Here is a 230,686-nt window from a genome sequence, read left to right on the forward strand (position 1 = left end):
AGTTTTTTAACTTGATACCCGTATTGAGCGTCTTTGATAACGTTTTTTTTCCGCTGGTATTAAACGGTCATACCAGCAAAAAAGAGGCGAAAGAGCGGGCGCTGTATTTTATCGAGAGCGTCGGGCTGATGGGATATACCGATCGTAAGCCGGGCCAGCTTTCGGGTGGACAGCAGCAGCGCGTGGCTATCGCCCGTGCGCTGGCGCATGACCCTCAGGTGGTGATTGCCGATGAGCCGACCGGGAACCTCGATCTGGTGACCGGTGAAGCCATCCTGGATCTGCTGCTGAAAATCAACCAAGAGACGCGTACCACTTTCATTATTTCGACGCACTCAAGCCAGCTGAAAGAGCGCGCACGGCGTGTCGTTGAAATTAAGGACGGAGTGTTAGTTCATGATTCACAATCGTAATTTTTTCATTCTCTGCTGGCTGCTGATCTGCATGGCCTATGCCGGGAGCGTTAAAGCCGCAGCGGCCCCCGTGGCTGAGCAGGTGATAAAAAATGGCTTCCCGGCGCAGGCGGAAAAGCTTGCCGATATCACCCGTGCGTTGTTTACCGAATACAAGGCCCATGATAACGCGCTGTCGCTGGTTTTTTATGCCTACGGCATGCTGCGCCAGGCAGAGCATTCCCTCAAAACGAATGACCTGATCCGGGCGTCTGAATACGGCAAAACGGGCTTTTTCTACCTTGATGAAGCGGTAGATCTTAATGAGGGCAATCTGCTGGTGCGCTACATGCGCGCCCGTGTCGACGCTTACCTGCCAGCGGATATTGGACGCTGTGTGGTGACGTTAAAAGATACGGAGCTGATGGCGAAAAGCCCTGAGGTATTTAATGCCGGGTTGATGAAGCACATTGACGAAATGCGCTATCGCGCGCTGCTGAGCTGTAAACGTACCGCTGAGGCAGAAGCGCTACTGGCACACATTGAATTGCGTAACGCCAATTCAGCATTACCGCTGGCTTCTGGCGATGCGCCAGAGTGGGATATCAACGAAGTGACAGAGGTCTTGTTACCGCTGGTGAAAGGGAACTAAATGTCCGGGGTTATGGTGTTAGCGAATAGTGTTGTTGTCCTGATTCTGATTTTTGTCCTCTGGTGCGTATTATTCCGCTCGCGGGACGTGAAGTTTGCTTTTTTAAACCTCTTTCGCCACAAGAGACGATCGTATTCCACCATTGCCGCGATTATGCTCGGTGGTGTGTCGATTTTTCTGTATGGCGGGTTTATCGATTACTCTTTCTGGATTTTGAAAGAGCAAACGATTCGAACCAATATTGGGCATGTGCAAATTTATAATGAAAATTATTTCCAGACGTCGAATAAGAATAAAAGCCTGATTGCAGATTATGCAGCCCTGAAAAAAGCGATTCTCAACGATCGCGATCTCGCACCGCATATTTCGACGCTATCCGGTCAGCTGGAATTTACCGGGGTGATTTCGCAGTATGAAAGCGAAACGTCCAGTTATTTTTCCGCACTGGGTGTGGAGCCTCTGCCTGCCTTAAAGCTGGGATCGTTTGATAAATTAATTTCCGGCAGCGACCTGTCCCGGGTGCGTACGGACGAAATCACGCTGGGCAGTGGGCTGGCGAAAACGCTTAATGCCCGCTATGACGACTGGCTGGATGTGCTGGTGGTGAATACTGAGGGCGGGCAGGGCGCGTTATCGATGAAGCTTCGCGGCATCTTTGAGTCCGGTATTAAGGATTACGATGATGTGGCAATGAAAATCCCGCTTGATACCGCGCAGCGCATCATGGGGACCAACAGCGTCAGCAAGGTGTTAATACTGCTGAAGGACGAAGATACCGCCCTGTTCAGCGCCAAACTGCGCCAGTTTATTACGAAGCATCATTTACCGCTGATGGTAAAAGACTGGAAAGAGACGTCGATCTTTTATCAGCAAGTGGAAGGCTTATTATCCGGGATCTATTTCTTCATTAAGCTCATCGTCGGGTTGATCGTAATCTTTATGATCGGCAATTCGATGACCATGAACATTATTGAACGTACCCGGGAAATTACCACCCTCAGGGCGATTGGCCTGAAACCGCTGCACGTTACAAGGCTGTTTTTACTGGAGGGGATTTTTATTGGCATTATCGGCGCCGTTGGCAGTCTGGCGACAGGTTATGCCATTGCCTCCGCCATCAATCTTTACGGTATTGCGATGCCGCCGTCACCGGGACAAACGCTGGGCTATACGGCATTTATTAAAACCGACAGCGTCGCGCTTACCTGGATAACCCTGGTATTACCGATCCTGGCCGCCACCGGTGCCTCTGTGCTGCCCGCATTACGTGCGTCACGGCTGAATATTTCAGATGCTTTTAAATTTTCGTAAGGAAGCGATATGAAACGCGTTGTCATCATAAAACTGCTCTTTTGTCTGGGCCTGTTTTCCGCAGGGGCGTTTTCAGCCCCGGTGGATAACAAAGCCTCAGAGATTATTCGCCGTGCCGATGAGGTGCGTTCCCCGAATAAACCTTTTCGCTACACCCTGACCATTTATGAATATAAGTCGGGAGCGTCTCAACCTGACAATAAGCAGGTGCTGGATATTTCCATGCGCTTTATGAAACCCGAAGGGGAAATGAAAGCCGACGCCCGTTCGCTGGCACGGTTTATTTATCCCCCGCGCGACAAGGGCAAAGTGCTGCTCTCTGACTGGTACGATCTTTGGTTCTACACCCCGGAACTTCGTCGCCCGGTTCCCGTTTCGCGCCAGCAGCGTCTGGTGGGACAAATTTCCAATGGCGACGTCATTGTGACCAATTTTGAGTATGCCTACCACGCCACCCTGCTGGGTGAAGAGCCGTGCGGCGAAACACAGTGCTATAAGCTGGCGTTAGTGCGCAAAACGGATGATGTCACCTGGCCAAAAGTTATCTATTACGTCGAAAAAGAGGGGGAGAACCGTCCTTTTAAAGCGTCGTATTACTCTCTGGATAATCAATTGATTAAAGACGTGTTGTATCAGGATTTTCAAATGGTATTAGGGAAGATGCGTCCGATGAAAATTATCGTCCAGGAGGCCCGTCACGGTAAAAGCTATTCCGTGATGGAGTACAGCGATGTTCGCCTGGAATTCTTGCCGGAATCCCACTTTACTCGCGAGTCTATTCAGCGAGGTGTCAATTGAAACGCACACTCATGGGGTTAACCCTGGCACTCTCCGCTCTGCCGGTGAGCGTACTGGCGGACTGCCTGTCCGGCTCCGACGTGGCTAAAAACAGCACGGTCACGCTGTATGAGCAGGTGTCGCTGGTCAAAAAGCAAATCTCAGACTGGCGAATTGCTGGCCGAAACCCGTATACCAGACACAATATCTACAATGACGCCGGTGTGAATCTCACCAGCCGGTGCGCCGTTGTTGATAATGCGCTGGAACTGGACTTATCCCTCTACGGGCTGACCTGGTACTCCCCGCGTAAGCTGGGGGCATTTGAAGAGGACGACAGCCGCTCTCAACTGCTGATTGAACGTCTGAGACTGGTTTACGCCGTGTCAGACAGCGTGCAGCTTGAAGTGGGAAAACTTCAGGCGAAGCCAGGGCTCTTTTTCCTGCGTTCACCGTCCGATCTGACCCCGCATTACTACGCCGGGTTCAAACCGACGCGGCTTTACGATCCCGCGCTTCGCACGGCGTATCAGTCCTCGTCCTGGGCCGCGACGCTGTCAATGGATAACCGGGACGAGTCGCTCTCACTGACCGTGATTCCGAAGCTGGCGACGATCGGTAAAGACTACCTGACCTCCGGCAACTGGTCCGCGAACCAGCGTGGCAACAGCAGCGAGGCCTGGCTGTTGAGCTATACCTCACATGCCTTCCGTAACCATACGCCGGGAATGCGCATCCTGCTGGGTGAGTCGCAGTCGATTGCTGTTTCTGACAGCTATCACTACACCCCACAGCTAACCCTGAACGCCGAGATGGCCTGGCACCGGGAGCAGCGCTGGCGTCATCTCTCTGAGGAGAAAAGTGCCGAAGTCCAGAACTATGCCTTTCCTTCGTCGCTGTATGACGCCGGGGACAAAAATGGCGTTGAGCTGGCCGTTGGCGGGCAATATACCTCTGATGAATTTAACGTTTTCGGCCTGGAATATTATTACCAGAGCGAAGGGTATTCCCGCTCGGAATGGCGCAAACAGCGTGAGCTGATGACCTTCTTAAATACCCCGACAGGCTATGCGCCGCTCGACAGGGCATTTGATTCCTATAAGTACCTGATGGCTTCCGAGATAAGCAATACGGGCAATAAAGGCATGCTGCAGGGGAAACACTATCTTAACGCCTGGTCCAGCGTGCAGTTCACCCATCAGATTGCATTGCAACCCTATTTTATCCTCAACCTGATGGATAAAAGCACCATGGCGGGACTCCACATCAGCGCACCGCTGACCTTTATCGATGACCAGCTGGAAGCGTATACCGGCGTCTATTCCGCGCTGGGTAGCGCAAATTCTGAGTTTGCCTTCTTCGGTGATGTCGCCGGTGGCTATGTTGGCTTTAAGTATTACTTATAAGGAAATGACTATGATGCGTGATAATCCATCGCAGCCTGTGGTGCTGCTGTTTTCCGGCCAGGGAAACCCGGTGATTGGTATGGGCAGCGATCTGTGGGATCTGAATGCTACGACGAAACAGATCTGGGATTGTGCCAGCGATGTGTCGGGTCTCGATTTGCGCCGACTCTGCCTCAAAGGGCCGATGAACAGGCTGATCCAGACCACGGTACAACAGCTGGCCGTTACGGCGATCAACGTATCGCTGTACAGCCTCTGCCGCGAGCGCTTCCCGGCGCTCCGCGTCGTGGGCGCCTGCGGCCATAGCGTTGGCGAATACAGTGCGCTGTACGCGGCAGGCGCAATTTCGCTTGAGACCCTGTTCCGGACGCTGCATTTTCGTGCCAGCACCATGGATGCGGTGAGTAAAAAACATAAAGGCGCGATGCTGGCGCTGAAGGGGGCCAATTTTGCCACCCTGAGTGACATCATCACCCGCAGCGGGATCGCGCTGGATATCAGCTGCGACAACACACCGCGTCAGCAGGTGATTGGCGGAACGCCGTCTGCGCTGAGTGATTTTGCGAAAGTGCTGGCGGACGAAGGCTATGAACCCATCAAGCTCGGCGTTAGCGGAGCCTGGCATACCCGTTTAATGGCTGAGGGCGTGCCGCTGATGCGGGATTTCCTGGCGGGACAGCCTTTCACCTCGCCGGCTTATGACGTGCTGATGAACGTGACAGCCAGAATAGAAACGGCACCGGACATCATCAAAGAAAACCTCTCCCTGCATCTGACGCATACGGTGAAATGGGCTGATTCCATGGCCAGGTTCATCCATCATCCAGAACAACCGCTGTTCCTGGAGATGAGCAACAAGCCATATCTGGGACAGATGCTGAATGATTTTGCCGGTTTCTCTTCCGAACGTGTCCTGCACTGCAGAAAAGCTTTAGAGATGTGATGGCCGAGCTATGATTCCTGATTATTTAACCTTCATCCGTTTTCAGGATAAAAGGAACGTTCTTTTTATCTATATCGTGACGTTTATCCTGCTGGCTTTTTACTGGAAAAATGCCGGTTTCTCTTTTTCCCGGCAAGATGCCTGGGTAGCGAGCGGTATTTTCGCGCTGATCCTGTACAGCTTTATTGCCGATCTTAAGGCCTTCTGGGCCTATAAATGTGCCATCAAGAATATTGATTTATCGTTTTTTATCGGCAAAAAAAGCCCGAAGATAAAGGCGTTCATTTTTGAACCGTTGGTTGTGTTGGTCATCGCTACCCTGATGTTTGCAGGTATCATCGCGCTCCTCCTTGCGCTGGCTCAGCCGGGGATTGTGTTGCTGATTCTGGCCCTCGTTGCGCCGCTGCTTATCTGGGGAATGTTTGCCGCACTGCGCTATATCTATACGTTGCAGGTCATTGAATCAGCCAGAGACAAAGTCAAGTACACACGGCTTTCACAGTATGTGGCCGTCGCTGTCATCATGAGCGTGGTGTTGAATCTCCTGACGATAAGCCCGTTACGTAACAGCGAGCAGTTTGACCTCTATGGACGCTACTTCACCTTAACCGCCATCATTACCATGGTGGTGCTCTGCGTGGTGGTGCTGGCAATCAACCTACTGTTCTTACGCTTTACCCGACGCTATGTTTTTCTTGGCCATCTGTTCCTTAACGAGATTGACCTCTATTTCTCCCCGTCAATCCCGTGGCGGACGCTGTCTGAGAAACCCCTGTGGTTAAGGCTGGCGATGCTGGTGGGGGTTGAATGTCTCTGGTCGGCTGTTATCGGTGTGCTGCTTACGCTTTCGGGATGGCAGGTCTGGTTTGAGGTCTATTTCCTGCTCTGTTATCTGCCGTGTCTGGTGTACTACACGCTGCATACCTGGTGGAAATGGCATACCGACTTTATGATGTCGAGCGATATGTATCTGCGCTGGGCGGAGATCAGCAGAGAGAACTCGCTCTGGTAGTGACCTTATTGCCGGGATAAAAAAAGCCAGACCGTCATTGCTGACGGTCTGGCTTTTTACTACGCCCGTTTCGCTTAGCTCATTTTCATCCATGACAGCAGCATGGAAGCGCTGGCAATGACGTTAATATTGGAAATATAGCCGTCGTAGCGGTTGTTAATGGCAGAAAGCTGATTATTGAAATGATCGTTTTCTGCCGTCAGCACGTCGAGCAAAGTGCGTTTGCCAAGGTGGTACCACTGTTCGTAGAACATGCGGCGAACCCGATCCGTTTCACCTGACAGACGATCGTAATCATCGGCGCGCAGGAAGGAGGAGTCACGGACCTGGATCTGATAGTTGATCTGATACTCCAGATCTTTGTAACTCACTTCATATTGCTGCTGCGCCATATTGGCTTTCGCGCGCGCCGACATCTCGGCGGCACGCTGAGAGCCGCCGCTAAACGCTTCCCACTCGACGTTTAAACCGGTATACCACCCGGCCTCGTTACCGTTGCTGTCTTTAGCAGTGCTTTTGGAGATCACCCAGTTCACCTGTGGCAGAGCCGAGGATTTAATGCTTTCTGCCTCATACTCTGCCGCCCGTACTTTGGACTGCAGGTTCAGCATCATCGGATTTTTATCCAGCGCGGAGAGGGCCACTGAGGCCGGAATGACCGTGTCGTGCCAGCTTATGCCTTCCGGTAATTCAGGCTCGATCCCCAGCAGGCGCACCAGTTTGATTTTGCTGGCGCTCAGCTGATGCTCAATGTTATCGAGACTCGCCTGGGCCGACATCAGTTTTGCTTTTGCCTGTACCAGTTCACTCTCTCTTCCGCGGTCCGCCTGAGTAATTTGCGACAGCATGGTGACCAGCTCTTTCATGCGGCCGACATACTGTTTCGCCACGACCTTACTGCGCTGGTAGCGCCCCATATTCATCAGTTCAGACACGGTGTTATAGGCCAGCTGTTCGCGGGAATACTCTTTTGAATAACGGGCTGCTTTTGCCGTTTCCAGAGAGTTGTCCACCTGGTTGCTGATCCTTCCCCAGTCAATAATCGGTGTATTGACGGAGACCGTGCCGCTGGAGTCGCTGATATGGCTATTGTTGGAGGACGACTGACGATCGCCGCCCACGGTCGACAGCGGCGAGGTCACGCCCAGACGTACCTGTGGCATGCGTTGACCTTTTACCTGATCGACCATGTAGTCAGACGCCAGCACCTCAGCAGAGGCCGCCCGCAATTCAGGGCTATACGCCAGCGCTCTGGCCACCATGCTCCGCAGAAAGACAAGCGAATCCTGACTGCCGGCAAGGTAGCTCTGCGACCTGCCGCTGATGGCGTGCCGCGCATCTCCCTCCTGACGCACCCCGGCATACGCCGGGTCCGGTTTGTAGTACTCGGTGACGGGCGGGAAGAAGTCTGCGTTTTTCTTCAGCGCTGCCCGGCTTGCCGCTGGCGTTGGCGAGGCAGGGGTAAACTCCCGGTCTGGCGTTGCAGAAGCGTAACGCGCAGGGCGAGCAGTGGATGGCACCGGTACCGCTTTTTGCGTGCTGGCGTATTGTGACTGGGTACGCATAGCGGGTAATGATGTCTGCGATGTCGTACCCTGCGACGTTGTCCTCGGCACAGGCTGCGGTTCCCGGTTGAGCTGTGACTGGGTGCGCATTGGCGGCAATGACGCCAGGCTGCTTTTAGCCTGCGCAATGTCAGCCGCGTGGAGCGGAATGACAAAAGAAGAGCAGGGCAAGCAGAGGGCAACTGCGGTTGCAACCCTTGCCCAACGACGCTCTTTACGTGCCTTAACCATAAAATTATCTCTCCCTGAAGGCTTCGCGCGCTTTCAGTATCGGTTTGAGGATGTAAGACAAAATGGTCTTCTCCCCCGTTCTGATTTCTACGTTTGCCACCATTCCCGGTATGATCGGGAACGACTTGTCTTTTACCTGTAACGCGGCCCGGTCGGTGCGGACGAACACCCGGTAATAGGTGGAATCCCCACGCCCCTGGCGGGCTTTCTCTTCATCGATCAACGTGTCTGAACTGAGGTGTTCGACGACACCGTTTAATCCGCCATAGATGGCATAGTCGTAGGCGGTAATTTTCACCGTGGCGGGCAGACCGGGATGGATAAAGGCCACATCAGAGGGTTTGATTTTGGCTTCAACCAGCAGGTTATCTTCCAGCGGAATGATGGTCATGATCTCCGCCCCCTGTTGAATGACGCCGCCGCGCGTGGTCACCCGAATGTTGTTAACGGTGCCGCGCACGGGAGCCACCACGGTGGTACGGTTCATCACGTCCTGGCGCCCGCGCAGAATCTCTTCCGCCTGCGCCAGTTCAGATTCCAGACGGTTCAGCTCGCTGTTGGCATCGGAACGAAAGCGGTTAGTTCGCTCGGCGATCTGCAGGCTAAATTCGTTTGCCTGGCGCTTAAGGCGCAGGATTTCGACATCCGACATCAGCCCTCTGCGCGCCAGCGGCTCTGACAAACTGACTTCGTTTTGTGCCAGCGACAGGCTCCGTTTTAAAGCCTCTACGCTCTCATTCAGGGTTTTCAGGCGTGCGTTATAGGCCTGGGTCTCATCACGCACGATAGACTCAATCCCGGCGATATCCGGCGGGAAGGTCAGTGGCGTGTCGTAGGCTTCCGCCCTGAGGCGGGCGATGCTGCCTTTCAGCCCCTGCACTTTCGACAAGGATTCGCCATAGCTGGCCCCGGCGCGAGTCGGGTCAATTTTCAGCAGAACCTGTCCTTTCTCGACAATGTCGCCTTCCTGCACATTCAGCTCTTCGAGAATGCCGCCTTCCAGGCTCTGAATCAGCTGCTCACGGCTGGCGGGGATCACTTTCCCGTCGCCACGGGTAATCTCCTCAACCCGGGCGAAATGCGCCCACACCAGCGCCACCACCACCACCAGCGTGATGGTGTAGAGCATGATCATGCTGAAAGGGGTTTTCTGCGCGATCAGGGCTCCCTGCAGGTCGTGCATGAATTTCAGATCGTCTGCTTTCACTTTCCCCGTTGGCTGTGTGGGGGGTAATGCCAGCCCGGTGCCGGCTCTCTTCTGCGTAGCGTCCTCGTTCATCATCCATTCACACCTTGTTTCTGTTGCTTCTCTTCGACTGAATGCATTGCTTGTTTTTTCTTCAGTACATTCTCATTCAGGCTGGCCATCACCTGATCTTTTGGTCCGTCTTTAACGACATGCCCGTCTTCCATGACAATCAGACGCTCCACCAGGCTCAGCACCGACATGCGGTGAGTCACAATGACCAGCGTTTGTCCCTGCGTCGCCTCTTTTAACCGGCGAAGGAACAGGGTTTCCGTCATCGCATCCATGGAGCTGGTAGGTTCATCCATCAGCAAAATCTTTGGCCGCAGCAACAGGCAACGGGCGAGGGCGACAAGCTGTTTTTGGCCACCGGAAAGGCAATTGCCCATTTCGCCGATAGGCATGTCAAAACCCAACGGATGTCGGGCCGCCACGTGATCAAGCCCGGTCAGACGCACCACCCGCAGAAATTCTTCCGTGCTCACGCCCGGGTTACCTATGACGATGTTATGGCGCAGGGTGCCGTAAAACAGACGGCAGTCCTGCCCGACGTAGCCCACCGCGGCGCGCCAGTCCGCAGGATCTACCTGGGTTGCATCCACACCATCAATGAAAAGCTGTCCGCTGCTCTGCTGGTACAGGCGAGCCATGACGCGCAGCAGGGTAGACTTACCGCTGCCGATTTTGCCCAGAATGGCCACCTGCTCCCCGGCTTCGATGTTGATATTGATGTTGTCCAGAATGCGTGGCGCCACCATCATTCCCGGTACCGGGTAGGTGAACCCCACCTTTTTCAGACGCAGGCTGCCGGTGAAATTGGGGGTCGGCAGATAATTGATGAGCGCGTCGCGCTCGGTCGGCGTTTCCATCAGCTGGTTCAGGGATTTCAGCGCGGTTTTGGCGTGCTGATAACGCAACGCCAGCCCGACCACAGAAGCCAGGGGCGCAAGAGAACGGCTGGACAAGATCACCACCCCAATCATGGCCCCCATCGTCAGTTCCCCGGCGTGGATTAAATAGACGCCAAGCACCACGATGCAGACGGTGGTAATTTGCTGCACAAACGAGACAAAGTTGGTGGTTAGCATTGAGAGATAGCGGGTTTTCATGGAGGACGCTGCCGCCAGTGCGCTGAAGTCATCCCAGCGCTTTTGCATGACCCCTTCACCCTGGGCGGCTTTTAACGCCTCAAGCCCTTCGATGCTCTCAATAAGCAGACCCTGCTTAAGCGAAATTTCCCGGACGTTTTCTTCCATATAGCGACCCAGCGGCCACTGGATAATGACGCTGACAATCAAAATGAGCGGCATCGCGACCAGCGGTACAACGGCCAGTGGGCCGCCAATCATGTAGATGATGAACATAAACAGCAGACAGAACGGCAGATCAGACAGCGTGGCGAGGGTCGCAGAGGTAATAAAGTCGCGCACGGCCTCAAAGTCGCGCAACTGGTTAGCGAAGGTTCCGGAGGATTGCGGCTTGTACTCCATGCGCATCGACATCACCTGGCGAAACAGCTTTGCTCCGAGGATCAGATCGGCTTTTTTACCGGCGATGTCGATCAAATATGCGCGGATTTGTCGGCTGGCAAATTCAAAGATAATCGCAATGACCACGCCAATGGCCAGCGACCAGAGGGTGACGTATGCCTGGGTGGGGATCACGCGGTCATACACGTTCATGGTGAAGAAGGTGCCGGCCAGCGTAAGAATATTTGCCAGCAATGCCGCCAGCGCCGCGCTGTAGAAATAATGCCGGTAGCGCCACAGCGTCGAATAGAGCCAGTGACCTTCATCCTGGGCTTTCGGTAACAGCTGGTCTTCGGCGCGTGCATCAAGCGTAGGTTTTGGCGTCGTGACAAGGGCGTAACCGCCATAACCCGCATGGAGTTCCGCCTCATCAAGCACCAGCGTCCCTTCGTTTTCAGGCACCACTATCTGGTAAGTGTATTGCCCGCGCTTTCCATTGCGCGCGGTAAGCATGCAGTATGTCCCGTCCTTGCGGGCAATAAGCAAAGGGAACAGCCAGGAGGAAAGGGAATTTAGATCGCGCTTTACCCATCCTGCGGATATGCCCATCTGCTCAAGCATACGCAGCGCCATTTCAGGCTCGAGCTTGTCGCTTTTTGGCAGGCCAGCGTACAGCACCTCTTTGCTGGCATACTTCGCATGATGTCTACAAAGCCATTCAACACCCCACAGAAGAGAATCTTTTTCAGGGGCGTCAATATCATTAAGAGCGTGCTCTGAATTAATTTTTACCGTGGAGAAATGTGTGTTCATTTTCGAATTCAGACCTGTAGTTGCGTTCCTCACTTAGATTTAAAAAGTAAAGAATAGTGTATTTAAAAAAGACCGGGGGCATCCGTAAATACAGCGGGTGACGCGGATGGATTATGCTGAAAATACAAGCTCTGGTAATAGCTTAGTGTAGGGGGTTACCCCTCTGATACACAATAAAGAAAAGTAACTGTCCCTTTAAGAATACTCTACGTACAATTTGTTATGCTGCTGTTTCACCATTCTTTTTTATACGCGTGATGGGTTAACTGGTGAGCCGTGAAATGGGGACGCCCAGCTTTGTTTCTATCCTTATTTTCATCGCGTAAATGTTTTTGACATTCGTGGCATTTTTCATGGCGATCTTTTTAGGTAATTGCCCTTTATACAATTCAGCAAATAATGCATATTCATTCGCACTCAGTTTGGCTCGTTTTTCTGACGGACGTATAATTTTACCCATAAATGACTGGCTGACCTTCATTTTAATGTCTTCGGACATATCATCATGAAAAATGACCGTGCTGATGATCGTATCTGTCGTGTCGTTGTAGAACCAGTAGTGCGCAATAGCCGCCATTTTTTTATCAGCGATCAGAATTAAACGCGTGTTTTTGAACTGAGCTAACCAATTGTTTGATAAGAAGTAATTGATGTTTTTGTAATTGAAGTCTATCACGACAATGGGTTGCGAAATTATTTTTGTATTAATTTCAGTGAAATACTGTAAAACTCCTTCTATCAGAAATGCGTTATTTTCAGGCCAGATATAAAATTCTGTTCCGCAGCATTCATCATGCTTTGCGGTACGAATGGAAGCATAGGCGCATTTATGAATACACCCATAACAGCGCATAGTGTTGTTGTCGTGATTAATAGGTTTAATAGTAATTATATCCATGTGATAAAACGCTATGCGTCCATATAATATATGTAAATATTAAGTAATATATCAATAATCAGATTATTCTTGCATTACGGAAAAATACGCGTCACAGTAAGATTACGCTCTGTTCGTCCAGGAATTATCGACAGAGCGTATTCGCGGTGTTTACGCTAGCTTGCAAGACGCGTGATAGACACGCCCAGTTTGCGTTCAATCCTGTTCTTCATGGCGTAAGTGTTTTTCACACTGGTGCCGTTCCTGTAGGCGATTTTCTTTGGTGACCAGCCATTAAAGAGGAATGAAAACAGGTTGTATTCATTCTGACTCAGTTTGGGTCTGTTACCTGTCGGCTTAATCGTTTTCGCCAGGAATGTTTTCTTCAGTTTCGCCGCGACTTCTTCTGCGGTATCGTCATAAAAGATAACGGAGCTGATGGTGGTTTCTAACGTGTCGTTATAAAACCAGTAATGCGCAATTGCCGTCATCTTTTTATCGGTGACCAGAATTAGTCTCATGTTTTTGAACTGATCTAACCAGTTATCGGATAAAAAATAATTAATGTTTTTGTGGCTGAAGTCGATGATCACCACCGGCTGCGAAACGTATTTGTCGCTTATCTCACCAAAATGGTGGCGGATACCCTCAACTAAAAAAGTATTATTATCAGGCCAGATAGCATATTCCAGTCCGTTACAATCATGGCTTTGGCCACGTTCCAGGGTATTAAAGCGGCATTTCTTTTCACAGCCATAACAATGCATGGCTGGAGCATGACAAACCGGTTGTCCGTCAGTATGAGATAAATAAATTGGGTTGTTAGTGGCACTGTACATATTATACCTCACACGCAATGATGTCTTACGATAATAACATTGAAGAGGGTCTTACCGACGCCGTCGTTCTTTAGGAATAATCATATGATGTACCAGGCATTATTCTTAATTAAATAGTCTGAAGTGAGGGTGTAGAGTTCTTATTAAGATTTAAATTCCATAAAAACAATAAGTTAGTGAATTTCTTAAATGAGAGTGAGATTTGTTTACTGTGTTTTAAAATGTTGTAATTGTTGTATTTTAGTTAACTTTTAATGGCCTTTTTTAATTATCAGAATAGCGGGGTGGAAATCGATAAATATGGGTTAAAAATGACTTTAGTTTATTAACTAAAGTAATCAAGGTTGACGCATGAAATAGCAAAAAGCGCTTTCCAGGAAAGTCATTTTCTTATTTTTATGACATGTTATTGGATAATATCCGATCGTTTCGCCGTCATTATCCTGAATGTTATTCGCCGGGTTCCCTGAGAAAATAGCCGGTAACATAATCTCAGGTTAACAAAGTGTAAACAATATTGGTGCATTGATTTAACAATTGATCGTTTTTGGTGCGTTATTTGCACTTTTATTGTGCAAATGGCGTGCAAAATGCGCTCTGGCATAACGCCCCACGCGTGTCTGATGTGCCTGAGATCTCTTTAATAATGAGCAGGTTGCTCTTTTTATCACGTAAAATATTTGAACCAATGCACAATTGGTTCGTTTATTGCTTAATCATTAGCACGGTAAGTAGCACGTCATATCAATAACTTATCGTTAATAAAAATAAAAAAATGATGAAAGCGAGCGAACCAATATGGAAAAACCGTCACGGTTTCTGGCAAATTCCAGCACCGCGCTTGAGCAACTGCGTGGGCTAATCAACCAGCATGAGTCAACACCAGGCACTCCGCTGCCCACGGAACGTGAGCTGTCGGAGACGCTCGGCGTAGGACGCCGTGAAGTGCGTCGTGCGCTGGATGTGCTGGAAGAAGAGGGGCGCATCTGGCGTAAGCAGGGCAAAGGCACCTTTATCGGTCCTTCTGCCCCTGTCGAACCGCTGGCCCTTCAGGGATTGGTTCAGCAAACCAACCTTCTCGAAGTGATGGAAGCTCGCCTGCAGCTCGAACCCGGCTTAGCCCGGCTTGCGGCACTGCGTGCCACCAGGGAAAACCTCGCGCTAATGCAGCGCATGCTGGAACGCATTGATAAGGTCAGCCCGGATGACCGCGATCTCAACGAACTGTGGGACAGCGCCTTTCACCGCGCCATTGCGGAGGCCGCGGGTAACCGCCTGATGCTCGGCCTGTTTGATGCCATTGATGCCGTCAGACGTGAACCGGGCTGGCAGCACCTGCGCGAATTAGCCCGCACGCCCGAACGCGTCGACAATTATAACGACCACCATCACAAGATCATGGCTGCGATTATCCATCGCCAGCCAAATGAGGCCGCGGCCGCCATGCGCGAACACCTGCTCAGCCTGCAAACCGCCCTGATCCATGCGATCCACCTTGAGGACGACTTCACGCTATGACGACGATCCCATTTAACGATCCCACGCCTGTTCTGCGCGTACGCAATCTGAATGTCAGGTTCGCCGGCTCGCCGGTGAGCGTGCTGGAAGATATTTCACTGACGGTTAAAGCGGGCGAAACCCTGGCGCTGGTGGGGGAGTCAGGCTGCGGGAAAAGTATCACCTCATTAGCGCTGATGGGCCTGTTGCCCGCCAGCGCCCGGATCGTCAGCGGGGAGATGCATTTTCGCCGTCACGATCTGCGCAAGCTTACACCGCGGGAATATGCCGACCTGCGCGGAAGCGAGCTGGCGATGATTTTCCAGGAGCCAATGACCTCGCTTAATCCGGCATTTACGCTGGGGGATCAGCTAAGCGAAGCGGTCATGCGCCATCAGAGCGTCTCGCGAACAGAGGCGATGAAGGTCGCGCTGCAGATCCTGGAGAAGGTGCAGATCCCGGCCGCAGAGATGAGGCTGAAGGCGTACCCCCACCAGCTTTCCGGTGGCATGCGCCAGCGCGTGATGATTGCGATGGCGCTGATTAACCACCCGAAACTGCTGATTGCCGATGAACCGACCACCGCCCTCGACGTCACCATCCAGGCGCAAATTCTCGCCTTGCTGAACACCCTCAAAGAAGAGACCGGCACGGCGGTGCTGATGATCACTCACGATTTAGGCGTGGTGGCAGAGGTCGCCCAGCAGGTGGCGGTGATGTATGCCGGGCAGGTGGTGGAGCAGGGAAGCGTGGAGGCCATCTTTGCCGACCCGCAGCACCCGTACACCATCGGCCTGATGGGGTCGATTCCCTCTCTGGGCGCACGTAAGGGCCCGCTTTCCACCATTCCCGGATCGGTGCCGCTGGCGGAATTCATGCCGAAGGGCTGCCGTTTTGCCACCCGTTGTCCGTTTGCGCAGGCGCGCTGCCATGCTGAAAAACCACCGCTCACTGCGCAGGGGGGCGGCCATCAGGTCGCTTGCTTCCGCGTACCGCTTGAACACCACATTGCCCTGGGAGAGACCGCATGACCACGCCGATCCTTGAAGCCTGCGATCTCAGCAAGCTGTTCCCCGGCCCTAAAAAACTCTTTACCCCGGCCCGGTTTGTGACGGCGGTCGACCGCGTGTCGCTGGCCGTGATGCCGGGCGAAACGCTGGCGATTGTCGGGGAGTCGGGGTCCGGGAAATCCACCCTCGGTCGTCTGCTGCTGCGTCTGCTGGCCGCCAGCGAAGGGCGCGTGTTTTACCAGGGGGAGGAGATCACGCATGCCTCGGGCGCGCGCCTCAACCAGCTCCGGCGCGAGCTGCAAATTATCTTTCAGGATCCCTTTGCCTCGCTCAACCCGCGCATGACGGTGGAGCAGATCGTTGGCGAGCCGCTGTGGCTGCACCAGAACATGAAAAAAGCGGACCGCCAGTACCGCGTAGCTGAACTGCTGAAGACCGTTGGCCTGCCTGCCGCCTGGGCCGGACGTTATCCGCACGAGTTTTCTGGCGGGCAGCGTCAGCGCATTGGCATTGCGCGCGCGCTGGCGTCGGGACCCAAACTGCTGCTGGGTGATGAACCTGTCTCCGCGCTGGATGTATCCGTGCAGGCCCAGGTGGTGAATTTGCTGGAAAGCCTGAAGCACCAGCTGGGGCTAACGATGGTGATCGTCGCCCACGGTCTGGCGGTTATCCGCCATATGAGCGATCGCGTGGCGGTCATGTACCTCGGGCAAATTGTCGAGCTTGCCACCGTCGATGAGATTTTTGACGCACCGCTGCACCCTTATACCCAGGCGCTGATCGCCTCGGCGCCGCAGATGCAGCCCGGCGCGGAACGTGACGCCCCGCTGTTGCAGGGAGATTTGCCGAACCCGGCCAACCCGCCGACCGGCTGTCGCTTCCATACGCGTTGCCCGTACGTCACTGACGAATGCCGCCAGGTTGAACCCATTAACCAGTTCCTGGACGGTGGACGTCAGGTGGCCTGTCATCGCTGGCAGGAGATTAATCGCGATCGCAGTGTTATCCAGATTGCACCGCCATCCGCTGTTTTTCTGCGCCGCCGCGCGCTGTTTGAACACGCGGCCACTCACTCCTCCCTTCCTTCAAGGAACTCATGATAATGACAATGCGTAATTCTCTTTTGACCGTACTGGGAAGTGTTATGTTGCTTGGCGCGGCGCTGCCCGCCCATTCTGAAAGCGTGCTGCGTGTGGGGCTGGGTGCTGACCCGGACATGCTCGACCCGCATCTGGCGCGCACCTACTATGGCCGCTTCGTGTTTGCCTCCCTGTGCGACAGGCTGGTGGACGTGGATGAAAATCTGAAGGTCGTGCCTGGTCTGGCGAAAGACTGGGCCTGGAGCGACGACGGCAAAACCCTGACCCTGAATTTGCGCGAGGGCGTCACCTTCCACGACGGTGAGAAATTCGATGCGGCCGCCGCAAAATACAACCTCGACCGCGCCCTGACCTTAAAAGGCTCCCTGCGTAAAAGCGAGATTTCCTCCGTGGAGTCCGTTGAGGTCACAGGCCCGATGCAGATTGCCCTGCACCTGAAAACGCCGGACGCCGCGCTGCTGATGCAGCTCACCGACCGCGCGGGTGCGATGATGGCCCCAGACGCGGCGAAAAAGCCGGATTTTGCCGCCCATCCCGTCTGTTCCGGCCCGTATAAATTCGACAGCCGCGTGTCCCAGGACCGCATCGTTCTGACGCGTTTCGACAATTACTGGAACAAAGACGCCTACCACTTCGACAAAATTATCTATCTGCCGATCCCGGATGCCTCCGTGCGCCTGGCGAACCTGCGCGCGGGCGATCTCGACCTGACCGAAGGGATTGCCGCCAGCGACGTCAAAACCGTCGAATCCGACAGCAAGCTGGCGCTGGCAAAAGTGACTGGTCTGGGCTATCAGGGCATTACCTTCAACATCAATAACGGCAAGGTACCGGCGAACGATCCGTTCAGGGACGCCCGCGTGCGTGAGGCGTTTTCTCAGGCCATCGACCGCGATGCGCTAAACCAGGTGGTCTTTGAAGGGCTGTATACGCCAGCCAACCAGCCGTTTTCGACGGTGAGCCCGTATCACGTCAATCTGCCGGTGCCACCGCGCGATGTCGACAAAGCCAAAGCGCTGCTGAAAGCGGCAGGCGTCACCACGCCGCTGACCGTCAACCTGCTGGTGCCGAACAACCCAACCTCGCAGCAGGTCGGTCAGGTGCTGCAGGCGATGGTCGCCGAGGCGGGCTTTAACCTGAATCTGCAGATGACCGAATTCGCCACGCTGCTGGATCGCCAGCAGAGCGGTGATTATCAGCTGAGCTTCTCCGGCTGGTCGGGTCGCCCGGATCCGGACGGCAGCATCTACGGGTTTATTCACAGCAAAGGCACCCTGAACGACGGTCGCTACAGCAACGCCCAGGTCGATGAGTGGCTGACCCAGGCGCGTCTCAGCAACGACAAAGCCGTTCGTCAGCCGCTATACGACAAGGTAGTGAAGCAATTGCAAACCGACATGCCGATTGCCTGGCTCTACTTCGAGCCGCGCATTTTTGGCCTGAACAAGAAAGTGCAGGGCTTTAAACCTTACCCGGACGGCATCGTGCGTCTGGCTGGCTTAACGCTGGCGAAATAAACGTCCTGAGGAGAGCCCATGCTGGAACTGATTTGCAAACGTCTGCTGCTGGCCATCCCGACGCTGTTGCTGGTGAGCATGATGGTCTTCGGGCTGCAAAAACTGCTGCCCGGCGACCCGCTGATCGCCATGGCCGGGGAGGAGCGCGATCCGGCGGTCATCGCCCAGCTGCGTGCGGAGCTGAATCTCGATGCCCCGATCCCGGTGCAGTATTTCCACTGGCTGACGCGCGCTCTGCAGGGGGATCTGGGTGTCTCCTTGCGCACCCACGAACCGGTGACGCAGTTAATTGCCAGCAAGCTGCCGGTCACGCTGGAGCTGTCGCTGCTGGCGATGATTGTTGCGCTGGTGTTCGGCATCAGCATGGGGATCCTCGCCGCAGTGTACAAAAACAGCTGGGTCGATCACGGGGCGAACTTTGTGGCGATCTCCGGGATCTCAATACCGCACTTCTGGCTGGGGATCCTGCTGATTCTGGTCTTCTCGGTGAACCTGCAGTGGCTGCCCGCCTCCGGCTACGTGCCGTTCAGTGAAGATCCGATCCAGAACCTGCGTACGTTGCTGCTGCCGGCAGCCGTGCTTGGAACCGGTCTGGCGGCGACGCTGATGCGCCATACGCGCGCGTCGATGATTGCGGTCCTGAAAGCGGATTACATCCGCACCGCGCGGGCAAAAGGGCTATTGCCGAAAGCGGTGATCTTAAAGCACGCGTTTCGCAACGCGCTGGTGCCGGTGATCACGCTCACCACGCTGCTGTTCGGCGAGCTGCTGGGCGGCGCGGTACTGACCGAGCAGGTCTTCACCATTCCGGGCTTCGGCAAGATGATCGTCGACTCGGTGTTTAACCGTGACTACGCGGTGGTGCAGGGCGTGGTGCTGATCGTGGCGATCGGCTTCCTGCTGCTGAACCTGCTGGCCGACGTGCTCTACGTCCTTATCAACCCGAAAATGCGAGGTTAACGATGGCGGAACTGACGACACAAACCGTTGTGCCTGCGCTGCCGCGCGCGCAGAGCCGGGTGCTGAAGAAATTCCTCGCGAACAAGAGCGCAGTCGCTGGCGCAGTGATAGTGGGTTTCTTTGTGCTGGTGGCGCTGCTGGCGCCATGGGTAGCCCCGTTCGATCCGGTCAAGGCCAACTTCCTGGCGGTGCGCAAAGCGCCGTCGGCGATGTACTGGTTCGGCACCGACGAGCTGGGGCGCGACATCTTATCCCGCATTATCTGGGGGGCGCGCACCTCGCTGATGGCGGGCTGCATGTCGGTGGTTATCGCAGTTGTCATCGGCGTGCCGCTGGGGCTGGTGGCAGGTTACTTCCAGAAGATGTGGGATGGAGTGATCTCGCGCGTTATCGAGGCGCTGCTGGCCTGCCCGTTCCTGATCATGGCGATCGCCCTCGGGGCGTTTTTAGGCCCGAGCCTCACCAACGCGATGATCGCCATCGGCCTTTCCGCCATGCCGATCTTCGCCCGCCTGACGCGCGGCCAGGTGATCGCCATTCGCAACGAAGAGTACATCGACGGCGCGCGGGCGATTGGCCTGCCGGATCGCTGGATCATCATCAAATACGTCCTGCCCAACGTGATGTCGCCGATCCTGGTCCAGGCCACGCTGGCTATTGCCTCGGCGATTATTGCCGAAGCCAGCCTGTCGTTTTTAGGGCTGGGGCAGCAGCCGCCCAACCCGTCCTGGGGCTCGATGCTCAACACCGCGAAAGGGTTTCTTGAGCAGGCGCCGTGGATGTCCATTTTCCCCGGCGTGGCGATTTTCCTCGCCGTGCAGGGCTTTAATTTACTCGGCGACGGGCTGCGCGATGCGCTCGATCCGCGCCATGACTAAGGAGTCATGATGACCAAAGCGCTTGATTTTACGTCCGGTTACCTTTCACGCCGCCCACCGATGATGGGCCGTAACGCGGTGGCAACGTCTCAGCCGCTGGCGGCGCAGGCGGGGATGAAGATGCTGCAACTGGGCGGGAATGCCGTTGATGCGGCCATTGCCACCGCGATGGCCCTGACGGTGGTCGAGCCGACCGGCAACGGGATTGGCAGCGATGCCTTCGCCATTGTCTGGGACGGTGAAAAATTGCACGGACTGAACGCGTCGGGTCGTTCACCGGCGAGCTGGCATGCGGATCTGTTTGCCGGAAAAACCGCGGTGCCGGAAATCGGCTGGGACGCGGTGACCGTACCGGGGGCGGTATCCGGCTGGGTCGCGCTGGCGGAACGCTTCGGCACGCTGCCGCTGACCACCCTGGCGCAGCCTGCGGTTGACTACGCGCGCAACGGTTTCCCGGTCTCGCCGCTGATTGGGCATCTCTGGCAGCGCGGCTATCACAAGCTGAAAGATCAGCCGGGCTTCAGCGCCTGCTTCGCGCCGGAAGGCCGCGCCCCGCGCGTGGGGGAGATTTTCCGTAACCCGGCACAGGCGAACTCGCTGGAGCTGATTGCGAGAACCAACGGCGAGGCGTTTTACCGTGGCGAACTGGCGCAGAAAATTGCCGCCTTTGCCAAAGAACACGGCGCGCACCTGACGGCGGAGGATCTGGCTAACCATCGCGTCGACTGGGTAGAGCTGCTGTCGCGCGACTTCGCGGGCGGTTCGGTGCAGGAGCTGCCGCCGAACGGCCAGGGGATTGCCACGCTGATTGCGCTGGGCATTCTAGAGCAATGTGGTATTGAGAAGCACCATCCGGATTCCGTGCAATCCCTGCACCTGTCCATTGAGGCGATGAAGCTGGCGCTGGCGGACCTCGACCGCTACGTGGCGGATGAAGATCATATGGCGTTCGCGGCAAAAGAGTTGCTGAGCGACGCTTATCTGAAGTCGCGTGCGGCGCTGATCAACCACGACAGCGCGTCTGATTTTGTCTACGGTTCCCCGACGCAGAGCGGCACGGTCTACATCAGCACCGCGGACGCCAGCGGGATGATGGTCTCGTTTATTCAGTCCAACTATATGGGCTTTGGGTCCGGGATTGTGGTGCCGGATACCGGGATCAGCCTGCAAAACCGCGGCTGCGGATTTGTACTGGATCCTGAGCACCCGAACGCGCTGGCGGGCAGCAAACGTCCGTTCCACACCATCATTCCGGGGTTTGCGATGGACGGTAACGGTAAGCCGCTGATGTCCTTCGGCGTGATGGGTGGGCCGATGCAGGCGCAGGGTCATATGCAGATGGCGCTGCGCATTATGCTGCACGGGCAAAACCCGCAGGCGGCCATCGATGCCCCGCGCTGGCGCGTGGTGCAGGGCAGGGAAGTGATCGTCGAATCGACGTTCGATCGCAATACTATCGCGGCGCTGCGCGAGCGCGGGCACCACATCGTGGTGGAGGATCCGCTTCAGGATTACAACTTCGGTGGAGCCCAGGTGATTTACCGGATGCCGGAAGGGCACTACGTGGCCGCGACAGAGAGCCGCAAAGACGGGCAGGCGTTGGTGAGTTAATGTTTTATCCTCCCTCTCCCTTTGGGAGAGGGGCGGGGTGAGGGGAAAATGTCACCCAATACTAAACGGATCCGCATCCTGCCATGCCGGGAACTTCTCGCGATACTCCTGCAATGCCGTCAATGACAGCTCGGCATCAATCCGCGTCGCCTGATGCGGCTCGGCGGTGGCGATAATCTCGCCCTGCGGATTCACCACCCGGCTGTCGCCGCGATAGTGATGCCCGTTGCCGTCAGTTCCTACGCGGTTACAGCCCACCACATAGGCCTGGTTTTCAATTGCGCGCGCCACCAGCAGCGACTGCCAGTGCAGGGAGCGCGGCGCAGGCCAGTTGGCGACATACAGCGCCAGGTCGTAATCGTTGCGGTTGCGTGACCACACCGGGAAGCGCAGGTCATAGCAGACCAGCGGCAAAATACGCCAGCCGCGCCATTCAAAGACCACGCGCTCGTTACCCGCTTCATAGTGATGATGCTCATCCGCCATGCGGAACAGGTGACGTTTATCGTAAAAATGCACTTTCCCTTCCGGCTCAACCAGCAGGAAGCGGTTCACGGGCCCGCGTTCGGTTTGCAGGGCGGCGCTGCCGGCAATCAGCGCGTGAGTCTGCTGCGCTTTGGTATGCATCCAGGCGACCACCTCCTCCTGCGGCATTGACTGTTTTGCCGCTTCCATGGCGAAGCCAGTGGTGAACATCTCCGGCAGGACAATCACATCACGCCCGGTAATGTCTTCCAGTTGACGATCAAAATGGCGCAGGTTGGCGGGGCCATCCATCCACACTAAAGGTTGCTGCAAAATAGAAATCTTCAGACCAGGCACAATTCAGACTCCTCAAACGACCGCTTTTTGACACTGTAGCACGACATAAAGAGAAAATGTGGCAATAAAAAACCCCGCGCGCGGCGGGGTTTGTGCAGGCGAAACGGGTTATGCCGCTTCAGGCTTACGGTGCTTCTCCGGCAGCTTTACCGGCTGCGTCGCCAGCTCGTCCGGTTCGAAATCATCCACGTTAATGCTGCGCAGACGGCTCTCTTCGGCTTTCACCAGCAGGGCTGCTTCATCTTTACTGATAATGCCACCAGCCAGCGCCTGTTTCGCCAGTTCATCCAGACGGGTAAACGGCAGGTTTTTGCCCAGTTGTTTACAGATTTTCTGGTGAATCGGGTCGGCGGCCATCACGTCCAGCAGCGCCTCTTCCAGCAGACCCACCGGGTTATGCGGGGTTGGGGCCAGATACTGACCACGGCCGATACGGGAGCGGGTTGCGCTCGGTACCTGCAGGATCTTCGCCACTTTGTGGTCCAGCTTGTCCGACGGCGCCAGATGATGACGACCGGTCGGGAAGATCACCACGCGCAGGGCGCCGGCGACAAAGCGGTTCGGGAAGTTTGCCAGCAGATCGTCAATGGCCTGTTCTGCCTGATACATCGCATCCTGAACGCCCCAGTGCACCAGCGGCAGATCCGCTTCCTGACGGCCTTCATCGTCGTAGCGTTTCAGCACCGCAGAGGCCAGGAAAATCTGGCTCAACACATCCCCCAGACGGGCAGAGATACGTTCGCGACGCTTCAGGCTGCCGCCAAGTACGGCCATAGAGACGTCGGACAGCAGCGCCAGGTTGGCACTCAGACGGTTAAGATGCTGGTAATAACGTTTTGTCGCATCGCCGGTTGGCGTCGCGCTGGTAAGACCGCGCGTCAGGCCCAGCCAGAAGCTGCGCACCTTGTTGCTGCCCACGTGACCGATATGTTTGAACAACAGCTTATCGAAGGCATCCACGTCGTTATTCTGCGCAGCGGCCATCTCTTCCAGGACATAAGGATGGCAGCGAATCGCTCCCTGACCGAAGATCATCATGCTGCGGGTCAGAATGTTTGCCCCTTCAACGGTGATGGCAATCGGTGCGCCCTGATAGCCGCGCGCCAGGAAGTTGCCTTCGCCGAGCATAATGCCTTTACCGCCTGCGATATCCATCGCGTCAATGATCGACTGCTGCGCGCGGTGGGTACAGTGGTACTTCACAATGGCGGACAGCACGGCCGGTTTTTCGCCCAGCATGATGCCGTAGGTAATCAGCGACGCGGCGGCGTCCATCACGTAAGCGTTGCCCGCAATACGCGCCAGCGGCTCTTCGATACCTTCCATCTTGCCGATGGAGATTTTGAACTGACGGCGGATATGGGCGTACGCACCAATTCCCATCGCCACAGACTTCAGACCACCGGTTGAGTTCGACGGCAGGGTAATACCGCGACCCACCGACAGACATTCCACCAGCATACGCCAGCCCTGACCGGCCATTTTCGGGCCACCGATGATGTAGTCAATCGGCACAAAGATATCCTGACCGCGGGTTGGGCCGTTCTGGAACGGCACGTTCAGCGGGAAGTGACGACGACCAATTTCAACGCCTGGGGTCGAGGTAGGGATCAGCGCACAGGTAATGCCCAGATCTTCTTCGCCGCCCAGCAGTCTTTCCGGGTCAGAGAGCTTAAAGGCCAGACCCAATACGGTGGCGATAGGCGCCAGCGTGATATAACGTTTGTTCCAGGTCAGGCGCATACCCAGCACCTGCTCGCCCTGCCATTCGCCCATGCAGACCACGCCGGTATCCGGGATCGCGCCCGCATCGGAGCCTGCTTCCGGGCTGGTCAGCGCGAAGCAAGGGATTTCCTGACCACGTGCCAGACGCGGCAGGTAGTAATCTTTCTGCTCTTCGGTACCGTAATGCTGCAGCAGTTCGCCCGGGCCTAAGGAGTTAGGCACGCCCACGGTAATCGCCAGGATCCCGGAAACGCCCGCCAGCTTTTGCAGTACACGCGCCTGAGCATAGGCGGAGAATTCCAGACCGCCGTACTCTTTCTTAATGATCATCGCGAAGAAGCGATGCTCTTTCAGATACGCCCACAGCTCGGGCGGCAGATCGGCCATTTCATGGGTAATGGCAAAGTCGTTCGCCATACGGCACGCTTCTTCCACCGGGCCATCAATAAAGGCCTGTTCTTCAGCGGTCAGACGCGGCTGCGGGTAGTTATGCAGCTTTTTCCAGTCCGGGTTGCCCTGGAACAGATCGCCTTCCCACCAGGTCGTACCGGCATCAATCGCCTCTTTTTCCGTACGCGACATTGGCGGCATCACCTTGCGGAAGCCTTTGAACACCGGCGCGGAGATCATGGATTTACGCATCGGGGCAAGGTTAAACGGCAGGAGAATGATGGCCAGCGGGACCAAAAGCCAGATAGTCCACAGACCAGCGACGCCAAGCGCAGCGGTCCAGGCCAGAAGGATCAGGCTGCTCAGAAATAAACTGACGCGGTGATAGAACAACACACCGAGCAGAACAACAGTTGCGAGAATGCTCAAAATCATCATAAAGAAAAGCTCCCTTGCTTGTAGGAGGTCTGACCACTTGTGATGATATGGTTGTAGTTGATGTTATTTCCTTTAGCAATGTGTTTACAAAATAATTACAACCTGGTTCACATTGTTCGCGTTTTCGCCGGCACGAAAAAGCAAAACGCCAGTGGATTCGTATGGCTTTAGCTTCTCGCTTTTCCCGCTATCCGGTACACTCCACTGTGTTATTTCATCAATACTGAAGGATTATCCTCATGTACCAGGATCTTATTCGTAACGAACTGAACGAAGCGGCGGAAACGCTGGCTAACTTTCTGAAAGATGATGCCAATATTCACGCTATTCAGCGCGCGGCGGTCCTGCTGGCCGACAGTTTCAAAGCCGGTGGCAAAGTGCTTTCCTGCGGTAACGGCGGTTCCCACTGCGATGCCATGCACTTTGCAGAAGAGCTGACCGGACGCTATCGTGAAAACCGTCCGGGCTACCCGGCGATCGCGATTTCCGACGTGAGCCATATCTCCTGCGTGAGCAATGACTTTGGTTACGACTACGTCTTCTCCCGCTACGTTGAAGCGGTGGGTCGTGAAGGTGACGTGCTGCTGGGGATCTCTACCTCGGGCAACTCTGCGAACGTGATCAAAGCGATCGCTGCCGCACGTGAAAAAGGGATGAAAGTCATCACCCTGACCGGTAAAGATGGCGGTAAGATGGCCGGTACGGCGGATATCGAAATCCGTGTGCCGCACTTCGGTTATGCTGATCGTATTCAGGAAATTCACATCAAAGTGATCCACATCCTGATTCAGTTGATCGAAAAAGAGATGGTTAAGTAAGACTTCGCTGGGGGGCACCAGTGCCCCTCGCAGTTGTGGAGTGGAGGTAATCTATGTGCGAACTGCTCGGGATGAGCGCCAATGTGCCAACCGATATCTGCTTTAGTTTCACCGGGCTGGTGCAGCGCGGTGGAGGAACCGGGCCGCATAAAGACGGCTGGGGCATTACCTTCTACGAAGGCAAAGGGTGTCGCACGTTCAAAGATCCACAGCCCAGCTTTAACTCACCGATTGCCAAACTGGTGCAGGACTATCCCATCAAGTCGCGCTCGGTGATCGCCCATATTCGCCAGGCAAACCGCGGCGAAGTGGCGCTGGAAAATACGCATCCGTTTACCCGTGAACTGTGGGGCCGTAACTGGACCTACGCGCACAATGGGCAACTCACGGGCTATAAGTCGCTGGAGACGGGCAATTTCCGCCCGGTAGGCGAAACCGACAGCGAAAAAGCCTTTTGCTGGCTGCTGCATAAGCTGACGGAGCGCTATCCGCGAACCCCGGGAAACATGGCGGCGGTATTTAAATACATCGCGACGCTGGCCACTGAGCTGCGCGAAAAAGGCGTGTTTAATATGCTGCTCTCTGACGGGCGCTATGTGATGGCGTTCTGCTCGACGAACCTGTTCTGGATCACCCGTCGTGCGCCGTTTGGCGTTGCAACGCTACTCGATCAGGATGTGGAGATAGACTTTCAGAAAGAGACCACACCGAACGATGTGGTCACTGTCATTGCAACGCAGCCGCTGACGGGCAACGAAACCTGGCAAAAGATTATGCCAGGCGAGTGGGTACTATTTTGTCTCGGGGACCGTGTAATTTGACGCCAGCTGTGGATGGACAACTTCGTGGCTCAGCGGCTTGCTGACCACGTAACGGCCATCCACAACCGAGACAACAGGCGGCTTGTGCGTCTGCTCGAAGTAGTCATAGCCTGGTTTCAACTGTTTCCAGAAATCCGCGTAGTAAGAGTACTTGTGACGCGCCATGTTGGCATCGGTCATGCGGAACGGATAGATGCTGACCTGAACGTTAGGCTGACCAAAGACCAGCGCACCGGTGACAAACTGGAAAATCTCATCAATGCCGGAATCGGTCATCGCGTAGCAGCCGATAGAGACGCAGGCACCGTGGATCATCAGGTATTTACCTTCATAACCGTGCGCACGGTCAAAGGCATTCGGGAAACCGATGTTGATGGCTTTATAGAAGCGGCTGTCCGGTTTGAGCTGGCTACGCTGAACGTTGTAAAACCCTTCCGGACTTTTGAAATCGCCCTGACGCTGTTTTGGCCCTAATCCACCGGAGTAGTTACATATTTTGTAGCTATCAAGCAGCTGATATGTCTCACCCATTTTTACAAACAGATCGAGAGTGCGTTCTTCCTTGAAGATCTGAATATAAACCGGCGATCCCATTAACTGCTGTTTATATTCTTTGCTGATCGGCGTCGTTGAGCTGTTACTGCTGAGCAGCCCGGCAAACGACATGCACGGAATCAGAAGCATCGCAATGAACAATGCGATTTTACGCATACTACTAGTTCCTTGATAAAACCATGACCAACTTGCCAGGACGGCAAAAGAGACCCGAAATCAGATTATTCTGTTAGGAGCGCTCACATTAGCACCGCCAGAGATTTTCGCAAGAGCCGGGCGGTGAGTTTACAAATTAGTTTTACTTTATAAACCATCGAAATCGCGTTGACTCCAGGAACTTTGCGTATTAGCTCGCAATTTGGCGCGCGTAACGGCGGATTACCTGCCCGCGAGAAGGGGAAAATGTTACACTTCGCGCCCACTGGATTGTTGTTCATGGAAACCTGCTAACCACATGTTTAAAATCAAAAAAGGACTTGATCTGCCGATTGCAGGCGTGCCAGAGCAGCACGTTTCGACAGGCGCAAGTGTCCGTCATGTCGCCATTGTGGGCGACGACTACCTGGGAATGCGTCCTTCAATGCGGGTAGAGGAAGGCGATCGCGTTATCAAAGGCCAGGCACTCTTTGAGGACAAAAAAAATCCCGGCGTGATGTTCACCGCACCCGCGAGCGGTACCGTAGTGGCGATCAACCGTGGCGAACGGCGCGTTCTGCAGTCGGTGGTTATCCGCATTGAAGGCGATGAGCAGTGTGAATTCGCCCATTACGACACCGCAGATCTCGCATCGCTAAGCCGCGACGCTGTTCAGGCTCAGCTTCTGGCGTCCGGTTTATGGACCGCGCTTCGTACGCGTCCCTTCAGCAAATCCCCTGTTCCGGGTACGGAGCCGGCCGCGATTTTCGTGACGGCAATGGACACCAACCCGCTCAGCGTGGATCCACAACCGGTTATTCTGGCGCAGCGTAAAGCCTTTGATGCCGGACTGACCCTTTTAACCCGCCTGACGTCGGGGAAAGTCCACGTTTGCCAGGCCGGCGGCGGTAAGCTCGGCGGTCATCCGCAGGGGCAGGTTACATTTAATACGTTTGCGGGGCCGCATCCGGCGGGGCTGGTCGGGACGCACATCCACTTCCTTGAGCCGGTAAGCCTGACGAAACAGGTCTGGCATCTTAACTATCAGGATGTTATTGCCATCGGTAAGCTGTTCACCACCGGTGAACTGAGTGCGGAACGCATCATTGCGATTGGCGGGCCGCAGGCTAAGCATCCGCGTCTGGTGAAAACGCTGCTGGGCGCAGACATCAATGAACTGCTGGCGGGTGAAATCAAAGAGGGTGAAAACCGCCTGATTTCCGGTTCCGTTCTCAGTGGCCGCCATGCTGTTGATGCGCACGCCTATCTGGGACGTTTCCATTTGCAGGTGAGCATTGTGCAGGAAGGCCGAGACAAAGAGCTGTTCGGCTGGGTACTGCCCGGTGCGGAAAAATTTTCCGTCACCCGTACCACGTTAGGTCACTTCCTGCGTAACAGGCTGTTTAACTTCTCGACCACTACGCACGGTGGCGAGCGCGCCATGGTCCCGATTGGCAACTACGAGCGCGTCATGCCGCTGGATATTCTGCCAACCATGCTGCTGCGCGATCTGCTCGCTGGCGATACCGACAGCGCGCAGGCGCTGGGCTGCCTTGAGCTTGACGAAGAAGATCTGGCGCTCTGTACCTATGTCTGTCCGGGAAAATACGAATATGGACCCGTATTGCGCGAGGTGTTAACCCGCATTGAGCAGGAAGGATAACCGATGGGCTTAAAACACCTCTTTGAAAAAATTGAGCCGCACTTTACCGAAGGGAAGCTCAAAAAGTACTACCCGCTGTATGAAGCAACGGCGACCATTTTCTATACGCCGGGGCTGGTGACGAAAGGGGCGGCGCACGTTCGTGACGCCATCGACCTTAAGCGAATGATGATCCTGGTCTGGTTTGCGGTTTTCCCGGCGATGTTCTGGGGGATGTACAACGTCGGTCTGCAGACCATTCCGGCGCTGCACCATATGTATGATGCACAGCAGCTGGCGCAGGTGCTCCAGTCAGACTGGCACTACCGTCTGGCCCAGTCGTTGGGTGTGAGCTTTGCGCCAGACGCAGGCTGGGTGAGCATGATGACGCTGGGTGCGGTGTTCTTCCTGCCGATTTACCTCACGGTCTTTATCGTGGGCGGCTTCTGGGAAGTGTTGTTCGCCATCATTCGTAAACATGAGATCAACGAAGGCTTCTTCGTGACCTCCATTCTGTTTGCCCTGATTGTCCCACCCACCTTACCGCTCTGGCAGGCGGCGCTGGGCATCAGTTTCGGCGTGGTGATTGCCAAAGAGATCTTCGGCGGCACCGGGCGTAACTTCCTCAACCCGGCACTGGCGGGGCGAGCGTTCCTGTTCTTTGCGTATCCGGCGCAAATTTCGGGGGACCTGGTATGGACAGCGGCCGACGGTTTTTCCGGCGCGACGCCGCTTTCACAGTGGGCGGCACACGGCGGCGAAACGCTGGTCAACAACGCCACAGGCCAGCCTGTCACCTGGTTTGACGCCTTTATTGGCAACATACCGGGCTCCATCGGGGAAGTCTCCACGCTGATGATTTTGATTGGTGGGGCGATCATCCTGTTTGGACGCGTGGCCTCCTGGCGAATTGTGGCTGGCGTGATGATCGGCATGGTGCTGACCGCCACGATGTTCAATGTTATCGGTTCGACCACCAACCCGATGTTCTCCATGCCCTGGTACTGGCATCTGGTGCTGGGTGGCTTCGCGTTCGGCATGATGTTTATGGCAACCGACCCTGTCTCTGCCTCGTTTACGGATAAGGGTAAATGGAGCTATGGCGTGCTCATTGGCGCGATGTGTGTCTTGATCCGCGTGGTTAACCCGGCGTACCCGGAAGGGATGATGCTGGCCATTCTGTTTGCCAATCTGTTTGCGCCACTCTTCGATTACCTGGTGGTGCGGGCCAACATTAAGCGGAGGAAGGCGCGTGGCTGAGGTTAAAAATAACGACAGCATCAGCAAAACGCTGCTGGTGGTGCTGGTGCTCTGTCTGGTCTGTTCGATTGTCGTGGCCGGCTCTGCCGTGGGGTTAAAACCCCTGCAGCAGGCGCAACGTGCGCTGGATAAACAGCGCAATATCCTGGCCGTCGCCGGGCTGATGCAGGAAGGGATGAGTGCAGACGACGTCTCGGCGGTCTTTGCGGAGCGTATCTCGCCGCGTCTGGTGGATTTAAAAACCGGACAACTGCTGGATAAAGACCCGGCGAAGTATAACCAGGCGCTGGCGCTGAAAGATCCGCAGATGAGCCTGACGCTGGACGCGTCACAGGATCCGGCTGGCATTAAGCGTCGCAGCAATCTTGCTGAAATTTATCTCGTTCGTGATGCCCAAAAACGCATTCAGGAAGTGGTGCTTCCTGTCTACGGTAACGGCCTGTGGTCAATGATGTATGCCTTTGTGGCCCTGGATACGGATGGTCGCACCGTAAAAGGCATCACGTACTACGACCAGGGGGAAACGCCGGGTCTGGGTGGCGAAGTGGAAAACCCGAACTGGCGGGCACAGTTTATCGGCAAGAAAGTGCTTGATGACAACGGGCTGCCCGCGCTGAAAGTGATGAAAGGGGCGGCACGTCCCGGTGACGACTACGCGGTAGACGGGCTGTCCGGCGCCACGCTCACCTCAAAAGGCGTGCAGCACAGTTTTGATTTCTGGATGGGCGAGTTGGGCTTTGGGCCTTTCCTGAAAAACGTACGTGAAGGAGCGCTGAACAATGGCTGATACCGGTGAACTGAAAGAAGTCAAAAAGGTTCTCATTGGCCCACTGCTCGCCAATAACCCGATAACGCTGCAGGTACTGGGCGTCTGTTCAGCCTTGGCAGTAACGACCAAGCTGGAAACGGCGGTGGTGATGACGCTGGCGGTAACGCTGGTAACCGCGTTTTCCAGCATGTTTATCTCCATGATCCGCCACCACATTCCCAACAGCGTGAGGATCATCGTGCAGATGGCGATCATCGCCTCGCTGGTGATCGTGGTCGATCAGCTGCTGCGCGCCTTCGCCTATGAAACCTCTAAACAGCTCTCGGTGTTTGTTGGGCTTATCATCACCAACTGTATCGTGATGGGACGTGCGGAAGCCTACGCCATGAAAATGCCGCCGCTGGCGAGCTTTATGGACGGTATCGGCAACGGCCTCGGCTATGGCGTGATCCTGCTGACCGTGGGGTTCCTGCGTGAGCTTATTGGCAGCGGTAAATTATTTGGCATCACGGTGCTGGAGACGGTGCAAAACGGCGGCTGGTATCTGCCAAACGGCCTGTTCCTGCTGGCCCCTAGCGCATTTTTCATTATCGGTTTGTTGATCTGGCTGATTCGTACGTTGAGACCAGAACAGCAGGAAAAGGAGTAACCGACGATGGCTCATTACCTGAGTTTGTTTGTGCGGGCGGTGTTTGTTGAAAACATGGCGCTCGCGTTTTTCCTCGGCATGTGTACGTTCCTTGCGGTGTCCAAAAAAGTGTCGACGGCATTTGGGCTGGGCGTGGCGGTCACCGTGGTGCTCGGCTTATCGGTGCCGATCAACAACCTGGTGTATAACTTCGTGCTGCGGGACGGCGCGCTGGTAGAGGGCGTTGATCTCAGCTTCCTGAACTTCATCACCTTTATTGGTGTGATTGCCGCGCTGGTGCAAATCCTGGAGATGATCCTCGATAAGTACTTCCCGTCACTCTACAACGCGCTGGGGATCTTCCTGCCGCTGATCGCGGTGAACTGCGCCATCTTCGGCGGCGTTTCGTTTATGGTTCAGCGTGATTACAACTTCAGTGAGTCCGTGGTGTACGGCTTCGGTTCCGGCATCGGCTGGATGCTGGCGATTGTCACCATGGCGGGGATCCGCGAAAAAATGAAATATGCCAACGTGCCTGCAGGGCTGCGTGGCTTAGGGATCACCTTTATCACCACCGGGCTGATGGCGCTGGGCTTTATGTCCTTCTCCGGTGTGCAGCTATAAGGGCTAACAGATGGAAATAATACTTGGCGTGGTGATGTTCACGCTGATTGTACTGGTGCTGTCAGGGCTTATTCTGGCGGCGCGTGCGAAGCTGGTGAATTCCGGCGACGTAGTGATTGATATTAACGACGAGCCGCAGAATCAGATCCGCACCCCGGCGGGGGATAAGCTGCTCAATACGCTCTCGGGAAACGGCATTTTTGTCTCCTCAGCGTGCGGCGGCGGCGGCTCCTGCGGGCAGTGCCGCGTGACGGTAAAAGAGGGCGGTGGCGATATTCTGCCAACCGAGCTGGCGCATATCACCAAACGTGAGGCAAAAGAGGGCTGCCGCCTGGCCTGCCAGGTCGCGGTGCGTCAGAACATGAAGATTGAGCTGCCGGAGGAAATTTTCGGCGTCAAAAAATGGGAGTGCGAGGTTATCTCTAATGATAACAAAGCCACCTTTATTAAAGAGCTGAAGCTGCGGGTGCCGGAAGGGGAAGATGTCCCGTTCCGCGCCGGGGGATACATTCAGATTGAATGTCCGGCGCACACCGTGGCGTATGCGGACTTTGACGTGCCGCAGGCGTATCGTGCCGACTGGGACAAATTCAATCTTTTCCGCTTTGTGTCGGAGGTGAAAGAGCCGACGCTGCGTGCCTACTCTATGGCCAACTACCCGGAAGAGAAGGGCATTATCATGCTCAACGTGCGTATTGCCACACCACCGCCGAACGTGCCGGATGCCCCGCCGGGCATCATGTCGTCGTACATCTGGTCCCTGAAGCCGGGCGATAAGGTAACGATCTCCGGCCCGTTTGGTGAGTTCTTTGCCAAAGATACCGACGCGGAAATGGTGTTTATCGGCGGCGGTGCCGGTATGGCCCCGATGCGCTCGCACATCTTTGACCAGCTCAAACGGCTGGGCAGCCAGCGTAAGATTAGCTTCTGGTACGGTGCTCGCTCCCTGCGCGAAATGTTCTATGACGATGAGTTTGAACAGCTGGCGCGTGAAAATCCGAACTTTACCTTCCATGTGGCGCTCTCCGATCCACAGCCGGAAGATAACTGGACGGGCTATACCGGGTTCATCCATAACGTGCTGTATGAAAACTACCTTAAACAGCATCCGGCACCGGAAGACTGCGAGTTCTATATGTGTGGGCCGCCGATGATGAATGCTGCCGTGATTAAGATGCTGAAAGATCTCGGTGTGGAAGATGAGAACATCCTGCTCGATGACTTTGGAGGCTGATGATGCTGACCTTTCTGGCTACCTTCGTGGTTTTCGTGCTAGTCATTTTCGGCATGGCGTTAGGCTGGATCGTTAAGCGGAAAAGCCTTCAGGGCAGCTGCGGCGGCATTACTTCCATTGGGATGGAAAAGGTGTGCGACTGCCCGGAACCGTGCGATGCGCGTAAAAAACGGATGGCCCGCGAACAGCAGCGCATTATTTAGTCTGGTAGGTCGGGTAAGGCGAAGCCGCCACCCGGCGTTCTTATATCCACTTCTCAACCCTCATTTATTTACTGTATACTTATCCAGTGATGAGTGAGGGCTTACTATGCGCAAAATAATCCATGTTGATATGGACTGCTTTTTTGCCGCAGTGGAGATGCGTGACAACCCGGCGCTGCGGGATATCCCCATTGCGATAGGCGGCAGCCGCGTTCAGCGGGGGGTCATCAGCACCGCCAACTATCCTGCGCGCAAATATGGCGTGCGCAGCGCCATGCCGACGGCGATGGCGCTGAAGCTCTGCCCTCATCTCACGCTTTTACCCGGTCGGTTTGAGGCATACAAAGAAGCCTCAAACCATATCCGTGAAATCTTCTCCCGCTACACCTCCCTGATAGAGCCGCTGTCGCTGGACGAGGCCTATCTGGATGTCACCGACAGCGTGCACTGTCACGGCTCCGCCACGCTGATGGCGCAGGAGATCCGTCAGACAATTTTCAACGAGCTCAATCTGACGGCATCGGCGGGCGTGGCCCCCGTAAAATTCCTCGCCAAAATTGCCTCCGATTTAAATAAGCCCAACGGCCAGTACGTTATTACCCCGGAAGAGGTGCCTGCGTTTTTAAAAACGCTGCCGCTTGGCAAAATTCCCGGGGTGGGAAAAGTCTCTGCCGCAAAGCTGGAAAGTATGGGATTACGCACCTGCGAAGATGTGCAGCGCAGCGACCTGGCCATGCTGCTCAAACGCTTTGGGAAGTTTGGGCGCGTGCTGTGGGAGCGCAGCCAGGGGATTGACGATCGCGATGTGAACAGCGAACGGTTACGGAAATCCGTCGGCGTTGAGCGAACCCTCAGTGAAGATATTCATGACTGGTCCGAATGCGAGTTTATTATCACAGAACAGCTCTATCCGGAGCTGGAACGTCGCTTAATCAAGGTGAAGCCGGACCTGCTCATTGCCCGGCAGGGCATCAAGCTGAAATTCAACGACTTCCAGCAGACTACGCAGGAACACGTCTGGCCGCGTTTGAATAAAGACGATCTCATTGCGACGGCGAAAAAGGCCTGGGATGAGCGGCGGGCAGGGCGCGGTGTCAGGCTGGTGGGGTTGCACGTCACGTTGCTGGATCCGCAGTTAGAGCGACAACTGGTATTGGGCCTGTAAAAAAACCGGTGGCGTGACGGTGTTCACCCTCTCCCTTTGGGAGAGGGCTGGGGTAAGGCTATTACTTAGCAGGAATCGCTTTCAGCAGTTCAGTCAGCAGGGTCCAGTAATGGCCCACGCTTTCGATATGAACCTGCTCATCCGGCGAGTGCGGCCCGGTAATGGTTGGCCCGATAGAAACCATGTCCATGTCTGGATACGGTTTTTTGAACAGACCACATTCCAGACCCGCGTGGATCACCTGAATGTTCGGCGTGCTGTTGAACAGACGCTGGTAAGTTTCACGCACCAGTGCCATCACCGGCGAGCTTGCGTCCGGCTGCCAGCCCGGGTAACTGCCTTTGGCGGAGGTTTTTGCTCCGGCCAGCGTACCCAGAGATTCCAGCATGCTCACCACATACTCTTTACCGCTGTCGATAAGGGAACGGATCAGGCAGATGATTTCTGCGCTGTCGTCGCTCATGGTAACTACGCCCACGTTCAGTGAGGTTTCCACCACGCCTTTCGCCACGTCGGAGTTGCGGATTACGCCGTTTGGCGTCGCGTTCAGCAACTGAACGAAGGTGTCACGAGACTGTGCGGTCAGCGCGGCTTTATCCGTTGAGACGGATTCCAGCACCACGGTCAGGTTTTTCTCTTTCGCGGACAGTTCGTTTTTCAGGATATCCAGGTAAACGCTGGAGAATTTTTTCAGCTCGTCCGCTTTTGCGGCCGGTACAGCGACAGTCGCGAAGGCTTCACGTGGGATCGCATTACGCAGCGTACCGCCGTTGAAATCCACCAGACGCAGATCCAGCTCAGCCGCGTGGCCTGCCAGGAAGCGCGCCAGCAGTTTGTTGGCGTTGCCCAGACCCAGGTGAATATCACCGCCGGAGTGGCCGCCTTTCAGCCCTTTCAGCGTCAGCTTAAAGGTCTGGAAACCGGCAGGAATCGCTTCGCGTGACAGCGACAGGGTAGAGATGAAATCAATCCCGCCCGCACAGCCCATGTAGATCTCGCCTTCTTCTTCGGAGTCGGTGTTGATCAGAATATCCGCCTGCAGCCAGTTCGGCTGAAGACCAAACGCCCCATCCATGCCCGCTTCTTCGGTCATGGTCAGCAGCACTTCCAGTGGACCGTGCTGAACGCTGTCGTCAGCCAGCACTGCCAGCGCGGAGGCCATACCGATTCCGTTATCTGCACCCAGGGTGGTGCCGCGCGCTTTCACCCAGTCGCCGTCGATGTAAGGCTGAATAGGATCTTTAGTGAAGTCGTGAACGGTGTCGTTGTTCTTCTGTGGCACCATGTCCAGGTGCGCCTGCAGCACAACCGGTTTACGGTTTTCCATGCCTGCGGTAGCAGGTTTGCGGATCAGAATGTTGCCAACCTGGTCACGTTCAGCGTGCAGACCTTTTTCCTTCGCCCAACCCATAATATGTTCGGCAAGCTGTTCTTCATGGTAGGACGGGTGTGGAATGGAGCAGATTTTGGCAAAAATATCCCACAGCGGCTGCGGAGATAGTTGAGACAGTTCAGACACGATAAGTCTCCTTGTCGATGCTCTGCAAACAGGGTTGCAGGTCACAGGGTTAGCAGGTTAATAGTCACCACAAGTCAGGCTTGCGAGATGAAACTGAGAATACCACTTTCTCTGCTGGCTGGTAGCATAAAGCATGTAAAAACTCAGGCAGAGGGCGCTAAACACTGGTTTTTAGTGCGTCAGATCTCTATAATCTCGCGCAACCTGGTTCACCCTCATTTTTTTAAGCCGTATATAAACAGGCTGGGACACTTCACATGAGCGAAAAATACGTCGTCACCTGGGACATGTTGCAGATCCACGCACGCAAACTGGCTGCGCGTCTGATGCCTTCCGAACAGTGGAAAGGCATTATTGCCGTCAGCCGTGGCGGCCTGGTACCGGGGGCGCTGCTGGCACGTGAGCTGGGTATTCGTCATGTCGATACCGTTTGCATCTCCAGCTATGACCATGACAACCAGCGCGAGCTGAAAGTGCTGAAACGCGCGGAAGGCGACGGCGAAGGTTTCATCGTTATTGATGACCTGGTGGATACCGGTGGTACTGCGGTGGCCATCCGCGAAATGTACCCGAAAGCGCATTTCGTCACTATCTTCGCGAAACCGGCGGGTCGCCCTCTGGTTGACGATTACGTGATTGATATTCCTCAAGATACCTGGATTGAACAGCCATGGGATATGGGCGTGGTGTTCGTACCGCCAATCTCAGGTCGTTAATTCCAGACCGCAATTATTTTAACGCCCGGTGATGCCGGGCGTTGTTTTTTTTAGTCTGACGCGCGTTACAATAGTCTCTATACGACGTATCCATGGAGGCAACGCAATGACGCAGGCCAATCTCACCGAGACGCTCTTCAAACCCCGTTTCAAGCACCCTGAAACCTCGACGCTGGTGCGCCGTTTTAACCCGGGTACCCAGCCTGCCGTCCAGTCCGCGTTAGACGGTAAAAACGTCCCCCACTGGTACCGCATGATTAACCGCCTGATGTGGATCTGGCGCGGTATCGACCCCCGTGAAATTCTCGATGTGCAGGCGCGCATCGTGATGAGTGAAGCCGAACGGACCGACAGTGAACTCTACGATACGGTGGTGGGCTACCGCGGTGGAAACTGGATCTACGAATGGTCTAAACAGGCAATGCTCTGGCAGCAAAAAGCCAGCCAGGAAGAGGATGCCATGCTCAGCGGCAAGCACTGGCTGCATGCGGCCAATCTCTACGCCATTGCCGCCTATCCTCACTTAAAAGGCGACGAACTGGCCGAGCAGGCGCAGGCGCTGGCCAATCGCGCCTATGAAGAGGCGGCTCAACGCTTGCCGGGCCAGATGCGTGAGCTCGAGTTTACCATTCCGGGTGGGTCATCCGTTACCGGGTTCCTGCATATGCCGGAAGGTGAAGGTCCGTTCCCGACCGTACTGATGTGCGGGGGGCTGGATTCGTTGCAGATCGACTATTACAGCCTGTATGAGCGTTACTTCGCACCAAAAGGGATCGCGATGCTGACGCTGGATATGCCCTCTATTGGATTTTCATCCAAATGGAAACTGACTCAGGATTCCAGCCTGCTGCACCAGCATGCCCTAAAAGCGCTGGAAAACATTCCGTGGGTCGACCATACCCGCGTGGCGGCGTTTGGCTTCCGTTTTGGCGCGAACGTTGCGGTGCGTCTGGCCTACCTTGAATCTTCTCGTCTGAAAGCCGTGGCCTGTCTTGGCCCGGTGGTTCACGCTCTGCTCAGCGACCCCGCCCGCCAGGGCAGCGTGCCGGAGATGTACCTCGACGTGCTGGCCAGCCGACTGGGTATGCATGATGCATCAGACGAAGCGCTGCGCGTTGAGCTTAATCGCTACTCGTTAAAAACGCAGGGCCTGCTGGGCCGCCGCTGCCCGACGCCGATGCTTTCGGGGTTCTGGAAGAACGATCCGTTCAGCCCGGAAGAAGAGTCGCGTTTAATCACGTCGTCATCTGCGGATGGCAAATTGCTTGAGGTGCCGTTCAGTCCGGTCTATCAGAATTTCGACAAAGCGCTGAAAGAGATTACGCGCTGGATCGCGCAGAGATTGTGTTAATAGATTGCTAAATTTCGCTGGTTTGGTAAAACAGTGGCTTCACAAAAGGAGATCGCAATGACGTTACCGAGTGGACACCCGAAAAGTAGATTGATTAAGAAGTTCATGGCTCTTGGCCCGTATATTCGAGAAGAGCAGTGTGAAGAGAATCGCTTTTTTTTCGACTGCCTGGCTGTATGCGTCAACGTGAAGCCTGCACCCGAAAAACGTGAATTCTGGGGCTGGTGGATGGAAATGGAAGCAGAAGAGAAACGTTTTACCTATAGCTACCAGTTTGGCCTGTTTAATAAGGACGGCAACTGGCAGGCTACCACCATTAAAGATCAGGAAGTGATCGATCGCCTGGAATATACGCTCAAAGAGTTCCACGACAAGGCGCGAGATTTGCTGGCCACGCTGGACCTGAAGCTTGAGCCCGCGGATAATTTTTCCAGTGAAGCGGCGAAACTGACGGCCTGATGGTCTTCTCCCTCTCCTTGTGGGAGAAGACCAGGGTGAGGGCACCAGACCGCATTAATCCCCGATAAAAAAACCGGCATCAAGCCGGTTTTTTTATGTCTGCATTATCAGAACTGGTAGGTCATCCCCAGGGCAACGATATCGTCGCTGCTCACACCCAGTTTATTATCGTCATCAATCTGGTTGATTTTATAATCAACAAACGCGGACATATTTTTGTTGAAATAATATGTCGCGCCGACATCGATGTATTTCACCAGATCTTCGTCACCGATACCTTCGATATCTTTGCCTTTAGACTGGACATAACCCAGGGACGGACGCAGACCGAAATCGAACTGATATTGTGCAACCAGTTCGATGTTCTGGGCTTTATTGGCGAAGCCACCTGAAATTGGGGTCATATTGCGGGTTTCAGAGTACATTGCCGCCAGGTAGATATCGTTCGCGTCATATTTCAGGCCGGTTGCCCAGGCTTCGGCTTTTTTGCCTTCGCCGCGCGTCAGCAGGTTCTGAGCGTTGGTACGGTCAGAGTTGGTGTATGCGCCGCTCACCGCGAAATCGCTGCCACCGAAGTCATAGGTCAGAGAAGTACCGAAACCGTCACCGTTCTGTTTCTTGGCGTCACGGTTTTCGTTTTTACCCTGGTATTGCAGCGTCATGTCCAGGCCGTCAACCACGCCGAAGAAATCAGTGTTGCGGTAGGTGGCAAGACCGGTAGCACGCTTGGTCATGAAGTTATCGGTCTGTGCAGAAGAGTCGCCGCCGAACTCCGGGAACATATCGGTCCAGGCTTCCACGTCATACAGTGCGCCCAGGTTACGACCATAATCCAGAGAACCGAAGTCTTTCAGTTTCAGACCAGCAAACGCCAGACGCGTTTTCTGAGAGGAGTCGCTCTCGGCTTTGTTACCCGCAAATTCAGATTCCCAACGGCCATAGCCCGTCAGCTGATCGTTAATCTGTGTTTCGCCTTTAAAACCGAAACGAACGTACGTCTGGTCACCGTCTTTAGAATCATCATCACTGATGTAGTGCATGGCTTTTACTTTGCCGTACACGTCCAGTTTATTACCGTTCTTATTATAAACTTCTGCGGCGTGAACCGATGCACAAGCCACTACGCCCGTAACCACTAATGCCAGAGTGCTCTTTTTCATTTTCGATCCTGTCTTATAAACGCGCTAAAAAATTCGCTGGACGATAAGCGTCGGCTTAAGTCCCGTGAAAAAACAGGAAGGGTTTTATCGCTCTGCAATGAAACTTTTATGACAAACTAAGAATAATTTTAAAAAACTGTGATTTATTATTTCGGTAATAAAAGTGTCAATTTTCACCGCTACGCTTCCTGATCCCGCGCAACAAAGTGTTTCGCGATGTGCTAAGGCAGTTGGCAACCGGGCTGACTCCTGTTAAAACGTTCGTTCGACATTACTTTCCCTTATCGTTGAACGGCAGAGAATCATGAGTGACAGCCAGACGCTGGTGGTAAAACTCGGTACCAGTGTGTTAACAGGCGGATCGCGCCGCCTAAATCGCGCCCACATTGTTGAGCTTGTACGTCAGTGCGCTCAGTTACATGCCGCAGGGCATCGTATTGTGATTGTGACCTCCGGGGCGATTGCCGCCGGGCGTGAACACCTGGGTTACCCCGAACTCCCCGCGACGATCGCCTCCAAACAGCTGCTGGCCGCCGTGGGACAAAGCCGACTCATTCAACTCTGGGAACAGCTGTTCTCTATTTATGGCATCCACGTCGGGCAGATGCTGCTGACGCGTGCGGATATGGAAGACAGAGAGCGCTTCCTGAACGCCCGCGATACCCTGCGTGCGCTGCTGGACAACAATATCGTTCCCGTTATTAACGAAAACGATGCCGTTGCCACCGCTGAAATCAAAGTGGGTGATAACGATAACCTCTCTGCGCTGGCGGCGATTCTGGCCGGTGCGGATAAACTACTGCTTCTGACCGACCAGCAGGGGCTGTTTACCGCCGACCCGCGCTCCAACCCGGAAGCCGAGCTGATTACCGACGTTCACGGTATCGACGATGCGCTGCGCGCTATTGCCGGCGACAGCGTATCCGGCCTGGGTACGGGCGGCATGGGAACCAAGCTGCAGGCGGCTGACGTGGCATGCCGCGCCGGTATCGACACCATCATTGCGGCGGGTAGCCGCCCTGGGGTGATTGGTGACGTGATGGAAGGCATCTCCGTCGGTACCCGCTTCCACGCCCAGGAATCCCCGCTGGAAAACCGCAAGCGCTGGATATTTGGAGCGCCGCCTGCGGGCGAGCTTGTTGTTGATGAAGGGGCAACCGCCGCGATTCTGGAACGTGGAAGTTCATTGCTTCCTAAAGGAATTAAAAGTGTGACAGGCAACTTCTCCCGTGGTGAAGTGATCCGTATCCGTAACCTCGAAGGTCGCGACATCGCCCACGGCGTAAGCCGCTATAACAGCGATGCCCTGCGCCGCATCGCGGGTCAACACTCGCAGCAGATCGACGCCATTCTGGGCTATGAATATGGCCCGGTTGCCGTGCATCGCGATGACATGATTATTCGTTAAGGAGCCAGAACATGCTGGAACAAATGGGTGCCGCCGCGAAGGCCGCCTCTTACAAACTGGCGCTCCTTTCCAGCCGCGAGAAAAACCGCGTGCTGGAAAAAATCGCTGATTATCTGGAATCCCAGTCCCAGGAGATTTTGCTCGCCAACGAACAGGATCTGCTGGAAGCGCGTCGTAACGGGTTGAGCGAAGCGATGCTCGACCGCCTGGCCCTGACCCCGGCACGCCTGAAAGGTATCGCCGACGATGTTCGCCAGGTCTGCAATCTGGCTGACCCGGTCGGGCAGGTGATCGACGGTGGACTGCTCGACAGCGGTTTACGTCTTGAGCGTCGCCGCGTGCCGCTCGGCGTCATCGGTGTGATTTATGAAGCCCGTCCAAACGTAACGGTGGATGTCGCCTCCCTGTGCCTGAAAACCGGTAACGCCGCTATTCTGCGTGGTGGGAAAGAGACCTGGCGCACCAATGCCGCGACGGTAAAAGTTATTCAGCAGGCGCTGGAAGAGTGTGGCTTACCTGCGGGCGCCGTGCAGGCGATAGAGAGCCCTGACCGCGCGCTGGTCAATGAGATGCTGCGCATGGACAAGTACATCGACATGCTGATCCCACGCGGTGGCGCGGGCCTGCATAAGCTGTGCCGTGAGCAGTCGACGATCCCGGTGATCACCGGCGGTATTGGCGTGTGTCATATCGTGGTGGACGACAGCGCTGAGATTGAACCGGCGCTGAAGATTATCGTGAACGCGAAAACCCAGCGCCCAAGCACCTGTAACACGGTAGAAACGCTGCTGGTGCATCAGGGTATCGCGAACACCTTCCTGCCAGCCCTGAGCAAACAGATGGCAGAGAGCGGCGTAACGCTGCATGCTGACGCCAGCGCGCTGGCACTGCTGCAGGATGGCCCGGCGAAAGTCGTGCCTGTAAAAGCGGAGCAGTACGACGATGAGTTCCTGTCCCTGGACCTGAACGTGAAAATCGTTACCGATTTCGACGACGCGATTGCGCACATCCGTGAGCATGGCACGCAGCACTCCGACGCTATCCTGACGCGTACGCTGCGCAATGCCGATCGCTTCGTGAACGAAGTGGATTCCTCAGCGGTATACGTCAATGCCTCAACGCGCTTCACCGACGGCGGCCAGTTCGGCCTTGGCGCGGAGGTGGCGGTCAGCACGCAGAAACTGCACGCGCGCGGTCCGATGGGGCTGGAAGCGCTGACCACGTATAAGTGGATCGGCTTCGGCGACAATACGATTCGTGCGTAAATAATCACGGGTGATGCAAAAATAGCCGTTTGATTCAAAAGGGCATTGACGCATCACCCGGATAGATCTAACCTTTTGCCCCGTGGTTACACTCGTAACCGGCCTCTCAGGGCCGATATAGCTCAGTTGGTAGAGCAGCGCATTCGTAATGCGAAGGTCGTAGGTTCGACTCCTATTATCGGCACCATTTAAGAAAATCAATCAATTAGCGTCAAAAATCTAAAAGATTGGATCTTTCATAATTATCCTTGATAACACTTGGTAAACGCCTCTGCGTTGTATTGACTCAAGGAATGTACAACGTACTGGCGGGTAGTTACCAGCTCAAGCCCGAACAGCATTAGAAATTATTCCATCCCTTGAAGCTGAAAGAGTTACCGGACTCTCTAAACACATCACTTGAACCCTTAGCGATACGTTCCGCGCTTCGTGCGGCGCTCAATGATGCTACACGTCGAGATGACGTTGCAGAGAATAAAAAGGCGTAATGTTGGTAAGACTAACCGGATCGGGAAAGAATCCGGCTCTGCCACGGCTTCGATCACCGGAGTATAACGATCACCTGATAAGAGAACGTGCTAAGGCTTTATCCTCCCTGCGAAGGGATTACACCCTGCGGAAGCGCTACGCGCCGCCTTTTCTTATGTGCCCAACACGGCACGTAATGGTCATTTATTATCTGTACCATTGTAACTTTCGTTGTATTGTCTCTCTGCTGTACGTTGAGCGCTGGCAAATTCAGCGGAGGGAATATCATGTCAAAAGCTAACCAAAAAGCAGCTACGAAGCGCAACAACCGTAAGATTTACGCTCGTAAATTCCTGGCAACACGAGGGGAAAGCCTGGCTTGCTAAGAAGCAGGAAGAGCGAGAGGAAATCAAGCTGGCGCGAGCGGCTAACAACATGTTTTAGAGGTGACTGTATGTAAAGTAGCCATTATGATTGCAATACATTCAGAGTCATAAGGATTGGGACGTGGATACAGTCGAAGAACTTAACGGAACATACTTCTATGCGGGGCGTTCAAACCTCACCGCCTCCGAGCTATTTTTCATGGTCTTCTGTGAAAATGTTGTTGATCAACTTGGTTTAGGTCTTGTTGATTTCGGTGCTGTAGTTGCCATTGTATCTGGGCGTAATACTCTCCCTACAAGGGCAAAACCAAACGGCGCTGAAAAGGGAACATCCTATGCGTCTAAAGCCTCGCGAAAAGTGTTCAAAAAAGCGCAGTTCCCTTTCGGTATCAAACTACCTTCCGTTATTGGTGGTTATCCACCTTCTACAATCAGAATCAGGGCGGTAGCTAACATTGGAACCTTTACGGGCAGGGCTATTCCTGTCGTGGGGTGGGTTATCTTAGCTTCTGATATCTCACAAATCACCTATCGCACTATCCGAGACTACAACGCTATAGCGCGGGGTAATGATAAGTTATGGTAAACAATGTTGAGCAGCGCGTTTATGAGCTTGTACGGCCTTACGCTGGCACGTACCTATTCAAGTTCAAGAAAGTAGAGCTAACACCTGAAACGGATCTTGATACTGATTTGAGTCTTGATGAGCTTGAAGCTGGTGAGTTAATGGATAAGTTTTTCGATGCGTTCAAGGTTGAACGGGGAAACTTTAAAATAGAAACTTACTATCCTGATCAGCCTTTTTCATGGAATCCATTTAAGAAAACAGAGCCTGTTCCTGTACCAGATTTCAATGTTGGTATGCTGATCGAATCAGCTAAAGCCGGAAGATGGTTGTACGAATAAGGGGCGCACCGCCCCCAGTAAATGCTAACTTATTTATCCGTAATAAAATTAAGAATTCTTTACATGTATTAAAAAGAGATTAAGAAATGATTGAGTTGACATCAGAGGTTGCTAACTTCATTTTAAATAAAATTGGGTTGATTTTTTCCTTAGCTGCATTGGTGTTATCTTTCTTGAGCTATAGGAACAGTAAATTAGTAAAAAAGAAGAACGACAAAGATGCTCTTTATAAATTTAAGACGGAAACCTTACTCAAGGCGCGGGAGTTTGAAATTGCTTTTCAAGATTCATATGATAAGATAGATGGCTTTATAAAAGAGTTGCAAGGAAATAACACGCTCTTTGCAGAGCCCAAGAATGTAATTTTAAATGAGTTGTTTTCACAGCGTGACACATTCTATAAACAGTGTGTGCTTGACGCCAAAGCAACTTGTTTAAAATTAATAGATAACTTTGATACATTAAGTGAAGAAGAATTTGCGGAATATCATAAGGTTTTTAACTCTGAATTGGAGAGATTAAAAGCAAATAATAAAAGATTAGATTCAAAATTTACGTCTTTAATCCAGAGTATTGCAGTAAAATAAATACACTCCGCGAAGTATTACCTGTATTAGCCCAGACCTGATCTGACAGATACCTGTATAAATAACCGGTAACTGACAGATCAGGTCTGAGCTAATACAAATAAAGGCAGGCTGGATGATGAGTTCAAAATGCGATATGGATTTGATTTTTCACCTGAGCTGTGGGACTCGACCCCTTTCGATTTTCTGATGACAGTGCGCAGGCTAGTCTTTGCTTAGCATAGATGTCTGGCAGACTTAATGCTCAATCCCGACCAACAGAAACCATCACGACTTCTTACGCATCATGCGTTATGTTCCTCTGACAGCTCCGGTAACCCATCACACATCTCCTGCAGTTCATTAAACATCCTTGCCACATGGAAACCATCGCACACCGAGTGATGGACCTGCACCGCCATAGGCAACAACACTTTCCCATCCTGTTCGTGGTATTTTCCAAACGTGAACATAGGTGAAAAGAAGTTCTTCATATGCGCAATGTTCATATTAAAGTTGGTAAAGGTTACCCACGGAATAGACGATACGAAAAAGACATTTTCCCGGGACTCTTCCTTAGGCCAGTAGGAAAGGTTATTGCCATAGCGCGCCGTATCTTCTGCATACGTGTCCTGGAAGTGGTGCATATTGCCATCGTAGTGGCTCCACAATGACGAAAAGGTCTCCGTTTCGGGATGGAAAATGGTATAGCTGGGATGAATTTCATTCCATACGACAAGCTCATTGTCCTTCATGGCCATACGGAACTCAGGATGCCGGTTCATGATTTTAGAGAGGAGGAAAATAATAGTGGGGTAAAACTTCCAGCCAACCGTTTTAATATGTTTTCGCAGTACGGTAATGTCGATCAGAACCGTTTGGTTGATGGTACATTCAGCAAACGACTGAAAAACTTCAAAATGCTCCTTCCTTGCCCAACGAGATAAATCAACAGGTGTATATTCCGGGACGGTCTTTTTCATTTTTTAACCTTTGATTCGCTGTCATCTAAATGGTGTTGGGCCAGAAGCAACCGCGAACCATTTCAACCGCATCTAATCTTGCTGTCAATCTCCGGCTGTGGTTTTCCAAACAGGTATCCCTGCACCAGATCGCAGCCAAGGGCCTGAAGACGTTCAAGCTGCGCTTCGGTTTCTACACCTTCGGCAATCACGCTCATGTTCAGGCTCTTCGCCATACCGGTAATCAGTTTGACGATATTAAGCGCATCATCTTGCGTGGATATTGGATTCACAAAAGATTTGTCTATTTTGATTTTATCAAAATTAAGCTCACTCAATCTGGAGAGCGACGAATATCCCGTGCCGAAATCATCGATGGAAATTTTCACACCCAGCGAACGCAGCTTTTTCAGAATCGTAATCGGCATCGTGCTGTCACTGAAGAGCGAAGACTCTGTCACCTCCAGCTCAAGCCGGTTAGCCGGTAACCCTGTCTCTTTCAGGATGGTTTGCACCATCGTCGTAAACGATTTATTACCCAACTGGATAGGTGAGACGTTCACCGAGATCCTTGCCGGAACCGCCCAGGAGACCGCTTCCCGGCAGGCAAGCTCAAGCACAATTTTGCCGATCGCGTTGATCATCCCGGTTTTTTCAGCAACAGAGATAAAGTAATCAGGCGACAGCATCCCTTTTACCGGGTGCATCCAGCGAATAAGCGCCTCGTAGCCGTAAATGTCATTGCTGAATGAATCGACAATCGGCTGGTAATAAACCACAAACTCATTGTGATCGAGCGCCAGTGCCATGTCATGTTCAAGGGTTCTGCTCTCCTGCAATTTTTGCATCATCCACTGACGGAAGACTTTTATCTGCTGGGAACCGGCTTTTTTCGCTTCGTAGAGGGCCAGGTCGGCAAATTTATACAGAAAGTCAGAGCGTCGTTCATTATCCGATAAAACGATACCCACGCAGGTCGCAATTTTTATCAGCTGGTTATTAATCGTATAGGGCTGGCTGATCTGATCGCTGATTTCTTTGGCGCGCGAAATGGCCGCGTTTTCGGTCAAACCACTGGACAGAAGGGCAAATTCGTCGCCGCCCAACCGGTAAAACGTATCGGAAGCGCTACTCATTGAGGTGAGACGTCGGGATACCTGGTTCAACAGTAAATCGCCGGTATCATGGCCATAGGTGTCGTTGACCTCTTTGAACCGGTCTAAATCAAATAACATCACCGTGACAGGCGTATGGTTTTTATCCGCCTGAAGATTAATTTTGTTGAGATCGTCCCAGAAGAACAGACGGTTTTTCATGCCAGTGAGGGAATCATGATAAACATCATATTCCAGCTTCGCATTCTGAATTTGCAGTGTTTCTTTTGATATTTGCAGTTCGTCAGCCAGGCTTTTAACCTGCATGTGCGCTTTGAGAATATTTTTATTCTGGTAGATCATTAAAAAACCAAGAATAAAGCTTAGGATCACCAGCAGCAATGAAAGCGCGGAATAAATATAGTAAAGGATCTGTATTTTTGTGTTGGATTCATTAACCGTGTTAATATCTTTTGTTAATGCCGTGGCAGAAAGCTGGCTGAGCGGTGCATCGAGCTCATGCATATTTTTCAGGTAGGCCTGTAACTCGGCATGGCTCATGTTTTCAAGATGGCTATCCAGATAATTCAGTATATTTTCTAAGCGTAAAGCGAGCTCCTGATGCGTTTTATCGCTGTCAATGTAGCGACCTAAATCACCCCCCTTCATTAAATCGCCCTGACTGAGCATAATTTCAAGACGCATGCGGACCTGGTCTATCGTAACGTCATCGGTATCGGTTGCGTACAGACCAAGCCATGATTCAAAGCGGTAATACTCGGATACCAGTTGAGCCACGGACCAGGACTCGGTGTATTGAGTCAGTTTTTGCAATTCCTGCTGGCGATCGTAAACAAGGAATGCAATATATCCTGTCGTGATAAAAAGAGAAAAAATGATACCAACCAGTATCCTGTTCATTATGTTCTCCTGAACTGCTATTCAATCTTCATTTTGCTAACCTGCCATGCTGAACGCGAGTAATAAATCTGATTATTCAACTCAGGAAGACTGTCATAGGGGTATACAATGAATGATGGACCTTTATCGCGGATGCGCATATATTCGCCATTCACCTTCAAAGCAAGTATGGCGTTGTATTTTTTAAAGTCGCTGAGAGGGATGACGGTTGAGTAATCATTGAGCGCAATAACATTAATGTTAGTACCCTTTGCACCCACATAATCCATGAGTTTACGCATCGGAACCCCCTCAAACTTAGTTCGACCATTATACCAGGGGGAGGTCGTCTCAAAGCTTACCATGCCCAGTTTTTCAAGGCTGGCGAGATCAAACACTGCTTTTCCATTTTCATTGGTATTTTCTATATTACCGTAAATCGTTAAAATGGGTTTACCAACAGGTTTTGGCAGTTCGCCTGCCCAGGTTACACTCTGTACCAGACAGCATAACAGCAGTAAGGTTAATCGCATTTCGGCCTCCACCTTTTTAACAGAAGTATAAGAATTATAATTTAGATATCACACGAGTTGATATATTTTGTTGGTGAGCAAGGGTTTTTATCGTTTTTATTGATGTAAACTCATCTTAATCAACGAGTTAGGTGTTTCTGTTGGCAGGGTGTTTGTTATGCGAGCGCCGCTTAACGTTTTGATAAAAGCATAAATTGCGGGCGGAAATGCTCTTCTGTTTAAAAAATGATCACTTTATTTGATTGATATTATCTTCCACCACAAGAGCGGTGGGGTATCCGTGGCTTTTTTGGGGCGCGAATTTGAAGACAAAATACGCGCCCCGGTTGAATCTGCCGTTTCAGGATGACGATTAGTGAGGACACGAGCATTCCGGGTGTGCTTGTCCAGAACCGCTTTCCTTACTTCAGCTCTTCCTGGACGGCTGATGCCGATTTGTTTCCTTTCGCCATGCTGGCAAAAACGGTATCCCGGTAGATCCACGCATGCACTAATGCGGCAGAGAGATGGACCATCACCACCGCAAAAAGTAATTTTGCCAGAAGACTATGGGCGTCGTGGCACCACGCATACAGTGCCGGACTGGCTGGAACAATCGGAGGCAGGTTGAAACCGTCAAACATCACGATCGGCACGCCCGCCGCCGAAAGCTGTGCCCAGCCCAGCAGCGGCATTGCCAGCATTAACGCGTACAGCACCCAGTGAGATGCCTTCGCTGCAAGCACCTGCCAGACGGGCAAATCCGCAGGCAGAGGAGGCGTGCGGCTCAGGAGCCGGTTGACCAGACGAACCAGCGCCAGCAGTAAAATGGCGATACCCAGTGGCCGGTGCAGGTCGATCAACCAAATCCGATGATGTAACGACGTCATCATGGCGGCACCAATGAAAAGCATCGCCAGGATCATAACCGCCATCAGCCAGTGCAGGCTTCGCGCCAGCGTATTGAAATGCTGTGGGGCGTGCTCACGCAGACGTTTATTCGTGCTCATTTTACCTCCTGCTTTTGCACGGCTTCGGTGGCTTTGCCGTAGCCGATTTCCCGCTCACGGCGACTGAAAGAGTGTGAGTAAGCGGCCGATCGCGCGTTTAAGACGGGATCATCTGTCACCGCAACGCCCTCCGGAACGATAGAGGGATCAAAGTTAACGTCGCGGCACGCACCAACGGATTGCTCCTCGACACGCGTCACTTCCAGCGTACCGGCCACCATCTGCTTGCGATTATCCGGCCAGGGCCGGGAAGGGTCATCCACCGGATCGCCCGGCTGCGCGAGCTGCAAAACGTAATCCCAGTAGAGTCGTTTCTGTGCCAGTCGCTGGCGCAGGCTTTCGAACAGGAAATTATCATCCGCTTTCTTTCGCTGTTCATCGCTCAGGGAGAAGAACGGATCGTGCGGACGCATCATCCAGCGCACAGGTTGTCGCTCCCCCTGTGCGTTCACGAGGTAGAAGGCGTTGATGCTGTAAAACGTTGCCCCGGCGAAGCTGCCGGGGGCGGGTTTCTGCGCCGCCCATTTAAGGTATTTCTCTGCCTCCGGGTAGGCTTTCAAAAAGTCCGCGAGACGCTGCGGGTCCGGCTTGCCGGTGGCCGCATCAACTGCCGTGGCCTGGCGCAAGGCCAGAAATCCTTCCGGGTTGCGGGTGGCGAAGTAAGGTTCGTTATTCATCGCCATCCGCCATTGTTGCTTGTCATCCGTTTTCAGCAACAGCGCCATGCTCAGGGTTTTGGTTGTGCTATCCGGGGCATGGGGATCGCCAGTACCAATTGAGAATCGGCCCACTACGGGGATTTCCGGCTGAGAAAAGAGCCGGGAGGTGGACAGAGAAACCGCTGAGCCGTTTGGCACAAAGGTGCCGGCAAAGCAGATGCCTTTGCCATGCGCACGGCGAAAGCCCGGCGGAAAGGGTTTCGGTGTTTCACCCACCAGTGCCTGGCTGACCGTGCGTGACCCAAGCCAGCCTGCAGTCCATGCAAAAGCCGATGCCAGCGTACCGGCGACAACGGCGATCGATGCCAGGGCGCCCCAGGTTTTTTTGGACCTCAAATCCAGTTTCGACATAGACGTTTTTCCATAAAAATTATCATCACCTGCCATGCACAATATGTTGTGCGAGGCAGGCGATAATACAGTGGCGAATATGACTCGATTATATGAGGCCAGGGGCATAAAGACAGAATATCACGAAAAGTTTAAAACTTTCCGTTGCCAGAATGGTGGGGTTACTCATCACATCGGAAGTTGTGACCAAGCCGGGCGCCCAGAGAGAAATAATGACGAAACAGGTAATATAAGGGCTGCCATTTCTCCACATTAAATTTTAACCCTTTCCCGGTGTGAATTAATAACGTCTCGGAAATGTGAACGCAGGTTATCGTGGCATCAACGGATGCCAGGCTTCCCCGGGAACCGGCAAGGGGCGATATCCCGCAAACCTTAGCTTCTATTTGTATCAGACACTCCTTAATTCTCAATGCGTTAACCGTCTCCGCCTTTACTTTGTGAAACTTTCCGCAGCTAAACTTATCCTGTTCAAAAATATACCCCATCTTTTTCTTCCATTCTGGTGGTGAGGCTTTTCCTGTTTTATTGGCAAGCGCTTCAATATTCGGCCATAAGCGGCTGTCCGGAATATTGAGAACAATACCCGTATTATCCTTTATATTTTCATAACACTTTCCGTCGGTACCAAGGCCGAATACGATATTCTGATCAAGGATCCACCACGACGAGATCGGGCTCAGGTTGGTTGAACCGTCAGGATTTTGGCTGGAGATAATGGCGACAGGGGTACCAAAATATAAAGAGGCAAAATCGACTTGCTGGGTTTTCATTTTCTCATCCTCTGATTAACAAAGGCCCAGTCTATGTGGTGCAGACGTAGTTTACTTCGGTGAAGCGTGAAGTAAATGGCGTCTTCAGTCACGTCTCACGTGAACGCGTGCAGACTGCGTTTTCTTATGCGATGGCAGAAAATGTAAATAACAAAGCGGAGAGGGTGTGAGATATTATCGATGAGATCGTCAGTTTACGGTTTCAATCTGTGTCTGAATAATTGCCTGATTTGGGATGCTTCTTCCACTGGGAAGCATCCATTTTTTTCTCTCCCTCGGTCTGATATTTTTCCTGACATATCAAAATTATGTTCACTCACCTGATGCATTTAAAGCAGGAACCCCGTCAACCATGTTCTGTCAGGATGATTTTCAGGTAATTGTTCAAGGATATGAATTAGCGTATTTTGGTTTGCCTGGTCGCTGTTAATAAATCTAAAAAAATTGCTGTCACACCTGCTTCTGAGATGTTGTATTTTATGAAATTCTGTTTTTCTCAAGAAAGCACGCTCTAACCAGGTAAACTTGTTTATCTCTCTTTCCAGAAATTTCATCTCAGATATTGAAAGAAATATTTTCTTATACAGAAGATCCCGATTGCAAGGTGTTTGTGATGTGTGGCTCATCAAAGTTTCTCTTTTACTTGATACTCACGTCCTTGTGCTGAGTAGATATTAATGCCCTACAGAAGCGGCATCGACGACGCGAGAAGGTTTCGGTGCTAAAGCAATCGCAAATGCAGCAATAAAAAATATGACACCAATCGACATCATTAGATTATTGGTGGAAAGCATCATGCTCTGGCTGTTAACCATTTTGTCAAAAAGCTCCCGAACAAACTGTCCGCCTTGCTGAGGCGCCGAGTTGATGTACTGTGAAAGATCGCCAGTCGGATCAACAACGGATGCCAGCTTGTCATGCGCGATATAGCGCTGGTCTTGCCATGACGTCGTCACGAGCGATGTGGCAAACGCACCTGATAACGTTCGAACAAAGTTCATTAACCCCGCCGCTGATGGCATTTCCGTTTCATCTACCGAACCCATTGCAAGGCCCGTAATCGGGACATAGTACAATGGCATACCAACGCCCATGAATAACAGGGGGACACAGATGGACCAGTAGTCCATATCGGTTGTCGCGTAGGAGCGCCAGAAGGTGTCGAGACCGAGCCAGGCGCAGCCAAAGAAGATAAGAATGCGCGGATCGATTTTGTTGGAAAGGTTAGCGGCAACCGGAGAAAAAACCACCTGCAGAAGTCCACCCCAGGCCACCACAATCCCAGCCCATGTTGTTGTATATCCTAAGTTATATTGTAACCACAGCGGCGTAAGTACGTTCAGACCAAAAAAACAGCCAAACGCGAGAGCGAGGACAAACATACTGGCAGAAAAACCACGATGGCGAAAAACTCTGATATCGACAATCGGATGTTCAGCCGTGAGCTCCCAGATACAGAAACTCAGAAATCCGATACAGGCGACAATCGCCAGAACCCATATTTCGTCTGAGGCAAACCAGTCAAGGTCTTTCCCTTCATCAAGCATAATCTGCAGTGCGCCAACCCAGATAACCAATAAAATAAACCCAACAATATCAATGGAGTTATTAACCAGCGTATCTTCGAATATCTTTAATATTGACCACGCGACTAACGCAAAAGCGATGGCCATTGGAACGTTGATGATAAACACCCACGACCAGCTGTAATGATCGCAAATCCATCCTCCCAGAACCGGGCCGATGACGGGGGCCAGCAATGTTGTCATCGCCCAGAGACCCGTCGCCTGCATAGATTTTTCTTTAGGGAAGATCCGCAGCAGTAATGTTTGTGATAAAGCCATCAGGGGGCCGCCTGCCATTCCCTGAAAAACACGCATTAGCAGTAGCATTCCCAGCGAGGTGGACAGGCCACAAAGCAACGAGAAAATACCAAACATCAACACCGAAACGGAGAAAACGCGCACGCCGCCGAACCGGGTTGTTAACCATCCTGAGAGCGGCACCGTTATGGCTTCAGCAACGGCATAGGCCGTGATGATCCAGGTGCCCTGGCTGGTTCCCGCACCTAAGGCGCCAGCCATGTTGGGTTGAGTCACGTTTGCAATGGTCATGTTGAGCACGGCTAAAAAGTTCGCCATAGCCAGGACCAGAGCACCAATCCATAACATTCCGCCTTTTAGCGAAGGAGGCTCTTTATCGATAACGAATGTAGACATGGCCTGGTTTCCGTTATTCACTTTTTAAGTCAACAGTCGCTTTCATGGACAGCCCTACCCGCAACGGATGGGCTGCAAGCTCATCGGCATTGAGTTTGATGCGTACGGGTAAACGCTGAACAACCTTGATCCAGTTACCCGTTGCGTTTTGCGCTGGAATAACTGAAAACGCTGCGCCAGTTCCACCATCAAAGCCTTCTACGGTTCCATGGAAAGGGACCTTATCGCCATACAGATCGCTTATTAGTTCTACTTTCTGACCTTCTTTCACATGCTGAAGCTGAACTTCCTTGAAGTTTGCATTGACGTGAATTTGCTGTACCGGCACCACGGACAGTAACGGTGTGGAAGGTTGTACACGTTGCCCAAGCTCAACCTGGCGTCGTGCAACCACGCCATCGACTGGCGAACGGATCACGGTTCTTTCCAGATCCAGTCTGGCTTGATCGCGCTTCGCCCTTGCAAGTGCAACTTCCGGGTTGGTCTCGGTGTTCGCATCCTCAATCATTACGGCATTGGCCTGTCTTGCCCCCACTGCCGCTTGTCTCGCTGCGTCAGCTTGCGCCACAGCCGCTTTCGCGGCATTCAGGTTTGCCAGTGCGGAAGCATAAACGTTTTGAATACGCGTCAGTTCGTCACCTGAAATCGCACCTGTCTGCATTAATGCTTCGCGTCGCTTAAGGTCGACAGTTGCGCGCTGTAAGTCAGCGTTTGCGGCATCAACCTGGGCCAACAGGCGTTTTTGTTCTTTTTCATTCGCCAAAACTTCTGCGCCAAGCTTTGTATCATTGGCCTTATATCCATTTACCCTCCGGATAGACAGGTTCAGGTTTGCTTCAGCCTGACTCAGGGCTAACTCTGCATCAGTCGGATCCAGTTGGACCAGAACATCGCCTTTTTTTACCACCTGCGAATCGGTCACCAGGATGGCGCTTACCGTACCGGTAATTGCGGAAGAGAGTTGTGCAGATTCGACATCGGTATAGGCATTATCGGTCTCAACATATCGGGAACCCACTAACTCCCAATAAATAAATGAGCCAGTACCAGCAAGCGCAATACTTAATGCAAGATAAGAGAACAGACGTTTTCTTTTTTTCTTTTTAATATCTGACGTTTCAATGTTTTGACTGTCAATAGCTGCAGAGTGACTCATTTTATTTCCTTTGTTTCCACTATTTGGTAATGAAGTTGATGTTTGAAAATGATTATTTATTCGAGGTATATCCGCCGCCTAATGCGCGCGCTAATGCGACATCGACAGTGAAGGCGCGAGAATTTACATCGGCTAATTTTCTGCGGGCCGCGACCAGCTCATCTTCTGAAGACAAGACATCGAGATAATCAGCGACCTTTCCTTCATATCGTTGTCTGGTGAGTGAATACGCTTTTTCTGCTGACGTGACGGCACTTCGGGAATAAAGTATCTCGTCTTTAAGAGATGCTCTGCTGGTCAGCGCATCGCTCACTTCCCGAAGTGCATTCGTTAAGGTGTCGTTATAAACCTGAACCGCAATGTCATATTCACCGCTGGCATATTTCAAATCACCCTGAAGCTTTTGCGTGTTAAATATAGGCAACGATATGGCCGGACCAAAACTACCTATTGCTGAGCCACTTTGGGTTAAGTTGTTAATGCCTAAAGACTGGAAACCGGCAAAGGCAACCAGATTCACGCTGGGGTAAAAACCGGCTTTTTTCTGTTTGATTTGCTCTGCTGCTGCCTCTGCGCGTAAGCGTGCAGCGACAATATCCGGACGTCGACCAATCAGATCTAAAGCGATATTGGGCGGAAGTTCCTCATACGCTAAAAGCGTTGCCTTAGGCGCGGTGATTGCCAGCGATCTGTCAGGCCCATCGCCGATCAGTGCAGCGAGCTCATGTTTTTTGATCGCAATGGCTTCATCTATTGCCACCAGGTTTGCTTTTGCGTTGAGTTGACGCGTCTCGACCTGTTGAAGGCTGGATAAATCCTCAAGCCCCGCGTCATGTCGTTGCTGGAACAACGCAAGCGTACTGGTTCGTATAGCGAGAGTATCGTTAAGCGTTTCGCGAACGGTGTATAAATGCGCCAGCTCTGCGTAAACGTTAACAATAGACGAAGAGAGCACCAGTCTTGTTTGTGCAGCTTCTGCAACGGCCGCCATTTCGCCTGACGTTGCAGCCGCGAGCGCGGCGCGGTTTTTACCCCAAAAATCAATTTCCCAGCTCATGTCAAGCGTGGTACGCCCGTAGCTGTTCCAGTTTTGAGGCGTTGCGCTTTCAGGCGTCACATAGTTGTAACTCATTTTGTCCCGCATAAAGCTGGCGTTGGCGGTGACTTCAGGGAAAAGCGATCCGCTCGCACTTTGCGTCATTGCTTGTGCTTGTTTTACGCGCGTTTCGGCGATGTTAAGCGTGGGGGAATTTTTAAGCGCGTCATCAATCAGCCCGTTGAGCTGCTCGTCACCGTATTTCTTCCACCAGTCATCTTTCGGCCACTGGCCGTTCTGGTGCGGGAAGCTTTGATCGCTTTTAAGTTGTGTGACCGTCTTCATAGGCGGTGGGGTGCCAAGATCGGGGATTATGGCGCATCCGCTCATACTGATGGCGGAAATGACAACACAGCCCATCACTATGCTGGACCGGGTTAAACCGGAAATACGACACCCCGGGAGTGTCTCCTGAAAACCTTTCATCAGTACGCTCATCATGCTGTTCATTGAGTAGTCCAAATACAGTACCGTACAGTACGGTACACTTTATATCTTGACTTCTGAATGCCGTCAAATGAAAATGTACTCGTCAGTACGATTACAAACCCTACTACCAGACGTGATTCCGAAATCAGAGAACAAAAAGTGTTGGCCCCGGGCAGACACCTAAACTAACGAGGAAACATATGGATAAAAGAGCGCTTAAACGGCAACAGATTCTGGAGGTTGCATCCGGACTGTTTCGACAAAAAGGATTTGATGCCACGTCTATCTCAGAGATTAACGCGATTGTGGGTGGCTCAAAATCGACAATTTACAGTCACTTTTCTTCGAAAGAAGAGCTATTTGTAGAGTGCATGTCTTCAGAAACTGAACAGTATATAAAGAGCATGACTATTGAAACTGCAGGGCAGGTGCGCCTTTTCGGAAAATCACCACAGCTTGTCATCGAGCAATTTGCTGTTGCCTTTTTACGTTATATTTGCTCTCCGGATATTGTGGATTTGCAAAGATTAATGATTTCCGAGGCCGGAAGATCGGGTATCGGAGAGTTATATTATGCGCGAATGCAAAAACTGCGTTCAAATGTTTCAGCGCTTTTTACCGATTTAATGAATCAAAACATCTTAAGAAAAGATGATCCTGTGCTGGCGGCTGAGTATTTTCGTTCTCTTCTCCAGGCTGACATACTGGAACCCTTGCTTTTAAAAGCAAGAAAAGATCAGCCTGACGAAAGTGAAATCGTCAGGAAAGCGCAGGCCTCCGTTAATGCGTTTATGAAACTGTATGGTCCAGAGAAAAATGAGGGTGTTGCAAGTACATCCTTCTAAAATACAGTAAGCGTTCCTTCACCCTATTCTTAGGGTGATTTTTCTTTTAGGAAATATTTATTTTCAATTGTCATGGGATGACTTTGCCAGCGGCCTTCTTGTAAATAAATTTCGTGGATACTTATGTGTATAAAGTTTACTCTCTTAAAAGATCGTGAAACTGTAATTAAGTCCCTGACTCACTGGATTGACTCGAATTTGTATAGACCCATTACCGTTCTGGATGTGGCACGAAAATCCGGTTATTCATTGGCTTATATTCAACGAAACTTTCGCCAGGAGTGTGGCATAAGTATAGGTCTTTATATCCGAAGCCGGAAACTTGAAAAAGCCGCGCATATGCTCAGACATACGCAGCTCTCTGTTTCAGATATATTTACAATGTTAGGCTATGAAGAGCCGTCAACCTTCAGCAGAGCGTTCTCAAATCAATATGGACTTTCCCCAACCAAATACCGTGAGTTGGCTAAAAAAAGGGATTACTTGAATGGTTTGTCGATGTTGATTACTGAGGTGACGCGCGACTAATCCTTTGAAGCACTGAGACGCAAGCGCCACAAATCATAGCGCTCCTCTCCCGGTTTAACGGCTCCCGCAAAATGGTCATTGAGGCGACTTGAGGTAAAGATCAGCTCCCCGTTCGGACGGATTGCCGGCGTGTCTGGCCAGCGCACCTCTTCATTTGCCGCAACCAGCGACATGGAATGGGTCTCAGGATCGTATCTGACGATACCATTGCGTGTGACATCGGTGATGTAGAGGTTGCCTTTTTCATCTGTCACTAACCCGTCGGTATTGCCTCCCACGCTACCCAGATCGCGGATCTGTTCGGCGATTTGCGCATTGGTTGACGCAGGCTGCCTCAGTATCGCGGTGGGTACCGCATACGCACGGGTTCCGGTTGTCACCGTCCAGTACAGCGTGCCCGCATCGGGAGAGAGCGCAATTCCATTGATACCAATCAGTAAGGGCTTACCTGGCCAGACTTCCGCTCCATGCGAGACGACGTTAACGCCAGGCTCAATCTGCAGCGCAGGGTGACGATCGAGTACGCGCCGGGCCGTACCGGTAGCGAAATCGACAATAATCAGCCCCACCTGGTTTTCAGGAGCACTCCGCGATCCGCTGTCGGAAATATAAGCGACACGGCGGTTCTCATCGACCACCACATCATTCAGGAAACTGGCTTTGCGGTCCGCCACGTCATCCAGAGCGATACGTTTAATGGTGCGGCCTGAGTTGAGATCCAGCACCACCAGCTTCTGCGACCCCGCAGGCGATTGGGCTTCTCCCGCGACGAACCCCATGTCCAGCGCCCATAGCCAGCCGTTTTTACGGTCAATATAAAAACCGAGCACGTTGCGCAGGCTGTGAGCGGGATCGGTGTTCACCGCATTGTCCTCGCGGGACGGAAACGCCGTCAGGCGGGCAGGGCCGGACTGCGACGTGGTATCCAGAATGCTCAACGTGGCGGGGGCTGCGGCGGAAACCAGCCGGGGCGTACTGACAAAGGCCCGGTCGCTGGCATCAAAATGGATACCTGCAATGGGCGCATTCACCGAACCGGTAAACGTCGTCGGCGTTTGCCCGTCCTGCGGGCTATCCCAGGTCACGCCAGCATAGCTACGCCAGCGCTCAAGGGGGGCGTGGTTCTCTGCACTGGCGAAGAGCGGGAAAGAGAACAATGCCGCCATCGCGATGGCGGGCAGAATACGGGCGTGGTTGAACATTGGCAGACTCCAGTGGCACGTTCAGGTGATGAATGCAGGCCACTTTACTCATCGCCCAACGGGAGATAAATTAGCCAGATTGAAAAACATTTGTTCCTGAGAGAGCAAAATGAGCCGGAAATTCGATTACCTCGGCGACGTTGAAGTCTTCATTGCTGTGGTTGAACACGGCTCCTTTACGGGCGCAGCGGTTGCCCTTTCAACCACGCCTTCGGTGCTGAGCCGCGCGGTCACCCGCCTGGAGGCGCGTCTTGGACGGCAGCTGTTACAGCGCACGACCCGCCGGGTGGGGCTGACAGAAGCCGGACGCGTCTATCTTGAGCAGGCGCGTACTGCGTTCTCTCTGCTTGATGACGCCGAACGCGTTGGCCGGGGTCAGGAGGGTGATCTGACCGGTCGCGTGAGAATGAGTGTCCCCACCACCTATGCCCACTACCGCCTGCCCCCGCTGCTGGCGCAGTATAATCAACGCTATCCACGCGTTCAGGTGGAGCTGAACATTACCAATCGCAACGTTGACCTGATCGCGGAGGGATTCGATCTGGCGATCCGTCTGGGACAGCTGCCCGACAGTGGGCTTGTGGCGCGTAAGCTGGAAGAGGCGGCATTGCTGCTGGTCGCCTCCCCGGACTACCTGCATCGGAGAGGGAGACCTCAGACGCTGGAGGCGTTGCAGCATCATCAGTGCCTGCCGTTTATCATGCCGCGCACCGGGCGTATCGCCCCCTGGGTATTTCGGGATGAAGGGCGCGATATTGACTGGTTGCCGGGGTCAACCATCGAAATATCAGACGATGTACTCGGCGTGGTGTCGCTCGCGGAGCAGGGGATGGGGATCTGCCAGAGCTATGAATTTATCGTCCGGGACAGAATACAGCGCGGCCAGTTAGTTGAGGTGCTGCCACAACTCCGGGGACGATCGCGACCTTTTTCCGTGCTGTTTGCACCGCACCGACGTCAGTCGGCAGCCACCCGGGCCATGATAGATCTTCTGACCCGGCAAGAAGGCGTTGAGGGTTGATTTTGTTGTCTGGTCAGTTAACACATCGCGCGTGCCATTTCTCGCCAACCGCAGGAACAGGCGCAAAGACCCGCTAACCCGCCTCCAGCATGCCAAAGCTCACGATCCGCGCCCGGCCCAGCTCTTTCGCCCGGTATAACGCCACATCCGCGGCGCGCAGCAGGTTGTCGGTCTGGGCATGTTGCGGGTAGCTGGCAATCCCAATCGACACGTCCACCGGCCCAATCTCGGTCAGCCCGTAGCGAAGCGACAGCTCATGCACGCCGATGTAAATCTTCTGCGCACAGGCGTGCGCTTCTTCTTCATCGGCACCGGAAAGCAGCACCAGAAACTCTTCGCCTCCGTAACGAAATGCCAGCCCGTTGTCATGTGTGGCCCGCTGAACAATCGACGCCACGCTTTTGATCACCAGGTCGCCCGCTTCATGGCCGAACCGGTCATTAATGCTTTTGAAGTGGTCGATATCGATCATCATGCAGCTTAACGGCTCGCCGCTGCGCATCGCCTGTGCCGTTTGGGTTTGCAGGGTATCTTCCAGATGATGACGATTACGCAGGCCGGTGAGCGGGTCAAACAACGCTTTTTCCAGCAACGCGTCGCGCAGACGCTGGTTGGCCAGCGCCAGCCCAAGTGCTTCAGCCATCAGTTCCAGATAGGCGCGGTAAGGGGCATTTTCTGCAGTGATATTCTGGAAGGAGAGTAAACCAATGGCCTCGCCCTGGGCGATAAGGGGGACGCACAGCGAACTGTCCCCTTCTGACGCCGGCAGGTGATAGCAGGCGATATCCGGTTCACCGTTTACCGGCGGGTGGCTCTGCCCGCGCCGTATGGCCCAGCACTCATCCGGATGGAACGTGGCTTCTTCACCGGTCGGCGACAACCAGTGCGCGACGCAGCGCATCTGCCACGGATCGCGGTCGAGGACGTAGAGCCGGCCCGCGATCCCCGGCGCGATATTGGGGGCAAACAGCTCCGCCACGTTAATCACATCGTTAACGTTCTCACACCCCTGCAGCCGCTGGGTCATGCGCGCCAGCAGCTCGCGGATGGCCCATTCGGCATCACGCTCTCTTTCCAGACGCTGTCGCGCAAGCCCGTTTTCACGGAAGATGCGGATGGCCTGCGCCATGTCACCTATCTCATCAATCTGGTTGAAATTGGGCGTTTCAACCGCGTAATCCTGTGACGCCAGGCGGTGCACCACGTCGCTCAACCGCACCACGGGGCGCAGTACGCGACGTTTCAGGATAAAACCAAGGACAAACAGGAACAGCAGGGCGGTCAGGCCGACCATCATTTCAGAAGCCGTACGCAGCGCTTTCGATTTTTTTGTCGCCTCCTGAACGGAGGCGATAACGCGTTTGTCGAGTATCTGGCGAAAGTGATCGAGCTGGTTCTGGGCGCGCTCAAGCTCCTGCTCATAGGGTGCGCCATAAAGCAGGGCAACGGCCTGAGCGTCTTCACCCTGTTCAAGGCTGTTCAGTGCGGTTTGCTGTTCGTCCTGCAGTTCATCGACAATCTTTATTCCTTCATGCAGCAGGGCCAGTTCTTCATCCGAAGCGCCATTATCCTGCAGCTTTTCCAGCCGAAGCTCGATGCGCTTCAGGCTGTTTTCGGCCTGGTTATATTCTTTGAGAACCTGCGGATCTTTTTTGATGACGTACAGCCGGGCTAAATCAGACTGCGCCCAGATATCGGTTTCGATATCTTCCGTAAGCGCATCAAAACGCTGGCGTTGTTCAACGGCCTGACGCTCAAGCGTGTCGGCATTGGATGCCATCAGCATGATGATGCCGGAGGCGATAGTCAGGCAGACCGTGGCACCGTAGGCCCAGTTTGTTATCGTCGCGATTCGCACCAGATGATCCTTTTACAACATGAAGAGGACGGCGTTCTTCAAATTATAGAAAACGTTTGATTTAAGGCGAAAAAAAAGGCGGCACAGTGCCGCCTGGTGAGGTCTTTATCGTCACATCCTTACAAATCTGGAGGGTTTTTTCCCTCTTCAATGAAATCCGCGTCCAGCTCTTCGGCGTTGCCTTCGTGATCGCGCCCGGAGAAGAGGTTCCAGCAGGCGATAAACAGCGCAGCAATCAGCGGTCCAATGACAAAGCCGTTAATGCCGTACAACTCCATACCGCCGAGGGTGGAGATCAGGATCAGGTAGTCCGGCATTTTGGTGTCTTTCCCCACCAGCAGCGGGCGCAGGATGTTATCTACCAGCCCGACGACGATCACGAAGAAGCCGACAATAAACAGCCCTTGCCAGATCTGATGCGTGGCGAAGAGGAAAATGGCGGCCGGTACCCAGACAATCGCCGAGCCGATGGCCGGCACCAGCGAGAGGAACGCCATCAGCGCGCCCCAGAGTACGCTGCCGTCGATACCGGCAATCGCAAAGGCAATTCCGCCGAGTATGCCCTGCACCACGGCCACCGCTGCGGTCCCTTTTACCGTGGCGCGGGAGACGCCGACGAACTTGGCGAACAGGTGCTGCTTGGCAAAATCGGACAGGGGAAGAGAGTCGAGGATCTGGCGCACCAGATACGGGCCGTCTTTCAGCAGGAAGAACAGCAGATAGAGCATGATGCCGAAACTAATGGCGAAGCCAAACGTGCCTTTGCCAATCAGAAACGCGCTGCCGGCGAGATATTGCCCGCCCTGCAGGGCGACATCGGAGAGTTTTTTCTGGATCTGCGCGGCGTTGGTCAGGTTGTGATCCGCGAGGAAACCGCTGGCCCAGTCAGGCAGATGGTTGAAAATGCTGGCCACCACCTCCGGGAATTGGGTGTTGTTCTCCTGCAGTTTGGTGTACACCACGTTCAGCTCAATGGCGAGTGAAGAGAGGATCACCATCAGCGGGATAAAGACGATCAGACAGATAATGCCGATGGTCAACAACGAGGCCAGCCCGTTGCGATCCCCCAGCGCGGCGCGCAGCTTGTTTTTTACCGGGTTAAAGATGACGGTCAGAATGGCGGCCCACAGAATGGCGGAAAAGTAGGGCGACAGCACGTCGAAGAACGCCCATGTCACAAGGGCGAGGATGAAAATAAAGAAACCTTTGGTCAGTCCGTTAAAGCGCATCAGTCAGTCCTGGTTACTAAGAAACTGTGTCGACTATAGAACTGATTGTGAGAATTACCAACCCTTGCGCCGGGTGGCGTTGCGGTATGACGCCGCTCTTCACGGATACCACTTTCGACTGACCGAAGAACGTCTCGTCCGGCACCATGCTGTAAGTATCTGCTTGCGGAGGTGCCTATGGCCTGGCGTCCGATTCTCTATGTGATCCTCACCACCCACCCCAGACTCAGCGCGCGGCGTGCCCGTTTACGTCTGGTCATCTAGCTTTTTATTAACAATCGCGGTATAACACACCTTCTTTGGATGTTTAGATGTCCATACGTATAGAAGGTAATATGCAAACACAACAAGAAAATGGGCAGCTTAAGCGCACCATGAAAACACGCCACCTGATTATGCTCTCGCTGGGTGGCGTCATTGGGACAGGGTTATTTTTCAATACCGGATACATTATTTCGACGACCGGGGCGGCCGGTACGCTACTGGCGTACCTGATAGGCGCGCTGGTGGTCTGGCTGGTAATGCAGTGTCTGGGCGAGCTCTCCGTGGCGATGCCGGAAACCGGCGCGTTCCACGTCTATGCCGCGCGTTATCTTGGCCCGGCGACGGGTTACACCGTGGCGTGGCTCTACTGGCTCACCTGGACGGTGGCGCTCGGGTCGAGTTTTACCGCCGCCGGGTTCTGTATGCAGTACTGGTTCCCGCAGGTGCCCGTCTGGGCGTGGTGCGTGGTCTTCTGCGTGGTGATTTTTGGCCTTAACGTCATCTCCACGCGCTTCTTTGCGGAAGGTGAGTTCTGGTTCTCCCTGGTGAAAGTCATCACCATTATCGCCTTTATTATTCTTGGCGGCGCGGCGGTCTTTGGCTTTATCCCGATGCAGGACGGTTCACCCGCGCCGGGCTTAAGCAACATCACCGCCGAGGGCTGGTTCCCGCACGGCGGTCTGCCGATCCTGATGACCATGGTGGCGGTGAACTTTGCCTTCTCCGGGACCGAACTGATCGGTATCGCGGCGGGTGAAACAGAAAACCCGCACAAGGTGATCCCGGTGGCGATCCGTACCACCATTGCCCGGCTGATCATCTTCTTTATCGGTACTGTTTTTGTGCTGGCGGCGCTGATCCCGATGCAGCAGGCGGGCGTGGAAAAGAGTCCGTTCGTGCTGGTGTTTGAAAAGGTGGGGATTCCTTACGCGGCGGACATCTTTAACTTTGTGATTTTGACGGCGATCCTCTCGGCGGCGAACTCCGGGCTGTATGCCTCCGGGCGCATGCTGTGGTCGCTCTCTAATGAGAAAACGCTGCCGCGCTGCTTTGCCCGGGTGAACAAAAACGGCGTGCCGCTGACGGCGCTCTCCGTTTCCATGCTCGGTGGCGTGCTGGCGCTGTTCTCAAGCGTGGTGGCGCCGGACACGGTGTTCGTGGCGCTCTCGGCAATTTCGGGCTTTGCCGTGGTGGCGGTCTGGATCAGCATCTGCGCGTCGTACTTCGTTTTCCGTCGTCGTCATCTGCGGTCCGGCCAGCCGCTCTCTGCGCTGCAGTACCGTGCGCCGTGGTATCCGCTGGTGCCGGTGCTCGGTTTTATCCTCTGCGTGGTGGCCTGTGTCGGCCTGTGGTTTGACCCGAGCCAGCGCATTGCCCTTTATTGCGGGATTCCGTTTGTCGCCCTGTGTTATGGTGCGTACTACCTGACCCGAAATATGACATCGCAGGAGCCTGAACATGTCGCAGAATAATCCGCTTACCGCCATCCTCGAAAAACAGCCGTTTGTGGTGCTGGATGGCGCGATGGCGACGGAGCTGGAAGCGCGGGGATGTAATCTTGCAGACAACCTCTGGTCTGCCAAAGTACTGATGGAAAACCCGGAGCTCATCCGCGAAGTCCACCTCGACTACTACCGGGCTGGCGCGCAGGTGGCCATCACCGCCAGCTATCAGGCGACGCCTGCGGGCTTTGCGGCACGCGGCCTCGATGAGGCGCAATCCCGGTCGCTGATCGGCAAAAGCGTGGCGCTGGCGCGTAAGGCGCGTGAAGCGTATCTGGCTGAAAATCCGCATGCGGGCACGCTGCTGGTCGCCGGATCTGTGGGGCCGTATGGCGCCTATCTGGCGGATGGCTCGGAATATCGCGGCGACTATGTGCGCAGTGCTGAAGCGTTCACTGCTTTCCACCGCCCGCGCGTGGAAGCGCTGCTGGATGCCGGTGCCGATCTGCTTGCGTGTGAAACGCTGCCGTCCTTTGCGGAAATCAGGGCGCTGGCGGCACTTCTGGCCGAGTATCCCCGCGCCCGGGCGTGGTTCTCGTTTACCTTACGGGACAGCGAACACCTCAGCGACGGTACGCCGCTGCGTGATGTGGTCAGCGTGTTGGCAAGCTCTCCGCAGATAGTCGCGCTGGGCATTAACTGTATCGCTCTGGAAAACACGACGGCGGCGTTGAAACATCTGCAAAGCCTGACGGCGCTGCCGCTGGTGGTCTACCCGAACTCGGGCGAGCATTATGATGCGGTGACCAAAACCTGGCACCACCACGGCGAAGCGTGTGAGACGCTGGCGGGGTATCTGCCCCAGTGGCTGGACGCCGGTGCGAAGCTGATTGGCGGATGCTGTCGCACCACGCCGAAGGATATTGCTGAGCTTAATGCGAAGCGCTGAGGCCCTCACCTTAACCCTCTCCCACGGGGCTGAGGGATCCCCACAAAATAATGTCTGCACAGTCGACCCCCTCTCCCTTGAGGGTGTACAGTCCGGGGACATGGTAGACAGGTGTTCGGGGACATGGTGAACACTTTTTAACATCCTTTACCCATGGTGATCGACTTTTTCTTCAGGTCGATCACCCCCACTTTCGTGCTGTACCACCACACTTCATAGCAGCCATCCTCCTGCGTTTCCTTCAGTCCGACCCGCTCTCCCCTGAACGCTTTACCCGCGCTCAGACTCACCCCTTTCACGCTCAGCTTTCCGCTGATATCCACTTTCCTGACCATCACCCCCTCGTCGTATTCCGGGGGCGTTGTGTTGCCGCTGTACCGTCGCGATGACGGCTGATACCGCGAGCCCGGTACCGCCATATCCAGCGCCTCATGCGGGCGTTCAAGGTTATAGACCGTCCGCCAGTGGTCGAAGGCGCGCTGCAGTTCACCGCTGTCCGCGAACCACTTCCCCTGCAGCACTTCCGCCTTCAGGCTGCGGTGAAAACGCTCCAGCTTGCCCTGCGTCTGCGGATGATACGGCCGGGAGTGCCCCACCCGGATACCCTGGCGCATCAGCCACAGCTCCAGCGCCGTCCAGGTGCCGGTGGTGTCTCCCCACGGTGAGCCGTTATCCATCGTCATCCTGTCCGGCAGGCCGTAGCGTTCAAACACGCTGACCAGCTGCTGCTGCACGGTCTCTCGACGTTCATCGTTACAGTGCACCAGGCACAGGGAAAAACGGGAGTGGTCGTCCAGCAAAGTGAGCGGATGGCAGCGGCCACCGCCAAAGGGAAAGTGGCCCTTAAAATCCATCTGCCAGAGCCGGTTGGGCGCGTCATGTTCGAACCGTCCCGTGGCGGGAATGCCCGGTGAAGTGCCCGGCAGCAGGCCGTGACGGGCCATCAGGGTATGAACGGTGCTGAAGGCGGGCATGGTGTGCCCCTGGTCTTCCAGCCAGCGCTTAATCTTGCGGGCTCCCCAGCGTTGATGACGGTCATGGGCCATGCGCAGCAGGGCAGTGATGTCGTCAGATGAGCGGTTCGGGGAATGGTGCGGCATGCGCGGGCGGTCCTGAAGGCCGGAGGCCCCTTCCTCCGCCCAGCGACGAAGCCACTTGTAGCCGGTGGCAGGTGAAATGCCGAAGCGACGGCAGAGGGAACGGATATTCGCCCCGTCCTGCGAGGCGAACAAAACAAACTCGGTACGTAATGACATGGTATCTCTCGCATCCCAGGGCATAAGCGACTCCATAAACGGGTTCTTATGCCTTAGTTGTAAGTGTCTACCATGTCCCCGAACAAGCGTTCACTATGTCCCCGGACCGTACAGAGGGAGAGGGCTGGGGTGAGGGGGGAACATACGGCTGTGGAGGTTATTCCGTTCACTTTATGTTCCTTGCTACTCTGTAACGACATGACCGGTGAACGTGCCAGGGTGGCTCAATCGCCACCACCCTGGCGACCCGGGCTCCCGGCGGTAAATCGCCGCTTCGCGGTACCCTCAGCTTATTCCTTCAGGCTATCGGGTCGGGCATGAGCCTGCATCCCTGCAGGCCACGCCCTCTCGGCGCATCCCTGCGCCTCGCCCCGGCCTTACGGAAACGCCTCGGCGATTTACAGCCGGACCAGGGCATCGCTGTAATTCATTCATATTCCTGAAACAACCTTCGTCGCTTTCGGTAAAAAAATTACTGGGGATCCCTCAGCCCACGGGGAGAGGGAAAAAACACCGCACAAAATTCACTATCCTTTCCCGCTTTTTATCTAAAAACGAATGGTTATTAGCGATTCGTTTTAATTCCTTTATCAAAATTCCTCCGCCGGAAATACTGCCCTCATAACAACAAGGGGAGCAGGCATTATGGCAATTTCATCGCGAATCACACTACTCGGCGCCCTGGCGCTGTGGGCATTTCAGGCGCAGGCGGTGGACGTCACCGTCGCGTATCAAACCTCTGCGGAACCGGCGAAAGTCGCGCAGGCGGATAACACCTTTGCCAAAGAGAGCGGCGCAAAAGTTGACTGGCGTAAGTTCGACAGCGGGGCGGCCGTGGTGCGCGCGCTGGCGTCCGGCGATGTGCAGATCGGCAATATCGGATCCAGCCCGCTGGCGGTCGCGGCCAGCCAGCAGGTACCGATTGAGGTGTTCCTGCTGGCGTCACAGCTCGGTAACTCCGAAGCGCTGGTGGTGAAGAAAAACATCACCAAACCGGAAGATCTGATCGGCAAGCGTATCGCCGTGCCGTTTATCTCCACCACTCACTACAGCCTGCTGGCGGCGCTCAAACACTGGGGCATCAAACCGGGTCAGGTACAAATTATCAACCTGCAGCCGCCGGCCATTATCGCGGCCTGGCAGCGTGGCGATATTGACGGGGCTTATGTCTGGGCACCGGCCGTGAACGAGCTGGAAAAAGAGGGCACCGTGCTGACCGACTCCGAAAAAGTGGGCCAGTGGGGCGCGCCAACCCTCGACGTGTGGGTCGTGCGTAAAGACTTCGCTGAGAAGCATCCTGAGGTGGTGAAGGCCTTTGCCAAAAGCGCCATTGACGCCCAGCAGCCCTACATCAGCAACCCGGATGAGTGGCTGAAGCAGCCTGCCAACCTGGAAAAACTCTCGCGCCTGAGCGGCGTGCCGGAAGCGGACGTGCCGGGGCTGGTGAAGGGTAATACCTATCTGACGCCCGCGCAGCAGGTACAACAGCTGACCGGGCCGGTAAACAAAGCGATTGTGGATACGGCCACCTTCCTGAAAGAGCAGGGCAAAGTGCCCGCTGTGGCGACGGATTACAGCCAGTACGTGACCGACCGCTTTGTGAAATAAGGAGTCCGCCATGCTGAATATTACAAATCTGTCTGCCGATTACGGTGGTAAACCCGCGCTGGAGGAGATCAACCTGACGCTGGACAGCGGGGAGTTGCTGGTGGTGCTGGGTCCGTCCGGGTGCGGGAAAACCACGCTGCTGAATCTGATCGCCGGGTTTGTACCGTATCAGCATGGCACCATTCAACTGGAAGGCAAAAGGGTGGAGGGCCCGGGCGCCGAGCGCGGCGTGGTCTTCCAGAACGAAGGGCTTCTCCCCTGGCGCAACGTGCAGGAAAACGTGGCATTTGGGCTGCAGCTTGCGGGCGTCAGTCGTGAAAAAAGGCTGGCCATCGCACGGGAGATGCTGAAAAAAGTGGGGCTCGAAGGGGCCGAAAAGCGGTTTATCTGGCAGCTTTCCGGCGGCCAGCGCCAGCGGGTCGGCATTGCCCGCGCGCTGGCGGCCAACCCGCAGCTGTTACTGCTGGATGAACCGTTCGGCGCGCTGGATGCGTTCACCCGGGAACAGATGCAAACCCTGCTTTTACGCCTGTGGCATGAAACGGGCAAGCAGGTGCTGCTGATCACCCATGATATTGAAGAGGCGGTATTTATGGCCACCGAACTGGTGCTGCTATCACCGGGGCCGGGTCGCGTGCGGGAGCGCTTACCGCTGGATTTTGCCCGCCGCTACGTTGCGGGGGAACCCGTGCGCAGCATCAAATCCGATCCGCTGTTTATTGAACAGCGTGAATACGTCTTAAGCCGCGTGTTTGACCAACGGGAGGCTTTCTCATGAGCATTGTCTTCAGTGAAAAAACGCGCCGCACGCGCCTCAGCTTACGCTGGCCGTTCTCCCGCCAGATCACGCTCAGCGTGGGCACGTTGCTGGCGTTACTCGCGGTGTGGTGGCTGGTTGCCGCGCAGGCGTGGGTCAGCCCGCTGTTCCTGCCGCCGCCGGGACAGGTGCTGGCCAAACTGATTACCATCGCCGGGCCGCAGGGTTTTATGGATGCCACCCTCTGGCAGCATCTCGGCGCAAGCCTGACGCGCATTCTGGTGGCGCTGCTGGCGGCGGTGGTGCTGGGTATTCCGGTCGGCATCGCGATGGGGTTAAGCCCGACGGTGCGCGGTATTCTTGACCCGCTGATTGAGCTTTACCGCCCGGTGCCGCCACTGGCGTATCTGCCGCTGATGGTGATCTGGTTCGGTATTGGTGAAACGTCAAAGATCCTGCTGATCTATCTGGCGATTTTTGCCCCGGTTGCCATGTCCGCTCTAGCGGGGGTGAAAAGCGCCCAGCAGGTAAGGATCCGCGCGGCTCAGTCGCTGGGTGCCAGCCGAACGCAAGTGCTGCTGTTCGTGATTTTACCGGGCGCGCTGCCGGAGATTTTAACCGGGTTACGCATTGGACTTGGCGTGGGCTGGTCAACGCTGGTGGCGGCTGAGCTGATCGCCGCCACGCGGGGATTAGGGTTTATGGTGCAGTCGGCGGGAGAGTTTCTGGCGACTGACGTGGTGCTGGCAGGGATCGCGGTGATCGCCGTGATCGCCTTCGGATTAGAACTGGGGCTGCGCGCGTTACAGCGCCGTCTGACGCCCTGGCATGGAGAAATACAATGAGTGAACGTCTGACCATTACCCCACTGGGGCCGTTTATTGGCGCGCAGGTGTCGGGCCTGGATGTAACCCGTCCCCTGAGCGATAACCAGTTCGAGCAGTTGTACCATGCGGTGCTGCGCCATCAGGTTGTATTCCTGCGTGAGCAGGCGATCACCCCGCAGCAGCAGCGTGCGCTGGCCCTGCGCTTTGGCGATCTGCATATTCATCCGGTTTATCCGCATGCCGAAGGGGTAGAGGAGATTATCGTCCTGGATACCCACAACGATAACCCGCCGGATAACGATAACTGGCATACCGATGTGACCTTTATCGAGACGCCACCGGCCGGGGCGATTCTGGCGGCGAAGCAGCTGCCGGAAACGGGAGGCGATACGCTGTGGACCAGCGGTATCGCGGCTTATGAGGCGCTGTCGGCACCGTTCCGGACGTTGCTGAGCGGCCTGCGGGCGGAGCATGACTTCAAAAAGTCGTTCCCGGAATACAAGTACCGGAAAACCGAGGCGGAACATCAGCGCTGGCAGGAGGCGGTAGCGAAACATCCGCCGCTGCTGCACCCGGTGGTGCGCACCCATCCGGTGACGGGCAAGCAGGCGTTGTTTGTGAACGAAGGGTTCACGACGCGCATTGTGGACGTGACGGAAAAAGAGAGTGAGGCGCTGTTAAACTTCCTGTTCGCGCATATCACCAAACCGGAGTTCCAGGTGCGCTGGCGCTGGCAGGAGAACGATCTGGCAATCTGGGATAACCGCGTGACGCAGCACTATGCCAATGCAGACTATCTGCCCCAGCGGCGGATTATGCAGCGGGCGACGATTTTAGGGGATAAACCGTTTTACCGTGCATCTTGATTGCCGGGTGGCGGCGTTGCCTTACCCGGCCTACGTTTGATTGTAGGCCCGGTAAGCGTAGCGCCACCGGGCAATGGGGTTAAAGGTGCGCCTCAATATACCGCTGATAGCGGTTCGCCTTGAGATAACACAAATCCACCAGCACCAGCCCGTCGACGCAGTCGTTGAACGACGGGTCGCTGCCAAAATCAATAAACTGCACGCCGCCGGGTTCGCAAAGCTCGGAATACTGCTTGTAGAGCGGCGGAATACCGCAGCCAAGATTGCCGAGCAGGGATTTCAGCTTCGTCAGATCGTCCACGTAATCCACGCCGCCAAACTGCGCCAGAACGTCCGGCAGGGAGGCCGGGTAAGGCTGACGTGACGCGGCGAGCGGATGCGTCGCCGGGAACCACAGGCGGTAAAAGGCCACCAGCAGATCCCGTGCGGCAGGCGGTAAGCCGCCGGAAATGGAGACCGGGCCAAACAGGTAGCGATAGTGCGGATAGCGCGCCAGGTAAGCCCCAATGCCGGACCATAAATAATCCAGGCCGCGGCGACCCCAGTAGCGCGGCTGAATAAAGCTGCGCCCCAGCTCAATGCCATGTTCCAGCACGTCCTGCATTTTATCGTCGTAGTGGAACAGGCTGTAGCTGTACAACCCTTCCAGACCGCGACGTTCAACCTGGCTGGCGGTCGGCATAAAGCGATATGCGCCGACGATCTCCAGATCCTCATCATCCCAGAGGATCAGGTGCAGATAATCATCATCGTAACGGTCAGTGTCCCGACGTTTACCGCTCCCTTCTTCCACCGCGCGAAAAGCAATCTCGCGCAGACGGCCCAGTTCGCGCAAGAGCGGGGCATCTTCCTGACCGTTGCGCTGCCAAAGATAGATCGTTTTACCGTCACTGGTTTTGCCCAGACATTCGGCCTGCGCCAGCGCGCGTTTCAGGGTGGCACGATCTTCCGGACGGGCAATGGCGCACTGAGTTTTAAAAATGCCAGGCACTCCCTTGCCAAGACGCATCACGTGCTGACGACACTGCTCGGCCATCTCACGCGACGAAAGGGTGGCGCTATGCCAGTGATGCCACGCAATCTGCTGGCCGATTTTTATCGGCAGCTGGCTGTGACGGCGGCGGAACATCTGTTGCATCAGCAGCAGCATCGACAGCGTCGGGGAGACCAGCGTGCTGGCATAAAAGAGCAGGCTGTTGTGGGCCTGAATATGCACCGGAAGCAGCGGGACGCGCAGCTTGCCGGCGAGTTTAATAAATCCTGGGTGCCATTTTTTATCGCGAATGCCTTTGCGCGTGGGGCGAGAGACTTCGCCCGCCGGGAAGAAGATCAGCACGCCCGCATTTTGCAGATGCTGTTCCATCTGCACCAGAGACGTTTTCGCCGTCCTGCCGCCCATATTGTCCACCGGAATAAACAGCGAGCTGAGGGGCTCAAGGTGGGTCAGCATCCGGTTAGTGACGACTTTAACGTCACGCCGCACGCGGGAGACGGCGTACAGCAACGCCAGCCCGTCCAGCGTCCCTGTCGGGTGGTTGGCAATAATGACCAGCGGGCCATGTTCGGGGATTTGTTCGAGGTCGCGGGCGGAAATGGTGCAGACGATATCAAGGTGTTCCAGAACCTGCTCCACCATATCCAGCCCTTTCAGGTGGCGGTGGGCGGCGGCAAACTGCTGAAATTCGTCTTCGTAAAACAGTCTTTTTAACAGACTTTTTTGCCAGGGTGCAGGCCTCGCCTGAGGCCAAAGATCGTCGAGAACGCTATCGAGGCTAAACATGGTCACTCCTCCTGCCGTCTTGCCCAGACAGTAGAAGGAGGAGATGTCGGTTGTATTGCAGTTTGGTGAAGATTAGCGGAGGATTTTTTTCTCAGCCAGATCCAGTGCGAAGTAGCTGAAGATCAGATCCGCACCCGCGCGTTTGATCGCCCCCAGGCTTTCCAGGATCACTTTCTCTTCGTCAATCGCACCCGCCAGCGCGGCGAATTTGATCATCGCGTACTCACCGCTGACCTGGTAAGCGCCCAGCGGCAGCTCAGTACGCTCGCGGATGTCGCGCAGAATATCCAGATACGCGCCAGCCGGTTTCACCATCAGGCAATCAGCACCCTGGGCTTCATCAAGCAGGGATTCGCGGATCGCTTCCCGACGGTTCAGCGGGTTCATCTGATAGGTTTTACGATCGCCCTTCAGCGCGGTACCGGCAGCTTCACGGAACGGGCCGTAGAAGGAAGAGGCAAATTTGGTGGAGTAGGACATGATGGCGGTGTCGGTAAAGCCCGCCGCATCCAGAGCCTGGCGAATTGCCTGAACCTGTCCGTCCATCGCGGCAGAAGGGGCGATGAAATCGGCTCCTGCAGCGGCCGCGACGACAGCCTGCTTGCCCAGGTTCAACAGGGTGGCATCGTTATCCACGCCATGATCGCACAGCACGCCGCAGTGGCCGTGCGAGGTATATTCGCAGAAGCAGGTGTCGGACATCACCACCATTTCCGGCACGGTCTCTTTGCAGATCCGCGACATGCGGGCGACGAGGCCATCCTCTTTCCACGCGTCGCTGCCGGTCGCGTCGGTATGGTGGGAGATGCCGAAGGTCATCACCGAGCGGATCCCCGCGTTGGCGATACGTTCGATCTCACGCGCCAGATGTTTCTCAGGAATGCGCATCACGCCAGGCATGGCTTCGATGGCCTTGTAGTCATCAATCTCTTCTTCGACAAAAATCGGCAACACCAGATCGTTTAAGGTCAGGGTTGTCTCTTCAAACATGGCGCGCAGTGCAGGTGACTTGCGCAGGCGGCGGGGGCGTGCAATTAAATCGGTCATGGTATGCCTGATGTTTGTGGAACAAAGAGGGCTAGTGTACATCAAAGTGGCGGCTGTGGTTTTACGAAAGTGGGCTTTTTGTTAATGCGAAATGCGCTCTGCGATGTTTCAGGCGATGACTTTATATAACGAGAAAAGCGCGGTTTTAACGGCGTGAAGTATTGGTGAAATTTCTGTATTGAAATAGATATATCATAAATAATGATTTTTTATTCTTTAAAATATTCCCTGTGATTATGGTGTTTATTTCCCATGTGACTGTTTTGTCGTGTTTGTTTACCCGTTTTTGATGCTGTTTGTCTGTATCCGGACTTAATTGAATCATTCATTGAACCTTTTCGAAATGAAAATGCATAATTCGCTGCGCAATAAAATATTGCCAAATGATTTGATGGACAAACTTGCTTACGTCCCTGAGGAGGGATGACCCAATGCAAACATGGAAAAAGAAACTGGTTGTATCTCAACTTGCATTAGCCTGTACCCTGGCTATCGCTTCTCAGGCCAATGCGAAAGATATTTCCGGCACGACATATAATATTTATGGATATGATAATACCGTGACGACACCCTGGTATTATGGGTATGCTGACTGGGATTACGCTGGTGACAGCCATGACGGTGATATTTATCCGGTGATTAATAAATCCACCGTGAATGGCGTTATTTCAACGTACCATCTGAACGATGGTGCTAATGGACAAACGCATTCGCTGAGTATATCTAACAGCACGATTAATGGCATGATCACTTCTGCCTGCATGGATACCACTTGTACCGAACATGATGGAACTCAGTACGATCGCTTTAGCCTGACGGTGGATAACACGACCATCAACGATGCCTATGAGCACTATGCTTATGATGTGGTTGACGGTAATAGCACTGAAGCGCACTCTCTGGATACTTACGCGCTGGGTAATGCCATCACGCTTGATGTTGAATCGGATATTGTCATTCAGAATAATTCCCACATAGCGGGTATTACGCTGACGCAGGGAACGCAGGAGCGAGACAACACACCGTATGATAACGTTGAAGGGGTGGCCAACAGCAGCAATGTCTTCACCAATACCCTGGTGGTAAAAGACTCTGTTCTGACGTCTGGCGCATACAGCGATCTGGGCACCAGCGGGTTCTACGGACAGACAGCGAAGCCGAGTGATTATGGTGAGAATAATGCCACCGCGTCAGATGATGCGGCGCTGATCGTTACTGCTGGTGCGTCTGACAACGCGATGCAAACCACCGCGACGTTTGATCACTCCACCGTGACGGGCGATATCCTCTTCACCAGCACCTTTGACAACAACTTCTACGAGAACGGGGATCCAGTAACCGATACCACCGCAGACGGCGTGTATAACCCAACCACCAACGGCTGGGATGGTACCGACAAGCTGGATGTCACGCTGACCAACGGCAGCAAATGGGTAGGTGCTGCGCAGTCCAGCGTGGAAGCCATCAGCACGTCACAAATGTATGGCCAGGGATACAGCAATGTTGACTGGCGAGCACTCTCTCCGAACAGTATCTGGCCTGATTCCATCTACGACAGCAACGGTCACGTTGCAGGTGAGGATGTTTATCAGAGCGGTCTGTTTAACGTCACGCTGGATAACGGCTCTGAGTGGGATACCCGTAAGCAGTCGAATATCGATACGTTGAAGGTAAACAACCAGTCGCAGGTGAATGTTGAAAATTCTGGCCTGCTGGCGGATACCATCACTCTGACCAATGCCTCATCATTGAACGTGGGCGACAGCGGTGGCGTGGCGACCGACCATCTGTATCTGGACAGCTATAGCCGTGCGGCACTCACGGAAGAAACGGCTGAGCTGTATGCCAACACCATCACCGTCGATAACGGTGCTGAGCTGGCACTGGGTCTGGGCCAGGTTGATACGCACAATATGGTACTGACCGATGGCGGTGTGCTGAATGTAGCCAGCCGTGATTACGTGCTGAACAGCGATCTGAACAACGCACGCTATACCACTAACGATACGCACAAAGCCGATTACGACTATGGTGTTGTGGCGCTGAATTCTGACGGCCATCTGGCGGTGAACGGTGATGTCGCAGGCAACTACAAGGTGCGTATCGACGATGCGACAGGGGCCGGTTCCGTTGCCGATTACAAAAACAGAGAGATCGTCCGTGTCTATGACAATAACGCGGATACAGCGGCCAGCTTCACTGCCGCCAACAAAGCCGATTTAGGGGCTTATACCTATCAGGCGAAGCAGCAGGGGGACACTGTCGTTCTGCAGCAGAAAGAGCTAACCGACTACGCCAATATGGCGCTGAGCATTCCTTCTGCTAATACCAACATCTGGAACCTGCAGCAGGATACCGTAGGGACGCGTCTGACCAACAGCCGTCACGGTCTGGCGGATAACGGCGGGGCGTGGGTGAGCTACTTTGGCGGCAACTTCGACGGTGACAACGGCGTTATCAGCTACGATCAGGACGTCAGCGGCATTATGGTGGGTCTGGATACGCAGATCGACGGTAATAACGCGAAGTGGATCGTCGGTGGCGCGGCAGGGTTCGCGAAGGGGGATATCAGCGATCGTACCGGTCAGGTTGATCAGGATAGCCAGACGGCGATGATCTATGCCTCAGCGAAGTTTGCGAACGATATGTTCCTCGACAGCTCCCTGAGCTATACCCGTTTCAATAATGATCTTTCCGCAAATATGAGCAACGGTCAGTACGTGGACGGTAATACCACGACAGATGCGGTAGGCTTTGGAATGAAACTGGGCTATGACTGGAAACCCAACCTGTCTGGCTACGTGACGCCATACGCTGCCGTCTCGGGCCTGTTCCAGTCGGGTGATGATTACCGTCTGAGTAACGACATGCGCGTTGACGGGCAATCTTACGATAGCCTGCGTTATGAACTCGGCCTTGATGCGGGATACACCTTCAACTACAGCGGTGACCAGGCTCTGACGCCATACTTCAAACTGGCCTGGGTCTATGATGACGCTGATAACAAAGCTGATATTAACGGTGACAGCATCGATAACGGCGTAGAAGGTTCCGCTGTGCGCGTGGGACTGGGGACACAGTTCAGCTTTACGAAGAACTTCAGTGCTTACACGGATGCCACTTATCTGGGCGGCGGCGACGTTGACCAGAACTGGGGCGCCAATGTGGGCGTGAAATATACCTGGTAATGTCTGTCAGCGGGGGAAATTATCCCCCGCTTTTTTATCGATAAAAATAAAAAATAATATTGAACCGACAAATACGGATGTCTTGAGGTCTGCATGAGCGTTAATGCGAAACCACTTGCTGAATTAAGCCGGCTCGAACAGTGTCTGATAGCAGCCAGTACCCCTTTTCAATCTGCGCCACAACAATTCATTCTATCTGGTGAGTGTAATGAGCCCCGCACGATCGTATTACAAACCGGTATAATTGATATTTATCGTCATTCTGATGAATTGCTGGTGGGTATGGCAAAATCGCCATTTATTTTGGGCCTGTCCACCGTGATGATTAAACATTGCCAGAAATACAACGTGGTCGCCAAAACACCCTGCACGGGATTTTATTTATCGTCTGACACCACCCGGCAACTCATACAACAGAATGCGCTCTGGAAAGAGGCCTTCAGTTGGTTATCGTGGATAAATTACCTTCTTGCGAAACGCGATATGCAACTGGTGGGAAATAATTCCTACCACCAGATCCGCGCCATGCTGCTGAATATGGCGGAGTGGGATGAAACGCTGCGCTCAAAAATTGGTGTAATGAATCATATTCAACAAAGCACCCGAATTTCGCGCTCGGTGGTGGCAGAGGTTCTCGCCGCGCTTCGGCAAGGAAACTACATCAACATGAGCCGGGGCAAGCTGGTTAGCATCAACCGCTTGCCCATGGAGTATTAAGATCAGTTCGACGCGGTGAGCACCTGGGCTTTATTGGCGCTCAGTTCAGCCACTAAGTTATTAATACCGTCACTCATATTGACGAAACGCGTATGCGGCGAGCGGGTGACCACCACAAACGCCCCCACGTTTGACTGTGGGATCATTGCCATATAGGTAATGAAGCCACCGCCGCCGCCCGTTTTTTGGATAATACCCGGACGGCCATTTTTCGGCGCCATATAGACCCAGCCCAGGCCGAGAGCATCGGCTTTACCCGGCACGTCCATCCCGATGACGCGGTTCAGCTGCGTACGCTGATAAATCAGGGTCTGCATCCGATCGGCCTGGCTGTTGCGAGTGTAGAAATCCGAGGAGAGGAACTGCTGCATCCAGCGCATCATATCACCAGGGGTGGAATACACCCCACCGCTGCCCACGGCTGCCAGCGTGTTATTACAAGGGCTTGCGCCTTTCTCGGCCACCATCAGACGACGGCACTGATCCGGGGAAGGGGTAAAGGTGGTGTCTTTCATCCCCAGCGGACGGGTGATCTGCTCTTCAAACAGCTGAGGGTAGGGTTTGCCGGCCGCCGTAGAGAGGGCATCCGCCAGCAGGTCAAATGCCAGGTTTGAATAAGAGGCCTGCGAACCTGGCGCCACCTTCAGCGTGGCGGTACTCAGGTAACTCCAGCGCTGGTCACGCGTAGGCCAGACAAAGACGTCACGATGCGCCGCGCCGCCTGGCTGCTCACGCGGCAGGGCACTGGTATGGGTGGCAAGGTTCACCAGCCGGATCGGTGTCCCCTGATATGTCGGTACCCGCACGCCCGGGGGCGCATATTTGCTGAGCGGGTCGTCGAGTTTCACCACGCCCTGGTCGAGGAGTTTCACCAGCATTTCGCTGGTCATCAGCTTGGTTAAGGACGCGATGCGGATAACGGAATCCAGCTGCGGGCGAACGTTATTACCCGGGCGCGTTTCGCCAAAGCTGCGGAATACTCGCTGGTTGCCGTCGATCACGACCAGCGCCATCCCGGTCGCGCCGCTGCCGTAATAGATTAAATTCGCGTAGCGATCGGCAATATCAGAAGCTAAAACCGGCGCCGTCAGCGGTTGGGCTGCCTGGGCGGTAGAAAAGCTCACCGCACACAGCGCGGCAAAAAAGAGCAGACAACGTTTCAACGAAGAGCATCCATGAAGTGAATGAGGAAAGTAATGGGTATTTATACTACTAATCGATGTCGCGCAATGCCCCGAATTACATAACATAGCGAGAAAAACGTAACCATGGGTAAATATAAACAATTTACTCAGGCGCCATCTCCCATTTTGTGACATCGGGCTTATGATAGGCACCAGTGTCACTCAATTTTACGGAGAACGGTATGTCTGAGAAGCGTGTGGTGATGGTTGTCGATATGCAGCAAGGGGTGTTTGAGACCCCTCGTCTTCAGCGAGAAATATGTGTTTCGCGTATTAACCAGCTTACGCAGGCGGCCGATACCGTCATCTTTATTCAGCACACGGAAGAGGGTGGGCTTGAGGAGGGGAGCGAAGGGTTTGCCCTGCTTCCCGAGCTGGACCAGCCAGCCGGCGCGTTTTACGTGACGAAGACCGCCTGTGATGCCTTCTACAACACCGGGCTTGAGACGCTGCTGCGTGAGCAGGGCATTCGCGAGTTTGTGATCTGCGGCTGCGCCACGGATTATTGTGTTGACGCGACGATCAAGAACGGCGTCAGTCGGGGGTATCACATCACCGTCGCAGAGGATGCCCATACCACATCCAACCGCCCGGCTGCAGAAGCACAGATCCTGATCAACCACCACAACGACGTCTGGCGTAACTTCATTGCGCCAGCGAATCCTCTCGCGGTGAAACGCACCGAAACAATTCTCGAAAACTGGAAAGCGAACTAATTATCAACCCCTGGGTCTGACCTTTTTGCCTGAGTCGGGAGACTGGCTCAGGCAGATTTTCGTGTGGTGATGTGTTGTACACAGCAACAGCCATAACAACAAGAAGGAAGCATTATGTTTAAGTCTTTTTTCCCAAAGCCGGGGCCTTTTTTCCTGTCGGCATTTATTTGGGCACTGATCGCTGTCATTTTCTGGCAGGCGGGCGGCGGCGCGTGGCTGGCTCGCATTACCGGCGCGACGGGCGAAGTACCGATTAGCGCCGCGCGCTTCTGGTCGCTGAGCTACCTGCTGTTTTACGCCTATTACATGGTATGCGTGGGGCTGTTTGCGCTGTTCTGGTTTGTTTATTCTCCGCACCGCTGGCAGTACTGGTCAATTCTCGGCACATCGCTGATTATCTTTGTGACCTGGTTCCTCGTAGAAGTGGGCGTGGCGGTGAACGCCTGGTATGCACCGTTCTACGATCTGATCCAGACTGCCCTCAGTTCACCGCATAAGGTGACCATCAACCAGTTCTACCATGAAGTAGGGATCTTCCTCGGTATCGCTCTTATTGCGGTGGTCATCGGCGTGATGAACAACTTTTTCGTCAGCCACTACGTTTTCCGCTGGCGTACCGCGATGAACGAACATTACATGGCGCACTGGCAGCACCTGCGCCATATCGAAGGCGCCGCGCAGCGTGTGCAGGAAGACACCATGCGTTTCGCCTCCACCCTTGAAGACATGGGTGTCAGCTTTATCAATGCCATCATGACGCTGATTGCTTTCCTGCCCGTGCTGGTAACGCTCTCGGCGCACGTGCCGGATCTGCCGATTGTTGGTCATCTGCCTTATGGTCTGGTGATCGCCGCGATTGTCTGGTCGCTGATGGGAACGGGTTTGCTGGCGGTGGTGGGGATCAAACTGCCGGGACTGGAGTTTAAAAATCAACGCGTCGAAGCCGCATACCGTAAAGAGCTGGTTTACGGTGAAGACGATGCCAGCCGCGCCTCGCCGCCGACCGTCCGCGAGCTGTTTGGCGCCGTGCGTCGTAACTATTTCCGTCTCTACTTCCACTATATGTATTTCAACATTGCGCGTATTTTGTACCTGCAGGTGGATAATGTTTTCGGTTTGTTCCTGCTGTTTCCGTCGATTGTTGCGGGTACGATTACCCTCGGTCTGATGACGCAGATCACCAATGTTTTCGGTCAGGTTCGCGGGTCGTTCCAGTACCTGATCAGCTCCTGGACCACGCTGGTGGAGTTGATGTCCATCTACAAACGTCTGCGCAGCTTTGAACGCGAGCTGGACGATCGTGACCTGCAGGAAGTGACCAATACGTTTAGCTAATACAGGGAGTTGCTATGTCTTTTGCCGTACCGCGCGCGTTACCGTTGTCCTTACTGGCCGCCCTCGTCCTGGCGGGCTGTGCCGAAAAAGGGGCCGCTCCGCTAAAAAAAGGGGAGAAGCCCGTCGATGTGGCAAGCATGGTACGGCAGAAAATGCCCGCCAGCGTGAAGGATCGCAACGCGTGGGCAGATGCTCTGGCAAAAACCTTTGAAAGCCAAAAGATTGCCCCCACTGAGGAGAATATCTGCTCGGTGCTGGCGGTGGCGCAGCAGGAGTCGATGTATCAGTCAGACCCGGTTGTGCCGGGTCTGAACAAAATTGCCTGGAAAGAGATCGACCGTCGCGCGGAATCCATGCATATCCCGGTATTTCTCGTGCACACCGCGCTTAAAATCACCTCGCCGAACGGCAAAAGCTACAGTGACCGGCTGGATACGGTGAAAACCGAAAAACAGCTCAGCGCCATTTTCGATGATTTCATCAACATGGTGCCGATGGGGCAGAAGCTGTTTGGCTCACTTAACCCGGTGCATACCGGCGGCCCGATGCAGGTGAGTATTGCGTTCGCAGAGAAGCATACCGACGGCTACCCGTGGAAAATCGACGGCACGGTGCGCCAGGAGGTCTTCTCCCTGCGCGGTGGACTGTGGTTTGGCACATATCATCTGCTGAACTACCCGGCGAACTACGATGAGCCGCTGTACCGCTTTGCCGATTTTAACGCGGGCTGGTATGCCAGCCGTAATGCGGCATTTCAGAGTGCGGTCAGCCGCGCAAGCGGCGTGAAGCTGGCACTGGATGGCGATCTCATCGCTTACGGAAGCAGCGAGGCGGGAAGCACCGAACTGGCAGTACGGAAATTATCGACAACGCTTGGCATGAGCAATAGCGACATCCGCCGTCAGCTTGAGAAAGGCGACAGCCTGGCATTTGAGAAAACGGATCTGTACAGGAAGGTGTTTGCGCTGGCAGAGAAGAAAAGCGGAAAAACGCTACCGAGGGCTATCCTGCCGGGGATCCAGCTGGAAAGCCCGAAGATCACGCGTAACCTGACCACCGCATGGTTCGCAAAACGCGTGGATGACCGCCGGGCTCGCTGTATGGGGCTTTAATGGCGACGGCGAAAGCGCAGAACTAACGCCACCACGCCGAGAATCATACACCCCGCGAGGAAGGGGATCAGACCGAACAGGGTGCTGACACCCAATCCAATCTCAACCCGCGGGCGTCCGTTGTCCTGGACCTGCATCAGGTGTTCATAAACGCCTGGCGCATGGACCAGCATATTGAGCAGCTGCGAGCCGGCCCAGAAGCAGAACAGGACAAACAGGGCATAAGCGATATTACCCGCCGTGGAGGTTTTTGGTTTGCCGCCAAAAATCGGTTTCGACAATGTAAAGTCAGCCATATGACCTCCCGAAAATATCACTCTGTTTCAATACGCGTCTTACGGGGTGAGTTTGACAGGTCATCGCATTTGTCAATATCAGAATCGTGGTAATTTCCCTGCCGGAATTCTCCTGGATTGTCGATTTCTGCAGCACATCACAATTTTGTCACTTAAGTGAAATTGCGTCGCGTTTCAGATTTTCCGCATCTGCCACAGACCTGACCGTAAAACTGTGAGAGGATGTCTTTTTTTCCTGCCGGAGTTGTTATGAAGCTCACGTCCAAACTACGCCGAGACTGGCACTACTACGCCTTTGCTATCGGGCTCATCTTTATTCTTAACGGTGTCGTGGGCCTGCTGGGATTTGAGGCAAAAGGGTGGCAAACCTATGCTGTTGGGCTGGTGACCTGGGTCATCAGTTTCTGGCTGGCGGGGTTGATTATCCGCCGTCGTCCTGAAGAGACGACAGCGGATGAGACGGAAACGGCGAAGAGAGTCGATTAACCGTTTACGGAACTTTTCAGCGCGCTGTCGGCGGCGTGACGCTCCAGCGCCAGTTCGATCAGGCGGGTGATCAGGTCTGAGTAGCTCAGGCCGCTGGCCTGCCACAGTTTCGGATACATGCTGATGTTAGTGAAGCCCGGCAGCGTGTTGATTTCATTGATCACCACCTCGTTTTCCGGCGTCAGGAACACATCCACGCGCGCCATGCCGCAGCAGCCGAGCGTCTGATAGGCGCGAATGGCGATCGCCCGGATCTTATCGTTGATGTCCGGATCGATAGCCGCAGGTACAACGACCTGGGCGCCTTTGTCATCAATGTATTTGGTGTCGTACGAGTAAAAGTCGCTGTTTAAGACCACTTCACCGCAGGTGCTCGCCTGTGGAAAATCGTTGCCCAGAACGGCGCATTCAATTTCACGGCCTTTGATGCCCTGCTCAATCACCACTTTATGGTCGAACTCAAACGCCAGACGGACGGCCTCGGTAAACTGTGCCTCGTTTGTCACTTTGCTGACGCCCACGGAGGAACCCTGGTTGGCCGGCTTCACAAACAGCGGCAGACCCAGCTGTTCGCTAATCTGCGCGAAGCTGTGTTTGTCGCGGTTGGCGCGGGTCAGGGTGACGAACGGCGCAATATTCAGCCCGGCATCGCGCAGCAGGCGTTTGGTGACGTCTTTGTCCATGCAGGCGGCGGAACCGAGAACATCCGAGCCGACGAACGGCAGGTTGGCCATGCGCAGCATTCCCTGCAGGGAACCATCTTCGCCAAGGGTGCCGTGAACGATTGGGAAAACAACGTCAATCTGGGCGAGAGCCTGCGCATTGCCTGCGTCGATGAGTTGTCCCTTCACGACGCCGGGTACGGTGGCGACGCTAATTTCCGAAGGATTAAGGGCGATATGCGCCGGATCGTGGGCATTCAGCAGATACTGGCTGGCATCGTTAACGTGCCACTGACCCTGTTTATCAATGCCCAGCAGCACCACGTCGAAACGGCTTTTATCGATCGCATCGACGATATTTTTGGCCGATTGCAATGAAACTTCGTGCTCCGCTGATTTTCCCCCAAAGACAATACCTACGCGCTGCTTAGCCATCTCACTCTCTTCCAGTCTGACGAAAAGCCAATAACATACCACGATGCCCGGCGGGTTTCGCGACCTTCTGCCATAATGTTTTGGGGAATGTTGAGGGGGGAGAGTGAAAGGAAAAACGCTGCTGACCGTTTTGATTCTTATCGCAGTCGCAACGGTGGGTTACCACTGGTTGCCGCCTTACTACAACCCTTTCATACCGCTGACGCTTGACGACCCACCCGGCCGAATCACCCAGTATAAGCTGCGGCGTTTAACCCCCGAGGCATGCCTGAGTCTGCTGTCCCAGGCTAACCAACGCGCGCTAATCCGCTCCCAGCCGGTGGCGGACAGCGGCGGAGCGTGCCCGCTTAACAACGTCGTGCGCGTGCGCGATTTCGGCCCGGTCAGCCTGAACAGCAGTTTCCTTGCCAGCTGTCCGCTGGCGCTCGGCTCAGCGCTCTATATCCACCAGCAGGCCCGGCCACTGACAAAACGCTTTATGGGCAGTGACCTGACGCGCATCGATCACCTCGGCAGCTTTGCCTGCCGCAATATTTATCACCGCCCTGACGCGCGACGCAGTGAACATGCCACGGCGGAGGCGCTGGATATCGCCGCGTTTCGGCTGGCAAACGGAGAGCGCGTCACGGTCCTGAACGGCTGGAAGGGAGCAAAAACGCAACCATGGCTAAAGGCTATGCTGGCGGCGAGCTGTGGTTATTACGGGAACGGCCTGGGACCGGAGTATAACGCGGCGCATGCCAACCACTTTCATCTGGGGATGCACGGTTTCGGGCTCTGCCGCTGAAGCATAATATTCCGCCAGAAAATGGATGAATTGTGACTTATTTCACAAATATGATGACTGGGAAGATAAAACACCAAAGTCTGTCGGGCCGCATCTCTGGTGCGACGTCAACACGCGTAACTTGCTAATCTGGCGGCGAATTCGCCTAAAAATGAAGACTGTTTCTTTATGGAATCCTGGAAAGTTAATCTCATCTCGGTCTGGTTCGGTTGCTTCTTTACCGGGCTTGCCATCAGCCAGATCTTGCCGTTCCTGCCACTGTACGTTTCACAGCTGGGGGTGACCTCGCATGAAGCGCTTTCCATGTGGTCCGGTCTGACCTTCAGCGTCACGTTTCTGGTGTCCGCGATTGTGTCGCCGATGTGGGGCAGCCTGGCCGACCGGAAGGGCCGGAAGCTGATGCTGCTGCGCGCTTCGCTCGGGATGGCGATCGCCATTCTGCTGCAGGCCTTTGCCACCAACGTCTGGCAGCTGTTCTTCCTGCGGGCGGTGATGGGACTGACTTCCGGGTATATTCCTAATGCCATGGCCCTGGTCGCCTCTCAGGTCCCGCGTGAGCGGAGCGGCTGGGCGCTGAGTACGCTCTCCACGGCGCAGATAAGCGGCGTTATCGGTGGCCCGCTGCTGGGAGGCTTTCTGGCGGACCACGTCGGGCTGCGCGCGGTATTTATCATCACTGCGGTTCTGCTGGTGATCAGTTTTCTGGTGACGCTCTTTCTTATCAAAGAGGGCGGCCGCCCGGTTATCAGCAAGTCTGAACGCCTGAGCGGTAAGGCCGTGTTCGCCTCGCTGCCTTATCCGGGGCTGATGATCAGCCTGTTTGTGACCACCATGGTTATCCAGCTCTGTAACGGTTCAGTGGGGCCGATTCTGGCGCTGTTTATTAAATCGATGGAGCCAGACAGCAACAATATTGCGTTTCTCAGCGGGATGATTGCCGCCGTGCCGGGGGTATCGGCGCTGATTTCCGCGCCGCGTCTTGGAAAACTGGGTGACCGGATCGGCACAGCGCGCATTCTGATGGCGACGCTTTGCTTTGCGGTGGTGCTCTTTTTCGCCATGTCGTTTGTCACCTCTCCGCTACAGCTGGGCGTCCTGCGTTTTCTGCTCGGTTTTGCCGATGGTGCCATGTTGCCTGCGGTACAGACCTTGCTGGTCAAATATTCCAGCGACCAGGTGACCGGGCGTATTTTTGGATATAACCAGTCATTTATGTATCTGGGGAATGTTGCCGGTCCGCTTATTGGCGCATCTGTTTCGGCGATGGCGGGTTTTCGTTGGGTATTTGCCGCCACGGCGATGGTTGTTTTAATCAATATTATCCAGCTGGCAATTGCGCTGCACCGCCGCAGACAAATGGCGGAGGCGAAATCGGCGAGATAACCGTATCGCTTTTTAATAGAAAAACGTTTCGCTGGTCGTGATGGGCATTTAATTTTATGCCCACATCACTTTTGCATACCATAATAAATATCTTCTCTTTGCATAACCGATTCAGAATGCTAACTTCAGACAAAACTGATAAGGAAATAGCACGATGAAAAATCTGATTGCGGAATTGCTGGTCAAGCTTGCACAAAAGGAAGAGGAATCAAAAGAGCTGGTCGCCCAGGTCGAAGCACTGGAAATTGTGGTTACCGCGCTGCTGCGACAGATGGCGAAAAGCGAGCAACAGGCGTTGATTGAGAGCGTGGAAGGTGCGCTGGAGAGCGTCAGGCCTGAATCGCAGGTGCCGGTTGAGGATGCAGAGATGCTTCATCAGTACGTAAAGAAGCTGTTAAGGCATCCGCGCAGCTAAACCGTCACAGGACGTAACGACGTGTCATAGAATTGTCATGCAGGATGCCTATAGTCGCTCTGTTTTTATTTTTATGTATTTGTACATGGAGAAAATAAATTGAAACAGAGCGCACTTTTCATTGCATTACTTCCCCTGTTATTTACCCCTGCCATTTATGCTGACACCCACCAGACTCACGTGCTGGATAATCGTGCAGCAAAAGGGGATATGACCCAGCCTGGCGGCGCGCGCCGATTGTCGGAAGATCAAACCGCCGCTATTCGCGCTTCGCTTAATGAAAAACCCGCGAAAAATATTATTCTGCTTATCGGCGATGGAATGGGTGATTCCGAAATCACGGCGGCGCGAAATTATGCTGAAGGTGCGGGCGGCTTTTTTAAAGGTATCGACGCATTACCCCTGACCGGACAATATACCCATTATTCGCTGGATAAAAAAACCGGTAAACCGGATTACGTAACCGATTCGGCGGCCTCGGCCACGGCGTGGTCCACGGGCGTGAAAACCTATAATGGCGCGCTGGGTGTCGATATTCACGAAAAAGATCATCAAACGATACTGGAGATGGCAAAAGCAGCAGGGCTGGCAACCGGCAACGTCTCCACCGCTGAGCTTCAGGACGCAACACCTGCGGCGCTGGTGGCCCACGTAACCTCCCGTAAATGCTATGGCCCGTCAGTGACCAGCGAAAAATGCTCCACGAACGCGCTGGAAAAAGGCGGCAAGGGTTCCATTACGGAACAGCTGCTGAATGCGCGTCCTGACGTCACCCTGGGCGGCGGCGCGAAAACCTTCGCGGAGACCGCGACGGCGGGCGAGTGGCAGGGCAAAACGCTGCGCGAGCAGGCACAGGCTCGCGGCTATCAGCTGGTGAGCGATGCCCGCTCTCTGGCGGCGATAACCGAGGCAAACCAGGACAAACCGCTGCTGGGGCTTTTCTCCGACGGCAACATGCCCGTGCGCTGGGAAGGGCCCAAAGCCTCTTATCACGGCAATATCGATAAGCCTGCCGTGACCTGTACGCCTAACCCGAAACGTACTGACAGCGTACCGACGCTGGCGGCGATGACCGATAAAGCGATCTCGCTGCTGAGCAAGAGCGAAAAAGGATTCTTCCTGCAGGTAGAGGGCGCGTCGATCGATAAGCAGGACCACGCGGCCAATCCGTGCGGCCAGATTGGCGAAACGGTCGATCTGGACGAAGCGGTGCAGAAGGCGCTCGCGTTCGCGAAAAAAGAGGGTAACACCCTGGTGATCGTCACCGCGGACCATGCGCACGCCAGCCAGATCATTCCGGCGGATACCAAAGCCCCGGGCCTGACGCAGGCGCTGAACACCAAAGATGGTGCCGTCATGGTGCTGAGCTATGGCAACTCGGAAGAAGAGTCCATGGAGCACACGGGCACCCAGCTGCGCATTGCCGCCTACGGCCCACATGCGGCCAACGTGGTAGGGCTGACCGATCAGACGGATCTGTTCTACACCATGAAGGCGGCGCTGGGTCTTAAATGATAAAAGCCCGGCGGAAATCACATCTGCCGGGTGGTTTTTTTCCTGTCACGAACCAGACTTACAGGGAATGTTCACAAAAGGATGGTGCAATGAAAACAACATTACTGGTCACTCTGCTTTCTGGTCTGTTCCTGGTCACATCAGCGAACGCGGAAGAGAAAACGTTAACGCCGCAACAACAGCGTATGACCACCTGTAATCAACAGGCGACGTCACAAAGTCTGAAGGGGGATGCCCGTAAGACCTATATGAGCGACTGCCTCAAAAACGGTGCTTCGAAGCCTGATGAAAAAAGCCTGACGCCGCAGCAGCAAAAAATGCGCGAGTGTAATGCGAAGGCAACCGAGCAGTCCCTGCAAGGGGACGACCGCAGCAAGTTTATGAGTGCCTGTCTGAAGAAAAAAGTGTAGTTCTAACGGGTGAGCGGCTCCGGCGGCTCACCCGAAATTTCATACTTTCCCCGCAGACCCCCTCTCTATAATTTGGGAAAATGTTTCAGAATATTCCCAAAAATGATGAATGATGAAACGTATTACAACAAAAAGCGCATTCGGGAAGAGTGGAATTTAACCCTTTCTCAGGATGACCCTCACCGAGCCGGCATTCAGTTTGCCCGGCGGGTTCGGCTGGCGCGCGCTGTCGGGCTGGCAGTCATGTTTTTTCCCATTGCCGGAATGCTGGTCACCCATTTTTTACCCGGCGGCTGGTGGCTGTTACTGGTGGGGTGGTCCTTCGTCTGGCCCCATTTCGCCTGGCAGCTTTCCTGCCGTGCCGCTTCACCGCATCAGCAGGAAATCTTCAATCTGAAGATCGATGCCATTATCGCAGGGGTCTGGATTGGTCTGATGGGGATGAATACGTTGCCCACCGCCGCGCTGGTGATGATGGTGGGGATGAATATGATGGGCTCTGGCGGCTGTCGTTTGTTTGTTCCGGGGATCTTCCTGACACTGCTCGCCGCGCTGGTGACGCTGCCGCTGGCCGGACGGACAGTTTTCTTCACTCCCGATCCGGTGGAGTGGGGGTTAACGCTTCCCGTACTTGTGCTTTATCCCATGCTGTTTGCCTGGCTCAGCCACCGCACCGCCGTCAGGCTTGCAGAGCATAAACGGCGGCTGGAAATGATGAGTACCCGCGACGGCATGACCGGGGTCTTTAATCGTCGGCACTGGGAAATGCTGCTGCGAAATGAATTTGAGCAGTGCCGTCGCAACCACTGCACCGCCACGATACTGCTGATCGATATCGACCATTTCAAGAATATCAACGACACCTGGGGGCACGATGTGGGCGATGAGGCGATCATTGCCATTACGCGCCAGCTGCAGATGTCGGTGCGGGCAGGGGATGCTATCGGCCGCTTTGGCGGGGATGAGTTTGCGGTGATTATGTCGCAGACCGCGGCGGAAAGCGCCATCGCCGTCATGTCCCGGGTACACGAGCGGCTGGAAAAACTGTCGTTACCGTGCGCGCCAAAAGAAGCGCTGCGCATAAGCGTAGGCGTTGCCCCCTGGGGGCCGCAGTTTGGACATTATCGGGAATGGCTGAAGGCGGCTGACGTCGCGTTGTACAGGGCGAAAAATGCCGGGCGCAGCCGCACCGAAGTGGCTGCCTGACGCCCGGCGGAGGTCATCAGGATTTACTCAGCTTCTCTGATTTTTCCATGCATTTTGCCATCGCTTCAATGACCGCCGAGCGGAACCCGCGCTCTTCCAGCACCCGCACCGCTTCGATGGTGGTACCGCCCGGAGAGCAGACCATATCTTTCAGTTCACCAGGGTGTTTGCCGGTCTCCAGCACCATTTTGGCGGAGCCCATGACGGCCTGGGCGGCGAACTTATACGCCTGCGCGCGCGGCATACCGCCAAGCACCGCGGCGTCGGCCATCGCTTCTAAAAACATAAAGACATACGCAGGGGCAGAACCACTCACGCCGACCACCGGGTGGATCATCGGTTCGGCAATCACTTCCGCCTCACCGAAGCAGCGGAAGATGTTCAGCACATCGGCCACTTCCTCTGAGGTCACCAGGGCGTTTGGCGTGACGGAGGTCATGCCGGCGTTCACCAGTGAAGGGGTATTGGGCATCGCGCGGACGATTTTGCGGTCGTGGCCCAGCGCGCGCGCCAGCTGATCGAGCGTGATGCCAGCGGCAATCGACACCACCAGCGTCTCTTTATTCAGGCTGGAGGTGATGTCGCTCAGCACTTTGATCATGATGTTCGGCTTAACGGCACCAAAGACGATATCGGCGACCTGGGCCACTTCCTGCGCGCTTTCGGCGGCATTGATCCCGTATTGATCGCGCAGCGCGGCGACCTTGTCCGGTGACGGGGTATAGACCCAAATCTGACCCGGCAGCACCTGCCCGCTGGCGATCAGGCCGCCCAGAATGGCTTTGCCCATGTTACCGCAGCCGATAAACCCGATTTTCTTGTCCATCACGATCCTCCGTCATTATGCGTTGTTTTCTCTGATTGATAGCTTAACAACGAAATGCAGGCGACAATAGTCGGCAGAGTCATTATGGGGAGACAATATGGCGATTTGGGTTGATGCGGACGCGTGTCCGAATGTGATTAAAGAGATTTTGTTTCGCGCTGCCGAGCGCGTTCAGATGCCGATGACGCTGGTGGCGAACCAGAATATTCGCGTACCGCCTTCGCGGTTCATCCGTTCTTTGCGCGTTCCGGCCGGGTTCGACGTGGCGGATAACGAAATTGTGCGCCTGTGTAGTGCGGAAGATCTGGTGATCACGGCGGATATCCCACTCGCCGCTGAAGTGCTGGAGAAAGGGGCGGCGGCGCTCAATCCGCGCAGCGAACGTTACTCGCCATCGACCATTCGGGAAAAGCTCACGATGCGCGATTTTATGGAGACAATGCGGGCCAGCGGCGTCCAGACCGGCGGACCGGACAGCCTGTCACAGCGCGATCGCCAGCAGTTCGCTGCCGAACTGGATAAATGGCTGCTGGAAGTGAAGCGCCGCACTGCGTAATGATAATTATTGTCAATTTGTGGTACAGTGTGACCTCCACAGGGTTGTCATCCCGTACCGCTTTGCAGTAAAGTAATCGCAACATCTTCTGCAATTATTTCTTTACACTCTTCAGCCATCCGGCATCAAGGGGAACACCTGGTTATGACCCAACCCATCTTTTTAGTTGGCCCCCGCGGCTGTGGGAAAACCACCGTTGGTCTGGAGCTGGCACGCGTGTGTCATCGCCAGTTTGTGGATACCGACCACTGGCTGCAAACCGAGGCCGGTAAAACCATCGCCGACATTGTTGAGCAGGAAGGGTGGGAGAGTTTTCGCGCACGCGAAACGGCCGCGCTGAAAGCAGTCACCACGCCATCAGCGGTGATTGCGACCGGCGGAGGCATTGTTCTGGCAGAGTGTAATCGTCGCTTTATGCGCGAAAAGGGGATTGTTATCTATCTCAGCGCGCCGGTGTCGGCTCTGGTCGGGCGTCTGGAGGCGTTTCCGGAAGAGGGGCAACGCCCGGCGCTGACCGCCAGACCGCTCAACGAAGAGGTGAGTGAAGTGCTGGCCGAACGCGATGCCCTGTACCGCGAAGCGGCTCATCACATCGTGGATGCGTCAGCGGCGCCCGAAGACGTTGTGATTCAGATTATTACCGCCCTGCGATTGGCGTGTGCCAGCTAAGCGGCGTCTATACTTATAGCTCAGACATAATAGAAGGATGAGCTATGCCAACCAGACCTCCCTATCCGCGTGAAGCGCGCATTGTTACCGTTGAAAAAGGCCAGACGGGTCATACCGTGACCTGGTATCAACTGCGTGCCGATCACCCCAAACCGGACTCGCTGATCAGTGAACACGAAACTGAACAGGAAGCGCTGGATGCGAAACGGCGCTACGAAGATCCCGACATAACCTGAACGTTTTCCTAAACGCTCCAGAATCGTGCCTGAATCACACTTTTTACTCATCGGGAAAGTTAAGCAGGAGTTAATATTTAGTTATTACAAGTAACTCCGGTATCGGCAGGCGATCTTTACATTTCGATGTCGGGATCACCTGCTACGCTTGGTGCTGTTTTGTTGAAAAAACGAACTGTGCAGCGTAGTGAGCCTGTACCTGTGTGCACGATGTTGGAGTAATGGAAGGCGATAAAGATGAAGGCAACGTTGGCGATCCTCACCATTGGTGTGGTCCCTGTAAGCGAAGTGTTACCGCTCTTAACCGAGCATGTATCTGAACAACAGATAACGCATCTCAGCCTGCTGGGCAAGATGAGTCGGGAAGAGGTCATGGAAGACTACGCTGTAGAGGCGGGGGAGGATCCCCTGGCGACGTTATTAAGTGACGGTAAACTGGCGCATGTTTCCCGCCAGAAGATCGAGCGATCGCTACAGGGCGTGATAGAAGTGCTCGATAATCAGGGTTATGACGTGATTTTGCTGATGAGTACCGCACCCATTAAGGGACTCACGGCGCGCAATGCGATTTTGCTGGAGCCGATGCGGATCATACCGCCGCTGGTGGCCTCGATTGTTGATGGTCATCAGGTGGGGGTGATTGTCCCCATCGAGGAGCTTATGGACAATCAGGAAGCAAAATGGCACGTACTTGAAAAAGTGCCCTTATACGCACTGGCTAATCCGTTCTGGGACAGTGAGGCCAAACTCATTGCTGCCGGGAAGGAGCTGCTCGAAAGAGGGGCCGATGTCTTGATCCTGGATTGCCTGGGTTTCCACCAGCACCACCGTGATTTACTGCAAAAAGCGCTGGATGTGCCCGTGCTGTTATCCAACGTTCTGATGGCTCGCCTGGCCTCGGAGCTTTTGATGTAATGATTTTGCGTGACAGGTGATGAGCATGGCCCCTATAGTGAATTTTTATCTAAAAATATAAGGGCCAGTTCATGCTTCAGAGTAACGAATACTTTTCCGGTAAAGTGAAATCCATTGGTTTTACCAGCAGCAGTACTGGCCGCGCCAGTGTTGGCGTGATGGCGGAAGGGGAGTACACCTTCGGCACGGCGGAAGCGGAAGAGATGACGGTGGTCAGCGGGGCGCTGAACGTCTTACTGCCGGGTGAAACGGAATGGAAAGTTTACGCTGCCGGACAGGTTTTCAACGTGCCTGGTCACAGTGAGTTCCATCTGCAGGTCGCTGAACCGACCTCTTATTTGTGCCGCTACCTGAAATGATTTTATTCCCTCTCCCCCATGGGGAGAGGGTTAGGTGGAATTATCTCTGCGCTTCGCCGCCGAGGCCTTCCACCAGATTCTGAATCAACGCGGCCAGCTCGCCGGTCATCAGGATGAAGTCCGCGTCAAAGCGCTGGGCGTAATCTTCCCTGTCGATATCTTCGTTCTGATCGCGCAACTCATCGCAGAACTTCAGACGCTTGATGGAACCATCGTCGCACATCACAAACTGAATACGCTGCTGCCAGTCGAGCGCCAGTTTTGTCACCACTTTGCCCGCTTCGATATGTACGGCGATCTCGTCGCTCACCAGATCCTGCTTTTTCGCACGGATCACGCCGCCATCTTCCAGCAGAGCTTTCAGCTCGGCTTCATCAAGGATCTGGAATCCCTGCGCCGCCGCACCGCTGCGTACCCATTCGGTCAACGTTAGCTCAATTGGCGTTTCCAGTGCCAGCGGAACCACCGGTAAAGAGCCGATACTTTTACGCAGCAGGGCCAGCGTATCTTCCGCTTTTTTCGCGCTGGCGCAGTCCACCATGATCAGCCCGTTAACGGTATCGATCCACATCATGGTCTGGCTGAAGCGGCTGAAGGCGCGCGGCAGCAGTGAGTGCAGAACTTCGTCTTTCAGCGAATCTTTTTCGGTTTTTTTCAGTTTTCGGCCCTGCTCGGCTTCCAGCTTGAAAATTTTCGCTTCGAGCGCCTGCTTCACCACCGGCGTGGGCAGAATTTTCTCTTCTTTACGGGCGCAGACGATGATTTGACCCGTGCTGCTGGCGTGGGTCAATGCATCGCTCTGTGAACCCATTGGCGGAACCCAGCCGGTTTTTGCCATATCCTGGCTACCGCAAGGGGAAAAGGTATAAGCGGCTAACTGTTTTTCCATCTCTTCTGCACGCAGCGAAACGTCGCGGCTGAGACGGTAAACCATCAAATTTTTGAACCACAGCATGATAATTTCCACGGCCTTGTCGTTAAATCAGCGGGCATGATAACGAATTGTCGCATCGCTTGCATTGCTAATCGGGAAGCGTGCTTCTACTCTGTTGATAATCAAAATAATGAGGAGAGTCTTGTGCGTATTGGGATTGATTTGGGCGGCACCAAAACCGAAGTCATCGCGCTGAGCGAGCAGGGCGAGCAGCTGTTCCGCCACCGTTTGCCGACGCCGCGCGATGATTATCACCAGACTATCGAGACGATTGCCACGCTGGTCGGGATGGCAGAGCAGGCGACAGGGCAAACCGGCAGCGTCGGGATGGGGATCCCAGGGTCGATCTCACCGTATACCGGGGTGGTAAAAAACGCCAACTCGACCTGGCTCAACGGCCAGCCATTTGATAAAGATTTAAGCGCGCGCCTCAACCGTGAAGTGCGTCTGGCTAACGACGCTAACTGTCTGGCGGTCTCTGAGGCCATCGACGGCGCGGCAGCCGGCGCCCAGACCGTGTTTGCCGTCATTATTGGTACCGGCTGCGGCGCGGGCGTGGCCTTTGGCGGTCGCGCCCATATCGGCGGTAACGGCACCGCGGGCGAATGGGGGCATAACCCGTTACCGTGGATGGATGAAGACGAACTCAAATACCGCACTGAAGTCCCGTGCTACTGCGGAAAACAGGGCTGTATTGAGACGTTTATCTCCGGCACCGGTTTTGCGACCGACTACCATCGTCTGAGTGGTCAGCCGCTCAAGGGCAACGAGATCATGCGTCTGGTCGAGGAGCAGGATCCGGTGGCGGAGCTGGCCCTGAGCCGCTACGAAATGCGTCTGGCGAAATCTCTGGCGCATGTGGTGAATATTCTCGATCCGGACGTGATTGTGCTGGGCGGCGGCATGAGCAACGTCGACCGGCTGTATGCCACGGTACCGACGCTGGTGAAGCAGTGGGTCTTTGGTGGCGAGTGTGAAACCCCTATCCGCAAAGCTGTCCACGGTGACTCCAGCGGCGTGCGCGGCGCGGCGTGGCTGTGGCCGGAATGAACGCAAAACGGCAACGCAAGTTGCCGTTTTTAATGTTTGTACCCTCTCCCTGTGGGAGAGGGCCAGGGTGAGGGCACCAGACCGCACCATCCCACCATTTATTCCACCGCAAACACCTTATCCAGCCTGCTATACCCCAGCCCGTTAATCTTCTTCACCTTGATCTGCACCGGAATACGCTCTTTCATCGCCTCAACATGGCTGATCACGCCGATGGTTTTCCCGGTGGCGTTCAGCGCATCAAGCGCATCCAGCGCGGTATCCAGCGTTTCGCTGTCGAGCGTGCCAAACCCTTCATCCAGGAACAGCGAATCGATCCGTGTTTTGTGACTCACCAGATCGGAAAGCGCCAGCGCCAGCGCCAGACTAACCAGGAAGCTCTCGCCGCCGGAGAGGGTACGGGTATCGCGCACCGCATCCGCCTGCCAGGTGTCGACCACTTCCAGCTCCAGCGCGTCGCTGGCCTTGCGCTGCAGCAGGTAGCGCCCGTGCAGGCGGTTAAGCTGCTGGTTGGCGAGCCAGACCAGATTGTCCAGCGTCAGCCCCTGCGCAAACTTACGGAATTTGTCGCCGGTACTGGAGCCGATAAGCGCGTTGAGATACCCCCAGTCGTCTGCCAGACGCGCAGCCTCTTCAATTTGCTGCATCAATGCCAGCTGATGCTGCCGGTTGTCGCTGTCCTGCTTAAGCTGTTGGCGGATCTCGCCCTGATGGGTGGTGTTCTCCCGAAGCTGTTGCGCCAGCTGCTGCAGCTGGGTTTGCAGCGTGGGCGCGTCAGCATCGAGCCCTTCCGGCCGCAGCGCCAGATGAGACTGCAGCTGCTGGTTAGCTTGCCCGCACAGCGCCGCGGCCTGCTGGATCTGGTTTTCCAGCGTCTGTTTAAGTTGTTCGAGGTGACGAAGCGTGGCTTCGTCCAGCAGCGCAGCAAGAAACGCATCCTGGTCGGCAAAGCAGCTTGTGGAGAGCGCTGCGGTGAATTGCGTCTGCGACTGCTGCAGGCGCGCTTGCTCCAGCGCTTCCTGCTGCTGCTGTGCACTAAGCTGGCTTTGCAGCGACACGCACTCGTCGTGGATGGCGCGCCAGTCATCCGGAATAGTCGCTTCAGTGTCTTCACCATGGCTTACCGGCAGCGCGTCGAGCAGCGGCTGCAGAGCGTTCATTCGTTCCTGAAGTACACCCTGCTGCGTTTGCTTCTCCTGCCACTGGGCGAATTCAGCCTCACGGGCCTGCAGCCAGGCGGCTTCATCTCCCTCTTCCGGGACGTTAAGTGATAATGAGAACATGGTGTGCTCCAGCGCCTGTCGCGCGACAGTCAGCTGCTGCTGATACTGCCGCTCCTGCGCTTCCTGCTCATGAAGCTGATTTTGCAGGGTCAGACGCTGACTGAGTTGATAAAGCTGGCGCTCGTAGTGTTCCTGCTCGTTCATCCATGGCGCGATATCGTCCTGTATTGTTAACGCGACATTCAGGGACGCGCAGGTTTCCTGCCACTCTTTAGCGAGCGCTTGCTCTTCCTGAGACAGCGTCTGCGCGTCGTCTGTCTCACGCTGGATCTGCTGAGTGAGGGCATTGACCTGTCCCAGCACCAGCAGGCCTTCCTCTTTAAGCGAGGCGACCTCTTTTTCCAGGGCATCACGGCGACGTTGATTATCCGTCAGTTCAAGCGAGCGGTATGTCTCCACGGCAGGATGCTCGCTGGAGCCGCACAGCGGACAGGGTTTGCCTGCCTCAAGTTGAGAACGGTAATGCTCCAGCTTCTTAATTGTCGCTTCGGTTTCGCACAGGGCTTTCAAATCGAGATAGTGCTGGTTTTTCTCTTTGTACTGCTGGCGGCGCAGCGTCAGCGTTTCAGTGAGCTTCGCCTGTTCCGCCTGGGCTTTTTGCAGGATTTGCGCATTTTGCAGCAGACGCTTTTGCAGTGGCTGATAGCGCGCATGAAGCGACGTTAGCCGCTGGCGCAGCGGGCGCGTCCGGGACTGTTGCTCCATGGCGGCGCTCACCTCATCGGAGGTCAGCGTCAGCGTATTTTCCGGCATCTCTGCCAGCTTCTGGCGTAGCTCAGCCATTCGTGCGGCAAGGGTGGCGATGTGCGTTTTATCGCGGGTCAGCTGGCTGAATTGCGCGCGCCAGCCGGCAATTTCCTGGCCCAACAGGCGATAGCGTTCGTGCTCCGCCAGCCACTGCGCCAGTGCGGTCATTTCGGTCTGAAGCTGCGCGTGGTTACGCAGGGCGGTATTGCGGATCCGCGCACGCAGCGCGGTTCTGGATTGTAAGCGAGTATTTACTTCGATAATTCGCTGCCGGGTTTGCGTCAGACGCACGGTTTGCTCCTGCAGATGTTCCCAAAGCGGGCGGAGCTGGGCGGCTGGTTGAGCAAGCTGGAGTTTGGCCAGTTCAGGCGCAGCGTCCGTCAGCGCCTGTTGCGCCTGCTGCTGCATCGCGGTGACACGCTGCTGCTCGCGCACCAGTTCATCATGGCGCGTAAGCCACTGAAAATTTTTCTGCTGGCTTTGCTGCTGTACCAGCAGGGTTTTCTCTTCGTCAGTAAGTGCCTGCAAACTTTGCTGTAACTGCTGCTGTTGCTCTTCGCTCAGCAGCACGACGCCCGCCGCCTGCGCCTCACACTTTTCAAGCCTACTGCGGGCGGATTTATGTTTCTCAAAGACCATGGCGGAGATCTGGCCGTAGATCTCGGTGCCGGTCAGCTCTTCCAGCAGTTCAGCCCGATCGCCCGGTTTGGCATTGAGGAAGGCGGCAAATTGTCCCTGAGAGAGCAGCATTGAGCGGGTAAAACGGCCATAATCCAGCCCGGTGAGGGCGGCAGTTTGCTCCAGCTTATCCGTCACTTTGTCGGCCAGGATTTTGCCATCTTCGCAGCGCGCCAGCTCCACACGCGGCGCCTGCAGGTTGCCGTCAGGCTGATTGCGCGCCCGGTTCTGGCTCCAGAAAGCGCGATAGGCCGTCCCTTTTACCTCAAACTCAACCTCGGCCAGACACTCGGCGGTGTCGCGCGTCATCAGGTCATTTTGCGCCTGAGAAACCTTACTCAGACGTGGGGTTTCGTGATAAAGCGCCAGGCAGATGGCGTCGAGCAGGGTGGTTTTGCCTGCCCCGGTCGCACCGGTAATGGCAAACAGCCCGTTGCTGGCAAAGGGCTCAGCGGTAAAGTCAATTTTCCACTCGCCCTTGAGGGAGTTGAGATTTTTCAGGCGCAGGCTCAGAATTTTCATGCGTTTTCATCCTCATCTTTGAGCGCATGCAGGGTATGGGAGAACAACTCGCTGAGCCTTGCGCGCTTCGCGTCGTCTATCTCCTCCTGCGAAAGCCTGCGTTCGAACACCTCTTCTACCTTCAGTTCGCTGAGGGTTTCACGCCGGGCGCTGAGCAGAATTTTCTCGCGCTGCTCGCGGCTGCGGCGCACCAGTAAGACTTCAACCGGCAGATCTTCAGTCAACGCCTGGATTTTCCGCTGCATATCATGCAGGTAGTCATCGGTGGTGATTTCGATATCCAGCCAGATGGGAGGATCCTGCTCGACACCGCGCCACTGCTCCAGCTGGGCGGTAATGGCATCGAGATCGCCCTTCAGCACCGCCAGGGGCTGAGTGACCGGCACCTCCAGCGTCTCGACGGTGCTGAGTTTGCCCCCGGTGAAGCTCACCAGATGCACAGATTTGGCTTTACCCGTTTCATCGAAACTGAGTGAAAGGGGGGAGCCGCAGTAGCGAATGTGTTCGCAGCCGCCGATAACCTGCGCGCGGTGGATATGCCCAAGCGCAATGTAGTCCGCTGGCGGGAAGTTTTGCGCCGGAAAGGCGTCGAGCGTGCCGATATAGATGTCACGAACGGCGTCACTTTTACTGGCCCCGACGGTGGTGAGATGCCCGGTCGCAATCACCGGAATCGGCTGTTCGCCGCGCAGGGCGCAGGCTTCGGCGTACTGCTGGTGATAATACTCAGTGATGGCCTGTAAAAGATGTTGCTGTTTTTGCGCGCCTGACAGCCCAGCCTGGCTTTGCACGATATCGCGGGGACGTAAAAACGGGATGGGGCACAGTACCGCCCCTGGTGTACCGTCCCGTTTTTTCAGGATCTGCGGGGCGTGCCCGGCGCTGGCGACGACGGTGGTATTAAGAAAGGCCAGGATGTCGCGGGATTCGTTGAGCGTCGCGACGGAATCATGGTTACCGGCGACAATCACCAGATGACAGCCGGTTTGCTGCAAATTCACCACGAAGCGGTTATACAGTTCTCGCGCATAGCTGGGAGGAGAGCCGGTATCAAAGATGTCACCCGCCACAATAATCGCATCTACCTCATGCGCCTGGGCCATTTCCAGCAGCCAGTTCAGGAACGCGTCATGTTCAGCCGCACGGCTTTTGCTGTAAAAATTTTGACCCAGATGCCAGTCCGAGGTGTGAAGTATGCGCATAGCTGATCCGTGGCGAAAAAGAGAAAGCAGGATTATAAACCTTCAGGGAAGGGAAAATAACCGCTGTAATAAAACAACAGTTTGGCTATTGTCGTGGTACTGTTTTTCATAAATCTGTCATAAATCTGACGCATAATGGCGCCGAATTACAAACTTGTAACGTACATAAGATAAGACAGGGCAAAGTATGGCGAGACGTATTCTGGTCGTAGAAGATGAAGCTCCAATTCGTGAAATGGTGTGCTTCGTGCTCGAGCAAAATGGCTTCCAGCCGGTTGAAGCGGAAGATTATGACAGCGCAGTGAACCAGCTGAATGAACCCTGGCCCGATCTGATTCTGCTGGACTGGATGTTGCCCGGCGGTTCCGGACTGCAGTTTATCAAGCACCTGAAGCGTGAAGCGCTGACCCGCGACATCCCGGTGGTGATGCTGACGGCGCGCGGTGAAGAAGAGGATCGCGTGCGCGGTCTGGAGACCGGCGCGGACGACTACATTACCAAACCGTTTTCACCGAAAGAGCTGGTGGCCCGCATTAAAGCCGTGATGCGCCGCATTTCACCGATGGCGGTGGAAGAGGTGATCGAGATGCAGGGACTGAGCCTTGACCCCACCTCACACCGCGTAATGACCGGTGAAAATCCCCTCGACATGGGGCCTACCGAATTTAAACTCCTGCACTTCTTTATGACTCACCCGGAACGCGTTTACAGCCGCGAGCAGTTGCTGAATAACGTCTGGGGAACTAACGTGTATGTCGAAGACCGGACGGTTGACGTACATATCCGCCGCCTGCGAAAAGCGCTGGAACTGAGCGGCCACGATCGCATGGTGCAGACGGTCCGCGGCACGGGTTATCGTTTTTCTACCCGTTTCTGAACAATGACAGGAGTGTGACGCGTGCTGGAACGTCTGTCATGGAAAAGGCTCGTCTTTGAACTGATCTTATGTTGTATTCCGGCCTTCATTCTGGGGGCCTTTCTTGGACACCTGCCGTGGTTTCTGCTGGCGTCGGTCACCGGGCTGCTGATCTGGCATTTCTGGAACCTGCTGCGCCTCTCCTGGTGGCTGTGGGTTGACCGCAGTATGACGCCGCCGCCGGGAAGCGGCAGCTGGGAGCCGCTGCTGTACGGTCTGCATCAGATGCAGATGCGTAATAAAAAGCGCCGCCGCGAGCTGGGAAGCCTGATTAAGCGTTTTCGCAGCGGTGCGGAATCGCTGCCGGATGCGGTCATCCTGACCACCGAAGAAGGGACCATCTTCTGGTGTAATGGTCTGGCGCAACAGCTGTTGGGCCTGCGCTGGCCGGATGATAATGGCCAGAATATCCTCAACCTTCTGCGCTATCCCGAGTTCACGCTGTACCTGAAAAAGCGTGATTTTACCCGACCGCACAATCTGAAGCTCAATAACGGTCGCCATCTGGAAATCCGCGTGATGCCCTACAGCGACAAGCAGTGGCTGATGGTGGCGCGCGATGTTACCCAGATGCACCAGCTGGAGGGGGCGCGTCGCAACTTCTTTGCAAACGTCAGCCATGAACTGCGGACTCCGCTGACCGTGCTTCAGGGCTATCTGGAGATGATGCAGGAGCAAACGCTTGAAGGTGCGCCGCGCGAAAAAGCGCTGCACACCATGCGCGAGCAAACGCACCGGATGGAAGGCCTGGTGAAGCAGTTGCTGACGCTCTCGAAGATTGAAGCCGCGCCAACGCTTGCGCTGAATGACACCATCGATGTGCCAATGATGCTGCGGGTCGTGGAGGGTGAAGCGCAAACCTTAAGCCACAACAGGCATCACCTGACCTTTGAGGTCGACAACACGCTAAAGGTGCTGGGCAGTGAAGATGAACTGCGTAGTGCCATTTCAAACCTGGTGTATAACGCGGTGAACCATACGCCGGAAGGGACGGACATCGTGGTGCGCTGGCACCATACCCCGACGGGAGCCGAATTTAGCGTGGAGGACAACGGGCCGGGTATCGCGCCGGAGCATATTCCGCGTCTCACCGAGCGCTTCTACCGCGTGGATAAAGCACGTTCGCGGCAGACCGGAGGAAGCGGCCTGGGGCTGGCGATTGTTAAACATGCGGTGAATCACCACGAAAGCCGTCTCGATATTGCGAGCACGCTGGGTAAAGGAACCCGCTTCAGCTTCGTGATCCCGGAACGATTAATTGCCAAAAAGATCGCCTGACAGTCGGTGTGTCATTTTACCTTTCCACGGGTCAGCCTCTGCTGGCCCGTTTGCTTTGCAGTCAGGCGAAACGCGGATGAATTTTATACGGTTGGTGCTTTTTTGTTCGCATGATTAGCCATGGCTTTTTCATGAAATTAGCGAATTATTCTGGTCCGTATTTTCATGCTGGCATATTGTTCTGGTTTTGCGATCCCTCCTTGCCTTTAAACGTTATAAGCGTTTAAATTGCGCCCCAGATACTGTCAGACCGACTGTATTTGCGTGGTAAATCGAAAAACTATTCTTCTCCACGCCAGGACGGGAGCATTTCCCGCTGAAATTGAGTAATTTTTCGGCTGTATCGTCCCGTCAGGGAAGACGAAAATCTCAATGTTTTCAACACCACATCCACAGGCAGTAAGGTTTTATGACCCATCACTTAAAATCGCGTGACATCATCGCGCTGGGCTTTATGACATTTGCGCTGTTCGTTGGCGCAGGCAACATCATTTTTCCTCCCATGGTTGGCTTACAGGCGGGTGAACACGTCTGGACGGCTGCGTTTGGTTTCCTGATTACTGCCGTGGGTCTGCCGGTGCTGACCGTCATCGCGCTGGCGAAAGTCGGTGGCGGTGTGGATAGCCTCAGCACCCCGATTGGCAAAGTGGCGGGCGTTCTGCTGGCAACCGTCTGCTATCTGGCTGTTGGTCCGCTGTTTGCGACCCCGCGTACGGCGACCGTTTCCTTCGAAGTGGGGATTGCTCCCCTGACCGGTGACGGCGCGATGCCGCTGTTTATCTACAGCCTGATTTACTTCGCGATTGTGATTCTGGTTTCCCTCTATCCGGGCAAGCTGCTGGATACCGTAGGTAACTTCCTTGCACCGCTGAAAATTGTGGCGCTGATTGTCCTGGCGGTAGCGGCGGTTGTCTGGCCTGCAGGCCCGATCAGCGACGCGATGGACGCCTACAAAAACGCCGCGTTCTCTAACGGCTTTGTGAACGGCTATCTGACGATGGATACGCTGGGGGCGATGGTGTTTGGTATCGTTATCGTTAATGCCGCACGTTCCCGCGGTGTGACCGAAGCGCGCCTGCTGACCCGCTATACCATCTGGGCTGGCCTGATGGCTGGCGTGGGCCTGACGCTGCTGTATCTGGCGCTGTTCCGTCTGGGCTCCGACAGCGCCATGCTGGTGGATCAGAACGCGAACGGTGCGGCTATCCTGCACGCTTACGTCCAGCACACCTTCGGTGGCGCGGGCAGTATGCTGCTGGCGGCGCTGATCTTCCTGGCGTGTCTGGTGACCGCGGTTGGCCTGACCTGCGCCTGTGCAGAGTTCTTCGCGCAGTATCTGCCGCTCTCTTACCGCACCCTGGTGTTTATCCTCGGTATCTTCTCCATGGCGGTGTCTAACCTCGGTCTGAGCCACCTGATTCAGGTCTCGATTCCGGTGCTGACAGCGATTTACCCGCCGTGTATCGTGCTGGTGGTGCTGAGCTTTACTCGCCCGTGGTGGAATAACTCCTCACGAATTATTGCGCCAGCCATGTTTATCAGCCTGATTTTTGGTATCCTTGACGGGATTAAAGCATCAGCGTTTGCGCAAATACTGCCAGCCTGGACACAGCGTCTGCCGCTGTCCGAGCAGGGCCTGGCCTGGCTGATGCCTACCGTTGTTGCACTGGTGCTGGCGATTATCTGGGACCGTGCTGCAGGGCGTCAGGTGACATCAAACGCCCATTAATCAACGGCAACAAACTGTTTAACCACGGGGCTTAAGGCCCCGTGGTTTTTTGTTTTTTCGTGTTGAATGGCAAGATTTAAATGGAAAGCACTAACAAACTCAAACGTGGGCTGAGCACGCGCCACATTCGCTTTATGGCGCTGGGCTCTGCTATCGGTACCGGTCTTTTTTATGGCTCGGCAGATGCCATCAAAATGGCCGGTCCCAGCGTTCTGCTGGCCTATATCATCGGCGGCGTGGCGGCGTATATCATCATGCGCGCCCTCGGTGAAATGTCTGTTCACAATCCGTCCGCCAGCTCATTCTCGCGCTATGCGCAGGAAAACCTCGGCCCGCTGGCCGGGTTCATCACCGGCTGGACCTACTGTTTCGAAATCCTGATTGTGGCGATCGCCGACGTAACGGCGTTTGGCATCTATATGGGCGTCTGGTTCCCGGCGGTGCCGCACTGGATTTGGGTCCTGAGCGTGGTGCTGATCATCTGTGCCGTTAACCTGATGAGCGTGAAGGTGTTTGGCGAACTGGAGTTCTGGTTCTCCTTCTTCAAAGTCGCCACCATCATCATCATGATTGTGGCCGGTTTCGGTATCATCATCTGGGGGATTGGCAACGGCGGTCAGCCAACCGGTATCCATAACCTCTGGAGCAACGGTGGCTTCTTCAGCAACGGCTGGCTCGGCATGGTGATGTCGTTGCAGATGGTGATGTTCGCTTACGGCGGTATCGAGATTATCGGTATCACCGCCGGGGAAGCAAAAAACCCGGAGAAATCCATTCCACGCGCCATCAACTCCGTGCCGATGCGTATTCTGGTGTTCTATGTGGGGACGCTGTTCGTCATTATGTCCATCTACCCGTGGAATCAGGTGGGCACTAACGGTAGCCCGTTTGTGCTGACCTTCCAGCATATGGGCATCGCGTTTGCGGCCAGTATTCTGAACTTTGTGGTGCTGACCGCCTCACTTTCCGCGATCAACAGTGACGTTTTTGGCGTGGGCCGTATGCTCCACGGCATGGCGGAGCAGGGCAGTGCGCCGAAGGTGTTCGCTAAAACCTCACGTCGCGGCACGCCGTGGGTAACGGTCGTGGTCATGACCGTTGCGCTGCTGTTCTCGGTTTACCTGAACTACATCATGCCGGAGAACGTTTTCCTGGTGATTGCGTCTCTCGCGACCTTCGCAACCGTCTGGGTGTGGATCATGATCCTGCTGTCGCAGATTGCGTTCCGCCGTCGTCTCTCGCCGGATGAGGCGAAAGCGCTGAAGTTCAAAGTTCCGGGTGGTGTCGCAACGACCGTCGTCGGGCTGATCTTCCTGGTGTTTATCATTGGCCTGATTGGCTACCACCCGGATACCCGTATTTCTCTCTACGTCGGCTGTGCGTGGATCGTGCTGCTGCTGGTGGGCTGGATGTTTAAGTGCCGCCGCGACCGCCAGCTGGCGGAAGCGCAGTAAGGTAAAAATGCCGGGTGGCGCTGCGCTTACCCGGCCTACACTCCCTTTTACCCCCGAAAAAAACTCCTCCCCCGTCCTCCTCCCCCAATAAATCACATCATGGTGAGCTATCCTTAACCACCCTGTGGCAAGGTGACGTCAATTTCATCAAAGGGGATTCGTGATGTTAAATGCCTGGCACCTTCCGGTTGCCCCATTTGTTAAGCAAAACAAAGACAACCTTGTGATTACGCTCTGGCTGGCCGGGGAAAACCAGCCTGAACGCGTGACGCTCCGCGCCGAAGTGGATAATGAAGAAACCACGCTGAAAATGCATAAACAGCGCAGCCAGCCGCAGCCGGGGATCACGGCGTGGCGGGCGAATATCGACCTGAGCAGCGGCCAGCCGCGCCGTCGCTACAGCTTCAAACTGCTGTGGAATAACCGCCAGCTGTGGTTTACCCCGCAGGGATTTAGCCGTTTCCCGCCTGCACGGCTGGAACAGTTTGCCGTTGATTACCCGGATAACGGCCCGCAGTGGGTTAACGATCAGGTCTTTTACCAGATCTTCCCGGACCGTTTTGCCCGCAGCCAGAAGCGAACTGCCGAACAGGATAAGGTCTATTACCACCATGCAGCGGGCCATGACATCATTCTGAAAGCGTGGGATGAACCGTTAACCGCGCAGGCTGGCGGCTCGACTTTTTACGGCGGCGATCTGGACGGCATCAGCGAGAAGCTGCCGTATCTGAAAAAACTGGGCGTAACGGCGCTGTATCTCAACCCGGTGTTTAAAGCCCCGAGCGTACATAAATACGATACCGAAGATTATCGCCACGTTGACCCGCAGTTTGGCGGTGATGAGGCGCTGCTGCGCCTGCGTCAGAATACGCAAAATGAAGGCATGCGCCTTATTCTCGACGGGGTATTCAACCACAGCGGCGATTCTCACGCCTGGTTTGACCGCCATAATCAGTCGATGGGCGGGGCATGTCATAACCCGGATTCGCCGCAGCGCGACTGGTACAGCTTTAACGAGGAGGGCCGTGCGCTGGACTGGCTGGGCTACCCGAGCCTGCCGAAGCTGGATTTTCAGTCGCCTTCTCTTATCGATGAAGTTTACGGCGGTGAAAACAGTATCGTCCGTCACTGGCTGAAGGCACCCTGGAATATGGACGGCTGGCGTCTGGACGTGGTGCATATGCTCGGTGAGGCGGGCGGGGCGCGGAATAACCTTCAGCACGTCGCCGGGATCACGCGCTCGGCGAAAGCGGCCCAGCCTGAGGCGTTTGTGTTTGGCGAACACTTTGGCGACGCGCGTCAGTGGCTGCAGGCCGATGCGGAAGACGCGGCGATGAACTACCGCGGCTTCACCTTCCCGTTGTGGGGTTTCCTCGCCAACACCGACATCTCCTACGATCCGAATCATATCGATGCGGAAACCTGCATGGCGTGGATGGAGAACTATCGTGCCGGTCTGTCCCATCAGCAGCAGTTGCGGATGTTTAACCAGCTCGATAGCCATGATACCGCGCGCTTTAAATCCCTGCTCGGCAAGGATGTCGCGCGTCTGCCGCTGGCGGTCACCTGGCTCTTCACCTGGCCGGGCGTACCGTGCATCTACTATGGCGACGAAGTGGGGCTGGACGGGAACAACGATCCGTTCTGCCGCAAAACGTTCCCGTGGGCGCCAGAGCAGCAGGACAAGGTACTGTTCAGTCTGTATCAGCGGCTGGCGAAGCTGCGCAAGCAGAGTCTCGCCCTGCGCTACGGCGGCTGTCAGGTGGTGTATGCTCACGATAACGTGGTGGTCTTTGTCCGGGTTTATCAGCAGCAGCGCGTGCTGGTGGCGATTAACCGGGGTGAGGCCTGCGAAGTGGTGCTGGAATATTCACCGCTGCTGGCAGATAAGACGTGGAAGAGCAAAGAGGGTAAAGCGACGTTGCAGGACGGCGTGCTTTCGCTTTCGGCGATCTCCGCGACGGTCTGGTTCGGCAGTTAATCGCGAACGGAACGGTTTTCACCTTTTAAGATGGCGCAAATGCAACGAGTTGTGTCAATCTTAACAGATCGTTTACGGTGAAGGTGGAAACATGGACGAGCTTTACATCCTTGGCTGTTTATTTCTGGTTTTTGCGCTGGTGGTTGCGCCCGTGCTTGCGGTTATTGGCTTTAATCGAAGCTCGGCGGCACAACAGGAGATCGCCCGACTTCGCCAGCGCATTGAGGCCCTTGAACAGCGCGGCGTGGCGGAGAACGCACCGGAGCCTGAACAGGCCGTTGCGCCGGCGGACATGACCGAACCGGTGGTCGATGACGCGCCCGCGCCTGTCGACCCCTGGCGCCCGGAGAGTTCCGCCGTTGCGGCAGCGCCCGTTGCACCCCCAGCGCGAGCGACTAAACAGCCTTCTGCCTTTGGCGGCATGCTGTCGTCGCTGGTGCGCTGGTTCATGCAGGGGAATCCGCTGGCGAAACTGGGGATCCTGCTGCTCTTTCTTGGGCTTTCATTCCTGCTGCGCTATACCGTCGAGCACTCCCTGTTCCCGCTTGAGCTTCGTCTGGCCGCGACGGCGCTGTTTGCTATCGTCCTGCTGGCCCTCGGGTGGCGGCTGCGGCACAGACAGCGCGTCTATGCGCTGATCCTTCAGGGGGGCGCGACAGGCATTCTCTATCTGACCGTCTTCGGCGCTTTCCGGCTCTGGCAAATGTTGCCGATGACGCTGGCCTTTGCATTGCTGGTGGTGATTTGCGCGGCGAGCGTCGGGCTGGCAGTGCTGCAGAAGGCGCTGAGCCTTGCCATGCTGGCAAGCCTCGGTGGCTATCTTGCGCCGCTGCTGTTGTCTACCGGGGGCGGTAGCTTTGTGGCGCTGTTCTCTTTCTATCTCCTGCTTTCCATCGGCATTCTCGCGATTAGCATCTGGCAGCACTGGCGCGAGCTCAATCTCCTCGGGCTGCTGTTTACGTTCGGCGTGGGCGGCCTGTGGGGGCTGAACGACTACAGGCCAGAAGACTATTGGGTCTGCCAGCTGTTCCTGATTGCCAACACGTTGATATTCGGCGTGCTGAGCGTGGCGCTGTCGCTGCGGGCGCAGGAGAAAGGCAAGCAGATTATTGACGGTGTCCTGCTGTTTGCCCCGCCGCTGGTTGGTTTTGGCATGCAGTATGGCATGACGCAGCACTGGACCTACGGCCCGGCACTGAGTGCCCTCGGATATGGCGCCTTTTATCTTGCCCTCGCGTTCCTCGCCCTGCGGCGCTATCCCTCTCTCGGACGGCCGCTGGTTATGGCGGCGCTGGCAATCGGCGGCGGGTTTGCCACGCTCGCCATTCCGCTGGCGCTGTCGGCGCGCTGGACGGCAATGGCCTGGGCGCTGGAGGGGCTGGGCATCCTCTGGCTGGGCGTACAACAGCAGCAGCGGCGCATGAGCTATAGCGGGACGGCGCTACTGGTGCTGGCGCTTGGCAGCGCGCTGTGGGCGCAAACGAATGGTGTGACGTCGCTGAGCCTGCTGCTGATCTTCACCATCCTCAGCCTTTGCTGGCTGGCTGCGGCCTGGCTGTGGCGGACTCTCTTGCTGCCGGTCAGCTGGGCGCTGCTGGCAGGCGGGCTATTGTTCTGGATAGTGGCGCAGCTGGGGGCCGCGCAGCTAATGCTGAAGCAGGAAGTATCTGTTCTGGCAGGCGTGCTGGCGCTCTCGGCCGTGTCGGTCTGGGGCTGGCGGCAGGCCGCCGTGCGTCTGGCGTGGCGGGAGCTGGATGCCAGCAAATGGCTGCTGTGGCCGCTGATGCTGCTGATGGTGGGTTATCAGCTCTGGCATCAGCAGGTCTTTGCCGCCGGCTGGTCAAATCTGGCGTGGTGCGTTGCGCTTCCTGCCGCGCTGATGATGCTGTGGCGCGACGGTGAAAGGCTCCTGCCGCGTATCGCGATGGGGCTGCATCTGTCGCTGTTCTGGATGATTTTACTGGCGCTGGCGGCGGAGCTTTACTGGTTTGCCCGGTCGCTGCCGTGGGGGATGGCGGCCTGGGGCAGTGGACTGGCGATGGCCGCGGGTGGCGGTTTGATTATGGCACTCCGGGCTGCGGTACGGCGTCGCGTTTGGCCCTTCCGGGAGTGGCCTGCGCTTTATGCCTGCCTGGCACCGATCCCTGTGGTCGTGGCGCTGCTGGTATTGCTGGTCGTGACCAATTTCCAGGACGGTGTGGTCTATCGTCAGACCTGGCTGCCGCTGGTGAATCCGCTTGAGGAAGGTGCCGCGTTCGCACTGCTGGGGCTGGTGGTCTTTTATCGGGCGGTGGATCGCTACTACCCGGCATTGCTTGCGCAAGCGCGCCCGTGGCCTGCCGTCGCGCTGATGGCGTTTGGCTTCTGGTGGCTTAACGGTGCGCTGATGCGCGCCCTGGCCTGGTACGGCGACGTGGCCTGGAATATGGCATCGCTGTGGGATTCGCGGCTTATCCAGACCAGCTTTGCCCTGTTCTGGATGCTGAGCGCGCTGGTGGTCATGATCCATGCCACCCGTCGGGCTTCCCGGCTGGAGTGGCTCTGCGGCGCCGTGCTGCTCGGTGTGGTGATGGTTAAACTGATGCTGGTAGACAGCGCGGGCGGAGGCGGTCTGTCGCGCGCGGTGGCGTTTATCGGCGTGGCGATACTGGTGCTGATTGTGGGGTATTTCTCACCGCTGCCGCCCAAAACAGGAGATGAAAAATGAAATGGATGAATGCGGTAGTGTGTACCGCGCTGCTGGCGCTTTGCGGCCCGGCGCTTTGCGACGAGGGACAAACGGAATCGCCACGGGACTATGCCTTTGGTCGTTCACTCGATACGTCTGCCCCTTCCCAGTGGTATCGGGTCATGCTTCCGCTCGCCGTTTATGAACAGAGCACGTCACCAGAACTGCATGATGTTCGCGTCTTTAATCAGTCGGGCGAGCCGGTGCCTTTTAGCCTGGTCACCGCCACGCGTCCGCAGGCGACCCCGCAATCCACGGCGCTGCGCCTCTTCCCTCTGGACGCGTCGCCGCTTGCGCCTTCGCGAGACGCCGGGGATAGCGATAAGGTCCTGCTCCGTTCCCGCAACGGCGTGGAGATTGTGCTGGAAGGGCAAAACACGGCCGCCTCAGGGCAACATTACCTCCTGACGCTGCCGGAGCAGAACGCAGGGGAGATTGCCCTGTCCCAGCTTCAGCTGCTCTGGAATGCTCCCCGGACACCGTGGCAGGGAACCGCGTCGGTCTATTACAGCGAGGATCTTAAGCGTTGGTTTAGCCTGCGTGAGGATATGCCCTTGCTGGATGTCATCAGCGGTCAGGATCGTCTTAAGCTCGATCGGATCGATACCGACATGGTGCTGTCTCCCGATGCGAACCGCTATCTGCTGATGGTGCTGAATTCGGAACACCCGGGTCTGACACTGACCGGCGTAAACGCAATTAGCGCACCGGCGCAGGCCATGTCTGAAGAAATGAGTCTGGAGGCCGAGGCGGAACCGTTATCGGCAAGCGAAGCGCAATGGCACTGGACACATCCGCAGCCCCTGAGCGCGGTCAGTATCACCCTGAATGGTAACGGTGTCCTTCCCGTGGAAATCGCCTGGCGGAGTACGGAAAAAGACACATGGCATCCCCTGAAGAAAGAGGTCCTTTACCGTCTGGAGGGGAAAACATCGGCACCGGTTTCGCTCAACGGCGGGCTGGTCCAGGCGGTGAAAATCACGACGCTGAATGCGCGTCTGCCGGAAAACCTGCCGGTCGTGACGGGGCATCGCGACCGCTATGACCTCGTGTTCAACGCGCAGGGGAAAGCGCCGTACGTGCTCGCCTGGGGCAACGGAGCAGCAAAGCCTGCCAGCGTGGAGCCCGACATGCTGATCCCTGCCGACCTGCGCAAAACCTATGATCTGGCAAATCTGCCGCAGGCTGACATTCAGGATAATGTCGCATTAGGCGGCGAGGGGCGTTTAACCGCCACGTCCGCGGCCGAGCGGGAGAGCAGGATGAACACGCTACTGGTCTGGGGCGTGCTGATTGCGGGTGTCGTTCTGCTGGCGGGCATGGCCTGGCGCATCTGGCGAGAGACGCAGCGTAAGGCATAAAAAAAGGCCCGCATTAGCGGGCCTTCTCGTAAACCGTGCCGATTACAGGCTGGATACGTTCTCGGACAGGTATTTTGCTACGCCGTCTGGAGAAGCAGCCATACCTTCTTTTCCTTTTTCCCACTGAGCCGGGCACACTTCACCGTGCTCTTCGTGGAACTGCAGCGCGTCAACCATACGCAGCATTTCGTCGATGTTACGACCCAGCGGCAGATCGTTCACAACCTGGTGACGCACGATGCCGTTTGCGTCGATCAGGAAAGAACCACGCAGTGCAACGCCAGCGTCCGGATGTTCGATACCGTAAGCCTGCTGGATTTCGCGTTTGATGTCCGCAACCATTGCGTATTTCACCGCACCGATGCCGCCTTTGTCGACAGGGGTGTTACGCCATGCGTTGTGTACAAACTCAGAGTCGAAGGAGACGCCAACCACTTCCACGCCACGCTTCTGGAATTCTTCATAACGTTTGTCGAACGCGATCAGTTCAGACGGGCAAACGAAAGTGAAGTCCATTGGCCAGAAGAACAGAACGGTCGCTTTACCGTTGGTGTGCTGTTTGAAGTTGAAGTTTTCAACGATTTCACCGTTGCCCAGAACTGCTGCAGCTGTAAAATCCGGAGCCGGACGAGTTACCAGAACCATATGATTCTCCTGTAGATACTAAGGTTATTTGGAACGCAACGCGAGCCAGTATAGAGAGTGTTCAGGGATAAGACAAAGAGGTGGTGACAATCGTTCCGCCAGCTTTTACCTATCAATGTGAATTCTGTCAGAGCTGTTTGCTTTTCGCCTGGGCCATCATGCGCGGGTAAAATTGCCAGAAACGCGTTTCCAGCGCGTCGTAATGTTCATCCAGGTCATACCAGGAGTCGCGCAGGGCATCCAGCCGCGGGCGGCGGCTCGCCATGCCGTTTAACACATTCTGAATGAAGTCCATATCGCGGTAGCGCTCCAGCCAGCGTTCTGACCACAGATAGTTATTGAGATTCACAAAGCGCGGCGGCGAGTCGGGCAGAATAATCGACACCTGCTGATGGGCGTAGCGTACAAACTCCGGCAATGGCATCTCCGGCGACAGCTGTCCCCAGTGGCGCGACAGGAAGTGATCCCACATCACGTCGAGCGTGATCGGCGCGACGCGGCGCGTTTCGGGGCGAAACCACCCTTTGGCCTCGGTCACTTCCGGCAGGTTATCCGTCAGGACGTCGATGCGGCGATGCATAAAAATGCCGTCGACCACCTCAGGGGAATAGTTTTCGGCGGGGTTGCCGCGCACGAAATCGGCCAGCAAATTACCGGAAAGGGAGCTGTCAGCGAGGTGAGCGAGATGCAGGTGAGCGAGAAAATTCATGCGTTTTATTTGTCCGGGGGCGGCTAGTTGTTGCAGCAAAAGGGTGTGAGCACTAGACTATGCCGCCTGTTTTTAAGTCACGAGTATACGTCATGCGCGTCGCCGATTTCTCCTTTGAACTACCTGAATCCCTGATTGCTCACTACCCCATGCCTGAGCGCAGTAGCTGTCGTTTGCTGTCACTGGATGGGCCAACGGGCGAGCTGACGCACGGTACTTTCACCGATTTGCTCGACAAGCTCAACCCTGGCGATCTGCTGGTCTTTAACAATACCCGCGTGATCCCGGCGCGCCTGTTTGGCCGTAAAGCCAGCGGCGGCAAGATTGAAGTGCTGGTCGAACGTATGCTCGATGATAAACGTATTCTGGCACATATTCGCGCGTCTAAGGCGCCGAAGCCGGGTACGGAACTGTTGCTGGGTGATGATGAAAGCATCAATGCGACCATGACCGCGCGACACGACGCGCTGTTCGAAGTGGAGTTTAACGACGAGCGCACCGTACTCGACATTCTGAACGCCATCGGCCACATGCCGCTGCCGCCGTACATTGAGCGTCCGGACGAAGAGGCCGACCGCGAGCTGTACCAGACCGTCTACAGCCAGAAGCCTGGCGCGGTCGCGGCGCCGACGGCGGGCCTGCACTTTGATGAACCCCTGCTGGAAAAACTGCGCGCGAAAGGGGTTGAGATGGCGTTTGTGACGCTGCACGTCGGGGCGGGAACCTTCCAGCCGGTGCGCGTGGACAGCATCGAAGATCACATTATGCACTCTGAATATGCCGAAGTGCCGCAGGATGTGGTGGATGCGGTGCTGGCGGCGAAAGCGCGCGGTAGCCGTGTCGTTGCGGTCGGTACGACCTCGGTGCGCTCACTGGAGAGTGCCGCACAGGCGGCGAAAAACGGTCTTATCGAGCCGTTCTTTGGCGATACGCAGATCTTTATCTACCCGGGCTATCAGTACAAAGTGATTGACGCGCTGGTGACCAACTTCCATCTGCCTGAATCAACGCTGATTATGCTGGTCTCCGCGTTTGCGGGTTATCAGCATACAATGAATGCCTACAAGTCTGCGGTAGAACAAAAATATCGCTTTTTTAGCTACGGGGACGCGATGTTTATCACGTACAATCCGCTGGCTTTGAATGAGCGTGTCGGGGAATAAGTCCGCGGCACCGGAATAATGTGTTGGACTGTTTTTCTGGCACAGAGGAAAGAAAATGAAATTTGAACTCGATACCACCGATGGCCGCGCGCGTCGCGGCCGCCTGGTGTTTGATCGCGGCGTGGTGGAAACCCCCGCGTTTATGCCTGTGGGCACCTACGGCACCGTCAAAGGGATGACGCCGGAAGAGGTGGAAGCCACTGGCGCGCAGATTATCCTCGGCAATACTTTCCACCTGTGGCTGCGCCCGGGTCAGGAGATCATGAAGCTCCACGGCGATCTGCATGATTTCATGCAGTGGAAAGGTCCCATCCTGACCGACTCCGGCGGCTTCCAGGTCTTCAGCCTCGGTGATATCCGTAAGATCACCGAAGAGGGTGTTCACTTCCGTAACCCGATCAACGGCGATCCGATTTTCCTCGATCCTGAAAAATCGATGGAGATTCAGTACGATCTCGGCTCTGACATCGTGATGATCTTCGACGAATGTACGCCGTACCCGGCGGACTGGGATTACGCGAAGCGCTCAATGGAGATGTCGCTGCGCTGGGCGAAGCGTAGCCGCGATCGTTTTGACTCCCTGCAGAACAAAAATGCACTGTTCGGCATTATCCAGGGCAGCGTTTACGAAGATTTACGCGATATCTCTGTTAAAGGTCTGGTAGAGATAGGTTTTGATGGCTACGCTGTCGGCGGTTTGGCTGTCGGTGAGCCGAAGGAAGACATGCATCGCATTCTGGAACATGTCTGCCCGCAGATCCCGGCTGATAAACCCCGTTACCTGATGGGCGTGGGTAAACCAGAAGATCTGGTTGAAGGCGTGCGTCGCGGCATCGATATGTTCGACTGCGTCATGCCAACCCGCAACGCGCGTAACGGTCATCTGTTTGTTACCGATGGCGTGGTGAAAATCCGTAACGCGAAGCATAAAAGCGACACCAGTCCGCTCGACGCCGAGTGCGATTGCTATACCTGTCGCCATTATTCTCGCGCGTATCTGCATCATCTCGATCGTTGCAATGAGATTTTGGGCGCGCGTCTCAATACCATTCATAACCTTCGCTATTATCAGCGCTTAATGGCTGGTTTACGCAAGGCTATCGAAGAGGGTAAATTAGAGAGCTTCGTGACCGATTTTTACCAACGTCAGGGTCGAACCGTTCCACCTTTGAACGTTGATTAATATTAATAATGAGGGAATTTGAATGAGCTTTTTTATTTCTGATGCGGTAGCGGCAACAGGTGCTCCGGCGCAGGGCAGCCCGATGTCTCTGATTCTGATGCTGGTTGTGTTCGGTCTGATCTTCTACTTCATGATCCTGCGCCCACAGCAGAAGCGTACCAAAGAGCACAAAAAGCTGATGGACTCCATCGCGAAAGGCGATGAAGTACTGACCAACGGTGGTCTGGTCGGTCGTGTAACGAAAGTGGCTGAAAGCGGCTACATTGCTATCGCCCTGAACGACACCACTGAAGTGGTCATCAAACGTGACTTCGTAGCTGCCGTTCTGCCGAAAGGCACCATGAAGGCGCTGTAATCCCAACTTTTCCCAAAGGGAACTGCCGTGTTAAACCGTTATCCTTTGTGGAAGTACATCATGCTGGTCGTCGTGATTCTCGTCGGCCTGCTGTACGCACTTCCCAACCTGTATGGTGAGGATCCGGCTGTTCAAATCACTGGCGCGCGCGGTGTCGCCGCCAGTGAGCAAACGCTGATCCAGGTCCAGAAAACGTTACAAGAAGAAAAAATTACCGCTAAGTCTGTGGCTCTGGAAGAGGGTGCAATTCTTGCTCGCTTCGACACCACCGACACGCAGCTCCGCGCTCGTGAAGCGCTGATGGGCGTGCTGGGTGATAAATACGTCGTGGCGCTTAACCTTGCTCCTGCAACCCCGCGTTGGCTGGCTGCGCTGAGCGCTGAGCCAATGAAACTCGGTCTTGACCTGCGTGGCGGCGTTCACTTCCTGATGGAAGTGGATATTGATACCGCGCTTGGCAAACTGCAGGAACAAAATATCGATAGCCTGCGCAGCGATCTGCGTGAAAAAGGCATCGCTTACACCACCGTGCGTAAAGAAGATAACTACGGTATGAGCATCACGTTCCGCGACAGCGCGGCGCGCGATCAGGCTGTAGATTACCTGACGCAACGTCACCGTGACCTGGTGATCACCTCTCAGGGCAGTAATCAGCTGCGTGCGGTGATGACCGATGCCCGACTGAAAGAAGCGCGTGAATATGCCGTTCAGCAGAACATCAATATTCTGCGTAACCGTGTAAACCAGCTGGGCGTCGCTGAGCCGCTGGTACAGCGTCAGGGTGCTGACCGTATCGTGGTTGAACTGCCGGGTATTCAGGACACCGCGCGTGCGAAAGAGATTCTGGGTGCGACCGCAACGCTGGAATTCCGTCTGGTGAATACCAACGTTGACCTGTCTGCTGCCGCTTCTGGCCGTATTCCGGGTGACTCGGAAGTGAAACAGACTCGCGAAGGTCAGCCGGTGGTGCTGTACAAACGCGTGATCCTGACCGGTGACCATATCACCGACTCCACTTCCAGCCAGGACGAATACAACCAGCCGCAGGTTAACATCTCGCTGGATAGTGCGGGTGGTAACATCATGTCTAACTTCACCAAGGACAATATCGGCAAGCCGATGGCGACCCTGTTCGTGGAGTACAAAGACAGCGGTAAGAAAGATGCAAACGGCCGTGCGGTACTGGTGAAAGAAGAAGAGGTGATTAACATCGCCAACATCCAGTCTCGTCTGGGTAACAGCTTCCGTATTACCGGTATTAACAACCCGAACGAAGCGCGTCAGCTCTCTCTGCTGCTGCGTGCCGGTGCGCTGATTGCGCCAATTCAGATTGTTGAAGAACGTACCATTGGTCCAACGCTTGGGATGCAAAACATCCAGCAGGGTCTGGAAGCGTGTCTGGCCGGTCTGGTGGTCTCTATCCTCTTCATGATCTTCTTCTACAAGAAGTTTGGTCTGATTGCGACCAGCGCACTGATCGCTAACCTGGTGCTGATCATCGGCATTATGTCCCTGCTGCCAGGGGCGACGCTGACCATGCCGGGGATTGCGGGTATCGTTCTGACCCTTGCGGTGGCGGTCGACGCCAACGTACTGATTAACGAACGTATCAAAGAAGAGTTGAGCAACGGTCGCTCTGTTCAGCAGGCGATTGACGAAGGCTACAAAGGCGCGTTCAGCTCCATCTTCGATGCGAACGTAACAACACTGATTAAGGTTCTTATCCTGTATGCAGTGGGTACTGGCGCGATCAAAGGCTTTGCGATTACAACCGGTATCGGTGTCGCAACGTCAATGTTTACCGCTATTGTCGGCACCCGTGCCATCGTGAACCTGCTGTACGGCGGCAAGCGCGTCAAAAAGCTGTCTATCTGAGGAGTGCGTTGTGGCACAGGAATATACTGTTGAACAATTGAACCACGGCCGTAAAGTCTGGGACTTTATGCGCTGGGACTACTGGGCCTTCGGCATTTCAGGTTTCCTGCTGATCCTGTCCATCGTCATTATGGGCGTGAAAGGCTTTAACTGGGGGCTTGATTTCACCGGGGGGACGGTCATTGAGATCTCCCTGGAAAAACCGGTCGATATGGACGAGATGCGCCTGTCTCTGCAGAAGGCGGGCTTTGAAGAGCCACTGCTGCAGAACTTCGGCAGCAGCCGCGACATCATGGTGCGTATGCCGCCGGTGCACGATGCCAACGGCAGCCAGGAGCTGGGCAGCAAGGTTGTGAGCGTGATTAACGAAACAACCAGCCAGAATGCGGCGGTCAAACGTATTGAGTTCGTCGGCCCAAGCGTGGGTGCTGACCTGGCGCAAACCGGGGCCATGGCGCTGCTGGTGGCGCTGATTTCCATCCTGGTCTACGTCGGTTTCCGCTTTGAGTGGCGACTGGCGGCCGGTGTGGTTATCGCTCTGGCGCACGACGTGGTGATCACCATGGGGATACTGTCTCTGTTCCACATTGAGATTGACCTGACGATTGTGGCATCCCTGATGTCCGTTATCGGTTACTCACTGAACGACAGTATCGTGGTATCTGACCGTATCCGTGAAAACTTCCGTAAGATCCGTCGCGGTACGCCGTACGAAATCTTTAACGTGTCGTTGACCCAGACGCTGCACCGTACCTTGATCACATCCGGTACTACCCTGATGGTGATCCTGATGCTGTTCCTGTTCGGTGGCCCGGTACTGGAAGGCTTCTCGCTGACCATGCTGATTGGTGTCACCATCGGTACGGCGTCGTCTATCTACGTTGCGTCCGCACTGGCGCTGAAACTCGGCATGAAGCGCGAGCACCTGCTCCAGCAGAAAGTCGAGAAAGAAGGGGCGGATCAGCCGTCGATTCTGCCGTAAGCCGACGTTTAGCGCGTTATCGAAATCCCGGTCTGTTGACCGGGATTTTTTTTATCTGCTCCTGACAAACACTCCTGACAGTATGCTGTCAGGAGCCCTGTCGTAGACTCTTTTCGAACCCAAACAACCGTCAGGAGGATGTATGAGAAGTGTGATTAACTGGTTTGAAATCCCGGTCACGGATATGGATCGCGCGATGAGTTTTTATGAGCCCGTGATGCAGGTGTCGTTAAAACGCGAGAAAATGGACTGTGCTGAACTGGCCGTTTTCCCCCATGAGGATCCGGCTACCGGCGGGGCGCTGGCAAAATTTGAGGGCATTGTACCGTCTCATGAAGGCGCTATTATCTATCTGCATACCGACAATCTGGCGGCCACGCTCGATCGCGTTGCCTCTGCTGGCGGCGAGTGCGTGTTTGGGCCACTGGAACTGCCGCATGGTATTGGCACTATCGCGTTGTTTACCGACAGCGAAGGTAATCGCGTCGGCCTCCATCAACCTGCCTGAGAGTTAACGAACCTATGACCCGACGCGCTGACCGTTTGTTCCAGATAGTGCAGATCCTGCGGGGCAGGCGTCTGACAACGGCAGCGCATCTGGCGGACCGACTTGGCGTGTCCGAACGCACCGTCTACCGCGATATTCGCGACCTGTCGCTTTCTGGCGTGCCGGTGGAAGGCGAGGCAGGGAGCGGATACCGGCTGATGTCGGGTTTTGACCTGCCGCCGCTGATGCTGACAAACAAGGAGTCTGAGGCGTTGATTGTCGCGATTCGCCTGCTCAAAACCTGGGGCGGGGAGTCGCTCTCGCGCGAGCTGGAGTCGGCTCAGGAGAAAGTGCTCGCGATCCTGCCCGAGGAGAGTCGTCGAAAGGCGGAGCAGACGCGGATCTACGCCCCGGATTTTTGCATGCAAAGCCACTCCCGCAGCGATTTTGACAGGATCCATCAGGCGATTTCCGCCCAGCGCGTGCTGGCGTTGCATTACCGTGATGAAGCCGGACAGCTCTCTAAACGTGAGGTTCAGCCGCTGGGGTTGTTCTTTTGGGGCGAGCGCTGGCTGCTGGCAGCGTGGTGCGAACGGCGCGAGGACTATCGCTGTTTTCGGCTCGACAGATGTCTCAATATTGCGCAGACGGAGAGGCGCTTTAGCGAGAGTGCGGACAGGTCGTTGGCGGATTTTTTACGGAAGGTGAAGCAGTAATAAGCCAGCCCTTGAGCTGGCTTTTTTGCCCGGCGGCGCTGCGCTTGCACGGGCCTACAGGTTTTGTAGGCCGGGTAAGGCGTAGCCGCCACCCGGCAACAATCATACGATTAGAAGTTGTAACCCACCACCAGGTAACCACCCCAACCGGTAGAACGAACGCTGAAGTCGCCGTTGCCGAAGTTCAGGCTGGCATCGTCGTTCCACTGACCACCGTTGTGCCAGTAACGTGCCACAACAGAGTAGTGCCAGTGATCGTAGTTCAGCGCCAGGATGTGGCTGGACGCGATGGAGTCGTTGGTGCGCGCTTTCTTACCGTTCAGGTCGCGGAAGTCGTTGTCGCCCAGATCTGAACCCCAGTCAAAGTTGGTGAAGCCGATATAGCTCAGGTTGCCGCCCCACAGCTGAGTAATTGGCACAAAGTATTTCACTTTGAAACGGTAGCCATCCCACTCGTTTTCGTTCGCGGCACCGTAGTTCTGCCACTGATATTTCGCGTACACGTTCAGAGACAGGCTCATTGGCAGACCGGTGTCGATGTCCGTACCCAGACCCATGTACCAGGTGCTCTGGCGACCGGACTTGTTACGGCCCATGTCGTAAATATAGTTGTTCGCGAAATACCACTCTTTGAACGGACCAAACGCCAGGCTGGTACCGGTCAGCTTATCAATAGAGAAGCGCGGTTCGATCTCCATGAACAGTGGGGAACCGTGGTTCCAGATACCTTTCGCGTCGGTGTTACCACCGAAGAAGACAGGTGCATCCATATAACCGTAGAAATCAAACCAGTCTTTCTTGGCGAACGCTTCGTATTCCAGGTAGGTATCGTTACGGATCTGTGGTCCGAAGCGGGTGTGGTAGCTGCCGACCACGTTAACGCTCTGGTGCCACCAGTCGGAGAGGTATTGTGGTTTATCGTTTTCCGCTGCGTTAACAGTGAAAGAAGAGGACAGTGCCAGCACGGCGCCAGCTGCGAGTAATGTTTTTTTCATAATCATGCCACTGATTGAAATTCCCTTCCGGGAGTGAAAAATGCGCGAATTGCGTTTCTAAATATTTCGTGTTTCTGCGGTGCCTATTATAGGAATCCCTGCTCACAAAAATATGTGTTGTTTCACATATCTCTCATACACGTAATCGATTGCGTTCACGTTTGCGTACTTTAAACGGGCGGGATTGTAGCGGCAATCATTTATGTTGCCAATCCATACGAAATGTAAATGTTAGCGGAGTGACATTGCACTCCGCGAGAAGAAGGGGTTATTGCGCGGCGGGTTGGATATCGTGAATGCGGATAAAACCTAACTGAGCCGGGGTGAGTCCGGTGAGCTGCAGCGGAATGTCAACATCGCTCGGAGCCAGCACGCTGGCGGGTGCCGTGAAAAGCTGATTTCTGACATTCACTTCCTGGTAGTTCTCCGTGGTGCCCTGGATCTGGCCCCACTCGACGGTGCCGCTGAAGGCCGGCAGCGGATCGTTGGATTCTCCCTGGATGCGTAATGTTGCGCGAGTACCATCTGCATTCGCCGCCACATTCACCAGAGACATTTTTAGCGTGCCAACCTGGCTGTTAAGTCGCGCAGGGGTATTCGCGCCCGGCAGCAGATAAACCCCGCTGCTGGATTTGGCATTCAGCGCATTTTGCTGGGTGAACTTCACCGTTTCTTTGTTCAGTTTGTCCACCGCGGTATTAAGCGTATTCACGCTCTGTTTCATCTGACGGACTTCGGTTTGCTGTGCACAGGCGCTAAGGGTGAAGAGGCTCCCCACCAGCAATATTTTCAGGTAACGTCTTGTCATTGCGTTTATTTCCTTGAAATAACGGATCGCCCTAATGGTAGCCAGCATTGTGGCGTCAGACATAGATCCTTTATCTCAAAAAGCTCTTCCTTTGTTGTCAGGCCAGATCAGGGTAAAATGAAAATCAGTTAACCAGATAACAGGGATACCGTATGCATTGCCCATTTTGCTCCGCTGTGGATACCAAAGTCATCGACTCTCGTCTTGTGGGCGAAGGATCATCCGTACGCCGTCGTCGGCAGTGTCTGGTGTGTAACGAGCGTTTCACGACCTTTGAGGTGGCAGAGCTGGTCATGCCGCGCGTGGTAAAAACTAACGACGTGCGTGAACCCTTCAACGAAGAGAAATTGCGTAGCGGGATGCTGAAGGCCCTGGAAAAACGGCCCGTCAGTGCGGATGACGTTGAAATGGCGTTAAACCACATAAAATCTTACCTTCGTGGTTTGGGCGAGCGTGAAGTGCCCAGCAAGATGATCGGTAATCTGGTGATGGAACAGCTGAAAAAGCTCGATAAGGTCGCCTATATCCGCTTCGCCTCTGTTTATCGCAGTTTCGAAGATATCAAAGAGTTTGGCGAAGAGATCGCCCGCTTACAGGATTAAGTCCATGCAGGATGAGATGTACATGGCGCGCGCCATGAAACTGGCGCAGCGTGGTCGTTTTACCACCCACCCTAACCCGAATGTCGGGTGCGTTATCGTTAACGATGGCGAGATCGTGGGGGAAGGTTTTCACTACCGCGCGGGTGAGCCCCATGCTGAGGTTCATGCCCTGCGCATGGCCGGCGAGAAGGCGCGCGGCGCCACAGCCTACGTTACGCTAGAGCCCTGCAGCCATCACGGGCGTACGCCGCCGTGCTGTGACGCGCTGATTGCCGCAGGTGTTGCACGCGTGGTCGCCTCAATGCAGGACCCGAATCCGCAGGTGGCGGGACGGGGTCTGTATCGCCTGCAGCAGGAAGGGATTGACGTCAGCCACGGCCTGATGATGCAGGACGCAGAGGCGCTTAATAAAGGTTTCCTGAAGCGCATGCGCACCGGGTTCCCGTATATTCAGCTTAAGCTGGGCGCCTCGCTGGATGGACGCACGGCGATGGCAAACGGTGAAAGCCAGTGGGTCACTTCGCCGCAGGCAAGGCGCGATGTGCAACGTCTGCGTGCGCAAAGCCATGCTATCCTCACCAGCAGTGAAACCGTTCTGGCTGACGATCCGGCGCTGACCGTGCGCTGGGACGAATTGAATGCCGATACCCAGGCGCTCTATCCGCAGGAGAACCTGCGCCAGCCGCTGCGTATTGTGATTGATAGTCAGAACCGTGTAACGCCAGAGCACCGCATTGTCCAGCAGCCGGGTGAAACCTGGTTTGCGCGCACTAAAGACGATACGCGCGAATGGCCGGAAGGCGTGCGCAGTATCAGGGTGCCGGAGCACAACGGACGTCTGGATCTCGTGGTGCTGATGATGCTGCTCGGTAAGCAGCAGGTGAACAGCATCTGGGTGGAAGCGGGTCCGACGCTGGCCGGCGCGCTGCTCCAGGCCGGGCTGGTGGATGAGCTGATTGTTTACGTGGCGCCTAAACTGTTGGGCAGCGACGCGCGTGGCCTGTTTGTGCTGCCCGGCCTTGAAAAACTGGCTGATGCACCACAACTGAAATTCAGCGAGATTCGTCCGGTGGGCCCGGATGTCTGCCTCCACTTAACGACAGCGTAATTGCTCCCGAAATAGGGAAGCAGTGCGCAAAGTATTATGATAAAATCCGCCCCCCTGCGGGGCCAAATGAACCCGTAAAGGAAGAGTATGAACATTATTGAAGCTGCTGTAGCTACCCCGGACGCTCGCGTCGCCATCACCATTGCGCGTTTCAACAACTTCATCAACGACAGCCTGCTGGAAGGTGCGGTTGACGCCCTGAAACGTATCGGCCAGGTTAAAGATGACAACATTACCGTTGTGTGGGTTCCAGGTGCTTACGAACTGCCTCTGGCAGCGGGCGCGCTGGCGAAAACCGGTAAATACGACGCGGTGATTGCGCTGGGTACCGTTATTCGTGGCGGCACTGCGCACTTCGAATACGTTGCGGGCGGTGCAAGCAACGGTCTGGCACACGTTGCACAGGATGCTGAAATTCCTGTCGCGTTCGGCGTGCTGACCACCGAAAGTATTGAACAAGCCATCGAACGTGCTGGCACCAAAGCCGGTAACAAAGGTGCAGAAGCTGCACTGACCGCGCTTGAAATGATCAATGTATTGAAAGCCATCAAGGCCTGATTTTTTTGTAAGGGGAATTCCGTGAAACCTGCTGCTCGTCGCCGCGCCCGTGAATGTGCCGTCCAGGCACTTTACTCCTGGCAGTTGTCCCAGAACGACATCGCTGATGTTGAATACCAGTTCCTGTCAGAACAGGACGTGAAAGACGTTGACGTTCTGTACTTCCGTGAACTGCTGTCGGGAGTGGCGACTAATAGCGCGTATCTCGATGGTCTGATGAAGCCATACCTGTCCCGTCTGCTCGAAGAGCTGGGCCAGGTTGAAAAAGCAGTGTTGCGCATTGCGCTGTTTGAGCTGTCAAAACGTGATGATGTGCCGTACAAAGTGGCCATCAACGAAGCGATCGAACTGGCGAAAACCTTCGGCGCTGAAGACAGCCACAAGTTCGTAAACGGCGTTCTTGATAAAGCAGCACCTGCGATCCGTCCCCACAAAAAGTGATCCGCAAACCGGAGTCCTGCATTGCCTGACGGGCAGTGCGGCTCCGGTTTTTTCTTTTATTTGCTGAGGCATAACGTATGGCATGCGGCGAATTCTCCCTGATTGCCCGTTATTTCGACCGTGTCAGAACCTCTCGTCTTGATGTTGAAACCGGCATTGGCGATGACTGCGCACTTCTCAATGTTCCCGAAAAACAGACGCTGGCAATCAGCACCGACACCTTAGTGTGCGGACGTCATTTTTTACCGGGTATCGATCCTGCCGATCTGGCCTATAAAGCACTGGCGGTTAACGTCAGCGATCTGGCGGCGGTGGGTGCCGATCCCGCCTGGTTAACGCTGGCTCTGACGTTGCCTGAGGTGGATGAAGCCTGGCTTGAAGCCTTTAGTGATGCGCTGTTTGAGCAGCTTAATTACTACGATATGCAGCTGATCGGCGGTGATACCACGGCCGGGCCGCTGTCGATGACGCTGGCGATCCACGGCTATGTGCCGCTCGGTCGCGCGCTGAAGCGCTCGGGGGCAAAACCCGGCGACTGGATCTACGTGACCGGTACGCCGGGGGACAGCGCCGCGGGCCTGGCGATTCTTCAGGATCGCTTAACCGTGAAGGACGCTGACGATGCGGCCTATCTGGTGAAACGCCATCTGCGCCCGACGCCGCGAATTCTGCACGGTCAGGCGCTGCGCGAGCGGGCAAGCTCGGCTATCGATCTCTCTGACGGGCTTATCTCAGATCTCGGGCATATTCTGAAAGCCAGCGGCGTTGGCGCGCGCATCGATCTGGATCTGTTCCCGCTGTCAGAGCAGCTGCTTCGCCATGTGGAGCCTGAACAGGCTCTGCGCTGGGCGCTCTCGGGTGGTGAAGACTATGAATTGTGCTTTACCGTTCCGGAACTCAACCGTGGCACGCTGGATGTGGCGTTAGCCCATCTCGGCGCGAAATTTACCTGTATCGGGCAGATTATGCCGGAGAGTGAAGGGCTGAAGTTTGTGAAAGACGGTGCGCCCGTGACGCTGGACTGGAAAGGGTACGACCACTTCGCGTGATGTTGTGCGCTCTGTGTTGCCGGGTGGAGGCTACGCCTTACCCGGCCTACAAAAGAGAGGGCTTATTTATACCCCACCACCGGATGCTGCTGATACGGCGTCTCCAGCTCGGCAATCTGCTCTGGCGTCAGCGTGATATCCACCGCATTTAACAGTTCGTCCAGCTGCTCTTCCCGGGACGTGCCGATAATGGGGGCCGCGACACCACGCTTGCCCAGAAGCCACGCCAGGGCCACCTGGGCGCGGGTTGCACCGGTATCGTCGGCGATCCCGGCCAAACGTTCGGCAATCAGCGCATCGCTGGCTTCTGTTCCGCCGTACAGATTTTTCCCCACCTCATCGGATATCAGCCGGGCCGTGGTTTCCCCCCACGGACGGGTCAGACGTCCACGCGCCAGCGGGCTCCAGGGGATGACCGCTACTCCCTCCTGGTAGCACAGCGGCAGCATCTCGCGCTCTTCTTCACGATAGATCAAATTGTAGTGATCCTGCATGGTGACAAAGCGCGCCCAGCCGTGCTGTGCCTGGAGATCCAGCGCCTGGGCAAACTGCGATGCGTGCATGGACGATGCGCCGATGTAGCGCGCTTTACCGGCTTTCACCACGTCGTTGAGCGCTTCAAGTGTCTCTTCGATCGGCGTGTTGTAATCCCAACGGTGAATTTGCAGCAGGTCGACGTAATCCATGTTCAGGCGTCTGAGGCTGTCATCAATAGAACGCAGGATCTGGGCGCGAGAAAGGCCTTCCGCCAGATCGCCCACCGGGTAGTACACCTTGGTGGCGACGATGATTTCATCCCGGCGTGCAAAATCACGCAGGGCACGGCCAACAATCTCTTCACTGCTGCCGTCGGAGTAGCTGTTGGCGGTGTCAAAGAAGTTAATGCCGCCCTCTATGGCGCGTTTGATAATCGGACGGCTGCTCTCTTCCGGCAGCGTCCAGGCGTGGTTCCCCCGGTCGGGCTCACCAAAGGTCATGCATCCCAGACAAAGTCGGGAAACCCTGAGATCTGTTTTTCCTAATGTCGTATATTGCATGGTTCCGCTCCTGCTGTTTAAACAATACGTTTAAGCATAGCAGGAGCGGAAAAGGGGAGGGATCAGGCCAGCCAGCTGCGGATTTTGGCTTCGATACCGGCAGCATCCAGGCCAATCGCCGCGCGGGCTTCGTCCTGAGTGCCTTGTGGGATGAAGTAGTCCGGCAGACCGAGGTTGAGCACCGGAACGGCTTTACGGTTCGACATCAGCACCTCGTTCACGCCGCTGCCTGCGCCACCCATGATGGCGTTTTCTTCCAGGGTGACCAGCACGTCATGCGTTTCAGCCATGCTGAGGATCAGGGATTCGTCGAGCGGCTTCACAAAACGCATATCCACCAGCGTGGCATTCAGCGATTCCGCCACCTTTGCGGCCTCTGGCATTAGCGTGCCGAAGTTCAGGATCGCCACTTTCTCGCCACGACGTTTTACCAGTCCTTTACCGATCGCCAGTTTCTCCAGCGGCTGAAGCTCAACGCCCACCGCATTACCGCGCGGGTAGCGAACCGCGCTCGGCCCGTCCTGATAGTGGTAGCCGGTAAATAGCATCTGACGACATTCGTTCTCGTCGCTTGGCGTCATGATCACCATCTCCGGGATACAGCGCAGGAAGGAGAGATCAAATGCGCCCTGGTGCGTCTGGCCATCAGCGCCGACGATGCCGGCACGATCGATTGCAAACAGTACCGGCAGTTTCTGAATCGCCACGTCATGAATAACCTGATCGTAAGCGCGCTGCAGGAAGGTGGAGTAGATCGCGACAACCGGTTTGTAGCCGCCAATCGCCAGACCCGCCGCAAAGGTGACCGCATGCTGCTCGGCAATGGCCACGTCAAAGTACTGGTCAGGGTATTTTTTAGAGAACTCCACCATGCCGGAACCTTCACGCATGGCCGGGGTGATCGCCATCAGCTTACTGTCTTTCGCGGCGGTTTCGCACAGCCAGTCGCCGAAGATTTTTGAATAGCTCGGCATACCGCCGCTGCTTTTCGGCAGACAGCCGCTGGACGGGTCAAATTTCGGTACCGCGTGGAAGGTGATCGGATCTTTTTCCGCCGGTTCGTAACCACGCCCTTTTTTGGTCATGATATGCAGGAACTGCGGGCCTTTCAGGTCGCGCATGTTTTTGAGCGTGGACACCAGCCCCAGCACGTCATGACCATCAACAGGACCAATATAGTTAAAGCCCAGCTCTTCAAACAGCGTGCCCGGCACGACCATGCCTTTGATGTGCTCTTCGGTACGTTTGAGCAGCTCTTTGATCGGCGGTACGCCGGAGAAAACTTTCTTGCCGCCTTCACGCAGCGTTGAGTAAAGCTTGCCGGAGAGCAGCTGTGCCAGATGGTTGTTCAGCGCGCCGACGTTTTCGGAAATCGACATTTCGTTGTCGTTCAGAATCACCAGCATGTCCGGCTTGATGTCGCCCGCGTGGTTCATGGCCTCAAAGGCCATCCCGGCGGTGATGGCGCCGTCGCCGATCACGCAGACGGTGCGGCGCTGCTTGTTCTCTTTTTCAGCGGCCACGGCAATCCCGATGCCCGCTGAAATGGAGGTGGAGGAGTGACCGACGCTCAATACGTCGTACTCGCTCTCACCGCGCCACGGGAACGGATGCAGGCCCCCTTTCTGACGAATGGTGCCAATCTTATCGCGACGTCCGGTCAGAATTTTGTGCGGATAGGCCTGGTGGCCCACGTCCCAGATAAGCTGATCGAACGGCGTGTTATAGACATAGTGAAGCGCCACGGTCAGCTCAACCGTGCCAAGCCCGGAGGCGAAATGGCCGCTGGAGCGGCTTACGCTGTCGAGCAGGTAACGACGCAGCTCGTCGCACAGCTTCGGCAGGCTCTCTTTCGGCAACAGACGTAACTCCTGGGTGGAGTCAACTAACGCCAGTGTCGGGTATTTGGCAATATCAAAACTCATCAAAGGCTCATCGAGATAGTGTGTTTATTTATCACGCTGGATTATATAGTCCGCTAGCGCTTCCAGTGCCGAAGTATCCAGTGATTGCGCGGCCAGCAGATTCAGCGACTGGCGGGCATCGTCAATCAGATCCCGGGCTTTACGCTGGGCTTGCTCAAGACCCAGCAGGGCGGGGTAGGTACTTTTGCCAAGCTGCTGATCCGCACCCTGACGTTTTCCCAATGTTGCAGTATCGCCCACCACATCCAGAATGTCATCCTGAACCTGGAATGCCAAACCGATACTTTCGGCGTATCTGTCCAGAATCGGCAGGGCTTTGCGCCCTCGCTCACCCGCGCTCAGCGCGCCCAGGCGTACGGCTGAACGAATCAATGCCCCGGTTTTATGGCGATGAATACGCTCCAGCTGTTCCAGATTAACCTGACGTCCCTCCGCGTCCAGATCGAGGGCCTGTCCGCCGCACATGCCGGCCACGCCGCTGGCCATTGCCAGTTCGGAGATCATCGCCAGGCGGTCGCGGTCAGCCACTTCCGCCATCGGTGCATCGCTCAGGATCGAGAATGCCAGCGTTTGCAGGGCATCACCCGCCAGAATGGCATTCGCCTCGCCAAATTTGATGTGGCAGGTAGGTTGACCCCGACGCAGATCGTCATCATCCATGGCCGGTAAATCATCGTGGATCAGCGAATAAGCATGGATGCACTCCACGGCGGCTGCCGGGGCGTCCAGCGTGTTATCGCTGATACCAAACATATTGCCTGTGGCGTACACCAGAAACGGGCGCAGGCGCTTTCCCCCCAAGAGTGCGCCATAGTGCATGGCTTCAACCAGTGGAGTGTTCTGAAAAGGCTGGGGCGCAATGAAACGGCGCAGGGCGTCGTTGGCGCGCACGACACGCGCCTGAAGCTTGTTGGCAAAATCCATTTACTCGGCGTCCGGTGTAAAAGGCGTGGTTTTCGCGTCTTCGCTGTCGGACAGCAGGATCTGTACGCGCTGTTCAGCCTGCTGCAGCTTGACCTGCCCCTGGCGCGCCAGCTGCACGCCGCGCTCGAATTCGTTGAGCGCCTCTTCCAGCGGGAGATCGCCGCTCTCAAGGCGGGTAACAATCTGCTCCAGTTCACTCAGCGCAGTTTCGAAACTGGCCGGTGCGTCGTTCTTCTTCGGCATAGTGAATTGACTCTTATATTCTCAGCCCCGACATGGTAACGGACTCAGGGCAATTATCAAATAACGCGCAATGTGCACAGGAGCGGCGCGATGGTGGTATACTTGCGCGCCTGGATGCAGCCACGGGTGTGGGCTGCTGTACTCTTTTCCATTACAAGCCTTAATACGCTTGCCTAAGAAACATTGCCGCCATGAAGTTTATCATTAAATTGTTCCCTGAAATCACCATCAAAAGCCAATCTGTGCGTTTGCGCTTTATTAAAATTCTCACCGGGAACATTCGTAACGTATTAAAGCACTACGACGAAACCCTCGCCGTGGTGCGCCACTGGGACCACGTTGAAGTCCGTGCGAAAGACGAAAACAAACGTCAGGACATTCGTGACGCCCTGACCCGTATCCCGGGGATCCACCATATTCTGGAAGTGGAAGATGTCCCGTTCAGCGACATGCACGATATCTTCGAGAAAGCGCTGGTTCAGTATCGCGACCAGATTGAAGGCAAAACCTTCTGCGTGCGCGTGAAGCGTCGCGGTAAACACGAATTCAGCTCCATTGAAGTGGAACGTTACGTCGGCGGCGGTCTGAACCAGCACGTTGAGTCTGCGCGCGTGCGTCTGACCAACCCGGACGTGACCGTGAATCTGGAGATCGAAAACGATCGCCTGCTGTTGGTGAAAGGGCGCTATGAAGGTATTGGCGGTTTCCCGATCGGGACTCAGGAAGATGTCCTGTCCCTGATCTCCGGCGGCTTCGACTCCGGCGTCTCCAGCTATATGCTGATGCGCCGCGGCTGCCGCGTGCACTACTGCTTCTTCAACCTGGGCGGTGCGGCGCACGAAATTGGCGTTCGTCAGGTCGCGCATTATCTGTGGAACCGCTTCGGCAGCTCCCACCGCGTGCGTTTTGTGGCGATCAACTTCGAACCTGTGGTCGGCGAAATTCTTGAGAAAGTGGACGATGGCCAGATGGGCGTCATCCTGAAGCGTATGATGGTGCGTGCGGCATCCAAAGTGGCGGAGCGCTACGGCGTGCAGGCGCTGGTCACCGGGGAAGCGCTGGGCCAGGTCTCCAGCCAGACGCTGACCAACCTGCGCCTTATCGACAATGTGTCTGATACCCTGATCCTGCGCCCGCTGATTTCCCACGACAAAGAGCACATCATCGACCTGGCGCGTGAAATTGGTACCGAAGATTTTGCCCGCACCATGCCGGAGTACTGCGGTGTGATCTCAAAAAGCCCGACCGTTAAAGCGGTGAAGGCGAAGATCGAAGCGGAAGAAGAGAACTTCGATTTCAGCATTCTGGATAAAGTGGTGGCGGAAGCGTCCAACATTGATATCCGCGAAATTGCCCAGCAGACCGAACAGGACGTGGTTGAAGTGGAAACCGTGAGCGGTTTCGGTGCGAACGATGCGATTCTGGATATCCGCTCTATTGATGAGCAGGATGACAAGCCGCTGCAGGTAGACGGTGTGGAAGTGGTTTCGCTGCCGTTCTACAAGCTGAGCACGAAGTTTGGCGACCTCGACCAGAGCAAAACGTACCTGCTGTGGTGTGAGCGCGGGGTGATGAGCCGTCTGCAGGCGCTGTATCTGCGCGAGCAGGGCTTTGCCAATGTGAAGGTGTATCGTCCGTAGTTTCTCGCCCGGTAGCGCTTCGCTTACCGGGCCTACGATACCGTGCATTTGTAGGCCGGGTAAGGCGTAGCCGCCACCCGGCTTTTTTATGCACTACTCTTCATAGTAATTATAAATCCCCGCCGGCATCACCAGCGATGATGCCACTTCGTACGCTTTTTCGCGCCCGACCAGCAGGTCGATAATCTTTAAGCCAAAATCAATCGCGGTGCCTGGCCCCTGGCTGGTCAGCAGGTTGACGCGCGGATCCCAGACCACGCGTTTATCCACCCACTGCTCTTCCGGGATCGTATCCTTAAGCCCCGGGAAGCCGGTCATGTTGCCGATGGGGAAGATGTCATGGGGTACCAGCACCGTGCCGGCCGCAGCACAAATGGCGGCCACGATACGGCCCGAAAGATGGAACTGACGCACGGTCTCGACCAGCAACGGGCTGTCACGAAAACACTCCGCACCCTTCAGGCCACCGGGCAGCACGATAATGTCATACTCCCCGTCAGCCACCTGCACAAGCGGGGCATCCGCGAGGATCTTCACCCCGCGCGAGCAGGTGATAGCCAGATTACCGTCGCTGGCGACGCTGGCGGTGGTGACCTTAATGCCGCCGCGCACCATCAAATCAATGGTAGTGACCGCTTCCATCTCTTCGCTACCAGGGGCGAGACAGATCAGTGCTGACGCGCTCATATTCACTCTCCTTACGTTTAACCAGGTCATACAGACGGGCGTTTTCCGGCACCGCGATGCCGTGCGCGCGGGCGCGTTTTAGCAGATATCCCGTGATGTAGTCGATCTCTGTGTGGCGTAATGCCCGAACATCCTGCAGCATCGAGGAGATGTTTTCTGCGGTACTCTCAATGACCTGTTCGACATAACAGCGTAAATCGTCTGCCGAGGTATGCAAGCCTTCCCGCTCAACAACCGCCGCGACTTCCGCACACAGCAGCGCAACCTCATCTGGATGATTTTTCAGCTCCCCGTTTGGGCAGTTCCACAGCGCCGTCAGCGGGTTAATCACGCAGTTGACGGCCAGCTTGCGCCAGAGTTGAGGACGAATGTGGTTATGCCAGGCCACGTCAGGTAATACCTTCTGCAGGACATCAGCCAGATAACTGTAGTCCCCATCCTGCGGTCTGGCAGGCCCGATGTGCGTCACGCCGCTGGCGACATGGACAATAATGTTACCGTCGCGGCGTGCAGCGTGAGTGGTTGTCGCCATCAGCAGGGGCTGCGGGACGCTTTTCAGTTCATCCAGGGTCCCCATGCCGTTATGCAGCAGCAGGATGGGGGACGTGGGGGGGAGCTGCACGGCCAGGGTTTTGACCGCGTCCGAGACCTGCCACGCTTTGAGCGTCACCAGTAAAAGGTCGCTTTGCGCCAGGAAATCCGGATCGTTCGCAGTGAGGGATTCGTTAAAGATGCTTCCGTCTTCACCAATCAGGTTTACACTGCAATAGGGCTGGGGCACGCGCAGCCAGCCCTGAACCTCATGTCCATGCTTGCACAACGCAGTCAGCCATAGCTGACCAAGGGCTCCGCATCCGAGCACTGTAATTTTCATTGTTCCTCCTCACCTGCAACTGCGCCAGGTGTTACAGCTTAATTATACAGCTAAGCTTCTGTTGAGTTATGTCTCGTAGCGGGTATTATGCAACGCAACAAAAGTGAAGGGAGAAGAAAAGATGCCATCTTTCGATATTGTTTCCGAAGTTGATATCCAGGAAGTTCGCAACGGCGTTGAGAACGCAACCCGCGAAGTTGAGTCACGTTTCGATTTTCGTGGCGTAGAGGCGTCGTTTGAGCTCAACGATGCAAATAAGACCATTAAGGTGCTGAGCGAGTCTGATTTCCAGGTGAACCAGCTGCTCGATATTCTGCGCGCTAAGCTGTTAAAACGCGGCATTGAAGGGACGTCTCTGGATGTGCCGGAAGACTTTGTCCACAGCGGTAAAACCTGGTTTGTGGAAGCCAAACTGAAGCAGGGCATTGAGAGCGCGGTGCAGAAGAAGATCGTTAAGCTCATCAAAGACAGCAAGCTGAAGGTGCAGGCGCAGATCCAGGGCGAAGAAATTCGTGTGACCGGAAAGTCACGCGATGACCTGCAGTCCGTGATGGCGCTGGTGCGTGGCGGCGATCTGGGACAACCGTTCCAGTTTAAAAACTTCCGCGATTAATAAAGAGAGCCCGGTTTAACCGGGCTTTTTTTCAGGCGTTGAGCGCCTGCTCGACCTCAAAGCGGTTGGTCACTTTACTGTCTATTTTGACGTAAGCGCTGCGTTCTTCCGCGACAATAAGCACCTCTGTCACCCCCTCTTTGGCTTCGAGACGCTGCTTCAGCGCATCGTTAATCGCAACGTCATCCGGAATTTCTACCCGCAGGCTGCTCACGTAGCGCGGCTCTTTCATGGTGCTGGCGACCAGCAGCCAGACCGTCGCAAGTAGCGCACCGGCGAGAAATACCGTTTGTGAATCAAACAGCCCGTCAACCCAGCCACCAAGCGAGCCGCCGATCGCCACGCCGAGAAACTGGCTGGTGGAGTAAATGCCCATCGCCGTACCTTTGTAGCCGGCGGGAGACTCTTTGCTGATCAGCGACGGGAGCAACGCTTCCATCAGGTTAAAGGCGAGGAAGAAGAGCTGCACGCCGGCGATCAGCTCCCAGAAGTGCGGGCCGGCGCCCCAGAGCACGATCTCGGCAATCAGCAGGACCGCCACACAGCCCACGAAGACGCGCTTCATTTTGCGCTTCACTTCGGCGTAGATGATAAACGGCACGACGGAGACAAACGAAATCAGCATCGTGACCAGATAAATTTTCCAGTGCTCAGCCGCCGGGAAACCTGCAGCGGCAAGCTGGCCGGGCAGGGCGACAAAGGTCGACATCAGCAGGATGTGCAAACACATAATGCCAAAATTGAGCTTGAGCAGGCGGGGTTCAACAATCACCTTGCTGAAGCAGCCTTTTACCATCCCTGATTCACGGTTCAGGACGTGGTTTTTGCTGTCCGGCACCACCCACAGGGTTAAGGCAATCCCGACCGTCGCCAGCACGGCAATCATCCAGAACAGGGCGTGCAGACCAAGCGCATGGGTAATAATGGGGCCCAGCACCATCGCAATCGCAAACGTCACACCAAAGCTCACGCCGATAAACGCCATCGCTTTGGTACGGTTCTGCTCGCGGGTTAAGTCTGACAGCAGCGCCATCACCGCGGCGGCAATTGCGCCGGAACCCTGCAGGGCGCGGCCAAGAATAATTCCCCAGATGGAGTGGGAGAGGGCGGCAATGATGCTGCCGAGAACAAAGACCAGCAGTCCGCCGACGATCAGCGGCTTGCGGCCCACCCGGTCAGAGAGCAGGCCAAACGGGATCTGGAACACCGCCTGTGCCAGGCCGTAAATGCCAATCGCCAGGCCAATCAGCGCCTCGCTGGCGCCCTGCAGGGCCATACCGTATGTGGTCAGAACAGGCAGGACCATAAACATGCCAAGCATCCGTAGCGAGAAGACAGTCCCTAAGCCCCAGGTCGCGCGAAGCTCGCCTGGCGTCATTTTATAATCGTTCATTACCACCTCAGTTCAAAAGCAGGCCATAGTGTAGTGCGGGGAAGGGGCGGGGTAAATAAAGGGTTATTTAACAAATATTACATGCGTTATTAATAGATTCGGTGAATAAAAAAAGGGTGCCGAAGCACCCCTTTATTCATCTGTTGTGGCTTACCAGACGTAAGTCAGCAGGTTGTGTGAATCTGGCACCATAAAATCTACGGACATCATCACGGAAAGCGAGGTGATGGCGACAATCGAGAACACAAACAGTTTGCGCGCCCAGACTTTGTCATCTTCCACTTTGTAACCGCGCAGCGCCATACCGAGCCACCAGACGCTCACTGCAGCCGCTACCGCCAGATATTTGTATCCAGCATAGCCACCCAGAGAGAGCATCAGCGTTGCGACAGCAAAGGCGATGATGTAGAGCGTAATGTGGTTCTTGGCAACAGAGATGCCTTTCACGACCGGCAGAACCGGGATGTTCGCTGCCTGATAATCCTTAAAGCGGAAAATCGCGATGGCATAGGAGTGCGGCATCTGCCACAGGCTAAAGATAGCCAGCAGGATAGCCGCACCGCTGTCGAACTCGTTCGTGACCGCGCAGTAGCCAATCACCGGCGGCGCAGCGCCGGAGAGAGAACCAATCAGCGTGCCGTACACGGAGTGACGTTTCATATACAGGCTGTAAATGCCTACATACACCACGAACCCCATCACCCCCAGCCAGCAGGCCAGCGGGTTAGCACCAAACCACAGCAGCATAAAGCCAGCAATACCCAGCAAGGTGGCGTACACCAGCGAGACGGAAGGGGCGATCAGGCCTTTCACCAGCACCCGATTTTTGGTCCTTTCCATCTTCTTGTCGATATCCATGTCGATGTAGTTGTTAAATACACAACCGGACGCAACAACCAGTGACACACCGACCAGCGTGTAAATAAAGAGGGTGTAATCAATGCTGCCTTTAGAGGCCAGCAGGAACCCTCCGATCACGGAGATCAGGTTGCCAAAGATGATGCCTGGTTTCGTTACTTGCAGGTATTGCTTAAACATACTCGCCGCTCTTAGTGAACCATCATGTTGTAGTTGAGGTTCCACATAATCCAGATGGAACCGACTACCAGGATAGCGATGATAATCACGGTAAAGATGAAGGCCGTCATGTTCCAGCCTTCATCGGACTTGGTGTTCATGTGCAGGAAGCAAACCAGATGCACCAGAATCTGAACCACCGCGGTCACCAGGATTGCACCCAGAATAACCGGCTTGGAGGCAGAACCGCTCATCACCATCCAGAACGGGATCACCGTCAGGATGATCGACAGGATAAAACCTGTCATGTAGGTTTTTACGCTACCGTGGGAAGCGCCATGATCGTTTGAATGACTCATTACATCGCCCCCATCAGATACACTACAGAGAACACACAGATCCACACCACGTCCAGGAAGTGCCAGAACAGGCTCAGGCACAGGATACGGGTACGGTTAGTACTGGTCAGGCCGCGACGGGAGATCTGGAACATTAGTACTGCCATCCAGATCAGACCGGAGGTCACGTGCAGACCGTGGGTACCGACCAGCGCGAAGAACGCTGACAGGAAGCCACTGCGATCCGGACCGAAGCCTTCCAGGATCAGGTGATGGAATTCATAGATTTCCATCCCGATAAATCCAGCACCAAACAACCAGGTCAACGCCAGCCAGGAAACAACCTGGCTCTTGTTGTTTTTGTACATGGCGATAGCCGCCATGCCGTAGGTGATGGAGCTGAATAACAGCAGTGCGGTTTCAACCAGAACGAACGGCAGTTCAAAGATGTCCTTACCGGTCGGGCCGCCCGCTGTGCCGTTCACCAGAACGGCATAGGTCGCGAACAGACAGCAGAACAGAATGCAGTCGCTCATCAGGTAGATCCAGAAACCGAAGACTTTGGTCGGTCCTGTATCGTGGTGCGCATGTTCATGCGCGTGGGCAGTCGAGTGCGCCAGAGTATCAGTTGCCATTTTTCAGCCCCGCTTTAGAAATCTCGTCGAAATGCTGATTTTCCAGCTTTTCAACTTCACGGACTGGTACGTAGTAGTCCACGTCCTCGTCAAAGCTCTTCACAATCCAGCTGATTACGATGCCAGCGAAGCCAACAATCGCCATCCACCAGATGTGCCAGATCATTGCGAAACCAAATACCGTTGCGAAAGCGGCAATCACAATGCCCGCACCGCTGTTTTTCGGCATGTGGATCTCTTCGTAATGAGCAGGTTGCTTGTACGCTTCACCTTTTTCTTTCATTTCCCAGAATGCGTCGCGTTCATGAACCTGCGGCACAACGGCAAAGTTATAGAAAGGCGGTGGAGAAGAGGTTGCCCACTCCAGCGTACGGCCACCCCATGGGTCACCGGTCAGGTCACGGTTCTGGTCGCGGTCGCGAATAGACACGTAGAACTGAATCAGCTGAGACGCGATACCACAGGCAATCAGCACCGCACCGCCCGCTGCAACCATCAGCATTGGGTGGAACTGCGGATCAATCTGCTGGCTCAGACGACGGGTCATACCCATGAAGCCCAGCACGTACAGCGGCATAAATGCCACGAAGAAACCGATGATCCAGAACCAGAACGCGCGTTTACCCCATTTCTCGTTCAGCGTGAAGCCGAACGCTTTTGGCCACCAGTAGGTTACGCCAGCGAAGCAGCCGAAGACCACGCCACCGATGATAACGTTATGGAAGTGCGCAATCAGGAAAAGACTGTTGTGCAGAACGAAGTCAGCACCTGGTACCGCCAGCAGTACGCCGGTCATCCCACCTACGGAGAAGGTCACGATGAAGCCGATGGTCCACAGCATGGCTGAGTGGAACACGATACGGCCCTGATACATGGTGAACAGCCAGTTGAAGATCTTCACCCCGGTCGGGATGGCGATAATCATGGTGGTAATACCGAAGAAGGCGTTTACGTTCGCGCCCGCACCCATGGTGAAGAAGTGGTGCAGCCAAACGATGAACGACAGAACGGTAATACAGACGGTTGCCCACACCAGCGAGGTGTAACCAAACAGACGCTTACGCGAGAAGGTTGCTGCGATTTCGGAGAACACACCGAAGACAGGCAGAACCAGGATGTACACTTCCGGGTGACCCCAGGCCCAAATCAGGTTGATGTACATCATCATGTTGCCACCCATATCATTCGTGAAGAAATGGGTGCCCAGGTAGCGGTCCAGGGTCAGCAGCGCGATGGTGACGGTCAGAATTGGGAAGGACGCGATAATCAGGATGTTGGCGCACAGCGATGCCCAGGTAAATACCGGCATCTTGAACATGGTCATGCCCGGGGCACGCATCTTGATAATGGTCACGAAGAAGTTGATACCGGTCAGGGTTGTACCAACACCGGAGAGCTGAAGCGCCCAAATCCAGTAGTCGACACCTACGCCCGGACTGTACTCGATTCCTGACAGCGGCGGGTAAGCCAGCCAGCCGGTCTGCGCGAATTCGCCCACACCCAGTGACAGGTTAACCAGGATTACGCCGACAACCGTGAACCAGAAGCTCAGGTTGTTCAGGAACGGGAACGCAACGTCGCGCGCGCCGATTTGCAGCGGAACGACCACGTTCATCAGACCGATAACCAGCGGCATCGCCACGAAGAAGATCATGATAACGCCGTGGGCGGTAAAGATCTGATCGTAGTGGTGCGGCGGCAGGAAGCCGGCTTCACCCGCAGACGCGAGTGCCTGCTGGCTACGCATCATGATCGCATCCGCAAAGCCACGAATTAACATGACGATACCGACGATGCAGTACATGATACCGAGTTTTTTGTGGTCAACCGAAGTCAGCCACTCGTTCCACAGGTAGCTCCACTTACCGAAGTAAGTGATTAAGGCCAGTAAGGCCGCACCACCGATGATAATCGCAGCCACCGTAACCATGATAATCGGTTCATGGTAGGGCACTGCATCCAGTGTCAATTTTCCGAACATTTTCTTCCTCGGCCCCTTAGTGAGCGGTTTCCGCGTGGCTCATGTCCATGCCTTCCATACCTTCGTGCGCGCTGTGCTCGCCTTCAGGCTGGGTCATGTCCATGCTCTTGCCGTGATCCATAAATTTGCCAATAACGTCTTTGAACAAATCAGGTTTCACGTTAGAGAAGTACTCCACCTTGTTGTATTCGCTAGGTGCAGCCACTTTTTCGAACGCCGCCATGTCAGACATGGTGTTTGGAGACTGCTTCGCTTTTGCAACCCACTGGTCGAAAGCGGCACGGTCCGGCGTTGCGATAGCTTTGAACTTCATACCTGAGAAGCCCGGGCCGCTATAGCTGGCGGAGATACCATCATAGGTGCCTGCTTCATTCGCGATCAGGTGCAGGTTAGTCTGCATACCGGCCATCGCGTAAATCTGGCTACCCAGACGTGGGATGAAGAAGGAGTTCATTACGGAGTTGGAGGTCACTTTGAACTGAACCGGAGTGTTCGCCGGGAAGGCGATTTCATTCACGGTAGCAATGCCCTGCTCTGGATAGATGAAGAACCATTTCCAGTCCATGGAGACCACTTCGATGGTAATAGGTTTTTCATCGTGAACCAGCGGTTTGCTTGGCTCAAGTGCGTGAGTGGTTTTCCAGGTCAGCACGGCAAGGAACAGGATGATAAGGATAGGTACCGTCCAGACCACAGCTTCCACTTTATTGGAGTGTGACCAGTTCGGGCTATACTTCGCATCTTTATTGCTCGCACGATACTTCCAGGCGAAACCAACAGCCATCAAAATGGCTGGAATAACCACAATCAACATCAGGCCAAAAGCCGTCAATATCAGTGAACGTTGTTCCAGTCCAATCTGTCCTTTGGGGTCTAGTAGTGCAGAATCACAGCCACTGAGTAATACAGTGCCTGCGAATAATGACAACCATCCCAAACTTTTATTGTATTTCCTGAGTCTCATTTAACGACCTCAATTCCACGGGAGTCTGGTGGCGTTTAAAGTGTGCGGGCATTTTACGGGAAGGTTACATTACTGTAAACATCATTAGGCCTGTGTCAGGAAGGTGTTACCGGGTTCTGCCGCACGTGTCACAAGTGTTGCAAATTATGTCGGTTTTTATGACCGAAGCCGCATGGCATGGGCTTTATAACGAAAGGACCCCCAAGCATACCCTAAAAGGGGCAATTGGTATAACCATTGTTAAAAATAAACAAAAAATTAACAATTAATTATCAATAAAAAGACATCTAAAAAACGAAAAATCAAACTTTCTAATGCTGAATCGTTTAATGAAAAATAGTGTTTTGGAACCGGAGCCAATAATTTCCAAATCCTATCCCGCACAAAACAACAAATATTTTTTTAGCGGTTGCTGGCTATTTCACCGTTATAATTTCGCTTAGTGATTACAACGGGAAATAACCTTTCGCATTTTTCTTCAGGTCATGCGCGTTTTACGCAGCGCCATGAAATCGAGCACGCCTCCCGTCAGGATCCCGACGACAGCCAGCAGGGCGCCAGCGTCCAGCAGAAGGGCTTCCAGAGGGAGCGCCAGCGACGTGCTGGCATTAATAATGAGCACGATCAGCCAGAGAGCCAGGGCAACACAGCCCGTCATTAACAGATGTAACGCAAAACGGTAGGCGCGATGATATTCGGTGCGCGGCATAAAGTGTTCTGTTCGCTGGGTATATTCCAGCGTCTGACGGCAGACAAGCAGTAATAAAATCCCTGGCACCGCCGCAACCACAGAGAAGAGATAAAACGTCGGCCAGCCGTGGGCTTCCACAAACCAGCCAGCAATCGGCCCCACGTAGACGCGGCCAACGGCAGAGAGTGCCGAGAGCAGTGCGAACTGCGTGGCAGAAAACGACTTGTTGCAGAGCGTCATCAGCAGGGCGACAAATGCCGCGGTCCCCATCCCGCCACAGAGGTTTTCAAAGAATACCGCGGTAGCCATGCTGACCATATGTTTGTCGGTGATCGACAGCAGCCAGTAACCTGCGTTAGACGCCCCTTGCAGAATGCCGAAAATCAACAGCGCGCGGAACAGCGTCAGGCGCTGCATTAATACACCACCGTAGAGCGCACCGACGATGGTCGCGAACAACCCCAGCGTTTTGTTCACCACACCCACCTCGCCGGCATCAAAACCGACGCCACGGATAAGGAAGGTGGTGGTCAGGCTCATCGCAAAGGCGTCGCCGAGCTTATAAAGGACGATAAGCAGCAGGATCAGCCAGGCGTTGTTTCGGCCAAAGAAATCACGCAGTGGTTCGGCGACGGCCTGCTCCAGCGTACGGGGAACCGGGATTACATCGCTTGGTTCGGGCGCAAACAGCGTCGCGATAATGCAGGGGATAAGCAGGGCAGCCATCAGCCAGTACATACCCTGCCAGCCGAGGTAACGGTCGGCCAGCCAGAGAGCCAGTCCGCCGGAGACCAGCATCCCGAGGCGATAGCCCAGCACGCTGATGGCCGCACCGGCACCGCGCTCTTCCGCCGGTAAGACGTCCGTCTTCCAGGCGTCGAACACGATATCCTGGGAAGCGGAGCAGAAGGCAATCACCACCGCGAGCGCGGCCATCCAGCGTAACTGTGAGGTGGGTTCAAGAAAACCCATCCCCGCAATGGCCAGCAGCAGCAGGACCTGGGTCATCACCAGCCAGCCACGACGACGCCCCAGAAATGGCGGCGTGTAGCGATCCATGACCGGAGACCACAGGAACTTAAAGACATAGGCCTGGCCCACCAGCGAGAAGAAACCGATGGTTTTAAGATCGATATTCTCGACCGTCATCCATGCCTGAAGCGTGCCGGAAGTGAGCGCGAGGGGTAAACCCGAGGCAAAGCCGAGGATCAGCAGAATGGCTGATTTCGGTTGCTGGAAAATACGTAAGTATTGACTGGACATGTTCTTAGCAACTGACCCGGTAACACACCGGGTCAGCCAGCAGAATTAACGCGCGTTCTGTTTGATGAAGTCGTGAATGCTGGTGTCCTGCGCCATGTCGGAGATAGTGTCCGTCAGCACGCTGTTAACCGCATCAGCAATATTTTTATTAGACGCCTGGAACGCGCCTTCTACAGAGTAGCTCGCACGGTAATTTTTGGTCATCTTGTTGCCATTCTTCGCGGTCGCGATGATGGCGATATCCGCTTTAGTGGCGATGTTGTAGCGCACGTTACCCTGGGAGACGTCAGCGTACAGGTTGTTCACGATGATCTGCAGATCCACCGCGCCGCTTGGGCCAACCATATAACCGCGAGAGGTCATCTGTTTCTCCAGCACTTCCTGCAGCAGGAAACGCAGGTCGCGGGACGCGGTCAATGTCACCAGTTGGTTGTCGCGGGTCACCTTCGCCAGAGCCTGATCCTGACGCTGATCGGCACCGTTAATGCTCACGGTGACGCCCATCAGGCTTGGGTCCTGCTGAGGCAGGGTGATTTTCGGTGAAACATCAATGGTGGTTGGCGGGGTAGCGCAGCCTGCCAGCATAAAAAGGGCTACCAACGGGAAGAAGAGTTTTTTTAACATTTTAAGGTTCTCACGAATCGTAAGCATAGAGAGAGAAAAAATTGCCGCCATCATAACATCGCCAACGGCCAGGGGAAGTGGTCAACGCATGTAAATTCATCGCCTTGTCTGAAAACTGACCAGCTCACCCTTTTTCTCAATCGTGGAATGACAAAACGTATGAGCCACACAGTAAACTTCATTCGTTTGGATGAGAAAATAAGACGAAAGCTAAATATTTGTTGTCAAGGTGTAATGGAAACGGTAAAAGCGGCTAATATTTAAAGGGATGGGTGACATCCTGGCGTTGTCGGAGGAGTAATTTCATGATGATACGTGAGCAGATAGAAGATAAATTAAGGGCAGCGTTCAACCCTATGTTCCTCGAAGTCGTCGACGAGAGCTATCGTCATAACGTACCGGCAGGTTCTGAAAGCCACTTCAAAGTGGTTCTGGTTAGCGATCGCTTCACGGGAGAACGTTTCCTGAACCGACACCGCTTGATCTACAGCACCTTGACGGAAGAACTCTCCACAACCGTACATGCCCTGGCGTTGCATACCTACACCATTAAGGAGTGGGAAGGCTTGCAGGATACGGTTTTTGCCTCCCCGCCTTGTCGGGGAGCAGGCACCATCGCCTGATAAATCGGATTTGCAACCGCTGGAGTTTTTCCAGTATGTTGCATACAGATTTCCTCAAAACGGCCTCCGGGCCGTTTTGTTTTGTCTGAGTTTTGAGCGGATGGTGCGTTTTTAAGGCTAAAAATAGCCTTAAAGTGTGAAAAAAGCCGCAGCAACATGCCCCAACCGTTCTCGACTCACCTAAGTGATGCCGCTATAATGCCGCGTCTTAATGAATGTCTTCGGGATGATTCTGGCGACAGGGAATGTGAATCTGCACTAAGAGAGCATCCCGGTATAACAGACAGATTCAGAGTTGACCGAGCACTGTGATTTTTTTGAGGTAACAAGATGCAAGTTTCAGTTGAAACCACTCAAGGCCTTGGCCGCCGTGTAACGATTACTATCGCTGCTGACAGCATCGAAACTGCTGTGAAAAGCGAGCTGGTCAACGTAGCAAAAAAAGTACGTATTGACGGCTTCCGTAAGGGCAAAGTACCAATGAATGTTGTTGCTCAGCGTTATGGCGCTTCTGTGCGTCAGGATGTGCTGGGTGAGCTGATGAGCCGTAACTTTATTGATGCGATCATCAAAGAAAAAATCAATCCGGCCGGCGCGCCGAACTACGTTCCAGGCGAATACAAACTGGGCGAAGACTTCACCTACTCTGTAGAGTTCGAAGTGTATCCGGAAGTCGAGCTGAAAGGTCTGGAATCTATCGAAGTTGAAAAACCGATTGTATCCGTGACTGACGAAGACGTTGACGGCATGCTGGACACCCTGCGTAAGCAGCAGGCGAACTGGAAAGAGAAAGAAGGCGCTGTTGACGCGGAAGACCGTGTGACCATCGACTTCACCGGTTCTGTAGACGGCGAAGAGTTCGAAGGTGGCAAAGCGTCTGACTTCGTACTGGCGATGGGCCAGGGTCGTATGATCCCAGGCTTCGAAGACGGTATCAAAGGCCACAAAGCGGGCGAAGAGTTCACCATCGACGTGACCTTCCCGGAAGAGTACCACGCTGAAAACCTGAAAGGTAAAGCGGCGAAGTTCGTTATCAACCTGAAGAAAGTTGAAGAGCGCGAACTGCCAGAACTGACTGAAGAATTCATCAAGCGTTTCGGCGTGGAAGATGGTTCTGTCGCGGGCCTGCGTGCCGAAGTGCGTAAAAACATGGAGCGCGAGCTGAATGGCGCGGTGCGTAACCGTGTTAAATCTCAGGCGATCGAAGGTCTGGTGAAAGCGAACGAAATCGACGTGCCAGCTGCCCTGATCGACAGCGAAATCGACGTGCTGCGCCGTCAGGCTGCACAGCGTTTCGGTGGCAACCAGCAGCAAGCGATGGAACTGCCACGCGAACTGTTCGAAGAGCAGGCAAAACGCCGCGTTGTTGTTGGCCTGCTGCTGGGCGAAGTGATTCGTACCCACGAGCTGAAAGCTGACGAAGAGCGTGTGAAAGGCCTGATCGAAGAGATGGCTTCTGCATACGAAGATCCATCAGAAGTGATCGAGTTCTACGGTAAGAACAAAGAGCTGATGGACAACATGCGCAACGTTGCCCTGGAAGAGCAGGCTGTTGAAGCGGTACTGGCGAAAGCGAAAGTGACCGAAAAAGCGACCTCTTTCAACGAACTGATGAACCAGCAGGCGTAATTTCGCCCTAACGGTTTAAAGTTTGAACAGAAAACCCGTTGCCTTGCGGCAGCGGGTTTTTTTTATCGCAGCTTAGCCCAGGAAGAGTGCTAAAACGCCCTTTCGGTGTTAGCGTAACAACAAAAGGTTGTTATGCTTGAAATAGGGCACTGTGAACCCCATAAGTACGTAATCATGATGAATGAGACTGGCTGATAATCCGTCCGTAAGGTTACAATCAGTACAGCAGGTGTTTTCAATTTTGATCCAGGAGACGGAAATGTCATACAGTGGCGAACGAGATAACTTTGCACCCCATATGGCTCTGGTGCCAATGGTTATTGAACAGACCTCACGTGGTGAGCGTTCTTTTGATATCTATTCCCGTCTGCTCAAGGAACGCGTTATCTTTCTGACAGGCCAGGTGGAAGACCACATGGCTAACCTGATCGTGGCGCAGATGCTGTTTCTGGAAGCGGAAAACCCGGAAAAAGACATTTACCTGTACATTAACTCCCCGGGTGGCGTGATTACAGCAGGTATGTCCATTTATGACACCATGCAATTCATCAAGCCTGATGTAAGCACTATCTGTATGGGTCAGGCTGCATCTATGGGCGCGTTCCTGTTAACAGCAGGGGCTAAGGGTAAGCGTTTCTGCTTGCCGAATTCCCGCGTGATGATTCACCAGCCGCTGGGCGGTTACCAGGGGCAGGCGACGGATATTGAAATCCACGCCCGCGAAATCCTGAAAGTAAAAGCGCGCATGAATGAACTTATGGCGCAGCATACGGGTCAACCCCTCGAGCAGATCGAGCGCGATACCGAGCGCGATCGCTTCCTCTCTGCTTCAGAAGCAGTTGAGTACGGCTTAGTCGACTCCGTGTTGACCCATCGTAATTGATGCCCGCGACGCGAGTGTGCCGCTATACTAAGGTAGGGCGGCACTCTGCCTGAGAGCAGCTTGCGTCTTAGAATGGCATTTGCGTCGTCATGTGCGGCACAAAGAACTTAAAAAGAGGTTTGGACTCATGACAGATAAACGCAAAGATGGTTCGGGCAAACTGCTGTACTGCTCTTTTTGCGGCAAAAGCCAGCATGAAGTGCGTAAACTGATTGCCGGGCCGTCCGTGTATATCTGCGACGAATGTGTCGATTTATGTAACGACATCATTCGCGAAGAGATTAAAGAAGTCGCGCCACACCGCGAGCGCAGCGCGCTGCCAACGCCGCATGAAATTCGTCATCACCTTGACGACTATGTCATCGGTCAGGAGCAGGCCAAGAAAGTACTGGCGGTAGCGGTATACAACCACTACAAACGTCTGCGCAACGGCGATACCAGCAATGGCGTAGAACTGGGTAAAAGTAACATTCTGCTGATCGGCCCAACCGGGTCCGGTAAAACGCTGCTGGCTGAAACCTTGGCGCGTCTGCTGGATGTACCGTTCACCATGGCGGATGCCACCACCCTGACCGAAGCCGGTTATGTGGGTGAGGACGTTGAAAACATCATCCAGAAACTGCTGCAGAAGTGCGATTACGACGTACAGAAAGCCCAGCGTGGGATCGTTTACATCGATGAGATCGACAAGATCTCCCGTAAATCAGACAACCCGTCCATCACCCGTGATGTATCAGGTGAAGGCGTACAGCAGGCACTGCTGAAGCTGATTGAAGGGACGGTTGCTGCCGTTCCGCCGCAGGGGGGACGTAAACACCCTCAGCAGGAGTTCCTGCAGGTTGATACCTCCAAGATCCTGTTCATCTGTGGCGGTGCGTTTGCCGGTCTGGATAAAGTCATCTCCCACCGTGTTGAAACCGGCTCCGGCATTGGTTTTGGCGCAACGGTGAAATCAACGTCCGAAAAACCGAACGAAGGCGAACTCCTGGCACAGGTTGAACCAGAAGATCTGATCAAGTTCGGTCTGATCCCTGAGTTCATCGGTCGTCTGCCGGTGGTGGCAACCCTGAATGAACTGAGTGAAGAGGCGCTGATCCAGATCCTGAAAGAGCCGAAAAATGCGCTGACCAAGCAGTATCAGGCGCTGTTCAATCTGGAAGGCGTTGACCTGGAATTCCGTGACGAAGCGCTGGATGCGATTGCCAAAAAAGCAATGAGCCGTAAAACCGGCGCTCGTGGCCTGCGTTCTATCGTTGAAGCGGCTCTGCTCGACACCATGTACGATCTGCCTTCAATGGAAGACGTTGAAAAAGTGGTGATTGACGAGTCCGTGATTAGCGGTCAAACCAAGCCACTGCTGATTTACGGTAAACCGGAAGCACAGCAGGCGTCTGGCGAATAATTCACCAAATCATACAAGCAGTTAATCAAAAAGGGGGGATTTTATCTCCCCTTTACTTTTTCCTTATTCATAGCGTTGAATGTGTGGGAAACATCCCCATATACTGGATACATGTTAATGGTTATGTGAAGCACAGTGACATGACCAGCTTACCTGGCGGACACTAACTAAGAGAGAGCTCTATGAATCCTGAGCGTTCTGAACGCATTGAAATCCCCGTATTGCCGTTGCGCGATGTGGTGGTTTATCCGCACATGGTCATACCCTTATTTGTAGGGCGGGAAAAATCTATCCGTTGCCTCGAAGCCGCTATGGATCATGATAAAAAAATCATGCTGGTGGCGCAGAAAGAAGCATCAACGGATGAGCCGGGTGTAAACGATCTTTTCACCGTCGGGACCGTGGCCTCTATTTTGCAGATGCTGAAGCTGCCTGACGGCACCGTGAAGGTGCTGGTAGAAGGTCTGCAGCGTGCGCGTATTACCACTCTGTCAGACGATGGCGAACACTTCTCCGCGAAGGCAGAGTACCTTGATTCGCCTGAACTGGATGAGCGCGAGCAGGAAGTGCTGGTGCGCACCGCGATTAGCCAGTTTGAAGGCTACATCAAGCTGAACAAGAAAATCCCACCAGAAGTGCTGACGTCGCTGAACAGCATCGACGATCCTGCGCGTCTGGCGGACACCATCGCAGCCCATATGCCGCTGAAGCTGGCTGACAAGCAGTCCGTGCTGGAAATGTCCGACGTTAACGAACGTCTGGAATATCTGATGGCGATGATGGAGTCTGAAATCGATCTGCTGCAGGTTGAGAAGCGTATTCGCAACCGCGTGAAAAAGCAGATGGAGAAATCTCAACGTGAGTACTATCTGAATGAGCAAATGAAAGCCATTCAGAAAGAGCTCGGCGAGATGGACGACGCGCCGGACGAAAACGAAGCGCTGAAGCGCAAGATCGATGCGGCGAAGATGCCGAAAGAGGCGAAAGAGAAAGCGGAAGCAGAACTGCAGAAGCTGAAAATGATGTCTCCGATGTCGGCGGAAGCGACCGTGGTGCGCGGCTACATTGAGTGGATGGTACAGGTTCCGTGGAACGCCCGCAGCAAGGTCAAAAAAGACCTGCGTCAGGCACAGGAAATCCTGGATACCGACCACTACGGCCTGGAACGTGTGAAAGACCGCATTCTTGAGTACCTTGCGGTACAGAGCCGTGTGAACAAAATTAAAGGCCCTATTCTGTGCCTGGTAGGACCGCCGGGGGTGGGTAAAACCTCTCTGGGCCAGTCCATCGCCAAAGCGACTGGCCGTAAGTATATCCGTATGGCGCTGGGTGGCGTACGCGATGAAGCGGAAATCCGCGGTCACCGCCGCACCTACATCGGTTCTATGCCGGGTAAACTGATCCAGAAAATGGCGAAAGTGGGCGTTAAAAACCCGCTGTTCCTGCTCGATGAGATCGACAAAATGTCATCGGACATGCGTGGCGATCCAGCCTCGGCTCTGCTGGAAGTGCTTGATCCAGAACAGAACGTGGCGTTCAGCGATCACTACCTGGAAGTGGACTACGACCTGAGCGACGTCATGTTTGTCGCGACGTCGAACTCCATGAATATTCCGGCCCCGCTGCTGGACCGTATGGAAGTGATTCGTCTCTCCGGTTATACCGAAGATGAGAAGCTGAACATTGCTAAGCAGCACCTGCTGCCGAAACAGATAGAGCGTAACGCGCTGAAAGCCAACGAGCTGACCGTAGAGGACAGCGCGATTATTGGCATTATCCGTTACTACACCCGTGAAGCGGGCGTGCGTAGCCTTGAGCGTGAAATCTCTAAACTGTGTCGTAAAGCGGTGAAACAGCTGCTGCTGGATAAGAGCCTGAAACACATTGTGATCAACGGCGACAATCTGCATGCCTATCTCGGCGTTCAGCGTTTCGACTACGGTCGCGCGGACAACGAAAACCGTGTGGGCCAGGTGACTGGTCTGGCATGGACGGAAGTGGGCGGCGATCTGCTGACCATCGAAACCGCTTGTGTCCCGGGCAAAGGCAAACTGACCTACACCGGTTCTCTGGGTGAAGTGATGCAGGAGTCCATTCAGGCGGCGCTGACCGTGGTGCGCGCGCGCGCGGAAAAACTGGGCATCAACCCGGATTTCTATGAAAAACGCGACATCCACGTTCACGTTCCTGAAGGGGCAACGCCGAAAGATGGCCCAAGCGCGGGTATTGCCATGTGTACCGCGCTGGTATCCTGTCTGACCGGCAACCCGGTGCGCGCCGATGTGGCGATGACCGGTGAAATCACCCTGCGTGGTCAGGTTCTGCCAATCGGTGGGTTAAAAGAAAAACTGTTGGCGGCACATCGCGGTGGGATCAAAACCGTATTGATCCCGTACGAAAACAAACGCGATCTGGAAGAGATTCCGGACAACGTGATTGCCGATCTGCAGATCCATCCTGTTAAGCGAATTGAGGAAGTTCTTAGTCTCGCATTGCAGAATGAACCTTCCGGAATGCAGGTTGTAACCGCAAAATAGTGACCTCGCGCAAAGAGCGTCAATAAAAACAAGGCTGGTAAGTGATTTCGCACTTGCCAGCCTTTTTTTGTATAGCTAATTTAGATTGCTGATTAGGTCAGCCATCAACAACGGGTGTTGTAAGGTCATGGCAGGCCTGATATAACTGCTGCGCGGTCGCGTTGTGAAGGATTCAGACGCGATATAAATTATAAAGAGAGGAAGAGAACAGTGAATAAATCTCAACTGATTGACAAAATTGCTGCTGGTGCTGATATTTCTAAAGCTGCAGCTGGACGTGCGTTAGATGCATTAATTGCTTCTGTTACTGAATCTCTGCAGGCTGGGGACGACGTTGCACTGGTAGGCTTCGGTACTTTTGCTGTTAAAGAGCGTGCTGCCCGTACTGGCCGCAACCCTCAGACCGGTAAAGAGATCACCATCGCTGCTGCTAAAGTGCCGGGTTTCCGTGCAGGTAAAGCGCTGAAAGACGCAGTAAACTGATTGCTTTCCCGTTTCAGGGAAGCCGGATAGTACAAGGGCGCATCGTTTGATGTGCCTTTTTTGTTTGTCCAGACCTGATTTGTACGAGTTTATGCGAGTTGTGGGCTGACAATCGCCCCGTTTTCTTGTCACAATAGGCCTTCACGCGCGACGGGCAGGATTTACCGTCAGCGTCAGGTAATCAGTCACCTACAGCGGAGTGTTGTTACACCATGATGGACAGCTTACGCACGGCTGCTAACAGTCTCGTGCTCAAGATTATTTTCGGTATCATTATCGTGTCGTTCATATTGACCGGCGTGAGCAGTTACCTTATTGGCGGTGGCGCGAACTATGCCGCAAAAGTGAATGGCCAGGAGATCAGTCGTGGTCAGTTCGAGAATGCTTTTGCCGGTGAACGTAACCGTATGCAGCAACAGCTGGGCGACCAATTCTCTGAGCTGGCGGCGAACGAAGGGTATATGAAGACCCTGCGCCAACAGACGCTGAACCGTCTTATCGACGAAGCGCTGCTGGACCAGTATGCCAAAAAACTGGGCCTCGGCATCAGCGACGAGCAGGTGAAAAAAGCCATTTTCTCCACGCAAGCCTTCCAGTCTAACGGCAAATTCGATAACGCGCGTTACAACAGCATCGTCAACCAGATGGGCATGACCGCCGATCAATACGCGCAGGCGCTGCGTAACCAACTGACTACCCAGCAGCTCATCAATGCTGTTGTGGGTACTGATTTCATGCTCAAAGGTGAAACGGACGAACTGGCCGCGCTGGTAGCGCAGCAACGCGTTGTGCGTGAAGCGACCATTGACGTGAACGCCCTGGCGGCGAAACAGCAGGTAAGCGACGCTGACGTTAACGCCTGGTACGAGCAGAACAAGAATTCCTTTGTTTCTCCGGAGCAGTTCCGCGTGAGCTACATCAAGCTGGATGCGGCTGCATTGCAGGAAAGCGCGTCTGACGCGGAGATCCAGTCTTACTACGATCAGCATCAGGATCAGTTCACTCAGCCGCAGCGCAACCGCTACAGCGTAATTCAGACCAAAACCGAGGCTGATGCCAAAGCGGTACTGGATGAACTGAATAAAGGCGCAGATTTCGCGACCATTGCGAAAGCGAAATCCACCGATATTATCTCTGCGAAAAACGGTGGGGATATGGGCTGGCTGGAAGAGGCAACGACCCCTGATGAACTGAAAAATGCCGGTCTGAAAGATAAAGGCCAGTTGTCTGATGTTGTTAAATCTTCCGTTGGTTTCCTGGTGGTTCGTCTGGACGACATCATCCCTGCGAAAACCAAACCACTGGCTGAAGTTCGTGATGACATCGCGGCGAAAGTGAAGCAGGAAAAAGCGCTGGATGCCTACTACGCACTGCAGCAGAAAGTGAGCGATGCGGCCAGCAACGACAACGAATCTCTGGCGGGTGCAGAGCAGGCGGCTGGCGTGAAAGCGGTTGAAACGGGCTGGTTTGGCCGTGATAACCTGCCGGAAGAGCTGAACTTCAAACCGGTTTCAGATGCCATCTTTAACGGTGGGCTGGTCGGCGAGAACGGCACGCCAGGCAGTAACTCTGACATCATTACCGTTGATGGCGATCGTGCGTTCGTTCTGCGTGTTAGCGAGCACAAGCCAGAAGCGGTCAAACCGCTGGCGGAAGTGAAGGATCAGGTTGTCGCCCAGGTTAAGCACAATAAAGCGGAACAGCAGGCGAAACTGGATGCTGAAAAGATTCTGGTTGATCTGAAAGCGGGTAAAGAGGACGCGTTGAAAGCGGCTGGCCTGAGCTTCGGTGAGGCGAAAACGCTGAGCCGTACGAGCCAGGATCCTGTCAGCCAGGCTGCATTTGGTCTGAGCCTGCCTGCGAAGGATAAACCGAGCTTCGGCTCCACGACTGATATGCAGGGTAACGTCGTTCTGCTGGCGCTCGATGAAGTGAAAGCCGGCACTCTGCCAGAAGCGCAGAAGAAAGCGATGGTTCAGGGCATTACCCAGAACAATGCCCAGATCGCTTTCGAAGCGATGATGAGCAACCTGCGTAAAGATGCCAAAATCAAGCTGGGTGATGTGATGACTCAGCAGCAATAATTACGTATCTGCTCGCAGATTTTCGTAACGCTCTGCAAAAACTCAAGGCCGCTTTCGCGGCCTTTTCCATTTCTGCAATCTGCCGTTTGTGCCTGTTTTCATCGATGGCTATCGTGACGGGGCTGTCAACAAACAAGGAGATACAGCATGAAACGTGGAATCAAAGCACTGTTAATTACGCTGGCTATTGCCACCACCGGGATGAGCGCTGGCGCGCAGGCGGCGACGCCTGCCGCTAAACCACAGACGGTACAGAGTAAGACCGACGACGCTGCGTCAGTGCAGGGGCAAACCAAAGCGACGGATGCCGGTAAAAAAGGGGACGATGACGGTACGCGGGTGAGTATCAATTCGGCATCGGCGGAAGATCTGGCCCGCGCGATGAATGGTGTCGGCCTGAAAAAAGCGCAGGCTATCGTCAGCTACCGCGAAGAGTACGGACCTTTCAAAACCGTCGATGATCTCAAACAGGTTCCGGGGATGGGAAGCGCGCTGGTTGAACGCAACCTCTCACACCTGACGCTGTAATCTCACAATTACTTGCACTGCGGCGATAATTTGCCAGGATAAAGAGGTCATACCAGTGATGACCTCTGATCCTATAACAACTAAAGGCTATTGCGCTATGCAGACAAAAATCAAAGTACGCGGTTTTCACCTCGACGTTTACCAGCATGTGAACAATGCACGCTATCTTGAGTTTCTTGAAGAAGCGCGCTGGGACGGGCTGGAAAACAGCGAAAGCTTTCAGTGGCTGACCGCGCATAACATCGCGTTCGTGGTCGTCAACATCAACATCAACTACCGCCGTCCGGCCGTACTGGGTGATGTGCTCACCGTGACCAGCCAGGTACAACAGCTAAACGGGAAGAGTGGTGTCCTCAGTCAGGTTGTCACGCTGGATCCTGAAGGGCAGGTGGTGGCTGATGCGCTGATTACCTTCGTCTGTATCGATCTGAAAACGCAGAAAGCGCTGCCGCTTGAAGGGGAGTTGCGGGAAAAGCTGGAACAGATGATCGTGTAAGACATATCAGGGGGACGCGTGCTGTCGACACCTGTTTTGCGACAGCACGGTCAAATAACCCTATTTAAGCCCAGTCTTTTTCTGCATTGCGGCCATTACGCCGGCTTTATCGGCAAGATAGTGATTCAACCCGTTAGCGCGCAGGTTGCAGGCGGCACACTGGCCGCAACCGTCACCTTTGATGCCGTTGTAGCAGGTGAGGGTTTCACTGCGAACCAGGTCCAGCTTGCCCCAGTAGTCCGCCAGCGCCCAGGTTTCGGCTTTATCCAGCCACATCAGCGGGGTTTCAAAGCGCGTCTCTTTCGCCATGCCCAGATTGACGGCGTGGTTTAACGCTTTCACGAACTCATCGCGACAGTCCGGATAGCCGGAGAAGTCGGTCTCGCATACGCCGGTTATCACCGCTTCGGCTTGTACCTGGTAGGCGTAGATTGCCGTCAGGGTCAGGAAGAGGATATTTCGGCCAGGAACGAAGGTGTTCGGAATACCGCTGGCGTCAGGTTCGTAGTCCGGGACGGGAATACTGTCCCGGGTGAGGCTGCTGACGGCCAGTTCATTTAACAGCGTAACGTCCAGCACCTTGTGCGCGCGTGCGCCCAGTTTGAGGGCCAGTTCACGGGCAACGTCGATTTCAGCGCGATGGCGCTGACCATAATCGAAAGTGACACAGTGAACTTCATCGTACTGATGAAGGGCCTGGACCAGGCAGGTAGTAGAGTCTTGTCCTCCGCTGAACACGACGACGGCACGTTTCATAAATCATCTCGACAGTTACGTAAAAACGTTATGTTACCGTCTGACCACGACGGCGACCAGCTTCTTCACGATTTGGGAGCGGGCAGCCAGGCTTCGGTAAAGTCAAACCAGCCGCGGGTGTTAAGGCGTATGCCGTTGACCCCCGGCGGGGCGCTGATCTGGTATTGATAATTGAACAGTGGGGTGATGACCGCGTTCTCCATCAGCCGGCTAAATATCGCCTTCAGGCCCGCATGCCGGTCCTGTTCATTAGCCTGGGTCTGGACCGCATCCAGCGTCGCCTGCAGATGAGCATATTGCGGCGCGCTCAGCAGGTGTGGCCAGAGGGCATCACAACGCAGCCACTGCTCAAGCGTGTATTCCGGTGCTTCGCCAATCAGTCTGTCGCCCATCATGATGTCCGCGTCCGCCAGTTGCTGGCATCCGTCCCAGGTTTTCGCATCATAAAAGATAACCGTAAGCGCGCAGCCCTGCTGGGCAAGATACTGTTTTAGCTGACGCGCCATCGTGTGTAGCTCGACGGGCAAATGGTACAGCAGGGTTAACCTCTCCGGCAGAGGGACATGGGTTAAATCCGGCCACTGAGGAATTGCCCAGCCGGGCAGTAACTCCTCTGTTGGGGTAATCAGCCCTTCATTGAGCGGGAGCGTATGCAGAAGCGATGAGAGATGAATGATATTAATGAGTCGTCGCGCCTGCAGTTCACTCAGACGTGGGCTTTGCTTCAGGGTGAGATAACAAAAGCCCAGACTGGTGCTGTTAGTGACCAGACGCAAACTCTCAAGTTCATCCGGTTCGCCAATGGCTATCTGCACAGGATGACGGCAGCTGGTACCCAGCTCAGAGTCAAACAGCGTCGGGGTGATCCAGTACTCGATAGCCTTAAGCAGCGGGTGGCTGAGATGGTACTGTTCATGGCTCTCCAGACGAACCAGATCGGGTTCATACACGCTGAGCCTGAAAGGGCCACAACCCGTCATGGGCTGTTCGGGATGGGCAAGGCGGCTGCAATAGGTGGCCAGGCGGTGTGCCAGCCAGTAATCCGGCTGGTGCAGAGTAAATGTCAGACACTGAGGGTGGGTGACGTCAATACGCAAAACGCTCTGGAACAGTTTACGCAGGGCTGGCAGGGCAAGAAGCGCGTTCAGGCTTTGCTGAAGCTGCCCGGTTTCGACCTTATCGCCATTATGCCAGTGCAGGGTGGAGCGAATATAAAAATGCCAGCGCAGACCGTCCTCCGACACCGCCCAGTGATGGGCGAGATCGCCTGTGGGTTCACTGGAGTTGCCATGAAAACGCGTCAGCCCGGCAAAAATCTGTCCTGCCAGATGCTGTTCCGCGCGACCGGGCAGAAAGCCGGGTTCAAGCGGATCCAGTGCGCGGTAATAGGGGATACGCAGCGTCGGCGTGTCGTTTTGCCACTGCCCGCCTAAAAACGGGTGCAGCAATGACCGCAGTTCTTCGGGGGCAAGCTGGGCCAGTTCCAGCACGTTGTGCTGCTGTCCGCGCTTCAGCGCCTCTTCCATCATCGCATTACGCAGTGACTCCGGGGCGACATGGAACGTCAGCTCTCCCCGTTTGCCGCGACCAGACTGCGCTCGCCAGCTCAGCCAGCCCGCGTCCTGGGCCTGACGCAGCAGCGTGCGGACATGTCGTTCGCTGCAAAAACAGCGGGCAGCCAGTTCGCTGATGGTGACCTGCTGCATTGCCCCCTTTGAAGGCTGCCAGAGGCGTTGATACTGATTGAGTCGGTTGAGCTGGCGCATAAGAAACCCGGAACAATAATAATCATCTATTCACTATTACTTCCGTATATCTCACACGATACTGATGCACAAGTTAACCGCATCACATTTCGGGAGTAACCATGGCTCGGCTCGCTGCATTTGATATGGACGGTACGTTGTTAATGCCGGATCACCGTTTAGGGGAGAAAACCCTGAACACGCTGAAGCGCCTGCACGAGCGTAACGTCACCCTGACCTTTGCCACTGGTCGTCATGTGCTGGAAATGCGTCATCTTCTGGGCGCCTTCTCCCTCGACGCCTTTCTGATCACCGGCAACGGGACGCGAATTCACTCTGTAGAAGGGGAGATACTGCACCGTCAGGATCTCGACCCCGAAGTGGCAGATATCGTGCTGCACAGTACCTGGGACACGCAGGCCAGCATCCACGTCTTTAACGATCGGGGCTGGTTTACCGGGCGTGATATTCCGGAGTTGTTGCATGCGCATGTCTACAGCGGTTTTAGATACCAGCTTATCGATCTGCGTAAGATCCCCGCCCATGCGGTGACCAAGATCTGCTTCTGTGGCGATCATGACGATCTGTGCCGTTTACGCGTTCAGCTCAATGAGGCGCTGGGGAACCGGGCGCATCTGACCTTCTCGGCAGTGGATTGTCTGGAGGTGTTGCCTGTGGGCTGTAACAAAGGTTCAGCCCTGGCGGTACTGAGTGACCACCTGGGCTTAACGCTTCAGGATTGCATGGCGTTTGGCGATGCCATGAACGACCGGGAGATGCTGGGCAGCGTCGGCCGCGGTCTGATTATGGGGAATGCGATGGCGCAGCTAAAAGCGGCGCTTCCTCATCTGCCGGTTATAGGACACTGCCGCAACGAAGCGGTGTCCCATTTTTTGATGCATTGGCTGGACAATAACACCCTCCCATATTCCCCCGAATAGTGAGACCCTTCCAGCAAGCCAGACTTCGGTCTGGCTTTTTTTTTACTTCAGCAGCTGCGCAATCTGCGCTTTCCACGGGGCGATATCGCCGATGTTGGCCTGCACCCACTCCGCATTGTAGTAGGTCTCAAGGTAGCGCTCGCCGCTGTCGCACAACAGCGTGACGACAGAACCCGTGCGGCCCGCGTCGCGCATACGTGCGGCAAGCTGCAGTGCGCCCCACATATTTGTGCCCGTCGATGCGCCGACTTTACGACCCAGCTGCGTCTCCAGCCAGTGCGCCGTTGCCACGCTTGCGGCATCCGGCACGCGGAGCATTTCATCCACCACATCCGGGATGAACGACGGCTCCACGCGCGGGCGGCCAATCCCTTCAATTTTGCTTCCCACCGGGCTGCGCAGGCTGGCATCGCGGTTTTGCCAGTAGTCGAGGAATACGGAGTTTTGCGGATCCACCACCATCAGTTGGGTATCGTAGCCCTGACAGCGAATGTAGCGTCCGATCGTGGCTGACGTGCCGCCGGTACCGGCGCTCATGACGATATAGGAGGGAACCGGATGCGGTTCGTGGGTCATCTGGCGGAAGATACTGTCGGCAATGTTGTTATTGCCGCGCCAGTCCGTCGCGCGCTCGGCGAAGGTGAACTGGTCCATATAGTGGCCGTTGAGCTCACGGGCCAGCATTTCAGAGGCGGCGTAGATTTCGCAGGCGCTTCCCACAAAGTGGCAGCGACCGCCGTAAAATTCGATCTGTTCGATTTTGCGTTTTGCGGTGCAGGACGGCATTACCGCGATAAACGGCAGGCCCAACAGGCGGGCAAAATAGGCTTCGGACACCGCCGTTGAACCGGAAGAGGATTCAATAATGGTGGTGCCTTCTTTAATCCACCCGTTACATAAACCGTATAAAAACAGTGAGCGCGCCAGGCGATGCTTCAGGCTACCGGTGGGATGAGTGCTTTCATCTTTCAGATAGAGCTGTATGCCGTCAAATCCCGGCAGGGAAAGGCGAATCAGGTGCGTATCCGCCGAGCGCTGATAGTCGGCATTGATTTCGCTGATCGCATGTTTAACCCAGGTGCTATTCATCGTAGTTATCCGTTTGTCATTTTGTGCCTAGCATAGCGAAAAGCACAGAAAAAATTGTTGCTATCTGGCCTTTAAAATAGAATCAAGGGAGAAAAATTTTCTCTGTGAGGTGGGTATGCTAGATAAAATTGACCGTAAGCTCCTGTCGTTACTGCAGAGTGACTGTACCCTCTCTTTGCAGGCGCTGGCCGATGCCGTTAATCTGACCACCACGCCGTGCTGGAAGCGCCTGAAGAAGCTTGAGGATGACGGTATTCTTCTGGGACGCGTCGCGTTATTAGATCCCGAAAAACTGGGGCTTGGGTTGACGGCTTTTGTCCTGATAAAAACGCAGCATCACAGCAGCGAATGGTATTGCCGCTTTGTCACGCAGGTCTCGGAAATGCCGGAGGTGCTCGGTTTCTGGCGAATGGCCGGCGAGTACGATTACCTGATGCGCGTTCAGGTGGCCGACATGAAGCGCTATGATGACTTCTACAAACGGCTGGTGAACAGCGTACCGGGATTATCGGACGTCACCTCGAGCTTCGCCATGGAACAGATTAAATACACCACAGCGTTACCTATTGAATAACTTCGTAAAATACCTTCAGGAACAAACCGCGTGCGATTATTTGCCCAACTAAGCTGGTACTTTCGTCGGGAGTGGCAACGCTACCTCGGCGCCGTATGCCTGCTTATTATCATTGCCATTTTGCAGTTGATCCCGCCGAAAGTGGTGGGATACGTCGTGGATGGCGTCACCGAACAGCATTACACCACCGCACGGGTGCTGATGTGGGTTGGCACGCTGGTGCTGACGGCCGTCATTGTTTATCTGCTGCGCTACGTCTGGCGCGTGCTGCTGTTTGGCGCGTCCTACCAGCTGGCCGTAGAGCTGCGTGAGGATTTTTATCACCAGCTGAGCCGGCAGCATCCTGAATTTTATCTGCGCCATCGTACCGGGGATCTTATCGCGCGCGCCACTAACGATGTCGATCGCGTGGTCTTTGCCGCCGGGGAAGGGGTGCTGACGCTGGTGGACTCGCTGGTGATGGGCTGTGCGGTGCTGATCGTCATGTCCACACAGATCAGCTGGCAGTTAACCCTGCTTGCCCTGTTGCCGATGCCGCTCATGGCGCTGGCGATCAACCGCTACGGCGAACAGCTGCACGAGCGTTTCAAGCTGGCGCAGGCGGCGTTTTCGTCGCTAAACGACCGCACCCAGGAGAGCATGACCAGCATCCGGATGATCAAAGCGTTTGGCCTGGAAGACAGACAGTCGGCGCTGTTCGCGGCCGATGCCGCCGACACGGGGGCGAAGAACATGCGCGTCGCGCGTATCGACGCCCGGTTTGACCCGACCATCTATATCGCGATTGGCATGGCCAACCTGCTGGCGATTGGCGGCGGAAGCTGGATGGTGGTTCAGGGGACGTTAACCCTGGGGCAACTGACCAGCTTTGCCATGTATCTGGGGTTGATGATCTGGCCGATGCTGGCGCTGGCCTGGATGTTTAACATTGTGGAGCGCGGCAGCGCTGCCTATAGCCGCATTCGCGCCATGCTGGCCGAAGCGCCGGTGGTCAATGACGGTAGCGAAGTGGTACCAGAAGGGCGCGGCGTCATGAAAGTCGACATCCGCCAGTTTGTCTATCCGCAAACGGAACATCCGGTACTGGAGAACGTCAGTTTTACCCTTCAGCCCGGCCAGATGCTGGGCATCTGTGGCCCGACAGGATCCGGCAAAAGTACCGTGCTCTCACTGCTCCAGCGCCATTTTGACGTTACGCAGGGCGATATTCGCTTCCATGATATTCCCCTGACAAGGCTGATGCTGGATGAGTGGCGAGGCCGACTGGCGGTCGTCAGCCAGACGCCGTTCCTGTTTTCAGACACCGTGGCAAACAACATTGCCCTTGGACGCCCGAGGGCGACGCAGGAAGAGATTGAGCATGTGGCGCGGTTAGCCAGCGTACATGATGACATTCTGCGCCTGCCGCAGGGCTACGAAACGGAAGTCGGGGAACGGGGCGTCATGCTGTCCGGTGGCCAAAAACAGCGTATCTCGATTGCGCGTGCGCTGTTGCTGAATGCGGAAATCCTGATCCTGGATGATGCCCTTTCCGCCGTGGATGGCCGTACCGAACATCAGATCCTGCATAACCTGCGCCAGTGGGGTGACGGGCGCACGGTGATTATCAGCGCCCACCGTTTGTCGGCGCTGACGGAAGCCAGCGAAATTCTGGTATTACAACATGGGCATATTGCCCAGCGCGGGCAGCACGAAACGCTTGCGGAGCAACCAGGCTGGTATCGAGATATGTATCGCTATCAACAGCTTGAAGCGGCGCTGGACGATGCGCCAGAACACGCTGAGGAGGCCGACAATGCGTAAGCTCGGAACAATGTGGCCGACGCTGAAACGTCTGCTGGCCTATGGCTCGCCGTGGCGTAAACCGCTGTCCGTGGCCGTGCTTTTACTGTGGATTGCTGCAGTGGCTGAAGTGAGCGGCCCGCTGCTCATCAGCTACTTCATCGACAATATGGTTGCCAAAAGCTACCTGCCACTGGGGCTGGTGGTGGGCCTGGGCGTGGCCTACGTAGGTTTGCAGCTGGCGGCCGCCGGTCTCCACTATGCCCAGTCGCTGCTGTTTAACCGGGCCGCGGTGGGCGTCGTACAGCAGTTGCGCACGGACGTCATGGACGCCGCGCTTCGCCAGCCGCTCAGCGAGTTTGATATCCAGCCCGTCGGGCAGGTGATTTCGCGTGTGACCAACGACACCGAGGTGATCCGCGATCTGTACGTGACCGTGGTGGCAACCGTGTTGCGCAGCGCAGCGCTGATTGGCGCGATGCTGGTGGCGATGTTCAGCCTCGACTGGCGCATGGCGCTGGTGGCCATCACTATCTTCCCGGCAGTGCTGATCGTGATGGTTATCTATCAACGCTACAGCACGCCGATTGTGCGTCGGGTGCGCACCTACCTGGCCGATATCAATGATGGCTTCAACGAAGTGATCAACGGCATGAGCGTCATCCAGCAGTTCCGCCAGCAGGCACGTTTTGGCGAGCGGATGGGGGAAGCCAGCCGTTCGCACTATATGGCGCGCATGCAGACGCTGCGGCTTGATGGGTTCCTGTTGCGCCCGCTGCTGAGCCTTTTCTCCGCGCTGGTGCTTTGCGGGCTGCTGATGCTTTTTGGCCTGACCACACAAGGGACCATTGAGGTGGGCGTGTTATACGCCTTTATCAGCTACCTTGGCCGCCTGAACGAACCCTTGATCGAGTTGACGACCCAGCAGTCTATGCTCCAGCAGGCGGTGGTGGCAGGGGAGCGAGTCTTCGAGCTGATGGACAGGCCGCGTCAGACTTACGGTAACGATGATCGTCCTCTGCAAAGCGGGGCGATTGCCTTTGATAACGTCTCGTTTGCCTACCGCGACGACCAGCTGGTGCTGCAGGATATCTCGCTTGCTGTTCCGTCACGCGGGTTCGTGGCGCTGGTGGGGCATACCGGCAGCGGTAAGAGCACGCTAGCCAGCCTGTTAATGGGGTATTACCCGGTCAGCCGCGGTGAAATTCGCCTCGACGGACGCCCGCTGGCGTCTCTCAGCCACACCGTGTTACGCAAAGGCGTTGCGATGGTGCAGCAGGATCCGGTCGTCCTGGCCGATACCTTCTACGCCAACGTAACCCTGGGGCGAGACTACACTGAGGAGCAGGTCTGGGACGTGCTGGAAAAAGTGCAGCTGGCAGAGCTGGCACGCGGGTTTAGCGACGGCATCAGGACGAAACTGGGCGAGCAGGGAAACAATCTTTCTGTTGGACAAAAACAGCTTCTGGCGCTGGCGCGCGTGCTGATTGAAACGCCGCAGATCCTGATTCTGGATGAAGCGACGGCCAGCATTGACTCCGGCACCGAGCAGGCCATCCAGCAGGCACTGGCTGCCGTACGCGACCATACCACGCTGGTGGTGATTGCCCACCGCCTGTCCACCATCGTCGACGCGGACACGATCCTGGTGCTACATCGCGGACACGCCGTTGAGCGCGGTACGCACCGCGAACTTCTGGAGGCCAAAGGGCGTTACTGGCAGATGTACCAGCTGCAGCTGGCGGGCGAAGAGCTGGCAGCCAGCGTGCGCGATGAAGAGTCGCTTAGCGCCTGATGCACTAAAATGAGGCGATGCGCTAACAGTCATTCCTGTTGGTGCAAAACTGAAACGCACCCTGCACCGGCATGGTGCGTTTTTTTTCGCCGGTTCGTTAATCAGGACCGTGTAATGCTCATCACACCGCTGTTCCCTCCGGTTTTCATTTCTGGCACACCCCTTGCAATAGCTTCTGCGTAAGCTGCGGCCATTACCGAATTCTGACTGGAGGGGATCTATGAAGCTGGTTACGGTTGTAATCAAACCATTCAAACTCGAAGACGTGCGTGAAGCGCTGTCTTCAATGGGTATTCAGGGACTGACTGTCACCGAAGTGAAAGGCTTTGGTCGTCAGAAGGGTCATGCCGAGCTTTATCGCGGGGCGGAATACAGCGTTAACTTTCTGCCAAAAGTAAAAATTGATGTCGCGATTGCTGACGATCAGCTTGATGAAGTCATTGATGTCATTAGCAAAGCGGCCTACACCGGCAAAATTGGCGACGGCAAAATTTTCGTTGCCGAACTGCAGCGCGTCATTCGCATCCGTACCGGCGAATCTGACGAAGCGGCACTGTAATTAACGCCTGGCACACAGTGATAGGGATCGAGAAAATGAAGATAGCAACACTTAAAACGGGTCTGGGTTCGCTGGCGCTGCTGCCGGGCCTGGCGCTGGCCGCGCCTGCGGTGGCAGACAAAGCCGATAACGCCTTTATGATGATCAGCACCGCGCTGGTGCTGTTCATGTCCATTCCGGGCATTGCGCTGTTCTACGGCGGCCTGATCCGTGGCAAAAACGTTCTCTCCATGCTGACGCAGGTTGCCGTGACCTTCGCACTGGTCTGCGTGCTGTGGGTGGTTTACGGGTACTCCCTCGCTTTCGGCACCGGCAACGCATTCTTCGGTAACTTTGACTGGGTGATGCTGAAGAATATTGAACTGACCGCGCTGATGGGCAGTTTCTATCAGTATATTCACGTGGCGTTCCAGGGCTCGTTCGCCTGCATTACCGTCGGGCTGATTGTGGGCGCACTCGCCGAGCGTATTCGCTTCTCTGCCGTCCTGATCTTCGTGGTGGTCTGGCTGACGCTCTCCTATGTGCCGATTGCGCACATGGTCTGGGGTGGCGGTCTGCTGGCGACGCACGGTGCGCTGGACTTCGCAGGCGGTACCGTTGTGCACATTAACGCCGCAGTAGCGGGTCTGGTGGGTGCCTACCTGATTGGCAAACGCGTGGGCTTCGGTAAAGAAGCGTTCAAACCGCACAACCTGCCGATGGTCTTTACCGGTACAGCGATCCTCTACTTTGGCTGGTTTGGTTTTAACGCAGGCTCAGCAAGTGCCGCGAACGAAATTGCCGCGCTGGCCTTTGTGAACACCGTTGTGGCCACGGCGGGTGCGATCCTCTCCTGGGTATTCGGCGAGTGGGCGGTGCGCGGTAAACCTTCCCTGCTGGGTGCCTGCTCGGGTGCGATTGCCGGTCTGGTCGGTATCACCCCTGCGTGTGGGTATGTCGGTGTAGGTGGTGCGCTGCTGGTCGGCCTGGTGTCGGGTCTGGCGGGTCTGTGGGGCGTGACGGCGCTGAAACGTCTTCTGCGCGTGGATGACCCTTGCGATGTGTTTGGCGTGCACGGCGTGTGCGGCATTATCGGTTGTATCATGACCGGTATCTTCGCGGCGAAATCACTGGGTGGCGTGGGCTATGCGGAAGGCGTGACCATGGTTCATCAGGTGCTGGTGCAGCTGGAAAGTATTGCGATCACCGTTGTATGGTCTGCCGTTGTCGCTTTCATTGGCTACAAACTGGCGGATATGACGGTCGGCCTGCGTGTACCGGAAGAGCAGGAACGCGAAGGTCTGGACGTCAACAGTCACGGCGAGAATGCGTATAACGCCTAAGGTAAAAGCAAAACGGCAACTTCGGTTGCCGTTTTTAGTGTTTGTTCCCTCTCCCTGTGGGAGAGGGCCAAATCAACCTCTGTTGCGCATTACCCCTTCCTGCACCGTCGAGGCGACCAGCACGCCATCCTGCGTATAAAACTCTCCACGCACAAACCCGCGCGCGCTTGATGCCGACGTGCTCTCCACGCTGTAGAGCAACCACTCGTTCATATTGAACGGACGGTGGAACCACATGGAGTGATCAATCGTCGCAACCTGCATCCCTTTTTCGAGGAAGCCGACGCCGTGTGGCTGCAGCGCCACCGGCAGGAAGTTGAAATCTGACGCATAACCCAGCAGATACTGATGAACGCGGAAGTCCTCTGGTACGGTACCGTTAGCCCGGATCCAGACCTGGCGCTTCGGTTCCGCGGTGTGACCTTTCATCGGGTTGTGGAACTCGACGGGGCGGATCTCAAGCGGCTTATCGCAGAGAAACTTCTCTTTAACCTGTGGCGGAAGCAGATGCGCCAGCGCACGGGCGATATCGGTCTCTGATTGCAGCGAGTCGGGGGACGGGGCCGGGGGCATCTCTTTCTGATGTTCGTAGCCAGGCTCCGGTGCCTGGAAAGAGGCGGTCATGTAAAAGATGGGCTTTCCGTTCTGGATAGCCGCGACGCGTCGTGCGCTGAAACTGTTGCCATCTCTCAGGACTTCAACATCATACACAATCGGTTTTGCGCTATCGCCAGGACGTAAGAAGTAGCTGTGGAATGAATGCACCAGACGGTCTGCCGGGACAGTCTCCTTTGCAGCGTACAGCGCTTGTCCTACGACTTGCCCACCGAAGACCTGGCGTAAGCCTAAATCTTCGCTCTGTCCGCGAAAGAGTCCTTCCTCAATTTTTTCCAGGTTCAGTAATGTCAGCAGATTGTTCAGTGCCTGACTCATAGTTGTCCTCAATAAACGCCGTAGCGAAAGATAGGCTGAGTATAACGCAGAAATGAAAGTGGTCCGATGGGTAGATTAATCTGAATATCGGGACGATTTCAGGCATTAATCAGTGATTTGTGCCACACTTATATGCGTTATGTGATTGAAACGACATCGGATGGGATCGATCCCGCTGGTGCATTGATGATAAGGAGACTTCAATGAAACTCGTGCCCATGCTAAGTGGTGTAGCTATTGCGGTGGCGTTGTCCGCCTGTGCCGGTAAGAGCGCCCAGGTGCCAGTGCCAGCGGCAGATCCGAACGGGATCAATACCCTTTCGCAGCAATCCATTCAGCAGCCTAACGTTTCCGGTACTATCTGGATTAAACAGAAAGTGGCGTTACCGCCGGATGCGGTGTTAACGGTGACCCTGTCGGATGCTTCCCTGGCCGACGCACCATCGAAGGTTGTGGCTCAGCGTGCCGTCCGAACTGAGGGCAAACAGGCGCCGTTTAGTTTCGTGTTACCGTATAACCCATCGGACGTACAGCCTAATGCCCGTATTCTGCTGAGTGCCGCGGTAACGATTAACGGTAAGCTGGTCTTTATCACCGATACGGTCCAGGAAGCGATCAACAACGGTGGGACAAAAATCGACCTGAACCTGGTCCCTGTGCAGCAGACTGAAGTGCCTGTCGCCCCGGCGACCGGTCAGCCGTCCCTGCCAACCCCACCGACTCAGATGTAATGAGTGTATTTCCCCTCTCCTGCGGGAGAGGGGTCAGTACACCCAGCGGTATTTCTGCAAATCGATCTGCCCCGACCCGGAAACCTGCACACCCTCTGACAGTAACGCCTGACGCTGGCGCTGGAGATCTGGCCCGGTGAGCGAGATGGCACCGTGTCGATTCACCACCCGATGCCAGGGCAACGTACTGCCTTCCGGTAGCCGTTTGAGGACGCCGCCCACCTGTCGCGCCGCACGAGGGGACCCCGACAGACGCGCCACATCACCATAAGTAGTGACATAGCCTTCTGGAACAGAGGCCACTATTTGCCATACACGCTGTGGAAAGGAGTCGTGTTCGTCCATACCTTCACCTGTGGGGATGTTCTGGGCAACCATGGTAAACGAAGATGGTCATGATTGCTGCGCCTGTTTGCGCAAGAAACCAGCATCCGGTTTCTGGCGGCTTGCAATTGGACGTTAGCACAGGGATAATGCGCCAGCGCGTTGGTTATCAACGCTCTCAATGGGGGCTCTGTTGGTTCTCCCGCAACGCTACTCTGTTCACCAGGTCAGGTCCGGAAGGAAGCAGCCAGGGCAGACGACGTGTGTGCCGGGATGTAGCTGGCAGGGCCCCCACCCATTTGTGCTCCCAATAATTCCTGTTTTCAGTGTTTACCTGGTGCGGCGCAAGTGGCGTATCAATGTCTGCTGGATGTGAGCAGCTTTATGCTGTCGATCACGAGATGCGGTTTCCCACTAACCGTATATTTTTTCATTTATGCGTACTCAGAAATGGATAATTCTCTCAGACGTTTGTCACCTTTACTGAAAAGTGCCGTAGGAACGCCAGGTAAAGCAGGAAACTTTCAGCGCGACGTGATTATCGTGCAATACCTGTTTAATCTCATTAAGCCTATCATCCAGTATGACATCCCAGAAGATGGGATTATTATCAGAACCATCAGCCAGTTTCAGTCCATTCATTTGCGTTTCCAGCATCCCGATGGGGTTATTGAGCCAGAAGGGAAGACTTTCCGTGGATGAGTTGCTGCTGCGATGAAATATCCCCTTGTGTCTCAACAATCGTCTTTCACGTCTTCATTTTTTAGGCAACCTTCTGCCAATGAAAATAGCGTCCGTCAGCTGGTTAACAATTATCTGAGAAAAGAGCGCTACAACGTAGCAGATGAAACCCTTGAGCGAAGCAAGCTGATGGCACCTGGAATTGATGGGGCTGTATCGCTGACGGAGCAGGACTTTACTGAAGCCTGGGAAAATCTTAATCGTCGGGTAGAACTGAATATCATCAAAGCTTTTTCTAATGTGAAGTCGGGCGGACGATCTGGGTTTAATGCTTTAAATCTACCGATTATTGCGTATGAAGGGCATATTTTCCGTAAATACACCAAAAGGAAATACGATCAAACCCACCCTTTTTTGTCTTATAAATATGTAAAGAAAGCGGGTCCGGAATGGTAAAAAAACAATATCGACCAGCTTTCTGCATGGAATACCCTGGCGAAGGCTTATGCACTTGATGCCGAAGCTGCGATAAAATCGTGTTCATGGGGGATGTTCCAGATTATGGGGTTTAATTACGAATCGTGCGGTTATAAAGATCTCGGCACATTTTTAAAAGATATGAAGTCTAATGCCGGTAAGCAATTAAATGCTTTTTTACATTTGTGCAATAAGAACAGCTCACTACTGTCGGCAATGGTAAATAAGGACTTTTATAATATGGCATTCAACTATAACGGAAGCGATTTCGGTGATTATGACGTTAAAATTCGCAGAACTTATGAAAGCCTGGAGAAGGGGCGGAGATGAAAATTAAAATGATGCGCATAGTTTGCGGTTTTTCAGCCTTAATGGCGGCGTTTTCTTCGTATGCCACGACGCTACAGTCTGGCGTATATGAAGGTTTGTTACTCGCCGTCTCACCGACGGGCAATATCACCGGATATTACTCTGAATCGGCTGAAGACAGCGTAAAACGTACCTGCACTTTCTTTCTGACAGGCCATGTTTCAGCGCAACAGCCAGACACCATCACTTCATGGTCTTCCTCTGTGCTCGCGGGCCATATTGCCGCGAATACCGCGGGTGTCACATTAGCCATTCCTGATGGGCAAAACCATGCTGGGTGTATGAATGTGCTGATGCCTGAAATTGCGACAGGTCTGGAACTGGAGAGGACGCGGCAGACACAGTGGCAAACGCTGATGAAGGTAAGCAGCCCGCGGGCTTATCTGAGCTCTACGCCTGATGCCGCGACCCGGCGTAAAGCCTGGATCGTTAAAGGAGACGTAGTAGGGGTAATACAAACCCAGGCTGGCTGGGCAGAGGTAGAGTTTGTCGCCCGTAGCGGAAAAACGACGCATGGCTGGGTGAATAGCAATGACGTTCAGCCGTTAACGCCTCCTGCATCCTGATCGGTTTATTTCTCCCCCTGAATTCAATATTGCCGGGCGATGCTTTCGCATCGGCAATCTCATTAAGCTAATCCGTAACGCTATTTTCCCCGCATGACCGCACCCTATGTCACTGAAAATAAGAGTTATAGCTAGCCGTCAGGGACCCACCCATTTGTGGCTCCCGGCGTTCTTCCCCTGATTTTTGTCTCTTTCTGAGACGTTAATCCCCATTAAGACTAAGCTTATAGCATGTAATATATATTTCATCTCGCTGAAATATTATTGTCATAAACCTGTAATAATAGACTGGCATTTTATAATCGGATGTCTTTTTTCTAACATAATTCAAAAAAATATATATCTGGATAACATTGTTAACTTCGTGTATTAAATAAAGTACTTATTCCGAAGGGAAGTGACAAACATGGCTACTGCAGTATTAAACGTGAAGATCGATGACGCGCTTAAAGAAAGGCTTCGCCACTATGCGGAACACAATAACGAGAATTTAAGCGTGACGACAGAGAAACTGCTGCTGCTGGCGTTTGAAGCAGTAGAAGAGGCGGGAGTATCGGAAGAGGATATTGATAATCAGCATACGGAAGAAGAGAGTGTTTCTCCTTTTACTCCTAAAGAAATCAAAGCTCTACGTAAACTGCTGAAGAAGAGAAAATGAAACAACAACTGTCAACTGCCAGTGACTACAAAGAGGCCTGCGATCTGTTGCGTTCAGGCTACGTGAAGCATGTACGTCTTGGCTGGAATGTCGGAAGTGATGAGTTCTTTCGTATTGCGTCTGACTGGTGTGATACGGGCGCAAAAATAAAGAAAGACGGTGAAAGCTTCGTTATTTCACTGAAAGGTTTTCCTATTCCTGCTCAGCATTAACGACTGAACGGTGAAAACTGCTGACTGCATCTGTTACAGTCAGCAGTTTTTATTTTATGATCTGCTTCAAACTTTTAAATATTAAATGACGCTGCGTTTCACCGGTGGCACGTTTTTATTCAGAGCAAGCCATAGCGGTTTGATCCGCAGCAATGCCTTTTCAAGTTCTGCCGGTTCGAGCGAGAAGGGCATGCGTAAGTAGCGGTCAAACGCGCCCGATAAACCAAATCGCGTTCCGGTCCCCAGGTTGATCCCCAGAATCTCGGCTCGCGCAGCAAGCTGCGTTGCCAGCATGCCCGGGAGTTCTATCCAGTAAGAAAGCCCGCCTTCCGCTTCATGAAATGTCCACTCCGGGAAATGTTCACGCAAAATGTCACCGCAGCGATCGCGTCGCTCAGCCAGCATCTTCCGGCGTGCGGGCAGAAAGGTCTCGCTGTTGTTCATGAGCCACAGCGTTGCCAGTTGCTCCAGCAGCGGCGATCCTAAATCCAGCGTGTCCCGCGTCTGGGCAAGCATGGCGATAGTGCGCGAGGAGGCGCGGATCCAGCCGAGACGCAGCCCGCCCCAGAAACTTTTTCCGGCAGAGCCCAGCGTGATGACGGTGGCCTGCGGGTTAAAGGCGGCCAGCGGCGGTGGGGGAGGCGAATCAAACCAGAGATCCACCATCGTCTCATCCACTACCAGTGCCGTACGGGTTTGTGCGGCAATATCGGTGATGGCCTGACGGGTGGCGCTATCCATACATCGCCCGGTCGGGTTATGAAAGTCTGGCATCAGATACGCCAGCCGCGGCGCTGTCTGGGCAAGCGTTGCCGCGAAGCCGTCCGTATCCCAGCCCGTTTCCGGCAGCGACACCCCCACGGGCCGACACTGCGCCCCCTGGATGGCGGCAATCGCCAGCGGATAGGTGGGATGATCAACCACGACGCGATCCCCCGGTCCGGTCATCATCCGCAGCACCAGCGCAAAGCCGCTGACGGCGCCATTCACCACCATCACTTCATCCGCACGGGTGGGAAGACCTCGCGCGGTATAGCGCGCAGCAATGGCTTCCCGCAGTGCCGGCAGCCCAAGCTGGTCGTAGCCCGTCAGCGAGAGGTGCTGCGTAATGGCCGTGAGCGCATGGGTATACGCCTGGTGGATCTCTGGTCCGGCGTTGAGGGCGGCGGTGGAGAGATCCAGTGCGGCACTCGCCGCTGAGAGGGTAGGAACGGCGCGTGCATCCGGGAGGATCACGCGTGACCCGCTGCCGTGACGGCTTTCGAGGTAACCTTCTTCACGCAGATGGGCGAGGGCGCTGCTGATGGTGGTTCGGCTTACGTCCAGCGCAGAGGCCAGTTCGCGCTCGCCCGGCAGCCGCGTATTCAGTGCCAGCCGGCCATCAAGGATTAACAGACGCAATGCATCGGCCAGCTGACGCCAGAGTGGCGTGCGGGAAGAGGTTTGCTGCCAGTGGCCTAACAGGCGTATCAGAGACTGGCTTCCGAAGCGGCGTGATGACATATGCAGTCCACTATTTGAAAACTGGACATTAATCATAGTGCCATTTTAGGTCAGGATGAAAGCCTGGTTCACTGGAGAAGCGAAAAATGGTACGTCGTCTGCTACAACTGTATGTCGGTCTGGGGCTGTATGGCCTTTCCACCGCGATGTTTATTCGTTCCGATTTAGGGGTCGATCCCTGGGATGTTTTTCACCTTGGGGTAGGGATGCAGCTGGGGATGAGTATCGGGATGGTGATCATTTTAACCGGTGCCGCGGTACTGCTGCTGTGGATCCCCCTGCGTCAGATGCCGGGGCTCGGCACAATCAGTAACGTGATTTGTATTGGTCTGGCGGCGGATGCCAGCATGGCATTCATCCCGGAGGTGAGTTCGTTGCCCATTAGACTCACGCTGCTGGTGGGCGGGATTGTGATGAACGCGATTGCGACCAGCATGTACATCGGAGCCGGTTTCGGCCCGGGCCCGCGCGATGGCCTGATGACCGGCATTCATGCCCGGATGGGATGGTCTATTCGCAGCGTGCGTACCTCCATTGAGGTGTCTGTCCTGCTGATTGGCTGCGTGCTTGGCGGCACGTTTGGGGTGGGAACCGTATTGTATGCCCTGACTATTGGCCCGCTTATCCAGCTCTGTCTGCCCTGGTTCCGTCAGAAGCCGCGGATTGAGGACATCCCCCAGCCGGAGCGGGTTGTTTAATTTGCGAAGCGCTCACATGTTTTCATGGCGTCGCTGTGCCAGAATAGGCCCCCCGAAACACGCGATGCCAGCATGTATGAAAGCAATCACACTCTATGATGTCGCCCTCCTTGCGGGGGTTTCTTATCAGACCGTTTCCCGCGTCATTAACGACGCGGAACATGTGTCTGCCCGCACCCGGGAAAAGGTGCAGCAGGCGATGGCGGAGCTGCACTATGTGCCTAACCTTCGGGCACAGCAGCTGGCGGGTAAACGCACCCGCACGCTGGGGCTCATCACCACCGATCTGGCCCTGCACGCCCCTTCGCAAATTGTCTCGGCAGTGAAATCCCGGGCGGCAGAACAGGGGGCGAGCGTCCTCATTTCCATGGTGGAACAGCCGCACCAGTGTCAGGCCGCGATTCAGGCCTTGCTGGCGCAGCGCGTGGAAGCGCTGCTGGTGAATGTTCCGCTTGACGATCCGCATGCCGAACAGCTCAGGGCGCTGGCATCGCCTGTCCCGGTGCTGTTTCTCGATGTCTCCCCTTCAGCGCAGGTCAATTGTCTCATCTTTAATGCCGCGGAGGGCGCACGTCTGGGCGTTGAGCATCTGCTTTCGCTGGGTCATCAGCGCATTGCCCTGCTGAGCGGGCCGGAAAGTTCGGTCTCCGCGCGGGCGCGTCTGGCGGGCTGGAAAGCGGCCCTGGCAGGGGCGGGTCTTGACGACGCCGCCGTGGCTTACGGTGACTGGAGCGCGGCCAGCGGATATGAGAAGGGGCATCTGCTGTTATCTGCCCCGGCATTACCGGATGCGATTCTGGTGGCCAACGATCAAATGGCCCTCGGGGTGATGCGCGCCTGCGCGGAAAAAGGGATCGCGATCCCGGGTCAGATATCCGTGGTCGGGTTCGACGATACGGCGGACAGCGCCTGGTTTTCCCCACCGTTGACGACCATTCGCCAGGCGTTTCGCGAGGCAGGTGAACGCAGCGTGGAGTGGTTGCTGGCGCCCACCGGGGACGAAGCGTGCTGGCAGGTTCAGCTGCCGGTGACGCTGGTGACCCGCCACTCCAGCGCGCGCCACGCCCCCCTGCAGGCGGAGCACGAGACGCTGGCGCAACAGCTCAGAAGCCTGGCGCTACTGGCGGAGCAGCTGGCCCGCAAGTAAGACTTTTGTGATCTGACTCGCTACCCCGCAAACGATCGCTTTACCGTTATCGGATGCCAGGGCATGTTAACGAAAATTGTGAGCGCTTCGCAAAGAGGTTACTATGTCCCATACTCCATCGCTGACCCTCAGCGCCATTCTCGCCCGACGCGACTGGGAAAACCCGGGGGTTACCCAGTGGAACCGTCTGGCGGCACACACGCCGTTATACAGCTGGCGTGATGAACAATCCGCCCGGGATGACGCCGGATCTGTCAGCAAGCGCTGCCTCAACGGGATGTGGCGGTTCAGCTACTTTGCTGCCCCCGAGCAGGTTCCTCAGGCATGGGTCACCGAAGATTGCGCAGATGCTGTGGCCATGCCCGTGCCGTCTAACTGGCAGATGCAGGGATTTGACACGCCCGTCTACACCAATGTGACTTATCCGATACCGGTTAACCCGCCTTTTGTTCCGCAAGAAAATCCTACCGGTTGTTACTCGCTCACATTTGACATGGACGTCTTACAGGCCGGGCAAACCCGCATTATTTTTGACGGCGTGAACGCGGCGTTTCATTTGTGGTGCAACGGGCAGTGGATAGGTTACTCCCAGGACAGTCGACTGCCCGCTGAATTTGACCTGACAACGGCATTACGCCCCGGGCAGAACCGCCTCGCGGTCATGGTCTTGCGCTGGTGCGACGGCAGTTATCTGGAAGATCAGGACATGTGGCGCATGAGCGGTATTTTCCGCGATGTGTCCCTGCTGCATAAGCCTGAGACGCACATTGCGGATTACCATGTTGTTACCGACCTGAACGCGGATCTGGACCGCGCGGTGCTGAACGTGGAGGTCGCGCTGGCGGGCGCTGACTTCGCGGCGTGCGACGTGGCGATTAGCTTGTGGCGCAACGGTGAGCGCTGTGCAAGCGTCACCCAACTGCCTGGCTCTGCCATTGTGGATGAACGCGGAAACTGGGCCGAGCGGTTAACGGCGGCAATCCCCGTGGTGTCCCCCGCGTTATGGAGTGCGGAAACGCCGGAACTCTATCGCCTGACGATCGCGCTTCGCGATGAGCAGGGCAACGTGCTGGAGAGTGAAGCCTGCGACGTTGGCTTCCGCCGGGTTGAAATCAGCAACGGCCTGTTGAAACTCAACGGTAAACCCCTGCTGATCCGCGGGGTTAACCGGCACGAGCATCATCCGGAAAACGGCCAGGTGATGGACGAAGCGACGATGCGTCGCGATATCGAACTGATGAAACAGCACAACTTCAACGCCGTGCGCTGCTCGCACTACCCGAACCACCCCTTGTGGTACCGGCTGTGCGATCGCTATGGCCTGTACGTTGTTGATGAAGCCAATATAGAAACCCACGGCATGGTGCCGATGAGCCGTCTTACTGACGATCCGCGCTGGCTGCCCGCCATGAGCGAGCGTGTGACCCGCATGGTGCAGCGCGATCGTAATCAGCCCTCCATTATCATCTGGTCGCTGGGCAATGAGTCCGGGCACGGCGCAAACCACGACGCACTGTATCGCTGGGTGAAATCCACGGACCCGACGCGTCCGGTACAATACGAAGGCGGTGGGGCGAATACAGCGGCGACGGATATCGTCTGTCCGATGTACGCCCGTGTCGATCAGGATCAGCCTTTCCCGGCGGTGCCGAAATGGTCGATCAAGAAATGGATCGGCATGCCGGATGAAACGCGGCCGCTGATCCTCTGCGAATACGCACATGCGATGGGTAACAGCTTCGGCGGGTTCGCGAAATACTGGCAGGCGTTTCGCAGCCATCCTCGCCTGCAGGGTGGGTTTGTCTGGGACTGGGTCGATCAGGCTTTGACGAAGAGAGACGAAAAGGGCAACGCCTTCTGGGCCTACGGCGGTGATTTTGGCGATAAACCGAATGACCGGCAGTTCTGCCTGAACGGGCTGGTGTTCCCCGATCGCACACCGCATCCGGCACTGTATGAGGCGCAACGCGCACAGCAATTCTTCACCTTTACGCGGGTCAGCACCTCTCCGCTGGTGATAGAGGTGCAAAGCGGCTACCTGTTCCGTCACACCGATAACGAGGTGCTGAGATGGACGGTTGCCCGGGACGGGGAGGGGCTGGCTTCGGGCGAGGTGACGCTCGCGATGGCGCCTGAAGGCGCTCAGCGTCTGGAGATCGCCCTGCCAGAGATAAAGGCTGAACCGGGTGAATTCTGGCTGAACGTAGAGGTCTACCAGCCGCGGGCGATGCCGTGGTCACCTGCCAACCATCGCTGTGCCTGGGCGCAGTGGCAGCTCCCGACGCCGCTGTTTATCGTACAGCCTGACCCGGTAGGTGAGCCGCCGGTGCTGACGCAAAGCGACGCCATGCTGATCCTGACGCACCGGCAGCATCGATGGTTTTTCGATCGTGCTTCAGGAAACCTGACGCAGTGGCTGAACAATGGCGTTGAAACGCTGCGTTCACCGCTGAGGGATAACTTTACCCGCGCGCCGCTGGATAATGATATCGGCGTAAGCGAGGCCACGCGAATTGATCCTGATGCATGGGTTGAGCGCTGGAAGGCGGCGGGAATGTACGATTTAACCCCGCGAGTGTTGCATTGTGAAGGCGAGCAGCGTGCCAACGAGGCTGTAGTGACGACGCTGCATGCCTGGGAATATGGCGGAAAAGCGTTATTCCTGAGTCGTAAGGTGTGGCGCGTGGATAGCCAGGGGAGGTTGCACGGCGATATACAGGTGGATATTGCGTCCGATATCCCGGAACCCGCGCGCGTTGGCCTGAGCGTGCATCTCGCCGAAACGCCGGAGAACGTTCGCTGGCTGGGTCTGGGCCCGCATGAAAACTATCCGGACCGAAAACTGGCGGCACAGCAGGGGCGCTGGAGATTGCCCCTGGAGGCCATGCATACGCCGTATATCTTCCCGACGGAAAATGGCTTGCGCTGTGATACCCGCGAGCTGGTGCTGGGAACGCATCAGCTGGATGGCCGCTTCCATTTCTCGGTGAGCCGCTACAGCCAGCAGCAGCTGCGAGAGACAACCCATCAGCATCTGCTGCGTGCAGAGCCGGGATGCTGGCTCAATCTTGATGCATTCCATATGGGTGTGGGCGGCGACGACTCCTGGAGCCCCAGCGTCTCGCCGGAATTTATTCTCCAGCAACGCCAGCTGCGTTATACCTTCAGCTGGCGGCAGACGCTTAACTGACCCGTGAGAGGCGGCCACAGGGCGTGGCCGCCTGCTTACCCCAGAATCCCGCTCAGGCCGTGCAGGCTCATGTAAATCCCTACAACAGTAATCAGCGCAGCGGAGATCCACGGCGCTTTTCGGGAAAGTTCGCTAAACCCGGGCCAGCGTTTTGTCGCGTGTTTGAGGCTTAAGGCGGCAATCGCGCCGGAAGCGACCAGGGTGATCGCCAGACCAATACTAAAGCTGAACACCAGCGTTGCGCCCAGGGCAAAATGCTTGAGCTGCAGGCAGATAAGCAGAACGGTGATGGATGCCGGGCAGGGAATGAGCCCGCCGGTCAGGCCAAACACCACGATCTGTCCGGTGGTGACGTTTTGGCCGCTGAAACGCCGGTTAATATCCTGCGCGTGGGCGCGCTGGTGAGCGTCCTGCCACTCGTCATCAACCAGCGGATGTTCGTGGTGGTGATCATGCTGGTGGTCATGGTCATGGTCATGGTCATGGTCGTGATGATGGTGATGATGATCGTGCGGCTGGCCCTCTTTCCAGGTCCGCCACGCCATCCACAGGGCGATCAGGACGATCAAGACTCCCGATAACAGCTGGAACCAGGGCTCTGAAGTATGCGCATCCCAGCCCCGACCAAACCATAATCCTGCCATGGCAATAACCCAGACTACCGCCGTATGGGAAAGTGTGGCTGCCAGACCGAGCAGCACCGCCTGCTTCAGCGTGCCGCGGATGGCCACAATAAAGGCCGCCATCATCGTTTTTGAGTGGCCCGGCTCCAGGCCATGTAGCGCGCCGAGCAGAATAGCGCTGGGAACAAACAGCCAGGCATTGCCCTGCTGCAGAAGTGAAGCAAAATCGTTCATGGGAAATTCCGGAGTGGAAAGCGTGCTCAGATAGTACTCCCCCCCAGTAGATTAATACTACCCCCCAGTAGAAAAATACTCAGGGGGAGTAGAGCGTGATATGCTTTAAATGCCAAAAAAGAGAAGGGATCACCCGATGTCACATACCGTTCGCGACAAGAAAATGTTATTGACCCGCCTGAAGAAAATTCAGGGTCAAAGTAACGCTCTGGAGAAAATGCTGAACAGCGATCACGAATGCGCCGAGGTGCTACAGCAGCTGGCGGCGATCCGTGGCGCGGTTAACGGCATGATGATGCAGGTGATCGAAGGGCATTTAACCGATCACGTGGTAAAAGAGCCCGAAGAAGCGCAGCGTGAAGCCGATCTTGGCGTGGTGTTGCAGGTGATCAAATCTTATCTTAAGTAGCGTGCGTTTCGAGGTTGTGTTCTGCCCAGAGAATAAATTCCGTTTTGGGCAGCGCTTTGCTGTAGTACCACCCCTGTCCATATTGCACGCCGTGTCGGTGCAGCCAGGCGAGTTGCCCTGCGGTTTCGACTCCCTCCGCGACCATCGCCAGCTTCAGCGATTTCGCCATTTCTATAATGTGCGGCGTCACGTTTTTATACTCCAGCGCATCCACGAATGATTTATCAATCTTGAGCGTGTCGACATCAAGGTCCTGCAGATAGCTCAGGCTGGAATAGCCCGTTCCAAAATCATCAATATAGACAGGATGGCCCGCCCGGCGGAATGCGGCGATAGCCGGCGCGCTAATTTGAGGATCGGCAAAGCCACGCTCGGTTAACTCAAGGGCGATCTGGCCGGGATGGACTTGCCACTTATTCAGTAAGTGGCTCAGCAGCGGTGGCAGCGTGCCGGAGGTCAAATCGGCGGGGGCGAGGTTAATGGAGATGTACTGGTCGCCGTGCAGATGCAGCCAGTGGCCCATGTCTTCAAATACTTTTTCGATAACCAACTGCGTCAGCTGCGAAATGAGCCCCGTTTGCTCGGCCAGTGGCACAAAGATATCAGGAGAAAGACTGCTTCCGTCTGGCTGGGGCCAGCGCGTCAGCGCTTCTGCGCCAACAATTTTCCCGCTACACAGCGCCACGATGGGCTGATAGTGAACCACAAAATCGCGGCTGTTAATGGCGTCAAGCAGGCGATTGCGCGGCGACTGGATGCGACGCAGTATCCGCAGGACAAAAAGCGCGGCAAGCAGGCTTATCAGGATGCCGAAGGGCAGCCAGAACAGCAGCTGCCGGTGCCAGGTTTCAGCCAGCGGTTTGAGCGTCGCCCATGCGACAACGGTAAACCCCAGTTCGGGGACGGGCTTCATCACATACATCGAACCGTCGTACTGTACGCTGGTCATCTCCTGACCCTTGATCATGTCCCGGATGTGCGGATCGAGCGTATTGCTGCTGGCGAAGATGCGGCGTGTTGCACTTCCGACCAGGGCGGCATCAATCGCTATCTCACCGAAAGGGATCACATCCACCAGCGAAGCCGGATCGACCATGACCAGATAATGCCCTTTACCCAGCACAGCCATGTAGTGATTAAACCCAAGATCGTTTTGGGTGGTCAGCCATGCACTGTAACCATCTTCGGTAATGCGCATCGGCGGCGGGAAAGGGGATGCATGACTGGTTTGCTCCAGGGAGGAGCAGAGCGGTTTGAGGCTGTCGATATAAATCACTTCCTGGATATATCGCCACGAGAAAGCGACCCGTCGCATCTCCCTTAACTGCAACGGGCTACACGGCACGCCCTCAAAGGCCTGCAGGTGATCGAGCGCTTCTTTCGCCTGATCCACGACCCTGTCGGTGCGTATCAGCACGCGTGAGGCATAGTTATCCAGGGCATCGACAAATTTATCTTCTGCCTGGCGATGAGCCAGCCAGATGCTCAGGCAAATGGGGACCAGCACAGAAAAGATAAGTATGCCGGTCACCAGACTGACCAGATGTCGGGTTTTCATGCTGTCGTTTCCTTCCTCGTATGCCCGCTCCTGAGCACTGAGTTCCCTGCCTGAAGAGAAAGTTTTTTACCGCGAAATGATATAGTTATAGCACGTGGGTGGCATGGTTTTCATTTTATCTCAGGGAAACCCGAAAATATCACCCTGATTGAGGGGGGTTGTTTTTATAGCCTGGCCCGGATATTATTTTGTTATGTTATAACAAAACATAAGAGGTTTATGATGAAACCAGATATCCATCCCACTTATCGCACCGTGGTCTTCCACGACACCAGCGCCAATGAATATTTTAAAATTGGCTCAACCATTAGCACCGACCGCGAAATTGAGCTCGACGGTGAAACGTATCCGTACATCACCCTTGATGTCTCGTCAAAATCGCACCCGTTTTATACCGGCAAGCAGAAAACGTTCTCCACGGATGGCAGCGCAGCGCGCTTCCGTAAGCGTTATGGCGGTTTTATCAATGCGAAGCGGGGCTAATCATGCAGGTACTTAACTCATTACGTAGCGCAAAACAGCGTCACCCGGATTGCCAGATAGTCAAACGCAAGGGACGCTTATATGTGATTTGCAAATCTAATCCGCGTTTTAAGGCGGTTCAGGGACGTAAAAAAAGACGCTAGACGCGCGTTACTCGCCAGCTTTCCAGGGATCTTTTCTGTTTGCCATCGGCAGTAAAATTGTCGGTGGCAAGCCAGCCTTCAAAGGCGCTTGCCAGCGCTGGCCACTCTTTGTCGAGGATTGAAAACCAGTCGGTGTCCCGGTTATGTCCTTTTGTCACCAGCGCCTGGCGAAAACGCCCCTCAAACTGAAAACCCAGACGCAGGGCCGCTTTGCGGGACGGTTCGTTCAGACTATTGCATTTCCATTCATAACGCCGGTAACCAAGGGTATCAAAAACATACTGCATCAGCAGATATTGCGCTTCTGTTGACATAGGTGTGCGGCTTAACAGGGGAGAGAAGTGAACGTGCCCCACTTCCACAACGCCGTTTTTAGGATCGATCCGCATCAGGGCCAGCGTGCCGACCGGAGATTGGGTCTGGTTATCGATAACGGTAAAGTGCATGGGATCGGATAACTCACTCACGCTCGCGACCCATCCGGCGAACGCCTCTGCGGTGGCATCGGGCTCACGCAGAAGCCACGTCCAGCTGCGGGTATCTTCGGCCTGAGCATACGCGCAGAACAGCGCGTTAGCATGCTCCACCCGCAGCGGCTCAAGCCGGCAGTAACGACCCTGAAGTACCACCCGGGACGGATGTGGACGGGGTTGCCAGTCGATAAGCGGTTCGCCCACGGGCTGCCCAAACTGATTGATTGTATTCATCTTCATCTCCGTGACGTTGAAAAGAGTTTCAGACTAATGAATTGCTGGTTCCTTAAAAAGAACCACCAGGTTATGTTTTGATGGTGCCACGAGGAGGTGAGATGAATATTCCGGGTGATGAACTGTATACCTTGCTCAATGCAGCGCTGAAAAAACGTGGCGAGGAGACGCTCCAGCGTACGCTCTATCTGGCTTTGCGGGAGGCCATTCTGAGCGGAAGACTCCGCTCCGGCTGCCAGCTTTCCGGTTCGCGCACGCTGGCCCGGCAGCTCTCCCTTTCCCGCAATACCGTCAATGCGGCGCTGGACCAGCTCACCCTCGAAGGGTATCTGCAGCGTAATCGCCAGGGAACGCGGGTAACACTGTTTGCGCAGCGTGCTGTCCCGAGGTCATTGCCGGACCCTGCCATCACGCTTGCCAGACGGGTCAGCCTGCTGCCTGCACCGGTGCAGCGGGATACCCCGGTTCTTGCCTTTACGCCGGGGACACCCGCCATTAACTATTTCCCTCTGCCGCTATGGCGGCGGTTGTATGACCGCGTGATGCGGGAGGAGGGAAGCGCCCTGTTAGGTTACGGCGACCCCGCCGGCGAGCCGTCGCTGCGGGCAGCGATTGCCCGGCACCTAGCCTTGTCCCGCGGCATTGACTGTGACGCCAGCCAGATAGTGATCACTGAAGGCGCGCTTGAAGGCGTCAACCTGTGCACGATGCTGTTGAGCGAGCCGGGGGATATCGCCTGGGTAGAAAACCCCGGCTACAGTGGGGCAAAAAGCGCGTTTGTTAAAACCGGCCTGACGATGAAGGGGATCCCGGTGGATGACGAGGGAATGTGCTGGGAGGGACTGAATGCACCTTCTCCCGCGTTAATTTTTACCTCACCCTCACATCAGTTTCCTTACGGGAGCGTGCTCAGTGCCCGGCGGCGTCTGGCCCTGCTGGCGCTGGCCAGAGAGCATAACGCCTGGATTATTGAGGACGACTACGACAGCGAATTCCGTTATGCCGGTGAGCCCGTACCGGCGATGCTGGGAATGGTGGCGAATGCTCCCGTGGTCTATCTGGGGACGTTCAGTAAGACGCTGTTTCCGTCGCTCAGAATGGGATTCATGGTGTTGCCGCCAGCGCTGGCGACAGCGGCTCGTCCGGCCATTGGCTCGCTATTGCGCGGAGGGCATCGCGCGGAGCAACGTACCCTGGCGTTGTTTATTGAAGAGGGCCATTATGCCCGCCATCTCGCCGCCATGCGTCGGCTCTATCGCAAACGCTACCGCCAGCTGCGTGAAGTGCTGGTTACAGAGCTTCATACCCCTCACCGCATTCTGGCGGGTGAAGGCGGCATGCATCTGACGCTGGCGATAGACGGGATTGACGACCAGAAGCTGGTGGAGCAGGCGAGGGCGTTTCAACTGGCACCCGCTGCGTTGAGCGGGTATTACCTGGAGGCGAAGCAGGGGAAAACCGGTCTGGTGTTAGGTTACGGCAATACCTCTGCTTCGCAGTTTGCGCCGGGGATCCGACGTATTCAGGCGCTCATTACGCAGCAGCAGGGCGGGAAAGGGTAAAAACATCGTAGAAAGAGAGCTGACCTTTAGTGGAAACCATTTTCTGCAGCTTCTCTTTTTGCTCGGTTTCCACTGCCGGAGAGTGCATGATGCTGTCGATAAGCTCCCCAGGTACGAAACGCGTGTTGTACCATTCGCCGTTGTAGCAGACCCGGAAATCGAGGACATCGATATCCTCGTAACGGTAGCGCGGGTTCACGTCAAAAAAGAAAAAGGCATTAAAGACGACAAACAGCACCACCAGCAGCCAGACGGAGTCCACCAGCGTTTCGGACTTGAGCATCACAATAAGTGTCGCCAGCCAGGCGGCATACATGGCGACAAACAGGCCAGGATGTTTGCGGATAAAGCTAATGCTAAAGCGCGGGCGATTATCGCGCTTTTCGCGGACGTTAAGATCGTCGATAGTGGCGATGAGCAGGCGCTGTATCTCGGTCATTTTTTGCCTTCATGAGAGTTGACAATACAGGGTGACCGCCAATTTTAGGGGAGCCATCAGGCTGAAAAAAGTAACAGTCTGACGCTAAAAGACCATAACAGTTGGCTCCCAGTCCCTCACAGCGTTTTGATGATTTTTGCCGGGTTACCGCCCACGACGACGTTAGCCGGAACGTCTTTCGTCACGACAGCACCGGAGGCCACCACCACATTATCCCCTATCGTGACGCCAGGGTTAATGACCGCCCGACCACCGAGCCAGACATTATTTCCAATGGTGACGGGTTTTCCAAACTCCACGCCGCTATTACGCGCTTCCGCGTCCAGGGGATGGGTAGCCGTATAAATATGCACACCCGGTGCGAGCATGCAGTTATCGCCAATATGAATGGGGCAGACATCCAGCATCACGCAATCGAAGTTAGCGTAAAAGTTTTTGCCGAGATAAATGTTATATCCATAGTCACAGCGGAAGCTCGGTTCAATATAAGCCCCTTCGCTTTGCCCCAGAAGTTCCGCCAGAATGTTCTGGCGTTCTGTTTTTGCATCCGGCGCGGTGTGGTTATAGCGATAAATCAGATGGCGGGCTCGCAGTCGGTCGGCCCGTAACGTCTCATCACCGGGGCGGTAATGTTCACCGGCAATCATCTTCTGTTTTTCTAAGCTCATGGGAAACCTCTCTGGATGTCATTACCGCAGGGTAATCGGAACAGACCAGAAGGGGAACGTTCCCGATAAGCTGGTGTGACTGTAGTCACAACATTGTTGCTGATGAACACGTTTTACACGGAGACCTGGCATACGCACAGGAGGTCTAACGGGACAGGTAAATATCGTTCAGAACGTGGCGTAGAACTCTACAGACACCTTTCAATGATTAACGGACAAATTTCCATACCGACGTTGGGATTTTGTCATACAGCTTATTCATGGTCAGCTCAGCAAGACGATGGTCAGCGGCTGAATAAAATACCGCCAGTTCATTATCAGAAAGCTCGTATTTATTCTTTTCAATGACGCGTTCGAGGGTGTCAATTGACTGACAACGTCGCAGGCGCATCAAATAATCGATCTTAGTGAGTGGTTTATCAGACATAAATTCACCTTAGTATTAGTAATTGTAATAATTTTAACAGGAAAGACTAACCGGGTTAGCTCTGCTCACGTTGACGAAACAGCGGAATAGCCGGTTTCCCGATTTACGCCATTTTTGCAAATCCTGGGCGTTAATGCCGTAACTGCTGAACAACATAAAGGTGTCATCCAGGTATTCATCAATTTGCTCAATGAGCTTATTATCTTCATTGTACTTAATTTTATAATTAAGTGCGAAGGTTGCGATATGCTCTATCAGCTCATTCAACTGTAAATTGATGGCAGACGTTGGGTCGTTTACCCAGCCATGGTTGCTTTCATCAAGGTTGGCAAGGCAGTCATGGTACAAGGATTCGCAGAGAAATTTCAACTGCGCGATATCATGCCTTTTTGGCGAGTACTCGTCCATAGCGCATCCCCTTCTGAGTGATTTCTTACTCACCGAACATCATTGTCGGGATGGATACAACATACTTAGCCACACGGGTGCGGTGTTCCTGATAACTCTAACTATAAGCCACTCTCATCAGGATTTCATCGCGCTATTACGAAAAATTACAAATAAAACTGCAGACTGCGAGCGTTAACGCAATTGTTCCTCCAGAAGAGAACTTTTTGAACCCAATTAACACTGGCTTTTTATCGCTTCCTTACCTTTCATTGGCTTAGCGTAAACAACGAGAAAAGTTCAGTTCCGGAGTTCTCTTTGTCAGAACTTCTTATTAGGAATATTCCTAACAACTTAAGCGGGGAAATGAAATTAAAAAAATCCTGAATTCACCGATTAAGTTATCCGTTAATTATGATATGTCTAATTAAGATGGCAGAAAATAAATGGAACGACAATAAGCGTAATTTATGATTTTTTTCTGAAAATGAAAAAGGCCGCGAATGCGGCCTTTTTATCATGTGGAACCGGTATCAGTGAGGTTCTACCGAATGACTGTGCTCAATATCTTCATTCTTACGGCTGAAGCGGCGGCGAACCACCACGAAGAACACCGGTACGAAGAAGATAGCCAGTACGGTCGCGGTGATCATACCGCCCATAACCCCTGTACCAACCGCGTTCTGCGCGCCGGAGCCCGCACCGGAGCTGATAACCAGCGGCAGTACGCCGAGGATAAACGCCAGGGACGTCATCAGGATAGGGCGCAGACGCATACGAACCGCCTCCAGCGTCGCCTCAATCAGACCTTTGCCTTCTTTCTCCATCAGATCTTTGGCGAATTCGACGATAAGTATCGCGTTCTTCGCCGACAAGCCAATGGTTGTCAGCAGGCCTACCTGGAAGTACACGTCGTTGGTCAGTCCACGGAACGTCGCCGCAAGCAGCGCACCGATAACCCCGAGTGGCACCACCAGCATAACCGAGAACGGAATCGACCAGCTCTCATACAGTGCCGCCAGACACAGGAAGACCACAATCAGTGAAATGGCGTACAGAGCAGGGGCCTGGTTACCGGACAGACGTTCCTGATAGGACATACCGGTCCAGTCATAGCCGATACCCGAAGGCAGTTTGCTTGCCAGCTCTTCCATCAGGTTCATGGCTTCACCGGTGCTTCGGCCCGGCGCGGCCTGACCCAGGATCTCCATAGATGGCAGACCGTTATAGCGTTCCAGACGCGGTGAACCATACTCCCAGCGCGACGTAGAGAACGCCGAGAACGGCACCATCTGACCGTTGCTGCCACGCACGAACCAGTTATTGATATCGTTCGGCAACATACGGTATTGCGCTTCTGACATCACGTACACTTTCTTCACACGACCGCGGTCGATGAAGTCGTTAACGTAGCTACCGCCCCAGGCTGCACCCAGTGTGGTATTGATGTCACTGATGGACACGCCCAGCGCCTGAGCTTTCTCCTGGTCGATGTCGATTTTGAACTGCGGCGTATCTTCCAGGCCGTTTGGACGCACGCCGACCAGCAGGTCAGGATGTTTCGCGACTTCGCCAAACAACTGGTTACGCGCCTGGGTCAGTTTTTCGTGACCCAGACCGCCCTGGTCGATCAGCTGGAAGTCGAAACCGGTCGCGGTACCCAGTTCAACAATCGCTGGCAGGTTGAAGGCGAAGACCATCGCATCTTTAATCTGCGAGAAGGTGCCCATTGCACGGCCGGTAATGGCCTCAACTTTGTTCTCTTTACCCGGGCGTTCCGCCCAGTCTTTCAGAGAGACGAAGGCGATACCGGTGTTCTGGCCACGACCCGCAAAACCAAAGCCGTTAACCGCAAACACGGACTCAACGTTGGCTTTCTCTTTGGTGAGGTAGTAGTCCGTCACTTCATCCAGCACTTTTTGGGTACGCTCTTGCGACGCACCCGCCGGAAGCTGTGCCATCGTCAGGAACACGCCCTGGTCTTCATCCGGCAGGAACGAACTTGGCAGACGAACGAACAGGAAAGCCATGCCTACCACGATGATGATATAGAGCAGCAGATAACGACCGGTGCTGCGCAGGATGTTACCCACGCTGTCGGTGTAGTGGTGCGTGCTCTTATCAAACATGCGGTTAAACCAGCCGAAGAACCCTTTGTGCTCGCCATGGCCGCCTTTCTGAATCGGCTTCAGCATCGTGGCACACAGCGCAGGCGTCAGGATCAACGCCACCAGCACCGACAGCGCCATCGCCGAGACGATGGTAATCGAGAACTGACGGTAAATCGCACCGGTAGAGCCCCCGAAGAAGGCCATCGGGATAAATACCGCAGACAGAACCATCGCAATACCGACCAGCGCGCCCTGGATCTGACCCATTGATTTACGGGTCGCTTCCTTCGGCGGCAGACCTTCCTCCGCCATGACGCGCTCGACGTTCTCTACCACCACGATGGCGTCATCCACCAGCAAGCCGATGGCGAGCACCATCCCGAACATCGTCAGGGTGTTTATCGAGAAGCCAAAGGCCGCGAGGATGGCAAATGTCCCCAGCAGAACGACCGGAACGGCGATAGTTGGGATAAGCGTTGCACGGAAGTTTTGCAGGAACAGATACATTACCAGGAAGACCAGAATGATCGCTTCTGCCAGCGTTTTCACCACTTCGTGGATCGAGATTTTAACGAATGGTGTGGTGTCGTACGGATAAACGATCTTCAGACCTGACGGGAAGAACGGTTCCATTTTCTTCAGTTCTGCACGGATCGCCGTGGCGGTGTCCAGGGCGTTAGCGCCTGTCGCCAGTTTGATACCCAGACCCGAAGCTGGTTTACCGTTGAACTTCGCGATGATGTCGTAGTTCTCACCGCCCAACTCAACTTTCGCCACGTCGCGCAGGCGAACCTGCGAACCGTCCTGATTCACTTTCAGCAGAATTTTGCTGAACTCATCAGCGGAGGTCAGACGGGTTTGCGCGATGATCGAGGCGTTAAGCTGCTGGCCTTTCACCGGCGGCGTGCCGCCTAACTGGCCGGCTGCCACCTGGGCGTTCTGCGCTTTAATGGCGTTAATCACGTCAACCGGGGTCAACTGGAAGTTGTTCAGTTTGTTCGGATCCATCCAGATACGCATCGCGTACTGGGAACCGAACAGCTGCACGTCACCCACACCGGAGGTACGGCTGATGGCGTCTTTCATGTTGGCGCCCACGTAGTCGGAAATATCCTCCTGCGTCATGGTGCCGTTGGTGTTGATAACGCCGACAACCATCAGGAAGCTACTGGACGATTTCTCGACGCTCACGCCCTGCTGTTGCACTTCCTGCGGCAGCAATGGCATCGCCAGCTGCAGCTTGTTCTGCACCTGAACCTGCGCAATGTCAGCATCCGTACCTGACTCGAAGGTCAGGGTGATCTGCACGGTACCGGTTGAGTCACTGTTTGAGGACATGTACATCAGGTTATCGATACCGTTCATGTTCTGTTCGATAACCTGCGTCACGGTGTCCTGCACCGTTTTCGCATCAGCCCCTGGATAGGTTGCGGAAATTGTCACCGCCGGAGGCGCAATCGTTGGATATTGCGCGACAGGCAGCTTCAGGATCGCAAGTCCCCCAGCCAGCATGATGATAATGGCGATCACCCACGCAAATATGGGGCGATCGATAAAGAAATTAGGCATGTCTTAACGGCTCCTGTTTAAGTTAAGACTTGGTTTGTTCTGACTGGCCAGCGGCCGAAGCTTGTTGTTTATCGTCAGATTTCACTTCCTGTGCTTTAACCTGCGCGCCAGGACGAACTTTTTGCAAACCAGTAACAATCACGCGATCGCCATCTTTCAGACCTTCCGTCACCAGCCATTTATCGCCAATCGCCTGGGTGGCGGTGATATTGCGCATTTCAACTTTGTCATCTGCCCCAACAACCAGTGCGCTCGCATCGCCGCGCGGCGTACGGGTCACACCCTGTTGTGGAACCAGAAGGGCGGTTGGATTCGTTCCTTCTTCCAGACGTGCGCGAACAAACATCCCTGGCAGCAGATTTTTGTCAGGATTCGGGAAAATCGCACGTAAGGTGATGGAACCGGTGGTCTGGTCGACCGTCACATCAGAGAACTCCAGGGTACCTTCCTGTGGGAACTTGATACCGTCGTTGGTAATCAGCTCCACTTTGGCTTTGCCGTTTTCCTGTTTCAGGGTGCCGTTAGCCAGCTCCTGTTTCAGACGCAGGAAGTCGTTGCTGGACTGCGTAACGTCAACGTAGATCGGATCAAGCTGCTGTACGGTCGCCAGCGCCGAGCTCTGGCCGTTCTGCACCAGCGCCCCTTCCGTCACGGAAGACTTACCAATACGACCGCTGATAGGGGAGGTCACTTTGGTATAGGCCAGGTTGATGCGCGCGGTTTCAACGGCCGCTTTTGCTGCTACCACAGCCGCGTTTGCCTGCTGGGCATCCGCCAGGGCAGTATCATAATCCTGTTGGCTGATGTACTTAGTCCCGAGCAGTTTCTGGTAACGGTTCAGCGTCAGCTGGGCAATTTTGGCTGCGGCTTGCGCTTTCGCCAGGTCGCCTTTCGCGCTTTCATACGATGCCTGATAGGTTGCAGGATCAATCTGATACAGAGACTCACCGGCCTGTACATCACCGCCTTCAGTAAAGTTACGTTTCAGGATAATGCCGCTAACCTGAGGACGCACTTCCGCAATGCGGTAAGCACTGGTACGGCCGGGTAATTCGGTGGTGATTTGTAGAGGTTCAGATTTGAGCGTCACGACGCCGACTTCTGGCGCCTGCTGAGCTCCTTGTTGAGCCGGTTTGTCGTCACATCCTGTTAGCGCTAAGCTGCCTGAGAGCATCAGAACGACCGCCAGAGGCGTTAACCCTCTGTTTTTGTTCATATGTAAACCTCGAGTGTCCGATTTCAAATTGATCAATGGTCCTGAGTCCAAAAACCCATTGCTGCGTTTATATTATCGTCATGCTATGGTACATACATTCACAAATGTATGTAAATCTGACTCCTGTAAATTCACTCACCTATGGCACGAAAAACCAAACAACAAGCGCTGGAAACCCGACAACACATTCTGGATGTGGCAATACGTTTGTTTTCCCAGCAGGGGGTGTCATCCACCTCGCTGGCTCAAATTGCTCAGGCTGCCGGTGTGACGCGGGGAGCGATTTACTGGCATTTTAAAGACAAGTCAGATCTGTTCAGTGAAATCTGGGAGCTTTCAGAGTCCAGCATTAGCGATCTCGAGAGTGAGTATCGGGCAAAATTCCCTGACGATCCACTCTCAGTATTAAGAGAAATATTAGTATATATCCTTGAAGCGACGGTAGTTGAAGAACGTCGCAGGTTAATGATGGAAATTATCTTCCATAAATGCGAGTTCGTGGGCGAGATGGCGGTGGTGCAGCAGGCGCAGCGCAGCCTTAGCCTGGAAAGTTATGACCGTATTGAGCACAACCTGCGGCTGTGCATGGAGGCAAAACTGTTACCGGCCAATCTGTTCACCCGCCGGGCGGCTATCCTGATGCGCAGCTACATTTCCGGTCTGATGGAAAACTGGCTCTTTGCGCCGCAATCCTTTGACCTGAAAGCGGAAGCCCGCAGCTACGTCGCGATTTTACTGGAAATGCTACAGCTCTGTCCGACGCTGCGCAGCGATGCGCCTTCGCTAACTGCCTGAGGCCTTTCCAGGATTTATCTCAGAGGATAACGTTCGCGCTATTCTGCTTCAGGCGAGCGTGATATTCTTCACGCCGGACTATTTTCGGTCATCTTCTGACATCATTCACAATTATGCTGCCCATCAATCGCTCGCAACATCCTGTTTTTGCATTGCTCTTTGCGATGCTGTTTTTCTTCGCTACGGCGCCGCTGACCTGGGCCCGCGCCGATAACAGCAATGATATCCCCTCGCGTGCCGATGTTCAGTCGCAACTCGACACTCTGAACAAACAGAAAGACCTCTCTCCTCAGGATAAGCTTATCCAGCAGGATTTAACGGAAACGCTGGAAACGCTGGATAAAATTGAGCGTGTCAAAGCCGAAACCGCCCAGCTTCGTCAGAAGGTGGCGCAGGCCCCTGAAAATATGCGTAAAGCGACGGAATCGCTGAATGCCCTGAGTGACGTCGATAACGACGACGAAACGCGCAAAACGCTCTCGACGCTCTCCCTGCGTCAGCTGGAATCGCGCGTTGCGCAGTTACTCGACGACCTGCAAACCGCGCAATCCGATCTCGCAACCTATAACAGCCAGCTGGTCTCCCTGCAGACCCAGCCCGAGCGTGTGCAAAACGCGATGTACGCCGCGTCTCAGCAGCTGCAGCAAATTCGCAACCGTCTGAATGGCACGACGGTGGGGGAAGGCACACTGCGCCCGACCCAGCAAACCCTGCTGCTGGTGCAGCAGACTTTGCTCAATGCGCAGATCGAACAGCAGCGCAAAAGCCTGGAAGGGAACACGGTGCTGCAGGATACGCTGCAGAAGCAGCGTGATTACGTCACCGCAAATATTAATCGCCTGGAACACCAGCTTCAGCTGTTGCAGGAGGCGGTTAACAGCAAGCGTCTGACGCTGACGGAAAAAACCGCCCAGGAGGCCGTCTCACCTGACGAAACCGCCCGCATCCAGGCGAACCCGCTGGTGAAACAGGAGCTTGAGGCTAACCATCAGCTTAGCCAGCGCCTGATACTGGCGACAGAAAACGGCAACTCGCTGGTTCAGCAAAATATCAAAGTTAAAAACTGGCTGGATCGCGCGCTGCAGGCGGAACGCAATATCAAAGAGCAGATCGCGGTCCTCAAAGGCAGCCTCCTGCTGTCGCGTATTCTCTACCAGCAGCAGCAGACGCTCCCGTCCGCCGATGAGCTGGAGGACATGACCAACCGCATTGCGGATTTACGTCTGGAACAATTCGACGTTAACCAGCAGCGCGATGCCCTGTTCCAGAGCGATGCCTTTGTCGCCAAAATTGAAGAGGGCCATTCCAGCGACGTGAATCCTGAAGTGCACGATGCGCTGCTCCAGGTTGTTGATATGCGTCGCGAGCTGCTGGACCAGCTCAACAAACAGCTGGGCAACCAGCTGATGATGGCCATTAACCTGCAAATCAACCAGCAGCAGCTGGTGAGCGTCTCGAAAAGCCTGCAGGAGATCCTGACCCAGCAGATTTTCTGGGTAAACAGCAACAAACCGATGGACTGGGACTGGGTGAAATCCTTCCCGGAGACGCTGAAAACGCAGATCAAGAGCATGAAAATCACCGTGAACTGGGAGAAAGCCTGGCCTGCGGTGATGATTGCCTTCCTGGCGGGGTTACCGCTGCTGCTGATCGCGGGTCTGATTCGCTGGCGTCTGGGCTGGCTGAAAAAATACCAGGCCAAACTGGCGTCTGAAGTGGGGCAACTGCGAAACGATAGCCAGCTGCATACGCCAAAAGCGATTCTGATCGACCTCATTCGTGCCCTGCCGGTATGCCTGATTATCCTGGCGGTGGGGCTGATCCTGCTTACCATGCAGCTTAACGTCAGCGATCTGCTGTGGGCGTTCAGTAAAAAACTGGCGCTGTTCTGGCTGGTGTTCGGCGTGTGCTGGAAGGTGCTGGAAAAAGACGGCGTGGCCGTGCGTCATTTCAACATGCCTGCCCAGCTGACCAGCCACTGGCGTCGTCAAATTGTGCGCATCAGCCTGGCGCTTTTGCCGCTGCACTTCTGGTCGGTTGTCTCTGAACTTTCCCCGCTGCATCTGATGGATGATGTGCTGGGCCAGCTGGTCATCCTGCTGAACCTGCTGCTGATTGCTATCCTGATGTGGCCGATGTGCCGCGACAGCTGGCGTGATAAAGAGTCCCACAATATTCGTCTGGCCACCGTGACGGTGCTGGCGATCATTCCGCTGGCGCTGATGGTGCTTACGGCGACGGGCTACTTCTATACCACGCTGCGCCTGTCCGGACGCTGGATTGAAACGGTCTATCTGGTGATCGTCTGGAATCTGCTCTACCAGACCGTGCTGCGAGGCCTGAGCGTAGCGGCCCGTCGCATTGCCTATCGCCGCGCCATCGCGCGTCGTCAGCATCAGGTGAAAGAGGGGGCCGAAGGGGCTGAGCCACAGGAAGAGCCGACCATCGCGCTGGAGCAGGTTAACCAGCAGACGCTGCGTATCACCATGCTGGTGATGATCGCGCTGTTTGCCGTGATGTTCTGGGCAATCTGGTCCGATCTTATTACCGTTTTCGCCTATCTCGACAGCATTACCCTCTGGCAATACAACGGAACCGAAGCCGGCGCGGCGGTCATGAAAAGCGTGACCATGGGTAGCCTGCTGTTTGCTCTGGTGTCGTCGGTCGTGGCCTGGGCACTGATTCGCAACCTGCCGGGCCTGCTGGAAGTGCTGGTTCTGTCGCGTCTGAATCTGCGCCAGGGGGCCTCGTACGCCATTACCACGATCCTCAACTACGTCATCATTATTGTGGGGGCGATGACGGTCTTTGGCTCGCTTGGCGTGTCGTGGGACAAACTGCAGTGGCTGGCAGCCGCGCTCTCGGTCGGTCTGGGTTTTGGTCTGCAGGAGATCTTCGGTAACTTTGTCTCTGGTCTGATTATCCTGTTCGAACGTCCGGTGCGTATCGGCGATACCGTCACCATCGGCACCTTCTCCGGTACGGTCAGCAAGATCCGTATTCGTGCCACCACCATCACCGACTTCGATCGTAAAGAGGTGATCATCCCGAACAAAGCGTTTGTGACCGAGCGTCTGATCAACTGGTCGCTCTCCGACACGGTGACGCGCGTGGTGATCCGCCTGGGTGTGGCGTATGGATCGGATCTGGAGAAGGTGAAAGAGGTGCTGCTCAAGGCGGCGTCGGAACATCCGAAAGTGATGCACGATCCGGCCCCGGCAGTGTTCTTCACCACCTTTGGGCCGAGCACGCTGGATCATGAACTGCGTTTATACGTGCGTGAACTGCGTGACCGCAGCTACACGGTGGATGAGCTGAACCGTTCTATCGATCGCCTGTGTCGTGAAAACGATATTAATATCGCCTTCAACCAGCTTGAGGTTCACCTGCGTAATGAAAAAGGTGATGAGCATACGGAAGTGAAGCGCGAGATTAAGGGGGACGATCCTCATCCTAACCCTCTCCCTTGAAGGGAGAGGGAATAATCGGGTGCGGACTGCTTTTACCCTCTCTCCTCTGGGGAGAGGGTAGGGTGAGGGGAAAGTTTTCCCTCAAAATCCCGACGCACAATCTCCAGCGCCTTCAGTACCGTTTCTGCAGGGATCTCATGATTCTCCAGCAGCATAATCAAATCGACGGCCAGTTTGACCTCATCGGGTGCATTTTCCAGTGACATAAGTATGGCTCCTGTTAACGGGTCAAACGTTCAATGACGCGCTCAATCTCCTCCAGCGCCTGACGGCAGCGGACGATGCGACCTTCAAGCGCGCCGATCTCGCGCATCAATAGCTGCTGTTCTTCCAGCGTTTCGCTGTTGTTCAGCCGCACTTCGCGTTCGCGCTTCATCTCAAACAGCCGGCGTTCAAACTCCTGATTTTCCAGCCGCTTTCGCTGCCATTTGCCGAGCCCCGGCGAGGCACTGTCCCAGGCGCGCAGCGGCCAGGCGGCAATTTCGCGGTGCAGGGCGGTAATCTGCTCAGTGAGATGCTCAGCGAGCCACGCCACCTGTTCAGGCTGTTCACGCTCAACGGCATGGCGCAGCTCGTCGAGGTTGGTCTGCGCTTCCGCAATATACTCCTCGATGACCGTGCCGCGGGTACGAAAAAGCAGCCGGTCAAAGCGCGGCTTCAGCGTGGCGTGCCCCAGCAGAGGGGTGGCCTCGGCTCGCAGGGCGCTCAGCTGTTTTTGCAGCATCTCCAGAAGCAAGGCTGTTTTCAAGGCGCTCTCCAGTGGTAAAGTAGCCGTTCAGTTTGATAACGATTCGCATTATGCAGCGTACTATTTTAATCATCATTGGCTGGCTCGCGGTAGTGCTTGGCACGCTGGGCGTGGTTTTACCCCTGCTGCCAACCACGCCGTTTATTCTGCTGGCGGCCTGGTGCTTCGCCCGCTCGTCACCGCGTTTTCACCACTGGCTGCTGTATCGCTCGTGGTTTGGCGGCTATCTGCGGCACTGGCAAAAACACCGGGCCATGCCGCCCGGTGCGAAGCCGCGCGCGATTGCGGTGATCCTCATCACCTTCGCGATGTCTTTATGGCTGGTGAAAATGCTGTGGGTGCGGATCCTGTTGCTGGTCATACTCACCTGTCTGCTCATCTTCATGTGGCGGATCCCCGTGGTTGATGAAAAGCAACAAAAGCACTGAAGCCTCATCATGGCTGTTGCAATTATCACGCGCAGCCAGTAAATTCGACCGTTTTCGAGCACAGGTGCGCCTGGTCAAAGGTTAAACAATTGTTGCCTTGGCCGACTCGTTGCGCGCCGTGAGTAACACTGTTTCATTTAGGCAAAACCGATGACCGCAACTGCACAGCAGCTTGAATATCTGAAAAACAGCATCAAAAGCATCCAGGACTATCCAAAGCCTGGCATTCTTTTCCGTGATGTCACCAGCTTGCTGGAAGACCCGAAAGCGTACGCCCTCAGCATTGAACTGCTGGTCGAGCGTTATAAAAACGCCGGGATCACCAAAGTAGTAGGTACCGAAGCCCGCGGCTTCCTGTTTGGCGCACCGGTTGCGCTGGCGATGGGCGTAGGGTTTGTGCCAGTGCGTAAACCGCGCAAGCTGCCGCGTGAAACCATCGCCGAGAGCTATGAGCTGGAGTACGGCACCGATCAGCTGGAGATCCACGTTGATGCGATCAAGCCTGGCGACAAAGTGCTAGTGGTTGACGACCTGCTGGCAACCGGCGGCACTATCGAAGCAACCGTGAAGCTGATTCGTCGTCTGGGTGGCGAAGTGACCGACGCGGCCTTCATCATCAACCTGTTCGATCTCGGCGGTGAGCAGCGCCTGGAAAAACAGGGCATTACCAGTTACAGCCTGGTGCCTTTCCCGGGTCATTAATCCCGGTTTTCACAACCTCGCTCAATGGGTGAGGTTGTGATAGCATTCCCCTCCATAAATTCACCTTCCAGCGTTGCAGAGCCTGCCCATGAGTTATCAGGTGTTAGCCCGTAAATGGCGACCACAAACCTTTGCTGACGTTGTCGGTCAGGAGCATGTGCTGACGGCCCTGGCGAACGGCTTGTCGCTAGGTCGCATCCATCACGCTTATCTTTTCTCCGGCACCCGCGGCGTCGGTAAGACCTCTATTGCCCGTTTGCTGGCAAAAGGTCTTAACTGCGAAACCGGGATCACCGCCACCCCCTGCGGCGTGTGTGATAACTGCCGGGAGATCGAGCAGGGGCGTTTTGTCGATCTGATCGAGATCGACGCCGCCTCGCGCACCAAAGTTGAGGATACCCGCGACCTGCTGGACAACGTCCAGTACGCCCCGGCGCGCGGCCGCTTCAAGGTCTACCTGATCGATGAAGTGCACATGCTGTCCCGCCACAGCTTCAACGCCCTGCTGAAAACGCTGGAAGAGCCGCCTGCGCACGTGAAATTCCTGCTGGCGACCACCGATCCGCAAAAGCTGCCGGTCACGATCTTGTCCCGCTGCCTGCAGTTCCATCTGAAGGCGCTGGACGTTGAGCAGATCCGCACGCAGCTTGAGCACATTCTTGACGAAGAGAAAATTGTCCACGAACCGCGCGCCCTGCAACTGCTGGCCCGCGCCGCAGACGGCAGCCTGCGTGATGCGTTAAGCCTCACCGACCAGGCGATTGCCAGCGGTGACGGCAAGCTCTCGACTGACGCGGTCAGCACCATGCTCGGTACGCTGGATGACGATCAGGCGCTTTCGCTTATTGAGGCGATGATTGCCGCCAACGGTGAACGCGTAATGTCGCAGGTGAATGCGGCAGCCGCACGGGGTATTGAATGGGAAGGGCTGCTGGTTGAGATGCTTAGCCTGCTGCACCGCGTGGCAATGCTGCAGCTTTCTCCGTCGGCCATCGGTGCGGATATGGCCGCTATTGAACAGCGGATGCGTGAGCTTGCCCGCACCGTGCCGCCTGCCGACGTGCAGCTCTACTACCAGACGCTGCTGATTGGCCGTAAAGAGTTACCGTTCGCGCCGGACCCGAGGATGGGCGTTGAAATGACGCTGCTGCGCGCGCTGGCGTTCCACCCGCGCATGCCGCTGCCGGAGCCTGAGGCGCCACGGCAGTCTTTCGCCCCGGTCGCCCCAACGGCGGTGATGTCGCCGCAGCAGGTACCGCCGCAGCCGACACCGCCGGCGCAGAACGTGCCGCTGTCGGATGCCACCAGTTCGGTGCTTGCCGCACGCAGCCAACTGCAGCGTGCCCAGGGAGTAACCAAACCAAAAAAGAGTGAACCGGCAGCGCCAGGAAGAGCGCGGCCGGTGAACAACGCCGCGCTTGAACGACTGGCCTCGGTAACGGAGCGCGTACAGTCGCGTCCGGCACCGTCCGCGCTCGAGCAGAAAGCCCCGGTGAAAGAAGAGGCTTACCGCTGGAAGGCGACCACCGTTGTCGAAACGGTCAAGGAAGTGGTTGCCACGCCGAAAGCGCTGAAAAAGGCGCTGGAGCATGAAAAAACGCCGGAGCTGGCCGCGAAGCTTGCCGAAGAGGCTATTGCGCGCGACGCCTGGGCCGCTGAGGTCAGCCAGCTTCAGTTGCCGAAGCTGGTCGAGCAGGTCGCGCTGAATGCCTGGAAAGAGCAGGACGGCAATCAGGTGCGTTTGCACCTGCGTCCGGGTCAACGCCACCTGAATTCACCCGGTGCGCAAAAGGCGCTGGCCGAGGCGCTGGCCGCTTTACAGGGTTCACCGGTTGAATTGACTATCATTGAAGATGATAATCCGGCGGTGAAAACGCCGCTGGAGTGGCGTCAGGCCATTTATGAAGAGAAGCTCGCGCAGGCGCGCGAGGCGATTATTGCGGATAACAACATTCAGACCCTGCGCCGGTTCTTCGACGCCGATCTGGATGAAGAGAGTATTCGCCCCATTTGATCGTGAGTCTGACTTACGGTTGTAATCCTTAAACGTGAAAGAAGAGAGAAGCCTATGTTTGGTGGAAAAGGCGGTCTGGGTGGCCTGATGAAGCAGGCTCAGCAGATGCAGGAAAAAATGCAGAAGATGCAGGAAGAGATCGCTCAGCTGGAAGTCACGGGTGAATCCGGTGCCGGTCTGGTCAAAGTGACCATCAACGGTGCGCACAACTGCCGTCGCGTTGAAATCGACCCGAGCCTGCTCGAAGACGACAAAGAGATGCTGGAAGATCTGGTAGCCGCCGCGTTTAACGATGCTGCGCGCCGTATCGACGAAACTCAGAAAGAGAAAATGGCCTCCGTTTCCAGCGGTATGCAACTGCCGCCTGGCTTCAAGATGCCATTCTGATGCAAACCAGTCCGCTGCTCACGCAGTTAATGGAAGCACTGCGCTGCCTGCCGGGCGTTGGCCCGAAGTCAGCGCAGCGCATGGCGTTTACGCTATTGCAGCGCGACCGCAGCGGCGGGATGCGCCTGGCGCAGGCTTTAACCCGCGCCATGTCAGAGATTGGTCACTGTGCGGATTGCCGTACCTTTACCGAGCAGGATGTTTGTAACATCTGCACGAACCCGCGTCGTCAGGAAAACGGTCAGATTTGCGTGGTGGAGAGTCCGGCGGACATCTACGCCATCGAACAAACCGGGCAGTTTTCCGGCCGCTATTTCGTGCTGATGGGGCATCTCTCCCCGCTGGACGGTATTGGCCCGGACGATATCGGTCTTGACCGCCTTGAACAGCGTCTTGAGTCCGAAACGATCAAAGAGGTGATCCTCGCCACCAACCCCACGGTGGAAGGGGAAGCTACAGCCAACTACATCGCTGAGCTGTGTGCGCAGTATGGCGTTGACGCCAGCCGCATCGCCCACGGCGTACCGGTCGGCGGAGAGCTGGAGATGGTGGACGGCACCACGTTGTCCCACTCTCTGGCAGGACGTCACAAGATTATTTTCTGACCAAACGGAGGCGGCGTTTGCCGCCTTCGCTTGAAAATTTCCCCCCTTATCCCCATCTCTCCCTCAACGTTTTAAAACCCCATTAAATGGCATTGTTGAGGTCGACATAGATGAAAGGACAAGAAACCCGCGGTTTCCAGTCAGAAGTAAAACAGCTTCTGCACCTGATGATCCATTCCCTGTATTCCAACAAAGAAATTTTTCTGCGTGAGCTGATTTCCAACGCCTCCGATGCGGCGGACAAGTTGCGCTTCCGCGCGCTGTCTAACCCGGATCTGTACGAAGGCGACGGTGAGCTGCGCGTGCGCGTCTCTTTCAATAAAGAGAACCGCACTCTGACTATCGCCGATAACGGCATCGGGATGAACCGCGACGAGGTGATCGACCACCTCGGGACCATCGCGAAATCCGGCACCAAAGCGTTCCTCGAGTCCATGGGCTCTGACCAGGCGAAAGACAGCCAGCTGATCGGTCAGTTCGGTGTGGGTTTCTACTCGGCGTTCATCGTGGCGGACAAAGTCACCGTGCGCACCCGCGCGGCGGGCGACAGCGCGGAGAATGGCGTGCTGTGGGAATCGAAAGGTGAAGGCGAATACACCGTTGATGACATCACCAAAGCGGATCGCGGGACCGAAATCACCCTGCATCTGCGTGAAGGGGAAGATGATTTCCTGAACGACTGGCGCGTACGCTCCATCATCAGCAAGTACTCCGATCACATCGCGCTGCCGGTTGAGATTGAAAAACAGGAAGAGAAAGACGGTGAAACCATCGTTTCCTGGGAGAAAATCAACAAGGCGCAGGCGCTGTGGACGCGCAACAAGGCTGAAATCAAGGACGACGAGTACAATGAGTTCTACAAGCACATCGCCCACGACTTTACCGACCCGCTGACCTGGAGCCACAACCGCGTGGAAGGTAAGCAGGAGTACACCAGCCTGCTGTACATCCCGGCGCAGGCGCCGTGGGACATGTGGAACCGCGATCACAAGCACGGCCTGAAGCTGTACGTGCAGCGCGTCTTCATCATGGACGATGCCGAGCAGTTCATGCCGAACTACCTGCGCTTTGTGCGCGGCCTGATAGATTCCAACGATCTGCCGCTGAACGTCTCCCGCGAAATTCTGCAGGACAGCACCGTCACCCGTAACTTGCGCAACGCCCTGACCAAACGTGCGCTGCAGATGCTGGAAAAACTGGCGAAAGACGATGCGGAAAAATATCAGACCTTCTGGAAACAGTTCGGTCTGGTGCTGAAAGAAGGCCCAGCTGAAGACATGGCGAACGTTGAAACTATCGCTAAACTGCTGCGCTTTGCCTCTACGCATACCGACTCCTCCGCGCAGACCGTGTCGCTGGAAGAGTACATCTCCCGCATGAAAGAAGGGCAGGAGAAGATCTACTACATCACTGCTGACAGCTACGCCGCGGCGAAGAGCAGCCCGCACCTGGAGCTGTTGCGCAAGAAAGGCATCGAAGTACTGCTGCTGTCCGACCGCATTGACGAATGGATGATGAACTACCTGACCGAGTTCGACGGTAAGGCGTTCCAGTCTGTTGCTAAGGCGGACGAGTCCATCGACAAGCTGGCAGATGAAGTTGATGAAAATGCGAAAGAAGCCGAGAAGGCGCTGGAGCCGTTCATTGAGCGCGTGAAAACGCTGCTGGGCGAGCGCGTAAAAGAGGTGCGTTTCACTCACCGTCTGACCGACACTCCGGCCATTGTCACCACCGATGCCGATGAAATGAGCACCCAGATGGCGAAGCTGTTCGCGGCTGCGGGCCAGGCGGTGCCGGAAGTGAAATATATTTTCGAGCTGAACCCGGATCATCCTCTGGTGAAACGCGCAGCGGATACCCAGGACGAAGCCCGCTTTGCCGAGTGGGTTGAGCTGCTGCTGGACCAGTCTCTGCTGGCCGAGCGTGGCACGCTTGAAGATCCTAACCTGTTCATTAAACGTGTGAATGCGCTGCTGCTGGCGTAATTAACCACGCCTCTCCTGGTCTTCTCCCTCTCCCCGTGGGAGAGGGCCGGGGTGAGGGCACCAGGCCGCACTATCCCAAATTATCTCCCCCCATTAACCGTTTCAGCCCTCCCGCCTTCCTTGAGCCGTATCCGTTCTGGTGGTATTGTTTAGCGCTTTTGAAAAATTGAATCGACTTTTGAGGGGATTTTCGCAATGCGTATTATTCTGCTTGGCGCTCCGGGCGCGGGTAAAGGAACTCAGGCTCAGTTCATCATGGAGAAATACGGTATTCCGCAAATCTCCACCGGTGATATGCTGCGCGCCGCTGTAAAATCTGGCTCCGAGCTGGGTAAACAAGCTAAAGACATCATGGACGCAGGCAAGCTGGTGACTGACGAGCTGGTTATCGCTCTGGTCAAAGAGCGCATTGCTCAGGAAGACTGCCGCAACGGTTTCCTGCTGGACGGTTTCCCACGCACCATTCCTCAGGCTGACGCCATGAAAGAAGCGGGCATCAACGTGGACTACGTTCTGGAGTTCGACGTACCGGACGAGCTGATTGTTGACCGTATCGTTGGCCGTCGCGTACACGCTGCGTCTGGCCGCGTTTACCACATCAAATTCAACCCACCTAAGGTTGAAGGCAAAGACGACGTGACCGGCGAAGAGCTGACCACCCGTAAAGACGATCAGGAAGAGACCGTGCGTAAGCGCCTGGTGGAATACCATCAGATGACTGCGCCGCTGATCGGCTACTACACCAAAGAAGCGCAGGCGGGTAACACCAAATACGCGAAAGTTGACGGCACCAAAGCCGTGGCTGACGTGCGTGCTGAGCTGGAAAAAATCCTCGGCTAATCGCATCTCTCTCACCCGGGCCACCGGGTGAGAAAAATTCTCATCTTACCTATTACAGCAATGGGTTTCGTTTAAACGCATTTCCGCTACAATTGACAACCATTCAAATGGTTAAGAGGCGTGAATGAGTCAGGCGAAAACCGGCATCCTGCTTGCCAATCTGGGTACTCCAGAAGCACCTACATCAGACGCGGTAAAACGCTACCTGCGACAATTTTTAAGCGACACGCGCGTCGTGGATTTTCCGCGACTGCTGTGGTGGCCGCTGCTGCGTGGCGTCATTCTGCCGATCCGTTCTCCGCGCGTCGCCAAACTCTATCAGTCCGTGTGGATGGAAGAGGGCTCGCCGCTGATGGTTTACAGCCGTCGCCAGGAAAAAGCGCTGGCCGCCCGCCTGCCGGAGATGCCCGTCGCGCTCGGCATGAGCTACGGCAAACCGTCCCTGGAAAGCGCGGTGGATTCACTGCTGGCGCAGGGCGTGGACCATATCGTGGTGCTGGCGCTCTACCCGCAGTACTCCTGCTCGACGGTGGCCGCCGTCTGGGACGAGCTGGCCCGCATTCTGGCGACCCGCCGCCGCATTCCGGGCGTGACCTTTATTCGCGACTATGCGGATAACGAGCTGTACATCAAGGCGCTTGCCAACAGCGCGCGCGCGTCGTTTGAAAAACACGGCGAGCCGGATCTGCTGCTGCTCTCCTATCACGGCATCCCGCAGCGTTTCGCCAACGAAGGGGATGATTACCCGCAGCGCTGCCGCGATACCACCCGCGAGCTGGTCTCCGCCCTTGGCCTGCCGCCGGAGAAGGTGATGATGACCTTCCAGTCGCGCTTCGGCCGTGAGCCGTGGTTGACACCATACACCGATGAAACCCTCAAAATGCTCGGTGAGAAGGGCGTGAAGCATGTTCAGGTGATGTCGCCGGGCTTCTCGGCTGACTGCCTGGAAACGCTGGAGGAGATCGCGGTGCAAAACCGGGAATTTTTCCTTGAGGCTGGCGGTGAAAAGTACGAGTACATTCCGGCGCTTAACGATTCGCCAGAACATATCGACATGATGGTCTCGCTGGTGACGAACAGCCGCTGATCGCACTCCGGGCCGGGTTTGTGCTACCATTCCCGGCCCATATTCTTCGTACAGTTCAGACCATGAAATTTCCCGGTAAACGCAAATCCAAACACTACTTTCCCGTCGATGCCCGCGATCCGCTCCTGCAGCAAATCCAGCCTGAAAATGAAACCAGCGCGGCCTGGGTCGTCGGTATCGACCAGACGCTGGTGGACATTGAAGCGAAAGTGGATGATGAGTTTGTCGCCCGTTACGGTCTGAGCGCCGGTCACTCGCTGGTGATTGAAGATGACGTGGCCGAAGCGCTGTACCAGGAGCTGGTGCGCGAAAACCTGATTACCCATCAGTTTGCCGGTGGCACCATCGGTAATACTATGCACAATTACTCCGTGCTGGCTGACGACCGCTCTGTCCTGCTCGGCGTCATGTGCAGCAATATCGAAATCGGTGGCTACGCCTACCGTTATCTGTGCAACACCTCCAGCCGTACCGATCTGAACTATCTCCAGGGCGTTGACGGGCCGATTGGCCGCTGCTTTACGCTGATCGGCGAATCCGGTGAACGTACCTTTGCCATCAGCCCGGGCCACATGAATAAGCTGCGCGCGGAAAGCATTCCTGAAGAGGTGATCGCGGGCGCGTCGGCGCTGGTACTGACCTCCTATCTGGTGCGCTGCAAGCCGGGAGAGCCGATGCCGGAAGCCACCATGAAAGCCATTGAGTACGCCAAAAAGTACGATGTGCCGGTGGTGTTAACGCTGGGCACCAAATTCGTGATTGCCGATAACCCGGAGTGGTGGCAGGCATTCCTGAAAGAGCACGTTTCGATTCTGGCGATGAACGAAGAAGAGGCCGAAGCGCTGACCGGTGAAAGCGATCCGCTGCTGGCGTCTGATAAAGCGCTGGACTGGGTTGACCTGGTGCTCTGCACCGCCGGTCCTGTCGGGTTGTATATGGCGGGCTTCACGGAAGAAGAGAGTAAACGCAAAACCCAGCATCCGCTGCTGCCGGGGGCGATTGCCGAGTTTAACCAGTATGAGTTCAGCCGCGGCATGCGTTACAAAGATTGCATTAACCCACTGCGGATTTACTCTCATATCGCGCCCTATATGGGCGGACCGGAGAAGATCATGAACACCAACGGCGCGGGCGACGGCGCGCTGGCGGCACTGCTGCATGACATTACCGCCAATGCTTACCACAAAACCAACGTACCCAATTCCAGCAAGCATAAATTCAACTGGCTGACCTATTCATCGCTGGCGCAGGTGTGTAAATACGCGAACCGCGTCAGTTATCAGGTGCTGAACCAGCACTCGCCGCGCTTAACGCGCGGCCTGCCGGAACGGGAAGACAGCCTCGAAGAGGCGTACTGGGACAGGTAAAAGCAAAACGGCAATCCAGGTTGCCGTTTTTGATGTTTGTTCCCTCTCCCTGTGGGAGAGGGTCAGGGTGAGGGCATCAGGCCGCACAACACTTAACCCGTCACCCCTTCTTCAACCGGCGGTTTCTCCAGCAGCGTCAGCATCGTATTCGCAATCTCGCGTTCGCCCATCACCACCTTATTCGCGCCGCGCTCGGTGATATATTCCACCTCGTCGTCATAATGCGCCCGGGCGATAATCTCGATATTGGGGCACTTCTCGCGCGCCGAGGCGACAATCTCACCCGCTTCATAGCCGTTGGGTATGGTCAGCAGCAGCCAGCGGGCGCAGTCCAGATGCGCCAGGTTCATAATCTCTTCGTTCGCCGCATTGCCCAGCACCGCCCGAATGCCGCGCTCGCGCAGCTCGTCGACGCGGGTACGCGAGGTTTCAATCACCACCAGCGGAATACCCTGCGCCATCAGTTTCTCGCCAAGCAGGCTTCCCACGCGGCCAAAGCCGACCAGCAGGGCGTGGTTGCAAATATCCACCGGGATCTGCTTCTCTTCTTCGATGGCCTCTTCAAGAGTCTGCTCTTCCAGGGTTTCGGTTTTATCGAGGTATTTTTCCAGCAGGGCAAACAGCACCGGGTTCAGCATAATCGACAGGATGGCACCCGCCAGCACCAGGTTTTGCCCGGCCTGTGGCAGCAGATTCAGGGCCATGCCCAGACCGGCGAGAATAAAGGCGAACTCGCCAATCTGCGCCAGGCTGGCGGCGATGGTCAGTGCCGTACGCGGCGAGTGGCCAAACATCCGCACCAGGAAGAAGGCGGCGAGGGACTTACCAAAGATGATGATCGCCAGCGTGCCCAGCACGGCCAGCGGCTGCTGGATCAGAATAAGCGGGTCAAACAACATCCCGACGGAGACGAAGAACAGCACGGCGAAGGCGTCGCGCAGCGGCAGGGTATCGTGCGCCGCGCGATGGCTCAGCTCGGATTCGTTCAGCACCATCCCGGCGAAGAAGGCGCCCAGGGCAAAGGAGACGTCAAACAGCTCAACGGCACCAAAAGCAATGCCCAGCGCCAGCGCCAGCACGGAGAGGGTAAACAGCTCGCGTGAGCCGGTTGCCGCGCTGCGGGACATGATCCACGGGACCAGACGGCGGCCCACCAGCATCATGATGGCGATAAACGCCACTACTTTCCCGATGGTGATACTCATATCCAGCGCCAGTGACGCGAAGCCGATATTGTCTTTTTCCAGCATGCCAGCTACGGCAGGCAGCAGCACCAGCGTCAGGACCATCACCAGGTCTTCAACAATCAGCCAGCCTATCGCGATTTGCCCACGCTGGCTGTCTATCAGCTGTCTCTCTTCAAGCGCACGCAGCAGCACCACGGTACTGGCGGTCGAGAGACACAGCCCAAATACGATGCCGGTCATCAACGACCAGCCCAGCACAGCCGAAAGTGCCATCCCCAGCAGCGTCGCTACCCCTATCTGGGCGATCGCTCCCGGTATGGCAATCGACTTTACCGCCATCAAATCCTTCAGGGAGAAATGCAGACCGACGCCAAACATCAGCAGAATCACGCCCAATTCCGCCAGCTCAGGGGCCAGTTTGGTATCCGCCACGAACCCTGGCGTAAACGGCCCGGCCAGGACGCCCGCTAACAGATAGCCGACAAGAGGAGAAATACGCAGTTTATTGGCAATCATGCCGAGGATAAAAGCGAGCACAAGTCCACCAACAATGGTGGTGATAAGCGGTGTGGCGTGGTGCATTCCGTCTCCTTTCGTTGTGGGTGATCCTTTTTGGTGAAAAACCAAAAACCGAGTAATAGTTTATGACAATTTTTACCCTTATGTTTATGAATAATTGTTGAAGTTTGAATAAAACAGCAATAAGCACCAAAAAAAGCGCATTTTGATAAATTCAGTGAGGGGAAGTAAAGGAAACCCTTATGGCATCAGGGGGGCAGGTAGCCAAAGACAAACTTTGGCTACCCTTTATTTACGCTTTGTGGCGGTTATCAGGCAGGAATATGGTCAACATCCCAAGAAGTGGCAGGAAAGCGCAGATTTTATAAACCAGGAAGATGCTGGTGTGATCCGCAACCATCCCCAATACCGCCGCGCCAAGGCCTCCCATACCGAAGGCAAAACCGAAAAAGAGTCCGGAAACCATACCGATACGTCCTGGCAGCAGCTCCTGGGCATAGACCAGAATGGCGGAAAACGCGGAGGCGAGGATAAAACCAATGATCACGGTTAAAATCCCCGTCCATTCAAGGCTGGCGTACGGCAAAATGAGGGTAAAAGGCGCTACGCCGAGGATAGAGCCCCAAATAACATATTTACGCCCAACCTTATCCCCTACAGGCCCGCCAATGACCGTGCCGGCGGCGACGGCGAACAGGAAGGCAAACAGATGGAGCTGCGCGTTTTGTACCGATAATCCGAATTTTTGCATCAGATAAAAGGTGTAATAGCTGCTGATACTCGCCATATAGAAGTATTTTGAGAAAATCAGCACCAGCAGGACGGCCACCGCCAGGATAACCTTATTGCGAGGAAGGGGATTGATAACCTTCGCTTTAGGTTTTCCTTTATTCACCTGATGCTGAGCAGCATACCAGCGGCTGATCTGCGCCAGCACAATAATCGCCAGCAGTGCGGCCAGGACGAACCAGGCCACGTTGCCTTTACCGTAAGGGGCAATAATCACCGCAGCCAGCAGTGGGCCGAGGGAGCTACCAAAGTTGCCGCCCACCTGGAAGAGAGACTGCGCCAGACCGTGACGTCCCCCGGAAGCCATACGCGCCACGCGCGAGGACTCTGGATGGAAAACGGACGAGCCGGTACCTACCAGCGCGGCGGCAATCAGCACGGCTTCAAAGCTTCCGGCCATGGCCAGCAGCACCAGCCCGCTTAGGGTAAAGCACATGCCGATCGGCAGCGACCACGGCATCGGGTATTTATCCGTCCAGTAGCCCACCACCGGCTGCAGCAGTGAGGAAGCCAGCTGGAAGGTCAGGGTGATCATCCCGATCTGCACGAAGGTGAGGGAGAACTCGGACTGCAGCAGCGGATAAATAGCCAGAATTAACGACTGGATCATGTCGTTGAGCAGATGCGAGAGACTGATTGCGCCTAATACTTTAAAGGAGGTGCGCGACGCCGGCGCGCCCGGAACGGGCTGGGTTGATTCACTGATTGCCATAGAGAGAATTACCACGTCTTGAGTTATTAGCGATGCAGGGTGTAATTATTATCCGACTAACATACCCGCCCGGGACCTTTGAAGAAAGTCGCAATTCTGAAAACTTATTTGTCTATTCTTATTAGTCACTGTAATTTCTGCCTTTGTCTATTGGTCAGGGAGAGAGAAGATGAAGTTAATGAAGCGGGGCGTCGCGCTGGCGCTGATTGCCGCCTGGGGTATGGTAAGCCTGCCCGCGCAGGCGTATGAAAAAGACAAAACCTATAAAATCACCATTCTGCATACCAACGATCACCACGGTCATTTCTGGCGCAGTGAATACGGCGAATATGGTCTGTCGGCGCAAAAAACGCTGGTGGACGGCATTCGTAAAGAGGTGGCAGCCCAGGGCGGCAGCGTGCTGTTACTGTCAGGAGGCGATATCAATACCGGCGTACCGGAATCTGATTTACAGGATGCCGAGCCCGATTTCCGCGGTATGAATCTGATTGGCTACGATGCGATGGCCGTCGGTAATCACGAGTTTGATAACCCGCTGAGCGTGCTGCGTCAGCAGGAAAAATGGGCCAAATTCCCCTTCCTTTCCGCCAATATTTACCAGAAAAGTACCGGTGAACGCCTGTTCAAGCCCTGGGCGCTGTTTAAGCGTCAGGATCTGAAGATCGCGGTCATTGGCTTAACCACCGACGATACGGCGAAAATTGGCAACCCCGAGTTCTTTACCGATATCGAATTCCGCAAACCGGCGGACGAAGCGAAGCTGGTGATTCAGGAGCTGCAGCAAAACGAAAAGCCGGACGTGATTATCGCCACCACCCACATGGGGCACTACGACAACGGTGAGCACGGCTCGAACGCACCGGGTGACGTGGAGATGGCGCGCAGCCTGCCTGCGGGCTCGCTGGCGATGATTGTGGGTGGTCACTCACAAGATCCGGTGTGTATGGCCTCGGAGAACAAAAAGCAGGTGGATTACGTGCCGGGTACGCCGTGCGCGCCAGACCGTCAGAACGGTATCTGGATTGTGCAGGCGCACGAGTGGGGCAAATACGTGGGCCGGGCGGACTTCGAGTTCCGTAACGGTGAGATGAAGCTGGTGCATTATCAGCTCATTCCGGTGAACCTGAAGAAAAAGGTCACCTACCCGGACGGGAAAAGTGAGCGCGTACTATACACGCCAGAGATCGCCGAAAACCAGCAAATGCTCTCCCTGCTGACGCCGTTCCAGAACAAAGGTAAGGCGCAGCTGGATGTGAAAATCGGCACGCTGAACGGGCGTCTGGAAGGGGACCGCAGTAAAGTTCGCTTCGTGCAGACCAACATGGGTCACCTGGTGCTGGCGGCGCAAATGGCACGTACCGGCGCTGACTTCGGCGTGATGAGCGGCGGCGGCATTCGTGACTCTATCGAAGGTGGCAACATCACCTATAAAGACGTCCTGAAGGTGCAGCCGTTCGGTAACGTGGTGGTCTATGCCGATATGAGCGGGAAAGAGGTCATTGACTATCTGACCGCCGTGGCGCAGATGAAGCCGGATTCCGGGGCCTATCCGCAGTTTGCCAACGTCAGCTTTGTGGCGAAAGACGGCAAGCTTAACGATCTTAAGATTAAAGGTGAACCGGTCGATCCTGGCAAAACCTACCGTCTGGCGACTCTGAGTTTTAACGCCACTGGCGGCGACGGTTATCCGCATATTGATAATAAACCGGGCTACGTGAATACCGGCTTTATTGATGCGGAAGTGCTGAAGCAGTTCATCGAGCAGAATTCACCGATAGACGTGAATGCGTATGAGCCGAAAGGTGAGGTGAGCTGGCAATAGTGCTGTGCGGCCTGATGCCCTCACCCCAACCCTCTCCCATCGGGAGAGGGCGCCAACACAAAAAACGGTAACGCCTGTTACCGTTTTGCTTTTACCTCGAAGCCGCCACCCGGCAAATTTCTCAATCCCGGCGCGCAATATCCGCAAACTTCGCGTCCAGCATTTTCGCCAGATCGCCCGCGGCCAGCTCAATATCCAGCCCGCGTTTGCCGCCGGATATAAAGATGGTGTCAAATTCCTGTGAAAGGGCATCAATCAGCGTCGGCAAACGTTTTTTCTGCCCGAGCGGGCTGATCCCACCCACCAGGTAGCCCGTGGTGCGTTGCGCAACCATCGGATCGGCCATATCCACCTTCTTCGCCCCCAGGGCTTTGGCGACTTTCTTCAGATCCAGCTGTCCCGCCACCGGCGTAACTGCGACGGCGAGGTGCTTCATGTCGCCATTCACCGCAACCAGCAGCGTTTTATACACCTGGTCCGCGTTCAGACCCAGCTTGCGCACCACTTCATCACCAAAGTTGGTCTCATTCGGATCGTGATCGTAAGTGTGGATCCGGAAAGAAATGTTGTTTTTTTCGAGTAATTTAACGGCGGGAGTCATAGCTATCCTTCTTACGACAGACAAATCATGCCATCAGCATACGCCTGACGTTTGTCTAAAAAATAGCACCATCTTGCGCAATAGTATTGGCAGTGATGGTCACTTTGAGCGACAATCGGCTCAACCGAAGGTCTCCTTCGGCATAATAAAAACGATGAAATTCCTCTTTGACGGGCCAATAGAAATATTGGCCATTTTTTTATTTCAGCAGCGACGGCAAATTCCCTTCTCCGTACAAATGTAACGCCCCGACCGCCACCACATAATGCCCCGCAGGTAGCGCATGCAGCGTCTGTCGCCAGGCCTGGTTGCGCGCATTCATCAGCACATCGTATAACGATTCGCTGAAGGTCGACGGTAAAGCCAGCTTACCCTCCGCAGGCGGCGCGTCCAGCCACCAGCCAATCATGGTTTGCAGCAGCCGCGCGTTGGTGTGCCAGTGGGTCAGCGTATCATCCAGCAGCATACGGCCGTCATCGGGCAGCTGTCGCAGGAGCGCAATCTGGCTGTCGGTCCCTTCCAGTTCGATGATGGGCAGACTGCGCGCCCTGGCCACATTCAGCAGCTGGTAATCAATGCCGTAATCACCGCGCAGACCCAGACGCTGCGCCTGCGTGGCCTGCAGCACCATCGCAATTTGCCACAGCGGCAGGGTGTCAATCATGGAAAGCGAGACGCCCGTTTCATCCGCCACGCGCGTCAGCTCCGCAAGCTGGGTTTCATCCAGACGTTCCGCGAGCGTGAGATCGCTCTCCAGGCCAGCGAACGGCGACTCATGGCCGGAGATGTCCGCCTCAACAACCAGCGCGTCCGCATGTTTCAGCAGCTTGATCAGGCCGGGCGGCAGGGGAGACATATCCTGCGTACCCATATGAATGCTGCCTACCAGGTGCAGGTGCTGCCCGCCGGGGAGAGAGATATCCAGACCCGGCCAGGCGTAACGGCGAGGAAAGAGGGCGCGAAACGATGTTTTTATACGATTAAACAGACCCATACGCGCTCCATGAATGGAAAGGGTCATGCTAGCGCGTACGAGAACAAGGTTCAATCCTTCGGTTTAAAGCGCAGCAGCCGGTTGGCGTTGCTCACCACGGTGATGGAGGAGAGCGCCATCGCCGCACCTGCGACCACCGGGTTTAGCAGCGTGCCGGTCAGCGGCCATAAAATGCCGGCCGCAATCGGGATACCGAGGGTGTTATAGATAAACGCCCCCAGCAGGTTCTGCTTCATGTTGCGCAACGTGGCTTTTGAAATGGCCAGCGCGTCGGCAACGCCCATCAGGCTATGGCGCATCAGCGTAATGGCGGCGGTTTCAATGGCCACGTCGCTCCCACCCCCCATGGCAATTCCCACGTCCGCCTGGGCCAGCGCCGGGGCATCGTTGATGCCGTCGCCGACCATCGCCACCTGACGGCCCTGACGCTGCAGGTTTTTAATGGCGTCCGCTTTGCCATCCGGCAGTACGCCTGCAATCACCTCGTCAATACCGGCCTCCCGGGCGATGGCGTTTGCCGTTGTTGGGTTATCTCCGGTCAGCATGACCAGACGGTAGCCCGCGCGATGCAGTCGCTGCAAGGCGTCCACGCTATCCTGACGAAGCGGATCGCGCACGGCCAGCAGCGCGGCGGCCTGGCCATCGACCGCAAGCAGAACCGGCGTGGCGCCCTGAGACGCCTGCGCTTTCAGCTCGCTTTCCAGCGCGGAGGTATCAATACCGTTGTCATTAAGCAATGACTGGTTGCCCAGCAGCAGCGCGTGGCCTTCGGCTTCACCGCTGACGCCGAGCCCGCGCAGGGTACGGAAGTTGCTGACCTGCGGCAGGGCAGATACATTCGCTTTATCAAGGATGGCGCGCGCCAGCGGATGGCTGGAGCCTTGCTCCAGTGCCGCGGCAAGCCGCAGCGCGTCCGCTTCGGCAATGCCTGCGGTCGTGACGGCCACTACCTGCGGTTTGCCTTCGGTCAGCGTGCCGGTTTTATCAAACACCAGCGTGTCCAGGGTGCTGGCCCGCTGGAGCGCGTCTGCATCCCGCACCAGCACACCAAACTCGGCGGCGCGGCCTACGCCGGAGATAATCGACATCGGCGTCGCCAGGCCAAGGGCGCAAGGACAGGCGATGATCAGCACCGTGGTGGCAATCACCAGGGTATAAACAATCTGCGGCGCCGGGCCGAAGAAATACCAGATCGCCGCGCTCAGCAGGGCAATACCGACCACCACCGGCACAAAAATAGCAGAGATCCTGTCGGCATGCTGGCCAATCTCCGGCTTACTGCTCTGCGCCTGGCGCACCATGCGAATAATGCGCGACAGCGTGGTGTGGCTGCCGACGGCGCTGGCGGTGAACAGCACGCTGCCGTCCTGTACCACCGTACCGGCATGAACGGCGTCACCGTCTGATTTCTGCTGGGGGATGGGCTCGCCGGTCAGCATCGCTTCATCCAGCCAGGCTTCGCCCTGCGTGATTTTACCGTCAACGGGAACGCGATCGCCCGTGGTCAGACGCAGCGTCATGCCGGGCTGAACCTCGGCCAGAGGGACGCTCTTTTCCCCGTCGTCCGTGACCACGCGCGCGGTTGGCGGGGTTAAATCGAGCAACCTTTCCAGCGCTTTCGAGGAGCGCTGGCGGGCGCGGGCTTCCAGCATATGGCCTAAGTTAATCAGACCGATGATCATCGCGCTGGCTTCATAATAGAGATGCCGCGCTTCCATCGGGAACCACTGGGGCCAGACGTTCACGCTCATGGAGTAGAGCCACGCCGCACCCGTGCCGAGCGCAACCAGCGTATCCATCGTCGCGGTGCGGTTTTTCAGGCTCTTCCAGGCGCTGGTATAGAAATGACCGCCCGCGAAGACCATCACGACCAGGGTAATAAGACCAATGACCAGCCACAGCGTGCGGTTGTCGTCGGTGACCATCATGTTGTCGCCGAGCATCCCCCACACCATCACCGGAATACCCACCAGCAGGGCGACAATCGCCTGCCAGCGGAAGCGCTTCATGGTGGCAATTGCCGTTTCCTGCTGGCGCTCGCGGCGTTCGGCATCATCTTCGATGGCCTCTGCGCCGTAGCCCGCTTTTTCAACGGCCTGAACTAAATCTGCTGCGGAGGCGCTGCCCATCACCAGCGCAGTGCGCTCCGCGAGGTTGACCCGTGCCTGGGCGACGCCCGGTACCGCCTGCAGGGCGTTTTGTACCCGGGAGACGCAGCTGGCGCAGCTCATGCCGTTGATCAGCAGCTGTTGGCTGTCATCAATATCATCAGCTGCCGGAAGCTCAGGAGTGGCCGCTGTCAGTGCTTCCGACGGGGATGATGACTCTGCCAGCGGTTTAGCCTTTGGGTGGCTCAGCTCCGCCCCATAGCCGGCCTGCCTGATGGTATCGATCAGCGCATCCGCGCTGGCGCTGCCGGTGACGGCGGCATGATCGATAGTGACTTCAGCGCTTTCAACATCGGGGCGCTGTTCAAGGCTTTCTTTTACGCGTTTGACGCAGTGGCCGCAGGAGAGGCCATCCAGCGTCAGGTCGATAGTGTGAGACATAGTAAAACTCCCGTATAATGATCTGGTCAGTTGTTGACCGATATCGTGCTTTTTACTGACTGTTATGAAGGTTAAACCTTCCATCAAGGGGAAGGTCAAGGGGGAAATGTGAATATCAGCGATGTGGCGAAAAAAACCGGTTTAACCAGCAAAGCGATTCGCTTTTATGAAGAGAAGGGGCTGGTGACGCCGCCGCTGCGCAGCGAAAACGGCTACCGCAGCTACACGCAGCTGCATCTGGATGAGCTGACGTTACTGCGCCAGGCAAGGCAGGTCGGGTTTAATCTGGAAGAGTGCGGTGAGCTGGTTAACCTGTTTAACGATCCGAAGCGTCACAGCGCAGACGTGAAAAAACGCACCCTGGAAAAAGTGGCCGAGATTGAACGCCATATCATCGAGCTACAGGCGATGCGCGAACAGCTGCTACAGCTCGCGGAATCCTGTCCGGGGGATGACAGCGCCGACTGCCCGATTATCGATAATCTTGCCGGCTGCTGCCATCGTAAGACCTCTGCTTAGCAGGCTTTAATCCGCAGGGTAATGCCTTGCACCGCAATGACCTCAACTCGCGTGCCGGCGCTGAGGTCTTCGTCGGCGACCACCGGCCACGAGCTGTCGCCCACGCGCATATGCCCACGTCCGTTCACCAGCGCGGTATCAAGCGTAAAACGCTGGCCGACAATCTGCTGTCCGCGCTGGTTGAGATGCGCGTCCACCGGTTTCTGCTCGTTAACCTGTCGGTTAAGCCAGCGCCACCACAGCCACGCGGCCACCAGCGTCAGCACGGCAAATAATGCCCCCTGCCACGCCCAGTCAAGCGGCAGAAGCCAGACGAGGAGCCCGGTAATGACCGCGGCGACACCGCTCCACAGCAGGTAGCCATTGCCGCCCAGCATCTCCGCGGCCAGCAATAACCCCCCAAGGCTTAGCCAGAAAGCGTGAGGATGTGCGACGATGAGCTCAATCATTTTTTACGCTCGTTCCCGCTGTCTTTGATCAGTTCAGCAATCCCGGCGATAGAGCCCATCAGGCTGCTGGCATCCAGCGGCATCATCACCACTTTGCTGTTATTGGCGGAGCCGATCTCTTTCAGCGCATCGGTATATTTCTGCGCGACGAAGTAGTTCACCGCCTGGATATCACCGGCGGCAATCGCCTCGGACACCATTTGCGTCGCGCGGGCTTCCGCTTCGGCGGAACGTTCACGCGCTTCCGCCTGTAAGAACGCGGACTGACGATCGCCTTCCGCTTTCAGGATCTGCGACTGTTTTTCCCCTTCCGCCTTCAGGATCTCAGCCTGACGTACCCCTTCCGCTTCCAGAATGTAGGCACGTTTGGTTCGCTCAGCCTTCATCTGCGCGTTCATGGAGGCGATCAGTTCCGCAGGCGGTCGCACATCGCGGATCTCGATGCGGGTAACTTTAATACCCCACGGGTTCGTCGCTTCATCAACAATGTGCAGCAGGCGGGTATTGATGCTGTCGCGCTGGGAGAGCATTTCATCCAGCTCCATCGAGCCGAGCACGGTACGGATGTTAGTCATCGTCAGGTTGACGATCGCCAGCTCCAGATTGCTCACCTCATACGCTGCTTTTGGCGCATCAATCACCTGAATAAAGCAGACGGCGTCAATGGTGACGTTGGCATTATCCTTCGAGATCACTTCCTGGGAAGGAATATCCAGAACCTGTTCCATCATGTTGATCTTACGGCCAATCCGGTCCATGAACGGGACAATCAGGCTTAATCCAGGCTGGAGCGTGTTGGTATAACGACCGAAACGCTCGACGGTCCACTGATAACCCTGAGGAACAATTTTGACGCCTGCGCCCACAATAACCAGCGCAACGAAAATAAGGACTGGAACAACAATAAGCATAAAAACCTCCTGTTTTGCATGCCGTGATGAGAGAACGTGTGTGTTTATTGCTCATAAGTATATCGGCTATCCGGTTGAAATTCGCCTCTGAAAATAGATTGGAAAAAGATTATGCTACAGACGGTTCTTACAAGACGCGGTTAACGGAAGCGGAATGAACGATAAAAAAAACCTGTTACAACTCAGGGATATTGGATTTCGTGTCGGGGATAACACTATCCTTCAGCACGTTGAATTTAGCCTGTCGCCGGGCGAGTTTAAATTAATCACCGGGCCATCAGGCTGTGGCAAAAGCACCTTGCTGAAGATTGTGGCCTCGCTGCTCAGTCCCACAGAGGGGACACTTCTCTTTGAAGGCCAGGACGTTGCGTCGCTCTCTCCGGAAAGCTATCGCCAGCAGGTCTCTTATTGTGTACAGACCCCGGCGCTGTTTGGCGATACGGTCTATGACAACCTGATTTTTCCGTGGCAAATTCGTCATAAAACGCCGGAGCCGGAACGCTTTATTAACGATCTGGCCCGCTTTGGCCTGGCGCAGGAGACACTGACCCAATCCATCAATGCGCTGTCGGGCGGAGAAAAACAGCGCGTCTCGCTGATCCGCAATCTGCAGTTTTTACCGAAGGTGTTGTTGCTGGACGAGATCACCAGCGCGCTCGATGACACCAACAAACGCAACGTCAACGAGATTATTCATCGTTACGTTCGCGAGCAGAATATTGCCGTGCTGTGGGTCACGCACGACGCTAACGAAATTAGCCATGCGGATGACGTGATTAGGCTGCAGCCGCACGGCGGGAAAATGCAGGAGGCAAACCGTGGGTGAGCATAATATTACGAACGAATCCCTGGCGTTTTCCATGGTGCTGGTGCTGATTGCGATTGTGGTTAGCTACCGGGAAAAGCTGGGCCTGGAAAAAGACATTGTGTGGAGTATCTGCCGCGCGGTGATTCAACTCATCATCGTCGGCTATGTGCTGAAATACATTTTCAACGTTAACCACGCGGTGCTTACGCTGCTGATGGTGCTCTTTATCTGCTTTAACGCGGCGTGGAATGCGAAAAAACGCAGTAAATACATTGATAAAGCGTTTATCTCGTCGTTTATCGCGATTACCACCGGCACGGCGCTCACGCTGGCGGTGCTGGTGCTCTCCGGCTCGATTGAGTTTACGCCGATGCAGGTTATCCCTATCTCCGGGATGATTGCGGGGAACGCCATGGTGGCCGTAGGGCTGTGTTACAACAACCTCGGCCAGCGTTTCAGCAGCGAACAGCAGCAGTTGCAGGAGAAATTAAGCCTGGGGGCAACGCCAAAAGTGGCCTCGGCGCGGCTGATTCGTGAGAGCATTCGTTCATCGCTGATCCCGACCGTGGATTCCGCCAAAACGGTGGGGCTGGTCAGCCTGCCGGGAATGATGTCGGGGCTGATTTTCGCCGGTATCGATCCGGTAAAAGCGATTAAGTATCAGATCATGGTGACGTTTATGCTGCTCTCCACGGCCAGCCTGTCCACCATCATTGCCTGTTACCTGACCTACCGGAAGTTCTACAACGCGCGCCACCAGCTGGTGGTGACGCAGTTGAAAAAGACAGGGTGATGTCGCTTTTGTAGGCCCGGTAAGGCGAAGCCGCCACCGGGCTTTTTTGTCAGTAGAGCAGGGCGTACAGCTGACGGCGATATTTCGACGCCAGCGCATCACCGGTGCCCAGCGCGGCCAGGATCTCCTGGAACATCTTGCGCGCCTGGCCGTCTGCGGCAGCAAGGTCTTTTTGCAGATGACCAAACAGCAGCTCAAGCGCCTCTTCGTTACGTCCCACCTGATGCAGCTGCAGTGCCAGCTGGCTTGCCAGCGCCGCATCGGCCGGGTTATCGGCAACCTGCTGTTGCAGCTGCTGAATTTCCGGGGTATCCGCGGCCTGCTTCAGCAGCTCAATTTGCGCCACCAGCCCCTGATAGCGGGTATCCTGATCCTGCAGCGGAACGGTCCTGAGGACGGCTTCTGCGTCTTCTGAACGGTGCAGGGCAATCTGCGTTTCCGCCAGCAGCAGGCCAATCTGGCTGTTCTGTTTCGACAGCTGCCACGCCTCTTTGAGCAGCGGCAGCGCCTCGTCATATTTGCCTTCCTGCATCAGCGCCATGCCTTCCTGCGCTTTCAGCTCCTCTTCGCGCGGCAGCACTTTATCCAGCAGGGCACGAATGGCCTCTTCCGGCTGCGGTCCCTGGAAGCCATCCACAGGCTGACCATTCTGGAACAGATAGACGGTGGGGATCGCGCGCAAACCAAACTGAGACGCCACCATCGGCTGTGCGTCACAGTCCAGTTTGGCGAGAATGAACTGACCATTGTACTGGGCGGCAAGGCTTTCCAGCACCGGCGTCAGCTGCAGGCAGTGTTGGCTGCGTTCAGACCAGAAGTAGAACAGCACCGGTTTGGTCATCGACTGTTCAAGGGTCTGTTGCAGGTTTGCTTCAGTGATATTGACGATATTCTGTACGGACATGCGGCCTTCTCTTTTATCGGTTTACTCTTTACATGGGGATGCGCGTCGTCGCTTCAACTCAACCGTGTAAAATTTTGTCCATCATCCGGCCCGGCAGCAGACGTTTTAACCAGCCTACGGCATGGGTGACCAGCGTGACCGGATAGCGCATTTTGGGATTGTCACTCTCAAAAGCATGGCGCACTTTGGCCACCACCGCTTCGGGTCCGAGCGTAAAACGTGCGGCAATGCCGGGGTTCTCGACCGGTTTATCCGCCTGCGTCTGGTTCACGTTTTCGGTAAAGCGGGTGCGGATCGGGCCTGGTTCAATCAGGCTGACCTTAATGCCGCTGTGGCGTAGCTCCATGCGCAGGGCGTCGGACCAGGCTTCCAGCGCATATTTGCTGGCGGCATAGGCGCCGCGACCTGGGGTTGAAATCAGCCCCATCACGGATGACGTCATCACGATGCGCCCTTCACCATGCGGCAGCATCGCGGGGAGCAGGCGCATGGTGAGCTGATGTACGCCGAAGAAGTTGGTCGAAAACTGTTTCTCCAGCGTTTCGCGGGAGAGGGTATCCAGCGGACCGTACACGCCATAACCCGCATTATTAAACAGCCCGTAGAGGCGATTGCCGGTCAGGGCGATCACCTCATCCGCGGCGCGATCAACGCTCTCCGGCGAGTCCATATCCAGCAACACGCCGGTAAAGCCCAGCCCGTTCATGCGTTCGACATCGTCGGGTTTGCGGCAGGCCGCCAGCACCCAGTATCCCTGGCGCTTTAATTCGAGCGCGCTTTCAAGGCCGATTCCACTGGAACATCCTGTTATTAAGACCGATTTTTGCATAACTTTACCTGTCAGGATCTCCGCTTAATCAGGAGTCATGGTTAACTAAAGGAGCCAGCCGCGTTGCCATCCAGTCGGCAATAAACGGCTGCGCATCGCGATTGGGGTGGATCCCGTCGTCCTGCATCCACTGGGGTTTGAGATAGACCTCTTCCATGAAAAATGGCAGCAGCGGAATATCAAACTCTTTGGCAAGCTTAGGGTAGATCGCGCTAAAGGCCTCATTATACCGACGACCGTAGTTGGCGGGCAGGCGAATTTGTATCAGCAGGGGCTGGGCGTTTGCCGCCCGGATGTCCTGCAAAATGGTGCGCAGGGTCTGTTCCGTTTGCTGAGGCTGGAAACCGCGTAAGCCATCATTGCCGCCAAGCTCAACCAGCACCCAGCGCGGCTGATGCTGTTTGAGTAGCGCAGGCAGGCGCGACAACCCCTGCTGCGAGGTATCACCGCTGATGCTGGCGTTGATAACCGTCGTTTTGCTCTGCCATTTGTCATTGAGCAGGGCGGGCCAGGCCGCGCTGGCCGCCATACGATAGCCTGCGCTCAGGCTGTCACCGAGAACCAGTAACGTGTCCGCTGCCGCCGCGCGGAAGGTCATCAGAATCAAAAACAGGAAGGGCAAATGCCAGCGGAAAACAGTGTTGAAGTTCATCATCTTAAGAAGTCCGTCGGTCAGGGGGAACACGAGCTTTCCATCCTTACTGGAGTTGAACTCGTTGTCAAACGCGCTGAAACCATCGCGCTGATTGGCGAATCGGGCTCTGGTAAGTCCACCCTGCTGGCGATTTTGGCCGGTCTGGACGACGGCAGCAGCGGTGAGGTCCATCTTGTCGGGCAGCCGCTGCATCAGCTTGATGAAGAGGCGCGCGCCGCGTTACGCGCGCGTCACGTGGGTTTTGTCTTTCAGTCCTTCATGCTCATCCCCACCCTCAACGCGCTGGAAAACGTCGAACTCCCGGCGCTTCTGCGCGGGGAAAATAGCCGTGACAGCCGCGCTCACGCGAAGGCGCTGCTGGAACAGCTCGGTCTGGGGAAACGTCTCGACCATCTTCCCGCGCAGCTTTCCGGTGGCGAGCAGCAGCGCGTGGCGCTGGCGCGGGCGTTTAACGGCCGCCCTGAAGTGCTGTTTGCCGATGAGCCCACCGGTAATCTTGACCGTAAAACCGGCGACCGGATTGCCGACCTGCTGTTTTCACTTAACCGCGAACACGGCACTACGCTGATCCTCGTCACCCACGATCCGCAGCTTGCCGCCCGCTGCGACCGGCGCCTGCGGCTGGTGAACGGTATGCTTCAGGAGGAGACATGATTACCCGCTGGTTCTGGCGCGAGTGGCGTTCCCCCTCGCTGCTGATTGTCTGGCTGGCGCTAAGCCTGGCGGTGGCCTGCGTGCTGGCGCTCGGCAGCGTCAGTGACCGGATGGAAAAAGGGCTCAGCCAGCAGAGCCGGGAGTTTATGGCGGGAGACCGGGCGCTGCAAAGTTCGCGCGCCGTTCCGCCGGGCTGGATTGACGAAGCGCGCAGGCGGGGACTGACGGTGGGAGAACAGATAAGCTTCCAGACGATGACCTTCGCGGGCGACACGCCGCAGCTGGCGAGCGTTAAAGCCGTCGATGATATCTACCCGATGTACGGCGAACTGCAGACCAGCCCGCCAGGGCTGAAGCCTGCGCCCGGCACGGTGCTGCTGGCTCCACGGCTGATGGCGCTCCTGAATCTGAAAACCGGCGACAGCATCGACGTCGGCGATGCCACACTGAAAATCGCCGGGGAAGTGGTGCAGGAGCCGGACTCCGGCTTTAACCCCTTCCAGCTTGCGCCACGCCTGCTGATGAACACCGCCGATGTCGCGGCAACCCATGCGGTCCAGCCGGGCAGCCGCGTCACCTGGCGCTACAAGTTTGGCGGCACGCCTGCCGAGCTTAATGACTATGAAAAATGGCTTCTGCCGCAGCTCAAACCGGAGCACCGCTGGTACGGGCTGGAGCAGGACGAGGGGGCGCTCGGTAAATCGCTGGAGCGTTCCCAGCAGTTCCTGCTGCTGTCGGCACTGTTGACCCTGCTGCTGGCGGTGGCGGCGGTCGCTGTTGCGATGGGGCACTACTGCCGCAGCCGCTATGACCTGGTGGCGATCCTCAAAACGCTCGGCGCTGGGCGCAAGCAACTGCGCAAACTGATTGTCGGCCAGTGGCTGATGCTGCTTGCCCTCTCCGCGCTAACCGGCGGGATAATGGGGCTGCTGTTTGAAAAACTGCTGATGGTAATGCTGAAACCGGTACTCCCGGCCGCATTGCCGCCGGCCAGTTTCTGGCCGTGGCTATGGGCGATGGGCGCGATGACGGTGATCTCGGTGCTGGTGGGGCTACGACCCTACCGCCTGCTGCTCGCGACGCAGCCGCTGCGCGTGCTCCGCAACGATGTGGTGGCGAACGTCTGGCCGCTGAAGTTCTACCTGCCGGTGATTATGGCGGTGGCGGTGGGGCTGCTGGCCTGGCTGATGGGGGGCAGCACGCTGCTGTGGGCCGTGCTGGCCGGGGTGGTGGTTCTGGCATTGATCTGCGGCGTGCTGGGCTGGATACTGCTCAACGTCCTGAAAAGGCTGACGGTAAAATCCCTGCCCGTGCGCCTGGCGGTGAACCGTCTGCTGCATCAGCCGTGGTCAACGCTGAGCCAGCTGTCGGCCTTTTCGCTGTCGTTTATGCTGCTGGCCCTGCTGCTCGTGCTGCGTGGCGATCTGCTCGACCGCTGGCAGCAGCAGCTCCCGCCGGAAAGCCCGAACTATTTCCTGATCAATATCGCCCCTGAGCAGGTCACGCCGCTGAAGGCGTTCCTGTCTGAGCACCATATCATCACGGAGGCGTTCTATCCCATCGTTCGCGCGCGGCTCACGCAGATCAACGGCGTGCCAACGGAAGGGAACAAGGACGAGTCGCTTAACCGCGAGCTCAACCTGACGTGGCAGGAAAAACGGCCCGATCATAACCTGATTACGGCCGGCACCTGGCCGCCAAAAGCGGGAGAGGTGTCGATGGAAGAGGGGCTGGCGACGCGCCTGAACGTGAAGCCGGGAGACAGCGTCACCTTTACCGGCGATACCCAGGATTTTACCGCGAAGGTGACCAGCCTGCGTAAAGTGGACTGGGAGAGCCTGCGGCCTAACTTCTTCTTCATCTTCCCGCCGGGAGCGCTGGACGGACAGCCGCAGAGCTGGCTCACCAGCTTCCGCTGGGAAAAGGGCAACGGCATGCTCACCCAGCTAAACCGGGAGTTTCCGACGGTCAGCCTGCTGGATATTGGGGCGATCCTGAAGCAGGTGGGGCAGGTGCTGGAGCAGGTGAGCCGCGCGCTGGAGGTGATGGTGGTGCTGGTGACGATTTGCGGCGTGCTGTTGCTGCTGGCCCAGGTGCAGGTTGGCATGCGCCAGCGTCATCAGGAACTGGTGGTTTACCGAACGCTGGGGGCCGGTAAGCGGCTGCTGCGGATGACGCTCTGGAGCGAGTTCGCCCTGCTGGGGCTGGTGGCCGGTCTGGTGGCGGCCATTGGCGCTGAGACGGCCCTGGCGGTGTTGCAGACTAAGGTCTTTGACTTCCCGTGGGAGCCTGACTGGCGTCTCTGGTTGATTCTGCCTCTCTGCGGTGCGGTGCTGCTTTCCCTCTGCGGCGGCTGGCTTGGCACGCGGCTGTTAAAGGGCAAAGCCCTGTTCCGTCAGTTTGCCAGTTGATTTAGCACAGTGACAATTGCGTGTCGGATTTTAATGCCGGCACGCAATGTTTAAATAGCACAAAATGATAATGCCCACTCATTTAGTAGCACAAAACATTAAAAACCCGACCACACAGCCCGATTATTTCCAGTTAATATTCACCAGCTAAATATTTAGCAGCGTGTCTATTAAGGAAAAATAATGACTATAAAAAAATCAGCGCTGGCGGTAACGATCGGCGCGGCAGTGGCATTGACCTCCTTCGCTTCTCAGGCGGAAATCACCGTTCTTAAACAGGATCCTCAGGCGGGTAACCCGCTGAGCCGCCTGAACTTTACCGTTGGCGGCAGTATCCGTCCTCAGTTCCAGAACATGACCGGCGACGACGGTAAAAACAGCTACAAGCGTAACGGCTTTGACGGCGGCACCCGTTTCCGTTTCGCGGCTGATTACTACCTGTTTGATGACATCAGCTGGATCAGCTACTACGAGCTGGGTGTGAATATTCCCGCCCAGTTTAACTGGGATCACCACTACGCCGAAGGTGCGCACGACACCACGCGTCGTATGCTCTACACCGGTCTGAAGAGCGACACCTGGGGTACGCTGACCTTCGGTCAACAGAACAGCGTTTACTATGATGTGGTTGGCGCGAAAACCGATATCTGGGACTACGACATGATCGCTCAGGCGCCAGGTAACGGGATCAACGGCGACTACGACGGTTCTTATCGTTCACGTCAGATGCTGAAATATAAGAAAACCGTGGGTGATGCCGACATCTATGCATCTTACCTGTTTGAAGACAGCGAATACCTGCCGGGCAATGGCCTGCGCTACAAGCGTAAAGGCGGCGGTTCACTGGGTCTGGATTACCACCTGACCACCGATCTGACCTGGGGCGCCGCGTGGAACTACACCCGTGCGGACATGCGTAACCCGGACAACGGCGACAGCAAAACCTATGACCAGAACATCCTCGGTACCGCGCTGAGCTGGACGCCGGATAACTGGACCTTCTCCGCAGGCGGCGGCTGGTATCAGAACTTCCTGACCACCAAAAAAGTGTCTGTGAATGACTACTTCGCCGGTGACGCGTGGGGTATTGAATACTTCGCAGGGTACAAATTCCCAGTCGGTCAGTATGCGGTTAAATCCATCCAGCCTTACTTCATGGGCGACCGTATTGAGTACGTGAACGGCCGTAACTACCAGCGCATCGATAACGGCGTGGGTATCAGCTTCCAGCTGGATTATGGTTTCCGCGTGGATTACGAACACGTGTTCACCTCCAGCACCGACAACCTGGGCGACATGAACCTGGTGCGTCTGCGTTACGACTTCTGAGTCGTTATGTAGGGTGCGGTCTGATGCCCTCACCCTGACCCTCTCCCACAGGGAGAGGGGACAAACATTAAAAACGGCAACCCTGGTTGCCGTTTTGCTTTTACCTCGGCACCCGGCTTTATTTTTCAGCGATCAAGCCACTCAGCAATCTCTTCGTACGTCCCGCGATAGACAATCTTCTCCGCCTTTTTCTCCAGCTGATAGCCGTACATCGGGTCGTAATAGTCCTTTAACAGCGGCACAAGCCAGCTGAAGTGCGCGTCAGTGCTGCCAGTACGTTGCTGTTCCAGCAGCGCGGAATCTAACAGCGCGGTGAACTCAGCATACCGCTGCAGCCCCAGACGGCGGCGAATGGCGAACAGGCCGTGGTGCAGATATTCACTGTATTCTTTCCAGCCCGCCTCCTCGCCGTATGCGGCTGAAAAGTCCGCCCACATATGATCGAAATACTCTTCGCGCAGGCGCTCAAGCCGAATATCGAACGGGTCCTCTACCACGACGACAGGGGCTTCAGCCATGCGGTCGCGCAGGCATTCCGGCAGATGGTTAGAGCCAATCATCCTGCCTTCATCTTCCAGCACCCAGCGCGCAGCGTCTTTTTTCAGCAGCTCGACCGCAAGGTAATTTTCGAAGCTTGCCTGGGAAAGTTGCGGCGTCAGCGTGCGGCCAAAGGATGAACCGCGATGGTGCGCCAGTCCTTCCAGATCGATTCCCTGCGCGTGCTGCTGCACCAGCAGCGTTTTACCGTTTCCGGTACAGCCGCCGATGAGCACCATCGGTTTTTGTGACTGCTCGAGGGTCACCTGAATCGCTGTCTGACGCAGGGCCTTATAGCCGCCGCGGATCAGCGGGTAATCGACACCCGCCTCTTTCAGCCAGGCCTGCGAGATATGTGAGCGCTGGCCACCGCGCGCGCAGCAGAGAAAACCCTCAGGATGGGCAAGGCTGGCGTCGCGCCAGGCGTTGATACGGGCCTCACGCGTGTCGCCATGCACCAGGCTATGGCCGAGCGCCAGCGCGGCCTCGGGCCCCTGGCGTTTATAGCAGGTGCCTACGGCGGCGCGTTCGTCGTCGTTCATCAATGGCAGGTTAAGGGCGGCAGGCATCGCGCCCTGGGCAAATTCGATCGGCGCGCGAACGTCGATTAAAGGGGTATCAGACGCGAGGATCGCGCGATAGTCCGTTCCATCGTTCATGGTTTTTCCAGAAGAAAACTGAGCAGCAATGGGCGGGAATTGTACGCCGGGGAAGGGGAAGGTCAACTCCCCGGCGGGGATGTCTTACCTGAGCTTTGATTGCGCCCAGACAATGCCGCTCGCGTATTCCGGCGGCAGGAGAGGGATCAGGGCTTCCAGGCTGGCGCTCAGGCGGCCTGCGTCGCTGTCGTTCAGGTTCAGGTGACCCACTTTACGACCCGGACGAACCTCTTTGTCGTACCAGTGCAGATGCACCAGCGGCAGCTTCAGCCAGTCATAGTTCAGATCGGTGCCGATCAGGTTGATCATCACCGACGGGCTGTTTACCACTGGCTGCGGCAGCGGCAGGTCAGTGATGGCGCGCAGATGCAGTTCGAACTGGCTGATGGAGGCACCGTTTTGCGTCCAGTGGCCGCTGTTATGCACGCGCGGCGCGAGTTCGTTAATCAGCAGACCAGACGGCGTGACAAAACACTCCATCGCCATGACGCCCACATAACCGAGTTCGTGCATGATGGCAGAGAGCATCTCTTCCGCCTGCGCCTGCTGGTCAGCACTGGCGTGCGGGAAGGCGACGCTGGTGCGCAGAATACCGTCCTGATGCAGGTTATGCGTCAGCGGGTAAAAGACCGTACGGCCATCATGCCCGCGCGCGCCAACCAGCGACACTTCACCGCTGAAGTTAATGCCCTGTTCAACGATGCACTCGCCGTAGCACTCATCCGGCAGCTCGGCGGTGTCGTTCGCACGCAGACGCCACTGGCCGCGGCCATCGTAGCCACCCACGCGGCGCTTCACGATCGCCAGTTCGCCCAGCATCGCGAAGACATCATTCCACTCGCTTTTATCGGACAGCAGCTGCCACGGCGCGGTCGGCAGGCCGAGCTTGTCGAACAGCTGCTTTTGCGTCAGGCGGTCGGCAATGATCGGGAACACATCGCGATTAACAAAGGCGTTATGACGCGCCAGTTCGCGGGTCAGCGCCGTCTCCGGCCAGCGTTCGATCTCGGCGGTAATCACGCTCTGGTGGAACGGGACGGCTTCAGGTTCCGCATCCAGCCCGACGGGCCAGACGGCAATACCCAGCGGTTCACCTGCCTGGCGCAGCATCCGGCCTAACTGACCGTTACCGAGGACGCAAACCTGCTTCATGCCGCACCCCGCGGGTCCGGATTGTCGAGCACCTCATCGGTCTGAGCTTTACGCCAGTCCGCCAGACGCTGATGCAACGCGCTGTCGTGCGTCGCCAGAATCTGCGCGGCCAGCAGGGCGGCGTTGGCGGCACCCGCTTTGCCAATCGCCAGCGTGCCGACAGGAATACCACGCGGCATCTGGACGATGGAGTAGAGGCTGTCGACACCACTCAGCGCGGCGCTTTGTACGGGAACGCCCAGTACCGGCACCAGGGTTTTGGCGGCAATCATGCCCGGCAGATGTGCTGCGCCGCCCGCACCGGCAATGATCACCTCATAACCGTTCTCTTCGGCGCTTTCGGCGAAGCTGAACAGTTTATCTGGTGTACGGTGCGCGGAGACCACTTCTACATGGTGCGGAACATTCAGGATGTCAAAGATTTCGGCGGCGAACTGCATGGTAGCCCAGTCGCTTTTGGACCCCATCACGATGGCGACACGCGCCGGATTATTGCGGGAAGACATGCGTCTTAAAACTCCTGTGGTGCGAAACACACTGCTTTCGAGGGCACAGAGAATAGCATGTTATACGTGCAAGGAAAACGGTTGCGTGGCTGAGAAATAGGCAAAAAGACGAGAAGCGGTTAAAACGGGAAAGCGATCAACTCCACACCTTCCGGGGTGACTTTAACCATAGACCCTTCGCTGTGCCACGCGCCTAATACCACGCGGTGGGCGGGCTCGCCGTTGGCAATAAGTGAATGCACGTCAGGCCGATGGGTATGACCGTGGATCAGCCACTGGACGCGGTGCTTTTCCATCACGTTCACCACCGCCTGCGGGTTAACGTCCATGATGGTCATGGATTTGCTGCTGTTGGCGGCCTTACTACCCGCACGCATTTTCGCGGCGATGCGATTGCGGATGAATAACGGCAGGGCAAGGAACAGCGTTTGGATCCACGGGGTGTGAACTTTGGCGCGAAACGCCTGATAGCCTGTATCGTCGGTGCAGAGCGTATCGCCGTGCATGATCAGCACCTTGCGGCCATAGAGGTTGAGCACCTGCTCTTCCGGCAGCAGCGTCATGCCGCTTTCGCGGGCGTAGCGCTTGCCGAGCAGGAAATCACGGTTTCCGTGGATGAAGTAGCAGGGGACGCCAGAATCCACCAGCGCCTTGATGGCCGCCGCCATTTCACGGTGTAGTGGGTTCGGGTCATCGTCGCCAATCCAGGCTTCAAAGAGGTCGCCGAGGATGTACAACGCATCCGCATGTCGGGCTTCACCCGCTAAAAAACGCAGAAAACCGGCGGAGATCGCCGGTTCTTCTGTTTGCAGATGCAAATCTGCAATAAAGAGTGTCGCCACGAATTACTCGCTGACGGTCACGCTTGTAATCACAACGTCTTCTTTCGGAACGTCCTGATGCATGCCGCTGCGGCCGGTAGAAACGGCTTTGATCTTGTCAACCACGTCCATCCCTTCAACCACTTCTGCGAAGACGCAGTAGCCCCAACCCTGCAGGCTTTCGCCGGAGAAGTTCAGGAAGTCGTTGTCAGCCACGTTGATGAAGAACTGTGCGGTCGCAGAGTGAGGCGCCTGAGTACGGGCCATCGCCAGCGTGCCACGGGTGTTTTTCAGGCCATTGTTCGCTTCGTTTTTGATCGGCTCTTTGGTGGCTTTCTGATGCATGCCAGGTTCGAAACCGCCGCCTTGGATCATAAAGCCGTTGATCACACGGTGGAAGATGGTGTTGTTGTAGAAACCTTCGCGGCAGTAGTCCAGGAAGTTTTTAACTGTTTCAGGCGCTTTGTCATCAAAGGTTTTGATTACGATATCGCCATGATTAGTGTGGAAAGTAACCATTTTTGCATCCTGTTCCGTTATTGTGGTACGTCGACCCGCGTTCGGGTCATATATAGGGGCTTGTTATAGCATAACCACAGGATGCGATCACCTTGCATTGTGTGCTGCTTCAGGTTTGAATTACGGGTAGAATAGCCGGTTTTCAACCACACACGTGTTTACATGGAATCTTCGATGTTAAAAATCTTTAATACAATGACGCGCCAAAAAGAGGAATTTAAACCTATCCATGCCGGGGAAGTCGGCATGTACGTGTGTGGAATTACGGTTTACGATCTCTGTCACATTGGCCATGGCCGCACCTTCGTCGCCTTCGATGTGGTTTCGCGCTACCTGCGTTTTCTCGGGTACAAACTGAAGTACGTGCGTAACATCACCGACATCGACGATAAAATCATTAAGCGTGCGAATGAGAACGGCGAAAGCTTTGTCGCGCTGGTCGATCGTATGATCGCCGAGATGCACAAAGACTTCGACGCCTTAAATATTCAGCGCCCGGACAGCGAGCCGCGCGCGACCCACCATATTCACGAAATTATCGAGATCACGGAAAAGCTGATTGCGCGCGGTCACGCCTATGTGGCGGACAATGGTGACGTGATGTTCTCGGTGCCGACTGACCCGACTTACGGTTCGCTTTCCCGTCAGGACCTGGACCAGCTGCAGGCTGGCGCCCGCGTTGACGTGGTTGACGTGAAGCGTAACCCGATGGACTTCGTGCTGTGGAAGATGTCCAAAGAGGGCGAACCAAGCTGGCCGTCCCCATGGGGTGAAGGCCGTCCGGGTTGGCACATTGAGTGCTCGGCGATGAACTGCAAACAGCTGGGCAAACACTTCGACATCCACGGCGGCGGTTCTGACCTGATGTTCCCGCACCACGAAAATGAAATCGCGCAGTCCACCTGCGCCCACGGCGGCGAGTACGTGAACTACTGGATGCACTCCGGAATGGTGATGGTTGACCGCGAGAAGATGTCTAAATCGCTGGGCAACTTTTTCACCGTGCGTGACGTGCTGAAATATTACGACGCGGAAACCGTGCGTTACTTCCTGATGTCCGGCCACTATCGCAGCCAGCTGAACTACAGCGAAGAGAACCTCAAGCAGGCGCGTTCTGCGCTGGAGCGTCTGTACACCGCGCTGCGCGGGACTGACAAATCCGTGGCGGCCGCTGGCGGCGAGGCGTTCGAAGCACGCTTTATTGAAGTGATGAACGACGACTTCAATACTCCGGAAGCGTACTCCGTGCTGTTCGATATGGCGCGCGAAGTGAACCGTCTGAAGTCAGAAGACATGGCGGCAGCGAATGCGCTGGCGTCTCACCTGCGTAAGCTCTCCTCCGTGCTTGGCCTGCTGGAGCAGGAGCCGGACGTGTTCCTGCAAAGCGGTGCGCAGGCGGATGACGGCGAAGTGGCGGAGATTGAAGCGTTGATCAAGGCGCGTCTGGAAGCGCGTCAGGCGAAAGACTGGGCGGCAGCAGATGCGGCGCGTAACCGTCTGACCGAGATGGGCATTATTCTGGAAGACGGCCCGCAGGGGACCACCTGGCGTCGTAAGTAAGTCTGGTGCGCGCTGATGCCCTCACCCCAGCCCTCTCCCACAGGGAGAGGGTGCAAACACTAAAAACGGCAACGTGAGTTGCCGTTTTTCTTTTACCTCCTCTTCCACCACAACAGCCCCATCAGCACCACCCCCGGCAACCATACCCACAGCAACTCAGAGATGATCACCTGATGCCCGTACGGCGTGGTATAGCGTGACAGGGCAAACGGCGCGACCTTAATCACCTGCCACGGCGCAAAGAAGCGTTCATCTGACCATGGCCACAGCCAGCCGACGCCTTTTCCGCCTGTCGTAATGGCGTCCAGCAGGCTGTGCGACAGCAATGACACGGTTAAAAACAGCCAGCACCGCGCAAGGCTTGCCCTGAACCATCGTCGGCCGATCAGGACGCACAGTATCGGCACCACAAAGGCAAACAGCAGAGAATGGGTAAAGCCGCGATGCCCGAAAACGTTTCCGTACGCGACGCCGAACCTGAACGCCAGCACGTCGGCATCCGGCAGCATGGCGAGGACAATTCCGGCAAACAGCAGGCGGGGAGGAATGACCCGGGAACCGAGACCTAAGCCCAGGCAAAGCGGAACAGCAGCGTGAGTAATAACGGTAGGCATCGTATTTATCCATGGCAAATCATGGAACTATAGCAGCCATTTCGCGGCAGTTGACCTGTGCTAAATTCTGATTTTACGCCGATTCCCGGGCTATAAGTTGCCCGGAGAGGGTAATGCGCTGCGTTTGCAGCGTCGGCTCTTTCAGCTTGCGGATAATAAGCCCCGCAGCCTGACGCCCGGTCTCGTCGCTGGCGGAGGAGACATAGGTAAACGACGGCGAGGTGAGGTTAACGTGCAGCATATCTTCGAAACCGACCAGCGCGACCTGCTGCGTCAGAAACACATCTTTACCCACCGTACGTCCTACCTGATGAATACCGGAGATGGAACCGATCATCGCATCCGGCGAATGGCAGAGCAGGGCGGTGATGGTGTTGTTTTTCTCCAGCAACTGACGTGTAGCGATGGCCGCGGCCTGTGTGTCATCGCTACAGGCGGGGGAGCTTTCGTCGCGCCAGACCAGTCCGTTTTGCATCATCGCGCTGCGAAATCCGAGCAGGCGTTGTTCGCGGATAAGACAGCCTTCACGCCCGCCAATATAGGCGATGTTGCGGTGACCACGCTCGATGAGATAGCGCGCGGCAAGGCTCGCCGCCTGGCGGTTATCGCGCATCACCAGGTTACATTTTTCATCCAGCAGAGACTGCGAGACCACCACCAGCGGCAGCGGACACTGGCGAATCTGCTCCGGCAGGGTGGAGGCGCGCGTATCGGACGCGAGATATATCACGCCCGCCACGCCCTGTTGCTTAAAGGAGAGCAGGGTACGCTCTAAATGCTCCCGATCGTTCAGCGGCTGGCCGAGAAAAACCATATACCCCTGTTTCTCCAGCTCCTGAACAATGCTTGCCATCACCTTGATGGAAAAGCTGTCGCTAAAGTCACGGAGGATCAGGCCGATCAGGTTGGAGGTGTTGGCGCGAAGATTGGCTGCGGCGACGTTATGAACATAGCCCAGCGTATTGATGGCAGCGTTGACCTTCTCGATCGTTGCCTCTGAGATTTTCCCTTTCTGGCGCAGCACCAGCGAGACGGTTGAGACCGACACGCCCGCGTGCCTGGCGACATCAATAATGCTGACTTTCTTCAAAACCGCTCCCTGAAATTAACCGATTATCAGCCAGATACGACTCGTCTCCCAGCGTACAGGAGACGCGTCGTTGAGGCATCTTATTATTTGCCGATCATGGTGGACATGGTCTGGGCGATAAACTGTGCTCTGGCACCGAAAATCACCTGAATACCGTTGTCGCCGACGAAGACCACGCCGCGCGCGCCGAGTCCGTTCAACCCGTCCCGGTCTACCGCCTCACTTTTTGCCACTTCCAGGCGCAGGCGGGTGATACAGGAGCCGACAGAGTCGATGTTATGCGCGCCGCCCAGCAGGGTAATGATCTCGGTTGCGAGCTCGGAATCTGACTTCTCATCCGCATTGGCGGTGACCTCAGTGCGGCCCGGCGTTTTCACGTCGAAACGACGGATCACAAAGCGGAACGTGAAGTAATAGATCAGGCCCATTGGAATACCGATGATAATGGCATTCAGGAAGTTAGTCTGGTAGCCGTTAAATGACGGCAGGATCCCAAATGACAGGTAGTCGATAAAGCCCGCGGAGAACGACTTGGCGATATGCGCATGCAGCAGATACATGGTCATGTAGGCCAGACCTGCCATGATGGCGTTAAAGACGTACAGGATCGGCGCCACGAAGATAAAGGTAAACTCAACCGGTTCAGTGATCCCCGTCAGGAAGCAGGTGAGCGCCGCGGAGAACAGAATACCGGCCGCGATTTTCTTATTTTTAGTGTGCGCTTCGTGGTACATCGCCAGGCATGCGGCGGGCAGCGCGAACAGCATCAGCGGGAATTCACCCTGCATGAACTTACCGGCGTTCTGGTAGGTGTCGCTGCTGAAGGATTTCACCCCCTCTTCCAGCATCTTGAACCAGATGGTCTGATCGCCGTGGATGACCTGGCCTGCCTGGGTGGTGTAATCCCCAAACGAATACCAGAAAGACGGGTACCAGATATGGTGCAGACCGAGCGGGATCAGCGCACGTTCCACCAGACCGAAGATAAAGGTCGACGCTGCCTGATTATCGCCGTTAACCACCACTGAGAGCGCGTCGATACCGGCCTGAATATGCTGCCAGACGTACGGCAGCAGCAGCCCCATCAGGAACGAAAGGAACGCCGTTGCAATCGCCACGAAGCGCTTACCGGAGAAGAAGCCCAGGAACTCCGGCAACTGCATGGTGTGGAAGCGGTTATAGCACCAGGCGGCGAGAATACCGCAGATCAGGCCACCGAAGACGCCCATCTGCAGCGTCGGGATGCCGACGACCATGGCATACTTTCCGCCCTGAGAGGCCATTTCCGGCGTGATGCTCAGCACGGTGCTGATGGTGATATTGGTGACAAACACCGAAACGGCCGCAGACAACGCCGCAATACCGGACTCCGATGCCAGACCCACGGCAGAGCCAATGGCAAACAGCATCGGCAGATTATCAAAGATAACCCCGCCCGCGTTCATCATCAGCGGCAGATGAAACTTATCGCCGAAAGCCAGCAGCAGGCCCGCAGCGGGAAGCAGTGAAATTGGCAGCATTAAGGCGCGACCAATCATCGATAACTTAGACAGCGATTTAACAAACCCTGATATCAGACTCATGCTGATGTCCCCCCGAGTAGCGCTTTTTTGGCGCTGTTATTGTAAGTAGAACGTTTTAGTAGAACGTTCTACTTATCGTGGGCAAAGCGTGAAAAACGCGCAACTGAATTTTCACTTTTCAGCAGAGGAAATAGTGATTATTTGAAGTGGATCGATAAATAACCGTGATGGGTATGAGGGGATTTTTATCCCCTCTCCCCTTTGGGGAGAGGGTCAGGGTGAGGGGACTCAGGCTGTAACGGTCACGCTCTGTCCTTCAAAGCTCACGGTCTGGCCCGCGACAATTTTGCAGCGTTTGCGGGTTTCCACCGCGCCGTCCACTAACACCAGCCCGTCGGCAATGGCGATTTTGGCCTGCGCGCCGCTTTCGCTCCAGCCTTCCAGCTTCAGCAGATCGCACAGCTCAACGTGCGGATGTTTACCTAATGAAAAAGTCGCCATCTTACGCGTCCTCTACGTCGTGATATTCTTCGCATGCCTGCAAGGTGTTCTGA

At 55.4% G+C, this 230,686-nt stretch carries 213 protein-coding genes, 1 tRNA gene, 1 other RNA gene, 1 pseudogene and 1 other annotated feature (2 of these 217 only partly in view); of the genes and pseudogenes, 129 read left to right on the forward strand and 87 right to left on the reverse strand.

Annotated elements, in window-relative coordinates; translation table 11 throughout:
* The 7 genes in view from C1N69_RS04230 to C1N69_RS04260 are tightly spaced (at most 10 nt apart) and all read left to right on the forward strand, a layout consistent with a single transcriptional unit that may run on beyond the window.
* A protein-coding gene (locus C1N69_RS04230; RefSeq protein WP_155030729.1) for an ABC transporter ATP-binding protein crosses the window boundary here: on the forward strand, nt 1–413 show its 3' portion. The gene continues 295 nt to the left of window position 1, outside the view; 413 of the gene's 708 nt are visible here — the last part of the coding sequence; its start codon lies off the left edge, out of view; it ends in the stop codon at nt 411–413.
* Nucleotides 397–1,044: a hypothetical protein gene (locus C1N69_RS04235; RefSeq protein WP_155030730.1), complete on the forward strand. Its 648-nt coding sequence runs from the start codon at nt 397–399 to the stop codon at nt 1,042–1,044. The genes C1N69_RS04230 and C1N69_RS04235 overlap by 17 nt, the downstream gene beginning before the upstream one ends.
* Nucleotides 1,045–2,355: an ABC transporter permease gene (locus C1N69_RS04240; RefSeq protein ID WP_094919489.1), complete on the forward strand. Its 1,311-nt coding sequence runs from the start codon at nt 1,045–1,047 to the stop codon at nt 2,353–2,355.
* A gap of 9 nt (nt 2,356–2,364) precedes the next feature.
* Nucleotides 2,365–3,153, forward strand: a complete 789-nt coding sequence (locus C1N69_RS04245) for an outer membrane lipoprotein-sorting protein (RefSeq protein ID WP_155030731.1) — start codon at nt 2,365–2,367, stop codon at nt 3,151–3,153.
* On the forward strand, nt 3,150–4,538 hold the full coding sequence (locus C1N69_RS04250) for a hypothetical protein (RefSeq protein WP_155030732.1): 1,389 nt from the start codon (nt 3,150–3,152) through the stop codon (nt 4,536–4,538). The genes C1N69_RS04245 and C1N69_RS04250 overlap by 4 nt, the downstream gene beginning before the upstream one ends.
* A 10-nt stretch (nt 4,539–4,548) precedes the next feature.
* Entirely contained in the window at nt 4,549–5,481 is a 933-nt protein-coding gene (locus C1N69_RS04255; protein WP_155030733.1) for an ACP S-malonyltransferase, read from the forward strand.
* A gap of 10 nt (nt 5,482–5,491) precedes the next feature.
* Nucleotides 5,492–6,493, forward strand: a complete 1,002-nt coding sequence (locus C1N69_RS04260) for a hypothetical protein (protein WP_104556769.1) — start codon at nt 5,492–5,494, stop codon at nt 6,491–6,493.
* A gap of 74 nt (nt 6,494–6,567) precedes the next feature.
* On the opposite strand, the gene C1N69_RS04265 is transcribed toward C1N69_RS04260, so the two are convergent.
* The 5 genes from C1N69_RS04265 to C1N69_RS04285 form a co-directional block, all read right to left on the reverse strand.
* A complete protein-coding gene (locus C1N69_RS04265; protein ID WP_155030734.1) occupies nt 6,568–8,289 on the reverse strand; it encodes a TolC family protein in 1,722 nt (573 codons plus the stop codon).
* A gap of 4 nt (nt 8,290–8,293) precedes the next feature.
* Nucleotides 8,294–9,571 (reverse strand): HlyD family type I secretion periplasmic adaptor subunit, encoded by a 1,278-nt coding sequence (locus C1N69_RS04270; protein WP_370513386.1) that lies wholly within the window; start codon nt 9,569–9,571, stop codon nt 8,294–8,296.
* Nucleotides 9,568–11,817, reverse strand: coding sequence for a type I secretion system permease/ATPase (locus C1N69_RS04275; RefSeq protein WP_095452307.1), 2,250 nt, complete (start codon nt 11,815–11,817; stop codon nt 9,568–9,570). Before C1N69_RS04275 ends, C1N69_RS04270 begins: the two co-directional genes overlap by 4 nt.
* A 262-nt stretch (nt 11,818–12,079) precedes the next feature.
* Nucleotides 12,080–12,715, reverse strand: coding sequence for a hypothetical protein (locus C1N69_RS04280; protein WP_155030735.1), 636 nt, complete (start codon nt 12,713–12,715; stop codon nt 12,080–12,082).
* 155 nt (nt 12,716–12,870) lie between these two features.
* Entirely contained in the window at nt 12,871–13,533 is a 663-nt protein-coding gene (locus tag C1N69_RS04285; protein WP_155030736.1) for a helix-turn-helix transcriptional regulator, read from the reverse strand.
* A gap of 798 nt (nt 13,534–14,331) precedes the next feature.
* Between C1N69_RS04285 and C1N69_RS04290 the strand changes: the two genes are divergently transcribed.
* The 7 genes from C1N69_RS04290 to C1N69_RS04320 are packed head-to-tail and all read left to right on the forward strand — an operon-like array spanning nt 14,332 to nt 22,106.
* The gene (locus C1N69_RS04290; protein ID WP_095452305.1) at nt 14,332–15,051 is read left to right on the forward strand and encodes a FadR/GntR family transcriptional regulator; all 720 of its coding nucleotides are present in this window, start codon (nt 14,332–14,334) and stop codon (nt 15,049–15,051) included.
* Complete coding sequence (locus C1N69_RS04295) at nt 15,048–16,061, forward strand: ABC transporter ATP-binding protein (protein WP_095452304.1); 1,014 nt, start codon at nt 15,048–15,050, stop codon at nt 16,059–16,061. The genes C1N69_RS04290 and C1N69_RS04295 overlap by 4 nt, the downstream gene beginning before the upstream one ends.
* Complete coding sequence (locus C1N69_RS04300; protein ID WP_155030737.1) at nt 16,058–17,140, forward strand: ABC transporter ATP-binding protein; 1,083 nt, start codon at nt 16,058–16,060, stop codon at nt 17,138–17,140. The genes C1N69_RS04295 and C1N69_RS04300 overlap by 4 nt, the downstream gene beginning before the upstream one ends.
* A gap of 2 nt (nt 17,141–17,142) precedes the next feature.
* Nucleotides 17,143–18,657: an ABC transporter substrate-binding protein gene (locus C1N69_RS04305; protein ID WP_179958051.1), complete on the forward strand. Its 1,515-nt coding sequence runs from the start codon at nt 17,143–17,145 to the stop codon at nt 18,655–18,657.
* An 18-nt stretch (nt 18,658–18,675) separates the two neighbouring features.
* Nucleotides 18,676–19,617 carry an ABC transporter permease gene (locus tag C1N69_RS04310; RefSeq protein ID WP_045285101.1) on the forward strand — a complete coding sequence of 314 codons (942 nt, stop codon included), beginning with the start codon at nt 18,676–18,678 and terminating at the stop codon, nt 19,615–19,617.
* A gap of 2 nt (nt 19,618–19,619) precedes the next feature.
* On the forward strand, nt 19,620–20,495 hold the full coding sequence (locus C1N69_RS04315; RefSeq protein ID WP_094919478.1) for an ABC transporter permease: 876 nt from the start codon (nt 19,620–19,622) through the stop codon (nt 20,493–20,495).
* A gap of 9 nt (nt 20,496–20,504) precedes the next feature.
* The gene (locus C1N69_RS04320; RefSeq protein WP_155031902.1) at nt 20,505–22,106 is read left to right on the forward strand and encodes a gamma-glutamyltransferase family protein; all 1,602 of its coding nucleotides are present in this window, start codon (nt 20,505–20,507) and stop codon (nt 22,104–22,106) included.
* 51 nt (nt 22,107–22,157) lie between these two features.
* On the opposite strand, the gene C1N69_RS04325 is transcribed toward C1N69_RS04320, so the two are convergent.
* Both C1N69_RS04325 and fadE read right to left on the reverse strand, forming a co-directional pair.
* Entirely contained in the window at nt 22,158–22,928 is a 771-nt protein-coding gene (locus tag C1N69_RS04325; RefSeq protein WP_045285103.1) for an amidohydrolase, read from the reverse strand.
* A gap of 108 nt (nt 22,929–23,036) precedes the next feature.
* Nucleotides 23,037–25,481 carry an acyl-CoA dehydrogenase FadE gene (gene fadE / locus C1N69_RS04330; protein ID WP_047957822.1) on the reverse strand — a complete coding sequence of 815 codons (2,445 nt, stop codon included), beginning with the start codon at nt 25,479–25,481 and terminating at the stop codon, nt 23,037–23,039.
* Nucleotides 25,482–25,720: 239 nt separating this feature from the next.
* Between fadE and lpcA the strand changes: the two genes are divergently transcribed.
* Entirely contained in the window at nt 25,721–26,299 is a 579-nt protein-coding gene (lpcA, locus tag C1N69_RS04335; protein ID WP_025760181.1) for a D-sedoheptulose 7-phosphate isomerase, read from the forward strand.
* A 53-nt stretch (nt 26,300–26,352) separates the two neighbouring features.
* The gene (locus C1N69_RS04340) at nt 26,353–27,120 is read left to right on the forward strand and encodes a class II glutamine amidotransferase (RefSeq protein WP_008500262.1); all 768 of its coding nucleotides are present in this window, start codon (nt 26,353–26,355) and stop codon (nt 27,118–27,120) included.
* On the opposite strand, the gene dpaA is transcribed toward C1N69_RS04340, so the two are convergent.
* Entirely contained in the window at nt 27,091–27,831 is a 741-nt protein-coding gene (gene dpaA, locus C1N69_RS04345) for a peptidoglycan meso-diaminopimelic acid protein amidase (protein WP_025760182.1), read from the reverse strand. The genes C1N69_RS04340 and dpaA overlap by 30 nt on opposite strands.
* Before the next feature lie 298 nt (nt 27,832–28,129).
* On the opposite strand from dpaA, the gene C1N69_RS04350 reads away from it, so the two are divergent.
* The 8 genes from C1N69_RS04350 to dinB all read left to right on the forward strand — a co-directional run bounded on the left by C1N69_RS04350 (nt 28,130) and on the right by dinB (nt 35,335).
* Nucleotides 28,130–29,473, forward strand: coding sequence for a Na(+)-translocating NADH-quinone reductase subunit A (locus C1N69_RS04350; RefSeq protein ID WP_059385924.1), 1,344 nt, complete (start codon nt 28,130–28,132; stop codon nt 29,471–29,473).
* 3 nt (nt 29,474–29,476) lie between these two features.
* A complete protein-coding gene (locus C1N69_RS04355) occupies nt 29,477–30,712 on the forward strand; it encodes an NADH:ubiquinone reductase (Na(+)-transporting) subunit B (protein WP_045285111.1) in 1,236 nt (411 codons plus the stop codon).
* Complete coding sequence (locus tag C1N69_RS04360) at nt 30,705–31,499, forward strand: Na(+)-translocating NADH-quinone reductase subunit C (RefSeq protein WP_025760185.1); 795 nt, start codon at nt 30,705–30,707, stop codon at nt 31,497–31,499. The genes C1N69_RS04355 and C1N69_RS04360 overlap by 8 nt, the downstream gene beginning before the upstream one ends.
* Complete coding sequence (locus tag C1N69_RS04365) at nt 31,492–32,130, forward strand: NADH:ubiquinone reductase (Na(+)-transporting) subunit D (RefSeq protein WP_025760186.1); 639 nt, start codon at nt 31,492–31,494, stop codon at nt 32,128–32,130. Before C1N69_RS04360 ends, C1N69_RS04365 begins: the two co-directional genes overlap by 8 nt.
* Nucleotides 32,131–32,136: 6 nt before the next feature.
* Nucleotides 32,137–32,733 (forward strand): NADH:ubiquinone reductase (Na(+)-transporting) subunit E, encoded by a 597-nt coding sequence (gene nqrE, locus C1N69_RS04370; protein ID WP_023334613.1) that lies wholly within the window; start codon nt 32,137–32,139, stop codon nt 32,731–32,733.
* A 10-nt stretch (nt 32,734–32,743) separates the two neighbouring features.
* Nucleotides 32,744–33,967 (forward strand): NADH:ubiquinone reductase (Na(+)-transporting) subunit F, encoded by a 1,224-nt coding sequence (nqrF, locus tag C1N69_RS04375; protein ID WP_155030738.1) that lies wholly within the window; start codon nt 32,744–32,746, stop codon nt 33,965–33,967.
* The gene (gene nqrM / locus C1N69_RS04380; RefSeq protein ID WP_025760188.1) at nt 33,967–34,170 is read left to right on the forward strand and encodes a (Na+)-NQR maturation NqrM; all 204 of its coding nucleotides are present in this window, start codon (nt 33,967–33,969) and stop codon (nt 34,168–34,170) included. The genes nqrF and nqrM overlap by 1 nt, the downstream gene beginning before the upstream one ends.
* A gap of 106 nt (nt 34,171–34,276) precedes the next feature.
* On the forward strand, nt 34,277–35,335 hold the full coding sequence (gene dinB, locus C1N69_RS04385) for a DNA polymerase IV (RefSeq protein ID WP_025760189.1): 1,059 nt from the start codon (nt 34,277–34,279) through the stop codon (nt 35,333–35,335).
* Nucleotides 35,336–35,396: 61 nt separating this feature from the next.
* Here the strand turns inward: dinB and pepD are convergent, their stop codons facing one another.
* Nucleotides 35,397–36,854: a cytosol nonspecific dipeptidase gene (pepD, locus tag C1N69_RS04390; RefSeq protein ID WP_155030739.1), complete on the reverse strand. Its 1,458-nt coding sequence runs from the start codon at nt 36,852–36,854 to the stop codon at nt 35,397–35,399.
* A gap of 257 nt (nt 36,855–37,111) precedes the next feature.
* On the opposite strand from pepD, the gene gpt reads away from it, so the two are divergent.
* The 3 genes from gpt (at nt 37,112) to crl (ending at nt 39,380) form a co-directional block, all read left to right on the forward strand.
* A complete protein-coding gene (gpt, locus tag C1N69_RS04395; RefSeq protein ID WP_003863205.1) occupies nt 37,112–37,570 on the forward strand; it encodes a xanthine phosphoribosyltransferase in 459 nt (152 codons plus the stop codon).
* A gap of 106 nt (nt 37,571–37,676) precedes the next feature.
* The gene (frsA, locus tag C1N69_RS04400; RefSeq protein WP_025760275.1) at nt 37,677–38,921 is read left to right on the forward strand and encodes an esterase FrsA; all 1,245 of its coding nucleotides are present in this window, start codon (nt 37,677–37,679) and stop codon (nt 38,919–38,921) included.
* A 57-nt stretch (nt 38,922–38,978) separates the two neighbouring features.
* Entirely contained in the window at nt 38,979–39,380 is a 402-nt protein-coding gene (crl, locus tag C1N69_RS04405; protein WP_025760274.1) for a sigma factor-binding protein Crl, read from the forward strand.
* A 107-nt stretch (nt 39,381–39,487) separates the two neighbouring features.
* Here the strand turns inward: crl and phoE are convergent, their stop codons facing one another.
* Nucleotides 39,488–40,540 carry a phosphoporin PhoE gene (phoE, locus tag C1N69_RS04410; RefSeq protein ID WP_025760273.1) on the reverse strand — a complete coding sequence of 351 codons (1,053 nt, stop codon included), beginning with the start codon at nt 40,538–40,540 and terminating at the stop codon, nt 39,488–39,490.
* A gap of 304 nt (nt 40,541–40,844) precedes the next feature.
* Here phoE and proB point away from each other — a divergent pair, with 304 nt between their 5' ends.
* The 6 genes from proB to C1N69_RS04440 all read left to right on the forward strand — a co-directional run bounded on the left by proB (nt 40,845) and on the right by C1N69_RS04440 (nt 45,560).
* Nucleotides 40,845–41,948, forward strand: a complete 1,104-nt coding sequence (proB, locus tag C1N69_RS04415) for a glutamate 5-kinase (protein ID WP_025760272.1) — start codon at nt 40,845–40,847, stop codon at nt 41,946–41,948.
* An 11-nt stretch (nt 41,949–41,959) separates the two neighbouring features.
* On the forward strand, nt 41,960–43,213 hold the full coding sequence (gene proA, locus C1N69_RS04420) for a glutamate-5-semialdehyde dehydrogenase (RefSeq protein WP_155030740.1): 1,254 nt from the start codon (nt 41,960–41,962) through the stop codon (nt 43,211–43,213).
* Between the two features lie 111 nt (nt 43,214–43,324).
* Nucleotides 43,325–43,400 (forward strand) — tRNA-Thr (locus C1N69_RS04425).
* Between the two features lie 788 nt (nt 43,401–44,188).
* On the forward strand, nt 44,189–44,653 hold the full coding sequence (locus C1N69_RS04430) for an STM2901 family protein (protein WP_015704509.1): 465 nt from the start codon (nt 44,189–44,191) through the stop codon (nt 44,651–44,653).
* Nucleotides 44,647–44,973, forward strand: coding sequence for a DUF1493 family protein (locus tag C1N69_RS04435; protein WP_155030741.1), 327 nt, complete (start codon nt 44,647–44,649; stop codon nt 44,971–44,973). Before C1N69_RS04430 ends, C1N69_RS04435 begins: the two co-directional genes overlap by 7 nt.
* An 86-nt stretch (nt 44,974–45,059) precedes the next feature.
* Nucleotides 45,060–45,560 carry a hypothetical protein gene (locus C1N69_RS04440; RefSeq protein WP_155030742.1) on the forward strand — a complete coding sequence of 167 codons (501 nt, stop codon included), beginning with the start codon at nt 45,060–45,062 and terminating at the stop codon, nt 45,558–45,560.
* A gap of 284 nt (nt 45,561–45,844) precedes the next feature.
* On the opposite strand, the gene catA is transcribed toward C1N69_RS04440, so the two are convergent.
* The 9 genes from catA to C1N69_RS04485 form a co-directional block, all read right to left on the reverse strand.
* A complete protein-coding gene (gene catA, locus C1N69_RS04445; protein ID WP_155030743.1) occupies nt 45,845–46,522 on the reverse strand; it encodes a type A chloramphenicol O-acetyltransferase in 678 nt (225 codons plus the stop codon).
* 62 nt (nt 46,523–46,584) lie between these two features.
* Entirely contained in the window at nt 46,585–48,516 is a 1,932-nt protein-coding gene (locus C1N69_RS04450) for a GGDEF domain-containing phosphodiesterase (protein ID WP_045286924.1), read from the reverse strand.
* A 17-nt stretch (nt 48,517–48,533) separates the two neighbouring features.
* Entirely contained in the window at nt 48,534–49,028 is a 495-nt protein-coding gene (locus C1N69_RS04455; protein WP_025756248.1) for a putative pterin-binding protein, read from the reverse strand.
* Nucleotides 49,029–49,429: 401 nt separating this feature from the next.
* Nucleotides 49,430–50,017, reverse strand: coding sequence for a cytochrome b (locus C1N69_RS04460; protein ID WP_155030744.1), 588 nt, complete (start codon nt 50,015–50,017; stop codon nt 49,430–49,432).
* The gene (locus C1N69_RS04465; RefSeq protein ID WP_155030745.1) at nt 50,014–51,087 is read right to left on the reverse strand and encodes a catalase family peroxidase; all 1,074 of its coding nucleotides are present in this window, start codon (nt 51,085–51,087) and stop codon (nt 50,014–50,016) included. Before C1N69_RS04465 ends, C1N69_RS04460 begins: the two co-directional genes overlap by 4 nt.
* 161 nt (nt 51,088–51,248) lie before the next feature.
* Nucleotides 51,249–51,860 (reverse strand): flavin reductase family protein, encoded by a 612-nt coding sequence (locus C1N69_RS04470; RefSeq protein WP_155030746.1) that lies wholly within the window; start codon nt 51,858–51,860, stop codon nt 51,249–51,251.
* Between the two features lie 674 nt (nt 51,861–52,534).
* Nucleotides 52,535–54,079, reverse strand: a complete 1,545-nt coding sequence (locus C1N69_RS04475) for a DHA2 family efflux MFS transporter permease subunit (RefSeq protein WP_045286824.1) — start codon at nt 54,077–54,079, stop codon at nt 52,535–52,537.
* Between the two features lie 13 nt (nt 54,080–54,092).
* On the reverse strand, nt 54,093–55,235 hold the full coding sequence (locus C1N69_RS04480; protein ID WP_045286823.1) for an HlyD/EmrA/EmrK family protein: 1,143 nt from the start codon (nt 55,233–55,235) through the stop codon (nt 54,093–54,095).
* Between the two features lie 52 nt (nt 55,236–55,287).
* Nucleotides 55,288–56,772, reverse strand: a complete 1,485-nt coding sequence (locus tag C1N69_RS04485) for an efflux transporter outer membrane subunit (RefSeq protein ID WP_072049091.1) — start codon at nt 56,770–56,772, stop codon at nt 55,288–55,290.
* A 188-nt stretch (nt 56,773–56,960) separates the two neighbouring features.
* On the opposite strand from C1N69_RS04485, the gene C1N69_RS04490 reads away from it, so the two are divergent.
* Both C1N69_RS04490 and C1N69_RS04495 read left to right on the forward strand, forming a co-directional pair.
* Entirely contained in the window at nt 56,961–57,605 is a 645-nt protein-coding gene (locus C1N69_RS04490; RefSeq protein ID WP_155030747.1) for a TetR/AcrR family transcriptional regulator, read from the forward strand.
* Between the two features lie 123 nt (nt 57,606–57,728).
* Entirely contained in the window at nt 57,729–58,133 is a 405-nt protein-coding gene (locus tag C1N69_RS04495) for a helix-turn-helix domain-containing protein (protein ID WP_059385561.1), read from the forward strand.
* Here the strand turns inward: C1N69_RS04495 and C1N69_RS04500 are convergent.
* The gene (locus tag C1N69_RS04500; protein WP_155030748.1) at nt 58,130–59,335 is read right to left on the reverse strand and encodes an L-dopachrome tautomerase-related protein; all 1,206 of its coding nucleotides are present in this window, start codon (nt 59,333–59,335) and stop codon (nt 58,130–58,132) included. The two genes, C1N69_RS04495 and C1N69_RS04500, sit on opposite strands and share 4 nt — an antisense overlap.
* A 109-nt stretch (nt 59,336–59,444) precedes the next feature.
* On the opposite strand from C1N69_RS04500, the gene C1N69_RS04505 reads away from it, so the two are divergent.
* Nucleotides 59,445–60,356, forward strand: a complete 912-nt coding sequence (locus C1N69_RS04505; protein WP_155030749.1) for a LysR family transcriptional regulator — start codon at nt 59,445–59,447, stop codon at nt 60,354–60,356.
* Between the two features lie 73 nt (nt 60,357–60,429).
* Here the strand turns inward: C1N69_RS04505 and C1N69_RS04510 are convergent, their stop codons facing one another.
* Together C1N69_RS04510 and C1N69_RS04515 are read right to left on the reverse strand one after the other, a co-directional pair.
* Complete coding sequence (locus C1N69_RS04510) at nt 60,430–62,214, reverse strand: diguanylate cyclase (protein ID WP_094919461.1); 1,785 nt, start codon at nt 62,212–62,214, stop codon at nt 60,430–60,432.
* A gap of 119 nt (nt 62,215–62,333) precedes the next feature.
* Nucleotides 62,334–63,443: an AI-2E family transporter gene (locus C1N69_RS04515; RefSeq protein ID WP_008503245.1), complete on the reverse strand. Its 1,110-nt coding sequence runs from the start codon at nt 63,441–63,443 to the stop codon at nt 62,334–62,336.
* Nucleotides 63,444–63,778: 335 nt separating this feature from the next.
* On the opposite strand from C1N69_RS04515, the gene mmuP reads away from it, so the two are divergent.
* Both mmuP and mmuM read left to right on the forward strand, forming a co-directional pair.
* On the forward strand, nt 63,779–65,179 hold the full coding sequence (mmuP, locus tag C1N69_RS04520) for an S-methylmethionine permease (RefSeq protein ID WP_155030750.1): 1,401 nt from the start codon (nt 63,779–63,781) through the stop codon (nt 65,177–65,179).
* Complete coding sequence (gene mmuM, locus C1N69_RS04525) at nt 65,166–66,098, forward strand: homocysteine S-methyltransferase (protein WP_155030751.1); 933 nt, start codon at nt 65,166–65,168, stop codon at nt 66,096–66,098. The genes mmuP and mmuM overlap by 14 nt, the downstream gene beginning before the upstream one ends.
* A 137-nt stretch (nt 66,099–66,235) precedes the next feature.
* Here mmuM and C1N69_RS04530 read toward each other — a convergent pair whose 3' ends face one another.
* Nucleotides 66,236–67,378, reverse strand: coding sequence for an IS481 family transposase (locus C1N69_RS04530; RefSeq protein WP_420841806.1), 1,143 nt, complete (start codon nt 67,376–67,378; stop codon nt 66,236–66,238).
* Between the two features lie 621 nt (nt 67,379–67,999).
* Between C1N69_RS04530 and tauA the strand changes: the two genes are divergently transcribed.
* The 4 genes from tauA to tauD are packed head-to-tail and all read left to right on the forward strand — an operon-like array spanning nt 68,000 to nt 71,412.
* On the forward strand, nt 68,000–68,962 hold the full coding sequence (gene tauA / locus C1N69_RS04540; RefSeq protein ID WP_025756238.1) for a taurine ABC transporter substrate-binding protein: 963 nt from the start codon (nt 68,000–68,002) through the stop codon (nt 68,960–68,962).
* A 10-nt stretch (nt 68,963–68,972) separates the two neighbouring features.
* Entirely contained in the window at nt 68,973–69,740 is a 768-nt protein-coding gene (gene tauB, locus C1N69_RS04545) for a taurine ABC transporter ATP-binding subunit (protein WP_025756237.1), read from the forward strand.
* Entirely contained in the window at nt 69,737–70,564 is an 828-nt protein-coding gene (gene tauC / locus C1N69_RS04550) for a taurine ABC transporter permease TauC (RefSeq protein WP_047957848.1), read from the forward strand. Before tauB ends, tauC begins: the two co-directional genes overlap by 4 nt.
* Complete coding sequence (gene tauD, locus C1N69_RS04555) at nt 70,561–71,412, forward strand: taurine dioxygenase (protein ID WP_095452282.1); 852 nt, start codon at nt 70,561–70,563, stop codon at nt 71,410–71,412. Before tauC ends, tauD begins: the two co-directional genes overlap by 4 nt.
* Nucleotides 71,413–71,491: 79 nt before the next feature.
* Here tauD and olsF read toward each other — a convergent pair whose 3' ends face one another.
* Complete coding sequence (gene olsF / locus C1N69_RS04560) at nt 71,492–73,192, reverse strand: bifunctional ornithine lipid synthase OlsF (RefSeq protein WP_155030753.1); 1,701 nt, start codon at nt 73,190–73,192, stop codon at nt 71,492–71,494.
* Between the two features lie 72 nt (nt 73,193–73,264).
* Nucleotides 73,265–74,239: a porphobilinogen synthase gene (gene hemB, locus C1N69_RS04565; RefSeq protein WP_025756233.1), complete on the reverse strand. Its 975-nt coding sequence runs from the start codon at nt 74,237–74,239 to the stop codon at nt 73,265–73,267.
* Between the two features lie 431 nt (nt 74,240–74,670).
* Here hemB and C1N69_RS04570 point away from each other — a divergent pair, with 431 nt between their 5' ends.
* The gene (locus tag C1N69_RS04570) at nt 74,671–77,427 is read left to right on the forward strand and encodes an autotransporter outer membrane beta-barrel domain-containing protein (RefSeq protein ID WP_155030754.1); all 2,757 of its coding nucleotides are present in this window, start codon (nt 74,671–74,673) and stop codon (nt 77,425–77,427) included.
* 93 nt (nt 77,428–77,520) lie between these two features.
* Nucleotides 77,521–78,144 carry a helix-turn-helix domain-containing protein gene (locus C1N69_RS04575; RefSeq protein WP_059385570.1) on the forward strand — a complete coding sequence of 208 codons (624 nt, stop codon included), beginning with the start codon at nt 77,521–77,523 and terminating at the stop codon, nt 78,142–78,144.
* A 2-nt stretch (nt 78,145–78,146) separates the two neighbouring features.
* On the opposite strand, the gene ampH is transcribed toward C1N69_RS04575, so the two are convergent.
* Nucleotides 78,147–79,307, reverse strand: a complete 1,161-nt coding sequence (gene ampH, locus C1N69_RS04580) for a D-alanyl-D-alanine-carboxypeptidase/endopeptidase AmpH (protein ID WP_155030755.1) — start codon at nt 79,305–79,307, stop codon at nt 78,147–78,149.
* A 203-nt stretch (nt 79,308–79,510) separates the two neighbouring features.
* On the opposite strand from ampH, the gene C1N69_RS04585 reads away from it, so the two are divergent.
* The 3 genes from C1N69_RS04585 to C1N69_RS04595 all read left to right on the forward strand — a co-directional run bounded on the left by C1N69_RS04585 (nt 79,511) and on the right by C1N69_RS04595 (nt 82,491).
* Complete coding sequence (locus C1N69_RS04585) at nt 79,511–80,044, forward strand: cysteine hydrolase family protein (RefSeq protein ID WP_095441174.1); 534 nt, start codon at nt 79,511–79,513, stop codon at nt 80,042–80,044.
* Nucleotides 80,045–80,158: 114 nt separating this feature from the next.
* Nucleotides 80,159–81,379, forward strand: coding sequence for a peptide antibiotic transporter SbmA (sbmA, locus tag C1N69_RS04590; protein WP_059385573.1), 1,221 nt, complete (start codon nt 80,159–80,161; stop codon nt 81,377–81,379).
* Between the two features lie 14 nt (nt 81,380–81,393).
* Nucleotides 81,394–82,491 (forward strand): DUF1615 domain-containing protein, encoded by a 1,098-nt coding sequence (locus C1N69_RS04595; protein WP_155030756.1) that lies wholly within the window; start codon nt 81,394–81,396, stop codon nt 82,489–82,491.
* On the opposite strand, the gene C1N69_RS04600 is transcribed toward C1N69_RS04595, so the two are convergent.
* Nucleotides 82,488–82,787 (reverse strand): DUF2755 family protein, encoded by a 300-nt coding sequence (locus C1N69_RS04600; protein ID WP_025756226.1) that lies wholly within the window; start codon nt 82,785–82,787, stop codon nt 82,488–82,490. The genes C1N69_RS04595 and C1N69_RS04600 overlap by 4 nt on opposite strands.
* Before the next feature lie 249 nt (nt 82,788–83,036).
* Between C1N69_RS04600 and C1N69_RS04605 the strand changes: the two genes are divergently transcribed.
* Nucleotides 83,037–83,273, forward strand: coding sequence for a DUF2754 family protein (locus C1N69_RS04605; RefSeq protein ID WP_155030757.1), 237 nt, complete (start codon nt 83,037–83,039; stop codon nt 83,271–83,273).
* Here the strand turns inward: C1N69_RS04605 and ddlA are convergent.
* Nucleotides 83,270–84,370 (reverse strand): D-alanine--D-alanine ligase, encoded by a 1,101-nt coding sequence (gene ddlA, locus C1N69_RS04610; RefSeq protein WP_095441172.1) that lies wholly within the window; start codon nt 84,368–84,370, stop codon nt 83,270–83,272. The genes C1N69_RS04605 and ddlA overlap by 4 nt on opposite strands.
* A 103-nt stretch (nt 84,371–84,473) precedes the next feature.
* On the opposite strand from ddlA, the gene C1N69_RS04615 reads away from it, so the two are divergent.
* The 6 genes from C1N69_RS04615 (at nt 84,474) to adrA (ending at nt 90,086) form a co-directional block, all read left to right on the forward strand.
* Complete coding sequence (locus C1N69_RS04615) at nt 84,474–85,157, forward strand: extensin-like domain-containing protein (RefSeq protein WP_155030758.1); 684 nt, start codon at nt 84,474–84,476, stop codon at nt 85,155–85,157.
* 168 nt (nt 85,158–85,325) lie between these two features.
* Entirely contained in the window at nt 85,326–86,540 is a 1,215-nt protein-coding gene (locus C1N69_RS04620; protein WP_155030759.1) for a multidrug efflux MFS transporter, read from the forward strand.
* A 154-nt stretch (nt 86,541–86,694) separates the two neighbouring features.
* On the forward strand, nt 86,695–86,955 hold the full coding sequence (gene iraP / locus C1N69_RS04625; protein ID WP_045285202.1) for an anti-adapter protein IraP: 261 nt from the start codon (nt 86,695–86,697) through the stop codon (nt 86,953–86,955).
* Between the two features lie 99 nt (nt 86,956–87,054).
* A complete protein-coding gene (gene phoA / locus C1N69_RS04630; protein ID WP_155030760.1) occupies nt 87,055–88,470 on the forward strand; it encodes an alkaline phosphatase in 1,416 nt (471 codons plus the stop codon).
* An 89-nt stretch (nt 88,471–88,559) separates the two neighbouring features.
* Entirely contained in the window at nt 88,560–88,880 is a 321-nt protein-coding gene (gene psiF, locus C1N69_RS04635; protein ID WP_155030761.1) for a phosphate starvation-inducible protein PsiF, read from the forward strand.
* 102 nt (nt 88,881–88,982) lie between these two features.
* Complete coding sequence (adrA, locus tag C1N69_RS04640; RefSeq protein WP_155030762.1) at nt 88,983–90,086, forward strand: diguanylate cyclase AdrA; 1,104 nt, start codon at nt 88,983–88,985, stop codon at nt 90,084–90,086.
* 16 nt (nt 90,087–90,102) lie between these two features.
* On the opposite strand, the gene proC is transcribed toward adrA, so the two are convergent.
* Nucleotides 90,103–90,912, reverse strand: a complete 810-nt coding sequence (gene proC, locus C1N69_RS04645) for a pyrroline-5-carboxylate reductase (protein ID WP_025756217.1) — start codon at nt 90,910–90,912, stop codon at nt 90,103–90,105.
* A 97-nt stretch (nt 90,913–91,009) separates the two neighbouring features.
* On the opposite strand from proC, the gene C1N69_RS04650 reads away from it, so the two are divergent.
* The 5 genes from C1N69_RS04650 to ppnP all read left to right on the forward strand — a co-directional run bounded on the left by C1N69_RS04650 (nt 91,010) and on the right by ppnP (nt 93,647).
* Nucleotides 91,010–91,468 (forward strand): YaiI/YqxD family protein, encoded by a 459-nt coding sequence (locus C1N69_RS04650; protein ID WP_155030763.1) that lies wholly within the window; start codon nt 91,010–91,012, stop codon nt 91,466–91,468.
* Nucleotides 91,469–91,612: 144 nt separating this feature from the next.
* Nucleotides 91,613–92,137: a shikimate kinase AroL gene (gene aroL, locus C1N69_RS04655; protein ID WP_094918613.1), complete on the forward strand. Its 525-nt coding sequence runs from the start codon at nt 91,613–91,615 to the stop codon at nt 92,135–92,137.
* Nucleotides 92,138–92,181: 44 nt separating this feature from the next.
* Nucleotides 92,182–92,373, forward strand: coding sequence for a protein YaiA (yaiA, locus tag C1N69_RS04660; RefSeq protein ID WP_008503272.1), 192 nt, complete (start codon nt 92,182–92,184; stop codon nt 92,371–92,373).
* 237 nt (nt 92,374–92,610) lie between these two features.
* Nucleotides 92,611–93,288 (forward strand): AroM family protein, encoded by a 678-nt coding sequence (locus tag C1N69_RS04665; RefSeq protein WP_008503271.1) that lies wholly within the window; start codon nt 92,611–92,613, stop codon nt 93,286–93,288.
* A gap of 71 nt (nt 93,289–93,359) precedes the next feature.
* A complete protein-coding gene (ppnP, locus tag C1N69_RS04670) occupies nt 93,360–93,647 on the forward strand; it encodes a pyrimidine/purine nucleoside phosphorylase (protein WP_008503270.1) in 288 nt (95 codons plus the stop codon).
* Nucleotides 93,648–93,687: 40 nt separating this feature from the next.
* Here ppnP and rdgC read toward each other — a convergent pair whose 3' ends face one another.
* Entirely contained in the window at nt 93,688–94,602 is a 915-nt protein-coding gene (gene rdgC / locus C1N69_RS04675; protein WP_025756213.1) for a recombination-associated protein RdgC, read from the reverse strand.
* A gap of 123 nt (nt 94,603–94,725) precedes the next feature.
* Here rdgC and mak point away from each other — a divergent pair, with 123 nt between their 5' ends.
* Entirely contained in the window at nt 94,726–95,631 is a 906-nt protein-coding gene (gene mak, locus C1N69_RS04680; protein WP_032672414.1) for a fructokinase, read from the forward strand.
* A 98-nt stretch (nt 95,632–95,729) separates the two neighbouring features.
* Here the strand turns inward: mak and sbcC are convergent, their stop codons facing one another.
* Nucleotides 95,730–98,861: an exonuclease subunit SbcC gene (gene sbcC, locus C1N69_RS04685; RefSeq protein WP_155030764.1), complete on the reverse strand. Its 3,132-nt coding sequence runs from the start codon at nt 98,859–98,861 to the stop codon at nt 95,730–95,732.
* Nucleotides 98,858–100,063, reverse strand: coding sequence for an exonuclease subunit SbcD (gene sbcD, locus C1N69_RS04690; RefSeq protein WP_104556245.1), 1,206 nt, complete (start codon nt 100,061–100,063; stop codon nt 98,858–98,860). Before sbcD ends, sbcC begins: the two co-directional genes overlap by 4 nt.
* A 187-nt stretch (nt 100,064–100,250) precedes the next feature.
* On the opposite strand from sbcD, the gene phoB reads away from it, so the two are divergent.
* From phoB to C1N69_RS04725, 7 genes are all read left to right on the forward strand, one after another.
* On the forward strand, nt 100,251–100,940 hold the full coding sequence (gene phoB / locus C1N69_RS04695; RefSeq protein ID WP_008503265.1) for a phosphate response regulator transcription factor PhoB: 690 nt from the start codon (nt 100,251–100,253) through the stop codon (nt 100,938–100,940).
* Between the two features lie 21 nt (nt 100,941–100,961).
* The gene (phoR, locus tag C1N69_RS04700; RefSeq protein ID WP_047957865.1) at nt 100,962–102,257 is read left to right on the forward strand and encodes a phosphate regulon sensor histidine kinase PhoR; all 1,296 of its coding nucleotides are present in this window, start codon (nt 100,962–100,964) and stop codon (nt 102,255–102,257) included.
* Nucleotides 102,258–102,666: 409 nt separating this feature from the next.
* Nucleotides 102,667–103,986 carry a branched-chain amino acid transporter carrier protein BrnQ gene (gene brnQ, locus C1N69_RS04705; RefSeq protein WP_025756208.1) on the forward strand — a complete coding sequence of 440 codons (1,320 nt, stop codon included), beginning with the start codon at nt 102,667–102,669 and terminating at the stop codon, nt 103,984–103,986.
* Nucleotides 103,987–104,066: 80 nt separating this feature from the next.
* The gene (proY, locus tag C1N69_RS04710) at nt 104,067–105,440 is read left to right on the forward strand and encodes a proline-specific permease ProY (protein WP_045285210.1); all 1,374 of its coding nucleotides are present in this window, start codon (nt 104,067–104,069) and stop codon (nt 105,438–105,440) included.
* A gap of 163 nt (nt 105,441–105,603) precedes the next feature.
* Entirely contained in the window at nt 105,604–107,421 is a 1,818-nt protein-coding gene (gene malZ / locus C1N69_RS04715; RefSeq protein WP_095451587.1) for a maltodextrin glucosidase, read from the forward strand.
* Between the two features lie 91 nt (nt 107,422–107,512).
* Nucleotides 107,513–110,128 (forward strand): DUF2339 domain-containing protein, encoded by a 2,616-nt coding sequence (locus tag C1N69_RS04720; protein WP_155030765.1) that lies wholly within the window; start codon nt 107,513–107,515, stop codon nt 110,126–110,128.
* Nucleotides 110,125–111,510, forward strand: coding sequence for a DUF3999 domain-containing protein (locus tag C1N69_RS04725; protein ID WP_155030766.1), 1,386 nt, complete (start codon nt 110,125–110,127; stop codon nt 111,508–111,510). Before C1N69_RS04720 ends, C1N69_RS04725 begins: the two co-directional genes overlap by 4 nt.
* Nucleotides 111,511–111,552: 42 nt before the next feature.
* Here C1N69_RS04725 and C1N69_RS04730 read toward each other — a convergent pair whose 3' ends face one another.
* Both C1N69_RS04730 and acpH read right to left on the reverse strand, forming a co-directional pair.
* Nucleotides 111,553–112,155, reverse strand: coding sequence for a peroxiredoxin (locus tag C1N69_RS04730; protein ID WP_008503347.1), 603 nt, complete (start codon nt 112,153–112,155; stop codon nt 111,553–111,555).
* Between the two features lie 127 nt (nt 112,156–112,282).
* Nucleotides 112,283–112,864 carry an ACP phosphodiesterase gene (gene acpH / locus C1N69_RS04735; protein WP_025756205.1) on the reverse strand — a complete coding sequence of 194 codons (582 nt, stop codon included), beginning with the start codon at nt 112,862–112,864 and terminating at the stop codon, nt 112,283–112,285.
* 92 nt (nt 112,865–112,956) lie between these two features.
* Between acpH and queA the strand changes: the two genes are divergently transcribed.
* From queA to C1N69_RS04770, 7 genes are all read left to right on the forward strand, one after another.
* Nucleotides 112,957–114,027, forward strand: a complete 1,071-nt coding sequence (queA, locus tag C1N69_RS04740) for a tRNA preQ1(34) S-adenosylmethionine ribosyltransferase-isomerase QueA (protein WP_059385587.1) — start codon at nt 112,957–112,959, stop codon at nt 114,025–114,027.
* A gap of 55 nt (nt 114,028–114,082) precedes the next feature.
* Entirely contained in the window at nt 114,083–115,210 is a 1,128-nt protein-coding gene (gene tgt / locus C1N69_RS04745) for a tRNA guanosine(34) transglycosylase Tgt (RefSeq protein WP_025756203.1), read from the forward strand.
* A gap of 22 nt (nt 115,211–115,232) precedes the next feature.
* Complete coding sequence (gene yajC, locus C1N69_RS04750) at nt 115,233–115,565, forward strand: preprotein translocase subunit YajC (protein WP_000007630.1); 333 nt, start codon at nt 115,233–115,235, stop codon at nt 115,563–115,565.
* Nucleotides 115,566–115,592: 27 nt separating this feature from the next.
* A complete protein-coding gene (gene secD, locus C1N69_RS04755; RefSeq protein WP_155030767.1) occupies nt 115,593–117,440 on the forward strand; it encodes a protein translocase subunit SecD in 1,848 nt (615 codons plus the stop codon).
* A 10-nt stretch (nt 117,441–117,450) separates the two neighbouring features.
* Nucleotides 117,451–118,422, forward strand: coding sequence for a protein translocase subunit SecF (gene secF, locus C1N69_RS04760; protein WP_047957871.1), 972 nt, complete (start codon nt 117,451–117,453; stop codon nt 118,420–118,422).
* Nucleotides 118,423–118,564: 142 nt separating this feature from the next.
* Nucleotides 118,565–118,930 (forward strand): VOC family protein, encoded by a 366-nt coding sequence (locus tag C1N69_RS04765; protein ID WP_025756200.1) that lies wholly within the window; start codon nt 118,565–118,567, stop codon nt 118,928–118,930.
* A 14-nt stretch (nt 118,931–118,944) separates the two neighbouring features.
* Complete coding sequence (locus C1N69_RS04770) at nt 118,945–119,625, forward strand: helix-turn-helix transcriptional regulator (RefSeq protein ID WP_025756199.1); 681 nt, start codon at nt 118,945–118,947, stop codon at nt 119,623–119,625.
* Between the two features lie 110 nt (nt 119,626–119,735).
* Here C1N69_RS04770 and C1N69_RS04775 read toward each other — a convergent pair whose 3' ends face one another.
* On the reverse strand, nt 119,736–120,620 hold the full coding sequence (locus C1N69_RS04775) for a nucleoside-specific channel-forming protein Tsx (RefSeq protein ID WP_025756198.1): 885 nt from the start codon (nt 120,618–120,620) through the stop codon (nt 119,736–119,738).
* A 268-nt stretch (nt 120,621–120,888) separates the two neighbouring features.
* Complete coding sequence (locus C1N69_RS04780; RefSeq protein ID WP_155030768.1) at nt 120,889–121,428, reverse strand: SadB/YajI family lipoprotein; 540 nt, start codon at nt 121,426–121,428, stop codon at nt 120,889–120,891.
* Nucleotides 121,429–121,580: 152 nt separating this feature from the next.
* Here C1N69_RS04780 and nrdR point away from each other — a divergent pair, with 152 nt between their 5' ends.
* The 5 genes from nrdR to thiL all read left to right on the forward strand — a co-directional run bounded on the left by nrdR (nt 121,581) and on the right by thiL (nt 125,186).
* Complete coding sequence (nrdR, locus tag C1N69_RS04785; RefSeq protein WP_025756196.1) at nt 121,581–122,030, forward strand: transcriptional regulator NrdR; 450 nt, start codon at nt 121,581–121,583, stop codon at nt 122,028–122,030.
* A 4-nt stretch (nt 122,031–122,034) separates the two neighbouring features.
* Nucleotides 122,035–123,138: a bifunctional diaminohydroxyphosphoribosylaminopyrimidine deaminase/5-amino-6-(5-phosphoribosylamino)uracil reductase RibD gene (gene ribD / locus C1N69_RS04790; protein WP_047957873.1), complete on the forward strand. Its 1,104-nt coding sequence runs from the start codon at nt 122,035–122,037 to the stop codon at nt 123,136–123,138.
* Nucleotides 123,139–123,225: 87 nt separating this feature from the next.
* Nucleotides 123,226–123,696 (forward strand): 6,7-dimethyl-8-ribityllumazine synthase, encoded by a 471-nt coding sequence (gene ribH, locus C1N69_RS04795; RefSeq protein ID WP_003859098.1) that lies wholly within the window; start codon nt 123,226–123,228, stop codon nt 123,694–123,696.
* Between the two features lie 21 nt (nt 123,697–123,717).
* The gene (nusB, locus tag C1N69_RS04800) at nt 123,718–124,137 is read left to right on the forward strand and encodes a transcription antitermination factor NusB (protein WP_006809908.1); all 420 of its coding nucleotides are present in this window, start codon (nt 123,718–123,720) and stop codon (nt 124,135–124,137) included.
* A gap of 77 nt (nt 124,138–124,214) precedes the next feature.
* On the forward strand, nt 124,215–125,186 hold the full coding sequence (gene thiL / locus C1N69_RS04805) for a thiamine-phosphate kinase (protein ID WP_155030769.1): 972 nt from the start codon (nt 124,215–124,217) through the stop codon (nt 125,184–125,186).
* Between the two features lie 62 nt (nt 125,187–125,248).
* Here thiL and C1N69_RS04810 read toward each other — a convergent pair whose 3' ends face one another.
* The 4 genes from C1N69_RS04810 to xseB form a co-directional block, all read right to left on the reverse strand.
* Nucleotides 125,249–126,223 (reverse strand): aldo/keto reductase, encoded by a 975-nt coding sequence (locus C1N69_RS04810; RefSeq protein ID WP_155030770.1) that lies wholly within the window; start codon nt 126,221–126,223, stop codon nt 125,249–125,251.
* 62 nt (nt 126,224–126,285) lie between these two features.
* Complete coding sequence (dxs, locus tag C1N69_RS04815) at nt 126,286–128,148, reverse strand: 1-deoxy-D-xylulose-5-phosphate synthase (protein WP_155030771.1); 1,863 nt, start codon at nt 128,146–128,148, stop codon at nt 126,286–126,288.
* Nucleotides 128,149–128,172: 24 nt separating this feature from the next.
* Nucleotides 128,173–129,072 (reverse strand): (2E,6E)-farnesyl diphosphate synthase, encoded by a 900-nt coding sequence (gene ispA / locus C1N69_RS04820; RefSeq protein WP_047957876.1) that lies wholly within the window; start codon nt 129,070–129,072, stop codon nt 128,173–128,175.
* A complete protein-coding gene (gene xseB, locus C1N69_RS04825) occupies nt 129,073–129,315 on the reverse strand; it encodes an exodeoxyribonuclease VII small subunit (RefSeq protein ID WP_008503331.1) in 243 nt (80 codons plus the stop codon).
* Nucleotides 129,316–129,506: 191 nt separating this feature from the next.
* Between xseB and thiI the strand changes: the two genes are divergently transcribed.
* Nucleotides 129,507–130,955 carry a tRNA uracil 4-sulfurtransferase ThiI gene (gene thiI / locus C1N69_RS04830; protein WP_047957877.1) on the forward strand — a complete coding sequence of 483 codons (1,449 nt, stop codon included), beginning with the start codon at nt 129,507–129,509 and terminating at the stop codon, nt 130,953–130,955.
* A gap of 93 nt (nt 130,956–131,048) precedes the next feature.
* Here thiI and yajL read toward each other — a convergent pair whose 3' ends face one another.
* On the reverse strand, nt 131,049–131,642 hold the full coding sequence (gene yajL / locus C1N69_RS04835; protein ID WP_025756188.1) for a protein deglycase YajL: 594 nt from the start codon (nt 131,640–131,642) through the stop codon (nt 131,049–131,051).
* Nucleotides 131,605–132,516 (reverse strand): 2-dehydropantoate 2-reductase, encoded by a 912-nt coding sequence (gene panE / locus C1N69_RS04840; RefSeq protein ID WP_095451581.1) that lies wholly within the window; start codon nt 132,514–132,516, stop codon nt 131,605–131,607. The genes yajL and panE overlap by 38 nt, the downstream gene beginning before the upstream one ends.
* Before the next feature lie 121 nt (nt 132,517–132,637).
* Here panE and C1N69_RS04845 point away from each other — a divergent pair, with 121 nt between their 5' ends.
* On the forward strand, nt 132,638–133,129 hold the full coding sequence (locus C1N69_RS04845) for a YajQ family cyclic di-GMP-binding protein (RefSeq protein ID WP_025756186.1): 492 nt from the start codon (nt 132,638–132,640) through the stop codon (nt 133,127–133,129).
* A gap of 31 nt (nt 133,130–133,160) precedes the next feature.
* Here C1N69_RS04845 and C1N69_RS04850 read toward each other — a convergent pair whose 3' ends face one another.
* The 8 genes from C1N69_RS04850 to C1N69_RS04885 all read right to left on the reverse strand — a co-directional run bounded on the left by C1N69_RS04850 (nt 133,161) and on the right by C1N69_RS04885 (nt 142,035).
* Nucleotides 133,161–134,522 (reverse strand): MFS transporter, encoded by a 1,362-nt coding sequence (locus C1N69_RS04850; protein ID WP_155030772.1) that lies wholly within the window; start codon nt 134,520–134,522, stop codon nt 133,161–133,163.
* Nucleotides 134,523–134,672: 150 nt separating this feature from the next.
* Nucleotides 134,673–135,560 carry a heme o synthase gene (cyoE, locus tag C1N69_RS04855; RefSeq protein ID WP_025756184.1) on the reverse strand — a complete coding sequence of 296 codons (888 nt, stop codon included), beginning with the start codon at nt 135,558–135,560 and terminating at the stop codon, nt 134,673–134,675.
* An 11-nt stretch (nt 135,561–135,571) separates the two neighbouring features.
* On the reverse strand, nt 135,572–135,898 hold the full coding sequence (locus C1N69_RS04860) for a cytochrome o ubiquinol oxidase subunit IV (RefSeq protein WP_025756183.1): 327 nt from the start codon (nt 135,896–135,898) through the stop codon (nt 135,572–135,574).
* Nucleotides 135,898–136,512 carry a cytochrome o ubiquinol oxidase subunit III gene (locus C1N69_RS04865; protein WP_025756182.1) on the reverse strand — a complete coding sequence of 205 codons (615 nt, stop codon included), beginning with the start codon at nt 136,510–136,512 and terminating at the stop codon, nt 135,898–135,900. Before C1N69_RS04865 ends, C1N69_RS04860 begins: the two co-directional genes overlap by 1 nt.
* Nucleotides 136,502–138,493, reverse strand: coding sequence for a cytochrome o ubiquinol oxidase subunit I (gene cyoB / locus C1N69_RS04870; RefSeq protein WP_025756181.1), 1,992 nt, complete (start codon nt 138,491–138,493; stop codon nt 136,502–136,504). The genes C1N69_RS04865 and cyoB overlap by 11 nt, the downstream gene beginning before the upstream one ends.
* A 16-nt stretch (nt 138,494–138,509) precedes the next feature.
* Entirely contained in the window at nt 138,510–139,457 is a 948-nt protein-coding gene (gene cyoA, locus C1N69_RS04875; protein ID WP_013095851.1) for a cytochrome o ubiquinol oxidase subunit II, read from the reverse strand.
* Between the two features lie 478 nt (nt 139,458–139,935).
* Entirely contained in the window at nt 139,936–141,411 is a 1,476-nt protein-coding gene (gene ampG, locus C1N69_RS04880; protein WP_155030773.1) for a muropeptide MFS transporter AmpG, read from the reverse strand.
* A 45-nt stretch (nt 141,412–141,456) separates the two neighbouring features.
* Nucleotides 141,457–142,035 (reverse strand): lipoprotein, encoded by a 579-nt coding sequence (locus C1N69_RS04885; protein WP_025756179.1) that lies wholly within the window; start codon nt 142,033–142,035, stop codon nt 141,457–141,459.
* A 305-nt stretch (nt 142,036–142,340) separates the two neighbouring features.
* Between C1N69_RS04885 and bolA the strand changes: the two genes are divergently transcribed.
* The 9 genes from bolA to C1N69_RS04940 all read left to right on the forward strand — a co-directional run bounded on the left by bolA (nt 142,341) and on the right by C1N69_RS04940 (nt 152,700).
* Nucleotides 142,341–142,658 carry a transcriptional regulator BolA gene (gene bolA / locus C1N69_RS04890; RefSeq protein WP_155030774.1) on the forward strand — a complete coding sequence of 106 codons (318 nt, stop codon included), beginning with the start codon at nt 142,341–142,343 and terminating at the stop codon, nt 142,656–142,658.
* Between the two features lie 330 nt (nt 142,659–142,988).
* Nucleotides 142,989–144,287, forward strand: coding sequence for a trigger factor (gene tig, locus C1N69_RS04900; RefSeq protein ID WP_059385598.1), 1,299 nt, complete (start codon nt 142,989–142,991; stop codon nt 144,285–144,287).
* Between the two features lie 259 nt (nt 144,288–144,546).
* Nucleotides 144,547–145,170, forward strand: coding sequence for an ATP-dependent Clp endopeptidase proteolytic subunit ClpP (gene clpP / locus C1N69_RS04905; protein WP_008503317.1), 624 nt, complete (start codon nt 144,547–144,549; stop codon nt 145,168–145,170).
* A gap of 127 nt (nt 145,171–145,297) precedes the next feature.
* Nucleotides 145,298–146,572 (forward strand): ATP-dependent protease ATP-binding subunit ClpX, encoded by a 1,275-nt coding sequence (gene clpX / locus C1N69_RS04910; RefSeq protein ID WP_008503316.1) that lies wholly within the window; start codon nt 145,298–145,300, stop codon nt 146,570–146,572.
* 182 nt (nt 146,573–146,754) lie between these two features.
* The gene (gene lon / locus C1N69_RS04915) at nt 146,755–149,109 is read left to right on the forward strand and encodes an endopeptidase La (RefSeq protein WP_023334706.1); all 2,355 of its coding nucleotides are present in this window, start codon (nt 146,755–146,757) and stop codon (nt 149,107–149,109) included.
* A gap of 210 nt (nt 149,110–149,319) precedes the next feature.
* Entirely contained in the window at nt 149,320–149,592 is a 273-nt protein-coding gene (gene hupB / locus C1N69_RS04920) for a nucleoid-associated protein HU-beta (protein WP_002444653.1), read from the forward strand.
* Between the two features lie 212 nt (nt 149,593–149,804).
* Nucleotides 149,805–151,676: a peptidylprolyl isomerase gene (gene ppiD / locus C1N69_RS04925; protein ID WP_155030775.1), complete on the forward strand. Its 1,872-nt coding sequence runs from the start codon at nt 149,805–149,807 to the stop codon at nt 151,674–151,676.
* Between the two features lie 147 nt (nt 151,677–151,823).
* Nucleotides 151,824–152,204 carry a helix-hairpin-helix domain-containing protein gene (locus C1N69_RS04935; protein ID WP_047957882.1) on the forward strand — a complete coding sequence of 127 codons (381 nt, stop codon included), beginning with the start codon at nt 151,824–151,826 and terminating at the stop codon, nt 152,202–152,204.
* 97 nt (nt 152,205–152,301) lie between these two features.
* Nucleotides 152,302–152,700 (forward strand): YbgC/FadM family acyl-CoA thioesterase, encoded by a 399-nt coding sequence (locus C1N69_RS04940; protein WP_028017637.1) that lies wholly within the window; start codon nt 152,302–152,304, stop codon nt 152,698–152,700.
* Nucleotides 152,701–152,760: 60 nt separating this feature from the next.
* Here the strand turns inward: C1N69_RS04940 and queC are convergent, their stop codons facing one another.
* Both queC and C1N69_RS04950 read right to left on the reverse strand, forming a co-directional pair.
* Complete coding sequence (queC, locus tag C1N69_RS04945; protein WP_047957885.1) at nt 152,761–153,456, reverse strand: 7-cyano-7-deazaguanine synthase QueC; 696 nt, start codon at nt 153,454–153,456, stop codon at nt 152,761–152,763.
* Between the two features lie 65 nt (nt 153,457–153,521).
* Nucleotides 153,522–155,222, reverse strand: coding sequence for an SgrR family transcriptional regulator (locus C1N69_RS04950; protein WP_104556232.1), 1,701 nt, complete (start codon nt 155,220–155,222; stop codon nt 153,522–153,524).
* 101 nt (nt 155,223–155,323) lie between these two features.
* On the opposite strand from C1N69_RS04950, the gene cof reads away from it, so the two are divergent.
* On the forward strand, nt 155,324–156,142 hold the full coding sequence (cof, locus tag C1N69_RS04955) for an HMP-PP phosphatase (protein ID WP_155030776.1): 819 nt from the start codon (nt 155,324–155,326) through the stop codon (nt 156,140–156,142).
* Nucleotides 156,143–156,184: 42 nt separating this feature from the next.
* Here cof and C1N69_RS04960 read toward each other — a convergent pair whose 3' ends face one another.
* A complete protein-coding gene (locus C1N69_RS04960; protein WP_155030777.1) occupies nt 156,185–157,231 on the reverse strand; it encodes a PLP-dependent cysteine synthase family protein in 1,047 nt (348 codons plus the stop codon).
* A 115-nt stretch (nt 157,232–157,346) separates the two neighbouring features.
* Between C1N69_RS04960 and C1N69_RS04965 the strand changes: the two genes are divergently transcribed.
* From C1N69_RS04965 to amtB, 5 genes are all read left to right on the forward strand, one after another.
* Nucleotides 157,347–157,805 (forward strand): Lrp/AsnC family transcriptional regulator, encoded by a 459-nt coding sequence (locus C1N69_RS04965; RefSeq protein ID WP_008503307.1) that lies wholly within the window; start codon nt 157,347–157,349, stop codon nt 157,803–157,805.
* A 30-nt stretch (nt 157,806–157,835) separates the two neighbouring features.
* The gene (locus C1N69_RS04970) at nt 157,836–159,608 is read left to right on the forward strand and encodes a SmdA family multidrug ABC transporter permease/ATP-binding protein (RefSeq protein ID WP_059385605.1); all 1,773 of its coding nucleotides are present in this window, start codon (nt 157,836–157,838) and stop codon (nt 159,606–159,608) included.
* Entirely contained in the window at nt 159,601–161,382 is a 1,782-nt protein-coding gene (locus C1N69_RS04975) for a SmdB family multidrug efflux ABC transporter permease/ATP-binding protein (protein ID WP_104556228.1), read from the forward strand. Before C1N69_RS04970 ends, C1N69_RS04975 begins: the two co-directional genes overlap by 8 nt.
* 220 nt (nt 161,383–161,602) lie before the next feature.
* Nucleotides 161,603–161,941 carry a P-II family nitrogen regulator gene (glnK, locus tag C1N69_RS04980; protein WP_008503304.1) on the forward strand — a complete coding sequence of 113 codons (339 nt, stop codon included), beginning with the start codon at nt 161,603–161,605 and terminating at the stop codon, nt 161,939–161,941.
* Nucleotides 161,942–161,976: 35 nt separating this feature from the next.
* A complete protein-coding gene (amtB, locus tag C1N69_RS04985; RefSeq protein ID WP_025756166.1) occupies nt 161,977–163,263 on the forward strand; it encodes an ammonium transporter AmtB in 1,287 nt (428 codons plus the stop codon).
* A gap of 72 nt (nt 163,264–163,335) precedes the next feature.
* Here amtB and tesB read toward each other — a convergent pair whose 3' ends face one another.
* Nucleotides 163,336–164,196 carry an acyl-CoA thioesterase II gene (gene tesB / locus C1N69_RS04990; RefSeq protein ID WP_045285231.1) on the reverse strand — a complete coding sequence of 287 codons (861 nt, stop codon included), beginning with the start codon at nt 164,194–164,196 and terminating at the stop codon, nt 163,336–163,338.
* 203 nt (nt 164,197–164,399) lie between these two features.
* Here tesB and C1N69_RS04995 point away from each other — a divergent pair, with 203 nt between their 5' ends.
* Nucleotides 164,400–164,927 (forward strand): YbaY family lipoprotein, encoded by a 528-nt coding sequence (locus C1N69_RS04995; protein ID WP_025756165.1) that lies wholly within the window; start codon nt 164,400–164,402, stop codon nt 164,925–164,927.
* Nucleotides 164,928–164,960: 33 nt separating this feature from the next.
* Here C1N69_RS04995 and C1N69_RS05000 read toward each other — a convergent pair whose 3' ends face one another.
* Nucleotides 164,961–165,272 (reverse strand): MGMT family protein, encoded by a 312-nt coding sequence (locus C1N69_RS05000; RefSeq protein ID WP_476728968.1) that lies wholly within the window; start codon nt 165,270–165,272, stop codon nt 164,961–164,963.
* Nucleotides 165,273–165,442: 170 nt separating this feature from the next.
* On the opposite strand from C1N69_RS05000, the gene ffs reads away from it, so the two are divergent.
* The 6 genes and pseudogenes from ffs to C1N69_RS05025 all read left to right on the forward strand — a co-directional run bounded on the left by ffs (nt 165,443) and on the right by C1N69_RS05025 (nt 168,214).
* Nucleotides 165,443–165,539: signal recognition particle sRNA small type (gene ffs / locus C1N69_RS05005), an RNA gene on the forward strand.
* 162 nt (nt 165,540–165,701) lie between these two features.
* The gene (locus C1N69_RS22885) at nt 165,702–165,953 is read left to right on the forward strand and encodes a hypothetical protein (RefSeq protein ID WP_225284170.1); all 252 of its coding nucleotides are present in this window, start codon (nt 165,702–165,704) and stop codon (nt 165,951–165,953) included.
* 168 nt (nt 165,954–166,121) lie between these two features.
* Nucleotides 166,122–166,739: pseudogene (locus C1N69_RS22890) on the forward strand (N-acetylmuramidase domain-containing protein).
* Nucleotides 166,736–167,344, forward strand: coding sequence for an SH3 domain-containing protein (locus C1N69_RS22895; protein WP_094918587.1), 609 nt, complete (start codon nt 166,736–166,738; stop codon nt 167,342–167,344). The pseudogene C1N69_RS22890 and the gene C1N69_RS22895 overlap by 4 nt, the downstream one beginning before the upstream one ends.
* A 406-nt stretch (nt 167,345–167,750) precedes the next feature.
* Nucleotides 167,751–168,002, forward strand: a complete 252-nt coding sequence (locus tag C1N69_RS05020) for a hypothetical protein (protein WP_025756163.1) — start codon at nt 167,751–167,753, stop codon at nt 168,000–168,002.
* Complete coding sequence (locus C1N69_RS05025; protein ID WP_023334722.1) at nt 167,999–168,214, forward strand: hypothetical protein; 216 nt, start codon at nt 167,999–168,001, stop codon at nt 168,212–168,214. Before C1N69_RS05020 ends, C1N69_RS05025 begins: the two co-directional genes overlap by 4 nt.
* A gap of 81 nt (nt 168,215–168,295) precedes the next feature.
* On the opposite strand, the gene yczR is transcribed toward C1N69_RS05025, so the two are convergent.
* Nucleotides 168,296–169,717, reverse strand: a complete 1,422-nt coding sequence (gene yczR, locus C1N69_RS05030; RefSeq protein ID WP_095451573.1) for a MocR-like transcription factor YczR — start codon at nt 169,715–169,717, stop codon at nt 168,296–168,298.
* Between the two features lie 86 nt (nt 169,718–169,803).
* Here yczR and yczE point away from each other — a divergent pair, with 86 nt between their 5' ends.
* The 3 genes from yczE to C1N69_RS05045 all read left to right on the forward strand — a co-directional run bounded on the left by yczE (nt 169,804) and on the right by C1N69_RS05045 (nt 174,752).
* Nucleotides 169,804–170,415, forward strand: a complete 612-nt coding sequence (gene yczE, locus C1N69_RS05035; protein ID WP_095451572.1) for a membrane protein YczE — start codon at nt 169,804–169,806, stop codon at nt 170,413–170,415.
* 76 nt (nt 170,416–170,491) lie between these two features.
* Nucleotides 170,492–171,562 (forward strand): LacI family DNA-binding transcriptional regulator, encoded by a 1,071-nt coding sequence (locus tag C1N69_RS05040; protein ID WP_095451571.1) that lies wholly within the window; start codon nt 170,492–170,494, stop codon nt 171,560–171,562.
* A gap of 103 nt (nt 171,563–171,665) precedes the next feature.
* Nucleotides 171,666–174,752, forward strand: coding sequence for a beta-galactosidase (locus C1N69_RS05045; protein ID WP_155030779.1), 3,087 nt, complete (start codon nt 171,666–171,668; stop codon nt 174,750–174,752).
* Nucleotides 174,753–174,787: 35 nt separating this feature from the next.
* Here C1N69_RS05045 and C1N69_RS05050 read toward each other — a convergent pair whose 3' ends face one another.
* Nucleotides 174,788–175,609, reverse strand: coding sequence for a nickel/cobalt efflux protein RcnA (locus C1N69_RS05050; protein WP_155030780.1), 822 nt, complete (start codon nt 175,607–175,609; stop codon nt 174,788–174,790).
* Between the two features lie 136 nt (nt 175,610–175,745).
* Between C1N69_RS05050 and C1N69_RS05055 the strand changes: the two genes are divergently transcribed.
* Nucleotides 175,746–176,018: a metal/formaldehyde-sensitive transcriptional repressor gene (locus C1N69_RS05055; RefSeq protein WP_024906840.1), complete on the forward strand. Its 273-nt coding sequence runs from the start codon at nt 175,746–175,748 to the stop codon at nt 176,016–176,018.
* Here C1N69_RS05055 and C1N69_RS05060 read toward each other — a convergent pair.
* Nucleotides 176,011–177,576, reverse strand: a complete 1,566-nt coding sequence (locus tag C1N69_RS05060) for an EAL domain-containing protein (protein ID WP_155030781.1) — start codon at nt 177,574–177,576, stop codon at nt 176,011–176,013. The two genes, C1N69_RS05055 and C1N69_RS05060, sit on opposite strands and share 8 nt — an antisense overlap.
* A gap of 222 nt (nt 177,577–177,798) precedes the next feature.
* On the opposite strand from C1N69_RS05060, the gene C1N69_RS05065 reads away from it, so the two are divergent.
* Both C1N69_RS05065 and ykgO read left to right on the forward strand, forming a co-directional pair.
* Nucleotides 177,799–178,059, forward strand: coding sequence for a type B 50S ribosomal protein L31 (locus tag C1N69_RS05065; protein ID WP_047957896.1), 261 nt, complete (start codon nt 177,799–177,801; stop codon nt 178,057–178,059).
* Nucleotides 178,060–178,061: 2 nt separating this feature from the next.
* Entirely contained in the window at nt 178,062–178,202 is a 141-nt protein-coding gene (ykgO, locus tag C1N69_RS05070) for a type B 50S ribosomal protein L36 (RefSeq protein ID WP_003859006.1), read from the forward strand.
* On the opposite strand, the gene C1N69_RS05075 is transcribed toward ykgO, so the two are convergent.
* Entirely contained in the window at nt 178,199–178,909 is a 711-nt protein-coding gene (locus tag C1N69_RS05075) for a GNAT family N-acetyltransferase (RefSeq protein WP_047957897.1), read from the reverse strand. The genes ykgO and C1N69_RS05075 overlap by 4 nt on opposite strands.
* A gap of 101 nt (nt 178,910–179,010) precedes the next feature.
* Between C1N69_RS05075 and pdxR the strand changes: the two genes are divergently transcribed.
* Nucleotides 179,011–180,471, forward strand: a complete 1,461-nt coding sequence (gene pdxR, locus C1N69_RS05080) for a MocR-like pyridoxine biosynthesis transcription factor PdxR (RefSeq protein ID WP_155030782.1) — start codon at nt 179,011–179,013, stop codon at nt 180,469–180,471.
* Here pdxR and C1N69_RS05085 read toward each other — a convergent pair.
* The 6 genes from C1N69_RS05085 to acrA form a co-directional block, all read right to left on the reverse strand.
* The gene (locus C1N69_RS05085; protein ID WP_059385616.1) at nt 180,443–180,910 is read right to left on the reverse strand and encodes a YlaC family protein; all 468 of its coding nucleotides are present in this window, start codon (nt 180,908–180,910) and stop codon (nt 180,443–180,445) included. The two genes, pdxR and C1N69_RS05085, sit on opposite strands and share 29 nt — an antisense overlap.
* Before the next feature lie 116 nt (nt 180,911–181,026).
* Nucleotides 181,027–181,578, reverse strand: a complete 552-nt coding sequence (gene maa / locus C1N69_RS05090) for a maltose O-acetyltransferase (protein ID WP_059385617.1) — start codon at nt 181,576–181,578, stop codon at nt 181,027–181,029.
* Nucleotides 181,579–181,786: 208 nt separating this feature from the next.
* Complete coding sequence (locus C1N69_RS05095; RefSeq protein ID WP_008499287.1) at nt 181,787–182,005, reverse strand: HHA domain-containing protein; 219 nt, start codon at nt 182,003–182,005, stop codon at nt 181,787–181,789.
* Nucleotides 182,006–182,038: 33 nt separating this feature from the next.
* Nucleotides 182,039–182,413 (reverse strand): Hha toxicity modulator TomB, encoded by a 375-nt coding sequence (tomB, locus tag C1N69_RS05100; protein ID WP_008499288.1) that lies wholly within the window; start codon nt 182,411–182,413, stop codon nt 182,039–182,041.
* A gap of 512 nt (nt 182,414–182,925) precedes the next feature.
* The gene (acrB, locus tag C1N69_RS05105; protein WP_047957901.1) at nt 182,926–186,072 is read right to left on the reverse strand and encodes a multidrug efflux RND transporter permease subunit AcrB; all 3,147 of its coding nucleotides are present in this window, start codon (nt 186,070–186,072) and stop codon (nt 182,926–182,928) included.
* A 22-nt stretch (nt 186,073–186,094) separates the two neighbouring features.
* The gene (gene acrA / locus C1N69_RS05110; protein ID WP_047957902.1) at nt 186,095–187,288 is read right to left on the reverse strand and encodes a multidrug efflux RND transporter periplasmic adaptor subunit AcrA; all 1,194 of its coding nucleotides are present in this window, start codon (nt 187,286–187,288) and stop codon (nt 186,095–186,097) included.
* 141 nt (nt 187,289–187,429) lie between these two features.
* Here acrA and acrR point away from each other — a divergent pair, with 141 nt between their 5' ends.
* On the forward strand, nt 187,430–188,083 hold the full coding sequence (acrR, locus tag C1N69_RS05115; protein ID WP_047957903.1) for a multidrug efflux transporter transcriptional repressor AcrR: 654 nt from the start codon (nt 187,430–187,432) through the stop codon (nt 188,081–188,083).
* Between the two features lie 164 nt (nt 188,084–188,247).
* A complete protein-coding gene (gene mscK / locus C1N69_RS05120) occupies nt 188,248–191,553 on the forward strand; it encodes a mechanosensitive channel MscK (RefSeq protein ID WP_231584255.1) in 3,306 nt (1,101 codons plus the stop codon).
* A 32-nt stretch (nt 191,554–191,585) separates the two neighbouring features.
* Here mscK and rsmS read toward each other — a convergent pair whose 3' ends face one another.
* Together rsmS and priC are read right to left on the reverse strand one after the other, a co-directional pair.
* Nucleotides 191,586–191,759, reverse strand: a complete 174-nt coding sequence (rsmS, locus tag C1N69_RS05125) for a pleiotropic regulatory protein RsmS (protein ID WP_059385620.1) — start codon at nt 191,757–191,759, stop codon at nt 191,586–191,588.
* Between the two features lie 14 nt (nt 191,760–191,773).
* Nucleotides 191,774–192,301: a primosomal replication protein N'' gene (gene priC, locus C1N69_RS05130; RefSeq protein WP_047957905.1), complete on the reverse strand. Its 528-nt coding sequence runs from the start codon at nt 192,299–192,301 to the stop codon at nt 191,774–191,776.
* A 50-nt stretch (nt 192,302–192,351) separates the two neighbouring features.
* On the opposite strand from priC, the gene C1N69_RS05135 reads away from it, so the two are divergent.
* The 9 genes from C1N69_RS05135 to C1N69_RS05175 all read left to right on the forward strand — a co-directional run bounded on the left by C1N69_RS05135 (nt 192,352) and on the right by C1N69_RS05175 (nt 201,716).
* Entirely contained in the window at nt 192,352–192,729 is a 378-nt protein-coding gene (locus C1N69_RS05135; RefSeq protein ID WP_025756147.1) for a DUF454 family protein, read from the forward strand.
* Between the two features lie 150 nt (nt 192,730–192,879).
* Nucleotides 192,880–193,431, forward strand: coding sequence for an adenine phosphoribosyltransferase (apt, locus tag C1N69_RS05140; protein WP_000127359.1), 552 nt, complete (start codon nt 192,880–192,882; stop codon nt 193,429–193,431).
* An 88-nt stretch (nt 193,432–193,519) separates the two neighbouring features.
* Nucleotides 193,520–195,445 carry a DNA polymerase III subunit gamma/tau gene (gene dnaX, locus C1N69_RS05145; protein WP_094918576.1) on the forward strand — a complete coding sequence of 642 codons (1,926 nt, stop codon included), beginning with the start codon at nt 193,520–193,522 and terminating at the stop codon, nt 195,443–195,445.
* Nucleotides 194,775–194,839 (forward strand) — a sequence feature (DnaX frameshifting element). It overlaps the preceding gene by 65 nt.
* Nucleotides 195,446–195,499: 54 nt before the next feature.
* The gene (locus tag C1N69_RS05150) at nt 195,500–195,832 is read left to right on the forward strand and encodes a YbaB/EbfC family nucleoid-associated protein (RefSeq protein WP_003858972.1); all 333 of its coding nucleotides are present in this window, start codon (nt 195,500–195,502) and stop codon (nt 195,830–195,832) included.
* A complete protein-coding gene (gene recR / locus C1N69_RS05155) occupies nt 195,832–196,437 on the forward strand; it encodes a recombination mediator RecR (RefSeq protein WP_006809843.1) in 606 nt (201 codons plus the stop codon). The genes C1N69_RS05150 and recR overlap by 1 nt, the downstream gene beginning before the upstream one ends.
* 110 nt (nt 196,438–196,547) lie before the next feature.
* Entirely contained in the window at nt 196,548–198,422 is a 1,875-nt protein-coding gene (gene htpG, locus C1N69_RS05160) for a molecular chaperone HtpG (protein ID WP_045286616.1), read from the forward strand.
* 195 nt (nt 198,423–198,617) lie between these two features.
* Nucleotides 198,618–199,262: an adenylate kinase gene (gene adk, locus C1N69_RS05165; RefSeq protein ID WP_006809841.1), complete on the forward strand. Its 645-nt coding sequence runs from the start codon at nt 198,618–198,620 to the stop codon at nt 199,260–199,262.
* Between the two features lie 124 nt (nt 199,263–199,386).
* Nucleotides 199,387–200,349, forward strand: coding sequence for a ferrochelatase (gene hemH / locus C1N69_RS05170; RefSeq protein ID WP_025756144.1), 963 nt, complete (start codon nt 199,387–199,389; stop codon nt 200,347–200,349).
* A 62-nt stretch (nt 200,350–200,411) separates the two neighbouring features.
* On the forward strand, nt 200,412–201,716 hold the full coding sequence (locus tag C1N69_RS05175; protein ID WP_025756143.1) for an inosine/guanosine kinase: 1,305 nt from the start codon (nt 200,412–200,414) through the stop codon (nt 201,714–201,716).
* Between the two features lie 92 nt (nt 201,717–201,808).
* Here C1N69_RS05175 and ybaL read toward each other — a convergent pair whose 3' ends face one another.
* On the reverse strand, nt 201,809–203,485 hold the full coding sequence (gene ybaL / locus C1N69_RS05180) for a YbaL family putative K(+) efflux transporter (RefSeq protein WP_045286618.1): 1,677 nt from the start codon (nt 203,483–203,485) through the stop codon (nt 201,809–201,811).
* A gap of 229 nt (nt 203,486–203,714) precedes the next feature.
* A complete protein-coding gene (locus C1N69_RS05185) occupies nt 203,715–204,923 on the reverse strand; it encodes an MFS transporter (protein ID WP_155030783.1) in 1,209 nt (402 codons plus the stop codon).
* Between the two features lie 169 nt (nt 204,924–205,092).
* On the opposite strand from C1N69_RS05185, the gene ushA reads away from it, so the two are divergent.
* Complete coding sequence (gene ushA / locus C1N69_RS05190; protein WP_126800451.1) at nt 205,093–206,745, forward strand: bifunctional UDP-sugar hydrolase/5'-nucleotidase UshA; 1,653 nt, start codon at nt 205,093–205,095, stop codon at nt 206,743–206,745.
* Nucleotides 206,746–206,866: 121 nt separating this feature from the next.
* Here the strand turns inward: ushA and ybaK are convergent, their stop codons facing one another.
* The 3 genes from ybaK to copA all read right to left on the reverse strand — a co-directional run bounded on the left by ybaK (nt 206,867) and on the right by copA (nt 210,889).
* Complete coding sequence (gene ybaK, locus C1N69_RS05195; RefSeq protein ID WP_155030784.1) at nt 206,867–207,346, reverse strand: Cys-tRNA(Pro)/Cys-tRNA(Cys) deacylase YbaK; 480 nt, start codon at nt 207,344–207,346, stop codon at nt 206,867–206,869.
* Between the two features lie 199 nt (nt 207,347–207,545).
* Nucleotides 207,546–208,340 carry a TraB/GumN family protein gene (locus C1N69_RS05200; protein ID WP_045286622.1) on the reverse strand — a complete coding sequence of 265 codons (795 nt, stop codon included), beginning with the start codon at nt 208,338–208,340 and terminating at the stop codon, nt 207,546–207,548.
* Nucleotides 208,341–208,390: 50 nt separating this feature from the next.
* A complete protein-coding gene (copA, locus tag C1N69_RS05205) occupies nt 208,391–210,889 on the reverse strand; it encodes a copper-exporting P-type ATPase CopA (RefSeq protein WP_155030785.1) in 2,499 nt (832 codons plus the stop codon).
* Nucleotides 210,890–210,997: 108 nt separating this feature from the next.
* On the opposite strand from copA, the gene cueR reads away from it, so the two are divergent.
* Nucleotides 210,998–211,408, forward strand: a complete 411-nt coding sequence (gene cueR / locus C1N69_RS05210; RefSeq protein ID WP_025756136.1) for a Cu(I)-responsive transcriptional regulator — start codon at nt 210,998–211,000, stop codon at nt 211,406–211,408.
* Here cueR and C1N69_RS05215 read toward each other — a convergent pair.
* Both C1N69_RS05215 and C1N69_RS05220 read right to left on the reverse strand, forming a co-directional pair.
* Nucleotides 211,405–211,857 (reverse strand): NfeD family protein, encoded by a 453-nt coding sequence (locus tag C1N69_RS05215; RefSeq protein WP_025756135.1) that lies wholly within the window; start codon nt 211,855–211,857, stop codon nt 211,405–211,407. The genes cueR and C1N69_RS05215 overlap by 4 nt on opposite strands.
* The gene (locus tag C1N69_RS05220; protein WP_008499312.1) at nt 211,854–212,768 is read right to left on the reverse strand and encodes an SPFH domain-containing protein; all 915 of its coding nucleotides are present in this window, start codon (nt 212,766–212,768) and stop codon (nt 211,854–211,856) included. Before C1N69_RS05220 ends, C1N69_RS05215 begins: the two co-directional genes overlap by 4 nt.
* A 154-nt stretch (nt 212,769–212,922) precedes the next feature.
* Here C1N69_RS05220 and fetA point away from each other — a divergent pair, with 154 nt between their 5' ends.
* Together fetA and fetB are read left to right on the forward strand one after the other, a co-directional pair.
* On the forward strand, nt 212,923–213,594 hold the full coding sequence (fetA, locus tag C1N69_RS05225; protein WP_047957911.1) for an iron efflux ABC transporter ATP-binding subunit FetA: 672 nt from the start codon (nt 212,923–212,925) through the stop codon (nt 213,592–213,594).
* Complete coding sequence (gene fetB, locus C1N69_RS05230; protein WP_024906866.1) at nt 213,587–214,369, forward strand: iron efflux ABC transporter permease subunit FetB; 783 nt, start codon at nt 213,587–213,589, stop codon at nt 214,367–214,369. Before fetA ends, fetB begins: the two co-directional genes overlap by 8 nt.
* A 49-nt stretch (nt 214,370–214,418) precedes the next feature.
* On the opposite strand, the gene C1N69_RS05235 is transcribed toward fetB, so the two are convergent.
* The 3 genes from C1N69_RS05235 to tesA are packed head-to-tail and all read right to left on the reverse strand — an operon-like array spanning nt 214,419 to nt 216,757.
* Nucleotides 214,419–215,273, reverse strand: coding sequence for a co-chaperone YbbN (locus tag C1N69_RS05235; RefSeq protein ID WP_047957912.1), 855 nt, complete (start codon nt 215,271–215,273; stop codon nt 214,419–214,421).
* Nucleotides 215,274–215,331: 58 nt separating this feature from the next.
* Nucleotides 215,332–216,102 carry an SDR family oxidoreductase gene (locus C1N69_RS05240; RefSeq protein ID WP_025756132.1) on the reverse strand — a complete coding sequence of 257 codons (771 nt, stop codon included), beginning with the start codon at nt 216,100–216,102 and terminating at the stop codon, nt 215,332–215,334.
* A gap of 28 nt (nt 216,103–216,130) precedes the next feature.
* A complete protein-coding gene (gene tesA / locus C1N69_RS05245; RefSeq protein WP_155030786.1) occupies nt 216,131–216,757 on the reverse strand; it encodes a multifunctional acyl-CoA thioesterase I/protease I/lysophospholipase L1 in 627 nt (208 codons plus the stop codon).
* Between tesA and ybbA the strand changes: the two genes are divergently transcribed.
* The 3 genes from ybbA to C1N69_RS05260 all read left to right on the forward strand — a co-directional run bounded on the left by ybbA (nt 216,725) and on the right by C1N69_RS05260 (nt 221,151).
* Complete coding sequence (gene ybbA, locus C1N69_RS05250; RefSeq protein ID WP_095441212.1) at nt 216,725–217,411, forward strand: putative ABC transporter ATP-binding protein YbbA; 687 nt, start codon at nt 216,725–216,727, stop codon at nt 217,409–217,411. The genes tesA and ybbA overlap by 33 nt on opposite strands.
* Nucleotides 217,408–219,822, forward strand: coding sequence for a putative ABC transporter permease subunit YbbP (gene ybbP, locus C1N69_RS05255; protein ID WP_155030787.1), 2,415 nt, complete (start codon nt 217,408–217,410; stop codon nt 219,820–219,822). Before ybbA ends, ybbP begins: the two co-directional genes overlap by 4 nt.
* A gap of 183 nt (nt 219,823–220,005) precedes the next feature.
* Complete coding sequence (locus C1N69_RS05260; RefSeq protein WP_059386529.1) at nt 220,006–221,151, forward strand: porin; 1,146 nt, start codon at nt 220,006–220,008, stop codon at nt 221,149–221,151.
* Between the two features lie 125 nt (nt 221,152–221,276).
* Here C1N69_RS05260 and mnmH read toward each other — a convergent pair whose 3' ends face one another.
* The 5 genes from mnmH to ppiB all read right to left on the reverse strand — a co-directional run bounded on the left by mnmH (nt 221,277) and on the right by ppiB (nt 225,345).
* Nucleotides 221,277–222,347 carry a tRNA 2-selenouridine(34) synthase MnmH gene (mnmH, locus tag C1N69_RS05265; protein WP_047957917.1) on the reverse strand — a complete coding sequence of 357 codons (1,071 nt, stop codon included), beginning with the start codon at nt 222,345–222,347 and terminating at the stop codon, nt 221,277–221,279.
* An 84-nt stretch (nt 222,348–222,431) separates the two neighbouring features.
* Nucleotides 222,432–223,499 (reverse strand): 5-(carboxyamino)imidazole ribonucleotide synthase, encoded by a 1,068-nt coding sequence (gene purK, locus C1N69_RS05270; protein WP_047957918.1) that lies wholly within the window; start codon nt 223,497–223,499, stop codon nt 222,432–222,434.
* Entirely contained in the window at nt 223,496–224,005 is a 510-nt protein-coding gene (gene purE, locus C1N69_RS05275; protein ID WP_025756126.1) for a 5-(carboxyamino)imidazole ribonucleotide mutase, read from the reverse strand. Before purE ends, purK begins: the two co-directional genes overlap by 4 nt.
* A gap of 119 nt (nt 224,006–224,124) precedes the next feature.
* Nucleotides 224,125–224,847 carry a UDP-2,3-diacylglucosamine diphosphatase gene (gene lpxH, locus C1N69_RS05280; protein WP_155030788.1) on the reverse strand — a complete coding sequence of 241 codons (723 nt, stop codon included), beginning with the start codon at nt 224,845–224,847 and terminating at the stop codon, nt 224,125–224,127.
* A 3-nt stretch (nt 224,848–224,850) separates the two neighbouring features.
* Nucleotides 224,851–225,345: a peptidylprolyl isomerase B gene (gene ppiB / locus C1N69_RS05285; protein ID WP_025756124.1), complete on the reverse strand. Its 495-nt coding sequence runs from the start codon at nt 225,343–225,345 to the stop codon at nt 224,851–224,853.
* A 174-nt stretch (nt 225,346–225,519) separates the two neighbouring features.
* Between ppiB and cysS the strand changes: the two genes are divergently transcribed.
* On the forward strand, nt 225,520–226,905 hold the full coding sequence (gene cysS / locus C1N69_RS05290; RefSeq protein WP_045286676.1) for a cysteine--tRNA ligase: 1,386 nt from the start codon (nt 225,520–225,522) through the stop codon (nt 226,903–226,905).
* A gap of 92 nt (nt 226,906–226,997) precedes the next feature.
* Here cysS and C1N69_RS05295 read toward each other — a convergent pair whose 3' ends face one another.
* The 5 genes from C1N69_RS05295 to folD all read right to left on the reverse strand — a co-directional run.
* Nucleotides 226,998–227,519 carry a metal-dependent hydrolase gene (locus C1N69_RS05295; protein ID WP_155030789.1) on the reverse strand — a complete coding sequence of 174 codons (522 nt, stop codon included), beginning with the start codon at nt 227,517–227,519 and terminating at the stop codon, nt 226,998–227,000.
* A gap of 73 nt (nt 227,520–227,592) precedes the next feature.
* Nucleotides 227,593–228,609 carry a Mal regulon transcriptional regulator MalI gene (malI, locus tag C1N69_RS05300; protein ID WP_025756121.1) on the reverse strand — a complete coding sequence of 339 codons (1,017 nt, stop codon included), beginning with the start codon at nt 228,607–228,609 and terminating at the stop codon, nt 227,593–227,595.
* Between the two features lie 83 nt (nt 228,610–228,692).
* On the reverse strand, nt 228,693–230,192 hold the full coding sequence (locus C1N69_RS05305; RefSeq protein WP_025756120.1) for a PTS transporter subunit EIIC: 1,500 nt from the start codon (nt 230,190–230,192) through the stop codon (nt 228,693–228,695).
* A gap of 228 nt (nt 230,193–230,420) precedes the next feature.
* Nucleotides 230,421–230,633: a ribosome-associated protein YbcJ gene (gene ybcJ / locus C1N69_RS05310; RefSeq protein WP_045286674.1), complete on the reverse strand. Its 213-nt coding sequence runs from the start codon at nt 230,631–230,633 to the stop codon at nt 230,421–230,423.
* Nucleotide 230,634: 1 nt separating this feature from the next.
* On the reverse strand, nt 230,635–230,686 hold the final stretch of the coding sequence (folD, locus tag C1N69_RS05315) for a bifunctional methylenetetrahydrofolate dehydrogenase/methenyltetrahydrofolate cyclohydrolase FolD (protein WP_047957921.1). 815 nt of this gene lie beyond the right edge of the window; only the last 52 of its 867 coding nucleotides appear in the window; its start codon lies beyond the right edge, outside the window; its stop codon occupies nt 230,635–230,637.

This window comes from Enterobacter sichuanensis, assembly GCF_009036245.1.
In the GTDB taxonomy this organism is placed as follows: domain Bacteria; phylum Pseudomonadota; class Gammaproteobacteria; order Enterobacterales; family Enterobacteriaceae; genus Enterobacter; species Enterobacter sichuanensis.

Coding starts and splice junctions, on each gene's coding strand:
- copA (WP_155030785.1), bottom strand. CDS start 210,889: ATGTCTCACACTATCGACCTGACGCTGGATGGCCTCTCCTGCGGCCAC.
- C1N69_RS04570 (WP_155030754.1), top strand. CDS start 74,671: ATGCAAACATGGAAAAAGAAACTGGTTGTATCTCAACTTGCATTAGCC.
- C1N69_RS05085 (WP_059385616.1), bottom strand. CDS start 180,910: ATGACCGAGATACAGCGCCTGCTCATCGCCACTATCGACGATCTTAAC.
- C1N69_RS04730 (WP_008503347.1), bottom strand. CDS start 112,155: ATGGTTCTGGTAACTCGTCCGGCTCCGGATTTTACAGCTGCAGCAGTT.
- yczE (WP_095451572.1), top strand. CDS start 169,804: ATGGTACGTCGTCTGCTACAACTGTATGTCGGTCTGGGGCTGTATGGC.
- C1N69_RS05240 (WP_025756132.1), bottom strand. CDS start 216,102: ATGCAAAAATCGGTCTTAATAACAGGATGTTCCAGTGGAATCGGCCTT.
- queA (WP_059385587.1), top strand. CDS start 112,957: ATGCGCGTCGCCGATTTCTCCTTTGAACTACCTGAATCCCTGATTGCT.
- C1N69_RS04485 (WP_072049091.1), bottom strand. CDS start 56,772: ATGATGAGCGTACTGATGAAAGGTTTTCAGGAGACACTCCCGGGGTGT.
- C1N69_RS05175 (WP_025756143.1), top strand. CDS start 200,412: ATGAAATTTCCCGGTAAACGCAAATCCAAACACTACTTTCCCGTCGAT.
- C1N69_RS04305 (WP_179958051.1), top strand. CDS start 17,143: ATGACAATGCGTAATTCTCTTTTGACCGTACTGGGAAGTGTTATGTTG.
- dxs (WP_155030771.1), bottom strand. CDS start 128,148: ATGAGTTTTGATATTGCCAAATACCCGACACTGGCGTTAGTTGACTCC.
- hemH (WP_025756144.1), top strand. CDS start 199,387: ATGAGTCAGGCGAAAACCGGCATCCTGCTTGCCAATCTGGGTACTCCA.
- C1N69_RS22895 (WP_094918587.1), top strand. CDS start 166,736: ATGAAAATTAAAATGATGCGCATAGTTTGCGGTTTTTCAGCCTTAATG.
- C1N69_RS04495 (WP_059385561.1), top strand. CDS start 57,729: ATGTGTATAAAGTTTACTCTCTTAAAAGATCGTGAAACTGTAATTAAG.
- acrB (WP_047957901.1), bottom strand. CDS start 186,072: ATGCCTAATTTCTTTATCGATCGCCCCATATTTGCGTGGGTGATCGCC.
- C1N69_RS05075 (WP_047957897.1), bottom strand. CDS start 178,909: ATGAATACAATCAATCAGTTTGGGCAGCCCGTGGGCGAACCGCTTATC.
- C1N69_RS05025 (WP_023334722.1), top strand. CDS start 167,999: ATGAAACAACAACTGTCAACTGCCAGTGACTACAAAGAGGCCTGCGAT.
- rsmS (WP_059385620.1), bottom strand. CDS start 191,759: ATGTCACTGGAAAATGCACCCGATGAGGTCAAACTGGCCGTCGATTTG.
- C1N69_RS04995 (WP_025756165.1), top strand. CDS start 164,400: ATGAAACTCGTGCCCATGCTAAGTGGTGTAGCTATTGCGGTGGCGTTG.
- C1N69_RS04295 (WP_095452304.1), top strand. CDS start 15,048: ATGACGACGATCCCATTTAACGATCCCACGCCTGTTCTGCGCGTACGC.
- C1N69_RS04975 (WP_104556228.1), top strand. CDS start 159,601: ATGCGTAAGCTCGGAACAATGTGGCCGACGCTGAAACGTCTGCTGGCC.
- frsA (WP_025760275.1), top strand. CDS start 37,677: ATGACGCAGGCCAATCTCACCGAGACGCTCTTCAAACCCCGTTTCAAG.
- dnaX (WP_094918576.1), top strand. CDS start 193,520: ATGAGTTATCAGGTGTTAGCCCGTAAATGGCGACCACAAACCTTTGCT.
- tomB (WP_008499288.1), bottom strand. CDS start 182,413: ATGGACGAGTACTCGCCAAAAAGGCATGATATCGCGCAGTTGAAATTT.
- C1N69_RS04355 (WP_045285111.1), top strand. CDS start 29,477: ATGGGCTTAAAACACCTCTTTGAAAAAATTGAGCCGCACTTTACCGAA.
- tauD (WP_095452282.1), top strand. CDS start 70,561: ATGAGTGAACGTCTGACCATTACCCCACTGGGGCCGTTTATTGGCGCG.
- ybbP (WP_155030787.1), top strand. CDS start 217,408: ATGATTACCCGCTGGTTCTGGCGCGAGTGGCGTTCCCCCTCGCTGCTG.
- rdgC (WP_025756213.1), bottom strand. CDS start 94,602: ATGCTGTGGTTCAAAAATTTGATGGTTTACCGTCTCAGCCGCGACGTT.
- C1N69_RS05055 (WP_024906840.1), top strand. CDS start 175,746: ATGTCACATACCGTTCGCGACAAGAAAATGTTATTGACCCGCCTGAAG.
- tauA (WP_025756238.1), top strand. CDS start 68,000: ATGGCAATTTCATCGCGAATCACACTACTCGGCGCCCTGGCGCTGTGG.
- C1N69_RS04505 (WP_155030749.1), top strand. CDS start 59,445: ATGAGCCGGAAATTCGATTACCTCGGCGACGTTGAAGTCTTCATTGCT.
- C1N69_RS04850 (WP_155030772.1), bottom strand. CDS start 134,522: ATGAACGATTATAAAATGACGCCAGGCGAGCTTCGCGCGACCTGGGGC.
- ribH (WP_003859098.1), top strand. CDS start 123,226: ATGAACATTATTGAAGCTGCTGTAGCTACCCCGGACGCTCGCGTCGCC.
- C1N69_RS04575 (WP_059385570.1), top strand. CDS start 77,521: ATGAGCGTTAATGCGAAACCACTTGCTGAATTAAGCCGGCTCGAACAG.
- acpH (WP_025756205.1), bottom strand. CDS start 112,864: ATGAATTTTCTCGCTCACCTGCATCTCGCTCACCTCGCTGACAGCTCC.
- fadE (WP_047957822.1), bottom strand. CDS start 25,481: ATGATGATTTTGAGCATTCTCGCAACTGTTGTTCTGCTCGGTGTGTTG.
- ampG (WP_155030773.1), bottom strand. CDS start 141,411: ATGTCCAGTCAATACTTACGTATTTTCCAGCAACCGAAATCAGCCATT.
- C1N69_RS04275 (WP_095452307.1), bottom strand. CDS start 11,817: ATGAACACACATTTCTCCACGGTAAAAATTAATTCAGAGCACGCTCTT.
- C1N69_RS04605 (WP_155030757.1), top strand. CDS start 83,037: ATGAAGCTCACGTCCAAACTACGCCGAGACTGGCACTACTACGCCTTT.
- mmuM (WP_155030751.1), top strand. CDS start 65,166: ATGTCGCAGAATAATCCGCTTACCGCCATCCTCGAAAAACAGCCGTTT.
- lon (WP_023334706.1), top strand. CDS start 146,755: ATGAATCCTGAGCGTTCTGAACGCATTGAAATCCCCGTATTGCCGTTG.
- ybcJ (WP_045286674.1), bottom strand. CDS start 230,633: ATGGCGACTTTTTCATTAGGTAAACATCCGCACGTTGAGCTGTGCGAT.
- C1N69_RS05235 (WP_047957912.1), bottom strand. CDS start 215,273: ATGTCCGTACAGAATATCGTCAATATCACTGAAGCAAACCTGCAACAG.
- C1N69_RS05020 (WP_025756163.1), top strand. CDS start 167,751: ATGGCTACTGCAGTATTAAACGTGAAGATCGATGACGCGCTTAAAGAA.
- sbcC (WP_155030764.1), bottom strand. CDS start 98,861: ATGAAAATTCTGAGCCTGCGCCTGAAAAATCTCAACTCCCTCAAGGGC.
- nqrF (WP_155030738.1), top strand. CDS start 32,744: ATGGAAATAATACTTGGCGTGGTGATGTTCACGCTGATTGTACTGGTG.
- crl (WP_025760274.1), top strand. CDS start 38,979: ATGACGTTACCGAGTGGACACCCGAAAAGTAGATTGATTAAGAAGTTC.
- gpt (WP_003863205.1), top strand. CDS start 37,112: ATGAGCGAAAAATACGTCGTCACCTGGGACATGTTGCAGATCCACGCA.
- C1N69_RS05135 (WP_025756147.1), top strand. CDS start 192,352: ATGCAGCGTACTATTTTAATCATCATTGGCTGGCTCGCGGTAGTGCTT.
- C1N69_RS04845 (WP_025756186.1), top strand. CDS start 132,638: ATGCCATCTTTCGATATTGTTTCCGAAGTTGATATCCAGGAAGTTCGC.
- olsF (WP_155030753.1), bottom strand. CDS start 73,192: ATGTTTAGCCTCGATAGCGTTCTCGACGATCTTTGGCCTCAGGCGAGG.
- cyoB (WP_025756181.1), bottom strand. CDS start 138,493: ATGTTCGGAAAATTGACACTGGATGCAGTGCCCTACCATGAACCGATT.
- C1N69_RS04255 (WP_155030733.1), top strand. CDS start 4,549: ATGATGCGTGATAATCCATCGCAGCCTGTGGTGCTGCTGTTTTCCGGC.
- sbcD (WP_104556245.1), bottom strand. CDS start 100,063: ATGCGCATACTTCACACCTCGGACTGGCATCTGGGTCAAAATTTTTAC.
- C1N69_RS05045 (WP_155030779.1), top strand. CDS start 171,666: ATGTCCCATACTCCATCGCTGACCCTCAGCGCCATTCTCGCCCGACGC.
- C1N69_RS04530 (WP_420841806.1), bottom strand. CDS start 67,378: ATGCCCTGGGATGCGAGAGATACCATGTCATTACGTACCGAGTTTGTT.
- C1N69_RS04595 (WP_155030756.1), top strand. CDS start 81,394: ATGTCTTTTGCCGTACCGCGCGCGTTACCGTTGTCCTTACTGGCCGCC.
- proY (WP_045285210.1), top strand. CDS start 104,067: ATGGAAAGCACTAACAAACTCAAACGTGGGCTGAGCACGCGCCACATT.
- C1N69_RS04500 (WP_155030748.1), bottom strand. CDS start 59,335: ATGTTCAACCACGCCCGTATTCTGCCCGCCATCGCGATGGCGGCATTG.
- C1N69_RS04480 (WP_045286823.1), bottom strand. CDS start 55,235: ATGAGTCACTCTGCAGCTATTGACAGTCAAAACATTGAAACGTCAGAT.
- C1N69_RS05200 (WP_045286622.1), bottom strand. CDS start 208,340: ATGGGTCTGTTTAATCGTATAAAAACATCGTTTCGCGCCCTCTTTCCT.
- catA (WP_155030743.1), bottom strand. CDS start 46,522: ATGAAAAAGACCGTCCCGGAATATACACCTGTTGATTTATCTCGTTGG.
- C1N69_RS04300 (WP_155030737.1), top strand. CDS start 16,058: ATGACCACGCCGATCCTTGAAGCCTGCGATCTCAGCAAGCTGTTCCCC.
- C1N69_RS04490 (WP_155030747.1), top strand. CDS start 56,961: ATGGATAAAAGAGCGCTTAAACGGCAACAGATTCTGGAGGTTGCATCC.
- dpaA (WP_025760182.1), bottom strand. CDS start 27,831: ATGCGTAAAATCGCATTGTTCATTGCGATGCTTCTGATTCCGTGCATG.
- ppnP (WP_008503270.1), top strand. CDS start 93,360: ATGCTTCAGAGTAACGAATACTTTTCCGGTAAAGTGAAATCCATTGGT.
- C1N69_RS04260 (WP_104556769.1), top strand. CDS start 5,492: ATGATTCCTGATTATTTAACCTTCATCCGTTTTCAGGATAAAAGGAAC.
- C1N69_RS04585 (WP_095441174.1), top strand. CDS start 79,511: ATGTCTGAGAAGCGTGTGGTGATGGTTGTCGATATGCAGCAAGGGGTG.
- phoE (WP_025760273.1), bottom strand. CDS start 40,540: ATGAAAAAGAGCACTCTGGCATTAGTGGTTACGGGCGTAGTGGCTTGT.
- mscK (WP_231584255.1), top strand. CDS start 188,248: ATGCTGTTTTTCTTCGCTACGGCGCCGCTGACCTGGGCCCGCGCCGAT.
- tauB (WP_025756237.1), top strand. CDS start 68,973: ATGCTGAATATTACAAATCTGTCTGCCGATTACGGTGGTAAACCCGCG.
- dinB (WP_025760189.1), top strand. CDS start 34,277: ATGCGCAAAATAATCCATGTTGATATGGACTGCTTTTTTGCCGCAGTG.
- C1N69_RS04720 (WP_155030765.1), top strand. CDS start 107,513: ATGGACGAGCTTTACATCCTTGGCTGTTTATTTCTGGTTTTTGCGCTG.
- C1N69_RS04620 (WP_155030759.1), top strand. CDS start 85,326: ATGGAATCCTGGAAAGTTAATCTCATCTCGGTCTGGTTCGGTTGCTTC.
- brnQ (WP_025756208.1), top strand. CDS start 102,667: ATGACCCATCACTTAAAATCGCGTGACATCATCGCGCTGGGCTTTATG.
- C1N69_RS04365 (WP_025760186.1), top strand. CDS start 31,492: ATGGCTGATACCGGTGAACTGAAAGAAGTCAAAAAGGTTCTCATTGGC.
- yajC (WP_000007630.1), top strand. CDS start 115,233: ATGAGCTTTTTTATTTCTGATGCGGTAGCGGCAACAGGTGCTCCGGCG.
- cyoE (WP_025756184.1), bottom strand. CDS start 135,560: ATGTTTAAGCAATACCTGCAAGTAACGAAACCAGGCATCATCTTTGGC.
- C1N69_RS04765 (WP_025756200.1), top strand. CDS start 118,565: ATGAGAAGTGTGATTAACTGGTTTGAAATCCCGGTCACGGATATGGAT.
- glnK (WP_008503304.1), top strand. CDS start 161,603: ATGAAGCTGGTTACGGTTGTAATCAAACCATTCAAACTCGAAGACGTG.
- C1N69_RS05065 (WP_047957896.1), top strand. CDS start 177,799: ATGAAACCAGATATCCATCCCACTTATCGCACCGTGGTCTTCCACGAC.
- ribD (WP_047957873.1), top strand. CDS start 122,035: ATGCAGGATGAGATGTACATGGCGCGCGCCATGAAACTGGCGCAGCGT.
- C1N69_RS05050 (WP_155030780.1), bottom strand. CDS start 175,609: ATGAACGATTTTGCTTCACTTCTGCAGCAGGGCAATGCCTGGCTGTTT.
- adk (WP_006809841.1), top strand. CDS start 198,618: ATGCGTATTATTCTGCTTGGCGCTCCGGGCGCGGGTAAAGGAACTCAG.
- C1N69_RS04860 (WP_025756183.1), bottom strand. CDS start 135,898: ATGAGTCATTCAAACGATCATGGCGCTTCCCACGGTAGCGTAAAAACC.
- C1N69_RS04240 (WP_094919489.1), top strand. CDS start 1,045: ATGTCCGGGGTTATGGTGTTAGCGAATAGTGTTGTTGTCCTGATTCTG.
- mmuP (WP_155030750.1), top strand. CDS start 63,779: ATGCAAACACAACAAGAAAATGGGCAGCTTAAGCGCACCATGAAAACA.
- ybaK (WP_155030784.1), bottom strand. CDS start 207,346: ATGACTCCCGCCGTTAAATTACTCGAAAAAAACAACATTTCTTTCCGG.
- C1N69_RS05000 (WP_476728968.1), bottom strand. CDS start 165,272: ATGGACGAACACGACTCCTTTCCACAGCGTGTATGGCAAATAGTGGCC.
- proC (WP_025756217.1), bottom strand. CDS start 90,912: ATGGACAAGAAAATCGGGTTTATCGGCTGCGGTAACATGGGCAAAGCC.
- C1N69_RS04780 (WP_155030768.1), bottom strand. CDS start 121,428: ATGACAAGACGTTACCTGAAAATATTGCTGGTGGGGAGCCTCTTCACC.
- clpX (WP_008503316.1), top strand. CDS start 145,298: ATGACAGATAAACGCAAAGATGGTTCGGGCAAACTGCTGTACTGCTCT.
- cof (WP_155030776.1), top strand. CDS start 155,324: ATGGCTCGGCTCGCTGCATTTGATATGGACGGTACGTTGTTAATGCCG.
- C1N69_RS04460 (WP_155030744.1), bottom strand. CDS start 50,017: ATGAGCACGAATAAACGTCTGCGTGAGCACGCCCCACAGCATTTCAAT.
- C1N69_RS04470 (WP_155030746.1), bottom strand. CDS start 51,860: ATGAAAACCCAGCAAGTCGATTTTGCCTCTTTATATTTTGGTACCCCT.
- C1N69_RS04435 (WP_155030741.1), top strand. CDS start 44,647: ATGGTAAACAATGTTGAGCAGCGCGTTTATGAGCTTGTACGGCCTTAC.
- C1N69_RS04810 (WP_155030770.1), bottom strand. CDS start 126,223: ATGCAATATACGACATTAGGAAAAACAGATCTCAGGGTTTCCCGACTT.
- amtB (WP_025756166.1), top strand. CDS start 161,977: ATGAAGATAGCAACACTTAAAACGGGTCTGGGTTCGCTGGCGCTGCTG.
- C1N69_RS04310 (WP_045285101.1), top strand. CDS start 18,676: ATGCTGGAACTGATTTGCAAACGTCTGCTGCTGGCCATCCCGACGCTG.
- C1N69_RS04440 (WP_155030742.1), top strand. CDS start 45,060: ATGATTGAGTTGACATCAGAGGTTGCTAACTTCATTTTAAATAAAATT.
- C1N69_RS04450 (WP_045286924.1), bottom strand. CDS start 48,516: ATGAACAGGATACTGGTTGGTATCATTTTTTCTCTTTTTATCACGACA.
- thiL (WP_155030769.1), top strand. CDS start 124,215: ATGGCATGCGGCGAATTCTCCCTGATTGCCCGTTATTTCGACCGTGTC.
- C1N69_RS04245 (WP_155030731.1), top strand. CDS start 2,365: ATGAAACGCGTTGTCATCATAAAACTGCTCTTTTGTCTGGGCCTGTTT.
- tgt (WP_025756203.1), top strand. CDS start 114,083: ATGAAATTTGAACTCGATACCACCGATGGCCGCGCGCGTCGCGGCCGC.
- sbmA (WP_059385573.1), top strand. CDS start 80,159: ATGTTTAAGTCTTTTTTCCCAAAGCCGGGGCCTTTTTTCCTGTCGGCA.
- malZ (WP_095451587.1), top strand. CDS start 105,604: ATGTTAAATGCCTGGCACCTTCCGGTTGCCCCATTTGTTAAGCAAAAC.
- C1N69_RS04475 (WP_045286824.1), bottom strand. CDS start 54,079: ATGTCTACATTCGTTATCGATAAAGAGCCTCCTTCGCTAAAAGGCGGA.
- queC (WP_047957885.1), bottom strand. CDS start 153,456: ATGAAACGTGCCGTCGTCGTGTTCAGCGGAGGACAAGACTCTACTACC.
- nqrM (WP_025760188.1), top strand. CDS start 33,967: ATGATGCTGACCTTTCTGGCTACCTTCGTGGTTTTCGTGCTAGTCATT.
- ykgO (WP_003859006.1), top strand. CDS start 178,062: ATGCAGGTACTTAACTCATTACGTAGCGCAAAACAGCGTCACCCGGAT.
- nqrE (WP_023334613.1), top strand. CDS start 32,137: ATGGCTCATTACCTGAGTTTGTTTGTGCGGGCGGTGTTTGTTGAAAAC.
- acrR (WP_047957903.1), top strand. CDS start 187,430: ATGGCACGAAAAACCAAACAACAAGCGCTGGAAACCCGACAACACATT.
- C1N69_RS04650 (WP_155030763.1), top strand. CDS start 91,010: ATGGCGATTTGGGTTGATGCGGACGCGTGTCCGAATGTGATTAAAGAG.
- C1N69_RS04770 (WP_025756199.1), top strand. CDS start 118,945: ATGACCCGACGCGCTGACCGTTTGTTCCAGATAGTGCAGATCCTGCGG.
- apt (WP_000127359.1), top strand. CDS start 192,880: ATGACCGCAACTGCACAGCAGCTTGAATATCTGAAAAACAGCATCAAA.
- proB (WP_025760272.1), top strand. CDS start 40,845: ATGAGTGACAGCCAGACGCTGGTGGTAAAACTCGGTACCAGTGTGTTA.
- C1N69_RS05260 (WP_059386529.1), top strand. CDS start 220,006: ATGACTATAAAAAAATCAGCGCTGGCGGTAACGATCGGCGCGGCAGTG.
- C1N69_RS05185 (WP_155030783.1), bottom strand. CDS start 204,923: ATGGCAATCAGTGAATCAACCCAGCCCGTTCCGGGCGCGCCGGCGTCG.
- hemB (WP_025756233.1), bottom strand. CDS start 74,239: ATGACCGATTTAATTGCACGCCCCCGCCGCCTGCGCAAGTCACCTGCA.
- C1N69_RS05060 (WP_155030781.1), bottom strand. CDS start 177,576: ATGAAAACCCGACATCTGGTCAGTCTGGTGACCGGCATACTTATCTTT.
- yczR (WP_095451573.1), bottom strand. CDS start 169,717: ATGTCATCACGCCGCTTCGGAAGCCAGTCTCTGATACGCCTGTTAGGC.
- aroL (WP_094918613.1), top strand. CDS start 91,613: ATGACCCAACCCATCTTTTTAGTTGGCCCCCGCGGCTGTGGGAAAACC.
- C1N69_RS04455 (WP_025756248.1), bottom strand. CDS start 49,028: ATGCGATTAACCTTACTGCTGTTATGCTGTCTGGTACAGAGTGTAACC.
- C1N69_RS04270 (WP_370513386.1), bottom strand. CDS start 9,571: ATGATGAACGAGGACGCTACGCAGAAGAGAGCCGGCACCGGGCTGGCA.
- clpP (WP_008503317.1), top strand. CDS start 144,547: ATGTCATACAGTGGCGAACGAGATAACTTTGCACCCCATATGGCTCTG.
- C1N69_RS04465 (WP_155030745.1), bottom strand. CDS start 51,087: ATGTCGAAACTGGATTTGAGGTCCAAAAAAACCTGGGGCGCCCTGGCA.
- ispA (WP_047957876.1), bottom strand. CDS start 129,072: ATGGATTTTGCCAACAAGCTTCAGGCGCGTGTCGTGCGCGCCAACGAC.
- C1N69_RS04725 (WP_155030766.1), top strand. CDS start 110,125: ATGAAATGGATGAATGCGGTAGTGTGTACCGCGCTGCTGGCGCTTTGC.
- ushA (WP_126800451.1), top strand. CDS start 205,093: ATGAAGTTAATGAAGCGGGGCGTCGCGCTGGCGCTGATTGCCGCCTGG.
- C1N69_RS04350 (WP_059385924.1), top strand. CDS start 28,130: ATGTTTAAAATCAAAAAAGGACTTGATCTGCCGATTGCAGGCGTGCCA.
- purE (WP_025756126.1), bottom strand. CDS start 224,005: ATGTCTTCCCGCAATAATCCGGCGCGTGTCGCCATCGTGATGGGGTCC.
- adrA (WP_155030762.1), top strand. CDS start 88,983: ATGATGAATGATGAAACGTATTACAACAAAAAGCGCATTCGGGAAGAG.
- C1N69_RS05150 (WP_003858972.1), top strand. CDS start 195,500: ATGTTTGGTGGAAAAGGCGGTCTGGGTGGCCTGATGAAGCAGGCTCAG.
- C1N69_RS04950 (WP_104556232.1), bottom strand. CDS start 155,222: ATGCGCCAGCTCAACCGACTCAATCAGTATCAACGCCTCTGGCAGCCT.
- C1N69_RS05215 (WP_025756135.1), bottom strand. CDS start 211,857: ATGATTGAGCTCATCGTCGCACATCCTCACGCTTTCTGGCTAAGCCTT.
- ddlA (WP_095441172.1), bottom strand. CDS start 84,370: ATGGCTAAGCAGCGCGTAGGTATTGTCTTTGGGGGAAAATCAGCGGAG.
- tesB (WP_045285231.1), bottom strand. CDS start 164,196: ATGAGTCAGGCACTGAACAATCTGCTGACATTACTGAACCTGGAAAAA.
- C1N69_RS04965 (WP_008503307.1), top strand. CDS start 157,347: ATGCTAGATAAAATTGACCGTAAGCTCCTGTCGTTACTGCAGAGTGAC.
- tig (WP_059385598.1), top strand. CDS start 142,989: ATGCAAGTTTCAGTTGAAACCACTCAAGGCCTTGGCCGCCGTGTAACG.
- proA (WP_155030740.1), top strand. CDS start 41,960: ATGCTGGAACAAATGGGTGCCGCCGCGAAGGCCGCCTCTTACAAACTG.
- ppiD (WP_155030775.1), top strand. CDS start 149,805: ATGATGGACAGCTTACGCACGGCTGCTAACAGTCTCGTGCTCAAGATT.
- yajL (WP_025756188.1), bottom strand. CDS start 131,642: ATGAGCGCGTCAGCACTGATCTGTCTCGCCCCTGGTAGCGAAGAGATG.
- C1N69_RS04265 (WP_155030734.1), bottom strand. CDS start 8,289: ATGGTTAAGGCACGTAAAGAGCGTCGTTGGGCAAGGGTTGCAACCGCA.
- C1N69_RS04775 (WP_025756198.1), bottom strand. CDS start 120,620: ATGAAAAAAACATTACTCGCAGCTGGCGCCGTGCTGGCACTGTCCTCT.
- C1N69_RS04935 (WP_047957882.1), top strand. CDS start 151,824: ATGAAACGTGGAATCAAAGCACTGTTAATTACGCTGGCTATTGCCACC.
- ybaL (WP_045286618.1), bottom strand. CDS start 203,485: ATGCACCACGCCACACCGCTTATCACCACCATTGTTGGTGGACTTGTG.
- C1N69_RS04600 (WP_025756226.1), bottom strand. CDS start 82,787: ATGGCTGACTTTACATTGTCGAAACCGATTTTTGGCGGCAAACCAAAA.
- C1N69_RS05295 (WP_155030789.1), bottom strand. CDS start 227,519: ATGCCTACCGTTATTACTCACGCTGCTGTTCCGCTTTGCCTGGGCTTA.
- C1N69_RS04515 (WP_008503245.1), bottom strand. CDS start 63,443: ATGCGCTTTAACGGACTGACCAAAGGTTTCTTTATTTTCATCCTCGCC.
- maa (WP_059385617.1), bottom strand. CDS start 181,578: ATGAGCTTAGAAAAACAGAAGATGATTGCCGGTGAACATTACCGCCCC.
- recR (WP_006809843.1), top strand. CDS start 195,832: ATGCAAACCAGTCCGCTGCTCACGCAGTTAATGGAAGCACTGCGCTGC.
- ybbA (WP_095441212.1), top strand. CDS start 216,725: ATGCCAGCGGAAAACAGTGTTGAAGTTCATCATCTTAAGAAGTCCGTC.
- C1N69_RS05305 (WP_025756120.1), bottom strand. CDS start 230,192: ATGAGTCTGATATCAGGGTTTGTTAAATCGCTGTCTAAGTTATCGATG.
- C1N69_RS04285 (WP_155030736.1), bottom strand. CDS start 13,533: ATGTACAGTGCCACTAACAACCCAATTTATTTATCTCATACTGACGGA.
- C1N69_RS05040 (WP_095451571.1), top strand. CDS start 170,492: ATGAAAGCAATCACACTCTATGATGTCGCCCTCCTTGCGGGGGTTTCT.
- C1N69_RS04320 (WP_155031902.1), top strand. CDS start 20,505: ATGACCAAAGCGCTTGATTTTACGTCCGGTTACCTTTCACGCCGCCCA.
- C1N69_RS04290 (WP_095452305.1), top strand. CDS start 14,332: ATGGAAAAACCGTCACGGTTTCTGGCAAATTCCAGCACCGCGCTTGAG.
- C1N69_RS04315 (WP_094919478.1), top strand. CDS start 19,620: ATGGCGGAACTGACGACACAAACCGTTGTGCCTGCGCTGCCGCGCGCG.
- C1N69_RS04885 (WP_025756179.1), bottom strand. CDS start 142,035: ATGTTAAAAAAACTCTTCTTCCCGTTGGTAGCCCTTTTTATGCTGGCA.
- panE (WP_095451581.1), bottom strand. CDS start 132,516: ATGAAAATTACAGTGCTCGGATGCGGAGCCCTTGGTCAGCTATGGCTG.
- C1N69_RS04665 (WP_008503271.1), top strand. CDS start 92,611: ATGAAGGCAACGTTGGCGATCCTCACCATTGGTGTGGTCCCTGTAAGC.
- htpG (WP_045286616.1), top strand. CDS start 196,548: ATGAAAGGACAAGAAACCCGCGGTTTCCAGTCAGAAGTAAAACAGCTT.
- yaiA (WP_008503272.1), top strand. CDS start 92,182: ATGCCAACCAGACCTCCCTATCCGCGTGAAGCGCGCATTGTTACCGTT.
- cyoA (WP_013095851.1), bottom strand. CDS start 139,457: ATGAGACTCAGGAAATACAATAAAAGTTTGGGATGGTTGTCATTATTC.
- iraP (WP_045285202.1), top strand. CDS start 86,695: ATGAAAAATCTGATTGCGGAATTGCTGGTCAAGCTTGCACAAAAGGAA.
- fetA (WP_047957911.1), top strand. CDS start 212,923: ATGAACGATAAAAAAAACCTGTTACAACTCAGGGATATTGGATTTCGT.
- C1N69_RS04940 (WP_028017637.1), top strand. CDS start 152,302: ATGCAGACAAAAATCAAAGTACGCGGTTTTCACCTCGACGTTTACCAG.
- xseB (WP_008503331.1), bottom strand. CDS start 129,315: ATGCCGAAGAAGAACGACGCACCGGCCAGTTTCGAAACTGCGCTGAGT.
- tesA (WP_155030786.1), bottom strand. CDS start 216,757: ATGATGAACTTCAACACTGTTTTCCGCTGGCATTTGCCCTTCCTGTTT.
- C1N69_RS04280 (WP_155030735.1), bottom strand. CDS start 12,715: ATGGATATAATTACTATTAAACCTATTAATCACGACAACAACACTATG.
- pdxR (WP_155030782.1), top strand. CDS start 179,011: ATGAATATTCCGGGTGATGAACTGTATACCTTGCTCAATGCAGCGCTG.
- lpcA (WP_025760181.1), top strand. CDS start 25,721: ATGTACCAGGATCTTATTCGTAACGAACTGAACGAAGCGGCGGAAACG.
- C1N69_RS04865 (WP_025756182.1), bottom strand. CDS start 136,512: ATGGCAACTGATACTCTGGCGCACTCGACTGCCCACGCGCATGAACAT.
- cysS (WP_045286676.1), top strand. CDS start 225,520: ATGTTAAAAATCTTTAATACAATGACGCGCCAAAAAGAGGAATTTAAA.
- mnmH (WP_047957917.1), bottom strand. CDS start 222,347: ATGAACGATGGAACGGACTATCGCGCGATCCTCGCGTCTGATACCCCT.
- C1N69_RS04235 (WP_155030730.1), top strand. CDS start 397: ATGATTCACAATCGTAATTTTTTCATTCTCTGCTGGCTGCTGATCTGC.
- C1N69_RS04340 (WP_008500262.1), top strand. CDS start 26,353: ATGTGCGAACTGCTCGGGATGAGCGCCAATGTGCCAACCGATATCTGC.
- tauC (WP_047957848.1), top strand. CDS start 69,737: ATGAGCATTGTCTTCAGTGAAAAAACGCGCCGCACGCGCCTCAGCTTA.
- C1N69_RS04960 (WP_155030777.1), bottom strand. CDS start 157,231: ATGAATAGCACCTGGGTTAAACATGCGATCAGCGAAATCAATGCCGAC.
- C1N69_RS05095 (WP_008499287.1), bottom strand. CDS start 182,005: ATGTCTGATAAACCACTCACTAAGATCGATTATTTGATGCGCCTGCGA.
- C1N69_RS22885 (WP_225284170.1), top strand. CDS start 165,702: ATGGATAATTCTCTCAGACGTTTGTCACCTTTACTGAAAAGTGCCGTA.
- nrdR (WP_025756196.1), top strand. CDS start 121,581: ATGCATTGCCCATTTTGCTCCGCTGTGGATACCAAAGTCATCGACTCT.
- psiF (WP_155030761.1), top strand. CDS start 88,560: ATGAAAACAACATTACTGGTCACTCTGCTTTCTGGTCTGTTCCTGGTC.
- purK (WP_047957918.1), bottom strand. CDS start 223,499: ATGAAGCAGGTTTGCGTCCTCGGTAACGGTCAGTTAGGCCGGATGCTG.
- phoB (WP_008503265.1), top strand. CDS start 100,251: ATGGCGAGACGTATTCTGGTCGTAGAAGATGAAGCTCCAATTCGTGAA.
- C1N69_RS05220 (WP_008499312.1), bottom strand. CDS start 212,768: ATGCTTATTGTTGTTCCAGTCCTTATTTTCGTTGCGCTGGTTATTGTG.
- bolA (WP_155030774.1), top strand. CDS start 142,341: ATGATGATACGTGAGCAGATAGAAGATAAATTAAGGGCAGCGTTCAAC.
- ppiB (WP_025756124.1), bottom strand. CDS start 225,345: ATGGTTACTTTCCACACTAATCATGGCGATATCGTAATCAAAACCTTT.
- acrA (WP_047957902.1), bottom strand. CDS start 187,288: ATGAACAAAAACAGAGGGTTAACGCCTCTGGCGGTCGTTCTGATGCTC.
- thiI (WP_047957877.1), top strand. CDS start 129,507: ATGAAGTTTATCATTAAATTGTTCCCTGAAATCACCATCAAAAGCCAA.